A 190,891-nucleotide genomic window follows, 5' to 3' on the forward strand; every position below is an offset into this window, starting at 1 on the left:
GGCGCCCCCGCGCCCCCCCCCCCCCCCCCCCCCCCCCCCCCCCCCCCCCCCCCCCCCCCCCCCCCCCCCCCCCCCCCCCCCCCCCCCCCCCCCCCCCCCCCGACCGGGCGAAGGGGGGTGGCCCTCGTTAGAATGCTTAGCACAGGTAATGAGTTATGCTAAGTACCTGACGAAGGGAGCCCCGTGCCGACGAAGGAAGCAGCCGCCACCCGGCGGCTCTCGGAGGACCTTCGACTGGCCTGCATGAGGATCAGCCGACGCGTCCGCTTCGAGAGCGACCACGAGGTCGCACCCCACCAGTTCTCCGTCCTGTCCCGCATCGAGGACGGACCGCTCACCCCCCGTGCGCTCGCCGACATCGAGAAGGTGTCGGCGCCGAGCATGACCCGCACCGTCGGCTGCCTCGTCGAGGACGGCCTCGCCGAGCGCGCCGCGCACCCCGACGACGGCCGGCAGGTGCTCGTGACGATCACCGCCCAGGGCCGAGAGGTCCTGCGCGCGACCCGCGCCCGCCGTGACGCCTGGATGGTCGCCCGCGTCGCCGAGCTCAGCGCGCAGGAGCGCGCCACCCTCGCCGACGCCGCGAAGATCCTCGCCGAGATCGCGGCGAGGTGAGCCGGTGAGCCCCACCTTCGCCTCCCTGTCGATCCGCAACTACCGCATCTGGGCCGCCGGTGCCCTCGTGTCGAACGTCGGCACGTGGATGGGCCGTGTCGCCCAGGACTGGGTCGTGCTCACCGAGCTCACCGACCACTCCGCGACGGCGCTGGGCATCGTCACCGGGCTGCAGTTCGCCCCGATGCTCCTCCTGGCCCCGTGGACCGGTGCGGTCACCGACCGCATGCCCAAGCGCGCCCTCATCCTCATGGCGCAGGCCACGCTCGGCCTCAGCGCCCTCATCGGCGGTCTGCTCGTCGTGAGCGGGTCCGCCCAGCTGTGGCACTTCTACCTGCTCGCGCTGCTCACCGGGGTCGCGACCGCCTTCGACAACCCGGCGCGCCAGACCTTCGTCGGCGAGATGGTGCCCGCCGAGCGCCTCGCCAACGCCGTGGCGCTCAACAGCGCCTCCTTCAACCTCGGCCGGCTCGTCGGCCCCGGTGTCGCCGGTCTGACGATCGCCGCGATCGGCTCGGGCCCGACGATGCTCGCCAACGCGGTGACCTTCGCCGCCGTCATCGCCTCGCTGCTGCTCATGCGCCCCTCCGAGCTCACCCCCGCCCCGCGCTCGGCCCGCCGCGGGTCGGTCGTCGAGGGCCTGCGCTACGTGCGCAGCCGCCCCGACATCAAGCTCGTCATGGTGCTGATCTTCGTGCTCGGGACCTTCGGGATGAACTTCCAGCTGACGATCGCGCTCATGGCCACGCAGGTCTTCGACAAGGGCTCGCAGGAGTACGGCCTGCTCGGCTCGGTCATGGCGGTGGGCTCGCTGTCGGCCGCGCTGCTCGCCGCTCGCCGCGGCGAGCCCCGCCTGCGGGTGCTGCTCCTCGCGCTCGTCGGCTTCACCGTCGCCTCCGGCGCCGCCGCGGTGGCCCCGAGCTATCTCACCTTCGCCATCGCGCTCGCGGCCTGCGGGCTGAGCGCGCTCACGGCGATGACGACGGCCAACGCGATGGTGCAGATGCGCACCGAGCCCTCGATGCGCGGCCGCGTCATGGCGCTGTACATGGCGATCTTCTTCGGCGGCACCCCGCTCGGCGCGCCGCTCGTCGGCTGGATCGGCGACGTCCTCGGCCCGCGGTGGACGATCGGCATCGGCGCAGCCGCGGTCGGTCTCACCCTCGTCGCGGTGTCGGCCTGGCTCATCAGGCGAGAGGATGTCACCGTGAGCTACGAGTCGCAGCGGCGTCCCCACGTGCGCGTGACCGTCCGTCCGACCCAGATCATGCCGGAGGCAGCCAAGTGAGCCCCAAGGTCCGCCGCACGACGACGATCGTCGTCCTGCTCGCCCTCGTCCTCGCCGTCGCGGCCGGCGCCCTGCTCTGACCCGTGCGGCTCCTCCTCGTCCGCACGGGCGAAGGGAGAGCCCGTCGCGCCGGCGACGGGGCCAGCAGCGCAGGCGACGGGGGAGTCAGCCGCCCTGGCGGGGCAGTGCCTCGCAGCCCTCGGGCAGACCCCCGGACGGGTCGGCCTGCACCGAGTCGTCGCGGACGTACACGACGACCGCGCCGAGCGGCTGCCGGTCGTACTGCGCCGAGCGGCAGCGCTCCCACAGCGCGAGGTCGAGCCCCTTGCGCTGGGCCCACTGCAGGTCGACGACGAGCACCGCGGGGTTGGCGTCCGCAGGCAGGCGGGTGGACAGCTCCTGGGTGGGCAGACCGAGCCGCACCGCCCGCATCTGCGCCCACACCGTCACCGGGGTCTGCTCCGGCACCGAGCGCTCGACGAGCAGCGCGGCTGCCCGGTAGTCGTCGACCTCGAGCGTGAGCACCCCGCGCACGTGCTGGGCGGCGACGCCGGCGACCGGCAGGGTGAGGGCGAGCGCGAGGGCCGAGGCCACCCTCGGCGCCCACGGCGCGCGCCGGGGAGCGGTCGCGCCCGGCCCCGGGACCCAGGCGGCGGCCCCGAGGACGAGCAGGGTCGGCCACCACACGTACTGGTAGTGGGGCAGCTGCAGCGGTGACACGGCGAGGGCCAGGGCGCTCGCCGCGAGCGTGGCGACCACCGGGGTGCTGCGCCGACGGTGACGCACGGCGCCGGCGACCGCGAGCGCCCACAGCGCCGTCGTCGCCACCGGCCCGAGGTGCTGCGCCTGATACCACCAACCCGACCACCACGGCGGGAAGAGCTGGTCTCGCCCGGCGACCGGGTGGGCGTGGCCCTGGGCGGCGTGCTCGGCCTGGAAGGTCACCGACGTGCGCACGGCCTCGAGCGCATCGCCGCCGAGCGGCAGGTAGCACGCGGCCCAGGCGGCGAGCGCGCCCACGGCCGCGACGGCGAGCGCGGTCACGGTCCGCCGCACCGGTCTTGTCGCGAGCCGGTCGAGGCGTCGGCGGGCGCGGGGGTCGAGCCTGCTGAGCACGGCCGGGTCGCGCCGGTCGCGGACGCCGAGGAGCAGCACCGGCAGCAGCCCGGCGACGGCGAGCGCGCCCGTGAGCTTCGTCGCGACGGCGAGCCCGACGGCGGCGCCGCCGAGGAGGAACCACCACGACGACCAGCCCACGCGGGCGCGCAGCCAGGCCCAGGTCGCGAGCGCGACGAAGAGGGCGAGCGGCGCCTCGAGGGTCGCCATGCGCGCCGGCTCGAAGGGGAGCAGCCACCACAGCAGGGCCGCCCCGACGCCGGTGAGGACACCCCCCTTCGTCCGGCCGGTGACCTCCCACACGAGGCCCGCCACGACGAAGCCGGTGAGCCAGGCGCACGTCGCCGCCGGCAGCCGGCCGGGGATCGTGCCGTCGCCGAGCACCCCCATGGACAGCGCCATGAGCTCCTTGGCGAGCGGCGGGTGCTGTGCGTTGGCGAGCCAGTCGCCGGCGAGGTGGTCCAGCGCGGCGTCGCGGTAGTAGATCTCGTCGCCGCGGGTCGAGGCGACCCCGAGGCGCCACGTGGCCATGACGACCCCGGCGAGGCTCACGAGGAGCAGCAGGAGGTGTCGCGGCCGGACACCGCCGTGACCGCCCGCGTGCGGCAGGCTCACCGACTCAGCGGTCGAGCAGGTGGTCCAGGCACGCGATCAGCGCCGCGACGTCGTCGGGCTCGACGGCGGGGAAGGTCGCGACCCGCAGCTGGTTGCGCCCGAGCTTGCGGTACGGGTCGACGTCGACGACGCCGTGCTCGCGCAGGGTCGTCGCGATCGCGTCCGCGTCGACGTGCTCGGCGAGGTCGAGGGTCGTCACGACCTGCGAGCGGTGCGCCGGGTCGGTGACGAAGGGGGTGACCTCCTCGCGCCGGTCGGCCCACGCGTGGAGCAGCCCGGAGGACTCGCGGGTGCGGGCGTCGGCCCAGGCGAGCCCGCCCTGCTCGAGCAGCCAGCGCAGCTGGGCGTCGAGCATGACGAGGGTGGCGATCGCCGGGGTGTTGTACGTCTGGTCCTTGCGCGACTGCTCGACCGCCGTGACGAGGTCGAGGCTCGGCGGCACCCAGCGGCCCGACGCGCGGACCTGCTCGGCGCGCTCGAGGGCGGCCGGGCTGAGCACCGCGAGCCACAGGCCGCCGTCGGAGGCGAAGCACTTCTGCGGCGCGAAGTAGTAGACGTCGCTCTGCGCGAGGTCGACGGCGACGCCGCCCGCGGCCGAGGTCGCGTCGACGAGGACGAGCGCGCCGTCGGTGCCCTCGGGCCGCTCGACGGGGGCCATCGCACCGGTCGAGGTCTCGTTGTGCGGCCAGGCGTAGACGTCGACGCCGTCCTGCGCGACCGGCCGGGCGATCGACCCGGGCTCGGCGGAGACGACGCTCGGCTCGCCGACGAAGGGGGCGGAGCGCGTCACCTCGGCGAACTTCGAGGAGAACTCGCCGAAGACGCAGTGCTGGGCGCGCTCGTGGACGAGGCCGAAGGCGGCGACCTCCCAGAAGGCGGTGGACCCGCCGTTGCCGAGGACGACCTCGTAGCCGTCGGGGGCGCCGAGGAGCTCGGCGACGCCGGCCCGCACGGAGCCGACGAGCTCGCGGACCGGGGCCTGGCGGTGCGAGGTGCCGAGCAGGGCCGGGCCGGGGCCGCCGGTGGCGCCGGCTGCGGCGAGCGCGTCGACCTGGGCCTGGCGGACCTTGCTCGGGCCGGAGCCGAAGCGGCCGTCGCGGGGCAGGAGGTGGGCGGGGATGGTCGTCACTGCTGCACGATCTCCGAGGCGTCGGGGGTCTGGATGTCCACGGGCTCGCCCCAGCGGTCTGCCCGCAGGGTCACCGTGGTGCCGTCGAGGTCGACGACGAGCTTGCGGATGAGGTCGTCCTCGTCGAGCCACACGTCGTAGAGGAGCTGGTCGGAGGTCGTCGGCAGCGGGTCGCCGCCCACGGCGTCGCGGGCGCGCTCGGTGTCGACGACCGTGGTGTAGCGGGTCGCCTCCTCGCCGTCGACGTCCTCGCTGCCCTGCTCGCCGACGCTCGTCACCCCGCCGAGGAAGCCGTCGAGCTGACGCTGCAGCGAGAGCAGCTGGATCTGGTCGAGGGTGGCGCGCACCGTCGAGTCGGCGCTGTCGGGGTCGATCTCGACCCAGCGCGGAGGCTGGGCGAGGAAGTAGCGGTCGTCGACGGCGCGGTAGTCGAAGGTGAGGGTGTCGGCGCTCACCGTCATCTCGAGCGCGTCGGCGTCGAGGTCCTGGGCGCCGGTCGCCTCGACGGTCGTGCCGCCGAGCTCGACCTCGGCCTGCACCTCGGCGCTCGGGCTGTCGCGCAGCCCGCGCCGCACCCGCTCGACGAAGTCGTCGCGGTCGACGCTCTCGCCGGTGCTCGAGGGGGAGGGGAAGGTCGAGGTGCCGGTCCCGCTGCGCGAGGTGGGGGTCGCCCCCTTCGTGCTCGTGCGGCTCGAGGGGCTGCTCGTGCCGGACGAGCTGCCGCCCGACGAGCTGCCGCCCGACGAGCTGCCGCCCGACGAGCTGCCGCCCGACGAGCTGCTCGTCTCCCACGGGACGGGGTCGGTCGGGGTCGAGCTGTCGCCCGCGGTGGGGGCGGGGTCGGTCGGCAGGGCGCAGCCGCCGAGCAGGCCGAGGACCGCCGCCCCGGCGAGTGCCGGGAGGGCGTGCCGGGCGGCGCGCCGGTGCCGGTGCGCGTGCTCGCGGGTCATCTCGCCTCCATCGGTGGTCGGCCCCACTGTGCCCGAGCGGGCGGGGGCGGGTCGATCTCGTCCCACATCATGCCCGGGGCGCGCTCAGCGCTCGCCGGCCGCCTCGACGACGGCCGGGGCGAGCCAGGACCACACGGCGCGCGCACCCTCGGGGGTGAAGTGCACGCCCTCCTCGTACAGCAGCGCCCCGCCGACGACCCGCTGGTGGCGCCCGCCGGGGCACAGCTGGGCGTCGAGGTCGAGCACGGTGACCCGCGGGCCGTCATCGCCCTGCCGCGCCGCCCAGTCGTCGATGACGCCGTTGACCCATGTCGGGTCGAGCACGAGCTCGCCGTCGGTGATGCCGAGCTGCGCGCGGATCTGCTCGAGCTGCTGACGCGGCTGGCTCGAGCCGTCGAGGACCCGGCAGGGGACGTTGAGGATATCGAGCTGCTCAGCCCCGGAGCGCTCCGTCTGCTCTCGCATCGCGTCGAGATCGGCCTCGACGAGCCCGCGCAGCTGCTCCGAGCGCGGGGGCACGACCTCGCCGTCGACGACGGTCGGCAGGACGAAGCGCAGCCCGGCGGGTGCGAGGACGACGTCGGCGCCCTTCTCGCGGACCTCGCGCGGCCACAGCTGGCGCCACGACGCGCAGACCGGCGACTCGGGCACCTGCCGGTCGAGCACCTGCATCGTCACCGGGGTCGCGCTGCACCCGCCGTACTCGGCGTAGCGCAGCACCTCGAGCCCGCGGTAGCGACCGGGGTCCCACCCCGAGAGCAGGCTCGCCGGCACCGAGTCGCCGACGACGGCGACGCGCAGCGGCTCGGCCGGATCTCGCCAGGTGAGGGCGGCGTCGATCGGGCGGCCGTCCCACGGCTGGTCCTCCAGGGCCGGGGTGCGGGCGGCCATGACGAGGGCGACGGCGGTGACCGCCGCGACGGCGCCGGTCGTCACGGCGGTCGCGGAGAGCCCGCGTCGGCGCAGGACCCGGCGCAGCCCGCCGGTGAGCACCGGCATCTCGACGAGGCGGTACGAGGCGACGGCGAGCACCCAGCTGAGGGCGAAGGCGGTCACGCCCGAGACGACCGGGTGGAGGTCGAGGCGCTGCCACCACAGCCCGATCGGCCAGTGGAAGAGGTAGAGCCCGTAGGACACCTGCCCGAGGTGGACGAGGGGCGGCACGGAGATGACCCGGTTGAGCAGCATCGGGCGGGGGTCGAGCGCCGAGACGCCCATGAGGGCCGCGGCGACGGCGAAGACGAGCATCCCGCCGCCGGCGAAGACCCCGATCGAGGTCTCGTCGAGCACGAAGAAGGCGGCGAGCGAGACGGCCGTGCCGATCCACCCGATGGCGTGCGAGACGGCCAGCGGCAGCTCGGGCCGTCGCCCCCGCCGGTCCGGCGCGAAGTAGAAGGCGGCGGCGATGCCGATGACGAAGGCCTGTGCCCGCACGTCGGTGCCGTAGTACAGCCGCGCGGCGTTGACGTCGGTGCCGACGAGGTGATGGCTCCACCCGGCGAGGGCGACGGCGAGCGCCACCATGAGCCCGACCCGCTGGGCCCGGGTGCGCAGCACCCTCAGCGCGAGGAGGACGACGAAGGGGGCGAGGAGGTAGAACTGCTCCTCCACCCCGAGGGTCCACGCGTGGCGAAGGGGGGAGGGCTCGGCGAAGAGGTCGAAGTACTGGTCGTCGCGGGCCACGAGCCGCCAGTTGATCCACAGCGTCGCCGTCGCGGCCGCGTCGCCGGCCGTCTGGCGCCGGTCGCCCCAGCCGGTCGCCGCCGTCACCGCGAGCACGCCGACGACGAGCAGGAGCATCGCCGGCAGGACCCGACGGGCGCGACGGGCGTAGAAGCGCAGCACGTCGATGTCGCCGTAGCGCTGGTGCTCGCGCAGGAGGATCCCGGCGATGAGGAAGCCGGAGAAGACGAAGAAGTGGTTGATGCCGATCCAGCCGCCGCCGAGCTGGCGCACACCGAGGTGGTAGGCGACGACGAGGAGGACGAAGAGCCCGCGGTAGCCGTCGACGGGCGCGCTGTACGCCGAGCCGTGACGGTGCCGGTCGGTGCTCACCGCCGCCCTGATGACCCCCATCGCCCGCGACATGGAGGACAGACTAAGCAGCGCCTGACCCGCGGGTAGCATCGCTGCGATGTCCGGCCCGAGGAGCCCGCGGCGGTACCGGTCCGCCTACGGCCACACCCCAGCCCTCGACGGGTTCCGGGGGCTCTTCATGGCCCTCTTCCTCGTCGGGCACTTCGGGCTGCCGCACGCCGACGGGCTGTGGCTGGCGATCAACACCTTCTTCGTCCTCTCGGGCTTCTTCATCACCCGTCTGCTCGTCGAGGAGCGGGCGGTCACCGGCCGGGTCGACGCGTGGCGCTTCTACCAGCGCCGGGCCCGCCGGCTCCTGCCCGGGCTGCTCCTCGTCGTCTCCGCGATCACCGTGTGGGCCCTGGCCCTCGCGCCCGCCGGGCAGGCCCGGCGCATCGGCGGCGACGTCCTGGCCACCCTCGGCTTCGCGATGAACTGGCGTCTCGTCGTCCAGGGCGACCAGTACTTCGGCGACCAGGCCAACCCCTCACCCCTTCGCCACGCGTGGACCCTCGCGATCGAGGAGCAGTACTACCTGCTCATCCCGCTCGTGCTCCTGCTCCTCATGACCGTCCTGCGCTCGCGCAAGCGGCTCGGCATCGTCTTCGCCGTGCTGTCGCTGGTCGCGAGCGTGCACCTCGTGGTCGTCGCGTCGAGCGGCGCGAGCTTCCCCCGGCTGTACTACAGCACCGACACGCGGGTCTCGGCCCTGCTCATGGGCTCGGCGCTCGGCGCCTTCTTCTCCGCCGGGCGGGACGGGGTCGTGCCCCGCGTCCCGCGCCGCTGGGTCTCGCCGCTCGCGTGGGTCGGCGTGCTGAGCCTCGTCGCCGCCTTCTTCTCCATCGGGCCCTACTCGTCGTGGGTGTGGGAGCGCGGCGGGATGCTCCTGGCCAACCTCGGCACGGTGGCGATCATCATCGGGATCGCCGACCCGGCGCGGCCGCGGGCGATCGCCGCGGTCTTCGAGTGGCGGCCCGTGCGCGAGGTCGGCCGGCTGACCTACTCGCTGTACCTGTGGCACTGGCCGGTGCACGTCGCCCTGCTCGCATCGCCCATCGGCGACCAGGTGCTGCTCAGCGCGGTCGTCGGCCTGAGCCTGACCGCCCTGCTCGCCCACCTCAGCGACCGCTACGTCGAGGCACCGGTGCTGCGCGGTGGCGTGCGCGCCCTGCTGCCGCGCGCCCGTCGGCCGGTGCTGCTCACCGTCGCGGCCGTCGCCGTGCCCGCGCTCGTCGTCGGCGCGACCCTCATGCGGGCCCCGACCCAGGAGGCGCTCGCCGCCGAGCCGACGACGATGGACGCCGCGCCGCAGGTCGTGCAGGGCCAGCCCGAGTACGTGCCCGGCTCGCCGACCCGGATCGGCATGGTCGGCGACTCCGTGCCGTGGTACCTCGTCGAGCGCTTCCCGGAGCAGCTCTTCCCCGACGCGCAGCCGGTCAACCTCGCCCACGAGGGCTGCGACCTGCTCGACGCGCCGCTCGTCAACGCCTTCGAGACCAAGGCGACGACGCCGCAGTGCCAGGAGGCGAAGGACTCGTGGCCCCGGCGGGCGAAGGAGGCCGGCGTCGAGGCGGTCGCGGTGTGGGGGAGCACGCTGCTCTCGCTGCCCCACGAGCAGCCCGACGGCACCGTCGTGCGTCTCGGCGACCCGGGGCACACCCAGATGGTCTTCAGCCAGCTCGACCGGATGCACGAGCGGGCGGGCGAGGCCGGCATCCGGGACTTCTACGTCGTCACCGTCACCTGCCGCAGCTTCCCCAAGGGGCCCGGCAACGACGAGTTCGACGCGATCCGCGAGGCCACGCCGGAGTACCTCGACGAGTACTCGGACCCGGTGCGCACCAACGCGCTGCTGCGCGACTGGGTCGAGGCGCACCCCGACACCCGCCTGCTCGACCTGCACGGCGCCGTGTGCGCCGACGGGTACACCGAGGAGGTGCAGGGCCTGCCGCTCTACGACGACGCCGTGCACTTCTCGCCCGAGGCCTCGCCGATGATCTGGCGCTGGCTGCTGGGTCAGGTCAGTCAGGCCTGGCGGACCCGGGGCTGACCCCTTCGCCCGTCGTCACCACAGGTGGAGCGAGGCCGCGAAGACCCCGCGCAGGTGCTCCCCGGTGACCTCGAGCGGCGCCGTGGCGAGCAGGCGCTGCTGCTGCAGGGCGCCCTCGACGAGCCCGTCGAGATCGCCCTCGCCGTACCCGACCTCGGCCAGGCCGGACGGCATGCCGATGTCACGCATGAGCGCGGTGAGCACCGCGGGCAGCCGGGCGGAGGGCTCGTCGGTGGTGACCTCGCCGGTCGGGTCGAGCCAGTCGGCCGCGGCGAGATGGCGCTGCGGGTCGGCGTCGAAGGTCAGCGCGAAGGCCGCCGGCGCCGTGAGCGCGACCGCCATGCCGTGGGGGACCATCGCCTCGTCGACGTCGTACCCCGCGGGCCGGAAGTCCGAGCCGATGTCGTGGACCCGGCCGGCGACCGGGTAGGCGTCGGCGTGGGGCACGTGGACCCCCGCGTTGCCGAAGCCCAGCCCGGCGAAGGTCGCCGCGAGCGCCATCTGGCCCCGGGCCTCGCGGTCCGAGCCGTCGGCGACGGCCCGGCGGAAGGACCCGGCGAGCAGCCGCAGCGAGCGCTCTGACCACATGTCGGCGATCGGGTTGGCGCCGCAGTACGGCACCCGCTCGTGGGGCTGCTTCGCCGCGAAGCCCGTGTACGGCCGCGCCGTCCAGCTCTCGAGGGCGTGGCACAGGATGTCCATGCCCGCGGCGGCGGTGACGCCGGCGGGCTGGCTCAGGGTGAGGTCGGGGTCGACGACGGCGAGCACGGGGCGCAGCCGGGCGTGGCTGATGCCGGTCTTCACCTGCGCCTGGAGCACGTCGAGCACGCAGATCGTCGTCGACTCGCTGCCCGTGCCGGTCGTCGTCGGCACGGCGACGACCGGCAGGACGGGCCGGCTCGGTGCCTGCCCGCCGCCGACCGGACGGTTGACGTAGTCCATGAGCTCGCCGGGGTTGGTGAGCATGAGCGAGACCGCCTTCGCGGTGTCGATGCTCGACCCGCCGCCGACGGCGACCACCGCGTCGACGGTGCCCTCGGCGCGGGCCCGCTCGACCGCGGCGAGGAGGGAGGCGTCGGTCGGCTCGACCCGGGCGCTGTCGTGGACGACCGCCTCGACGCCTGCGGCCCGCAACGACTGCGCCGCCCGCTCGGGATGACCGGTGGCGAGCACCCCGGCGTCGGTGACGACGAGCGCCCGGGTCGCGCCGAGACCTGCGACGTCGTGCCCGAGCTCGTCGAGCGCGCCGGGGCCGTACTTGAGGGCGGGCGCGGCGTAGGTGAAGACGGTCTCGCTCATCGCGCGCCTCCCGCCGCCGGGGCCGTCCCAGGGATCCGTCGCCGCCCGACGTCGACCCAGGTCGCCGCCGCGCTCGCGAGCACGCGGTCGCCGTCGAGCAGGGCCGTGCCGCAGTGGCGACGGCGCCCCTCGCGCCCCTCGTCCCACGACATGACGACGAGCTCGCGGCCGACCGGCACGGGCGAGCGCACCTCGGCGACGAAGGTCCCCAGCAGGAGCGCGTCGACCCCGAAGCCGACGGCGAAGGCGCCCGGGCAGTCCAGCGCGGCGAAGACGGTCGGCAGCTCGGCGTCGGGCAGGGTCACCGGCGCCGCGTGCACGCCCTCACGTCCGGCGACTGCGCCGGCGTAGACGTGCAGCCCGGCGCTCGCGTCCGGCCCGCACACGTAGCACCCGGGGTAGGGGTGCCCGGTGAGGTCGTAGCCGTCGGCCGCGGCGCGGGCCTGCTCGAGCGAGACCGGGTCAGGGACGTCGAGCGACGGGGAGGGTGCCGGCCGGGCGACGCCGAGGACCGTGTGGGCGTCGAGGAGCCGCACCGCGACATCGCGGTCACCGGCCCGTCCCTCGACCTCCCAGCGCAGCGGCCGGCCGACCGGCGTGGGCGCGACGAGTCGCACCTCGGTGGCGGGCAGCTCGCCCGACCCCGGTGCGAGGGCCTCGAGGCGGTCGGCGAGCAGACCGCACACCCACCCCCCGTTGCCGCACCCGGGCGGACCCTGGTGATCGGCGTCGACGACGGTGGGTGACGGGGGAGCCAGGGCGGACGACGGCGTCATGGTCACCGACCCTAGCGACGGACGACACCGGTCCGGCGACCCCCGACCTGAGACGATGCCGGTGATGACCTCGCCCCCCTTCGCCTGGCGCCGGATCGCGCTGCCGGCCTACGGCCCGACCCTCGCCACCGGGGCGGCCACGGGTGCCCTGCTCCCGGTCGCGGCGCTGCGGGCCCACGACGACCTCGGGGCCTCGCTCGCGACCGCCGGGCTCGTCGTCGCGCTCATCGGGGTCGGCCAGCTCGTCGGCGCCCTGCCCGGCGGTGCGCTCGTCGCCCGGCTCGGCGAGCGGCGCGCCCTCGTCCTCGCCGGTGTGGTCGACGTCGTCGCCATCGCGGTCGCCGGCTTCGCGCCGACGCTGTGGCTCATGGCGGTCGGCATGTTCGTCACCGGGCTGGCGAGCAGCGTCTTCTTCCTCGCCCGCCAGGGCTTCATGATCGACGTCCTGCCGCCGGACCGGCTGGCCCGGGGGATGTCGCTGCTCGGCGGCTCGCTGCGCGTCGGGATGCTCCTCGGTCCGGCGGTCGGCGGCGCGGTCGTCGCCGCGACGGGGCTGCAGGGCGCCTTCGGCGTGGCCGTCGCCTTCGCCGCGCTGTCGCTGGCGATCGTCGTGTCGACCCCCGACATCACCGGCTCGCACGAGCGCGCGATGGCCGCCCGCGAGCAGGCGGAGGGCACGCCGACGATGCTTCGGGTGCTGCGCGAGCACTCCCGCGTCCTGCTCACCCTCGGCCTCGGCGTGCTCGTCATCAGCGGGCTGCGCCAGGCGCGGCTGGTCATCCTGCCGTTGTGGGCGACGCAGATCGGGCTCGACGGCGCCCAGAGCTCGGCGGTCTTCGCCGTCGCCGGGGTCGTCGAGCTCTTCCTCGTCTACCCCGCCGGATGGGCGATGGACCGCTTCGGCCGCGCCGCGATCGCCGGCCCGATGAGCTTCTTGCTCGGCGCGACGATGATCGCGCTGCCGCTCGCCACCGACCTCGTCGGGCTCGTCGTCGTCGCGTGCGGCATGGCCGCGGCCAACGGTCTGGGCGCCGGCATCGTCATGACGATCGGCGCCGACAACGCCCCGGCTCTCGGCCGTGCGCAGTTCCTCGGCGGGTGGCGCTTCTGCGGCGAGATCGGCAACGCCGGAGGCGCGCTCGCCGTCGCCGCGCTCACCGGTCTCGTCTCGCTCACCGCCGCCGCCCTCACGCTCGGCCTCGCCGGTCTCGTCGGCTCCGGCTGGGTGACGTACTGGGTGCTGCGGGCGGACCGGCGCCGCCTGCGCGATAGGTCCAGAGCCGAAGAGCGGGCACAATCGGTCTCGTGAAGGACCTGGTCGACACCACCGAGATGTACCTCCGCACGATCTTCGAGCTCGAGGAGGAGGGCATCCCTCCGATGCGCGCCCGGATCGCCGAGCGTCTGGGCCACTCCGGCCCGACGGTCTCGCAGACCGTCGCGCGGATGGAGCGCGACGACCTCGTGCACGTCGGGACCGACCGCCGCCTGGTCCTCACCGACCACGGCCGCGTCCTCGCGACCCGGGTCATGCGCAAGCACCGCCTCGCCGAGCTGCTGCTCACCGAGGTCGTCGGCCTCGAGTGGGAGTTCGTCCACGAGGAGGCCTGCCGCTGGGAGCACGTCATGTCCGACCGGGTCGAGCGCAAGATCGTCGGCCTGCTCGGCGAGCACCGCGAGTCGCCCTACGGCAACCCGATCCCCGGGCTCGACGAGCTCCTCGGCGAGACCGAGGTCGACGAGTTCCGCGAGGGCCTGAGCAGCCTCACCGAGGTCGTCGACGGGTCGATGGCCGGCCCCTTCGTCGTGCGTCGTCTCGGCGAGCCGGTCCAGGTCGACGAGGCCGCGCTGCCGCTGCTCACGCTGGCCAAGGTCCGTCCCGGCGCCCGGGTCGTCGTGCGCGACGACGAGGACGACCGCGTCGTCGTCGTCCTCGAGGGCGCGCAGGAGAGCGAAGGGGTGTCGCTGCCCCGCGACGTCGCGAGCCACGTCTTCGTCCAGCCGGCGGAGCCGCTGACCATCTCGTGACACTGCCGTGACCCGAACGTGACTTTCGCTCACGTCGTGTGTACGGTGCTGGAGTCCGTCCACCCCCTGAGGACGGACCGTCGACACGGACCGCCGAGTCCTGCCCCCGTGCCGACGTCCGGTTCCACCACCGGGCAGGAGCGGGGGACCCACCATCGGGGCGAGCGTGCTCGCCCCTCGGGGTGAAGTCCTCCAGGTCGTCGCTCGCGCGGCGTCCTGCTGGGCCGGGTGTCCTCCACCCGAACCCGACAGCTCACCTCGTAGGCATCGAGAGGCACCACTGTGACCGAGCGCAGCCACGGGCGCCACCGCGCCGCCGGACGGTACAACCCCGTCACCGAGCTGACCACCATCGTCTCCGACGCGACGACCCCCCTCGTCAAGGGCGCGGCCGTCGTCGCCGCGTCCGGCGGGCTCATCGCCGCCGTCGCCGTCCCGGCCTCGGCCGCTGACGCCCCCGTCGACCAGGGTCGCCAGGAGGTCGCCGCCGCCGACGTCAGCACCGTCGCGGCCGTGCCCGCCGTCGCCGCCCCGCAGACCACGACCCCCAGCGCCGGTCAGCAGACCTTCGGCGCCCTGACGGTCGGCGCCGTCGAGAAGCCCCAGGGCCCGCCGCCGTGGATGGTCCGCCTCGTGCAGGAGCGTCGCGCCGAGATCGCCGCGGAGCAGCAGGCCGCCCGCGAGCAGGCCGAGCGCGAGCGCGAGCAGGCGGCTGCCGCCGCCGAGCAGGAGCGCCAGGAGGACGAGAGCGCCAGTCGCTCGCAGGAGCGCACGCCGGCTCCGACCCAGACCCCGACGCAGACCCCGACGGAGTCGGCGCCGACGCAGCAGACCGAGACCACGCAGGCCCCGGCCGCGTCGGGCGACGTCATCTCGATCGCGAAGCAGTACATCGGCGTCCCGTACGTCTACGGCGGCACCACCCCGTCCGGCTTCGACTGCTCGGGCTTCACCCAGTACGTCTTCGCCAAGGCCGGCAAGTCGCTGCCGCGCACGACGACCGAGCAGCAGGCCGCCACCACCCCGGTGAGCAACCCGCAGCCCGGTGACCTCGTCTTCTTCGGCTCGCCTGCCTACCACGTGGGCATCTACGTCGGGAACGGCCAGATGATCGACGCCCCGCGTACCGGGTCCTCGGTCTCGGTCCGCCCGGTCTTCGACGGGGTCTCCGGCTACGGCCGGGTGAGCTGACACCCCTTCGCTCGACGCCAGCGCGCTCGACACGCTCGAAGACACTCGCCACCGGCGGGGGCCTTCGGCGTGTCCTGGCACCATGGGCCGGTGCCCAGCCGTCGCAGCCTCCTCGCCGGGGGCGGCGGTCTGCTCGCGCTCGGTCTGACCGCCGCGGGCAACGACCACCGCGACGGGCAGCGACGCGCGCGCGAGCTGTCCTTCGGCGCGACCGTGGCCACGACGGGGGAGCAGCCGTGGCGCGCGTCGCGGCGCAACGTCTCGGTCGGCGAGCTCGGTCTGCTCGTCAGGGGCCGACGCACGATCGACGGCCCGCTCGCCGCGGAGGCGGTCGACGCCCAGGACGCGCTGCTCGCCGGGGTCCCGCTCGACCTCGACGGCCCGCACGGCGGGCTGCTCACCCAGGCCGCACTCGACCTGTGGGTGCTGTCGTGGGGGCTGCCCGTCGCCGTCGCCGGCTGGGAGGGCCGCTGGCGCTACGCGTGGCCCCGCGACACCGCGCACGTCGCGGTCGCGCTCCAGGCACTCGGCGACGCACCCGGGGCCGTCCGCCAGATGCACGCGCTCTCGCGGCTCGTCGTCGGCGACCACGTCGAGGCCCGCTATCTCCCCGACGGCGGCACCCCCGACGGGCGCCACCCGCAGTCCGACGGGATGGGCTGGGTCCTGTGGTCGGCCGGCCGCACGGTGGACGACTGGCTCGGGTCCTCTGCTCGCGACGACGTCGCAGAGCTCGTGCGCCGGTGCGCCCGGCTCGCCCTGGGCCAGGTGCGTGCCTCGGGCCTGCCCCGACCGAGCCCGGACTACTGGGAGGTCGACGCCCCCCGCCTCACCCTCGGCACCGCCGCCCCGATCCTCGTCGGTCTCGAGCACGCCGAGCTCGTCCTCGCTCGTCTCGGCGGAGAGGGAGACCTCGAGCTCGCGGACCGGTGCGGTCAGGTCGCCCGGCGTCTCGAGACCGCGATGATCGAGGTCTTCGGCGCCGCCGGCTGGCCGCGGCAGCGGGGCCGCCTCTCGCGGGACGCGTCGATCGCCTTCATGCTCCCGCCCTACCGGGCCGCGGGCCGGGCCGAGGAGAGCCTGCGCTCCGCCCTGGAGTCGGCCAGCCGCCGGATGGCCCGCAGCAACGGCGGCTACGCCCCGGGCGAGGACTGGCGCGGAGACGGCGTCGCCTGGACCCCGGAGGTCGCCCTGCTCGCCGGCGCCTGGGCGAGCTCCGCGGACTCGCACGACCAGGCCCGCGACGCGCTCGGCTGGCTCGCCGTGCACCGGACCCGCGGTGGCTCCCTGCCCGAGAAGGTCCTCCACGACGGCACCTCCGCCGGCCCCGCACCCCTCGCCTGGACCGCCGCCGTCTCCGTGCTCGCGGTCGAGACCCTCGCCACCACCACACCCCAGGGCCAGCCCGGTGCCGCGCCGGCCCCGAGCTCGCCCCCCGCCCAGCCCGGTTCCGCGCCCGTCCCGGGCTCGCCCCCCGCCCAGCCCGGTTCTGCGCCCGTCCCGGGCTCCGCGGCCTCGCCCCCTGCCCGGCCGGCACCTCCCGCCCAGCCGGTACCTCTCGCCCAGCAGGTACCCCCCTTCGGCCCCGCCTGATCCCTGCCGCGCCATCGCTCTACGTCCGTCGGTAGAAGCGGATCGAGACGGATCTGTCCTGTCTGCGGGTGGTGGTGTGCTGCCAGTCGGGTCCGTGGAGCATGCGGTGGTGTCGTCCGCACAGTGGTGCTGCGTCGTCGAGGTCGGTGCTGCCGCCCTGTGCCCAGGGGTCGAGGTGGTGGATCTCGCACCAGGCGAAGGGTCGGTCGCACCCGTCGGCGGCGCACTGGTCGTAGCGGGTGGTGAGGGCGAGGCGTTGTGCTTCGGTGTGGAGCCGGCGTTGGCGGCCGAGGTCGAGGGGTTGGGAGGCGCCGTCCAGGACGAGGGGGATGATGCCGGCGGCGCAGGCCATGCGGCGGGTGGTGCCGGCGTCGAGGTGGTCGCCGGCGTCGGTGCGTCCGGCTCGGGTGAGCTGGCCGCGCAGGTCCTCGAGTCGTGTGGTGACCAGCAGGGTGGCGGCGATCTTGGTGGAGAGGTGGTCGGTGGGGATGCGGGCGAGGAGGTCGGCCAGGGCGAGGCCGCGTCGGTGCTGCCAGTCGAGCTGGTCGACGCGGGTGTCGCCGGTGAGGGTGGCGAGGTCGCTGGGTGCGGTGCCGACGGCGCCACCGCTGGTTGCCCTGCGACGGGGTGCGGTCATGGCGTCGATGACCTTCTTGAGGATGATGCCGCTGGCCCAGGGGACGGTGAAGTGGCCGGTCATGGTGCCGTCGGAGTTGTCCTTGATCCAGAAGGCTGCCGCCTCGACCGCGCGTGCTTCTTCGTCGGCGAGCACGGACTCCTCGTGGGCGTCGACGACGTCCTCGTCGGGCTCGACGGTCTCGAGGACGCGTCTGGCGTGCCGTCTCAGCACCGCTGGGGCGTGGCTGGTGGCGAGGCGCAGCAGCTCCGTCTCGCACTGCCGCCGTGCCTCGGTGCCGAGTCTCTCGGGCAGCTCGGCCATGGCGCTGGTGATGACGCGGGCGTGCTCGGCGCTGATCCTCCCGTCGTCCAGAGCGGCCGCGGTCTGCGCGAGCTCTGGCTCGGGCGGGGGAGCGACGAGGCTCAGCACCCCGTTGCTCTCCCCGGCGGTCGGGTCGCCCGGCTCGGGGGCACTCGGTGCGTTGAGGGCGGCGGCCAGGCGGACGTCGCGCGAGGCGGGCCGGCGGTCGCCGTTCGTCGTCTGCGCGAGCCACGCCCCGGTGTCGGTGTGCCCGGTGCGCTCGGCCACGCGCACGGAGTCCGCGCGGGCGACGAGGCGCAGCCGCGCGGAGTCGACGCGCCGCGCCAGCCGCTCGACCTCGGCCACGTCTGCTCGCAGTGCCCGACCTGCCGTGCGATCGTCACGAGCGATCGCCTCGAGAAGCCGGTCGACTCCTGCGTGGACCTCGTCGAGGAGTGCCGGCACACCCCCTTCGCCCGGGTGGGTCCCGGGATCTGGGAGCTGCGGCATCGTCGCCATGACTCCACGATATCGAACAGGTGTTCGAACAGGCCAGACCCTGTCGACGAACGGTCGACGGCCCTAGCCTGGGCGCACCCGACCCAGGAGGACCGATGAGCCCGAGCCCCGGACCCGGCCGTGAGCGGCAGAGCCAGATCTACCGTGACGGGGTGGTGGGCGACCGGCCGGCGGTGCCGACCCACGCGGCCGGGCTCGAGGAGGCGGCCGAGTCGGCGATGAGCCGCCGCGCCTGGGCCTACGTCGCCGGCGGCGCGGGCGAAGGGCGCACGATGCGCAACAACCGCGAGGCCTTCGACCGGTGGGCGATCGTCCCCCGGATGCTCGCCGGTGCTGCCGACCGCGACCTCTCCCGCACCGTCCTCGGGACGCGGCTGCCCGCCCCCTTCGCCCTCGCGCCCGTGGGTGCCGGTCAGCTCGTCCACCGCGACGCCGACCTCGTCACCGCGCGCGCGGCGGCCGCGACCGGTGTGCCCTACGTCTTCACCAACCAGGGCGGGACGCCGCTGGAGGAGACCGCTGCGGCGATGGGCGCGACCCCGCACTGGATGCAGCTGTACTGGAGCACCGACGAGGGCCTCGTCGACAGCCTCATCGGCCGCGCGGAGGCAGCCGGCGCGAAGGCGCTCGTCGTCACGCTCGACACGACCGTGCTCGGGTGGCGACCGCAGGACCTCGACCTCGGCTCCCTCCCCTTCGCCCGAGGTCAGGGGATCGGGCAGTACACGAGCGACGAGCACTTCATGGGTCTCGTCGACGAGCGGGTGGCCGCGGCGGCGAAGGGGGAGCCCGCCGAGCGCCCGAAGGTCACCCCGTCGGCGATCCGGTCGTTGCTGTCGATCACACGGCACCACCCGGGACGCCTCCGCGACAACCTGCGCTCACCACGGCCGCGGGCGGCGGTCGAGACCTTCCTCGAGACGTACTCGAACCCGCGGCTGTCGTGGGACCACATCGCCACCCTGCGAGACCGGACCACGCTGCCGGTCGTGCTCAAGGGGATCCTGCACCCGGACGACGCGCGCCGCGCCCTCGACCTCGGCGTCGACGGCATCGTCGTCTCCAACCACGGCGGGCGGCAGGTGGACAGCTCCGTCGCGTCGCTGGACGCCCTCGTGCGGGTGCGCGACGCCGTCGGGCCGGACGCGACGGTGCTCATGGACAGCGGGATCCGCACGGGCGCGGACGTCTTCGTGGCGCTCGCCCTCGGCGCCGACGCCGTGCTGCTCGGGCGGCCGTACATGTACGGGATGGCGATCGCGGGTCAGCGTGGCGTCGAGGAGGTCATCGCCAACGTCGTCGCCGAGCTCGACCTGACGATGGCGCTCGCCGGTGTGCCAGACCTGGCGTCGATCACGCGAGACGTGCTCGTCGAGCGATGAGCAGGCTCCGTGCGGTCGCCGTGGTGGTCACGTGCGCGGGTGCCGCCGTGGCGTGCGGCGGGCCGCCGGCGCTCGACGTCGGGCAGGACGGCGGTGAGTCGACGCTGTGCACGATCGCCTCGCGCCCCGGCGACTGGACGGTCGCGAACCACACGGCCGACGCGAGCACCGACCTCGAGATCGAGGAGCTCGAGCTGGTGGGCGCCGACGGGGTGCGGCTCGAGGAGTCGTCGCTGTCGACGCTGGACGGGCCGACGACGATCCCCGGGACCTCGCCGGGGTGGCCCGGTGAGCTCGTCGACGTGGACGGCCCGATCTGGCGGGACCGCCGGCAGGCGGAGGGGGAGACGATGACGAAGGGGGAGAGCCGGGTCCTGGTCCTCCGGGTGGTCGTCGAGGAGGTCCCGGCGACGCTCGAGGGCATCCGCGTGCACTACCGGTCCGGCTGGCGCGGTCGCGCCGCGGACACGTCGACGAGGATCGAGTGGCGGGAGACCTGCGGTCTGTAAACCGCCGCGTCACCTCTCGCGCTGGGTCCAGCGGAACCAGGAGAAGAGCGTGATCGCTCCGACGAGGAGCATGAGGGGTGCGATGACGAGCATCGCGATGTCGGCGGCGCTCCCCTCGAGGGTGAGCCGAGCCGTCCAGTAGACGGCGATGATCGCGAACATCGCGATGGACCACTTGCGGTAGGTCGGCATGGGCGCAGTCTGCCGGGTGGGTCGTGGGGCTTCAGTCCTGGGTGCGTCGTGGCCTTCAGCAACGGGTGCGTCCACAATGCGGCCTCGACCGCCCGCGCGCGGGGTCGAGGGAGGGCGGGAAGCCCGGTAAATGGCGGTGCCCCCGGCAAGATTCGAACTTGCGACACCTTCTTTAGGAGAGTCGCGAGGGCGTGATTAGCACGTTGGGCAACCGTGTGAACCGCGGAAACTCGGGCCGGTCGGTATCGGTCGGAGCCGTCGAGTCGACTGTCGTACGTCCAAAATGCGGCCTCGAGGCGACGTGCAACCTTGGACTCTCAGATGGCCAACGTCGTAGCTGGGAGTCCCGGTGCCCCAGGTCGCGGGATCTCGTGGAGTCCCTACCTGGAGCGGGCTCCTGTGATCAGATGAGTGATGGATGCATCCACTCGTGTTGTTCTCGACAAGATGAAGGTGGCATTCCCGCAGGGGCCGCCGACCGCTGAGCAGGTGCGCGGTCAGGAGTTCGCATGGGGCCGCTCGCAGTGGGAGAAGCGCTGGCCGGCTGGGATGTACCGACCAGCGGCTCTGGACTCGCAGGAGGCAGTCGCGGTGTCACGACGCGACGTGCATCGCCGGGCTGAGCGGGTGGATACGGAGGCGGACGCGCTCGAGCTCTACCTGCTGATGGCGGCCTGGGGTACGGGCACTAAAGCTCGGGCGATTGCTCGGGCTGCTCGTCCTCTTCAAGAGGAGGGCGTTGCCGCGACGTTGCTACAGGCTCACTCTGCAGCACGTTCCGAGGAGCCTGCGGACTGCTACGCCCAGATGCTTCGAGGTGGCTCGCTGCGCATCAAGCACCTGGGGCCTGCGTTCTTCACCAAGTGGATCTACTTCGCCGGGTTCGAGGCTGGTTCGTCGGGCCGTGCTCGGCCCCTCATCCTTGACGCACGTGTGGCTCGGACACTGGGGTGGGCGACGTGGGGATGGTCGGCATCGAGCTACGCGAGGTACATAGCTGTGAGTGAGGCGCTCAGGGACGCGTGGTGTCCGGAAGCGCCTACGGACGTCATCGAGTATGCACTCTTCACCGCCAACGGCGCTTGACGACCATCCGGCGCCTTGATCCGTAGCCACGGGATGCCATCGATCCGATAGCGGAGCAATCCGGCCGTAGGGCTCACGGGTCAAGCGGCCGGGCTCCGAAGGACTGAGCGACCGCAGGTGCGGAGCACCTTCCTGTCTCGATCGTCCAGTGCCGCTTGAGGCGGGAGACTGCAGGCCGGACGGTGGAGCTTCGGATTGACGGTGAACTCATAGATGCACACCCGCTGAGATGCCGCGGGACCAGGTTCGCCGCCGCGCCCGGAACGGCCGCCAGGCCGCACGCCCGGCACGGCGGCGGGCCGCAGGCCCGCCGGCTGGCGCCGAAGGCGCCCTTGATCTGTAAGAGGTGAATTCAGCAGTTGCAACGCTGAGGTCCGCGCGGGCGGACCGCTCGGTCTGGCGACCATGAGATCAAGGCCTCACGGTCGTGGGGCCATCCGTCCAGCGCGACACGGGCCATGTGAGCGGGCACGTCGTACATCGCAGTGAGCTCGGTGTGGCTACGGACCTGCTCGCGCCCGAGTCTCCAGGCCGGGACGTCGGCAAGCCACGGCGCGAGCAGGAAGGGGAGCACCTGATCTGTGGGTGGCCGTGGTGGTCACCCTCGAGGGCGAGCAGCTGCGCGTCGACGTTGTGCCGGCAGCTGCCGTCGCCCCCGTCGAGTCAGACCCCAACCGCGTGCTCTCGCGCGACGCTGCTCTCCTGCGCGGCCTGCGGCGGCGCTAAAGCCTCACGGGAGGAGCCTGCGTCTACCCATAGATGATGTCGTCGTCATCCCAGCAGCGGTCGGGAGCATCGGTAGCAGGTCCGTACCCGATGTAGTCCGTGGCGGGGTCACCGGGCAGCCAGACCATGCACCCGTCAACCGTCGTCCAGCTCACTCGACCGTCCTCGAGGAGGTAGGTCAGGGTGAGGTAGTTCTTCGGTGACACTGCACTGGCATATCCGGGTGTGGCGGGTGCGTATGCGCGCAGCTGAAGGGACCAGCCTTTGGGGTGGTCGGCCTTGATGGGGATCGAGAAGGTGGACTTGCTGGTGGTCTTGCCGGTGGCGAGGGTGACCCACTTCTTGCGGTCGAAGTCGTACATCTGAGCCTTGACCGTGCGCCCAGCTCGAGTCGGCGACAAGGTGCCCTTGACGCGGGCGGTGGAGCCGATAGGGGTCTTGTTCGGAGAGGCGGACATGGTCGCGGAGCTCTTACGAACGACGGTGATTCTCACGGTGCCGCTCGTGCCCGCGGAGTAGCTTCCACTGGCCGGTGCGTGCACCCGGTAGGTGTAGCCCCCGACGCGGCTCGTGGTCACCTTCAGCGCGTACTGGCCCTTGCTGGTGGTGCTCGAGGAGACGGTGGTCCAACGACCCTTGAGCAGCCGTTGCAGGGTGATCTCGCGCTTGGTCGACGTGGGGTTGACCGATCCCTTGATGTGGACCGTGGCTCCAGCGGTCGGGGCGCTGGCCGTGGCCTTGGCCGACACCTTGGTCGACGCGGCCTGGCTGGCCGAGGCGACGGGCGTCGCGGCGATGGTCGCGCCCCCGAGGGACAGTGTGGCGATCAGGGCTACACGAACGCGGGTTGCGCGACCGAAAGCAAGCATTGAGATGTCGGTTCCTATCTTATTCGGCGAGGGTCTGCTCGGATAGTAGGACCATTCGGGACATATCGTTGTCACCCAGCGAGATTCGTTGCAGAATCACGCGCACGACAATTTCCGTGAAAGTGTCAAAGGCCCGCTTCTGGTTCAGGGGTGGGGCCGCGAAGTGATTGGACGGCAGCAGTGGCTCAGCGTATGCAGGTGATCCTCGAAGACGACATCGACGGCGGTCCCGCCGAGGAGACCGTCACCTTTGGTCTCGACGGAGCGACATACGAGATCGACCTCAACGAGAGCAACGCGGCTGCGCTGCGTGACGCTCTGGCCGCCTATGTCGGGGCAGGTCGCCGCTCAGGCGGTCGGCGCAGCACCGGCCGTCGCAAGAGCGCCGGCACCGGTGGGACGAGCACGACGAGCGAGATCCGGGAGTGGGCCAAGGCCAACGGCTACGACGTCAGCGAGCGTGGACGCATCAGTGCGGACGTCAAAGAGGCGTATGAGAAGGCCACCAACTAGCCCGCCCCAGAACTAGGCGCGGTGCGTCACCGTCTGGTGCATCGAGCGACCTCTCGCCGTTGAGAAGCGAGCCCGGCACTGCGAGCACCGGTAGCGAAGGTTCGTGCGAGCAACGCGCGTGATCGTGCTCTGCCACCACCACGGGTTCTGCTTCGTGCCGCCGTCAGGTGCAGGCAGAACACCTTGCAGGCGGTAGACGCGGCTCAAGCTCTTCGACCACCCGAACCGCTCGGCAACCTGTCCCTGCCTCAACCGCACGGGGGACAGGCGGAGCGACCCTTCGCGTAGCCATTGACGTAGCTGATCGGTGCTGACGCCGACCGCTGTAGCGAGGTGGGTGACCTCGGCGCCCTCGAGCCACAGGCGAAGTGCTTCCTGCTTGACGCTGGAGGGTGTGGGCCTCGTCGACGGCCACCCATCGAGGGCTATCCGTACGAGGTACTCAGGCACCTCGTACAGTTCGGCGATCTCGGAGTCCGGGTGACCGTCGTCCCGGCCGGTACGCCATGCGGGCACGTCTCCGAGCCACGGCATGAGGACCCGCAGCCCGGCGAGGTCTAGGCCGTGTCTGAGGGTGCTCGGCTTGATGCCCAGTTCCCGTGCGATTGAGGTGACTGGCCGACCCCCGGCTCGGAGTAGCACCGCCCTTTGAGACACCACCTGGTGGTGGGTAGCGCGTCGGCTGGCCTGCCAGATCGCGACGTGAGCCTCGGTGGGGTTGTCCGGCATGCCGGCCCGAGTGAGTGCCGGGCGCCACGACGGCGCTAGGGCTTCGAGCAGCGTGTAGCGCGTCAAAGGCTCAATAGAGGTAGCTGAGGGGCGGCTGCTCGGTGCACGCAGGATGGTTCAGCGTCATGTGGGTAGGTCACGACCCGATATCCAGTGTCGCGGCAAGCTCCGGGACTTCCTCGATCCCGTACAGGCCCCAGGGCTCTGGGGATATCTGCTGGTCGGGACCCATTCGAGCGGGGAGGTAGATCCGAGGGCGCAGGTCGCTTCCTGAGCTCAGGCGGGCGGGGGCATCTTCACCTTGAGCAAGCTTCCCCTGCACCGTCACCGCGTCTTCCAGTGACATCTGCGGGAAGTACTGGCCCATCTGCTCATCGAGAACGAACTCGGCGACCGCACCCTGAGCCTTGAGCGCATCCAGGGTCCAGTAGGACGAACCGGGCTCAACGGTGCGGTCGTCGCGGGGGTCGTCCGCTGGGAAAAGCGCGACCACTGAGCGTTCCTCCCCCCATTGGTCGTCCTCAAGCGCAGCCGGGGTGAGGGTGACGTTGATAGTTGTTTCGAAGGGCAAGCAGACCACCCTGCCCTCGAGTATCCGGCGGAAGATGCGCGCGTCGATTCGATCTAGTTGCGATACAGCCTCCGGCACAACGAAGTCACGGTCGAACTCCCGCCCGATGAAGAGCAAGTCGTCTGTGAACTCGTTCAGAACGATCGCAGCGTCGAGCAGCTCAGGCTCCAGGGCGCCCTTCAGCTGCCCCAGGACGGCGAAGACCTTGCCGTTGAGGAGCATCCTCATCTGGTTGAAGCTGGACCATGATAGGAGCAGGCGGGTGACGCTCCACAGTTCGTACGCCGACCGGGCCTTCTTAAGGTTGACGGTCATGTCGACGAAGGCCGGACCAGGCTGCTCGTTGGGTAAGCGCCACGTGAGCACAACGGCTCCATTGGTGAAGGCTTGACGCATGGTTGCACCGGCTGATCCCTGGGCTGCACGAGTGATCAGTCCGTGATGGATAGTCGTCGACGTCTCATCGGTGTCGATCTCTAAAGTGAGTGGTCGCTCCTGGTCTTCGGGGAGATCGGGCACGAACCGCAGCTCGATGATCTCGCCAGGCAGTCCGCTCTTGACGATGTCGGGACCGTCGATAACTACCTCGGAAAGGAGACGCGCAGGCAGACGGGCTGGCTCGAGCGGTCCGTACCGTATTGCGTCTGCGAAGTGTTTGAGGTCAGGGTCGTCAGGGGGGCCCTTAGTGTCAAAGTGGATCGAGAAGGGGCTGCGCTCAGCCGCGCGCGCATGACGGGGGTGCAGCTCCGCGACTTGGTGCGGTCCATCCGTACGGACCGTCCAGAACCAATCGGGATGGGCGTCCCGCGACACCTGGTCTAGGTCCTTGTGCCGCTTGAGCAAGTCCGGCAGGCCCCCAGCCAGTACCGACTTCTCCGTGTTGTAGATCGCGGCCTTTTCGAGAGTCTCGTCGCGGCTGATGATCGCCCTGACCACGTCGGGGTACGCCGCGACCCACTGTGAGTCGAGCCGAGATCGATCAACGAAGGTGATTGTGATCGCGGGATGCTGCGCCCTCAGCGCCTCGATGAAGGCCCACCCCGGCCTGGTTGCGGTGCACGGCGCGACCAAGATCCACTCGTCCAACTCTGGACAGGTCTGCAGTGCGCGTTCAAGCGAGTCCGTGATCTGCCTTCGGCTGTCTCTATAGCGACCGTCGAACCCGTTCGGGAAGTACTTCAGTTGGTAGATCAGTTCCCGAGAGCCTGCTGTAACGACCCGAATGTCGAGGCCGCCGTCTCCGCCCCTGCCGTCGATGACCTGCACGTCATCACCCGCATCGTCGTGTCGCCGATCCACGAGCGCGTTGATCAGGCGGTCGAACTTGGGCTGGCCCAGTCGATCCCAGTGCACCATCGGCTGTCCATCGTCGCTATACCCCATACCAGTGCCCGCCCCTTCGTCGAGAGAACCGCCTGCGCACATTCTCCCTGTTGCTCCCGACAGGGTGGTCGCGACACCAGCAGCCACCGCTAGAAGAGGGAGCATCAGGCAGCGGTTCGCACGCCAGGCCGTTAGAGTCGCGTCTGCCGCTAGGTGTTCTGATCGCACGATCCGCCTGGTGACTCCCATCCGGGGAGGGTTGGCCGAGTCCGGTTGATGGCAGCGCACTGAAAATGCGTAGGCGAGGGAAAACCTTGTCCGAGGGTTCGAATCCCTCACCCTCGCCTCGAGGTGTGCGGTGACGATCCTTGGCGAAGTTCACGACCCCACCACCCGCGAGTGATCCCCAGGACATCGTCTCCGGCTAGTTGCTGACGCTCAGGTCGAATCCCTAACTGGTCAGCCTTGGCCCAGCTGATCGGCCTCGGAACTCGTCGAGTCGCCCTCGTCGGAACTCGTCGAGTCGCCCTCGTGGCGCTTCAGGTGGTCGTTGATGGCAAGGAAGATCATGCCCAGGACTGTGAGGTCTGCGTCCGGGATCACCTTCGCCAGGACCGGATGGCCCTCGTCGATGGCCGATAAGTCAATGCCGACCAGCACCGCGTAGACGTAGAGCGAAAGGACGAAAGCCAAAGCCCGACGATGCTTTCCGGCCGGTAGGACGTCTGATTCCGACGCGTCGTCCAGGCCTTCTTCCTCGGGAAGGTCGAGATCCGCGAGCTGCTCATCGAATTGTTCGCTGAGTCTTGCGAGCTCGGGATTGTCGCGAATGATGGCTGTCATTCGCTCGGACAGGCTCGCCATCTCGGAGTTGCCGTATGCGACGGCCGTCATCCGCTTGGCCAGACTGCTCAGCTCGGAGCTCTCGCGCATGATGGCCGCCATCCGCTGGGACGGGCTCGTCAGCTCGGAGTTCTCGCGCATGATGGCCGTCATCCGCTGGGACAGGCTCGTCAGCTCGGAGTTCTCGCGCATGATGGCCGTCATCCGCTGGAACACGCTCGTCATCTCGGAGTTGCCGTATGCGACGGCTGTCATCCGCTTGGCCAGACTGCTCAGCCCGGAGCTCTCGCGCATGATGGCCGCCACCCGCTGGGTCGGGCTGCTCAGCCCGGAGCTCTCGCGCATGATTGCCGCCACCCGCTGGGTCGGGCTGCTCAGCTCGGCTCGCGTCAGGGGGGTGTCGCGCGAGTCACGGGACTCATCTTGACTGTCGACCATCTGAGGGTCCCTCACTCGTCGTGGACTAGAGGAGACCGATCCCACCGTGTGCAGTGACGATGGTCAAGTGCGAATGCGACTAGAGCGATTCGTCGCGAATCATCTGCCGGTCGGCGTGCTCGGGCGGAGGTAGGAGCGTGCAGCGCAGCAGGATCCTTAGAAAATAGCCCCGCTGCTCGCGCCGATGACGACCCGTGATCGACGCCTGCATCAGGCTTGCATTGGGAGCGGACGACCCAGGGACCTCGGCGGCGATCTTGCTGGGCGCCCGGATGTGTCAGCGCGGCTTGACTATGAGGAGGGATACACAGGCCGCCGCGACGACGAGCAGCGGCAGCACCGAGATCCACAGTCCGAAGGTCATGAGCACACACAATCCGGTCGGCTCCGAGACCGGCAACACGTTGTCCACTCTTCGGGGTCGGTGCCTACCATCGGCTTAGCGCCCAGCACTGCGTCGGCGAGTCCGGCGAAGACAATCGCCAGAGAGACCTGAGAGCAGGGTCGGCAGAGGCCCGATACGACGGACGCTTAGTTGCGACCTGCGTAGAGCTGCGTTTGTCCACCATCGACCGTGAGCTCCGCGCCGTTCACGAAAGACGCTTCAACGGAGGCGAGATAGACCACGGCGTTGCCAATGTCCTCGGGGAGACCGATGCGACCGGCGGGGATCTCATTCACGACGCGCTCCACGTACGCGGCTCCTGCCTCGGGACCCATGTCCTTCTCGAAGACCTCGGTGAGGATGACTCCGGGGCTGACGGCGTTGACCCTGATTCTGCGGTCACGGAGCTCGTTGGTCAGGGTGCGTACGAGACTGCGCAGCCCGGACTTGGCTGCGGCGTAGACACCGAAGGTGGGCAGCCCCATGTCCTGGGTGATGGAGGTGTTCACGACGATCGCACCGCCGTCGGGTATCAGCGGCAGCGCGGCCTGGATCGTGAAGATTGTGCCCTTGAGGTCCAGAGCGAGCCCCTTGTCGATGTCCTCCTCGGATATCTCCGCGATGGTGCCGTACCACGCCGCGCCGGCGTTAGCGAAGAGGATGTCGAGCGTGCCGCGCTCGGCCTCGATCGCTTCGACGACTGCCTGCATCGCCTCGCGGTCCGTGGCATCCGCGGCGATGCCTCGGGCGCTTCCTGCCAGCCGCTCGACGGCGGCGTCCACTCTTCCCTGCGTGCGGCCGGTGATGTAGACGACGGCACCTTCCTCCTGCAGGCGCTTCGCGGTGCCGAAGCCGATGCCTGAGGTGCCGCCGGTGACCAGCGCGGTCTTCCCGTCGAGTCGCTTCATGATGCGGTTACTTGCCTTTCGTGGTGGTCATGTTGTGGCTGGGGCCCTGATCCGTCACGCGGCCTCGCGTGCGAATGAGCGGCTGAATCCCTGCCCGGACTGCACGAGGCTGCGGGCGCGGCGCAGTCGCGCACCCTCGTAGTCGAGCAGGGCCGCGGCGGTCCCGGCGCCGAAACTATGGGCGGCGACCGCCTCGGCGAGGGCCTCGGCGTCGTGGAGCGACTCGCTGAACCCGTTGCCGGTCATCGGAGTCGGCACGTGCGCGGCGTCGCCGACCAGTGCGACACGGCCGCGCACGAGCCGGTCTGGGACGTACTCGGCGATCGGCGTTCCGATCACGGCGCGTCGGCCGATGCTGTCAAGGATGGCTTCTCGCCAAGGTGACGGGAAGCCGGTCCTTGCCTGGGCGGCCAGTTCCCGATAGGTCGATACGGGGACGGAGTCGGGCATGAGGGAGTGGCGCACCACCGACCCCCTTACCGCTCCGGATCGGCGCAGCAGATGGTTGCGGGAGGCGTCGTACCACGCCCACCCGAGACGACGCTCCCCCACAGCGGTGGACCCCGAGACTCCAGGGAGCGGGTATCCGAGCAGGGTGCTGTTTCCGCTGTTGAGGACGGCGACGTCATGTGGCCAGCGCCGAGCGCTGATGTCCGCCTCGTCGGCGATCCCGATCCAGATCGTGTAGCCGGCGAACGTCGCGTTGGGACGCTCGGGCGCGACATGGGCCCTCACCACGCTGCGGTGTCCGTCGGCTCCAACGACGAGGTCTGCGACGTGCCGTGTTCCGTCGGAGGCCAGAACCCAGGCGGTATCGCCGTCTTGACCGACGCGGCGCACTGTGGTCTTCTGCTGCAGCGTGATCAGAGGGCTCGCGTCGGCGGCGGCGCGTAGGGCCGCGTGCACGGCGAACCACGTCTGGATCCCCGGTGCCAACGGCTGGGGCACCTGGGACGGCGCGAACCCGGTGATCCGCTCGATCAGGCCGTCGGGCGCGTGGAGCGCGGCACCGGTGCGGCCCGTATCGTCCGAGCGCTCTAACATCCTCACCTCGACGCCGGTACGCGAGAGCGCCAGCGCGGTCATGAGGCCCGAGAGCGAGGCGCCGACCACGACGGCAGTTCCTGGGTGGCTCATGGTTTTTCCTTTCATGTGGTGCGGAACAGGCGGACGTCGGTCATCTCGCCGAGGGCGTTGACGAGCCGGTCCTGGAAGGACGGGTCCGTGACCTCGGGGGCAGGTGCGCGATGGCGGCGGTGATGCCAGTAATGGCCCGAGACAGCGGCGGCGGGATCCTCGCTGACGGCGAGCCAGCTCTGGGTGTCGTGGCCGAGCTCGAGGTCGTCGGACGCGCCCGGCCCGCCCATCCTGGTCGGCACCCAGCCGGGGTCGACGGAGTTGCTGAGCACGTCGGGCCACCGACGGGCGATGGCGGAGGCGAGGGCGGCGACGTAGAGCTTGCTCTCGGAGTACGCGTGGCTTGCCCTCCACCGGCGACTGGTCCAATCCATGTCGGGGATGTTGCTGCGGACTCCCAGGTGCATCCCGCTCGTGACGTAGACCAGCCGGCCCGCCCGCTCGATGAGGGCCGTGAGCAGGTAGGGCGCGACCACGTTCACTGCCAGCGTTCGGGCGTGCCCCTCCGGCGTCGGAGAACGGGTGTCTGTCAGGTAGACACCTGCGTTGTGGATGACGGCGTCCATCCGGCCAAGCCCGTTGACCTGCTCCGCGACCGAGCGAGTCTCGGCGTCGCTGGCGAGATCGCCGATCACGATCGACTGGGCACCGAGATCTTGGACGTCGGCGGCGCGGCTCTTCGTCCGTGCGTGCAAGATGACTTCGTGCCCCTGTGCGATCAGGGTGCGCGCGTTGAGCAGCCCGAGCCCGTCCGTCGAGCCGGTGATGAAGATGCGAGCCATGTCCGAGGTCCTCTCGATGTCTGTGCGATGAACGCGGGGGCGGATCCGGTGCGGCACGGATCCGCCCCCGTGGGATCACTCCGGGATCGGCATCCCGCGCTCTTCGAGCGTGATGGAGTCGGGGTCGATCGACCCGCTGACGCCGGTGTCGAGGGCGTCGATCGACGCGATCTCTTCAGGGGTGAGGGCGAAGTCGAAGACGTCGAAGTTCTCCGCGATGCGCTCGGGCTTGACGGACTTCGGGATGGCCGAGAAGCCGTGGTCGACATGCCAGCGAAGCATGATCTGGGCAGGGGTCTTCGAGTACTTCTTCCCCAGGTCGAGGAGCACCGGCTCCGTGAACGGGTTCTTCTCGTTGCCGTTGTAGGTGTATGCGCCACCGATCGGCGACCAGCACTGGGTGAGGATCCCGTGCTCGTGGTTGGCCGCCTGCCAATCCGGCTGCGTGTAGTAGGGGTGCAGCTGGATCTGGTTCACCGCAGGCACGACACTGGTCTCGACCATCAGCCGCTCGAGCTCGACCGGACTCAGGTTGGAGACGCCGATGGCTCGGACGCGTCCATTTGCGAGGAGCGTCTCGAGCGCCTTGTACGCGGCGATCGTCTTGTCGAATCGCGAAGGCAGCGGCTGGTGCAGAAGGAGCAGGTCGATCTGGTCCACGCCAAGCTTGCGTGCACTCTTCTCGAACCCGTGGAGGGCCTCGTCATAGCCGTAGTCGCTGATCCACAGCTTCGTTTCCACGAAGACGTCGGCGCGGTCAACCTCAGCGCGGCGCAGGCCCTCGCCGACCTCTCGCTCGTTGAAGTACGCGGCGGCGGTGTCGATGTGGCGGTAACCGGTGTTCAGCGCTGCGACCACGGCGTCGGTGGTCTCTTCCGGCGCGGACTGGTACACGCCGAGGCCGAGGGCGGGCATGGCGACGCCGTTGTTGAGAGTGAGGTGAGGGTAGGTCATCGTGCTTCTTCCTTGTCTGCGTCGAAGATGCGCTTGGTGACGTTCATCGCCGACACGGCCTTCGGCCAGCCGGTGTAGAACGCGCGGTGGGTGACGCTCTTTGTGATCTCGGCCTGCGTCAGGCCGTTCTCCACGCCGTCCGGGATGTGCCAGTTCAGTGGTTGGGATTGCCCGGCGGAGAGGAGCCCTGCGATGGTCACCAGGCTCTGGTTCTGGGCGACAGCTCCGGGCGCTCCTAGGCGTGGCCGAACAGCACCTCGTCGATGAGCGTGGCGAGCTTGGGGTGAATTCACTGGAAGCCGTTGGGCTCGCGCACCCGGTAGGGCGCTTCCAGCGCGAAGACCTCGTCGTCGGTGAGCACGACGTCCAGCGCCGCGACGGCATCGGAGAGGTGGTACTCCTTCGTCGCACCCACGATCGGGGCGCTAACTACGGGGTTCTTCAGCACCCAGGCGAGGGCGATCTGCGCCATAGGGATGCCGCGGGCCTCGGAGATCTGCTGGACCGCGTCCGCGACCGGCTTGTCGGCGTCGCTGAACGCGGCCGCTCCGACCGGGTCGTTCGCCGAGCGCATGGTCTGCGCCCCGCCCCAGGGACGGGCGACGCGGCCCTTCGCGAGCGGGCTGAAGGGGATCGCCCCGACGCCCTGGTCGGCTAGGAGGCCGAACATCTCCCGCTCCTCCTCGCGGTACATGAGGCTGTACTGGTCCTGCATGGACACGAAGCGGGTCCAGCCGTTGAGGTCCGCGGCGTGCTGCATTTTGGCGAACTGCCACGCCCACATCGCGGAGGCTCCGATGTACCGGACCTTGCCGGTCTTCACGAGGTCATGGAGCGCCTCCATCGTCTCCTCGACCGGGGTGTCGTAGTCGAAGCGGTGGATCTGGTAGAGGTCGACGTAGTCGGTTCCCAGGCGTTCCAGGGAAGCGTCGATCTGCTCCATGATCGCCTTGCGGGACAGCCCTCGTCCGCCGGGGCCGTCATGCATCGGGAAGTGCACCTTCGTCGCCAGGACGACGTCCTCTCGCCGGGTGTACTCCTTGATCGCGCGGCCGACGATCTCTTCCGAGGTGCCGAAGCCGTAGACATTAGCGGTGTCCCAGAACGTGATCCCGGATTCGACGGCCTGCCGGAAGAACGGCTCGGCCGCGGCATCGTCGAGCGCCCACTCGGTGAAGCCCCGCGACGAGTCGCCGAAGCTCATGCATCCCAGCGCGATGCGGCTGATCTTCAGGCCGGTGGATCCCAGTCGTGTGTATTCCATGGTGGTTCCTTTGCGATGCGGTCCGAACCGGTTTGTCCGGGCCTTGACAGAGAATGTTGGGCGGTCAGGCGATCAGTTCGTGGTCCACGTCAAGAGCCGCAGCGACGGGCAGATCCTCAGGCTCCGCACTGACGCGGGTGGCGCGCATGAGCGCCAGAACGAGCAGCGGGACGATGCCCAGGACAGCCATGGCCAGTCCGACCACCGAGGGTCCGACGAGCCCGAGCGAGGACTCCAGGGCGAGCCCGGCCAACCAGGTCCCTGCCGCGATGCCGACGTTGAACGCGGACACGGTTAGGGCCGCGGCCAAGGAGGGCCCAGAGTGTCCGAAGCGCACGGCCAGCGGCGTGGCGATCGCGGTCACGCCCATCCCGGTGAAGCCGAGCAGGACGACCAGGACGACCGTCGGCATGGCAAGTCCGGACAGCGGGATGAGCAGGAGCAGAACGATCGATGATCCGCCTGCGATGGCGAAGTACGTCGCCAACGGAGACCGGTCACCGAAGCGCCCAGCCACTCCGGTGCCGACGAACGCCCCGACTCCGAAGCCGACGAGCACCAGCGGCACGACGACATCCGTCAGGCCCGTGCGATCGGTGAGCAGCGGGGAGATGTAGCTGTAGGCGGCGAGAAAGCCTCCCGAGACCAGCGCGGTCGCTGCAAGCACCAGCCACAGCCGGGACTCGCGGAGGATCCCGAGCTGTGAACGCATAGTGACAACCTCACGTGCACGTTCATTGGGGGCCATTGCGCCGATGATGGCGGCCGCCACGATCGCTAGGCCGGACAGAGCCCAGAAGATGCCGCGCCAGCCGATGGCCTGGCCGACGAAGGACCCCAGGGGGACGCCTGCCACGATGGCGATGCCCATTCCGCTCATCATCACGCCCATCGCACGGGAGGCGTTGACCGGCCCGGCAGCAGAGGTCGCGACGACCGCGGCGACGGACAGGTACGCGCCGGTGGCCACGGCCGTGATCACGCGGGCGACGAGCACCACCCCGAAGTCGGGGCTAACAGCGGCCACGACGTGCCCGACCGCGAAGGTCACCAGGGAGAGGACGAGAGTGAGCCGGCTGGGCATGCGCGTCGTGACGATCGAGATGGTCGGTGCTCCGACGATCATTCCGACGGCGAACGCCGTGATCAGCAGGCCCGCCTGGGACACGCTCGCCGACAGGTCGGCAGCCATGTTGGGCAGCAGTCCAGCGATGACGAATTCGGTTGTGCTCATGAGGAATGTGCCGATAGCGAGCAGGGTCACCACGAAGGGCAATCGGCCTGCATTCTGCGAAGAGGGCATGGGTGAGAAGTACCTTTGTGCGTTGAAGAGGTTGAGCCCGCCGTTCGGGGGCACAACTGAATTCAACGCGCGTCCTACAGGACGAGGAAGTCTCAGCTGTGAGGGGTTCCGGTAGTAACCCCCAGGACGGCAAGCCTCCCAGCGAGCGTCTGCGCGGCGAGTCAGTCGCGTAGGCTGTCGTCCGTGATCTCGGCGGCGTCGAGCTTCTCATCGCCCGAGGTCAGCGACCAGTTCGCGAGCAGGGTGAGGCCGTCCTCCGAGGGACTCTCGAGCTTCGGACTGTAGACGGTGATCGATAGTTTGGCGGATCCGGGAACCGGCAGGGTTTCGTGCTCCAGTTCGAGCTCGCCGACCACGGGGTGGCGCAGACGCTTAACGCCGTCGCGGAACGTGCCTACGTCGTTGGATCCCCACATGACACGGAACGCGTCGCTGCGCGTGGAGAGCTCACCGATCAAGTTGGACAGCTCCGTGTCGAAGGGGTCCTTGCCTGCCTCGACACGCAGCGCACCGACGGCAGTGCGGGCGACCGTCTCCCAGTCCGCGTAGAACCTACGCGCGACCGGGCTCAGGAAGACGAATCGCACCGTGTTCACCGGAGCTCCCTGCTCCTCGAACATGTCCGAGTACAGCGCATGGCCCAGCAGATTGGCGTGGAGCACGTCGAAGCGGTTGTTCTGCACGAACGCGGGAAGTGTCGGCATCGCATCGACGATGCGACGCACGATCGGTGGGACCTCGGGGGGTGATGCAGGCCGTTTCCCCTTCCGGGAGCTCGAGGTGTTCGCGACGCGAGCGAGATTGGCCAGGTGCGATCGCTCCGTGTCATCCAGGAGCAGCGCGCGGCTGATCGACTCGAGCACGCTGTCTGAGACCCCGGTGAGGTTCCCTCGTTCGAGGCGCGTGTAGTACTCGACGCTGACGCCGGCCAGCGCCGCGACCTCTCCACGCCGCAGCCCGCTCACCCGCCGGCTCCCGTACACGGGCAGGCCCACCTGCTCAGGTGTAACTTTCTCGCGGCGGGACATAAGAAACTCCCTCACCTCTGGACGGTTTCCCATGAAATCAAGGGTACGGAGGATGTCTCCCACGAGGGAGTCTCTGTCATGCACCCTCTCCGCGTCCCAGGTTGCCCTTTGCGTCTCCTGGCCTATGTATCCAGATCAGCAGCGGTCGGTATGCGTCGACGTCCTGGGTGTCCGCGCGACGGGTTAGGGCCAAGGCGTTTTTGACGGTGATCACGAGCCGGGATTTCGCTTGTACCTGCGGGCACGACACAACGACGCAGTCATAGACCCCTTGGAGCAGCGCGGCGATTGGGGGCTAGGCTCCGTGACCTGGAAACCGGTACTCGACGTTGATGCTGTGCTGGCCGACCTTCGGTCACGTCCGCACTCCAAGCTCCGCCCCAGCATCGACCCGTCTTCCCCCCGCGGCCCATCCATCGTGGTCGCAGATCTATTCGGCGACAGCCTGTGGCTCTGCCAACCGTCTGATCAGAGGGTCTGAGGTCACGTGTGCGGCGACGATCGTCAAGTGCGACCGCGACATGGAAGCGACTCTGCCCACGAACCGGCCGGCCGCCCAAACTGCTGGGTGGACGCCGGGAGTCCCGCGCAGGCCGAATCCCGGTACCTCGGGCCATCCCGGTCTTCATAGGGGATGGACGGCGAATTGCGAGTGATCGCACCGATGCGGCATCGATCTACGGCTGGTGCGGTTCCGGCCGTAGTGAGCGGGTAAGCACGCGGGGTGCTTCACCCGGTGCGTGCCCAGTCGGCTACTTCCTCGCCGGCCGTGAACCCCGCAGCGGTGTAGGTCGCGACCGCTGCTGCGTTCGATGATTCTGCGGCGACTCGTGCGCTGGATGCGCCTCGCTCTCGTAGTGCGGCAGCCCGCTGCGCGAGTCACGAGCACGCCATAGCCGCGTCCGCGATGGTCGGCGTGGACGCCCATAGGTTCGACGATGCCAGGTCGACCTGCTCCTGCCGCCCATGTGGCCGCGATCGCGACGGTCCGGTTGTCGTCGTCCTTGAGCGCCAGGATGGACGTTTCGCGGGATAGCGGGCTCTGCGCCACCGCTCTCCACCCCGCGACGAAGCCTTGGAGCCTGTCCTCGGGGATTGGTGTCCCGCGGAATGCCGACCAGTGCACGAGCGCCCATTCCTCGGTGGCCTGCGGCTCGAGGCTGCGCACTCGTAGGCCGTCGACCTCGACGGGGGCGCGAAGATCGCGGTGCAGCGGCGTCCAGAGCTCGTCGGGTACCCATCCGCGTGCCTCCAGCGCGTCACCGAGAGCGTTCGCTCCTCGAGCCTCGATGACGGCGTCACCCGCGCGCAGCAGCCCTGATGTGGGGTCGTCGGCATCGGCGGCGATGCGCTCGGCCAGGTGCTCGTCGTCCCGCAGGGCGGGGTCAATGGCGAACCTCAGCAGCTGGTCGCCGTCCAGCAGCGCGATGGCGGCGATCGTGTCGTCGACCGCCCAGAGGCGAAGAGCTGCGGCCGTCGCCTCCTCGCCTCGCAGCCCATACCAGCCGAGGTCACCGGGGTGGAGCTGCAATGGGAGTCGGTCGCCCTGCCACTGTGACAGCACGCCGTGGAGGGTGGCCAGATCACGGGGTTGCGGCGTGGTGAGGGTGGTGGTCATCGTCGGGGTCTCCGCTCTGCTCGTAGCGCACCAGCAGCCGCTGGGCCGGCAGCGCGTGCAGTAGGCGAGTCTGCTGCATCGGGCACATGGATTGCGGGGCTTGACTCTAACCCTGGGTCAAGCCGTGGGCTGGTCACGGCACATCGAACGACGATAGAGGAGAAGTCATGACAGCCATGGTTATCGAGGAGCGCGCCGAGCAAGCGTGGGTCGGCATGCACACGACCGCCGACCTGGCGCACTGGGATCGTGTGAACGCTCACGTGCCCCGGATCTACGCCGCACTGGCCGGCGCTGACCAGCCCCCTCTCGGGGGGCCGATCTATCGCTACCGCCGGATGCAGACGGCTGCGGATCCCATGGATGTCACCGTGTCCGTGCCGGTTGCTCAGCGCGTGGAGCTCGACGGCTTCGCATCCGGCGTGTTGCCGGCTGGCCGCTACCTCGTGGCGCGCCCCGAAGGTGGGCCCGACGCCCTCACGCACATCCATGGCGAGATGTGGAGGTGGGCAGAAGCGCAGGGGCTTGAGCTTGCCGTCGAGGAGCGCCCCGATGGCATTCACTGGGCAGTGAGAACTGAGCAGTTCCTCACCGACCCCGAGACCCAGCCCGACCGAAGTCGCTGGGTCGTCGAGGTCGCATACTTGCTCAGATGAGCGGACCGGAGCGGCTGACGATCGGTGAGTTCGCTCGCCTGACCTGGCTGTCGCCAAGAGCCCTTCGCCTGTACGAGCGACGAGGACTGCTGCGCCCCGACGCAGTCGACGAGTACACGGGCTATCGCTACTACCGACCGGCCCAGGCAGAGCAGGCACGCGCGATATCGTTGCTGCGGCGGGCTGGCATGCCACTCGAGCAGATCTCCGCCGTCCTCGATGCTCGGGGTGCTCGTCGACGCTCGCTGGTCGACGCGTACCGGGCCGCGACCATCCTTGAGCACCAGCGCGCCATCGCCCTGCTGGACGACGTGGCCAGCGAGCTGGCAGGCAGCGACGTGCTGCCAAGCACTTCACCGGTCCGTCGGCGGCCAGCACGGTCGTGGTCGTTCGTGTCCTGCGTGCTGCGCACGACGGCCGAAGACCTCCCGTCGCACATCGAGAAGGCCAGCGCTGCCCTCATCCACCGTGCGGGCGCCAGTCGCGACGACGTTCACCCTCTCGCCGTCGTCTACCACGGCGAGGTCGGCTGGGAATCCGACGGACCCATCGAGGTGCGCGTACCGACACTCGCCCACGGGTCCGCCGACGGCTCCGAACCCGCGGGGATCGAGCTTTACGTCGAGGTGCCCTACGGCGAGATCCAGTTCCCCACAATCCTTCGCGCCTTCGACGCCGTCCGAGCCGCAGCCCAGCGTGACGGGCGACGCGCTGCAGGGGCGCCGAGAGAGCTGTACTCCGTGGGAGACCCCTTCCGCTGCGAGGTCGCGCAGCCAGTCTCGGAGGCAACTGCCTCATGGCCACCGCCAGGGCCAGCCTGATCCCCCGCCTCCTCGGGTGCGATCAGCCGCAACTCTTGCCCGGGATGAGTGGGCCACCGCGTCGCTGGAGTAGGCCCACCCACCCGGGGGGAGTACCTGCCGAGGAACGTCAGCGACACATGCCAGGACAAGCTGGGCGAAACGTAGCAACCTTCGAAAACACAGGTAGCAACAACGCGCAAAGTGCTGCTTCCCCGAGCCTGCCTGCGGATTCGTCGGGTAGCCCCAGATGGCCTACACCCCTAGGTTCGCAACACGCCTGGTCGACGACCGGCCGACCACACCATCAGGCGAGAACGATCTTCGTGAAGTCCTTCAAACGAGCAGCCGTCGCCGCGCTCTTTGCTGCCAGCCTCACCGCCGCAGGTGCAGCCTCTCCCGCGCAGGCAGCCAACCGTTGCTCGACCCCGCCAACTGGAGGGCCCGACGGCAGGATCTTCTTCTCCTGCACCGGAAGCAGCTACAACACAACCATCCGCATCTACTACCGCTGCTACGGGTTCTTCCCCGATCAGTTCACCCGGAGCACCCGCGTCCGGATCGGCTACGGCGGAAGCTTCCGAATCGACGCCTGCGGGTGGCCAGCCGCGTCGAGCGTCACGGGCTGGTCCTTCATCAAGAGCTAGTGATAGCTCGTACGGTCGAGGCGTTCGCTGCGTGATCAGCAGGGGGTCGATCTGAAGGCTTCGGCGGGGCGAGCGTGATGTCTCATAGCGCGTTGGGACAGCACTCGAAGGCGCCGTCGACCATGACTGGCACCGTCCTGGACGCGTTGAGCTCGGCGGCTACATCTACGTCCTCGGCGAACCCCTTGCTGCGGAGCTCTTGACCGTTGGTCGAGACGGACGTATCAGCCTGGCAATCCTCACGCCGACCAACGACCAGGCCAGTACCGTCACCATTCCGGTTGGACAGGGGACCTCAACGTCCGCCACAGGCCTCGACGCCTGGACCGACTACACCGAATACGGCATCCCGAAGGACGCCGGCGCCATGGCGACGACCACTGGCCACAACGGTTATGGGTGGCAAGGAGGGGCGCAGAGATCTACTACCGCCTCCTTCAGCGCCGGTCTCACGCAGATGGGAGTTCGTTGGTACAACCCACGACGTGGCGCATTCACCTCCCCGGATGCGGTGATCGGTGGAAACACCACCGCATACACCTACCCAGACGACCCCATCAACTGGCACGACATCACCGGACTGGCAGAAAAGCCCGATGCAGGGGGTGGTGGACGAGGCGGCGCGATCAGCGTCGGAGAGGTTCGAAGTATCGGCGGCGGCCAGAAGGTGGTTGGCCAGAGAACTACCCAGGGCAAGAGAAACTCAATGACGGAGGCTGGACAGCAGGTTAAGCGCAGCCGGTACAAGAACGGTCAACTGACTTCTGGGACGCTGGGGCGGATTGGAGAAGCTGGGTCAGTCAAATGGATGCACGGCCTCAATATCAGACCGTCTCAACGGAATGTGCGATATGAGGGAGGGTCGCGGATCTACGATCTGACATCGTACGACAAGCACGGCAAGATTATTTATTACGAGATCAAGGTGAATGGGTCTCGCCTGACGGCTCGTCAGGCGTACTGGGACCACGAAGCGCGGGCCGAGTATTCCGTGAGATACATCTGGATGTCTGTCGATAGGTGGACTGGTCAGATTACCTCGGTCGCCAGGGGCGGGGACTGGTAAGGTGGAAACATGACTGATAAGAAGGAGTTTTTCGCAGCTTTCCGTGAGAATGTAACTCCCTACCTAAAGGAAGTTGGTTTCAAGGGGAGCGCACCACGGTGGGTTGCGACGAACGACTTTGGTGACGAATGCATCATCGGGGTTGAATTCGACGCTGGGTGGGTGCCACCGAAAGCGCTCATAGAGATGGCAGCAGTCCCGAAGGCCTGGGAAGAGTGGATGCGTGGCCCCTACTCGTCGGTGTCGCTCGAGCCCATGACAAAGCGAACAATGCACTATCATGGATTGATCCTCGGCACTCCGAAGGGTGCTGGGGTGGATCGGGACGGATTCTGGCCCATCGATGACACGCATAAATCAACGGTATTAATGTGTGACTCGTTGCAGAATTATCTTCCTCGCTTCAAGAAGGAAGCCCTCGACCGAGACGCACTGCATCGTAAGATTCGGTCCGGAAAGTTCAAGCCTTACGGCTATCTACGCAACGTTCCGCACCTTCGCGAAGTTGCCCTCATAGCGTTGTTTCCCTCAGACGACGAGGCCGACGAGGCTCGGGAGACCCTCAGGGAATATCGAGGGACCCCTCGCTGGGAAAAGTTGATCTCTGCAACGCTCGACTGGGATTCATCACGCTCTGACTCAGGAGATTAAGGCATGCGGAAGGTTGCTTAGGCGACCCTCAAAATCGGTCGAGACGAGTTTGTGCGCATATTCTGGAGTTTCATCCGGGAGGTCCACGCCGGGTTGATCGCTCTGGGCGTTGACCCCATTCCAGTCATCTACAGTGAATAAGACGGCGGTCATGCACACCCGCGTGCGAAAAGTGGAAATGCCACGGGAGACCACGCACAGCTAACCTATCCTCAGGTGTCAGCAGCTCTACCTCAGCCATGCCTAGACCCTTGTCAAAGTGGGCTGGCGCAGTGTTGACCAATCGTTCGCTCAGAGCCTGTCGATGTGCTTGATCTCGTCGGGGAGCCCAGAGCGGGAGAACTCCCCTTCGCGCTGGCCGCCGGGAAGGTAGCCGGGGTCGACGAGGAAGTCGCTGCTGGAGTCTCGGCCGCTGCTCGGCTCGATGACCACGGCTCCGATTAGACTGGCCTTCCCGTCGCACTCAACCTTCACCGCCATGGTGCGCGCGAAGGGGGTGACCGACCCCTCTTCCAGCCCCACCGAGTCCTCATCGACGTCGCACTTCTGATGCAGCCCGTCGAGCACCGCCACCTGTTTCGCCGACGGGGCCGGGTCGAACAGCTCAGGGTGCTCAGAGACCGAGCCGTCCGCGATTGCCGAGGCAAGCTCCTCAGCCGCACTGTCCGCGGTGCGCGCACCACATGACGAGAGCGCTGCCATCACGACGACAGCCACCCCCGCGACGCCGACTCGACGTACGACCTGCCCCCCTGGCTTCACCATGGACGAATAGTAGGAGAGCCGCCCGTCGGGCTAATGGACCTCGCCTGGAAGTGCGTGCGCTGACGATCGTCGAATGAGACACAGGCAGGGGCAACGGCCTGTTCAGTGACGATCGTCACTGAACACCCATTGAGGGCGGTCGGGTGGTCGAGCCGTGGATCGGTCAGGACGCCGCTAGCGAAGGTCGCGTCGCTCGAACCGTCGAGCTGCGGCGGCGTTCGAGCAGCGGCGTGACCGTTCGTTTTCTCGACAGTTGGGCCGGCGGAGGAATCTTCCAACCAGGCAGGGTTCGACGTGGCACTCTGACGCCGTGCGAGCCAGAGACGCCCTGAAGCAGGCCCTGCGAGAAGAGTTCGTCCCCACCCTGCGCGCCGCTGGGTTCAAGGGCACCTACCCGACATGGCGCCTGCAGGTCGGTGACACCACCGCAGTCGTCACCATCCTCGCCGGCCAGTACAACGAGGGAACGTACGGCACCTTCGAGGGCGCGATGTCCGTCGTCACCCCCGCCTGGAAAGAGTGGCTCGAGAGCGAGTTCTCAGGAGGCTGGTACGAGCCCAGAAAGCCAGGACGCGAGCAGTACTGGGACGGCATCGCTCGTCTGGCGCTCACTCCGCTCAACCGCTCGGGCGGCCGCAGTGGCTGGACCATCGACTCCGTCGACGACGCCAAAATCGTGGCCCTCCAGATGACCGAAGCCCTCAACGCCGGTCAGCTCGCCAACCTCCTGCGCCTGACCGACCACGCCGAGCTCCTCGCCGACCTGACCACCATCACCAGCAGCCCCCCATTCGGCAAGTTCCACGACAACGGGTGGCACTGGGACGCCGGCTACCCGGATGCCCTGATCGCGCACGCCGTCCAGCTCAGCGACCACGGTGGCCCAGAGTTCAAAGCCGCATGCCAACGCCTCGAGCGATGGGGCAACCCCCGCCCGGCAGCCATCAACGCCGCCCAGTGGGCTCGAGGCCGAGCCGCACGTCTGGGCAACGAGGAGTAGTCACACCATCACTGAGCCAACACACACGCGTGGCGTGTCGCCGTCCGGAAACCATCGTCAGTGAGCGGCTGTTCTCGCTCCGCGGGTTGGGTGATCAGGGTCCTCGGCGGTGGCTGCTGTTCCCTTGAGGGGTGCATGCGCTTATTGACCCACGTCGAAGTAGCCGATGACCGTCACGCCGTCGCTGCGGTAGACCGGCAGCCAGTCCACGGTCGGGGTGGGGATGGGTTCATCGGGGCTGGTCGGTGCGGGCTCCGCTGCCATGAGCTCGGAGTTGCGGAGGTACCCGTTGGCGCCGTTCGTCGCGACCACGGCGATGAGGTCGGGGGTGTCGGCCTCTGACGTCGAGTGGAGGTCGGTGCCGTACGACTCGCCCCGAGCATTGACTCCTGAGGCTGCTCGCGCCCCCTCGGAGTCCTCCGTGGGGAACGGGCGCCCGTTCGCCAGGGTCGGTGCAGGTCGAGCGGTCATGGTCACCGACACCGTCTCCCCACCGTCCGGCCCCATGTGAGTGGTCGGTGTTGGTGTGGGCGGTGGCGTCGTAGATCGCGCCGGAACAGCCACTTTCTCGTCGCCGCTTGCTACCGCCGCGCTCACGCCTGCTAGTGCTAGGACCGCTGCTGCCCCAGCGACGAGTAGGCCCAGATTCCTGTTGCTCATCTCATCCCCCTGCCATCGGTACGGCGATACTCCTCGCGTCATCGCCTAGCAGCAAGGCCTCGAGACGGGGAGCGCTACCCGCCGCATTGGCCGGAACCCTTAGCGGTTGCTTGTACGGGTATCGAGCCTGCTCACTGACGATCGTTTTCGAGCAGCCTGGGGGAGGGGTCGCGGGAGGCTCTGAAAGGTGTTCGAAACCCCTGCTCACTGATTTCGTTGCTCGAAAGGTCAGAACCGGCGATTTTCGAGCAGGGGTTGAGGGTCTTGATGATTGACATGGAGACGGCAGCGGCCGTTGTTGACATCAGTGGGTACGTCACCGCCGCGGTGGTGGGTGCGGTTGCCGGCGGCGCTGTGCTGGTGGGCCGCGTGTTCGCCCGTCGCCGCGAGCAGGGTGACCGGCGGCCTTGACCACCTGGGGATACGCGCGGGTCAGCACCCTCGATCAGGACACCGCGATGCAGTTCGATGCGTTGCGTCTGGCCGGCGTCGACGACGAGCACATCGTCACCGACCACGCGTCGGGCTCGCGCACGGACCGCCCGGGCCTGGCCCGGTTGCTCGAGCAGCTCGAACCGGGGGACGTGCTGACGGTGTGGAAGCTCGACCGGCTCGGCCGGTCGCTCAAACACCTCATCTCCGTCGTCGACGAGCTCGGCACCCGCGGGGTGGAGTTCCGCTCCCTGACGGAGTCGCTGGACACCACCACACCGGGTGGGCGCCTGCTGTTCCACGTCATGGCGTCGGTGGCGCAGTTCGAGCGGGAGATGACCGCCGAGCGCACCCGCGCGGCGCTGGCTGCGGCCAGGGCGAAGGGGGGTCCGTTGGGCCGGCCCTCCCGTGTCACGGCTCATCAGTTCCGGCTCGTGCACGAGATGGCCGAGGCTGGCAAGACTCAGGGCGTGATCGCGTCGACGACAGGGCTGTCCCGGGCAGTCGTCGGGCGTGTGCTGCGAGGTGAGATCGCCTCGCTGGCGCGGTTCGACGCAGGGCCGGAGGAAGGCGCGTTGCCGCTGTACCGACGCGACGTGCAGAGAGCCGCGGAGCGGACAGGTCCGTGAGGGCCGCACTGAGATCGCTCACGTCGTTGGATGTCGACGACCTCGCTGCGTGGACAGCCGAGGGGAACGGTGGGCGCTCAGGTTGCGGATCGTGGCTGGCCCCGATGACGGACTTGGGGAGGAGTCCTTCGACCTCATCGTGTGCAGCTTGGCCTGGGTCGAGGATCAAGTCCGTCGCGACGGGCTGCTCGACGGACGCCATCATCTGATTGTCGAGTACTACGACTGGCAGGTGCTGCGCGAGTTCATCGAGCGGCGCGTCCGACGCTTCGAAGGATCAAGCTGGCCTGATGTGGCCGAGAGGCTTGCCCGGCTCCGGCACTGGGAGTTCGAGGGTTTACCAGCAGGGGTGAGGGGCCTCTGCTTTGTCGATGTGGTCATTGTGGTGTTTAAGGTCAACTGGGCCACGTCCTGCCGTGCAGAGGATGACGGGGCGGGGGAGCGGTTCATAGTCTCCTATAAACGGGTTCATCTATAGGAGCAGACGGCGTGGGTGGCGATCGTCTAGTTGCACCAGGTGTAGTGACTCAGGGTTGGTGTGCGCTCTGAGTAACCCAGGGCGTAGTCACTACTGGTTGTGCTCCACCCTCTTGCCAGTCCTTTGGAGTAGAACGAGGTGTAGGGCAAGTCGTACCAACCGGCATGCCACAGCTGATACGAGCTCGTGGCGGAGGAGCTGTACGTCCAGCTGCCGTGCTTGACCAGCGTCCCCCCGCCAGTGAAGAGACGGGCGTAGTTTCCCAAGTAGCCAGACGGGACCGTATACCCAGACTTCGTCCGAGCTCCTACCGCGAACTCAGCACACTCGAGCGATCCCCCGGGATAGTTCGTCGCCAGGGATGACCAGGTCTCGTAATGCCGGTTGCCGCCCTGGAACTCATTGACGACGGACCAAGTGTTGGGCGCGTCAGCCCTGGCTGCTTCCGTCGTGACCAGAAGCGCAGCCAACGCGCCCGCCACCGCACCAGCTAATCGAATGAATGGGCGCCTCACGAGGAGAACCTGAACCCTCCGATGACGGTTGTGCCGTCAGACTCGTACACCGGAACACTCGGGCGAAGTGGCCCGTCATTCTTGGCGGCTTCCTCGGGGCTCTTGGGGCTAGGGTCTGCTTCTTCGATCTCGCTGGCTCTGACGTAGCCGATCCTGCCGTTGGAGGCGCGGGCTCGGATGAGGTCCGGTTCGTCGTCCGGAGACTTCGCCCACAGTGCACTGCCGTACGACTCGCCCCGGGCGTTCGTCCCGTACTCGTGAGCGCCGGGTGGTTGCAGAACTCCCGGGCCAGGACCTACCTCTGGGCTCTCGGGGATGTTCCTCGCAGGACTTGGGGCCGGCGCATCGCCAGCGGATGCTGCACCGACAGATGCGATCGTCAGCACGGTCGCCGCCGAGGCCGCGACTGTGACAGCTTTCATGCTCCAGGTCGTCATAACTCACCCTCCCGTTCCGTGGTGAGGAACTCTCCTCCGTAGAGCCGTTGCTCCGCAAGGCCTAGATGCAGGAGCCGAAGTGAAGGGGATTGCCGAATCGCCGACTCGTGCCGGGCGTAGCTGGATAAACTCACCGTAAGCAAAAGTGGCCTCTAGTCGCGGGGTGTGTCGGCTGAAGCTACCGGTCGCGGGGGAGATAAGCAGGCCTCACTCGATTAACCTGACATAAGATAGATCATCGGCATTATCATAGACGTGACTAGATTGACTTCTGGCATCCGTAACGCGTGACAGTGCGTTCTTGTCCCCGCCGCGGGGCATGCGCGTCGTCCGCACGTCCGGGCTGCGGCTATCCACTGCCGGATCGGATCTCGTTGCGCAAGCAGTCGGCGACCTGGGCACAGAGATGCCGGCCCGCTCTGACGGGTGCCGTAGCTGGGGACGAATGCGACGGATCCTGAGCCTGGCGATGACCGCGTCTACGTGATCTTGAGGTCGGTGATGCAGGTGGGGTCATCGTCCTCGGTGGTGGAGACTTCCCAGGTGCCCACCTCTCCGTTTTGCTCGATCGTCAGCGTTGCCTTGATCCCGCGCGGCACCCACAGGCCGATGAAGCCGTTGTCGTAGGTCCGACGTGTCTCATCGATGAGGGTTTCACCGCTGCCACCGGTCAGGGTGATGTGTACGTTCGCGTTGCGCAGCTCCCCTACGCAGGTGGTCAGGCTGTGGAAGTGGCACTCGTGTGTCGTGTGGCGGTAGGGCGCGATCGAGATGTACACCTCGTCCTCGGGCATGGGTAGCTGAACTTGTTGCCCTTGGCCACCGGTGATGCTCACCGTTCTCGGGTGCACCGATGCGACGAGGCCGGCGGGACGTTCAGCAATGGGCATGGTGTCAAGACGCTCGATGGCCTCTGCGGTGCTCAGACCGGTCAGGTCGTGCTCGGACAGCAGGTCGGCGGCCGCCGGTGAGGTGGTGGCCGAGGAAGGCGCGGGCGCGCCCGGCGACGGTGCGGACGTGCAGCCTGTCAGGATCAGGGCACCGACAGCAGCGGCAGCGAGCTGGCGAGGTCGGATGGGTGCTTGAACGGTGTACATCGGCGCTCTCCGTCAGGGTCTTGGGGAGTCATCAGCTTTGCTCCGATGACGTCCGGTCGGGTCATCCACGTCTGGGAGGGCAGATCGGGTGAGTGATCTGCTCAGTGCCGTGGCTCGTTCGGCGTCCGTGCTAGTCGATGGTGCGGGCGCGCAGGCGTAGTGCGTTGGCGATGACGCTGACGCTGGACAGGGCCATGGCGGCGGCGGCGAGGATGGGAGAGAGGAGCAGCCCGAGCACGGGGTAGAGCACGCCGGCGGCGATGGGGATGCCTGCGGCGTTGTAGATGAAGGCGAACACGAGGTTCTGGCGGATGTTGCTCATCGTCATCTCGGAGAGGTGACGTGCCTTGGTGATCCCGGTGAGGTCGCCGCGAAGCAGCGTGATCCCCGCGCTCTCCATGGCCACGTCGGTGCCCGATCCCATGGCGATGCCGACGTCCGCAGCGGCCAGGGCGGGTGCGTCGTTGATGCCGTCCCCGGCCATGGCGACCACTCGGCCTGCTTCGCGCAGGTTCTTCACGACGTCGCTCTTGTGGTCGGGCAGGACCTCGGCCTCGACGCGCTCGATGCCCAGGGATCGCGCGACCGCGTTCGCGGTGACCTGGTTGTCGCCGGTGAGCATGACGACGTCGATGCCTTCGGCGCGCAACGCTTCTAGGGCGGCCGGGGTGCTCTCCTTGACCGGGTCGGCGATGGCGAACAGGGCGGCAAGCTGGGTGTCGATACCCATGTAGATCACGGTCGCCCCGTCAGCGCGCAGCTGGTCTGCGCGTTCGCGCCACACAGCGGTGTCAATGTGGTGGGAGGCCAGGAAGTCGGCGTTGCCGAGCGTGACGTGTCGTTGCTCGACGAGGCCCGTGACACCTCGCCCGACCGGGGAGTCAAAGTCAGCTACCTCGTGCAGGGTCAGGTGCTTGGCGGTTGCGGCTTCGACGATGGCCTGGGCTAGGGGGTGCTCCGATGCCCGTTCGACGGTGGCGGCGGTGCGCAGCAGGTCGTCGGGGTCACCGCCGCTGATTGGCTCGATGTGGGTGACGGTGGGGCGGCCCTCGGTCAGGGTGCCGGTCTTGTCGACCACGAGGGTGTCGATCTTCTCCATGCGTTCGAGCGCTTCGGCGTTCTTGATCAGCACCCCCAGCCTGGCTCCGCGCCCGACTCCGACCATGATCGACATGGGTGTGGCCAGGCCCAGGGCGCAGGGGCAGGCGATGATCAGGACCGCGACGGAGACGATGAGGGCGTGGGCCAGCTTGGGGTCGGGCCCGGCGAGGGCCCACGCGGCGAAGGCGATGACGGCGATCGCGATGACGACGGGGACGAAGACGGCCGAGACCTTGTCCGCGGTGCGCTGGATCGGGGCGCGGGAGCGTTGGGCGTCGGCGACCATGGTCACGATCCTGGCCAGCATCGTCTCGGTGCCGACCCGTTCGGCGCGCATGACCAGGCCGCCGCTGCCGTTGATGGTTCCGCCGATGAGCGTGTCGCCGCCGCTCTTGGTCACGGGCATCGACTCGCCGGTGACCAGCGACTCATCAACGGAGGAGCGGCCGTCGGTGACGGTGCCGTCGACCGGTATCGCCTCCCCGGGGCGGACCCGCAGCAGGTCTGCGACCTGCACCTGCTCTAGGGGGATCTCCTCGTCGACGCCGTCGGTGATGCGTCGGGCGGTCTTGGGGCTGAGGTTCAGCAGGGCTTTGATCGCACCGGAGGTCTGCTCGCGTGCTCGCAGCTCGAGGACCTGGCCGAGCAGGACCAAGGTGGTGATGACAGCGGCTGCCTCGAAGTAGACGTCGACGGTGCCGTCGTCGTTGCGGAAGGAGTCGGGGAAGATCCCGGGCGTGGTCGTGGCCACGAGGCTGAACAGCCAGGCGACCCCGGTGCCCATCGCGATGAGGGTGAACATGTTGAGGTTGCGGCTTCGCAGCGAGGCCCATCCGCGCACGAAGAAGGGCCCCCCCGCCCACAGCACGACCGGCGTGGCCAGCACCAGCTGCAGCCACACCGAGACCCGCGCCGGGACGGCCTCGTGGATCCATGGCACCAGGTGCCTGCCCATCTCCAGGACGGTGATGGGCAGGCTGAGCACAACCGCGGCCCAGAAGCGCCGGGTCATGTCCGACAGCTCCCGGCTCGGGCCGCTGTCGGCTGAGATGGTCACCGGTTCCAGGGCCATCCCGCAGATCGGGCATGCCCCAGGACCGGCCTGGCGAACCTCGGGGTGCATCGGGCAGGTCCACTCGCTGGCCGAGACCGGTGCTGCCAGGTCGGGCGCTGCCGAAGAGCGGTCCACCGCTCCCACCTCGAAGCCCTGCGGGTCTGCCAGGAAGCGCTCCTTGCAGCTCGCGGAGCAGAAGAAGTACTCCTGCCCGTCGTGCTCCGTGCGCAGGGCCGTGTCCTGCCTGACCTGCATGCCGCACACCGGGTCCGTGGCAAGCGGGGTCGAGTCAGCGAGGTCAGGTCGGTCGTTCTCAGTGCTCACGAAGACCTCCGATGTCGCACGCGAGGGTGGTGGGGAAGGCAGAGCGGCAGATCAGGGCTGCCCGCTCAGAGCAGATCCTTCATCGTGGTGATCTCGCTGTTCTGGGCCGTGATGATGTCCGCAGCCATGGTCTTGACCTCGCTGTTGGAGGTCGTGGACTGCACGTCCTTGGCCATCTTCACCGCGCCCTGATGGTGCTTGATCATCATCGTCAGCCACATCTGGTCGAACTCTTCGCCCGAGGTGGACTCGAGATCGGTCATCTCGGACTCGCTCATCATCCCGTCGCCGTGGTCCATACCGCCGTGCCCCATGCCCTCGCTGGCCGGCTCGGCCCCCCACTGCTCCAACCATCCCTGCATGGTCTTGATCTCCGGGCCTTGAGCGGCCTTGATGTCCTTGGCCAAGGCCTGCACCTTCGCCGACGCGCCCGAGCTGTCGTCCAGGGCAAGGTCAGCCATCTCGACCGCCTGCTGGTGGTGAGGGATCATCATCTGCGCGAACATCACGTCGCCCTCCTGCCCCGAGGACGCAGACCTACTGGTGCTCGAGGACATCGACTCCGAGCCATGGTTCATGCCCGGCATCGACCCGTCGGAGTTGCTGGAACAAGCGGAAAGAGCGACCGCGGCCAGGGCGCTCACGCCCACGACAGCGGCACGGCGGGTGGTCAGGTGCATCGTCTGCTCCTTCGATCAGCGCGAGGTCCGCGCGAATTGCGGTCCCTCGACGATGCGTCACCAAGGTGTTCACCATCTTGTGGTCGTGTTGAGATTTCCTCAAGACCGGGCGACATCTCGCTACAGCTTCAGCTCTTCGAGGTCCCGGCAGGCGAGGGCGCCAGACATGCACCGACCCGGGTTGAGGTTTGACGAAGATCTCCACCAACAGCGCTTAAGGCTCTGCCCACGCGGCCGCGCTGGATCACACTGACGGCGTGAACGACCAGCTCAGCACCGACACCCCGCGCCGGGTCCTCGTCGTCGAGGACGAACGCACCCTGGCGGGGATGGTCGCGGCCTACCTGTCTCAGGCTGGGTTCACCGCCGAGCTCGCCCACCGCGGCGACGACGCCGTCGCGGCTGTGCGAGCCGACCCACCCGACGTCGTCGTGCTCGACCTCGGCCTGCCGGGGATGGACGGCATCGAGGTGTGCCGACAGATCCGCACCTTCTCCGACTGCTACATCATCATCACCACCGCCCGCAAAGAGGAGGTCGACACCCTCATCGGGCTGTCCGTCGGCGCAGACGACTACCTGACCAAGCCCTTCGGCGTGCGCGAGCTCGTCGCCCGCGTCCAGACCTTGCTGCGCCGACCACGGGTCGACGACCAGCCCCGCGGTACTGCAAGGGGTGCCCGGGCTTTCGGGGCGCTGCTCATCGACCCGCTAGGCCACCAGGTACACCTCCACGGCCAGCCCGTGGCCCTGACCCCCACCGAACGCGACCTGCTGATCACCCTCGCCACCCGCCCGGCGATGGCCTTCAGCCGGCGCCAGCTCATCGACGAGGTGTGGGGCACCGGGTGGATCGGCGACGAGCACCTCGTCGACGTCCACATCGCCCATCTGCGTAAGAAGCTCGACGACGACCCCGACACCGCCCGCTACATCACCACCGTGCGCGGCGTCGGCTACCGAATGGGCAAGGGATGAACCTCTTACACAGCCGACCCGCCCGCCCGCACGGGCTAGCCACCCGCCTCCTGCTCGGCCAGAGCATCGTGCTCCTCGCCGGCGCCGTGACGGTCACCCTGGTCGCGACCCTGCTCGGCCCACCGATCTTCCACCGCCACCTCCTCGAGGCCGGGCACAGCGAGAACTCCCCCGAGGTCTTCCACATCGAGATGGCCTACCGCGACGCATCGTTCCTGGCGCTCGGACTCGGACTGCTCATCTCCGTGACCGCCGCAGCCGCCGTCACCTGGTTCTTCACCCGCCGCCTACGGCGACCGCTGGCAGACCTCACCCACGCAGCCCGCGAGCTCTCCCGCGGCCACTACGCCACCCGCGTGCCAGACATCGACTCCGGCACCGAGCTGGAGACCCTGGCAGCCGCGTTCAACCACATGGCCGCCCAGCTCGAAGGCATCGAAGACACCCGCCGACGCATGCTCGCCGACCTCGCCCACGAGTTGCGGACCCCCATCACCACCCTGGCTGCGTACCACGACGGGCTCCACGACGGGATCACCCACCTCGGCCCGCACTCCCAGATCGCCCTGGCCGAGCAGACGGACCGCCTTGCCCGCCTCGCCGAGGACATCGACGAGGTCTCCACCGCCGAAGAAGGACGCCTGAGCCTGGCAATAGACCACATGCCTGTCACCGACGTGCTGTGGAACGCGGCCGAAGGCATACGAGAGCGCTACCGCGACAAAGGTGTCAACCTTGTGGTCCAACCCGACGGCGCCGCCGGCCTCAATGTCATGGCCGACCAACAGCGCATCGGGCAAGTCATGACCAACCTGCTGACCAACGCGCTTCGACACACCCCCAGCGGCGGAACCGTCACCGTGTCCGCGGAGCGCCACGGCGACGAGGTCGACATCACCGTCAAGGACAACGGGGACGGCATCAGCTCCCAGCACCTGCCCCACCTCTTCGAGAGGTTCTACCGCGCCGACACAGCCCGTACCCGCTGGCAATCCGGCTCTGGCATCGGCCTGACCATCAGCAAGGCCATCATCGATGCCCACCACGGCACCATCCGCGCCGAAACCCCGGGACCAGGCCACGGCGCCATCTTCACCATCACCCTCCCCCTCGGACTGCCCTTCGCGGTAACCCCTCCCCTCGACAGACGGCAACACCCCGCCGAGCACTAAACCGCTTGAAACCTAGAACCCACCGAAGGGCCCCAGGTCAACCCTCGAGTTCATCGTTGGTTCGGCATCTGCCTGGCTTCGCTGCTGGACAACGATCGCTTACGAGACGTGCGGTAACGATGGTCGACTGCGACTGCGACTGCGACTGCGACTGCGACTGCGATTCAGGTCACCGGTTGTAGGGCCGACGGCTCCTGCGTGGCTGGCGAGACCCAGGGCGTTATCGCCTCAACCACCGGGCTCTCCCGGGCATTCGTCGGGCGCGTCCTGCGCGCGGAGATCGCCTCGCCGGCGAGGTTCGACGCTGCTCCGGAGGTGGGCACGTTGCCGCTGTACCGTCGCGACGTGCAGCCGGCCGCAGAGGGGACCGGTTCGTGAGGGGAGGAGCAGGGGGTCGTCATGGCCGACCGTGTGTTGAGCGACGTGTTCTGGGACTTGCGAGATGACGCCTACGACCGACCTGAGCGATGGCAGGACGTCTCGCCGGTCGACGTTTTCCAGAGGCTCGCCGAGCTCGTCGACGAAGCAGAGCAGGGCCAGGTGCCGCACTCCGAGTGGGGTAGCGCCGTAGCCGCCAGGATGATCGCGTGGCGAGCAGGGCTGCGATGACCAACGAGATGGGCTCCCTTGCAGCCTGCACCGCCTAAGTGGTGGGGTACCCCATGAACGTAGGCAAGTACGCCCTGCACGAGCATCCTGTCTGGCGAGATCGTTCAAACTACATAGTTCAAGCGCCTCTGAACATCGAAGACGATCTCGAAACAGAGCTCGAGTTCGAGCAGTTGTGGACTCGACAAATCGATGATTCTCACTTTGAGTTGTGTTGCATACCCTTCTTTCTCTATGACGTCGCGCTGGGTGACGTTCTTGAGGTGAGTGAAGAAGGAGTCGTCCGTAGAGTCAAGAGCACCTCCGGTCGTTACGTGTTCCGGGTATGGCTTGGTGATGACGGATACCCTCGATCGAAAGTAGAAGCCGACTTGATTTCGCTGGGGTCGCTGACGGAGTGGGCTTCTAATGACCTGCTCGCGGTTGATGCTCGGAATCTGAGTCATGCGCAGGAAGTCGCTGACTACTTGCAGATGCAGGCGAACTCTGGACGTCTCGAGTTCGAAACGGGGAAACAGACGTAGCCGAATTTCCTAGCCGGTGGGGCTCTCGCGATTCCCTGTGCGCACGGACGATGCGGGGGGGGATCAGGCACTACGTGTGTCCACGAGGGTGTTGCTCTAGCTGACGGCGCGCCTCGCGTGGAGATGAACCCATGCGTTGAACCTCTCCGCGGCCGGGCGTGCATCTGGGCGGGTGGTCGCCGTGAGTCGAGCGAGCAGCCGCTCGAGCTCGGGGGACGGGCCACAGTCCATCAGCAGCAGTGCATCAACCTTGTCGGCGAGGTGGTCGGACTGGCCCTCGCCGAGTTTGCCCAGCTCGCCTTGCCGCACCCGGCTCGCCAGCGTCTCGCGCGAGAACATCGACTCCAGCACCGGCCATCCCGAGCCGTTCATCAGGTCGACGACCTCACCGACCGCGCTTCGAGCTGACGCGTCGTCGACGACATCCCACCAGCGGTCCTCGCCGGCGGCAGCGTCGCGCGGACGCAGCGGCTCCCTGTACAGGCCGTGGTACTCGGGCATGCTGCGCGGCGCGCGACCGGTCTCTTCGACCATCCACCGCAGCCACGGTTCGGGGGCGAACGCGAGGTTGACCGTGAACTTCACGTGGTCGGCTGAGCTCCACGCCGAGGACTGGACGTTGACGACCGCGCAGTCACCCGCCGAGAGCTTGCGCCAGTTCGGCGCCGAACCGCGGTACCCGTGCGCTCGTGCGGCCGGCCCGACGATGTCCCGCAGTGCGTCCTTGAGCGCATTTTGGGCCGTCACCTCGCCACCCGGCGCGCGTGACAGGCGATCTGTGAGTGCTTGGCGTCGTTCTCCACTGCTACTCCGTTCGGTACCGGCTGTGGCAGCCGTGTGATGTGACATCCCGCCTCGAGAGTTGACGGTCGTCGCCACCACGGCCGGAAGTGACGTTCAGAACCAGAGCGCAAGGCCACCCCCGGGCATCGACACGACGAGCAACCCTTGGTCCGCTTCGCCTGGCCCGTTTGCCGTCCACGCCTCGTAGTCGTTGCCCGGGCCGACTTTGATGGTTGCGCCGCTCCCAAAGTCGAGGTGGAGCCCGCCGTCGTCCAGCGCGCTGGCTGAGGTCAAGGTCGTGCGAGCCACTGCTAGGACCGGGCCCAGCAGTGCCGGGTCACCCTCTGGGGTCAGGGTTTGCTCGACACCCCCTGGCAGCGTCAGTGCGAACGGTTCCTCGATCCGAAACGCGTATCCGTCGTTGGTCTCGACTGAGACGGCCCAGTCGATCTTGATCCACAGGCAGGAGTCCGTCGAGCAGATCACCCACCCGTCGTCGTCAGGCCGCCGCGTCATCGGCGCCATGTCCTACCACCTGTCGTGCTCCTGCTCGGCTACGTGTTCTCCAGGTTTCGCAGCTGCGCGCGGGGATCCCAGCCAGCAGGGGGATCGTCGATACCCGTACTCCACCACGGCATCCCTTGCGCGATCCAACGGTTTCTCCACGACTCGTAGGTATAGCCCTTGTCGTCATCTGTGACCCCGAACTCGAACCCGCATGAAGGGCAGATGTCGTACGACCCTCCCCCGCCGTTCGTTCGAGGCTCTTCATCGAGTTCCGGCCAGCCGCACGCCGGACAGGTGAACGTCGCGGCCGCGGCACTTCTGCTGGCTCGGTCACTCGACGGCTGCACCGGCTGCAGGTGGTGCTCTTCTGCCGCCGTAGGGGTCCGCTCGCCGCTGTCTGCGTCTGTGCGCGTCATCTCCTGGGTGAACTCCGAGAGGAGGTCGGCCAGGGCAGAGCCGTCCTCGACCACGGTCGAGACCACGAGCGTGCGCGTTTGGGTGGCGACCTCCATCACCTCGACCTCGACCTCGCCGCTGACCCACACCGTGAACACACCCAACCGTGTCGGGGACTCGGCGCCGAACGATATCCCTGGCTTGGGCGGGTACCCCCGGCCTGGCGACAACGTGAGGGTGACATCGGTGGACCGACCAGCACGCCAGCCCTCAACCCAACCCGCGACGAAGTCAAGGTCAACGGCCAAGCTCACAACACACCACCGATCTGCTCCGATTCTCCCCAGTCCCATCACCCGGTGGAGCTCCGGCCCCTGAGGGTTCATCCACCACGGTCTCGTGCCCAGTCACGGTGCTTGCCCGTCCTTCTCGCGGGCCAGGACACGACGACCCACACGATCTCCGGACGGGGTGTTCTCCAGCCAAACGACGGCACCAGGCGTAGGAATGTCATCACCCCAATCGTTGAGCCAATCCAGCCGAATCCGTTCGATCCACTCCTCTGGCACGCCGGTCCACTGGATGAATTCTCCGCCCCGGACGTCGCCCGCGACCATGAGACCGTCCGCGAGCACATTCGACACGAGAACCAATGTGGCTTCCCGGCGGACGGCAAGGTCGCCGATGTCGGCGAGCACGCCAGACTGCGAGGCCCACCCCAGATACGCCCAGTCATCCAGGCCACCTACTAACAGGTCCTCGGCGGGAGTCCTACGCCATGCGTTCCTCATCCACAGGTAGTCCACGGGCCGGCGCCTTGATGCTGCACGGTCTAGATCGACAAATGCGGGCGCGGCGATGAAGGCCTTCCCCGCCCGTGCCTCGGCGGACAGCCAGGAGACATCGCGACGCAGCAGCACCTCGAGCCCGGACGCGGTCTGCCATCGGTTGAGGTCGCGAAGGTCCAGGAGCATCCAGAGGCAAGCGCCCAGCGTGAACCCTGGCCAGAACAGCTCGAGCCCGCCCTGCGCAGTGACGCCCTGCATCAGCAGGAGAACCCCGGCCATGACCACGGCCAAGACGACCGAGAGCGCGAGCCCTCGCACCGCGCCCCGCCGCATCCCCTCCACGCGCGCATCAAGCGCAACGTAGACACAGGGTGCGGCCTGCCACAGCGCCCGGGTGCGACCGCGCAGCGCCCACCACGACGACAAGCCCCAGAACAGAGCCATGAAAACCGCGCCGGCGACGACAGCCACGGGATGCGCATCACTGGTCGCCGCGGCAACCAGTAAACCCACGAGCCCCATCGCGCCGCTGCAGACCCCCATGGTCTTGCGCATCGCGGCAGCTGACAACGGTGCTGGCGAGGTCGGCGACTGTGGCGGCATCGCCCGATCCTAGGGTTCCCTCACGCCATGCCGAGTCGAATCCGATGCCGCGCGGTGACGACGGTCAGCGGGCAGCTCGGACGGCTTCCGGGGTGTACGAGGGCCTCGTCTCACTGCAGCGTGTTCGCGTCTTACCTTCCTGGCCGTCGGACCTAGGCAATGATCGCTGCGTGCCAGACGTCGTCACCCAAGCAGTCGAACGGCTCCGAGCCGCTGGCGTCGAGCTGAGCCCGGGACTGTCTGATGCGTCGATCTCGCGGGTCCAGGACAGCCTCGGGTTCATCTTCGGCCCCGAGCACAAAGAGTTCCTGCAGACGGTTCTGCCACAGGGAAGCAGCTGGCCGGACTGGCGACGCGACTCGGTGCAAGAGCTGCGCCGACGTCTCGACTGGCCGATCGACGGAGTCGTGTTCGACGTGCACCACAGCGGGTTCTGGCCACAGTCATGGGGGGACCGTCCCGACAGCACCTCAAAACGAGAAGTCAAAGCCCGAAGCCTCCTTCGTCGAGTGCCCACACTCGTCCCGGTGTACTCCCATCGCTACCTCGCCTCGGACCCGGCCCTCGCCCCCAGCCCCGTCTTCTCCGTGCATCAGAGCGACGTCATCTACTACGGCGACGACCTGCTGGACTACGTGGCTCGGGAGTTCGGCGTTCCGCCTCTCCACCCTGCAGCGACCCGGACCTACGTCCCGTTCTGGTCAGACCTGGCCGACGGGGCCGAGAACGCTGATCTCTAGCCAGATCGTCACCGACGGTCTGTCCGCACCGCCCCTGAGGTAATGCCGATACACGCGCGAGCGACCACTGGGCACGAGCTGCCCTATGAGGTCATTGGTGGCCCTCCATCAAGGTGGGAGCGCGGATCCGAGCGCCGCAGCACTCAGTGCCCGTGCGTACGAGCCTGGGTTCACCCCTTTGGGGATGTACTACTTGTACAGAACGGGGTAGGGATTAATCCCGAGAACGATCAACCCTTGATGAACCTCCCGAATGAATCGCTCACACATGACTTTCAGCTCCGTGGGAGAGATCGAAGAGATCAGGAGGCCTGGCGCGAACGACGATGAGATGAGCCACCCGGTTCTGTCCTGCCGCAGAGCAATGATCGCCTCCTCTTCGTACGACATGGAGTTGAAGGAGAAGTCATATTCGATCCCGTCCTGCAGCCAACCCCAGAGGCTGCTCGCCAGCTCAGCTACTGGAAAATATTCCTCCCTGAAGATTGGGACTTCATCCTGATAGATGAGTAATTCAGCCTCAACTGCGATAAGGTACTCGACTGGCGTATTTCCCCCAGCGTCACCTTGCTTCAGGTTGGCGAAGGTGAGCTTCATTGGCGGAATGTTACATGGTCAAGGCGGCCTCTAATGGGTCACCGTCGTTGTGGAGCCACGGCACGGTGACCGGCTCGGTCTCGCAGGTCCCGACCTAGTTAGTCCTCGGCCGCGATGAGGTCGACCCATACTTGCTCCAACCCTGTCGAGCCGGCGTCCGTGGCGGACACGATTACGCGAGTTTGGGCGCCAGGAGCCGGAATGATCACCATTTCGTCTGCGTCCCCTAGTGCCACGGTCTCTTGGGCTGTGACGATGACGTGGTCGCACAGAACGTGTCTTTCCGTTGCTTCCTCGCTGATCAACGAGCGCACGTAGATCGTTGCCGTGGCCCAGTCCCAGTCGCCTTCGAACTTGTCGCCGCCGGTGTCCTGGGCATGTCGAACACTCAGCGTGATGACGTCACGGCCTACTGCTACGTTGCGGCCTTCGAAGTTCGTAGGAACGTCCGCTTGCTGGTCGCCCAGTACTGCGATTCCCCAGTGCCATGGTCGCCTCAGCGTCAGCTCAGCCATCGGTTGCATGGCCCTAATCGTATGGGCGAGCCGCCGCGGTCCGGGCAGGTTCCGCTCCACAGGGCTAGAACAGGGGCAGGGTCCTGTGGGAGGAGCAAGGGCCGATCATCCTGACGTTGACCCCAGCTACCTTCTGCAGTGGCAACTCTGGCGCGCGTGTCGATAGAGGTCGTGTCCCGTAAGTTGACCTGGCCTGCGTTGAACCAGATTTGGGAGAGGCAATGTCGAGGTTGCGTGAGGCCCTTCGCCGGTACGAGCTGCACCCGACTACAGCGTCGGATCCCAGCAGTCCGCTGCGCCTTCGCTCCGAGATCGTGTGGACTGGAAAGACCGACCTCTGCGGGTCGGACGACGACCGGGAGGTGGCCGAGCTGCGGGAGCTGGTCACCAGGCGTGGCTGTTCCGTGACGTCGACTATGGCCAGTGGGGGCTTCACTTGCTGACCGAGAGTGCTTGTCATGACGTGTTGGTGCGCGAGGCCAAAGAGCGGCCCACTGACTTCCACCTTGGCGATACTGTCCTCGGCGAGTTTCTCGGTGAGTTGGACCTGCTGGTCGTTGACCACTCAGGACGGGTGTTGATCGCTGAACCCGTGTACTGCCGCGAGGAGTGGCCTGTAGCTGCACCCACGCTCACGGGCTTCTTCGCAGCGTTCCTCGATTCGCGAGGCGAGAAGTTCTGGGAGGTCCAACCGCGGTACTAGCCAGCCGTTCGATACTGGCCGGAAGTGCGTGCGGTGACGATCGTCAACTGCGACGTGCGGCCGGCCCTTGATTTGCCGCGGATCGCCTAGCCTGTGGCTTTCGCCGTTATATGGCGGGGTTCTGTCGACGCTCTGTGGCGGCATCTGCTCATGGCGATACACGCGAGCACCGGTCTGGTCACAGATAGCGGCAGACGGTCGTGGTGTCGCATTTGGTGGGGTCGCTGGTGGTGGCACTGTGGTGAAGGTGCGCGACGGTGTGTCGCAGTGCTTGCAGGTCGGCGATTTGGCGGTCCAGGTCGCCCAGGTGGGCTTCGAGCAGGGCGTGCACGTGCTGGCAGGGTGCGACTCCGGCGTCGCGGATGTCGAGGATCTCGCGAATCTGGGCCAGGGTGAGCCCAGCGGTGCGGCCGCGGCGAACGAAGTCCAGGCGCGCCAGGGCCGCAGGGGTGTAGTCGCGGTATCCGTTGGCGGTGCGCTCAGGCGCAGGTAGTAGGCCGGCTTCTTCGTAGAAGCGCAGCGTCTTGGTTGTGGTGCCGCTGGCCACGGCCAACTCACCGATGCGCACAGTGGCCCCTTTCTCGGCTCTCGTCCATGTTCGCCTTGACCTTCCCCTGCGCTGGAACGTCCACTATGGACGCTGAAGAGGGGTCACGCGAAGGAAGGTGGGCAAATGGGTGTGGACTACGACGTCGATCTGGCCGTGATCGGCTCAGGAGGCGCGGCGATGTCCGCCGCCATCGCGGCCAGCCAGGCCGGTAAGAGCGTCGTGCTGGTTGAGCGCGGTGTTCTGGGCGGGACGTGCGTGAACATCGGCTGCGTGCCGTCCAAGACGCTCCTGGCGGCCGCCGGGGCCCGGCACGCCGCGCTCACCAATCCCTTCAAAGGTGCCCCAACGTCAGCCGCACCGGTGAACCTCGGCGATCTGGTGGCCCAGAAGGACGCACTCATCGAGCGCCTGCGTGATGCGAAGTACGCCGATGTGGCCGCTGCCTACGGCTTCCAGGTCCGCCCAGGCCAGGCCAGCTTCCTGGACGGGGACACCCTGGCCGTCGACGGCCAGGCGCTGCGGGCCCGGGCCTATCTGGTCGCCACCGGTGCCACCCCCGCCATCCCGGAGGTGGTCGGTCTCGACTCTGTGGACCGGCTGACGTCCACCACCGCGATGCAGCTGACCGAGCTGCCTGAGTCCCTGGTCGTTATCGGTGGCGGGTACGTCGGGATGGAGCAGGCCCAGCTGTTCGCTCACCTCGGCACCCGGGTCTCTGTGGTCGGGCGTCTGGCGCCGCACGCCGAGCCGGAGCTGGCCCAGAGACTTCGGGAAGTCTTCACCGACGACGGCATCACCGTGGTCGAAGAGCGCGCGACCACTGTGGCCCGCGAACCAGGCCCCGCAGGAGAGGTGGTGGTGACCACGGACTCGGGCGAACAGGTGCGCGGCGCGCAGGTCCTGGTGGCCACCGGACGCCTGCCCCGCACCGACGGCCTGAACCTGGCCGCTGCCGGTGTGGACGTGGACGAGCGCGGCTTCGTCGTGGTCGACCAGACCCAGCGCACCTCCAACCCGCGCGTCTGGGCCGCCGGTGACGTCTCGGGGGCTCCCCAGTACGTCTACGCCGCCGCCGCCGGCGGTCGGGCCGCCGCGCTCAACGCCCTGACCGAGGACAGGTACCCGCCGGCAGCTCGGGTCGACTACGCCGGCTTTCCTGCGGTCGTGTTCACCCGGCCCCAGCTGGCCTCGGCGGGGTTGACCGAGGACGAGGCCCTCACCCGAGGGCACGCGTGCGACTGCCGCGTCCTGGACCTGTCCGATGTCCCCCGGGCGCTCGTCCAGCACGACACCCGCGGGGCGGTGAAGCTCGTCGCCGACGCCGTGAGCGGCAAGGTTCTGGGCGTGCACGCTCTGGCGGACGGGGCCGGGGAGATCATGCTGGCGGCCACCTACGCCATCAAAAGCGGTATGACCGTCGACGATCTGGCCGACACCTGGGCGCCGTACCTGACCATGAGCGAAAGCCTGCGCATCGTGGCCGGCCTCTTCCGAAACCAGATGCCGACGTCATGCTGCGCCTGATACCCGCGGCCCCAGCGGGGTGGACGAGGGCTCCCGCGGCGGCCCGCCTGGCGCCGTGAATGTGCCTTAAAAACGTCTCCACGAGGTCTGGGAGCAGTACGACCGATCTGGCTCCAGTCACCTGCGCGCGACCACGCGGGCGAACTACCGACGAGGCTGGCAGCACGTCGCGCCCGCCTTTGGGTCCTGGCCAGTGGCCAGAATCGAGCACGCCGATGTCGCCGATTGGGTCGTCGACCTGAGCAAGACCAAGGGGCCCGAAACAGTCCGCCTCGCGCACCGAGTGCTCGTGCAGGTCCTCGACCACGCGATGCGCAACCGCCGAGTTCCCATCAATGTTGCCCGCGGCGTGCGGCTCCCCAGGCGCCCGCCTGCGCGAGCGGATCCTCACCGTGGACGAGGTTCACGCGCTCGCGGAGAAGATGACGCGGGACGGTGACACCGTTCTCGCAATGGCATACCTCGGTCTTCGCTGGTCAGAGCTTGCCGGCCTAAAGGTCGCGGACGTTGACTTGGTTCGGCGGCGCATCCATGTAATCGAGAGGGCTACCGAGATCGACGGGCGGATCGACGTGAGCCAGCCCAAGAGCAAGGCCTCGATCCGGTATGTCGGCATCCCTCAGGCGGTTCTTCCTGCCTTCCAGGCTCGAGTCGTCAGCAAGGGGCCCTCGGAGCTGGTCTTTCCATCTCCGGAGAACGGGTACCTCAGGAGCCGCAACTGGCGTCGTCGCTCGGGATTCGACCGGGCCCGCGAAGAGCTCGGTCTTGACATCACTCCTCACGACCTCCGTCGCACGTTCGGGAGTCTGGCTCGGATGGCCGGCGCCGACCTTCGCTTCATCCAGAAGGCCATGGGACACGAGTCCATCACGACGACCGCGCGCATCTACGCGCACCTGTACGACGACGAGCTCGATGCGATCGCTGCGGCCCTGGACGGTCTTCGAGAAGGTCGGGGTGGATCGTGATGCGGCCTTTTTGCGGCCTGGGAGGCACCTCGAGCGCCTCCGAGCGTGTGCCGGAGAGGCCTTCAGGCCCGGAGATTCAAGGGTGCCCCCGGCAAGATTCGAACTTGCGACACCTTCTTTAGGAGAGAAGTGCTCTTCCCCTGAGCTACGAGGGCCGGCCGCTCCCGGGAGCGGCACCGGACCAGGGTACGTGCACCTTTGCTGGTCCGGCGCCACCGCGGGAGGAGGCAGACTGCGGCCATGCGGACTCACGAGAAGTGGTTGCTCGTCGCCATCACCTTCACGGTGCTGCGCTGGGTCGTCATGGCCACGCTCGACGGGACCGCGGAGACGATCCTCGGCGTCGCACTGGGCATCCTCACGCTGGTGTGCGCGGCGGTCGCCTTCGTCGCGTGGCGCCGTGAGGGTCCCCGACGCAGCTGAGCTCCGGACGAAGAGCACGCCGCGGCTTCAGCCGCCGCTGGCGCCGGTAGCCGTGACGCACGTCGCCCCCCGCACTCGCTCCGGACGGAGGTCGAGGCGGGGGGCAAGACCGTCGCAAGGACGGTGCCAAGGCACTCACATCAGCGTCGGCCCGTGACCGCCTTGACGACGAAGAGCAGGATCACAGCGCCGAGGAGCGCGGTGAGGAAGCTGAAGATGATCCCAGCGCCTTCCACGTCGACGCCGATGAGGCTGAGCAGGAAGCCACCGAGCAGACCGCCGACGATGCCGACGACGATGTTCAGTGGGATGCCCATCTGCGCATCCGTGCCCATGAACTTGCTCGCGATCCACCCGGCGAGGCCGCCGATCACGATCCAACCGATGAAGCCGAGTCCGAGCACGACAATCACACCTTTCACATCAGAAACACACACAACACTTGCGGGCCGACGATAGGCGGTGTAAGAGGTCTCCGAGGTTCTTGAGACGGGGCCAATCTGCACGTGCCCGCGTGGACGCGGTCGTCCACCGCACGAGTCAGCGCCTTGTGACCCTGCTGGAGACAGCGGTGGGCCTCCCGCAGGTGAGGCCCTCTCGCGACTGCCTCAGACCCCGAGCTCCCACTCGGCGACGGTGCGGCAGCCGTGGTTGGCGTACCTCTGCAGCGAGATCCGCTCGGCCCGGCACCGAGCCGGCAGGGTCGGGCCGAGCGCGGACCGGGTGGACCCGACGGTGACCCCGCCCGCCACGTGGTCGACTGTGAGGTGCGGGACGGGGTCGAAGCGCCCGCCGTACGGTGGGCACTGCGGGAAGGCCGCGACCAGCGCGGCCGTCAGCGAGGCGAAGGGGGCCGCCGGGTCAGGTCCCAGGTAGATGGTGCCGTCGGGGAAGACCCCCATCTCGTCCAGCACGAAGTCGATCGGCGCCGTCCTCGACGCGACCTCGGCGATCACGGCCAGGTCAGCGGCTGTCGGGGCGACGACCCACGGCGCGAGCAGGGTGATGTGGGCGTGGACGAACGCGGCGTCGGTGGACACGAAGGAGCCGTCGTAGTGACGCGTCCGCTCGAGCACGAAGTCCTCGAGCTGCGGCACCGGAACGACGAGCACGTGGTGCCCATCGGTCGCCGTGTCGCTCGTGCTCATGGCCGCGACCCTAGGTCGGCGCCGCAGGAGGCCGCACGTCCGGACCGTCCCCGGATACCCAGGACCTGCTTCCATGACCCCATGTCACCCGCACGCCTGTGGTTCGCCGCCGCCCTCGTCCTCGGTGTCGCCGCTCGCATCGCGGACCGTGCGCTGTCAGGCGGCGGCGCCGACGTCACGACGGTCGTCCTCGTCGCCCTGATGCTCGTCTGCATCGGCATCGGCGCCACCTCGTGGTTCAGACGCAGCCAGCGCTGAGCCCCTCACGACAGACGAGGGCCCGGCCGTCACCGGACGACCGGGCCCTCACCTGCTCATGACGTCACACGAGGTCGAAGCGGTCAGCCTCCATGACCTTCGTCCACGCCGTGGCGAAGTCGGCGGCGAGCTTGCCCTTCGCGTCCTCGCTCGCGTACACCTCCGAGAGCGCACGCAGCTGCGAGTTCGACCCGAAGACGAGGTCCACACCGGTCGCCGTCCACTTCTTCTCGCCGCTCGCGGCGTCGCGGATCTCGTAGACCCCGTCGCCGGTCTTCACCCACTCGGCGCCGGGGGCCAGCAGGTTCGCGAAGAAGTCGTTGCTCAGCACGCCCGGGCGGTCGGTGAGCACGCCGTGCTCGGACCCGCCGTGGTTGGCGCCGAGGACGCGCAGGCCGCCGACCAGCGCGGTCATCTCCGGCGCGCCGAGGCCGAGCATGTACGCGCGCTCGACGAGCAGCTTCTCCGCCGGCACCGGCAGGCCCTCGCGCAGGTAGTTCCGGAAGCCGTCGGCCCGGGGCTCGAGGACCGCGAAGGAGTCGACGTCGGTCTGCTCCTGCGTCGCATCGGTGCGACCGGGGCGGAAGGGGACCTCGACGGGCTGGCCACCGTCGGCCGCCGCCTTCTCCACCGCGGCCGAGCCGGCGAGCACGATCAGGTCGGCGAGGGAGACCTGGGCTCCCCCCTTCGCGTTGAAGTCGCCGCGGATCGACTCGAGCCGCTCGAGGACGCCGGAGAGCTGCTCGGGCTGGTTGACCTCCCAGCTGCGCTGCGGCTCGAGACGGATGCGGGCGCCGTTCGCCCCGCCGCGCTTGTCGGTCGTGCGGAAGCTCGCGGCCGCGGCCCACGCCGTCGAGACGAGCTCGGCGACGGACAGCCCGGAGTCGAGCACGGCCTTCTTCAGCTCGGCGACGTCCGCGTCGCCGACGAGCTCGCCCTCGACCTCCGGCACCGGGTCCTGCCACGGCTGCGCCTCCGGCACCCACGGGCCGAGGTAGCGCTCGACGGGACCCATGTCGCGGTGGAGCAGCTTGTACCAGGCCTTGGCGAAGGCGAGGCGGAACTCCTCGGGGTTCTCGAGGAAGCGCCGCGAGATCGCCTCGTACGTCGGGTCGACGCGAAGCGCGAGGTCGGAGGTGAGCATCGTCGGACGGTGCTTCTTGTCCGCGTCGAAGGCGTCGGGGATGATCTCGTCGTCGGTCTTGGCGACCCACTGGTTCGCGCCGGCGGGAGACTTCGTCAGCTCCCACTCGTAGCCGAAGAGGATCTCGAAGTACCGGTTGCTCCACTGCGTCGGCACGTCGGTCCACGTCACCTCGAGGCCCGAGGTGATCGCGTCACCGGCCTTGCCCGAGCCGTACGAGCTCTTCCAGCCCAGGCCCTGCTGCTCGGTGGGCGCACCCTCCGGCTCCGGGCCGACGTGGTCGCCGTCGCCGGCGCCGTGGGTCTTGCCGAAGGTGTGACCGCCGGCGATGAGGGCGACGGTCTCCTCGTCGTTCATCGCCATCCGGGCGAAGGTCTCGCGGATGTCGCGGGCCGAGGCGGCCGGGTCGGGGTTGCCGTTGGGACCCTCGGGGTTGACGTAGATCAGGCCCATCTGGACCGCGCCGAGCGACTCCTCGAGGGTGCGCTCACCGCTGTACCGCTCGTCGCCGAGCCACGTGTCCTCAGGACCCCAGAAGACCTCCTCGGGCTCCCACACGTCCTCGCGCCCGAAGGCGAAGCCGAAGGTCTCGAAGCCCATGTCCTCGAGCGCGACGTTGCCGGCGAGGACGATGAGGTCGGCCCAGGAGATCTGCTGGCCGTACTTCTGCTTGACCGGCCACAGCAGGCGGCGGGCCTTGTCGAGGTTGGCGTTGTCGGGCCAGGAGTTGAGCGGGGCGAAGCGCTGCCCGCCGTCACCGGCGCCGCCGCGGCCGTCGTAGATGCGGTAGGTGCCGGCGGAGTGCCAGCTCATCCGGATGAAGAGACCGCCGTAGTGACCGAAGTCGGCCGGCCACCAGTCCTGCGAGCTGTGGAGCACCTCGACGACGTCGGCCTTGAGCGCCTCGACGTCGAGCCCGGCGAAGGCCTCGGCGTAGTCGAAGTCGGCGCCGAGCGGGTTGCCCTTCGGCGAGTGCGCGTGGAGCACCGACAGGTCGAGCGCGTCGGGCCACCAGTCCTGGATCGTGCGGGGGCGTCCGCCGGTCTTGGGCTCCGGCGAGTCGATGACGGGGTTCTCGCTCTCGGACCCCTGCGCGGTCGCGGAGTCGTGCATGACCGGGCAACCTGCCTCGGCCTTGCGGTCCACTCCCTGCGGGCTCTGGGCGACGTCGTTGTCCTGGTTGTCGGTCATGCGTCGATCATGGGGGCTTATCTGGAATCGGTCAAGACTGGCTTTCGGTCATGGTGCCGTGCTATGTGCGGCGGTGGGACGCCTAGCAAAGGGGGAGGCGAAGGGGTGGTGAGGCCGGGCCGGGCGGCCGGCTCGGTCCCCCTTCGCCCGGTTTGCCCGAACTGCCCACGCGATGTCGGTCCCCGGGTCTAGCGTGACGACCGGAACTCGGGGGAGGGACACGATGGGATCAGCTGACGCACGTGCGGGGGAGCAGGGAGCGGACATGATGCTCGCGCTGCACGCGGCATTCCGGCGCGACCTGGGGCATCTCGCCCGGGCGGCCGAGGGGCTCACGAGACGGCCCGAGCGCCGTGCCGCGGTGGTGCGGGGGTGGGTCGCCTTCCGCGACGAGCTGCACCACCACCACACGGTCGAGGACACCTCGTTGTGGCCGGCGGTGCGCCGGCGCACGAGCGCCTGCGCCGACGCCGAGGTGCTCGAGGCGATGGAGTGGGAGCACGGCATCGTCGACCCGCTCGTCGAGGTCGTCGACGCCAGTCTCAGCGCGCCGGCGGGGGCCGGCCCGCTCGACGGCAGCGATCTCGCCGCGGCCGTCGACGAGCTGCACCAGCAGCTGAGCCACCACCTGCGGCACGAGGAGCAGGACGCCCTGCCGCTCGCGCTGCGGGTGCTCACCGCGCAGGACTGGCACGCCAACAGCGCCACCGCGCGCAAGACGAAGGGGCTGAGGACGATCCCCGCCTTCCTGCCCTGGCTCACGGACGGCAGGACCGCCGAGGAGAGCGCGTCGACGCTCGCGCTCTTCCCCGGGCCGCTGCTCGCGCTCAACGGCCGTTTCTTCGAGCCGCGCTACCGACGCCAGGACCGCTGGCTGTGACCGCCACGCGTTAGCCTCTGGGGCGTGACCGCGACGCCCCCCGCACCGCCCCCGACACCGGGCCCGATGCGGCAGTGGCGCGAGGAGCTCATGGACCTCGGCGGGCCGAACACGCTCGTCTGGCCGCGTCGCGACACCTCCGAGGTCGTCACGCTCACCCGCGCCCACCCGGGCGGCGTCGCCATGCTGCTCGCGGGTCGCACGGTGCGGCTCGGCGACCTCGTCCGCGAGACCGAGTCACGCCTCGCGGCGCAGCGCGCGGCCGCCCGTCTGCGGGCCCGCGCTGACGTCATCGCCGAGGAGCACGGGCTGAGCACCTGCTTCCTCGCGATGGGGACCGCGACCTGGCACACGAAGGACGAGGCCCGGCGCCCCGCCGCCCCCGTGATCCTGCGCCGCGTCGACCTCGAGCCGACCGAGCTCGACGGCGACATGCGGCTGCACTTCGTCGCCGACGTCGAGCTCAACCCTGCGCTCGTCGCCGCGCTGCGCACCCGGATCGGCAACCCCGGCGCCCTCACCCGCACCCTCGACCGGGGGCGCGACACCGGGCGTGGGGGCTTCAACCCCGAGCCGGTCTACGCCGCCCTCTCGACGCTGTGCGCCCAGGTGCCGGGCTTCGAGATCACGCCGTCGCTCAGCCTCGGCGCCTATCCCTACGGCAAGGCTGAGGCGATCTCCGACCTCGCCGCCGTCGAGGAGGCCGTGACCGCGCACCCGGTCATCACCCGGCTCGTCGGTGACGCGCCCGCCGAGCAGCTCACCCCGCCCGACCCGCGCGAGAGCCGCCGCGCGCCCGAAGGGGTCGACCGCAGCGTCTTCGACCTGCCGGAGGACCAGCAGGGCGCGCTCGACCGGGTCGCCGCGGGCGAGGACCTCTTCGTCGAGGCGCCCCCCGGTGTCGACGCCGCCCGCTTCGTCGCCGCGCTCGTCGCGCAGTGCGCGGGCGACCAGCGTCGCGTCCTCGTCGTCTGCGAGAAGACCGGCGCCCTGAGCGCGGTCCGCGAGCGCCTCGACGACGTCGGCCTGGCCGATCTCGCCCTGCACATCACCGACCCGACCGCGCCGGTCGACCCGAACGTCATCACGCAGCGGTGGCCCGAGCCGGACCCGCAGCGCGAAGGGGACGCTCGCGCCAGCCGTCGTGATGCCGCGCTCGCCGCCTCCGTCCTCGACGGGCACGCGCAGGCCGTGCACCTCGCCCGCGAGCCGTGGGGCGTGAGCATCGCCGACGCCCACGACCACGTCGTCGCGCTCTCCGCCGCGAAGTCGCCCCCGCGCTCGCGGGTGCGCCTGCCCCGCGGGGTGCTCGCCCGGCTCGACCTCGACGCCATGGAGGGCGCGGCCGAGACCGTCGAGCGGGTCGCCGCGGCCTTCGGCTGGGAGCGCCGCAGCGCGGCCTCGCCGTGGTGGCGGGGCCGGGTGGCGGGCGACGACGACGTGCGGCGCGTCGAGGACACCATCACGACGCTGCTCGACCGCGACCTCGCGGCGCTCGAGACGACGATGGCCGAGGTCTTCCGCGACATCACGGAGCCGGTCGCCCAGTCGCCGGGCGACCACGGACGCTTCCTCTCCGCCGTCGAGCGGATCCGCGACACCCTCGACGTCTTCCGGCCCGAGCTCTTCGACGCCCCCATCGACCCGCTCATCGACGCGACCGGCGGGGCACCCGGGCTCGGGATGCTCGAGCGGCGCCGTCTCGTGCGCCAGGCCCGCGCGCACCTTCGTCCCGGGCGTCCGCCCGAGGACCTGCACGCCGCTCTCCTCGCCGCGCAGGAGCAGCGCCAGGCCTGGGCCGCCCTCGTCGGCGGCGGCGGCCGGCCGCGCATCCCCGCGACCATCGACGACGCGCACCGAGCCTACGAGCGGGTGCACTCCGCGCTGGAGTCGGTCGAGGCCGCCGCGCCCCCGGCGGACGGGCACCTCGTCGACCTGCCGACCGACGAGCTGCGCTCGCGCCTGTCGGCGCTGCGGCGCGATCATGCAGGCGCGGTCGCCGCGTCGGGGACGCGGGCCGACCTCGACGCCCTCGACGACCTGGGTCTCGGCGAGGTCGTCGACGACCTCGCCACCCGCCGGGTGCCCCGCCCCGCCGTGGGCGACGAGCTGCGCTACGTGTGGTGGATGTCGGTGCTCGCCGAGATCGGTCAGGTCGACAAGCGGTACGGAGCGGTGGCCGGCTCCGACCTCGACGCCGCGCTCTCCGAGTTCGTCCTCGCGGATGCCGCGACCGTGCGGGCGAACGCCTACGACCTCGCCGCCGAGCAGCGCCGCCGCTACCGCGAGACCGCGCGGGGGCACCGGCGCATGGCCCATGCCGTCGCCCACGCCGCGGCCGGACGCGGCCCGGGCGCCCCGCGCTGGTACGACGCGGTGAGCACGTGGGGCGACCTGCTGCGCGCGGCAGCGCCCTGCTGGATGACGAGCCCGCTCGCCGTCGGCCTCCTCCTGCCGCCCGAGGAGCGCTTCGACGTCGTCGTCGTCGACGACGCGAGCCGGACCACCCTCGCCCGCACCGCCTCTGCGCTGGCCCGGGGCGGCCAGGTGGTCGTCGTCGGCGACACGACACAGCAGCGACCGGGCACCTGGACGACCGACCCCGCCGTCGTGCCGCCGGCGCCGACCGCGCCCGGTCTGGCCGACGTCGCCGAGGACCGTCTGCCGGTGGTCCCGCTTCGCACGAGCGGTGACCCACGCCCCTGGCTCCCGTCGGCCCGCGAGCGGGGCGTCGTCCACACCCCGTCGCCCACCGGCGACCCCACGCCGCGGCTGCGCCGCGTGGACTCCGACACCGCTAGCGCCGAGGTCGAGCTCGTCGCCGCCCTCGTCGCCGAGGCGCTCGCCGACCCGTCGAGCTCGCTCGGCGTCGTCACCTTCGACGAGGCGCACGCGGCCGCGATCCGCTCCGCCGTCGCCGACACGCTCCGCGCCCGTCCGGAGCTCACCGCCGCGGCGGCCGCGCTGCCCGCCCCCTTCGTCGTCAAGCCGGTGCTGCGCTGGCAGCGCGAGCAGCGCGACCGCGTCGTCGTGAGCGTCGGACCGGTCTCCGCGCCGGGCTCCGGTGCGCCGTCGACCGGTGCGACCGCCGCGCTCATGGCCCCCGGCGGCGACCGTCTCGTCGCGACCGCGCTCACCCGTGGCCGACACCAGGTCGACTGGGTCACCGGTCTGCGGGCCGCCGGTCTCACGGGTGCGCCGAGGACCTCCGGCGTCGAGGCGCTGCGCCACGTGCTCGTCGAGCTCGAGGCCGACCCCACGCCGGTCGCGGGCACCCCGCGGGTGGAGCCCGGGCCGCTCGTCGTCGGCTTCGTCGAGCGGCTGCGCTCGGCCGGGCTCGAGGTCGAGCTCGGTGTCGGGCAGGCCGGTCACCGTGTCGACATCGCCGTGGGCGACCCCGACTACCCGGGCTACCAGCTCGCGGTGAGCATCGACGGCCCCGAGTACGCGACCCGGGCCGGCGCCCGGCAGCGCGACCGGATCCTGCCCGGCGAGCTCACGGCGCTGGGGTGGCGGCACCTGCGGCTGTGGGCGACCGACATCTTCGCCGACCCGGCCCGCCAGGAGGCGAAGGTCCTGCGCGCCCTGCACCAGGCCTGCGTCGAGATCGACCGGGAGCGCGGGCGATGAGCGAGGAGCCGACCCCACCTCGTCGGCGGAACCGTCGCGCGACCCACCCCGGCACCTCGGAGGCGGCTCGGGCGGCGAGCGAGCAGGCCGACGAGCGTCCCCGCCGCCGTCCGGCGGCGACCTCCGGCGACGAGCCGACGGCCGGCGACGAGCGCGAGCGCTGGCTGCTCGAGCAGCGTCCGCCTCACTGGGGCTGACCGAGGCATGACGACGGGGTGAGGGCCGGCCGGCCCTCACCCCGTCGTCGTCGCGGCTGTGGCGGCCGCTGGTGGTGCGATCAGATCTTGCCGCGGCCGGCGCGCAGCTCGTCGCGGATCTCGCGCAGGAGCTCGATGTCCTCAGCGGTGGTCTCCTCCTCCTTGGCGACGAAGCGCTCACGCATGGCCTGGTAGGGCTTGATGACGCCGAAGTAGACGACCGCCGCCATGATCACGAAGGCGACGAGCGCGGTGAGGAAGGGGCCGACGGTCTTGAAGCCGAAGATCTCGAGCTTGTCGAAGTCGAAGTTCTTGCCCCCGGTCACCTTGCCGATGGCCTCGAGGAGGAAATTGGTGAACGCGGTGACGACCGCGGCGAACGCGGTGGCGATGATCAGACCGGTGGCGATCTCGACGAGATTGCCCCGCATGAGGAAGTCCTTGAAACCCTTCATGGCGAGCCGTCCTTCACAGGGGTAGGGGTGCCGGTGCGGGAGCGCACCTTCGGACCAAGGATGGAAGTCCCCGGCCCCACCTGCAACATCAGCACCTCTCTCGGCGTGGCGCGCTCCCAGATCACCCCCCTCGGGTCGTGAGGACGAAGCCCGTCGCGGCGTCCGCACCGAGCGCGTCGACGACGTCACCGGCGGCGGCGACGGGCAGCGACACGACGGCGGTCGGCTCGGGCACGGCGGCGAGGTCGTCCGTCGTCGATGGGATGGCGACCACGGTGGCGCCGGTCGCCACGGGCTCGCGCCGGCCGGGTCTGTAGACGTCCACCCGGTCACCGACGGTCAGCGATCGCGCCGCGCCGAGGAGGGGGAGGGTGACGAGCCGGCGTCCCCGTCCGGCGGACGCAGGGTCCCAGCCGAGGACCCGGGCGGGGGTGATGACCTCGCCGGGGCCGATGGCGACGGTGGCCATCCGGCCCACGGCCTCGTCGGGTCTGGTCAGCGCACCGTCGGGGGCTGCGGACCGCGGCAGGTCGACGACGGCGACGGCCTCGGCGAGCACCTCGGTGCCGGGTGGGACGTGGGCGCTCGCGACGAGGACGGCGCGGGTGGGCTCGGGGGCCTGCTGACCGAGAGCCAGCGTGAGCGCCAGGCAGAGGGCGGCGGCCGCGACGAGGCGACGCGCGACCCGTCGTCGCCACGCGGGGCGGCGGCCCGGTCCGAAGAGCGAGGGCAGCTGGGTCGCGAGGAGGTCGGCCATGCCGGTGACGCTAGGCAGAGTCGCCGGTGCCGGCCAGGCGTCAGGCCGAGGGTGTGGAGGAGGTGCTCGTGCTCGAGGTGCTTGTGGACGACGCGCTCGAGGAGGAGGTCGACGACGTGCTCGACGAGTCCGAGCTGCTGCTCGTGGACTCGCTGCTCGTGCTGCTCGACGTCGCGCTGGAGGAGCTCGACGACCCCGAGCTCGAGCCGTTGGCCGCGCGGGAGTCGTTGCGGTAGAAGCCGCCGCCCTTGAAGACGACGCCGACCGAGCCGAACTTCTTGCGCAGGGTGCCACCGCACTCGGGGCACTGCGTCAGGGCGTCGTCGCTGAAGGACTGGACCGCGTCGAAGGCATGGCCGCAGTCGGCGCACGCGTAGGCATAGGTAGGCACGAGTCCCAAGTATAAGAAGTGCGAAGGGGTGCCCCTTACCACGTCCACCGCGGCCCCCCTTCGCCGAAGCCCGCTCGTGGTCCGCGAGACCCGGTCGTCGCCGGCCCGCGAGGAGCGGGCCTCACGGACGACGAGCGGTGCTCGGCGAAGGGGGGTGGGGTGGGGCGAGCCGGGTCAGGGGGAGGGGCGGTGCCAGCCGGCGAGGCGGCCGTCGCGGCTCACCGCACGCAGGCGGCGCTCGACGTCGCGGCGCAGGCCTCGGCCGCACACGACGAGCAGCTGGTCGCCGGCGCGCACGAGGGTCTGCGACCCGGGCACGAAGGACTCGCCGTCGCGGACGACGAGGGAGACGTTGGCCCCCTTCGGCAGCCGCAGCTCGAAGACCCGGACGCCGTGCATCCGCGAGCCCTCGCCGACGCTCACCTCGACGAGGTCGGCGCCCAGCCGCTCCAGCGGCTCGGACTCGACCATGACGTCGGTCGCGAGCGCCACCTCGGTCACCCCCAGCCGGCGGGCCACCCACGGCAGGGTCGGCGCCTGGATGAGCGTGAAGAGCACGACGAGCACGAAGACGAGGTCGAAGACCCAGTCGACCCCGCGCGCCCCGATCGTCACCGGCACGGTGGCGAGCACGACGGGCACGGCGCCGCGCAGCCCGGCCCACGACAAGAAGGCCTGGTCGCGCCAGGGGACGCCGAAGGGGGTGAGCGACACGATCACCGACAGCGGCCGGGCGACGAGCAGCAGCGCGAAGCCCAGGAGCAGCGCCGCGGGCACCTGCTCGAGCAGCGTGCTCGGCGAGGCGAGCAGGCCGAGCATGACGAAGAGCCCGATCTGCGCGAGCCAGCCCACCGACTCGGCGAAGCCGAGCATCGCCGCCCGGTGCGGCATCGTCATGTTGCCCATGACGAGCGAGGCGAGGTAGCAGGCGATGAAGCCGGAGGTGTGCGCGCTCACGGCGACCGAGTAGGCCAGGACCGACACGGCGATGACCCCGATGGAGAAGAGCCCCGACGTCACCGACGCGGTCCGGCGCACGAGCTGCCCGCCGAGGTAGCCGACGACGATCCCGACGATCCCGCCGCCGACGAGCTCGAGCGTCGCGGTGAGGCCGAGCAGCCACCACGGCTCGGCGTGCGCCGGGTCCGCGGCCCGCGCCGAGAGCGCGACGACGAGGATGACCACCGGCGCGTCGTTGAAGCCCGACTCCGCCTCGAGCATCCCCGACAGCCGCCTGGGCAGCGGGACGCGCCGCAGCACGGAGAAGACGGCGGCGGCGTCGGTCGAGCTGACGACCGCCGCGATGAGCATGGAGATGTGCCAGTCGAGCCCGAGCAGCCAGTGCGCGCAGACCGCGGTGACGAGCACCGAGACGACGACCCCGACCGTCGACAGCGCGGCCGCCGGGGCGACGGACCTGCGGATCGCCGACCACCTCGTCGTCAGCCCGCCCTCGGTGAGGATGAGCACGAGCGCGGCGTAGCCGAGCACCTGCCCGACCGCGTCGGACTCGAAGTCGATGCCGATGACCCCTTCGCCGAGGACGAGCCCGATGGCGAGGTAGATGAGCAGGGTCGGCAGGCCCGACCGGGCGGTGGCCCGCACGGCGGCGATGCACACGACGAGGACGCCGGAGGCGACGAGGAGCACACGTGCGAGGTCCTGAGGGTCCCAGCCCGTCCCACCTGCGCTCGCCAGCACCGCTCACCTCCGTCTCGTCCGGTCGTTAGTCTCGCAGGGTGCCATCGCTCGCCTCCCTCCGGCGCGGCCTGCTCATCGCAGCGGCCGTCGTCCTCGTCGTCGTCCTCGCGCTCTCCGTCCTCGCCTGGATGCAGGTGAGCCGGACCCAGCCGAAGACCTCCGGCACCCTGCAGATCAGCGGGCTCAGCGCGCCGGTCACCGTGGTCCGCGACGACCGCGGCGTGCCCGACATCTACGCCGACACGCTCGGCGACCTCATGCGGGCGCAGGGCTACGTCCACGCGCAGGACCGCTTCTTCGAGATGGACCTGCGCCGGCACATCACCGCCGGTCGCCTCGCCGAGATGGTCGGCGAGCCCGGCGTCGAGACCGACCGCGTGATCCGCACGATGGGCTGGCGCCGCGTCGCCGAGGCCGAGCTGCCGATGCTCGAGCCGAGCACCCGCCAGGCGCTGCAGGAGTACGCCGAGGGCGTCAACGCGTGGATCTCCGACCAGGGCGAGCCGGGGGACATGGCGCTCGAGTACACCGTGCTCGGGCAGCAGAACCCCGACTACCGCGTCGAGCAGTGGTCGGCCGTCGACTCCCTCGCCTGGCTCAAGGCGATGGCCTGGGACCTGCGCGGCAACTACGACGAGGAGCTCACCCGGGCCCGCCTGTCCGGTGTCGTCTCCGACTCGATGCTCGCCGACCTCTTCCCGCCCTACGACTCCGAGGGCCACCAGCCGATCCTCTCGCCCGACGAGTGGCCGGCGACGAGCCGCAGCGGTGGCGCGACCTCCGCCGGCGGCGCGCAGAGCGTCGCCCCCGCGGCCACCCCTTCGTCCGGTCCGTCGTCCACCCCCTCGCCGAAGGGGGAGCCCGCCGGCTCCTCGACGCCGGAGCCCGAGCTCTCCGACGACGAGACCCGTCGGGTCCTCGCGTCGACCCAGCAGGCCGTCGACACCGTGCCCCAGCTGCTCGGCCAGGGCGAGGGCATCGGCTCGAACTCCTGGGTCGTCAGCGGCGAGCGCTCCTCGACGGGCAAGCCGCTGCTCGCCAACGACCCGCACCTCGGCATCTCGATGCCGGGCATCTGGTACCAGGTCGGGCTGCACTGCCGCGAGGTCACCGCCCAGTGCCCGCTCGAGGTGAGCGGCTACTCCTTCGCCGGTCTGCCCGGTGTCGTCATCGGGCACAACGCCGACATCGCCTGGGGCTTCACCAACCTCGGGCCCGATGTCACCGACTTCTACCTCGAGCTCGTCGACGACGACTCCGGCCGCTACACCCGTGACGGCAAGCAGGTGCCGCTCACCACGCGCCGGGAGGTCATCAAGGTCGCCGGCGGCGACGACGTCGAGCTCACCGTGCGCTCGACGACGCACGGCCCGATCATGTCCGACGTCCTGCCCGGCGTCGCCGAGGCCGGCGAGCGCGGCGACGACGGGGGCGGCACGGGCGACCAGGCCGTCTCGCTCGCGTGGACCGCGCTCACCCCGAGCACGACGGCCGACGCGATCTTCGCGCTCAACACGGCGAAGGACTGGGACGAGTTCCGCGACGCAGCCCGCGACTTCTCCGTGCCGAGCCAGAACCTGATCTACGCGGACACCGAGGGCAACATCGGCTACCAGGCGCCAGGAGCGATCCCGATCCGGCGCGACCGCGGCACGGGCGTCACCCCCGGCGAGCTGCCGGCGCCCGGGTGGGACAGCCGCTACGACTGGCAGGGCTTCGTCGACTTCGAGGACCTGCCCTGGGTGCTCAACCCCGACGACGGCGTGATCGTCACGGCCAACCAGATGGTCACCGAGCGCCGCACGCCCTACCTCACCTCCGACTGGGACTACGGCTACCGGGCCCAGCGCATCCTCGACCTGCTGACGAGCGAGGAGGAGGTGACCCCCGAGAAGATGCTGCGCATCCAGGACGACAGCCGCAACGAGTTCGCCCCGACGCTCGTGCCGCACCTCATGCGCATCACGCTCGACGACCCCTTCGTCACCGAGGCCCGCGACCTGCTCGCCGAGTGGGACTACACCCAGCCGGCGGGACCGGGCGAGGACAGCGCGGCGGCCGCGTACTTCAACGCCGTGTGGTCCAACGTCGTGCGCCTCACCTTCAACGACGACCTGCCGACCGACCTGCAGGCCAGCGGCGGCTCGACCCAGATGCAGTCCGTGACGGCCCTGCTCGACAAGCCGCGCTCGGGCTGGTGGGACAACAAGCTCACCCCGGGCCTCGTCGAGGGGCGTGACGAGATCCTGCGCCAGGCGATGGTCGACGCGCGCCTGGAGCTGACGAAGCGGCTCGGCAAGGAGCCGGTCGACTGGCAGTGGGGCCAGCTGCACACCGCCGACTTCGAGCACCAGGTGCTCGGCGGCGAGGGCGTGCCCGGGCCGGTCCGCGCGCTCTTCAACCGCGGCGGGTACGAGGTCTCCGGCGGCAGCTCGATCGTCAACGCGACGTCGTGGGACGCGTCGAAGGGGTACGAGGTCACCGCCGCGCCGTCGATGCGGATGGTGGTCGACCTCGGCGACCTCGACGCGTCGCGCTGGGTCAACCAGACCGGGCAGAGCGGTCGGCCCTTCAGCGACCACTACACCGACCAGGCCGAGGCGTGGGCGCGCGGCGAGACCTACCCGTGGGGCTTCAGCGAGTCGGCCGTCCAGGACGCGAAGGACGACGAGCTCACCCTCGAGCCGAAGAAGGAGTGACCCCCTCGGCGGTGAGCACGGCGCTCACCGGTCGGTCGTGGGGCTCGGCGGGCAGGGGCTCGTCGGTGCGCTCGCCGGGGTGGAGGAGCAGGACGACCGGGGCGTGCGGCGAGAGCCGGGCGAGCGCCCGGTCGTAGCTGCCGCCGCCCTGGCCGAGCCGCGTGCCGAAGGGGTCGGCCGCCAGCCCCGGGACGAGGGCGAGGTCGGCACGCGACGGGGAGTCGAGGCCGAGCGGGGTGCGCTCGGCGTCGGTGACGTCGCACCAGTCGAGGTCGAGGTCGGGCAGCGTGAGGGGCACGAGCACCCGCCAGCCCGCGGCGACGAGCGCGCGGTTGAGCTCACCGGTGGGCGGCTCGTGAGGGAGCGACTCGTACGACAGGGCGAGGGGCACCCCTTCGCCCTCGGCACTCTGCTGGGCGCCGGCGTCCTCCGCCAGGTCGAGGACGTGGCGGGCGAGCGCCGAGGCGTCCGCGGCGAGGTCCCGGGTGGCGACGACGGCCCGGCGGCGGGCGCGCAGAGCGGCCCTCAGCTCGCGCTTCGCGGCAACCGTGGACGTGCTCTGCCCGGGACCCTCCTGCGTCACCTGCCTCATCGTAGGGTGGGCGCCATGACCCCTGAGGCGCTGGAGCTGTCGCTGGAGAAGATGCGTGACCAGGGGGTCGACCGGCGGGCGATCGCGGTCTTCGAGGCGTACTGGCACCAGCTCGCCGAGGGCGCGCAGGGCGTCATCCCCGAGGACACGATCGAGCCGATGGGCGACCTGCCCGAGCTCGCCGACCTCGACGTCAGCGACGACGAGCGACGCGAGGCGCTGCAGCGCGTGGCCGTCGTCAAGCTCAACGGCGGGCTCGGCACGAGCATGGGCATGTCCGGGCCGAAGACCGCGCTCGTGGCGCTCGAGGGGCTGACCTTCCTCGACATCATCGCCCGGCAGGTCATCGCGCTCGGCGAGCGCTACGGCGTGCGCCCGCCGCTGCTGCTCATGAACTCCTTCCGCACCCACGAGCAGTCCCTCGAGCTGCTCGAGGCCTACCCGCAGCTGCGCGAGCAGTCGCTGCCCCTCGACTTCATCCAGAGCCGCGAGCCGAAGCTGCGCGCCGACGACCTCGCCCCGGTGGAGTGGCCGGCCGACCCCTCGCTCGAGTGGTGCCCGCCCGGCCACGGCGACGTCTACGTCGCACTCGCCGCGTCGGGGATCCTCGCCCAGATGCAGGAGCAGGGGATCAAGTACGTCTTCCTCTCCAACGCCGACAACCTCGGCGCGAGCTGCGACCCCGACATCGCCGCGTGGCTGCTGCGCGAGGACGTCCCCTACGCCGCCGAGGTGACGACCCGTACGGCGAACGACCGCAAGGGCGGCCACCTCGCGATCCGCAAGGAGGACGGGCGGCTCATCCTGCGCGACACGGCGATGGTCGCCGACGGCGAGGACCACTACTTCCAGGACAACCGTCGTCACCAGTGGTTCCACACGAACAACCTCTGGGTGAGCGTCGACGCGCTCGCCGAGCGGATGGAGGCCAGCGACGGCGTCCTCGGCCTGCCGATCGTCATCAACCGCAAGACCGTCGACCCCACCGACAAGACCTCGACGAAGGTCATCCAGGTCGAGTCGGCGATGGGCACGGCGATCGAGCGCTTCGAGGGCAGCCAGGCGATCCGCGTGCCGCGCAGCCGCTTCCGCCCGGTGAAGACGACGAACGAGCTGCTCCTGCTGCGCAGCGACCTCTTCGAGCTCGACGACGACATGCTCGTGCGCGGTCTCAGCGACCAGCCCGACCCGGCGATCGACCTCGACGACCACTACAAGTACATCGCCGACTTCGACCGGCTGCTGCCGCACGGCTCGCCCTCGCTCGCCGGCTGCTCCTCCTTCGCCGTGCACGGCGAGGTGACCTTCGGGTCCGACGTCACCTGCGAGGGCGACGTCAAGGTCGTCGCCGACGGCGCGGCCGAGGTGCCCGACGGCACCCACCTGCAGGGTCGGCACGAGCTGACGTGACGCGGCTGGTCAGCCGGCTGCGCCGCCGCCCCGCCGAGCCGGTGCGCTGGCCGGTGCGGCTCGCCGCGCAGACCGCCGCGGGCGAGCGGGTGCTGCTGCGCCCCCTTCGCCCCGGCGACGAGGGCGAGTTCCTCGGCGCCCGCGCGGCCAACGCGACGTGGCTCGGCCCGTGGGACGCGACCTCGCCGCTGCCCTCGCCCCCGCGCGTCGCCTTCCGCGAGTACCTCGGCCGGCTCGAGGCGGATGCGCGACGGGGGACCGCCCTGCCCTTCGTGCTCGAGGTGGACCGTCAGATCGTCGGCCAGCTCAACGTCAGCTCGATCGTCCTGGGCTCCTTCCGCTCCTGCACGATGGGCTACTGGGTCATCCACGACGTCGCCGGGCGCGGGCTCATGCCGGCGGCGGTCGCGCTCGCCGGTGACCACGTGCTGCGTGACGTCGGCCTGCACCGCGTCGAGATCAACATCCGCCCGGAGAACTCCGCCTCGCTCGCCGTCGTGCGCAAGCTCGGGCTGCGCGACGAGGGCCTGCGCAAGCGCTACCTGCACATCGACGGCGACTGGCGCGACCACCGCAGCTTCGCTGTCACCGCCGAGGAGATCGAGCCCGCCGGCCTCCTCGGCCGTGTCGGCGCTCGGCGCGTCCCCGCCCGCTGAGGTGCTCGCTGGTTGAGGTGCGAGCGCCAGCGAGCCTCGAAACCGCCCCTTCGCTGGTGGTCTCGAGGCTCCTTCGTCGCACCTCGACCAGCAATGGCTCCATCGCTGGTCGAGGTGGTCTCGAGGCTCCTTCGTCGCACCTCGACCAGCAACGAGTTGCCTTGGTGGTTGAGGCGCGAGCGCCAGCGAGCCTCCAAACCACACACGCACCACGATTCACAGCAGGCAACATCTGCGACACACCGGATGGCCTGACCGACGAGCGCCCTTGCCCTCCATAGTGTTCGGATCGTGCAGTCGAGCAGCCTCATCTTCGTGGTCGTCGTCGCGATCTGGGCTGCGTATCTCGTGCAGTACTGGGTGCGCCGCCGTGATCACCTCGCGACCGTCCGTTCCGTCGACCGGTTCTCCGCCGCCATGCGCGTCCTCGACTCGCACCGGCTGAGCCAGACCGAGGAGCCCGCGCGCTCCTACGCGGTCTCGCCCGCCCGCGCGGCACGACCTGAGGTCGTCGTCAAGCGCACCGTCACCGTCCCGGAGGCCCCCGTGCACGAGCCCGAGCTCGAGGACGAGGGGTCGGGCCGTCTCGCGGTCGTCTCCGCCGTCGTCGACGCCCCCCGTCAGGTCCGCGGTCTGGCCTTCCTCGGCCACCTCGTCCTGCTGCCGATCGCCTTCCTCTTCTCCGCCTTCGGCTCGCTGCCGTGGCTCGTCACCGGTCTGCTGCTCGTCGGTCTGCTCGGCTCCTTCGGGTGGCTGCGCCAGGACGTCAAGGCCGCCGAGGCGCGTCGCCGCGAGGAGCACCTCGCCCGTCGCCGCTCCCGTGAGGCCGCCGCCCCCGCGCGTCGCCCCGCCCCGCGCCGCGCGCCCGTGCACGCCGAGACCACGACCGAGGTCGTCGTCGACGAGCCCGAGCGGGCCGTCGCCGAGGCCGCCGTGTCGCAGACTCTCGCGACGGACGCCCCCTTCGACGTCTCCGCGCCGGTCGAGACCGCTCCCGCCGAGCCCGCCGAGGTCGAGGCGCCCGCAGCGGTCGTCGACGACCGCGAGGGCACGTGGGAGCCGGTGCCGGTCCCGCGCCCGACCTACACGATGAAGGCCCGTGCGGGCGCCCGTCCGGTCGTCGAGGACGCCCCGGCCGAGGACACCCCGCAGGTCCTCGACGCGATCGACGACGACGTCGTCGCCCCGCAGCGCGCTGTCGGCAGCTGACCCCCCTTCGTCGCGCACGAGTGGCCGCTACGCACCTCGCGTAGCGGCCACTCGTCTGTCTCCCCCCCTTCGTCCCCACCTGCGGGGGCGAAGGGGGCGTCCCTCATGTGTCGTAGGGGCCGCGCTCACCGGGCTCGATGCGGGCCATCTCCTCGCTCTCGTCGACGTCCTCCTCGACCTCCGCCTGCTCCGCGGGCGTGAGGAGGTCTTCCGGTTCGTCGACACCCGGCGGCTCGGGGTCGAGCAGGTGGTGCCCGACGGCGTTGAGCACCGCGATGAGCGGCACGGCGACGAGCGCGCCGAAGATGCCGCCGACGACGACACCGGCGGCGATGCCGAGGATGACGGCGAGCGGGTGCACGCGGACCGCGCGGCCGAGCAGGAGCGGCTGCAGCAGGTGCGCCTCGACCTGCTGCACGACGACGACCACGCCGAGCATGATGAGCGCGACGACGGGGCCCTTCGCGACGAGCGCGAGGACGACGGCGATGAATCCGGACAGCAGCGCGCCGATGACGGGGATGAAGGCGCCGAGGAAGACGAGCAGCCCGATGCCGGAGGCGAAGGGGACGCCGAGCACCAGCGCGCCGAGGCCGATGCCGAGCGCGTCGACGGCCGCGACGAGGATCGTCGCCCGGGTGAAGGCCTGCAGCTGGCCCCATGCGATGCGGCCGCCGGAGATGGCCTTCGCGCGCACGGTGCGGGGGAAGAGGCGCACCACCCAGCCCCAGATCTGGGGGCCGTCGTAGAGGAAGAAGAAGAGGGCGAACATCGTGATCGCCGCGCCGGCCAGCAGGTGCCCGACGGTGAGGCCAGCCTGGGCGGCGCGGCCGCCGATCTCGCTCTGGCCCAGGCTCTCCCGCGCTCGGTCGAGGTATCCGGTGAGCTCGCCGTCGCTGAGGTTGAAGGTCGTGAGGACCCACGTGCGGATCTGGTCGACGCCCTGGCCGACCTGCCCGACGAGGTCCGGCAGCTGGGCGGCGAACTGGTTGACGACGAAGCTGAAGAGCCCGACGATCACCGCCAGCGTGCCGAGGACGGTGATGATCGCGGCGAGCCCACGCGGCATGAAGGAGGCGAGCCGGCGGAAGAGCGGCTCGAGCAGCGCCGCGAGGAGGATCGCGACGATGATCGGGTAGGTCACCTCGGAGAGGAAGCCGACGAGGTAGATCAGCGCGGCGATGCCGGCGGCGATGAGCAGCAGGCGCCACGTCCACTCGCTCGCGGCGCGCACGAGCGGAGGCACGTGGCTGCGGTCGGCCTCGGCGGTCGCGTCTGCGGGGACCTCGACGACGAGCGGTCGCGGGGGAGGTCCGGCCTGGCGCTCCCGGGCAGTGACGACGGCCTCGGTGATGCGGTGGCGCAGCGAGCGGGTGGCGTCGGTCTCGTCCGTCTGGGCGGGATCCGGCTCGTGGTCCGTGGGCATGGACGTCCTTGCCGAAGGGGGAGGCGCGAGCGCCCTGACCGACGGAGCCTAGCCGTTTGGACCGGGCCCGGACGCTGGGTTATCGTTGCCGCTGCACCTGGGGCTGTGGCGCAGTTGGTAGCGCGTCTCGTTCGCAATGAGAAGGTCAGGGGTTCGAATCCCCTCAGCTCCACCAGCGTGAGACCCCGGCCGGGATCGGCCGGGGTCTTCGTCGTCTCCGGGGCGCTGACTTGGCGGACGGGCAGCGCTCATGAGCGGACGTGCATCCGCTCGCCCTGGGGCCCGAAGATCGCGAGCACCTCGGCCGGCGCCGGGCCCGGGTTGCCGATCCAGTGCGGGGTGCGGGTGTCGAACTCCACCACCTCGCCCGGCTCGAGCATGAGGTCTCGCGTGCCGAGCAGCAGACGGATCCGGCCGTTGAGGACGTAGAGCCACTCGTAGCCCTCGTGGGTCTGCAGCGTCGGGGCCGGGTTGGTCTCGACGGGCATGACCATCTTGAAGGACTGCAGCCCGCCCGGCCGCCGGGTGAGCGAGATGAAGGTCCGGCCGTGCCGGACGACCGGCTTGGAGCGGATGCGCGGGTCGCCGGTCTCGGGGGCGTCGACGAGCTCGTCGAGCGCGACCCGGTGGGCGCGGGCCAGGGGGAGCAGGAGCTCGAGGGTCGGCTTGCGCTGGCCTGACTCGAGCCGCGACAGCGTGCTCACCGAGATGCCGGTCTCCTCGGCGAGATCGGTGAGGGTCGCCTCGCGCTCGAGGCGCAGCTGGCGCAGGCGGGGGCCGACCCCGCGGAGCACGTCGTCGTCGGTCATGCGTCCTAGTTTGCCAGGACGGCAAGAATGTTTGTCAAAAGTGCGAGAGTGGTCGCACCATCGTCCTATGGACGAGAACCCCACCCCCCAGACCTACGACGTCGTCGTCATCGGCGGCGGCGCCGCCGGCCTCAGCGGCGCGATGGCGCTCGGCCGCTCGAAGCGCTCGGTCCTCGTGATCGACGCCGGCGAGCCCCGCAACGCCCCCGCCGACCACGCCCACAACTACCTCGGGCGCGAGGGGGTCTCCCCCTTCGAGCTGCTCGAGATCGGCCGCGCCGAGGTCGCCCAGTACGGGGTCGAGATCCTCTCCGACCGCGTCGTCGCGGTCTCCGGCGAGGTCGACGCCTTCCTCGTGACGACGCAGGGCGGCCGTCGGGTCATGGCCCGCCGCGTCCTCGTCACCGGCGGCGTGGTCGACGAGCTGCCCGACGTGCCCGGCCTCGCGCATCGGTGGGGCGTCGACGTCCTGCACTGCCCGTACTGCCACGGCTGGGAGGTCCGCGACCGGCGGATCGCCGTGCTCGCCACCTCGCCCATGGCCGGCCACCAGGCCCTGCTCTTCCGCCAGCTGAGCGACGACGTGGTCGTCGTCGTGCACGACGGCGTCGAGATCCCCGACGAGGAGCTCGAGCGGCTCGGTGCGATCGGGGTGCGAGTCCTGCACGGCACCCCTCAGGAGGTCGTCTCCGACGGCGACCGCCTCGTCGGCCTGCGCCTCGCCGACGGCACGATCCTCGAGCGCGACGCGGTCGTCGTCGCCAGCAGGCCCCACGTGCGCACCGACTACCTGCGCCCTCTCGGCATCGAGGCGACCCCCTTCGAGATGCACGGGACCGAGCTCGGCTCGGTCATCGCCGTCGAGCCCACCGGCGCGACGAGCGTGCCCGGCGTCTTCGCCGCGGGCAACGCCACCGACATCGCGATGATCCTCGTCGCCTCCGCCGCCCACGGCGTCCGCGTCGGTGCCTGGATCAACGCCGAGCTCGCCACGGCGGACGCGACCCTGGCCGCGGCGCAGCGACGCGAGGGCTTCTTCGAGCGAGATGCGTGGGAGGAGCGCTACTCGGGCGACCGCGTGTGGAGCGGCCGGGTCAACGCCCAGCTCGCCGCGGAGGCGCCGTCGCTCACGCCGGGTCGCGCGCTCGAGATCGGCTGCGGCGAAGGGGGAGACGCGATCTGGCTCGCCGGGCAGGGATGGCAGGTGACGGCCGTCGACTTCGCCGACGCCGCGCTGGGCCGCACCTCTGAGCACGCCGCCCAGGTCGGGGTCGGCGACCGGGTCGAGACCCGTCGTGTCGACGTGCGGACCTTCGAGCCGGGCGGCGAGACGTGGGACCTCGTCACCTCGCACTTCTTCCACCTGCCCGACGGCGGCATGCCCGATGTCGTCCGTCGGCTGGCGTCGGCCGTCGCCCCCGGCGGCACCCTGCTCGTCGTCGGCCACCACCCCGGCGACCTCAGCACGGGTCTGCGCCACGGGCACGCGACGTTCATGTTCACCGCCGAGGAGCTCGCGCCCGCGCTGCCCGAGGGCTTCGAGGTCGAGGTGTGCGCGGCGCGACCGCGGACCCAGGCGCACCCCGAGACCGGCGAGGAGATCGACGTGACCGACGCGGTGCTGCGCGCCCGCCGGGTGGGCTGACCCGCTCAGACCCAGAAGGTGTCGTGCCGGTCCATGAAGTCGGCGCGCTCCTGATCGCTCATCGGCTCGCCCCGCGCGAGGGTCTCGAAGTAGTCCTCGCGCGGGCCGCCAGGGGCGAACATGAGGAGCATCGAGGCCGGCCCCGCGCCACGGAAGCCGTGGATGCCCCCTTCGGGCACGTAGAGGAAGTCTCCCGGCCGGGCGGTCACCCATGCCCGCCCGTCGTAGAGGCGCACCTCGCCCGAGAGCACGTAGAACTGCTCGGAGATCGAGCGGTGGAAGTGCGGGTCGGGCCCGGACTCGGTCTCGCCGAATGTCCACCGGTAGAGCCCGAAGCGGTGCGCCGTCTGGTCGCCGGTGGCGAGGTACTCGCACGTCCCGCCGTTGCTGTAGCTGATCTCCGGCGGGGTGCTCGAGCGCCGCAGCCACGCGCTCGCCTCGCCCTCGGGTGCCTCGTGGGTCGGCGGCGGGTAGGGGCGGGGGAGCGACATCGGCGGGCCCTCTCTGTCCTTCGTGAAGGGGTGGTCGGCGGCGGTCAGCCCGGGCGGCGGATCCCGTAGTGGCGCAGCTTGCGGTAGATCGTGGCCCGGCTCATCCCGAGCTCGGCGGCCGCCTCGGCGACGCTGCGGCCGGGGTCGGCGAGAGCGCGGACGATCTCGTCGCGCTCGACCGTCTCGAGGCGGGAGAGCCGGGGGCCGGACGCGGAGAAGGCGGGCGGCAGGTGCCGGACGTCGATGGTCTCGGCGCGGGTCGCCGCGTCGTGGACGACCCGGACGAGCTCGTCGGCGTTGCCCGGCCAGTCGTGCGCGAGCAGCGCGCGCTCGGCGGCGGGGGTGAGGTCGATCTCGCGCATCCGGGTCTGGTGGGCGGCCCACCGGGCCAGGGCGAGGACGTCGTCGGGGCGCTCGCGAAGGGGGAGGACCGGCACGACGGTGCCGACGAGGGCGGCGAGCGGCGCGGGCACCGAGTCGAGGTCGCGGGCGGTGACCGCCCAGGTGAGGGTCCCCGACGCGCCCGCGCGCGAGGCGACCGCCGAGGACGCCCGGGCGTACAGCTCCTGGGCAGCCCAGGCGGGCAGGAGGTCGACGTTCTCGACGACGACCGCGGTGTCCGGCTTGGCGAGCTCGGGGGTCCACAACGACAACCAGGCCTCGACGTCGTCGGGGGCGGGGACGTCGGCGCTGAGGATGCGGATGCGCGGGTGCGCAGCCCGCAGGGCCTGGCCGAGGAGCGTCGCCCGACCGGAGCCGGGCTCGCCGACGGCCGCGACGACGTGCCCGTCGTGCAGGGCGCGGGTCGTCGCGGCCTGCGCCTCCGTCCACGACGTCGACATCGCGCGCAGGGTGCCGGAGGCCGGCTCGAGACGCGCTCGCTGCACCCGGAAGACCCCGCCGCGGGCCGGTGGGCGTGGTGCGTGACCGCCGGAGCGCGCGAGCATGAGGGCGCTCGTCGAGGTCGCCGCCGACTCCGCGAGGGCGAGGAGCAGTCCTGCAGAGGAGCGGGACCACGTCGTGAGGTTGACGCAGCCCTCGAGGTCGCCGGTGACGGGGTTGAGCACGGGTACCGCGGCGCAGGTGTAGATCGCCAGGCCGGCGCTGTAGTGCTCCTCGGCGCGCACGAGGGAGGGGGTGCGGTCGGCCAGGGCCATGCCCAGCCCGTTGGTCCCCGCGTCGCGCTCGGAGAAGGCGAAGCCGGGTGCCAGGTGCACGCGGTCGAGCGCCCGCAGGAGCGAGGTGTCGCCGGAGACCCGGTCGAGGACGAGCCCGTCGGCGTCGGTGAGCATGAGGCTGAGCGGCTCGTCGACGAGGGTCTTGTGCAGGCCGGCGAGGACCGCCTGGCCGCACTCGTAGAAGAGGGAGTCGGTCGAGATCGAGCCCGTCCAGGCCGGGTCGACGCCGTCGAGCGGCACGCCGTACTCCTCGCTGCGTCGCCAGGAGGCGAGCAGGCGGTGCGAGGGCGCGACGGGATCCCCCTTCGCGTGCGTCATCGCCCGCTGCGGCACGACGTGGTCCTCGGCGGTCATCGTCGACCTCCTTCGCTGAGGTGACGGTAGCCCGCGGCCCTGGGACGCGCGAGGGGCCGAAGGGGGTGGTCTCGAGGCTCCTTCGTCGCACCTCGACCAGCAAGGGGCGTCGTCGCACCTCGACCAGCGGACGGGGTGCTCGTCGCACCTCTACCAGCGGACGGGGTGCTCGTCGCACCTCTACCAGCGAGGAGGGGGTGTCTCAAAGTGAGACGGGCACCCCCTTCTGCCCCCTTCGGCTGCTGCCTAGCGTCGGAGGCGTCCCGAGACGACGACGTCGGGGTCACCGTCCGCGACGACGAGGTCGCGGGAAGGAGAGGTCCATGTACACCAAGGACGGCGAGAGCTACTTCATCGTCGACGCCCACATCGCCCTGTGGGACGCGCGGCCGGAGAACCTGCGCAACGAGCACGGCAAGCAGTTCATCGACTGCTTCTACGACTACCACCGCAACCTCTCGCCCGAGAGCGAGACGTGGAGCTACGAGGACTACCTCTACCAGGGCGGTGACCGCCTCATGAAGGATCTCTTCGAGGACGGCTACGTCGACCACGCGATCTTCCAGCCGGCCGCGCTCACCGAGTTCTACCACCGCGGCTTCGGGCAGACCGAGGAGGCTTTCGGGCTGGCCCAGGCGCACCCCGACAAGCTGACGTACAACCACAACTTCGACCCGCGCTACGGCGAGCAGGGGCTCGACCAGCTGCGGGCCGACCACGAGCGGATGGGCTTCACGGGGGTCAAGCTCTACACCGCCGAGTGGCACGGCGAGTCGCGCGGGTGGAAGCTCGACGACCCGTGGGCGTACAAGTACTTCGAGGAGTGCCGTGCCCTCGGCATCACGAACATCCACGTCCACAAGGGCCCGACGATCCGCCCGCTCGACCGGGACGCCTTCGACGTCGCCGACGTCGATCACGCGGCGACCGACTTCACCGATCTCAACTTCGTCGTCGAGCACGTCGGGCTGCCGCGCCTCGAGGACTTCTGCTGGATCGCGACCCAGGAGCCGAACGTCTACGGCGGGCTCGCCGTCGCCATGCCCTTCATGCACACCCGGCCGCGCTACTTCGCGCAGATCATCGGCGAGCTCCTCTACTGGATCGGCGAGGACCGCATCTTCTTCTCCAGCGACTACGCGCTGTGGACGCCGCGGTGGCTCGTCGAGGCCTTCGTCGACTTCCAGATCCCCGAGGACATGACGGAGTACGCGCCGATCACCCTCGAGCAGAAGAAGAAGATCCTCGGTCTCAACGCCGCGAAGATGTACGGCATCGACGTGCCCGCCGAGCTGCAGCTGCCGGACGCGGGTGCGACGCAGACCGGTCCGCGCGACCCGTCGGCCGCCGACCTCGCGAGCGTGTGACGTGAGCGTCATGACGAAGGGGTGCGAGGTCACCCTCGACGACGTGAGACGAGCCCTCGGCACGGTGCTCGACCCCGAGCTCGACGAGCCGATCACCGACCTGGGCTTCGTGCGCTCGGCAGAGGTGGGGGAGGGCACGGCCGTCGTCCACCTGCGCCTGCCGACGTCCTTCTGCTCGCCGAGCTTCGCCTACCTCATGGCCTCCGACGCCAAGGACGCGCTCGTCGCGCTCGACGGGGTCGAGCGCGTCGTCGTCGAGCTCGACGACCACCACGACTCGGCCCTCATCAACGCCGGGCTCGCGGCCGACGCGGGCTACGTCGGGACCTTCGGGCACGAGGCCGAGGAGAGCCTGGAGGGGCTGCGGTCCGTCTTCCGCCGCAAGGCGCACACCGCCGCCTCCGAGCGCAGTCTCGCCGAGCTGCTCCGGGCCGAGCCCTCCCTTCGCGAGGGCGACGTCGGCAGGGTCCGGCTCGGTGACCTGCCCCCGGGCCGGACCACCGACGCCCTGCGCCGCCGGCGCGAGTCGCTCGGTCTGAGCCTCGACGACGACGCCCTCGTCCTCGTCGACCACGAGGGGCGCGGGTACGCCCCCGACGCGGTGCCGATGGCGCTGCGCCGGGCCCGCGCCACCCGGGTCTCCATCGACGGCAACGCCCACTTCTGCCGCGGGCTGCTGCGCACCCGCTACGACGGGTCCGGCGCCGACCAGACCCCCCGGCTCGACGGCGCCGAGCCGGGCGACCACCACCACCTCATCCCCCTCACCGTGAAGGAGACCACCCGATGAGCAGCATGCGAGCCGTCCAGGTCGTCGGCTACCACCAGGACCTCGAGATGACGCAGGTCCCGGTGCCGGAGGCCTCCGGGCCCTGGGACGTCGTCGTGCGGATCGGCGGGGCGGGGGTGTGCCGCACCGACCTGCACATCCTCGAGGGGCAGTGGGCGGAGAAGTCGCAGGTCGCCCTGCCGTACACGATCGGTCACGAGAACGCCGGGTGGGTGCACGCCGTCGGCTCGGCGGTGACCAACGTGCGCGAGGGCGACAAGGTGATCCTCCACCCGCTCATCACGTGCGGGCTGTGCCGCGCATGCCGGCGCGGCGACGACGTGCACTGCGAGACGAGCGCCTTCCCGGGCATCGACACGAACGGCGGCTACGCGGAGTACCTGCGCACCTCGGCCCGCTCGGTCGTCAAGATCGACGACTCCCTCGAGCCGGCCGACGTCGCCGCGCTCGCCGACGCCGGTCTCACGGCGTACCACGCGGCGGCGAAGGCGGCCCGCCGTCTCACCCCGCGCGACACGTGCGTCGTCATCGGCGCCGGCGGTCTGGGCCACATCGGCATCCAGGTGCTCCGGGCGCTCAGCCCGGCGCGGCTCGTCGTCGTCGACCGCAACGAGGCGGCGCTCGCGCTGGCTCGGGAGATCGGCGCGCACGAAGGGGTCCTCGGCGACGGGTCTCAGGTCGAGGCCGTCCTCGAGCTCACCGGCGGGGTCGGTGCAGAGGTCGTCGTCGACTTCGTCGGCGAGGGCGGGTCGACCGCCGAGGGCATCGCGATGACCCGTCAGGCCGGCGACTACCACGTCGTCGGTTACGGCGAGGACGTCGTCGTCCCGACGATCGACCTCGTCTCGAGCGAGAAGAACGTCATCGGCAACCTCGTCGGCTCGTACAACGATCTGCAGGACCTCATGGCGCTCGCCGCCTCGGGGGCGGTCACCCTGCACACGCAGAAGTACGCGCTCGACGACTTCCAGCAGGCGGTCACCGATCTCGACCAGGGGGCGGTGCGAGGGCGCGCGATCCTCGTGCCCTGAGATCCGCCGAGGTCAGCGGCACGGGCGGTGGTGGAGGTGGTCGAGCCTCCCCACCGCCTGGTTGACGAGGAGCATCGACGCCAGCGCGAGGGCGAGCGCGGTCCCCACCCCGAGCGGACCCATGGCCACGGCGACCACGGCGGCGAAGGTCGCCGTGCCGGGCACGACGGCGAGGGTGCCGCGCAGCAAGGTCCGGGCGGGGGCTCCCCCTTCGTGCCGGTGGGTGCCCGGCACGACGACGGAGACGACGAGCGGCACGGCGGCGAGGATCCCGGCCAGGGACGGCCCGAGGACCGAGCTGGAGGCGACGAGCGTCGCGACGAGCACGCCGGTGAGCGTGGCCCGGCCGGTGAGCTCGCGGGCGCTCGGCCCGTCGGTGGTCGAGAGGGAGTGGTCTCGAGGCCGCTCACCGCGGCCGACGAAGGGGGCGGGGCGCCACCGAGCCAGGGCGAGAAGTGCCAGCGGCACGACGACGAGGGCGCTCGCCCAGGGGGCTCGGTCGGTCCACGCGTGGGTCGCGGCACCGACGACGAGGAGCGTCGGCATGACGCCGGCCATGACACGCAGGGGTCGTGAGGTGAGGGTGGTCCCGAGCGCGTAGAGCGTGACGAAGGCGAGGACGAGGAGCTGGCCGGCGAGCACGCCCCGCGCCGCGACGGTGGCGGCGGGCACCCCGTCGCCCCACGCGAGGACGAGGAGGAAGGGGCCTGAGGTCAGCGGCAGCCCGATGAGCTGGCCCGAGCGGCGCGGGCCGAGGCGGTGCTGGGCCCAGCCGGCGAGCAGGACGGTGAGCGGGGGGAAGAGGAGGCGGAGGAGGAGTGCTTCCACGTCCTCTGACGCTTCCACGGATGGGACCTCGGGTGGCGCGGACCTCGGGGCCAGCACCCCCGATGGGCCGATGGATCTGCGGTGATTGCCGCTCCCGACCGTGGATCCTGCGAACATGGTCCGCATGGATGCCATCGACCGCCGCCTGCTGCGTCTGCTCCACGAGGACGCCCGCACGACCTACCACGACCTCGGGCGCGCGGTGCGGCTGTCGGCCAACACGGTCTCCGAGCGGGTGCGCCGGCTGCGCACGTCAGGGGTGGTCAAGGCCTACCGCGCTGAGCTCGACCCCTCGGCGCTCGGCCGCCGGCTGGTGATGATGAGCGACGTGCGGCTGCGCGAGGGGATGGAGCGCTCGGTCTTCGAGGACGGGGTGCGCGAGGTGCCGCAGGTCGTCTCGGGCAGCCGGGTCACGGGGGAGTACGACTTCCAGATCCGGGTGGTCTGCGTCGACGCCGCCGAGTTCGAGGGCGTCGTCGACGTGCTCAAGCGCGACCACGGCGTGCGCGAGCTGCGCAGCCGCCTCGTCCTGCACGACATCGAGATCGACCCGAGCCGCCTGCTCGACCTGTGACCACCCCTTCGCCCGCCCGGACGCAGACGAGCGCCCCGCCCGACGGGTGTCGGACGGGGCGCTCGGTGGCCTGGGTCAGGCGAGGGTCTTGGCGTCGATGACGAAGCGGTAGCGCACGTCCGAGGCGAGGACGCGCTCGTAGGCCTCGTTGACCTTCGCGGCCTCGATGACCTCGATGTCGGAGCCGATGTTGTGCTCGGCGCAGAAGTCGAGCATCTCCTGGGTGAGGGCGATGCCGCCGATCATCGAGCCGGCGAAGGAGCGACGGCCACCGATGAGCGAGAAGACGTTGACCTCGAGCGGCTCCGGCGGGGCGCCGACGTTGACCATCGTGCCGTCGACGGCGAGCAGGCCGAGGTAGGAGTCGATCGCGATCTTCGCGCTCACCGTGTTGATGATGAGGTCGAAGCGGCCGGCGAGGTCCTCGAAGGTCGTCTCGTCGGAGGTCGCGTAGTACTCGTCGGCGCCGAGACGCAGGCCGTCCTCCTGCTTCTTCAGCGACTGGGAGAGCACGGTGACGTGCGCGCCGAGGGCGTGCGCGATCTTCACGGCCATGTGGCCGAGACCGCCGAGGCCGACGACGGCGACCTTCGAGCCGGGGCCGACACCCCACTTGCGCAGCGGCGCGTAGGTGGTGATGCCGGCGCACAGCAGCGGGGTGGCGGCGGCGGGGTCGAGGCCCTCGGGCACGCGCAGGACGAAGTCGGCGTCGACGACGACGTGGGTGGAGTAGCCGCCCTGCGTGATCGTGCCGTCGCGGTCGGTCGCGCCGTACGTGGCGACGTTGCCCTCGACGCAGTACTGCTCGTCGCCGTTGGTGCAGTTCTCGCAGCGGCCGCAGGAGTTGACCATGCAGCCGACGCCGACACGGTCGCCGACTGCGTGGCTGCTCACGTCGGAGCCGACCTCGCGGACGATGCCGACGATCTCGTGGCCCGGCACGAGCGGGAAGGCCTGCGGGCCCCAGTCGCCGTTGACCGTGTGGATGTCGGAGTGGCAGATGCCGGCGAACTCGATGTCGATGAGCACGTCGTTCGCGCCGACCTCGCGGCGCTCGACGGTCGTGGGGACGAGCGGCTCGCCGGCGGCGGGCGCGGCGTAGGCGTTGACCTGCATGGGTGTGTCCTCGGTTCTCGGGGTGGGGATGGGGGTGACGAAGGGGGTCAGGACCGGCCGACGCGCGTGAGGTCGTCGGCGAGAGCCCTGGCCCGGGTGGAGAGCTCGGCGGCGCGGGCGTCGTCGCCCGCCTGGACCGCACGCCAGTAGTCGACCTTGAGGGCGACGTAGCGCTGGCGAAGGGCGATGGCCTCCGCCTCGCGGGCGAGGCGCTGCTGCTGCTCGGCGAGCAGCTCGGCCTGCTCCGCGGCTGCGGAGGGGCCGAGGCGCCCGTTGGCGACGTAGGTCTTCATGTCCGCGACGGACAGGCCCGTCGCCGCGAGACAGGCGACCCAGGTGAGCTGGTCGAGGTCGGCGTCGTCGTACACCCGGTGACCGCTGCTCTCGCCGCGACGCACGGGGTCGATGACGCCGATGGACTCGTAGTACCGCAAGGTGCTGGCGGGCAGCCCGGTGAGGGCCGCCGCCTCCTTGATCGTGTACTCGCGCTGGGTCGTGCTCACAGATGACGACGCTAAGAACTTCGAGTACTTGAAGTCAAAGCGCCTCGAGAACGCTGTCCAGGGTGGGTTCAGAGGGGCATCGGGGTGAGCACGGCGACGAGCCACGACCCGTGGTCACGCACGAGCTGGTGACGAAGCGCTCTCGCTCCGTGCCGTCGTAGGACCACGTGACGTCGGCCCAGATGCTGTGGTCCGGCGCCGAGGCGATGACCTCCACCGCGGGCGACGCCTCCTCGATCTCGCCGCGCTGCGCGGCCGCGTCGGCGAAGAAGGTGCGTACCTGCTGGCGGTCGGCGACGGGCAGGGGCTGGGCGGGGAAGAGCACGAGGGAGGGCACGCAGTACAGGTCGGCCACCGCTTCGGCGTCGCGGGCGACGACGGCGCCGGCGTACGTCTCGAAGAAGTCCTGGGCCGTGCTCTGGGGGGACGTGCTCTCAGCGCTCATCCGCTCACGCTACGTCCGGCCCGGGGGGCTTGCGGGGCTAGGCGAGCTGGGCGACGACGATCGCGAGGATCGCGAGGAAGGGCGGCAGCAGCTGCTTGAGCGCGGCCGAGGTCTTCGAGCGGTCCGAGAGCATGAGCACCAGCCCGGCGGCGACCATCGAGCCCGTGCCGACGAGCACGAGGGTGAGGCCGACCGCGCGCTGGTCGGCGATGACGAGCACGATGCCCAGCGCGATCTCGATCGCGAGGAAGAGGTTGTAGAAGCCCTGGTTGTAGGCGAGCGGCTTGGTGATCTCGGCGATCTGCGGGCTCTCGATGCCGAAGGTGCGTCGTGCGGCGTCACCGGTCCACTGCAGGGACTCGAGCACGAAGATGTAGACGTGGATGAGGGCGGCGACCGCCGCGAGCACGAGTCCGATGGCGAGCACGGGGCGTCCCTTCGTCGACGGCCCGGCCGGTCCGGGTCCGCTCGAAGCGTCCCACGACGGGCGACGGAGCGTCGCCGGACGCGCGGGTGGCCGGGCCTCTGCCCCTAGACGGTGAGCGCTCGGCGGCTGCCGGCCTGCACCAGACCCATGAAGGCACCGAGCGAGCGCAGCTCGCCGGGGGTGCGCGGAGCGGAGTCGAGCAGCCGAGGCGAGAGGACGACGTAGGCGGCATGCTGCCCGCGCGAGATGGCGACGTTGAGGCGGTGCCTGTCGAGCAGGAAGCGCAGGCCACGGCTCACGTCGTGGGCGGACGACGCCGCCATCGACAGCACGGCGACGGGTGCCTCCTGGCCCTGGAACTTGTCGACCGTGCCGACCTCGACCTCGGCCAGGCCGGCCGTCTCAAGGGCGCCGCGCAGGGTGCGCACCTGGTGGTTGTAGGGCGTGACGACGATGACGTCGGCAGGGGCGAGTGCCCGGGTGCCGTGCTCGTCGGTCCAGGCCCGCCCTGCGAGTGAGCGGACGAGGTCGACGACCGCGTCCGCCTCCTCGGGCGAGCTCGTGCGTCGCGCGAGGTGGTCGACCTCGACGACGTGCAGGCCGGGCTCGACGCCCTCGAGCGATCGGGCCGCCGTCACCGCCTCGTGGGAGCCGAGCTGGTCGTCATAAGCGAGCCGCGAGACGTGCTCGGTGAGCTCGGGATGCATCCGCCAGGTCGTCGCGAGGAAGTACCCGTGCTCGGCGGGGATCGTCGCGCGGTCGCCGAGGAGCCAGCCCAGAGCGGAGCGGTCGACCGGCTCGGGGTGCGAGCCCTGGCTGACCTGACCGAGCTGCTGCGGGTCGCCGAGGAGCAGCAGCCGCGCACCGGCTGCCGCGCACGCGATGGTCGGCGCGAGCGCGAACTGCCCCGCCTCGTCGACGACGACGAGGTCGAGCTGGCCGCGCTCGATGCGCTTGACGTTCGTGAGGTCCCACGTCGTCCCGCCGACGACGTAGCCCCGCCCGGCGGTCGTGTGCGCGGCGGCGAAGGCGGCGTGCCCGTCCTTGGGCAGCGCGGTGAAGCTCGGGTCCTCGCCCTGGGCGACCTTGCCGACCTGGTCTGCGGGGATCCCCGCGGCGACGACGCAGCCGAGCAGGTGCTCGACGGCGGCGTGGCTCTGCGCGACGACCCCGACGCGCCAGCCGTGCTCGAGCACGAGGTCGCGCACGACGTGGCTGCCGACGTACGTCTTGCCGGTGCCAGGAGGGCCCTGGACGGCGAGGTAGGAGTCGTCCATCGCGAGGAGGGCGTCGCGGATGTCGGTGATCGGCGTGCCGCCCGCCGGCAGAGCCGAGCCGTCGCGCAGACGCGGCGGCCGTCGCAGCAGCAGGTCGAGGGCCGAGCGGCCGAGGCCCTGCGTCGAGGGGCCGTCTTCGACGCCCCCGGCGGCGAGCACGCCCTGGCCCACCTCTGCGATGGCGGCCGCGATGGTCGTCGTGCCGGGGGGCGAGGACGGGCCGAGACCGATCGGCAGGTCGTCGTAGGGGTCGGCGTCCTTGGGCAGGACCTCGACGAGGACGAGCTCGAGGAGCACCTCGCCGGTCACCGGGTCCACGTGCTCGCCCTGCGCCAGCACGGCCATGTCGCGGCACCCATGCGGCAGGTCCTCCTTGGCCAGGCAGTCGGGTCGGCCCGGCCCGTAGACCGCGACGACCGAGCTGCCGACCCCGGCGCGCATCCCGCCGCCCTCGCCGATGACGCGGATCGTGCGCCGGGGGTTGCCCCGCGGGCCCTGAGACCAGTCGTCGAGCAGCTCGGCCTCGCGCACGACGACGACGTCTCTGCCGCGGGCCCACTGCTCGGGCGGGGACTCGAGCCGGTCGAAGTGGCCCCACCAGTGGGGCTTGGCCTCGCGGCGGTGGTACTGGACGGCGGCGGAGAGCATGGCGACGGCCTGCTGCTGCGGCGTGCGCTGCTCGGGCGGGGTGTCACCGGCGAGCTCGCGGAGGGCGACCTCGAGGGGGTGGGGCTCCTCGACCCGCGCGTCCGGGTCGGCGTCGGCCCGCCCGGGCTGCAGCTCGACCCCGGCGTCCTGCGCCCGCCGCGCCAGCCAGTCGCGCAGCCGCAACGTCGAGAGGCAGTCGTACTCGTTGTACTGGCGGATGTCCTCGAGCCGGCTCGCGGCGAGCGCGGTGTCGCCGTCGAGCACGGCCTGGGTGTAGCGGTGGTACTCGACGATCGAGTCCGCACCCCCGGTCACGCCTTCGCGGTCGCGGTCCTCGCCGCGCTCCATGTAGAGCGGCTCGAGACGCTTGATCGAGTACGACGAGGAGCCGACCCGCACCGCGGCGCGCACGACCGGGTAGAGGTCGATGAGCACCCCGTCGGCGAGCAGACCGTCGACGACCTCCTGGCCGACGGCGTGCCGGGCGGACAGGCGCAGCAGCGCGGCTCGCTCGTAGTCGGCGTAGTGGTAGACGTGCAGCTCCGGCCAGGTCCTGCGACGCTCCTGAAGCCAGTCGAGGAAGTCGAGCAGCGCCTGGCGCTCGCTCACGCGGTCGTGGGCCCAGAAGCCGCGGTAGCGCTCGACCCCGTCCTCGACCCACAGGCACCCGAAGAGGTACTCCAGCCCCCAGTCGCCCGACCCGGGGACGTGCCACATCGGGTCGCCCTCGAAGTCGAAGAAGACGTCTCCGTCGCTCTTCGGGCGCAGGGCGGCCAGGGCCTGCGGGTCGTGCACCGCGAAGGGGAGGTCGCCCCCTTCGCCCGCCGCCTGCTGCAGGCGCGCCTGCTCGCGCAGCGCGCCCACCCGCTCTGGACGCATCCCCGGCACGACGGTGCCCTCGGGCAGGTCGGCGAGGTCGGCGACGGTACGTACCCCGGCGGCGAGGAGCTGGGCGTGCTGCTCGACGTGGACCCCGGCGACGAGGAGCACGTCGTCGCGGGCCTCGAGCTCGGCGGTGCAGTGCTCGCAGCGCAGGCAGGCCTCCCACCGCTCGTCGCCCCACCGCACCGGGCCGGTCTCGGCGAGGTGCGTGCCGACGACGTCCGCGAGCCGCTCGCGCCGAGCACGGACGACCGGCAGGAGGTCGGCGAGCCGGGTGTCGCTCACCTCGTCGTCGCCGAGGACGAGCCGGACGAAGGGGGCCAGCCGCACCCCGTCGAGCGCGGCGACGGCCGCGCCGAGGACCTCGGCGTAGGCGCCGGTCTGGAGCAGCGCGGTGACGGACTCGCTGCGGGCGAGCTTCGCGTCGACGACGACCCAGGACCCGTCGTCCTCGCGGACGAGGAAGTCGACGAAGCCGAGGAAGTCTCCGTCGTAGACGCAGGCCTGGTGGATGGCGCGCACGGCGGGGTCGGCCATGAGCTGCAGGGTCTGCTGCATCCCGGCGGCGTAGCCGGCAGGGGTGCGCTCGGGGGCGCTCGCGCCTCGCACCGCGCCGGGGTGGGTCCGGCTCAGCGCCGCGAGATGACGCTGCTCGTGGGCCGTGCCGAGCTCGGCCGCACGCTCGACGACCGGGTCGACCTCGTGGGGGACCTCGGGGGAGCGGCCGGCGCGCACGTCGAGCTCGGCGAGCAGGGCGAGCTCGCAGGCCGTCGCGGCGCGCAGGTCCGAGGCCGAGAGCACGACGTGCGGGGCGTCGGTGCCGGTGGCGTCACGGTCGATGAGGAGCATGCCGCCAGGCTACGAGCGAGGTCTGACACCTCAGACCCAGCTGGGGAACCACATCCGCCACTGCCAGTGCTCGTAGGGGATGACCTGAGCGGTCCACACCGGCCAGTAGAAGGCGAAGTTCGCGAGCACGAGCAGGGCGTAGGCGCCGATGAGGGCGTACCCGACCTGCCGGCGCCGCTCGCTCGCCCCGGCGGGCGGCACGAGCATCGCGAGCAGGTAGGCGACCGCGAGCACGACGAAGGGCTCGAAGGAGATCGTGTAGAAGGTGAAGATCGTGCGGTGCTGGATGAAGAACCACGGGAACCAGCCCCCGACGAAGCCCGCGAGGATCGCGCCGGCCCGCCAGTCCCTGCGCATGGCCCAGGCGACGACAAGCACGAGCAGCGCGGCGGTCGCGACCCACCAGATCGAGATGGAGCCGAGCGAGGTGATGGCCTTCGAGCACTTCTCGACCTCGCAGCCGATGTCTCCCGCCCCCTTCGACTCGTAGAAGAAGGAGGTCGGGCGCGACTGCACCATCCACGACCACGGGTTGCTCTCGTACGTGTGCGGCGAGGTGAGGCCGTTGTGGAAGGTGAGGATCTCGTGGTGGTAGTGCAGGAGGGAGCGCAGCGACTCCGGCAGCCAGGTCACGCCCTGGCCGGGGTTGTCGGCCGCCCAGTGCCGTCCGTAGCTGACGTCGCTGCGGAACCACCCGACGAAGCTCGCGAGGTAGGTCGCGAGGACGACGAGCGTCATCGAGACGCCGGCGAGCACGCCGTCCTTGAGCACCCCGCCGGCCATCCAGTGCCGCACGCCGACGGTGCGGCGAGCGCCGATGTCCCAGAAGAGCGTCATGAGGCCGAAGGCGGCGAAGACGTAGAGGCCCGACCACTTCGTGCCGGTCGCCAGGCCGAGCATAAGCGCCGCGACGAGCCGCCACGGGCGCCACCACAGCATCGGCCCCAGCCGCCACCGGGTGCCGGCGGGTGCGGACGCGACCACCCTCGCGAGTCTCTCGCGGGACCAGTCCCTGTCGAGCAGCAGCGCCCCGAAGGCCGCGAGCACGAAGAACATGAGGACGATGTCGAGCAGCGCCGTGCGGCTGTGGACGAAGTGGTGCCCCTCGAAGGCGGTGAGGAAGGCCGCCGCCGTCCCGAGGAAGCTGCTCGCGAAGAGGCGCCGCGCGATCCGTCCGATCATGACGATCGAGATCGTGCCGAGCAGGGCGACGGAGAAGCGCCAGCCCCACGAGCTCGTCGAGCCGAAGATCCACTCGCCGAAGGCGATGACCCACTTGCCCACCGGCGGGTGGACGACCATGTCGCCCTCGGTCGAGCGGAAGACGTCGAGGGTGCCGGCCGTGAAGAGCGGGTCGACGACGTCGCCCTCGCCCTTCCAGCGCATCTCGGTGCCGTACTGCAGCATCGAGACGCCCTGCTTGACGTAGTACGTCTCGTCGAAGACGAGCTGGTGGGGACGGTCGAGCCGCCAGAAGCGCAGGATGCCGCCGAGCACGGCGAAGGTCAGCGGCCCCCACCAGCCGAGCAGCCGCTCGCGCCGCGAGTCCCAGGTGGGCAGGCGACCGAGCAGCCGGGTGCGCAGGTCCTCGAGACGGGCCGCGTCAGGCCCGGGTCGACCCGCGGAGGAGGCGCGTCGACCCGCGACAGAGCCGACGCGATCCATGGGCCGCATCGTAGGCGAGACTGCTGCTATGCCCCTGATCCTCGCTGCGACCCCGATCGGCGACCCCCGCGACGCCGCGCCCCGTCTCGCCGAGGAGCTCGCGGGTGCCGACGTCGTCGCCGCGGAGGACACGCGCCGGCTGCGCCGCCTGTGCGCGGCCCTCGACGTCACCCCGCGCGGCCGGGTCGTCAGCTATCACGAGCACAACGAGGCGTCCCGGACCCAGGACCTGCTCGACGCGGTGACGAAGGGGGAGCGCGTCGTCCTCGTCACCGACGCGGGCATGCCCTCGGTCTCCGACCCCGGGTACCGGGTCGTCGCGGCGTGCGCCGCCGCCGACCTGCCGGTCACCTGCGTCCCCGGGCCGAGCGCGGTCCTCATGGCGCTCGCCGTGTCGGGGCTGCCGGTCGACCGCTTCTGCTTCGAGGGCTTCCTCCCGCGCAAGGAGGGGGAGCGGCGCCGCATGCTCTCCGAGCTGCAGACCGAGCGCCGCACGATGGTCTTCTTCGAGGCGCCCCACCGGCTCGCCGCGACCCTGACGACGATGGCCGAGGTGCTCGGGGCGGACCGCCCGGCCGCCGTCTGCCGCGAGCTGACGAAGACCTACGAGGAGGTGCGAAGGGGTGGCCTCGCCGACCTCGCGCAGTGGGCGGTCGAGGGTGCCCGCGGAGAGATCACCGTCGTCGTCCAGGGCGTCGACCCCGCGGCGGTGGCGGCCACGATCGAGGACGGGGCGGCCCGGGTCGCCGAGCTCGTCGCCCAGGGGGTGCGCCGCAAGGAGGCCGCCGCGCAGGTGGCCTCCGAGACGGGTCTGAGCAAGAAGGCCCTCTACGACTCGACCCTCGGCGCCTGAGGCGGGTCCCCCTTCGTGAGGTCCTGGGCGAGCATGACGATGATCCCGCTCGGGCCGCGGACGTAGGTGAGCCGGAAGGCGTCCTCGTAGGTCGCGACGCCGCGCAGCGGCTGGCACCCGTGCCGGGCCGCGACCGCCAGGGACTCGTCGATGTCGTCGACGGTGAAGGCGACGCGGTGCATGCCGATCTCGTGCGGCTGCGTCGGTTCGCTCTCGACCGGCTCGGGATGGATGTGCTCGAAGAGCTCGAGCCGCCCGTGGCCGTCGGGCGTCTGGAGCATCGCGATCCGGGCGTGGTTGCCGTCGAGGCCGACCGCCGTGTCGGCCCACTCGCCGCTCACCTCGTCGCGCCCGAGCAGGCTCAGACCGAGGTCGGTGAAGAAGGCGATCGCCGCCTCGAGGTCCCGGACGGCGATCCCGACGTTCTCCAGTGCGATGGGCATGTGACCCACGCTACTGAGCCAGGCGTGCCCCGAAGGGGTCGGAGGATCGGTGCTCAGCAAGACTTTCGTCGGGTTCGCCCGAGTTTCTTACTCCTGCAGAGGCGGGGTTTATCGGGTGACCCGAGAAACCTGGGGCGGGTGAGACGTCGGACCCGGGGGCTCACCGAGCACCCAGGTGCGCCTGCGACAATCCAGGTCATGACCACGCCGCAGGACCCCCGGCCGGCCGAGGGCACCCCCTTCGACGACCCCGAGGCGACCCCGGAGTCCGGGACCGACGTCCCCGTCCTGCGCGAGAGCGAGCAGGCCGCCGAGCAGGCCGCCGCCGAGGCGGCCGCCGGTGTCGCCGCCGCGCACCGCACCGGCACCGGTGGCACCGAGCGCACCGTCGTCCACCTCCTGCGCCACGGCGAGGTCTTCAACCCGCAGAAGATCCTCTACGGACGCCTGCCGGACTTCCACCTCTCCGAGCTGGGCCACGAGATGGCCCGCGTCGTCGGCGACCACCTCGCCGACGCCGACATCGGCCTCGTCGTGCACTCCCCGCTCGTGCGCACCGCGGAGACCGCCGCGCCGACCCTCGAGCGCCACGGCCTCACGGCGGTCGTCGACCCCAGGGTCATCGAGGCTGGCAACAAGTTCGAGGGACGCCGCTTCCGCAAGCGCCTGCTCCTCGACCCGCGCCGCTGGTGGTGGATGCGCGACCCCACGAAGCCCACCTGGGGCGAGTCCTACAAGGCGATCGCGAAGCGGATGACCGAGGCCATCGAGGACGCGCGCGACCACGCCCGCGGTCGCGAGGTGCTGATCGTCAGCCACCAGCTGCCGATCTGGACCATCCGCAGCGCGATGCGCGGCGAACGCCTGTGGCACGACCCGCGACGCCGCGAGTGCAACCTCGCCTCGCTGACGACCCTCACCTACGTCGGTGACGAGTTGGAGTCCGTCGAGTACTCCGAGCCCGCCGCCCACCTCTACGTCCACGCCGAGAAGCTGCCCGGAGCATGATGTCCCGCACGACCCGCCGCCTCACCGCGGCCCTGGCCGCCGGCGCCCTCGCCGTGGGCCTGGGCGCCTGCTCCGACGCCGACTCCGTCGCCGAGCAGGCCAAGGCCAACCCCGATGCGGGCTACATCGCCGGCGACGGCTCGATCGTCGTGCGCGCCGAGGGTGACCGCAAGGAACCCGTCGAGCTCCAGGGCGACACCCTCGACGGCAAGCCCTTCTCCATGGCCGACCACCGCGGCGAGGTCGTCGTCGTCAACTCCTGGGCGAGCTGGTGCGGGCCGTGCGAGCGCGAGGCCCCGCACCTCGTCGCCGTCGCCGAGCGCTACAAGAAGGCGAAGAAGCCGGTGCAGATGGTCGGCATCAACTTCCGCGAGCCCTCCGTCGACACGGGCAAGGCCCAGGCCGACGTGTGGGGCTTCACCTGGCCGTCGGTCTTCGACAAGAGCGGCCGCTCCGCCATCGACATGCAGGGATACCTCAAGGCGACGCCCTCGACCGCCGTCCTCGACCGTCAGGGTCGCGTCGCCGCGGTGGTGAATGGCGCGACGACCGAGTCGACCCTCACCGGTCTCGTCGACGACGTCCTCGCCGAGGGCGCGAAGGGGTGACCCCGGCATGAATCCGTCCGGCGCCGTCGAGAGCGGCGCGCTCCCGCTCGCCGCGCTCGTCGCGGCGCTCGCCGGGCTCGTCTCCTTCGCCAGCCCGTGCGTGCTCCCGCTCGTGCCCGGCTACCTCGGCTACGTCACGGGCCTGTCCGACGTCTCCCTCGAGCGGCGATCCACCCGCCGGATGATGCTCGGCGCGGTCCTCTTCGTCGCCGGCTTCACCGTCGTCTTCGTGCTCACCGCGATGTTCGTCGCGACCGCGGGTCGCGCGCTCGTCGAGAACCGCGAGCTGCTCACCCGCATCGGCGGGGTGGTCGTCATCGTCATGGCGCTCGTCTTCCTCGGCGCGGGCAGCCAGCGCACCGTGCGCCTGCCGATCAAGCCGGCCACGGGCCTGGCCGGCGCCCCGCTCCTCGGCGCGATCTTCGGTCTGGGGTGGGCGCCCTGCGTCGGGCCGACCCTGGCCGCCGTGCTCACCCTCTCGCTGACCGGCGACGCGGGCACCAGCCGCGCCGTCGTCCTCGCCATCGCCTACTGCGTCGGGCTCGGGCTCCCCTTCGTCCTCGTCGCCGGCGCCTACGAGCGCTGGGGCTCGGTCTCCGCGTGGCTGCGACCGCGGCTGCGCGCCATCCAGGTCGTCGGCGGGCTGCTGCTGCTCGCCGTCGGTGTCCTGCTTGTTACCGGCTGGTGGACGACGATCACCGTGTGGCTCCAGTCCCGGTGGATCAGTGGCTTCGAGGTGATCCTGTGACGACGACCGACCCCACGACCCGCGGCGCGAAGAAGACGCCCGGGCGGCCCGTCACCCAGCCTCGGCTGGGACCGGTCGGATGGGCCCGATGGGCCTGGCGGCAGCTGACGAGCATGAAGACCGCGCTCTTCCTGCTCCTCCTGCTCGCCATCGGCGCCGTGCCCGGCTCGATGTTCCCGCAGCGCTCGCTCGACCCGTCGCAGACCGCGGCGTGGATCCAGCGCCACCCCGAGGCCGGGCCGGTCCTCGACCGCTTCTACGCCTTTGACGTGTACTCCTCCCCGTGGTTCTCGGCGATCTACCTGCTCCTCTTCACCTCGCTCGTCGGCTGCATCGTGCCGCGCACGCTCACCCTCGCCCGGCAGCTGCGCGGCCGCCCGCCGCGCACCCCGCGGCGGCTCGAGCGGCTCGACGCCCACGACGCGCTCGTCGTGCGCGACGAGGACGTGCCCGCCGCGCTCGACGCGGCCGCGAGCGCCCTTCGCCGCCGTCGCTACCGCATGGCCCGGCACGACGACCAGACGATCTCGGCCGAGTCCGGGTACGTCAAGGAGATCGGCAACCTCGCCTTCCACGGCTCCCTGCTGACCCTCATCGTCGGGCTGGCGATCGGCCACCTCTACGGCTGGCGCGCCGACATCGTCGTGCCCGAGGGCGAGTCCTTCGTCAGCACGGTGACCCGCTACGACACCTGGGCCCCCGGCCCGCTCGTCGACGAGTCCTCGCTCACCCCCTTCGAGCTCACGGTCGACCAGATGTCGGCGCGCTTCGAGGAGGACCACCAGAGCCAGATCGGCATGCCGCGCGCCTTCTCGGCCGAGGTCACCTACGCCGACCGGCTCGGCGGGGCGACGAAGAAGGACACCGTGCAGGTCAACCACCCGCTCGAGCTCGACGAGTCGACGGTCTTCCTCCTCGGCAACGGCTACGCGCCCGTCGTCACGGTCAAGGACGACGCCGGCAGGGTCATCTACCGGGGTGCGACGCCCTTCCTCGCGCAGGACGGCAGCTATCGCTCGACCGGTGCGATCAAGGTCGGCGCGGCCCAGCCCGAGCAGCTCGGCTTCGTCGGGCTCTTCCTGCCGACCGCGGTCGTCGACGACACGAACGGCCCGATCTCGATCTTCCCCGACCTGCGCAACCCGGCGCTCGCGATGAGCCTCTACGAGGGCGAGCTCTTCCCGCAGGGCGGGGCGCAGTCGGTCTTCAGCATCGACACCGAGGCGATGACGCCGGTCGCGCCCGACGACGACAGCGAGGACATCGCGCGGCTGTGGCTGCAGCCCGGCGAGACCGCCCAGCTGCCCGGCGACCGCGGCTCGATCACCTTCGACCGGGTGGACCGCTTCGCGGGCTTCGCCGTGCGGCACGACCCCGGCAAGGGGCTCGTGCTCGGCAGCTCGGTCGTCGCGCTGCTCGGTCTCATCACCTCGCTCACGCTGCGGCGCCGCCGCGTCTTCGCGCGGGTCGTGCCCGCCGGTGACGGGCGCAGTGTGCTCCATCTCGGCGCGATGACGAAGGGGGACGACGACCGGCTGGCCCGGGTCGTCTCCGACCTGGCCGACCAGCTCGGCAGCAGCTTCGACGACGAGGGTGACCGCACCCCGGCGTCGGTGGGAGAATCGAGGACGTCATGACGAACGAAGTGCTGGCCACCTACGCTAACTACGCGCTGTACTCGGCCGTCGGGGTGCTGTCCCTGGCGATGATCGCGTACGCCGTCTACCTCGCCGGGGCGGTCCCCGCCTCCGAGCGCGAGCACGAGTCGCTGGACTCCGACGAGCAGGCCGCCGCCGAGCGGGCGCGTGCGCGCGCCGAGCGCGTCGCCGCGGTCTCCGGCGGGTCGGTCGCGACGAGCCCGGTGACCGGGCCCGTGGGTGCGGACGACGGGACCACGGTCGAGGACGCCGCGGCACCCCAGGGCGACCCGGAGCGGGCCCGCAAGGGCGCCGGCATCGGTGGCACCCTGTCCTACCTCGGCACCGGGCTGCTCCTCGTCTCGCTCGTGCTGCGCGGCATGTCCGTCGACCGGGCGCCGCTGGGCAACCTCTTCGAGTTCTCCGTCGCGGGCGCCTTCTTCGCGATGCTCGTCTACTGCATCGGCCCGCTGCGTCGTGGCATGCACTGGCTGGGGCTCTTCGTCCTCGCGCCGGTGACGCTGCTGCTGTGGCTCGCCGGCACGATCTGGTACACCGAGGCCGCCGAGCTCGTCCCGAGCCTCGACTCGTACTGGCTCGTCATCCACGTCTCCATCGCGACGCTCGCGACCGGCCTGTCCATCGTCGGCGCCGTGCTCGCCGCGCTCTACCTCGTGCGCGACAAGGCCGGCCCCGGCTCCTTCTGGACCAAGCTGCCCGCTGCCGCGCGTCTCGAGCGCCTGTCCTACGGCATGCACGTCGTCGCCTTCCCGATGTGGACCTTCACCCTCATCGCGGGCGCGATCTGGGCCCGCCAGGCGTGGAGCTCGTACTGGAACTGGGACCCCAAGGAGGTGTGGACCTTCGTCATCTGGATCGTCTACGCCGCCTACCTGCACGCCCGGGTGACGAAGGGGTCGAACCGCCGCACCGCCGCGTGGATCGCGCTCGCCGGCTTCGCCTGCATCGTCATCAACTACACGATCGTCAACTTCTACTTCATCGGTCAGCACAGCTACGCGGGCACGAGCTGATGGTCCGCTACACCCTGCTGCGCGCGCTCGTCTTCCTCGCCTGCCTGGCCGCTCTGTGGCTGGCCGGGCTGCGCGACCGCTCCGAGCAGCCCTGGCTCGTCGTCGGCGCCGCCCTGCTGTCGATGGTCGTGAGCTTCTTCGTCCTGCGCCCCTTCCGCGACGACGCGGTCCGCTCCATCGAGGCCCGTCGGGCCGCGAAGGAGACGGGCGAAGGGGAGCCCCGCCCCACCCGCTCTCGCCGCCGCCCCGCGGTGAGCGACGAGGATGCCGAGGACGCGGACAGCGACACCTTCCGCTGACCCCCCTTCGGACGAGCTGCTGCATGCAGCAGCTCGTCGCGCTTGCCGCAGTACGGGCTGCTGCTGACGCGTCCAGGTGCTGCTGACTCCCGCGCCGCCGGTCTCCCCTTCGCCGAGCCCACTTGTGGCTCGTGGGGTCGTCCGGGCCGCGAAACCCGTCCATGACCGGGAAGCCCGTCCTTCACCGCGAAGCCCGCCGGCGACCGAGACACGTCCCGGTCCTGCCCGGGTTTCCCGGCCCGTGTCGATCAAGCCGGGCATGAGAGCCCCGCATGCCCTGCGACCCGCTCTCTGGTGTCATGGGGCGATGGACATCACGGACCTGCGCGCGGTGGTCGACGAGCGGTACGCCCGTCTCGACCTGCCGAGCTGGCCCGACCCGCATCCTGATCTCGCCTCACCGGCGGAGGAGGAGTACTCGCGGGTGAGCGACCCCACGAGATATCGCGTCGTGGTCCACCGCGCCTGGCTGTGGGTCGAGGTCATCGCTGGTCTCGACGGCGTGACGAGCGGGGCGTTGACGAGTCGCGAGCTGGATGGCTGCGACGAGGAGGGGCGCCACGTACGGGGTGCCCGACTCGTCTCGACGCGTGCGGGCACGCTCCCGCTGCTGGTCATCGAGCACGCGACGCCATCCCGCGACCCGGGCCTCCCCCCGATGCCCGGGGTGCGGGTCGCCGTGGGCAGGGCCACCTCCGTGGTCGGCTCGGTCCCGGCGTGCGGGTGCGATGCCTGCGACGACGGTTCGCAGGCCGTCCTCGACGAGGTCGACGCGGCGTTCGCCCGTGTCCTCCAGGGGCCGTACGTCTCGGTCACCGGCCGCGGGTGGAACGCCGAGTGGCATCCGACGGGCATGAGCTACGGGTCCGAGGCAGGAGCGGATGAGCCGCCTGGGCTGGACGACCTCCTCGGGCAGTTGCGCGAAGGGGACGAGGTCGAGCTGCCCGAGGGCGCCACAGCTGTGGTGAGCCGAGGCTGGCTGGGCGGTGACGAGGCCGTGATCTCGAGGCTCGGGCGCTGGGCGCCCGTCGCACCTCGACCAGCGAGCCCTCAGGACTCCGGGGTGATGCGCAGGACCTTGTCGTCCTCGCCGTTGCTCGTCGTCACGTACAGCGCGCCGTCGGGGGCGGTGCGGGCGGCTCGAAGTCTCCCGAAGTCGTCGACGAGGTCCTGCGGGATCTCGACCTCGTCGACCGAGCCGTCGTCGCCGATGCTCAGCAGGAGCAGCTTCGCGCCCCGCAGCGCGGTGATCGCGAGCAGGCCCTCGCGCTCGCCCCACTGCTCGCCCTCGAGGAAGGCGGCGCCGCAGATCGCCTCGGTCGTCTCGCCCGAGCTCCACGCGGCCGCGACGGCGTCGGGGTAGCGCACGGTGTCGGTCATCGGGACCGACTCGTCGTAGCTGTCGACGGAGCCGCCCTGCGCCGGGTCCCACCCGAAGTTCGCCCCCGCCTCGATGCGGTTGACCTCGTCGTCGAAGGACGGCCCGTGCTCCGCCGTCCAGATCTCCTCGGTGCCGGGCCGCTGCGCGACGCCCTGCACGTTGCGGTGCCCGTAGGAGTAGACGTAGCGCTCGGCCTCGTCGGCGGCGTCGGCGAAGGGGTTGCCCTCCGCCGGCTCGCCCGTCGCCGGGTCGAGTCGCAGGACCTTGCCGCCGAGGTTCGTGCGGTCCTGGGGGGCCGCAGGGTCGGCGGTGTCGCCCGTCCCGACGTAGAGCAGGCCGTCGTCGCCCATCGTCGGGCGGCAGCCGGAGTGGCGCCCGCCGTCGGCCACCGGGAGCCCGGTGAGCAGGTCGCGGTCACGGGTCGCGCGCGAGTTCTCGACGTCGACGGTGAGCTCGACGAGACGGACGTCGACCGGCTCGCCGTCCTCGGCGTGCGCGAGGCAGGCGACGAGCTTCGGCTGGTCCCAGCCCTGTGCGGGCTCGGGCAGCAGGGCCAGGCCCATGAGGCCCCCTTCGCCCTGCGCGTAGACGTCGTCGAGCGGTGCGGAGATCGCGACCGGCTCGGTGCCCGGCTCGAGGCTCGGCAGATAGCTCAGCTCACCGGAGCGCTGCGTGACGACCGCGCCCCCGTCGGGCAGGAAGGCGATGTCCCATGGGTTGGCCAGGCCCTCGGCGACGACGTCGACCTGCAGACCTCCGCCGCCCCCTTCGGACCCCGACCCGCCCGAGCCCGACGAGGCAGTCGGGACGGTCGTCGAACCCGACCCGCCCCGCGACGGCGTGTCCGAGGAGCAGCCCGCGAGGCCGGCGGAGGCGAGCAGGGCGGCGGCGGCCAGGGCGGCGGGGCGAGGGGACATGCCCCTAGCCTGCCGTCCTCAGCGAGCCAGCGGGTAGGCGAGCAGCACCGACCATGCGAGCAGCGCGAGCCCGGTCGTGCCGATGGCGGGCACGAGCGCGCGGCCCGTCGCCCCGCCGGTGATCGCCCGGATGCCGGGCAGCAGGACGAGGAAGCCGAGCAGCGCGACCGGGGCGAAGACGTGCCAGATCGCCATCGCCAGCGTGCAGACCGCCGCGACGCCGACGAGGGCGAGGTAGAGCACGCGGGTGCCGTCGTCGCCGAGGCGCACGGCGAGCGTGCGCTTGCCCGACTCGATGTCGGTGGGGATGTCGCGCAGGTTGTTCGCCACGAGGATCGCGCTCGACAGCGAGCCCGCCGCGACGGCGCCGAGCACCCCGACGACGGTGATCTCGTGGGCCTGCGTGTACTGCGTGCCGAGCGTGGCCATGAGCCCGAAGAAGACGAAGACGTAGATCTCGCCGAGCCCGCGGTACCCGTACGGGTTGTCGCCCCCGGTGTACCGCCACGCGGCGAGGATCGCGAGCGCGCCGAGCGGGATGAGGACCCACGTCTGGGCGAGCGCCACGAGCGCGAGCCCGGCCAGCGCCCCGCAGCCGAAGAAGGCGAAGGCCATGAGCTTGACGTTCTCCGGGTCGGCCAGGCGCTGCCCGACGAGCCGCACCGGCCCGACCCGCTCCTCGTCCGTGCCGCGGATCCCGTCGCTGTAGTCGTTGGCGTAGTTGACGCCGATCTGCAGGCTGAGCGCGACGACGAGGGCGAGGACGGCCAGCGCGAGGTCGCTCTCGCCGATGGCGGCAGCGGCCGCCGTGCCGACGATCACGGGGGCGGTGGCGGCGGGCAGGGTGCGCGGGCGGGCGCCAGCGACCCACTGTGCGAGGGAGGCCATCGAGCTCGATTCAGCGAAGGGGAGTGTGCCGCCCCATCCTACGAAGGCCCCGGGGCCCCGCCGAGCAGGTCCCTCGCCGCGGCGCGGTCGGGCTTGCCCGGTCCGCGGGTGGGCAGCTCGGCGACGACCCGCACCCGGTGGGGCAGCGCGTGCGCGGGCAGGTGGGGGCGCAGCATCTCGCGGATCTGCCCGACCCCCTCGTGCGGCACCTCGCCGACCGGCGGGCCTCCGGGCGAGGTGACGACGAGGAGGGCCACCCCTTCGCCCCACCGCTCGTGCGGCAGGCCGACCGCGAGGGCGGCGGTGACCGCCGGGACGTGCGCGAGGACGCCCTCCTCGACGACGCGCGGGGCGACCTTGAGGCCGCCGGAGTTGATGAGGTCGTCGGCGCGACCGAGCACGCTGACGACGCCGCGCTCGTCGACCGAGCCGAGGTCGCTCGTGACGAACCACCGCATGCCGTCGCGCTGCACGAAGTGCTCGGCGGTGAGCTCGGGCATCCCGAGGTAGCCGTGCGCGACGACCGGCCCGCCGAGCAGGAGAGTGCCGCTCGGGCCGACGTCGACGGCCACCCCGCGGAGGGCACGCCCGTCGTAGACGCAGCCGCCGCACGTCTCGCTCATGCCGTAGGTGAGCACGACGCGCACCCCGTCCTCGCGGGCCCGGGCGACGACCTGGGGGTCGGCGGCGGCCCCGCCGACGAGCACGGCGTCGAGCCGGCGCAGCCCTTCGATGCCGACCGGGTCGGTGGCCATGGCCGTCAGCTGGGCAGGGACGAGCGAGGCGTAGCGACGCTCGCCGCTCATCGCGGCGACGGCCTGGACGAGGGCGAAGGGGGTGAGCGCCGGGTCCGTGAGGACGGGCCGCGTGCCGGCGTGCACGGAGCGCAGGAGGACCTGCAGACCGGCGACGTGGTGCGGGGGGAGGGCGAGGAGCCACTGGCCGGGCCCGCCGAGCCGGTCGTGGGTGGCGGCGGCGCTCGCGGCGAGGGCCTGGGTCCCGAGCATCGCGGGCTTCGGGGTGCCGGTCGAGCCCGAGGTGCTCACGACGACGGCGAGGTCGTCGGGCAGCGGGCCGTCGTGCGCGGGGAGCGGTGCCGGGGGCGCGTCGGGGGCGTGCGGCCGCACGGGGGCCCCGCCGGCGAGGGCACGCTCGAGCGCGGGCAGCGCCTCGAGGGCTCCGTCCCCGGGCGGGATCGGCAGGTCGGTGATCACGGTGGGCACCGGTCCATCCTGGCCGACGGCGGCCCAGGCCCAGCACGTGGACCGTCCAGGGGATGCTCAGGTGGGGGTGCGACGGTCTCGGTTGTCCTTACAACTGACACGAAGGAGCCTCTCCATGAACCGCGTCCTGCTCGACCCCGCGCTGCTCGTCCTGCGCGCCGTCCTCGGTGTGACGATGTTCGCCCACGGCTGGCAGAAGCTCACCGGCCCCGGTCTCGAGGGCGTCGGCGGCATGTTCGACCAGATGGGTGTGCCGCTGGCGCAGGTCGCCGGCCCGGCGACGATGCTCGTCGAGCTCGTCGGCGGGGTGCTGCTCGTCCTCGGCCTGGCCACCCGGGTGGCGGCCGCGGCGGTCGTCGTCGTGAGCGTGGGCGCCATCGCGATCGTCCACTGGTCGGCCGGCTTCTACGCCGCCGACGGCGGCTACGAGCTCGTCCTCGTGCTCGCCGCGATGGGGCTCGCCCTCGTCCTCACCGGACCGGGCGCGTGGTCGCTCGACGCCCCCTTCGCGCGTCGTCGCTCCCCGGAGCCGGCCCGGGAGATGGTCTCGGCCTGACCGGCACGACGACGCCCCCTGCTCCCGATGCGGAGCGGGGGGCGTCGGTGCGTCCGGGGCGGTCCTTACAGGACGAGGCCGAGCACGAGGACGACCGGCAACGAGACGACCGCGCCGAGCGAGGTCGCCATCGTCAGGGTCTTCAGCGCCCCCTTCGTCGACAGGCCTAGCAGCGACTTGAACATCCAGAAGAAGTTGCTGTTGACGTGCAGCGCGAACATCGCGCCCGAGGCGATCGCCAAGGCGATGACCACCGGGTCGACCCCGGTGCTCGCGACGACCGGGCCGATGATGCCGGCCGCCGTGATCGCGCCGACCGACACCGAGCCGATGGCGAAGTGGAGCACCGCGGCGACGAACCACGCGAGCAGGATGCTCACGAGGGCCGGGGCGCCGGAGTCGGCGGAGAAGAGCTCCTTGAGCGTGTCGCCGAGGCCGGTCTCGGTGATGATCGCGCCGAGCGAGCCGCCGATGCCGGTGATGAGCAGGATCTCTCCGGTGGTGCGGAAGCCGGAGGACAGCGCCTCGCCGGTGCTGTCGGTGCCCAGGGCCCAGCGGGCGAGGACGAAGGCGATGACGAGCCCGATGAAGAGGGCGATGTTCGCATCGCCGAGGAAGGCGATGACGCCGTTGGAGAACTCGAGCAGGTCCGCGAAGGCGCCGAAGGCGATGAGGACGAGGGGGACGAGGATCGGCAGGAGCCGGACCCCGAGCGGCAGCCCGGCGGCACGGGCGGGGATGGCGTGCTCGTCGCCCTCGGCGCTCGCCGCCTGACGGTCGTCCACCGTGCGGCTGGTGAGGAACTCCTCGTGCCGCGGGTGGTCCGGGTGCTCCAGCTCGTCCTCGTCGATGTCGGTGTAGGGGTCCCAGTAGCGGGTGCGCGTCAGCAGCTGGCGGAAGAGCCACGCGGTGACGAGCGCCGTGAGGATGCCCAGCGGCAGGCCGAAGACGAGGTAGCGGCCCAGCGGCAGCTTGAGCAGGCCGGCGACGGCGACCGCGGCGAGGCCGGGGACGACGAAGACGTAGCCGGCGAAGATGCCGATGCCGATCGACCCGGCGAGCCAGGGCAGGCCCTTCGTCCGGTCGACGACGGGGGCGGCCTGGCGCGCCATCGGCGAGGCGAGGACGACCTGCACGTCGACGTAGATGCTCGGGAAGATCGTCGACAGCACGCCAGCCATGGCGTACGGCAGCTTGCCGCCGACCCGGCGCGCGATGATCTCGACGAGGGTGCGGAAGGTGCCGGTCGCCGAGAGCAACGACCCGATGAGGACGCCGAAGCCGATGAGCAGTCCGACCTCGGCCATGATCTCGCCGAAGCCCCCGGTGATGCCGGCGACCGTCCCCTCGAGCCCGACCCCGGCCGCGAGGCCGAGGTAGAGCGAGGACAGCACCAGCGAGATCACCGGGTCGACCTTGAATCGGATGATGAGGAGGATCGCCAGCGCGATGGCGATGGCTGCGTGCAGGACGTCCATCCGTGCAGCCTAGAGGGGCGTGACCGCGATCACGCGGCGGCACCCGCGGCGACGGGGCGGGCCGGGCTCACCCGATCCAGCCCAGGCCCTCGGCGATGAGGATCGCGCCGAAGAGGAAGAAGAGGACGGCCGCGCCGATCTTGATGGTGCGCTCGGGCAGCTTGCGGCCGAGGACAGCCCCGACGCCGATGGCCAGGGCGTCCGCCGCGACCATGCCGAGGGTCGAGCCGATCCACGTGCCGAACCAGCCGTGCTGGGTGGCCAGGGTGATCGTCGCGAGCATCGTCTTGTCGCCGAGCTCGGCGAGGAAGAAGGCCATGCCGACGGCGAGGATCGCCGCCCCCTTGGCCTTGCGGGCCTTGGCCGCCTCCTCGTCGGTGAGCTCGTCACCGCGCAGCGTCCACAGGCCGAAGATCACGAAGGCGATGCCGGCGATGATCGCGATCCAGTCCTGGTAGTCGGCGAAGGCGGTGCCGACCCAGAAGCCGATGGCGACGGAGGCGAGGTGGACTATGGCCGTCGCGGCGGTGATGGCGAGGATGACGTCGCGGGCGCGGTAGCGGGTGGCGAAGGTCATCGCCATGAGCTGGGACTTGTCACCGAGCTCGGCGACGAAGATCACCGCGGTGGAGAGGAGGAAGGCGTACACGGGGGAAGGACCTGTCTGGCTCAGGTGCCCGGACGACCGGCTCGGGGGAGGACGGCTCGACCAGGCACGGTGGCGGCGCGCACCCGGGGGCGGGCGCACGACTCGTGCTGGTCGAAAGTCTCGTCCGCCACGGTGACCCGTGGCCTGCCGTGCCGGTCGCTCAGCGGTGAGGCTGAGCGGCAGTGTGTCGACACGACCGTTGAGGACTACTCCCTCTCGATGGCCACCAGTGTAGACGGGACGAGGGACAGCCCCGACCACCCGTCTCGGTCGGTGGGCGCGGACCTCAGAAGTACCAGGGGAAGGGCGACCAGTCGGGCTCGCGCTTCTCCAGGAACTGGTCGCGACCCTCGACGGCCTCGTCGGTCATGTACGCAAGCCGCGTCGTCTCGCCGGCGAAGACCTGCTGACCCATAAGCCCGTCGTCGGGCAGGTTGAAGGCGAACTTGAGCATCCGGATCGCCTGCGGGCTCTTGCCCATGATCGTCCGGGCGACGCCCAGCGCCTCACGCTCGAGGTCGGCGTGGTCGTAGACCCGGTTAACCGCGCCCATCTCGTGCATCTCCTGCGCGGTGTACGCCTCACCGAGGAAGAAGACCTCGCGGGCCCGCTTCTGACCGATCTGGCGCGCGAGGTAGGCGCTGCCGTACCCGCCGTCGAAGGAGCCGACGTCGGCGTCGGTCTGCTTGAAGCGCGCGTGCTCGCGGCTGGCCAGGGTCATGTCGCACACGACGTGCAGCGAGTGCCCGCCGCCGGCGGCCCACCCGTTGACCAGCGCGATGACGACCTTCGGCATCGTGCGGATGAGGCGCTGCACCTCGAGGATGTGCAGGCGTCCCCCTTCGGCCTTGACCCGACGCTCGTCGACGCTCTCGGCGCTCTCGCCGTCGGCGTACTGGTACCCCGACCGCCCGCGGATGCGCTGGTCGCCCCCGGTGCAGAAGGACCAGCCCTGCGTCGTCGCGCTGCTGCCCTCGCGCGGGGTCGGGCCGTTGCCGGTGAGCAGGACGACGCCGACATCGGCGGAGCGGCGCGCGTGGTCGAGGGTGCGGTAGAGCTCGTCGACGGTGTGCGGGCGGAAGGCGTTGAGCACCTCGGGCCGGTCGAAGGCGATGCGCACGCACCCGAGGTCGCGGGCCCGGTGGTAGGTGACGTCGGTGAGGTCCTCGAAGCCCTCGACCTCCTGCCACGCCTGCGGGTCGAAGGTCTGACTCACGCCGTCCAGTGCACTCACGGGGGTGAGCCTACGTGCGTCGTCCACACCCCCGGCGTCGCCTCGGCCCGCGTCCACACCCCCGGCGAAGGGGGTGCCGCCCCCTCCTCGTCCGCGGTGTCCTGGGTCGGCGGGGACGGACCCCGGGGGAGCGAGGAGGAGAGATGGGACAGCGGTGGTTGCGGGCCGTGGGCGGCGACGAGGGCGACGGGGGCGAGGTGCGGGCGAGCGACGGCTGGCTGGGTGATGGGTGGGGCGGGCCGCCGGGTGGGGTCGGAGGAGAGGGCGGGGGCGGTGACCGGTGCCTGTGCGACGACTGCCTCTCCGGGATCGTCGGCTACCCGCTCGCCGAGCAGTACGGCGGCGGGGGAGGCTTCGGCGACGACCGCGGCATGATCACCGAGGTCGTCCTGCTCGACGGCCACCTGATCGACGTGCGCAAGGGACCGGTGGGGGGCAGCGGCTACGAGTGCGCGGCCCATGAGCTGCAGGCCCGCGGGGTGCTGCGCCGCGAGCCGCCGCGCACAGTCGTGGTCCGCGAGGAGCCCGAGCAGGCGATGCTCGACTGGCTCGCCCGGGTCGTCGGCGGCGAGGCCGCGCTCGCCGCTCTCGACGACCAGCCCCTGCCCGTCGAGGACCTCGACCTCGGCGCCGTGCCCGGCTGGGCGCGCGAGCGGGCACGTCTCGTCGACGAGCACGTGCAGGGCGCCTTCGGCCACCAGCTCGTCGGGCCGGAGCTGCTCACGGCCTGCCGCCGGCTGCTCGTGCGGGCGGCAGGAGCGGGAGCCTTCGAGGCGTGGCACGGCGCGCTGCCCGAGCAGGTCGCCGCCGCGGTCGTGCACTGCGCGGCGAAGGCGAGCGCGCTCGGCGCGCCGACCCTCGGCCACCCGATGCGCAGCATCCTGCGCGGTGTCGGCGTCTCCGGCTACCCCTCCGACCGGTCACGCCGGCTGGCGACGCTCGTCGGCGGGTCGGGGTGGCCGCACGGCCGACGACCGATGGAGGTGCCGGACGTGTACGTCCTCGGCGACCCCGCCCTGCTGCTGTCCTGCTTCCGCAGCGATCTCGTCGTCTACCGCGACCGGGCGGTGCGGCTCGCCGCGGGGTCGGGCGCGACCGGTGCGCGGTAGCCGGTCCGGCGGGCGACGACGGCCGCTCCCACGGCGAGGAGGACCGCGAGGGCGAAGACCGCCGAGAAGGGGTCGCTGTCGCCGCGCTCCGCCGCGGCGAAGATCGCGCCGCTGATCGACAGCGCGACGGCCCCGCCGAGCGAGTCCGAGATCGTCAGCGCGGAGGAGTTGAAACCGCGGTCGGCGTCGGAGGACGCCGCGAGCGTGGCGACACCGGTGCGGGGGTAGGCGAAGCCCATGCCCGCCCCGCCGAGCGCGTAGCCCGCGGCCGCGAGCACGGGGTGCACGTCGAGGACGACGGCGAGGAGCAGGACGAGCACGCCAGCGAGGAGCACTGCCGAGCCGATCGACATGACCGTCGTGTCGTCGAGCCGCGCCCGCAGCCGGGCCTGCACCTGGCTGGCCGTCGCCCACACGACCCCGACGACCGTGAGCGCGAGGCCCGCGCGCACGGCCGTGACCTGCCACTGCTCCTGCAGGACGAAGACGATGTAGGACTCGGCGCAGAAGAAGGAGGCCGACAGCAGCCCGCGGACGGCGATGACCGACGGCAGCCCACGGCGTCCGGTGAGGGAGCCGCCCGGCAGGAGCGGGCGCAGGGCGAGGACGAGGACGACGAGGGGCACCGCCGCCAGCGCCGCGCGCAGCCCCGGCAGCGAGCCGAGCAGCTCGAGCGCCAGCGCGGCGACGGCGGCGACCGTCGCCCAGAGCAGCAGACCGCGCCGGGCCGGCGCGGCGGCAGCGGCCTCGACCTCGGCGGCCGAGCGGGGTCGCAGCATGCGCAGCGCGGGCACGACGAAGACCGCCGCGAGCGCGACCAGGACGATGACGGACAAGAAGACCCAGCGCCACCCCGCGACGTCGGCGACGACCGCGGCCAGGGCCGGGCCGAAGAGCGCGGGCAGCACCCATGCGGCGGCGAAGCTCGCGAAGAGCGAGGGCTGCAGGTCGGCGGGGTAGACCTCGCCGACGACGACGTACAGCGCGGCGATGAGCGCCCCGCTGCCCAGCCCCTGCAGCAGCCGACCGACGACGAAGAGCTCCATCGCCGGCGCCAGCCCGCACACGAGCAGACCGAGCGAGAAGGTGAGGATCGCGACCTCGAGCGCCCGGCGCGGTCCGTGACGGTCGCTCCACTGCCCGGCGGCGACCATGCCGATGACGCCGGACGCCAGGGGTGCCGAGAAGGCGAGGGCGTACAGCGAGAGGCCGTCGAGCTCGCGGGCGAGCGTCGGCATCACCGTGGTGACGGCGAGGGCCTCGAAGGCGGCGATGGCGATGAGCGCGAAGGCGCCGATGCTGCTCGTGCGGTACGTGGTGCCGAAGATCCCCTCGGCAGGAGCGGGAGAGACGGGCACGACAGACAGTGTGCGCCGTCCTACCCTGGGGGCGTGCACCGGATCTACACGACGAGCGTGGCGTCGGTCTACCCGCACTACGTGACGAAGGCCGAGCGCAAGGGCCGGACCCAGGCCGAGGTCGACGAGGTCATCCGTTGGTTGACCGGCTTCGACGACGCCCAGCTGCGCGCGCACCTCGAGGGCGGCACGACCTTCGAGGACTTCTTCGCCCAGGCCGAGCTCAACCCGGGCGTAGCCCTCATCACCGGCTCCGTCTGCGGGGTCAAGGTGCAGGAGGTCGAGGACCCGCTGATGCGCCAGGTCCGCTACCTCGACAAGCTCGTCGACGAGCTCGCCAAGGGACGCCCGATGGAGAAGGTCCTGCGGAGCTGAGGCGCCCCGGCCGCCGCTAGCGTGCTGGCATGACCCTCGCCTGGTACACCCTCGTCGTCGACGCCACCGACATCGCCTCGCTCTCGCGCTGGTGGGCGCAGACCCTCGACTGGCACGTCGTCTACGAGGACGAGCACGAGGTCGCGATCTCCGCGGACCCCGAGGAGGAGGAGTGCCCGGTCGAGGACCTCGACGCGTGGCTGGCCCAGCGTCCCTCCCTCGTCTTCGTGCCCGTGCCGGAGGCGAAGACGGTGAAGAACCGCCTGCACATCGACCTCGCGCCGCACCTCAGCCAGGACCGTGACGCCGAGATCGCGGCGCTGGTCGAGCGGGGCGCGACCCAGGTCGACGTCGGCCAGACGGGTGACGTCACGTGGACCGTCCTCGCCGACCCCGAGGGCAACGAGTTCTGCGTCCTCTCCCGCCGCGACCGGTGAGCCCGCAGGTCCCTGGGGTCGACGAGCTCCTCGAGGGGATGCGCGTCGTCTCGATCCCGATGCGCGTGCGCTTCCGGGGCGTCGACGTGCGCGAGGCCGCGCTGCTGCGGGGGCCGAAGGGGTGGGCCGAGCTCTCCCCCTTCGTCGAGTACGGCCCCCAGGAGACCTCGCGCTGGCTGGCCGCGGCGGTCGAGGCCGGGTGGCGGGGCTGGCCCCCGCCGGTCCGTGACGAGGTGCCGTGCAACGCGACCGTGCCCGCCATCGGGCCCGAGCGGGTGCCCGAGGTGCTCGCCCGCTTCGACGGGTGCACGACCGCGAAGATCAAGGTCGCCGAGAGCGGCCAGACCCTCGCCGACGACGTCGACCGGGTCGCCGCCGTCCGCGACGCGATGGGCCCGGGTGCGGCCGTGCGAGTCGACGCCAACGGCGGGTGGTCGGTGGACCAGGCGCTCGATGCGATCACCGCGCTCGCCCCCTTCGGTCTCGAGTACGTCGAGCAGCCGTGCGCCGACGTCGAGGGCCTGAGGGCCGTCCGTCTCGGGCTCGCCCGCGCCGGGGTCGACGTCAGGGTCGCCGCCGACGAGTCCATCCGCAAGGCCGAGGACCCCCTGCGGGTCGCGCGCGAGGAGGCCGCCGACGTCGTCGTCGTCAAGGTCGCCCCCCTGGGCGGCGTCGCCCGCGCGCTCGAGGTCGTCGACGCGTGCGGCCTGCCCGCGGTGGTCTCCTCCGCCCTCGACACGAGCGTCGGGATCCGCGCGGGCGTCGCCCTCGCGGCAGCGCTGCCCGATCTGCCCCACGCCTGCGGGCTCGGCACCGTCGGCCTGCTCGTAGGTGACGTCACGAGAGACCCCCTCGTCCCCGTCGCCGGCGACGTGCCGGTGCGCCCCGTCGAGGTCGACGAGGCCCTGCTCGACGAGCACGAGGCGCCCGCAGAGCGGGGGCGGTGGTGGCGCGAGCGGCTGCGCGCCGCGCACGCCCACCTCTGAGGAGCCCGTCCACACCCCGGCTGCGGACCGGGCGCGCCTCCACAGCCGGCCCGTCGCCGCAGCGTCTGCTGCCCGGTCCCGATGTGCTGGGCCGCATGGAGATCGACCTGCCTCACCTCGACGACAGCGCGCTCGCGGGGCTGCTCCGGGCGGACGTGCCCGGTGCCCTGCTCGTCCTGGCGCGCCGTGTCGAGGTCGCCGGCACCGGTCTCGAGGCGGCGGTCCTCGCGGTGCGCCGGTGCGGCGAGCTCGAGTGGCGCTCCGGTGCTGCGGACCTCTACGAGCGCGAGGTGAGCGAGGTCCTCGCGGGCCTGGCCGTCGTCGGGCGCGACATCACCGCGCTCGTGCGAGACCTCGAGGTGCTCTCGACCACCGTCGCCGAGCGGCTCGACCTCGTCCGCGCGGCCCGTCTGCCCGTCATCGGCCTGCTGCCATGAACGAGCCGGGGATCGAGATCTCCGGCGGCGCGGGCGGCATCGCCGTGGCCCTCGACGCGCTCGACGTCGCCGCCCCGGCTCTGCGTGCCGTCGCCGCAGACCTCGCCGACAGCGCCGCCGACCTCGCCCTCGTCCTCGCCGACCCCGCGCTCGTCGCGGCGGCGCTCGTCGCGCCCGGCCGCACCGCGCGGACGGGGGCGGACCTGCTGGCGGTCGCCGGCCCGAGCGGTCTGCTCGGCACCTCGCTGCACCTGCGGGTGCTCGCCGGCACCGTGGCCGCGGCCGCGGAGCTCTACCGCGCGGGCGAGGGCGGGGCGCGCCAGGCGGTCGAAGGGGTCGACCGCACCGCCGGCCTCGTCCTCGGCGTCGCGGTGCCCACCGTCGTCCTGCCCGTCTCGGCCGCGACGGTGCTCGGTGCGGCCGCCCTGCGCACGCGACCGTCGCCGGTCTGGCTCGGTGCCTACGTCGGCTCGGTCATCGGTGTGGTGCGCGAGCTCCCGTCACGAGCCGGGCCGCGCGTGGACCGCGTCCTCGGCGAGCACCCCTGGCTCCTCGAGCACTCCGTCGCCGGCGCGGAGGGGCTCGTCGTCGGCCTCGGGCTCGGCTTCCCGCCGCTGGGCCTCTACCTCGCCGACCGGGCAGACCGCGCCGGGCTGCGCTACCCGCCCCGGACGCAGGCCGAGGCGGTCGCCGTCGTCACCGCTGCCGGGGGCGGGCACGTGCTCGACGAGTCGGGCTTCGAGGTCGAGGTGCGCGCGCACCCCGTGAGCACGGCCGGCTGGCGCCCGCCCCGTGGGGTGTCCGACCTCGTCGCCGAGGACGGCCCCGCCTCGGGCGGTGACCACGTGCGGGTCACCGGCATCCCCCTGGCCGACGGCCGGTACGCCTGGGTCGTCGACGTGCCCGGCACCCAGACCTTCTCGCCGCGACCCGGCACGAACCCGTGGGACCAGACGAGCAACCAGCTGCTCGAGGCCCACGAGCGCACCCTGACGATGACCGCGGTGACCGCCGCCCTGAGCGACGCGCGGGCGCGCACCGGCCGAGGGGCGACGGGGGTGGCCGACCCCGTCCTGCTCGGCGGGCACAGCCAGGGCGGGATCACGGCGGCGGCGCTCGCCGCCGACCCGGTCTTCCGCACGCAGCACCCCGGCCTGAGCCACGTCGTGACGACCGGGGCGCCGATCGGCGGCGTGCCCGTGCCGGAGGGGGTCTCGGTCCTCTCGCTCGAGCACGTGCAGGACCTCGTCCCCGCGCTCGACGGGGCGCACAACCCCGACCGGGCAGGCTGGGTCACGGTGCGCCGCGACCTGAGGGGTGACCTGCCAGGCGACCTGCGCCGCCTCCCGGACGCCGCGCCCACCGCGACCGGGGCGCACTCCGCTCGTCTCTACGAGAGCACGGGTGCCCTCGTCGACGAGCGCACGGTCACCGACCCGTCGCTGCTCCGGTGGCGGGAGGGCGCCGGTGACTTCCTCGACGCCGGGCGCGTCGACGCCCAGCACGTCGACCCGCAGCCCGCCGCCGGGGCGCGTCCGGTCGTCGTCGACTACGAGGTGCGCCGGGTCCGCCGGGACGGATGAGGCCGACGTCCTCTCTCGGCCCCGGGCGCTGTCGGTCGTGCCTGGGAGGCTGGTCTGATGCTCGAGGGAGACAGCGTCTTCAGGCTCGCCCGGCGGCTGGACCGCCAGCTGGTGGGCAGCACGGTGGTGCGCTCCGACTTCCGCACGCCCGCCCTCGCGACCCGCGACCTGTCCGGGCGCGAGGTGCTCGAGCACGTCACCCACGGCAAGCACCTGCTGACCCGCTTCTCCGGTCTCGACGGCTCCCCGGCGGCGACCCTGCACAGCCACCTGCGGATGGACGGGTCGTGGTCGACGCTGCGCCCGGGCAAGCACCTGCCCCGTGACGTGAGGCCTCACGTCCGACTGGTCCTCGGGCTCGACGACGGCCGAGCCGTCCACGGCATCCGGCTGCACGACCTCGCCCTCGTGCCCACCGCACGCGAGCACGACGTCGTCGGGCATCTCGGCCCGGACCCGCTGCGTGACGACTGGGACCCTGCCGAGGCGGTCCGTCGGCTGGGCGCCCGGCCGGGCACGCCGCTCGTCAGCGCCCTGCTCGACCAGCGCGCCATGGCGGGCCTGGGCAACCTGTGGGCCAACGAGCTCGCCTTCCTCACCGGCGTCAGCCCGTGGACGGCGGTCGGCGAGGTCGACCTGCCCCGGCTCGTCGACCGGGCTGCGCGGATGCTTCGACAATCGGCGACGGTCGAGGGCGCCTACCAGGTGACGACCGGCTCGCGCGCCAGGGGAGACACCCACTGGGTGACCGGCCGGCAGCGTCAGGGCTGCCGGCGCTGCCGCGGCCCGGTGAGCGTCAGCGCCGAGATCCCCGGCGACGCCGCGAACCGGCGCACGTGGTGGTGCCGGTCCTGCCAGCCGGGGCCGGGCCCCGAGGCGAGGGTGCGGGCCGCCGTGCCCTGACCCACCGGGATGGCACCATCGACCCGTGCAGCCGACACCTCCCGCGACCGTCGCCGCCCGGGCACTGCTCGACGAGCTCGTCCGGCTCGGGCTGCGTCACCTCGTCCTGTCGCCGGGGTCCCGGTCGGCTCCGCTGGCCTACGCCGCGCAGCAGCTCGACCGCGAGGGACGCCTGCGGCTGCACGTCCGGGTCGACGAGCGGGCCGCGGGGTTCCTCGCCCTCGGGCTGGCGAAGGTCAGCCGGGTGCCGGCCGCTGTCGTCACGACGAGCGGCACGGCGGTGGCCAACCTCCACCCCGCCGTGCTCGAGGCCCACCACGGCGAGGTGCCCCTCCTCGTGCTCAGCGCCGACCGGCCGCCCGAGCTGCGCGGGGTCGGGGCCAACCAGGCGACCGACCAGCCCGGTCTGCTCGACCACCGCCACTGCAGGCTCGTCGTCGACGTCGAGACCCCGTCCGCCGACCGGCTCGCCGCCCAGGTCCGCGCGCTGCGCTCGACCGCCGCCCGAGCCGTCGCCGCCGCCACCGGGGCTCTCGGGGGAGACCCCGGGCCGGTCCACCTCGACCTGCCCTACCGCGACCCGCTCGCCCCGCCCGTGGGTGGGCCGTGGCTGCCCGACGACTGCGCTGGGCGCCCGGACGGACGACCATGGGTCGTCCTGCCGACCGCGACCGCACCTGGGGGTGCAGAGGGGGGCACCGCCGACCTCGTCGCGCCCCGCACCCTCGCCGTCGTCGGCGACCTCGCCACCCGTGGCCAGCGCGACGCGGCGCTCGCCTGGGCCGGGGCGCACGACGTGCCGGTTCTCGCCGAGACCGGGCCCGGTGCCGCGGACGCGCCGACCCTCCTGCCGCACGGAGCGCTCGCCCTGGCCGCCTCCGACTGGGTCGAGGCGCACCGTCCCGAGCGCCTCGTGCTCGTCGGGCGCACGACGCTGGGCCGCTCCGTCGCGGCCCTGGCCCGCGACCCCCGCACCGAGGTGCACGTCGTCTCGACCGGCCCCCGGTGGGCCGACCCGACGCACGAGGCGGCGGGGGTCCACCCCTTCGCCGCCCTCGCCGAGCGCTCCGGTCCTCGCGCCGACCCCACGTGGGCCCGCGACTGGGCTGATCTCGGCCGTCGCGTCGAGGAGGCCCTCGTCGAGCTGCCCGGCGGGTCGCACGACCGCCTCACCACGGGCGCCGAGGTCGTCCGCGTCGTCGACGAGGCCCTCCCGACGGGTGCCCGGCTCTTCCTCGGCAGCAGCTCGGTCGCCCGCGACCACCAGCTCGTCGCCCGTCCCCGCGTCGACGTCGACGTCGTCGTCAGCCGTGGGCTGGCCGGCATCGACGGGTGCGTCTCGACCGCCGCCGGCCTCGCCCTCGCGGACCCGGGCGTCCCGACCTACGCGGCCGTCGGGGACCTCACCTTCCTCCACGACTCCGGGGCGCTGCTCGTCGGGCCGAGCGAGCCGGTGCCCGACCTCACCGTCGTCGTGCTCGACGACCGCGGGGGCAGCATCTTCGCCACGCTCGAGTACGGCGCGAAGGAGCTCGAGGACGACTTCGAGCGGGTCTTCGCCACCCCGACGGGCACGGACGTCGCCGCGCTCGCCCGGGCCCACGGGTGGCCGGCGACGACCGTCACGACCCCCGACGAGCTGCGCGCCGCGCTAGCCCCCGCCCCGGGGCTGCGGGTCGTCGTCGTGCCGCTCGACCTCGGTGACCGACGGGCCACCGGTCTGGCGGTCGCAGAGCGCCTGCGCGCGCTCGGCTGACCTCTGACGCGGACGGGCGGTCGGCGTCCCGGGACGAGCGGTCGGCTGGGAGCGCCGAGCGGTCACGCGGGTACCGGCATGGTCACGGATACGTGACGACCTGCCCAGATCCTCGACACCGCGGGTCCATACTTCTCGGGCCGCGCCGCCCTCGGGCCGCGCTGCTCCAGCGTCGGGGCGACCGCTCCGACCCCCGCGGGAAGGAACGACATGCAACGCACCACCTCCAGGGCCGCCGCCCTGCTCGCCGTGGGGGCGCTGGGCCTGAGCGCCTGCGCGACCGGCGGCGGCGAGACCACCGAGGGCTCGAGCAGCGGCTCGGGCAGCAGCAGCTCGGCCGCCGAGGCCTACCAGCCGAAGGAGGGGGGCGCGGGCGGTGACGTCGGCGTCTTCACCTGGTGGGCGGCCGGCTCGGAGAAGAAGGGCCTCGACGCCCTCGTCGCCGAGTACAAGAAGCAGTACCCGAACGACACCTTCGTCAACCTCGCCGTCGCCGGTGGCGCCGGCTCGAACGCGAAGGCCAAGCTCGCCTCCGACCTCAAGAACGACCAGCCCCCGGGCTCCTTCCAGGGTCACGCCGGTGCCGAGCTCACCGACTACATCGCCGCCGGCCAGATCGAGCCGGTCAACGACGTCGTCGACGCCCTCGGCGGTGACGAGGTCTTCCCGAAGGACCTCCTCGACCGGCTGAGCGTCGAGGGCAGCATCTACTCGGTGCCGAGCAACATCCACCGTGCGAACGTCGTGTGGGCCAACCCGCAGGTGCTCAAGAAGGCCGGCATCAACGAGACGCCCAAGGACATGAAGGCGTGGATCGCCGACATGGAGAAGGTCAAGAAGTCCGGCGTCGAGAACCCGCTGTCCATCGGCGGCACGTGGACCCAGGTCCAGCTCTTCGAGACCGTGCTCCTGTCCGACCTCGGCGCCGACGGCTACTCCGGTCTCTTCGACGGCACGACGAAGTGGGACTCCGACGAGGTCAAGACCGCGGTCTCCGACTTCAAGACCCTGCTGTCGTACGCGAACACCGCCTCGGACGGCGACGACTGGCCGCCGGCCACCGACGCCGTCGTCGACGGCAAGGCCGCCTACAACGTCATGGGCGACTGGGCGGTCGCGCAGTTCGACGACCGCGGCGCGAAGGAGGGCGAGGACTACACCTACTTCCCCGTCCCCGGGACCGACGGCGTCTTCGACTTCCTCGCGGACTCCTTCACCCTGCCCCGCGGCACGGAGAACCCCGACGGCACCAAGGACTGGCTGATGACGGTCGGCTCCGCCGACGGCCAGAAGGCCTTCAACCTCGCCAAGGGCTCCATCCCCGCACGCACCGACGTGGCCATGGACGACTTCCCGGCCTACCAGCAGAGCGCGATGGAGGACTTCACCTCCGACACCATCGTCAGCTCGATCGCGCACGGCGCCGCCGTGCCGCTGGCGTGGAGCACCGACATCTCCACCGCGGTCGCGAAGTTCTCCTCCAGCAAGGACGAGGCGACCCTCGTCAAGGAGCTCTCGGCCGCGGCCGAGAAGAACGCCTGAGCCGACCGGCTCATCGCCCCGCGGCCGGGACGCACCCGTCCCGGCCGTGGGGCCCCCTTCGCCATCTCCCTCACCCCTGGAGGACCCGTGCGCCGCGCCAAGAACTGGCTGCCCGGACTGCTCATGGTCACGCCGTCGATCCTGCTCATCGGCGTCTTCGTCTACTGGCTCCTCGCGCAGAACGTGTGGACCTCGCTCAACGTCTCGACCAGGCGGGCCGTCGTCGGCGGCAAGTTCGTCGAGAAGGTCCAGCACGCCGGCGGGTACAGCAACTACACCGAGCTGCTCGGTAGCGACGGCTACCAGCACGCGCTGTGGAACCTCCTCGTCCTCACCGCCGTCTTCATGGTCGGCACGATGCTCATGGGTCTGCTGTGGGCCGTGCTGCTCGAGAAGGGCGTCTCCGCCGAGGGCTTCTTCCGCTCGACCTACCTCTTCCCGATGGCCGTGAGCTTCATCGCCGCCGGTGTCGTGTGGCGCTGGCTGCTCAGCCCCGCGAAGGGGGAGGGGGCTGTCGGCCTCAACCAGCTCTTCGCCAAGCTCGGGCTGGACTCGTTGCAGTCGAGCTGGTGGTCCGGTGACGGGCGCTTCACCATGGCCGCCATGGCCCTGCCCGCGATCTGGCAGCTCTCCGGCTACGTCATGGCGCTCTTCCTCGCCGGCTTCCGCGGGATCTCCGAGGACCAGCGCGAGGCGGCCCGGATCGACGGCGCGAGCGAGTGGCAGGTCTACCGCCACGTGCTCTTCCCGCAGCTCTCGCCGATCGCGCTGTCGGCCCTCATCATCCTCGGGCACATGTCGATGAAGATGTTCGACCTCATCTACGTCATCGCCGGACCGAGCTCGTACACGGCCTCGGTCCCCGCGACGCTCATGTGGACGCAGCTCTTCGCGCAGGACGACCCGGTCGCCGCCGCGGTCAACGCGACGATCCTGCTCGTCATCGTCGCGGTGGTCGTCGTGCCCTACCTCGTCTACACCGTCAAGGCAGAGAGCGAGCGCGACTGATGGCCGCCGACGTCACCGTCCCCGCCGAGAGCGTCAGCACCTCCGGAGTCGTCCGCGGCGGTCCCCGCCGTGACCTCGGCGCGCCGGGCACCCGCAGCACCGGCCGGGCCAAGGCCGTGCGCATCGGGCTGCTCGTGCTCTTCGCCGTCCTCGTCCTCGTGCCGCTCTACGTCGTCGTCGTCACGAGCCTCAAGGGGCGCGGCGCGGTCAACCCCTCTTCCGCGTGGTCGTTGCCGACCGACCTCTCCCTCGAGGGGTGGCGCGGCGCGATCGAGCGGCTCGCCCCGGCGATGGGCCGCACCGCCGTCATGGCCGTCGTCGCGGCCGTGCTGTCCTCGGCGCTGGGCTCGATGAACGGCTTCGTCTTCGCGCGCTGGCGCTTCCCGGGCGCGCAGACGGTCTTCACCCTCTTCCTGTTCGGGATGTTCATCCCGTACCAGGCGGTGATGATCCCGCTCCAGGCGATGCTCCTCGACGTCCAGGCGGTCGCGCCGTGGTTCGACGGCATCGTCAAGCTCATCGCGGTGCACACGATCTTCGGCATCCCGATCTGCACGCTGATCTTCCGCAACTACTACGCGACGGCCGTGCCCAAGGAGATCCTCGAGGCGGCGAAGATCGACGGCGCGGGCATGTGGCGGATCTTCCGCTCGGTCGTCCTGCCCGTCTCGGCACCGGCCTTCGTCGTCACGCTCATCTGGCAGTTCACGAGCGCGTGGAACGACTTCCTCTTCGCGCTCTTCCTCACCAACCGCAACAACGGGCCGGTCACCTACGCGCTCAACGAGCTCGCCGGCGGTCAGAACCCCGACTACGCGCAGATCATGGCCGGCGTCCTGCTCGCCTCGCTGCCCACCTTGCTCGTCTACGTCCTGCTCGGCCGCTACTTCATCGGCGGTCTGATGTCGGGCTCGGTGAAGTAGACCCGACCACGCGCGAAGGGGGCGTCCCACCGACCGGTGGGGCGCCCCCTTCGTTGTGGCGCGGCTCGGCACGACAAACCCCCGCTTCGCACGAGTCTCTTACCCATGCTGAGGCGGGGTTTATCGGGTGACCCGAGAAGCGTGGGGCTGGTGGGGTTCTGCTGGCACCGCCACCGCCCGAAGGGGCCACCCCACGTGCGGAATGGCCACCCCTTTCGTCGCGGGCAGGCTCAGCAAGACAAACCCCCGCTCGGCACGAGTCTCTTACTCGTGCTCAGCGGGGGTTTATCGGGTGACCCGAGAAACCTGGGGCAGGTGAGGTTCGGGACAGGTGAGGTGCGAGGCGCGGGGTCAGAAGCTCACGGGTGGGACAGGGAGGGTGGGGGTGGACAGGGCCTCGTCGAGGGCTCGCAGGGCGGCGGGGTCGTGGACCTCGACGAGGCCCTGGCGGGCGAGGGCGGCGAGGCGGCGGCCGCCGAGGTAGGTCGCCCCGAGGACCCCGACGTCGAGCCCGAGGTCGGCGGGGTCGTCGGTGCGCGTCACCTCGGCGCGCCCGTCGCGGGCCGTCACCCGCCACCGACCGGCCTGGTCCTCGAAGAGCCCGTCCCGCACCTCGAGCACGACGTCGCAGTCGGCCGACCAGCCCCGGGCGGAGAGCGCGGCGGGCAGGTCGAGCACACGCAGCCACAGCTCGTCGCCGGTCTTGTGCACGACGGTGCGCGGGCCGCCGCACCACCACAGCAGGGCGTCGTCGGAGGTGACCCGCAGGCTCGTGCGCGTCACGAGGTCGACGGAGGTGAGTCGCCGGGCCAGGGCGAGCTGGGCCGCGCTGTCCGCCCAGGCCCACTCCTCGCAGTCGAGCGTGGCGGCGCTGCGGCCGTCCTCCCACTTGGGGCGGCGCCGCAGGATCGCGTAGCCGACGTCCTGCCCGTCGCGCGTCGCGATGACGACGCGGCGCCGCTCCGTGCCCCGCAGCCGTGACGCGGGGTCGGTGTAGACGCGGGTGGCCAGCTCGAGGGTGCGGGTGACCGAGCCGACGCGGCCGGCGGCGAGAGCCCGGTGCGCGGCGTGCACCCGGGCGAGCACGTGCTCGTCGGAGAGGTCGAGCATCGAGGTCGTGATGCCCTCGGTGCTCACCCCCGGTGCGTCGAACGTCGCCCCGTGACCGAGCGAGATCTCGCCCGCGGTCGAGGCGACGGCGTAGCCGAAACGGCCGTAGATCGTCACGTCCGAGGCGTGCAGCGCGGCGAGCGCCAGGCCCTGCTCGCGACACCAGCTGAGGTGGGCGTCCATGAGGGTGGTGAGCACGCCGGTGCGCCGGTGGTCGGGGTGCACCCCCACCCAGGTCAGCCCCGACACGGGCAGCTGCGTCGGGGCGCCGCCCGGCGCCCCGGGCACGGTGAGCTCCATCTCGAAGGCTCCGGCGATGCCGCGGTACGGCGACCCGTCGTCGCCCCCGGCGGCGGTGACGGCCCACCGGTGGGGGACCGCCCGCGCGTACGAGACGGCCTCGTCGAAGCCGATGTCGTCGAACCACACGAGGTCGTCGATCGCGGCGAAGCGCTCGACGTCGGGGTCGGCGGTGACGGCGTGCTGCGGGTGGGTGCTCACCCGTCCACCCTGCCCGCGCCGGGCACGGGTGTCACGCGAGTTGTCGGTCAGGCGGGAGGGGTGAGCGCCTGGCGCATCGGGAGGAACTTCGCGTCCGACTCCGCCACCTCGCTCGCGGCGTCGGACCCGGCGACGATCCCGCAGCCCGCGTAGAGGCGCAGCGAGGTCGGCGAGGTCTGCGCGCCGCAGCGCAGCGCGATGCCCCACTCGCCGTCGCCGGTCGCGTCCATCCAGCCCACCGGTCCGGCGTAGCGGCCGCGGTCCATCTGCTCGAGCTCGCCGATGAGCCCGTCGGCGACGGGGGTCGGCGTGCCGCAGACGGCGGCGGAGGGGTGCAGCGAGGCCGCGAGCGCGAGCGAGGTCGACGTGTCGTCGACGACCCCGGCGACATCGGTCGCGAGGTGCATGACGTTCGTCAGGTGCAGGACGAAGGGGGACTCCGGCACGTTGATCGAGGAGGTGTGCGCGGCGAGGGCGTCGGCGACCGAGCGCACGGCGTACTCGTGCTCCTCGAGGTCCTTGCTGCTGCGCGCGAGCGAGCCCGCGAGCGCGAGGTCGTGGCTGTCGTCGCCGGTGCGCCGGATCGTGCCGGCGAGCACCCGCGAGGTGACGAGGCCGCGCTCGAGGCGCACGAGCATCTCCGGGGTCGCGCCGACGAGACCGGCGACGGAGAAGACCCACGTCGTGTCGTAGTCCTGCGCGAGGCGCTGCAGCACCCATCGGGGGTCGATCCGCGAGTCGGCCTCGACGTCGAGGCTGCGGGCGAGGACGACCTTGTCGAGCTCGCCGGCGCTGATCCGCGTGACGGCCTGCTCGACGATCCCGGCCCACGAGCCGGCCGAGAGGTCGCCGTCGCTGAAGCGGATCGACTCCGGCGCGCGCGGCGCGGGGGAGGGGCGAAGGGAGATCTCGACCGCGTCGTCCACGGGGGAGGGCTCCTCGCCCTCGAGCCAGGTCGTCGTCACCCAGGCGTCGCGGCCCCGGCGGCCGACGACGACGGCGGGGACGACGAGCCGGGAGGGGGTCTGCGAGCGGGCCGAGTAGGCCATCGAGCCGAAGCAGATCGGGCCGGTGCCGGGCACCTCGACCTCGTCCTCGACGTCGGCGACCGCGGTGATCTCGCGCCACCAGTCCTGCGCCCGCCCGAAGCGGTCCTCGCCGGTGACCGACAGCCCGGCCACCTCGCCCCAGCCGACGAGACCCTCGCCGCGTCGCACCCACGAGAGCACCTGCGAGGTGTCGTCGGGCAGCAGGGCCAGGAGGTCACCCACCCGGGTCGCGGGCACCCGCACGGTCCGGCAGACCAGGCGCGGGGACGACGAGGGGGAGGTGCGGGCGTCGAGGCGCGCCAGGGCGGGGTCGAGGGTGGTCATCGCCCGATCAGCATACGCCTGCCCCCGGGCGTGGCCGTCCTCACGGCCGTCCTCGTGCCCGTCCGTGCGGCAGGGTCCCGGGTGCGAGGATGGGTCCATGATCCGCGCCTCCCTCGAGAAGGACCCCAAGGACGTCGCGACGATGTTCGACGACGTCGCGAAGCGCTACGACCTCACCAACGACGTCCTCTCCCTCGGCCAGGACCGCGCGTGGCGCACGGCCGTCGTGGAGGCCGTCGACGCGCAGACCGGCGAGCGGGTCCTCGACATCGCGGCGGGCACCGCCACCTCGAGCGAGCCCTTCGCGGCCCGCGGGGTCGACGTCGTCCCCGCCGACTTCTCCCTCGGGATGCTGCGCGAGGGTCGCCGGCGCAACCCCGCGCTCGCCCTCACCGCGGCCGACGCGATGCGCCTCCCCTTCGCCGACGACACCTTCGACGCCGTGACGATGTCCTTCGGGCTGCGCAACGTCGCCGACCGGCACGTCGCGCTCGCGGAGTTCCGCCGGGTCACCCGTCCGGGGGGCCGGCTCGTCATCTGCGAGTTCAGCGACCCCGTCGTCCCGGGCTTCCGCACGATCTACAAGCGCTACCTCATGGGCGCGCTGCCCGCCGTGGCCCGCCGGATCTCCTCCAACCCCGACTCCTACGTCTACCTCGCCGAGTCGATCCAGGCCTGGCCCGGCCAGCGCGAGCTGGCGAGCGACCTCGCCACCGCTGGCTGGCACGACGTCGAGTGGACCAACCTCTCGGCCGGGATCGTCGCCCTCCACCGCGGGATCAACCCGGCCTGACCCGACCCGGGCCCGACGGGCCAGGTTAGGACAACCTCACTGCACCCCTTCGCGACCGGCACGTACCCTGTCGTAGTTCGTGAATCCCTTCACAAGCACCCGAGGACGAGCGTGACCACCCCTGCTGACGCCCCCACCCCGCGGCTCGACGGCGACGTCGTGCACGCGGACGTCGTCGTCGTCGGTGCCGGTCCGGGGGGCAGCGCGACCGCCGCCTGGCTGGCCAAGGCCGGCCGCCGCGTCGTCCTGCTCGAGAAGACCTCCTTCCCCCGCGACAAGATCTGCGGCGACGGGCTCACCCCGCGCGCGGTCCGCCAGCTCATCCACCTCGAGGTCCCCACCGCCGAGACCGACGGCTGGGCCCACAACAAGGGCCTGCGGATCATCGGCGGCGGCATGCGCCTCCAGCTCGACTGGCCCGAGGTCGACTCCTTCCCCTCCTTCGGCATGGCCCGCGGCCGCGAGGACCTCGACGAGTACCTCGCCCGGCACGCCGAGCGCTGCGGCGCCGAGCTGGTCGAGCGGCGCAACGTCACCGAGCCCGTCCTCGACGACGACGGCCGCGTCGTCGGCGTCGTCGCGAAGGTCATGTCCGAGACCGGCCGCGCGACGGGGGAGCGGGTCACCTACCGGGCGCCCGTCGTCGTCGCCGCCGACGGCGTGAGCTCGCGCCTGGCCGTGGCCCTCGGCCGCGAGAAGCGCGAGGACCGCCCGATGGGCGTCGCGGTGCGCGCCTACTACGAGACGCCGCGCCACACGGACGACTACATGGAGTCCCACCTCGAGCTGTGGACGAAGGGGGAGGACGGCCGCGACATCCTCATGCCCGGCTACGGCTGGCTCTTCGGTCTCGGCGACGGGCGCAGCAACATCGGCCTGGGCATCCTCAACACCTCCGAGGCCTTCGGGCGCACGGACTACAAGGACGTCATGCGCCGCTGGGTGGCCTCGATGCCCGATGAGTGGGGCATCTCCGAGGCGACGATCACCGGCCCGATCAAGTCCGCGGCCCTGCCGATGGCCTTCAACCGCCAGCCGCTGTACGACCGGGGCCTGCTCCTCGTCGGCGACTCCGGTGGCATGGTCAACCCCTTCAACGGCGAGGGCATCGACTACGCCCTCGAGGCCGCCTTCGTCGCCGCAGAGGTCATCGACGAGGCGCTGCGCGCGAGCAGCCTGGCGGCCCGCGAGGCCGTGCTGCAGCGCTACGTCCTGCGGATGAAGCAGATGCACGGCGGCTACTTCCGGATCGGTGCCGAGTTCGCCAAGCTCATCGGCAAGCCGGAGATCATGCGCCTGGCGACGAAGTACGGTCTCCCCCGGACGACGCTCATGCGCTTCATGCTCAAGCTCATGGCCAACCTGCCGCAGGAGAGCGGCGGCGGCCTCGACGACCGCGTCATCCAGGCGATGACGCGCCTGGCGCCGAGCGCCTGAGGAGGCTTCGATGACGACCCCTAGGATGAATGACATGCGTCACAGCGTGCTGACGGAAAGCGAGGTCATGACGCGATGAACCCCTACATCCCGCTCGGCATCCTGCTGGCCCTGGGTCTGGGCTTCGCCCTTCTGTCGGTGGGCACCAGCCTGGTCGTCGGCCCGGCCCGGTACAACTCCGCCAAGGCCCAGGCCTACGAGTGCGGCATCCAGCCCACCCCCCAGGCCGCCGAGGGCGGCCGCTTCCCGGTGAAGTACTACCTCACCGCGATGCTCTTCATCATCTTCGACGTCGAGACGCTCTTCCTGCTGCCTTTCGCCGTCGCCTTCGACAACCTCGGCCTCTTCGCACTCGTCGAGATGGTGCTCTTCATGATCACCATCTTCGTCGCCTACGCCTACGTCTGGCGTCGCGGCGGCCTCGAGTGGGACTGACGCGAAAGGGAGCACACTGATGGGACTTGAGGAGAAGCTGCCGGCAGGGATCGCCCTGACGACGCTCGAGAACGTCGCCGGCTACATGCGCAAGGCCTCGATCTGGCCGGCGACCTTCGGCCTGGCCTGCTGCGCCATCGAGATGATGGCCGTCGGCACCCCGCACTACGACCTCGCCCGCTTCGGCATGGAGCGCTTCGCCGCGACCCCGCGCCAGGCCGACCTCATGATCGTCGCCGGCCGGGTGAGCCAGAAGATGGCCCCCGTCGTGCGCCAGGTCTACGACCAGATGGCCAACCCGAAGTGGGTCATCTCGATGGGCGTCTGCGCGAGCTCGGGCGGGATGTTCAACAACTACGCCATCGTCCAGGGCGTCGACCACATCATCCCCGTCGACATCTACCTGCCCGGCTGCCCGCCGCGCCCGGAGATGCTGCTCAACGCGATCATCGAGCTGCACGGCCAGATCCAGGGGAGCAAGCTCGGCGTCAACCGCGTCGCCGCCGCCCGCGCGGCCGAGCAGGCCGCGCTCGGCGCGACCCCGACCGAGCTGCTCGCGCCCACGCACGACCACGAGGGCCTCGTCGGAAGGAATCTCCTCGCATGAGCGAGCAGGACAAGGACACCCCGGGCACGCAGGGCGACCCCGTGCGCCCCGAGGGCGCGGGCCTGACCGGCACCGGCAACCCCGACCTGCCGCCCGTCGGCGGGCTGCAGGGCGAGCAGCGTCCGGTCGAGCGGACCAACGTCGTCGCCGACGCGCCGTCGGCCACCCCGCAGCAGAGCTCGGGCCAGGGCCCGGGCGACGGCACGACCCGCTCGACCGCGGGCGACCCCGCCGGCGCGGTCGTCGTCGGCGAGCGCACCGGCATGTTCGGCGCGGCGAAGGGGGGAGACACCTCCGGCTACGGCGGCCTGCGCTCCCCGATCCTCTTCCCGGGCGCCGCCGAGCGGCCCTACGGCAGCTACTTCGACGAGGTCGTCGACCACCTGCAGGACGCGACCGGCGGCACGCCGGTGCGCAGCGTCGTCGTCGACCGCGGCGAGCTGACCCTCCACGTCGCGCCCGCCGAGCTGCCCTCGGTCATGCAGGCGCTGCGCGACGACCCCCGGCTGCGCTTCGAGATGTGCGTGTCGGTCTCCGGCGTGCACCACCCCCAGCAGGTCGGCGAGGAGCTCCACGCCGTCTACCACCTGCTCTCCATCACCCACGGCGGTCGCCGGGTGCGCGTCGAGGTGGCCGTGCCCGACGCCGACCCGCGGATCCCGAGCATCGTCCACGTCTACCCCGCCGCCGACTGGCACGAGCGCGAGACGTGGGACATGTTCGGCATCCTCTTCGAGGGCCGACCGGACCTCACCCGGATCCTCATGCCGGACGACTGGCCCGGTCACCCCCAGCGCAAGGACTACCCGCTCGGCGGCGTGCCCGTCGAGTACAAGGGCGGCACCGTGCCGCCGCCGGACCAGCGGAGGTCGTACAGCTGATGAGTGCTCAAACCTTCCACGCGACCGGCGCCGCCGACGAGGCGACGCAGGGCTACGTCGTCGACGTCTCCGGCGGAGACTGGGACGAGCAGATCGGCGAGCTCGGGATGCACCCCGAGGAGCGGATCGTCGTCAACATGGGCCCGCAGCACCCGTCGACCCACGGCGTGCTCCGGCTCATCCTCGAGCTCGACGGCGAGACGGTGACCGAGACCCGCGCGGGCATCGGCTACCTCCACACGGGCATCGAGAAGAACATGGAGTTCCGCACCTGGACCCAGGGCGTGACCTTCTGCACCCGCATGGACTACCTCACCCCGATGTTCCAGGAGGCGGCCTACTGCCTGGCCATCGAGCGCCTCCTCGGCATCGAGGAGCAGATCCCCGAGCGCGCGAGCGCGATCCGGGTGCTCATGATGGAGCTCACCCGCATCTCCTCCCACCTCATCGCCATGGGCACCGGCGGCATGGAGATGGGCGCGACGACGGTCATGACGATCGGCTTCCGCGAGCGCGAGCGGATCCTGTCGATCATCGAGAACATCACCGGCCTGCGGATGAACAACGCCTACATCCGTCCCGGCGGCGTCGCCCAGGACCTGCCGCACGGCGCGATCGACAAGATCCGCGAGAACGTGCCGCTCATCCGCCAGGGCATCCACGAGCTGGAGAAGCTCCTCCTCGAGGCCCCGATCCTCAAGGGCCGCACGAAGGGGGTCGGCTACCTCAGCCTCACCGGCTGCATGGCGCTCGGCATCACCGGTCCCGTGCTGCGCTCGGCGGGCCTGCCCCACGACCTGCGCAAGCTCAGCCCCTACTGCGGGTACGAGAAGTACGACTTCGACGTCATCACCCGCACCGGTGCCGACTCCTACGACCGGCTGTGCATCCGTCTCGACGAGATCCACCAGAGCCTGCGGATCATCGAGCAGGTCACCGACGAGCTCCAGGCCAACCCCGGCCCGGTCATGGTCGAGGACAAGAAGATCGCGTGGCCCTCGCAGCTCGCGGTCGGTGGCGACGGCATGGGCAACAGCCTCGAGCACATCCGCACGATCATGGGCACCTCGATGGAGGCGCTCATCCACCACTTCAAGCTCGTCACCGAGGGCTTCCGGGTCCCGCCGGGCCAGGCGTACGTCGCCGTCGAGTCGCCGAAGGGCGAGCTCGGCTGCCACCTCGTCTCCGACGGCGGCACCCGCCCCTACCGGGCGCACTTCCGCGACCCGAGCTTCAACAACCTGCAGGCCACCGCGGCGATGTGCGAGGGCGGCAACCTCGCCGACGTCATCGTCGCCGTCGCCTCGCTCGACCCCGTCATGGGAGGCGTGGACCGCTGATGTCCGGCAACTTCGCAGAGCAGACCGCCTCGGGGCACCTCCACGTCCCGAGCGAGAGCAAGGAGCCCTACCCGGCCGAGGTGCTCGAGCAGCTGGCCGCCGAGGCCGAGCTCGTCGTCGCGCGCTACCCGCAGAAGCGCTCCGCGCTGCTGCCGCTGCTGCACCTCGTCCAGTCCGTCGACGGGTACATCACCGGTCGTGGCATCGAGTTCTGCGCCGAGACCCTCGAGCTCACCACGGCCGAGGTCTCCGGCGTCGCGACCTTCTACACCCAGTACAAGCGGCACCCCAACGGCGAGTACACCGTCGGCGTCTGCACGAACACCCTGTGCGCGATCATGGGCGGCGACCAGATCTGGGACGAGGTCTCCGAGCACCTCGGCATCGGCCACGACGAGACGACCGCCGACGGCAAGATCACCCTCGAGCGCGTCGAGTGCAACGCGGCGTGCGACTACGCGCCCGTCGTCATGGCGAACTGGGAGTTCTTCGACAACCAGACCCCCGCCTCGACCGTCGAGCTCGTCGACGCCCTGCGCGCCGGCGAGAGCGTCGCCCCGAGCCGCGGGCCCTCGCGCGTGTGCACCTTCAAGCAGGTCTCCCGCGTCCTCGCCGGCTTCTCCGACGGTCTCGCCGACGAGGGCGTCGGGGCCGGGCCGGCCTCCCTTCGCGGTGTCGAGATCGCCCGGCGCGAGGGCTGGACCGCCCCCGGCGGGTCCGACACCACGAGCACCTCCGCCAGCGCGGACGCGCCGGGCGGCGTGGCGCAGGGCGCCTACGGCTCGGTCAACGCGCCGGCCAACGAGCCCGACGAGAAGCCGGGCGGCGAGGACGCTCGCTCGGCGGAGGCGACGAAGATCGCCGACGACGACAACAAGGCCGAGGGGGAGTAGACGATGAGCACTCAGCTGACCCCGATCCTCACGAAGTTCTGGGACGAGCCGCAGTCCTGGACGCTGGAGACCTACGAGCGCAACGAGGGCTACCAGGCCCTGCGCACCGCGCTCACCATGGACCCGGCCGACCTCGTGCAGATGACGAAGGACTCCGGTCTGCGCGGCCGTGGCGGCGCCGGCTTCCCCACGGGCATGAAGTGGGGCTTCCTGCCGCCGCCGGACGGCGGCCCCCGCTACCTCGTCGTCAACGCCGACGAGTCCGAGCCGGGCACGTGCAAGGACATCCCGCTCATGATGGCGGCGCCGCAGTTCCTCATCGAAGGGGTGGCCATCACCTCCTTCGCCATCGGCTGCAACCACGCCTTCATCTACCTGCGCGGCGAGGTCGTCCACGTCTACCGCCGACTGCTGCGCGCGGTCGAGGAGGCGTACGCCGCGGGCTACCTCGGCAAGGACATCCTCGGCTCGGGCTTCGACCTCGACGTCACCGTGCACGCCGGCGCCGGCGCGTACATCTGCGGCGAGGAGACCGCGCTGCTCGACAGCCTCGAGGGCCGTCGCGGGCAGCCGCGCCTCAAGCCCCCCTTCCCGGCCGTCGCGGGCCTCTACGCCCGCCCGACGGTCGTCAACAACGTCGAGTCCATCGCCTCCGTGCCGCCGATCCTGCTCCACGGCGCCGAGTGGTTCTCCGACATGGGCACCGAGAAGTCCCAGGGCTTCGGCATCTTCAGCCTCTCCGGGCACGTGAAGAACCCCGGCCAGTACGAGGCCCCGCTGGGCATCACCCTGCGCGAGCTCATCGACATGGCCGGCGGCATGCGCGACCCGAGCAAGAAGCTGAAGTTCTGGACCCCGGGCGGGTCCTCGACGCCGATCTTCACCGACGAGCACCTCGACGTGCCGCTGGACTTCGAGTCCGTCGCCGCGGCCGGCTCGATGCTCGGCACGCGCGCGCTGCAGATCTTCGACGAGACGGTCTCCGTCGTGCGCGCGGTCTCGCGCTGGATCGACTTCTACCGGCACGAGTCCTGCGGCAAGTGCACCCCGTGCCGTGAGGGCACGTGGTGGCTCGCCCAGATCCTCGAGCGCATCGAGCACGGCCAGGGCACCCCGGAGGACATCGACAAGCTCGTCGACATCTGCGACAACATCCTGGGCCGCAGCTTCTGCGCGCTCGGGGACGGCGCGACGAGCCCGGTGACCTCGGCGGTCCAGTACTTCCGCGAGGAGTTCGAGGCCGGCTGCCACACGCCGGCCGCCGAGCTCTTCCCCCCGGCCGCGTCCGTGCTCTTCTCCCAGAACGACACTGCGAAGGTGACCGCATGACCGTCACGAGCGACAAGAGCTCGGCCGCCGCGAAGCCGGCGGTCGAGACCGTCGAGCTCACCATCGACGGGGTCGAGGTCTCTGTCCCCAAGGACACCCTCATCATCCGTGCCGCCGAGCAGGTCGGCATCGAGATCCCGCGCTTCTGCGACCACCCGGGCCTGGACCCGGTTGGGGCCTGCCGGCAGTGCCTCGTCGAGGTCGCGATGCCCGACCGCGAGGGCAACGTCAAGCCGATGCCCAAGCCGCAGGCGTCGTGCACGATGACCGTCGCGCCGGGCATGGAGGTCAAGACCCAGCTCACCTCGCCCGTCGCCGACAAGGCGCAGCAGGGCGTCATGGAGCTGCTCCTCGTCAACCACCCGCTCGACTGCCCGGTGTGCGACAAGGGCGGCGAGTGCCCCCTGCAGAACCAGGCGATGAGCCACGGCCGGGCGACGTCTCGCTTCGAGGACGTCAAGCGCACCTACCCCAAGCCGATCAACATCTCCAGCCAGGTGCTGCTCGACCGCGAGCGCTGCGTCCTGTGCGCCCGGTGCACCCGCTTCTCCGACCAGGTCGCCGGTGACCCCTTCATCGCCCTCGTCGAGCGCGGCGCGCTGCAGCAGGTCGGCATCTACGAGGAGCAGCCCTTCGAGAGCTACTTCTCGGGCAACACCGTGCAGATCTGCCCGGTCGGCGCGCTTACCGGGGCGGCCTACCGCTTCCGCTCGCGCCCCTTCGACCTCGTCTCCACCCCGACGACCTGCGAGCACTGCGCCAGCGGCTGCTCGCTGCGCACCGACCACCGCCGCGGCACCGTGCTGCGCCGGATGGCCGCCGCGGACCCGGCCGTCAACGAGGAGTGGAACTGCGACAAGGGTCGCTGGGCCTTCACCTACGCCACGACCGGCGACCGCATCGAGCTGCCGATGATCCGCGAGGACGGCGAGCTGCGGGTCGCGTCGTGGCGCGAGGCCCTCGCGGCCGCGGCCGACGGCCTGCGTGCCGCCCGCGGCGCCGGCGTCCTCGTCGGTGGTCGTGTGAGCACCGAGGACGCCTACTCGTACGCGAAGTTCGCCCGGGTCGTCCTCGGCACGAACGACGTCGACTTCCGCGCCCGGCCGCACTCGGCCGAGGAGGCCGACTTCCTCGCCGCGCACGTCATCGGCTCCACGCCGCAGACCGGCGGGGTCACCTACGACGACCTCGGCTCGGCCTCCTCGGTCGTCCTCGTCGGGCTCGAGCCCGAGGAGGAGAGCCCCATCGTCTTCCTGCGGCTGCGCCGCGGGTACCGCAAGGCCAAGACGTCGGTCTACTCCGTCGCGCCCCTGGCCACCCGCGGTCTCGACAAGCTCGGCGGCACGCTCATCCCGAGCGCCCCGGGCACCGAGACCGAGGTGCTGCGCGCCCTCGCGGGCGAGGGCACGACCGAGCAGATGGGCGGGGACGCCTTCGCCGCGGCCCGCATGGCGCTGCGCGAGCCGGGGACGGTCGTCCTCGTCGGCGAGCGCCTGGCCACCGTGCCCGGTGCCCTCTCCGCCGCGGCCGAGCTGGCCGAGGCCTCCGGCGCCCGTCTGGCCTGGGTGCCGCGTCGCGCCGGTGAGCGCGGTGCGCTCGAGGCCGGTGCTCTCCCGGGCCTGCTGCCCGGTGGCCGCGCCGCCACCTCCGCCGCCGACCGCGCCGAGGTCGCCGCCGCCTGGCAGACCGAGCGCGAGCTGCCCGACACCTCCGGCCGCGACACCGCCGGCATGCTCGAGGCCGCCGCGATCGGCCGTCTCGACGCGCTGCTCGTCGCGGGCGTCGACGTCGACGACATCGGTCACGCCGACGGCCGGGCCGCGCTGGAGCGCGCCTTCGTCGTCTCGCTCGAGATGCGTCCGAGCACGGTGACCGAGCACGCCGACGTCGTCCTGCCGATCGCGCCCCACGCCGAGAGCGAGGGGACCTTCCTGGACTGGGAGGGCCGCGAGCGCCCCTTCGCCGCCGCGCTGGACACGACCGCGATGGGCGACCACCGCGTGCTGTCGATGCTCGCCGACGAGATGGGCGTCTTCCTCGGCACCCGCACCGTGGGCGAGGTGCGCCGCGAGCTCGCGACGCTGCCAGCCCGCACGACGGCCCCGACCTCGGCGCCCGCACCGGCCGCGCCGGTCTCCGTCCCGCAGCCGGGCCCGGGTCAGTTCGTCCTCGCGACCTGGCACCACCTGCTCGACCGCGGCTCGCTGCAGGACGGGGAGCCCTTCCTCGCCGGCACCGCGCCGACGCCGCGAGCCCTCATGTCGCCGGTGAGCGCGCAGTCCCTCGGCGTCGTGCCGGGCGACCTCGTCACCGTCACCGGTGACGGCGTGCGGGTCACCGCACCGGTCCACGTCACGGAGATGGTCGACCACGTCGTGTGGCTGCCGACCCGCTCCGAGGGCTGCGACCTCCGATCCCTGGCTGCCCGCTCGGGCGCCGTCGTCACCGTGACCCCAGGTGGTGCCGCATGATCGACCTCGCCTACCTCGTCACCGAGGTCAACCCCTCGGTGCCGCGGGCCGACTTCAGCGACACCCCGGTGTGGCTCTCGCTCGTCAAGGCGCTCTTCCTCTTCGTCTACCTGCTGCTCTCGGTGCTGCTCGTCATCTGGTTCGAGCGCCGCGTCATCGGCCGGATGCAGCAGCGTCCCGGCCCGAACCGCAACGGCCCCTTCGGCCTGCTGCAGACGCTGGCCGACGGCATGAAGTCGATGCTCAAGGAGGACGTGCGGCCCAAGGCCGCCGACGCCCTGATCTTCACGATCGCGCCGATCATCTTCGCGACGATGGCCTTCGTCTCCTTCGCGATCATGCCCATGGGCGGCGACGTGAGCCTCTTCGGCCACCGCACGCCGCTGCAGCTGACCGATCTGCCGGTCGCGAGCCTGCTCGTCCTCGCCGTCGCCGGCGTCGCCGCGTACGGCATCGTCCTCGCGGGCTGGTCCTCCGGCTCGACCTACCCGCTCCTCGGCGGGCTGCGCGCGACGGCGCAGATCATCTCCTACGAGATCGCCATGGGCCTCTCGCTCGTCGCCGTCTTCCTCTACGCGGGGTCGATGAGCACGAGCCAGATCGTCTACGCGCAGCGCGACCTGTGGTTCATCATCCCGGCGTGCGTCTCCTTCGTCATCTACGTCATCACGATGGTCGGCGAGACCAACCGTCTGCCCGTCGACCTCGCCGAGGGCGAGGGCGAGATCGTCGGCGGCTACTTCACCGAGTACTCGGGCATGCGCTTCGCGATGTTCTTCCTCGGCGAGTACATCAACATGTTCACCGTCTCCGCGCTGGCGACGACGCTCTTCCTCGGCGGCCCCGCGGCCCCTCCCGGCATCGCGGCGATCGGCGACGGCATGCTCGACCAGGGCTGGTGGGGCGTGCTGTGGTTCACCGCCAAGCTGTGGGTCTTCATGTTCTTCTTCGTCTGGCTGCGCGGCTCGCTGCCCCGCACCCGGTACGACCAGTTCATGCGCTTCGGCTGGAAGTTCCTCATCCCCGTCGCGCTCGTCTGGGTCATCGCGGTCGCGTTCATGCGTGCCGCGAGCCCCGAGCTGGGCTACTTCGGCGACGGGACCGTGAGCCTGCTCGGCCGCGAGATCTCCATCGCCTCGCTCGTCGTCGTCGGCTTCATCGCCGTCCTCGTCCTCGGCGGGACCTGGCTGTGGGAGACCCGCGTCGAGAAGCGCACGGCCGCGGAGCAGGAGGCGGCGCACGTCCCCGACGAGGTCGACCCCTTCGCCGGCGGCTACCCCGTGCCGCCGCTGCCCGGTCAGCGGCTCGTCGAGCCCGACCGTCGCGGCGCGACGGCCCTGGCCGACGCCCCCGCGAGCACCGACACCACCACGAGCACCGAGAAGGAGCAGCACCGTGGCTGACGAGAGCAAGGGCGGGTTCTTCTCGGACCTCTTCGCACCGGTCGCCGGGTTCGGCGTGACCTTCGCGACGATGTTCCGCAAGGTCGCCACCCAGGAGTACCCCGAGGTCAAGTGGCCCACCCAGCCGCGCTTCCACGGCCGCCACCAGCTCAACCGTCACCCCGACGGTCTCGAGAAGTGCGTCGGCTGCGAGCTGTGCGCGTGGGCCTGCCCGGCCGACGCGATCATGGTCGAGGGCGAGAGCAACGACGACGCGTCGGGCCTGCGCTTCAGCCCCGGCGAGCGCTACGGGCGGATCTACCAGATCAACTACCTGCGCTGCATCTTCTGCGGGCTGTGCATCGAGGCCTGCCCGACGCGCGCGCTGACGATGACCAACGAGTACGAGCTCGCGGACAACAACCGCGCCGACCTCATCTTCACCAAGGAGCAGCTGCTCGCCCCGATCCAGCAGGGGATGGTGCCCGCACCGCACCCCATGGTCGAGGGCCTCGAGGAGCGCGACTACTACCAGGGCAAGGTCACGGCGGCCACGCCGGAGCAGACCCGGTGGGCGCAGGAGCACCACGCCGCCGCGACGGCGCAGGAGGGCCAGTCATGATGTCCACGGGCGAAGGGGTGACCTTCTGGGTCCTCGCCGTCATCGCCACCGTCGCCGCGTGCGGGCTGCTCTTCGCCCGCAAGGCCGTCCACGCCGCTCTCGGCATGGTCGTGACGATGATCTGCCTCGGCATGCTCTACCTCGTCACCCTCGAGGCGCCGCTCCTCGGCGTCGTGCACATCTTCGTGTACACGGGCGCGGTGATGATGCTCTTCCTCTTCGTCGTCATGCTCGTCGGCGTCGACCACTCCGACAGCGTCGTCGAGACGCTCAAGGGCCACCGCCTGGCGACCGTCGTGCTCACCCTCGGCATCGTCGGCCTGCTCGTCTCCGCCGTGCGCCGCGTCAGCTACACCGCGACGCCGAGCCTGGCCGAGGTCAACGCCGACCCGGGCAACGTCAACGCCATGGCGAACTACATCTTCGGCCGGTACGTGTGGGTCTTCGAGACCACCTCCGCGCTGCTCATCACCGCCGCGCTCGGCGCGATGGTCCTTGCCTACCGCGAGCGCCTCGCACCCAAGCCGACGCAGCGCGCGTGGAGCGAGCGTCGCTTCAAGGAGGGCAAGCACCTCGCCGGTCTGCCCGTGCCCGGCGTCTACGCCCGGCACAACGCCGTCGACACCCCGGCGCTGCTGCCCGACGGCAGCATCTCCGAGCTGTCCATCAACAAGGTCCTCGCGGCCCGCGACCAGGTCACCGTGCCCACCCGGTACACCGAGCTCGCGGCGCGCACCGAGGACGAGATCGAGGAGGGCGGCCGCCGATGACCTACATGGCCTACATCTACCTCGCGTCGGTCCTCTTTGCCATCGGCGGGGCCACGGTGCTGCTGCGCCGCAACGCGATCATCGTCTTCATGGGCGTCGAGCTCATGCTCAACGCCGCCAACCTCGTCTTCGTCACCTTCGCGCGCATGCACGGGACGGTCGAGGGGCAGGCCATCGCCCTCTTCGTCATGGTCGTCGCCGCCTGCGAGGTCGTCGTCGGCCTGGCGATCATCATGGCGATCTTCCGTGCCCGCCGGTCGGCCTCGGTCGACGACGCCAACCTGCTGAAGCTGTAAGGAGCCCTTGGTGCCCAACCAGATCCTGGTCTCCCTCACGACCGAAGGGTCGGCCGCTGCCCACGCAGCGACCGGTCTGACGGCCTGGGGCTGGCTGCTCGTCGCGATGCCGCTCGCCGGCGCAGCCCTGCTGCTGCTCGGCGGACGCGCGACGGACGCCTTCGGCCCCTACCTGGCCACCGCCCTGTCCTGGGCGTCCTTCCTCCTCGGTGCTGCGCTGCTCGTCGCGATGCTCGGCGTCGACGCGGGGGAGCGGGCCTCTCACCTCGACCTCTACGAGTGGATCCCCGCCGGGGCCTTCCAGCTCTCGGCCGGCATGCTCGTCGACCCGCTGTCGATCAGCTTCGTCCTGCTCATCACCTTCGTCGGGTCGCTCATCCACGTGTACTCGCTCGGGTACATGGAGCACGACCCCGACCGCCGGCGCTTCTTCGCCTACCTCAACCTCTTCGTCGCCTCGATGCTGCTGCTCGTCCTCGCGGACAGCTACCTGCTGCTCTTCGTCGGCTGGGAGGGCGTGGGTCTGGCGTCCTGGCTGCTCATCGGCTTCTGGAACCACCGCGCCGCCTACGCGACCGCCGCGAACAAGGCCTTCGTCGCCAACCGCGTCGGCGACCTCGGCATGGCCCTGGCCATCGCGCTGATGTTCGCCACCTTCGGCGCGGTCGACTTCGCCAGCGTCGACTCCGCGGTCGGGGGCGCCTCGACCGGTGCGCTCACCGCGATCGGCCTGCTGCTCCTCCTCGGCGCCTGCGGCAAGTCCGCGCAGTTCCCGCTGCAGAGCTGGCTCGGCGACGCGATGGCCGGCCCGACGCCGGTCTCGGCGCTCATCCACGCCGCGACGATGGTCACCGCCGGTGTCTACCTCGTCGTGCGCAGCCACACGATCTTCGACGCGGCGCCGGACGCGCAGCTCGTCGTCGCGATCGTCGGTGCGATCACGCTCGTCTACGGCGCGGTCGTCGGCTGCGCGAAGGACGACATCAAGAAGGCCCTCGCGGCCTCGACGATGAGCCAGATCGGCTACATGATGCTCGCCGCGGGTCTGGGCCCGGTCGGCTACGCCTTCGCGATCTTCCACCTCATCACCCACGGCTTCTTCAAGGCCGGGATGTTCCTCGGCGCCGGCTCGGTCATGCACGGCATGGGCGACCAGGTCGACATGCGCCGCTTCGGCGGGCTGTCCCGCGCCATGAAGATCACCTGGATCACCTTCGCCCTCGGCTGGCTGGCGATCCTCGGCCTGCCGCCCTTCTCCGGCTTCTGGAGCAAGGACAAGATCATCGAGGCCGCCTTCGTCGGCGAGGGCTGGCGCCCGTGGGTCTTCGGGCTGGTCGCGCTCCTCGGCGCCGGCGTCACCGCCTTCTACATGTCGCGCCTGTTCTTCATGACCTTCCACGGCAAGCGCCGGTGGACCGACGACGTGCACCCGCACGAGTCGCCCGCGGTGATGACGATCCCGATGATGGTCCTCGCCGTCGGCTCCGCCGCACTGGGTGGCGCGATGGTCCTCTTCGACTTCCCGACCTTCCTCGAGCCGGTCTTCGGCCACCACGAGCACGAGGAGCCGGTCCTGCCGATCCCCGTCCTCATGGCCGCGACGATCGTCCTCGTCCTCGCCGGGGCCGCGCTGGCCTACCTGCGCTACGTGCGCGAGGAGGTGCCGCAGGTCGCACCGCGGGGCTCCGTCGCCACGCGCGCCGCCCGCGACGACCTCTACCAGGACCAGCTCAACGCGAACTTCCTGCAGTGGCCCGGGATCCACCTGACCCGCAGCCTCGCCTTCACCGACAAGGCCGGTGTCGACGGGGTCTTCAGCGGGCTCGCCGCCGCCGTCGGCGGCTCCTCGTCTCGCCTGCGTCGCGTGCAGTCCGGCTACGCGCGCAGCTATGCCCTGACGATGCTCACGGGCGTCGTCGTCCTCCTCGGTGCACTGTGGGTGATGAACTGATGACCGACCTCCCCTGGCTGTCGCTGCTCGTGGCGCTGCCCCTCGTCGGGGCCGCGATCACGGCTGCCCTGCCGGCCACCCTCGCCAAGCGCTTCGCGCTCGGCACCTCGCTGCTCACGCTCGTCGTGGGCATCGCGGCGGCCTCGCAGTTCGTCATCGGGTCCTCGGAGCAGTTCCAGCTCGCCGAGCAGTACTCGTGGATCCCCCAGCTCGGCGTCTCGTGGGCCCTCGGGGTCGACGGCATCTCGCTGGCCCTCATCCTCATGGCCCTCGTGCTCGCGCCCGTGTGCATGGTGGCCGCCTGGGACGACGTGCCCGGCGGGCGCTCGGAGAGCACGTACTTCGCGCTCCTGCTCTCGCTCGTGCCCTTCATGGTCGGCGTCTTCGCCGCCACGGACGTCTTCCTCTTCTACGTCTTCTTCGAGGCGATGCTCATCCCGGTGTACTTCCTCATCGGGATGTACGGCGGTGAGCGGCGCCAGTACGCGGCCGTGAAGTTCCTCCTGTACTCGCTGGCCGGCGGGCTCATCATGCTCGTCGCGGTCATCGGCCTGTACGTCGTCGGCCCCGGTGGCACGGACGGCTTCATGATCGAGCGCCTCACCGGTCTCGACATCGCGCAGGACACGGAGCGCTGGCTCTTCCTCGGCTTCTTCATCGCCTTCGCGATCAAGGCGCCGATGTGGCCGCTGCACACGTGGCTGCCCGACGCCGCAGCCGAGTCGCGGCCCGCCGTCGCGACCCTGCTCGTCGGCGTGCTCGACAAGGTCGGCACCTACGGGATGATCCGCTTCTGCCTCCAGCTCTTCCCGGAGGCCAGCCAGTGGGCGACGCCGGTCGTCGTCGTGCTCGCGCTCGTCTCGATCGTCTACGGTGCGATCCTCGCGATCGGCCAGTCCGACATGATGCGCCTCATCGCCTTCACGTCGGTGAGCCACTTCGGCTTCATCGTCCTGGGCATCTTCGCCTTCACCTCGACGGCCCACGCCGGGTCGAACCTCTACATGATCAACCACGGCTTCTCGACGGCGGCGCTCTTCCTCGTCGCGGGCATGCTCATCGCCCGCCGGGGCAGCCGTCGCATCGACGCCTACGGCGGCTGGCAGCGGGTGACCCCGGCCCTGGCCGGCGTCTTCCTCGTCGCCGGTCTGTCCGCGCTGTCGCTGCCGGGCCTGTCGACCTTCGTCTCGGAGTTCCTCGTCATCACCGGCACCTTCCAGCGCTACCCGGCAGCCGGTGTCGTCGCCTCGCTCGGCCTCGTCCTGTCTGCGCTGTACGTGCTGCTCATGTACAAGCGCGTCATGACCGGCCCCGCGCCGGTCGTCGTCGAGGGCGCGGTCACGCGTCTCGAGGGCCCGGACACGGGCGGCCAGGACCTGCCCTACGTGCGTGCCGACCTCGACGAAGGGGTGACCCCGACCCAGATCGGCCCGGTGCGCGACCTCGGGCTGCGCGAGAAGGTCGTCGTCGCACCGCTGCTCGCCGCCCTCCTCGTCATCGGCTTCTTCCCCAAGCCCGTGCTCGACGTCCTCGACCCGGCGGTGCAGCGCACGCTGCAGGTCGTCGGGGTCAGCGACCCGGCACACGACGCCCCGGCGGACACCGCCTCGACCCACGGGAGTGACCACTGATGCCCGCCGTGCTCACCAGCCTGCCGATGGCAGGCGACTTCGAGATGGCCGACATCGCGTACGCCGCGGTCGCGCCGATGGTCGTCGTCTTCGCCGGTGCCATCCTCGGGGTGCTCGTCGAGGCCTTCGCGCCCCGGCGGCTGCGCTACCCGCTCCAGCTGGGCATCTCCGTCGTCGCCCTCCTCGGCGCGCTCGTCGCGCTCGTCGTGCCCTCGGGCGACGACGTCACCGGGGCGACCGTCGACGGCACCCTCGCGATCGACGGGCCGAGCCGCTACCTCATGGGGGCGCTGCTCGTCCTCGGTCTCGTCGGGCTTCTCGCCATGGCCGAGCGCTTCGGCGGCGACGGCCCGGACGCCTTCACCCCGATGGGCTCGGCGACCCCGGGCTCGCAGATGGAGAGCGCCGCGGCGCGCGCCGGCTGGGCGACCACCGAGGTCTTCCCGCTGACGCTCTTCTCCCTCGCCGGCATGATGATGTTCACCGCCGCGAACGACCTGCTGTCGATGTTCATCGCCCTCGAGGTCCTCTCGCTGCCGCTCTACCTCATCACCGGGCTGGGCCGCCGTCGCCGGCTGCTCTCCCAGGAGGCGGCGCTGAAGTACTTCCTCCTCGGCGCCTTCAGCTCGGCCTTCTTCCTCTTCGGTGCGGGCCTGCTCTACGGCTACGCCGGCTCGGTGCGCCTCAGCGCCATCGCGCAGGCCGCGAGCACCTCGACCGGTGAGATGGAGGGCCTGCTCCTGCCGGGCGTCGTCTTCCTCCTCGTCGGCCTGCTCTTCAAGGTCGGCGCCGTGCCCTTCCACTCGTGGACCCCGGACGTCTACCAGGGCGCCCCGACCGCCGTCACGGGCTTCATGGCCGCGTGCACGAAGATCGCCGCCTTCGGCGCCCTGCTGCGGCTCGTCTACGTCGGTCTCGAGACCACCCGCTGGGAGTGGCACATCGGGGTCGTCGCGATCGCCGCGCTGACGATGGTCGTCGGCGCCGTGCTTTCGGTCACCCAGACCGACATCAAGCGCCTCCTGGCCTACAGCTCGGTCGCGCACGCGGGCTTCATCCTCGTCGGCGTCCTCGCCTTCGACCAGACCGCGATCTCCGGCGTGCTCTTCTACCTCGTCGCCTACGGCGCCTCGACGATCGCCGCCTTCGCCCTCGTGGCCATGGTGCGCGAGCGCGGCGCCGAGGCCACCCACCTCTCCCAGTGGGCGGGGCTCGGGCGCAGCCACCCCTTCGTCGCCGCGGCGATGACGCTCATGCTGCTCGCCTTCGCGGGCATCCCGCTGACGTCGGGCTTCACGGCGAAGGTCGCGGCCTTCGTGCCCGCGGTCCAGCACGGCGGCCTGTCGGGCATCGTGCTCGTCGTCATCGGCGTGCTCGCCAGCGCGGTCACCGCCTTCGTCTACGTGCGGATCATCGTCCTCATGTACTTCACCGAGCCCGCGGGCGAGGTCACGCTGGCCCAGCCGGCGCTGCTCTCCGTCGTCGCGATCGCCGTCGGCGTCGTCCTCACGGTCCTGCTCGGCGTCTTCCCCGGCCCGCTCCTCGACCTCGCGGCGTCCTCGAGCGTCTTCGTCCGGTGACCTCGGTGACGAGCTCGACGCCTGGCATCATCGCGGTCCCCGGGGCCAGCGACGACCTCACCGCACGGCTGCTCGACGGTCTCGAGCGGGTCGAGCGGGTCATCCTCGAGCGCACGCGCCACGAGGACGACTTCATCAGCGAGGCCAACCTCCACCTCGCGCAGGCGGGGGGCAAGCGCTTCCGCCCGATGCTCACGATGCTCGTCGCCGAGCTCGGCGACGGCATCACCGACGAGGTCGTCGCCGCGGCGGCGGGGGTCGAGCTGACCCATCTCGCGAGCCTGTACCACGACGACGTCATGGACGAGGCGGACATGCGGCGCGGGGCGCCGAGCGCCAACGCGAAGTACGACAACTCCACGGCGATCCTCGTCGGCGACCTGCTCTTCGGCAGCGCGTCGGACATCATCGCCGACCTCGGCCCGCAGGCCGTGAAGATCCAGGCGCAGACCTTCATCCGGCTGTGCACGGGTCAGATCCGCGACGACCGGCCCTGCCCCGAGGGGGAGGACCCGCAGGCGTACTACCGCAGCGTGCTCGCCGACAAGACGGGTGTCCTCGTCGCGACGGCGGCCCGCTACGGCGCGATGTTCAGCGGGGCGACCCCCGAGGTCGTCGCCATGGCCACGGAGTACGGCGAGCGCCTCGGCGTCGCCTTCCAGCTCGCCGACGACCTCATCGACGTCGCGTCGCTCTCGGGCGAGAGCGGCAAGACGCCGGGCACCGACCTGCGCGAGGGCAAGCGCACCCTCCCGGTGCTCCACGCGCTCGCGTCGGACGACCCGGCCGACGCCGAGCTGCAGCGCCTCCTGCTCTCCGAACTCGACGACGACGCCGACCTCGCCCGCGCCCTGGAGCTGCTGCGCGCCCACCGCGCGATGGACCTGGCCCGCGAGGAGACCCTCGCGGTCGGTCGCGGTGCGAGCGAGGTGCTCGCCCCGCTGCCGGACAGCGACGCGAAGGCTGCGCTCCTCGCGCTCGCCGAGAGCGTCGTCACCCGCGCCGGCTGACCCGGCTGCGCCTCGCGGCGAGCACCGAGTCGACCGACAGGACGACGAGGGCGACCCAGACGATCCCGAAGCCGACCCACCGGCTGCTCGGCATGTGCTCGCCGAGCAGCGCCAGCCCGATGACGAGCTGGGCGACAGGGGTGATGAACTGGATGAGCCCGATCGTCACGAGCGGGATCCGCCGGGCCGACTCCGCGAAGAGGACGAGCGGCACGGCGGTGACGACGCCGGACAGGACGAGCAGGGCCGGGTGGAGCGGCGCGTCGAGGGTGAAGGTCGAGACCCCCGTCAGCCCGAGCCACAGCAGCACGCCCGCGGCCAGCGGCGCGAGGGCCACGGTCTCGGCGCTCAACGACTGCAGGGCGGGCAGCGAGGCGCCGAGCCGCTTCTTGATGAGGCCGTAGGTGGCGAAGGACGCCGCGAGGACGAGCGAGATCCACGGCACCGTGCCGGCGACGACGGCGAGGTAGATCCCCGCGCTGGCGCCGATGGCCACGGCGACCCACTGGAGCGGCCGCAGCGTCTCGCGCAGCACGAGGACACCGAGCGCGATGGTGACGATGGGGTTGAGGAAGTAGCCCAGCGCCGCCTCGTGGGTGCGGCCCTGGGTCACCGCGTAGACGTACACCCCCCAGTTGACGGCGATGACGTAGGCGGCGAGCGCGACGGCGAGCGCGAGCCGTGGGCGGCTGCGCAGCAGCCGCGCCAGCCCGACGAGCTCGCCGCGCACGAGCAGGACCCCGAGGCACACGACGAGGGTCCACACGATGCGGTGGGCGAGGATCTCCCACGCGCCCGAGGGCTCGAGCGCGTGGAAGTACAGCGGGAAGAGCCCCCAGATGAGGTAGGCCGACCAGGCGGCCAGCAGACCGAGTCGGTGCGATCGCTGCTGGTCGGGGGAGGGTGGCGTCACGACGTGAGGATACGACCGCACACGAAGGGGGACCGACCCGCCTGGTGCGGGTCGGTCCCCCTTCGTGGTGGTCAGGCTCAGCGCTTGGGGTGCCCGTGGCCCTCGCCGTGCTGCGGGCCCTTGCCGCGGTTCTTCGGCCACACCATGATCACCGCGGGGCGCGGCTGCGTGTTGCCCCGGTAGGGGAAGGTCGAGAGCACGTTCGTCGTGCTCGCGCCGGTGTCCTCGCCCGGGTGCTGCACGGCAGCGAAGACCACCCGGTCGTCCCACTGGATGAGGGGGCCGCAGCACTCGGAGTACGCGGGCACCGAGAGCAGCTGCTGGAGGTGACCGGCCTCGCGGCCCTCGAGCGGGTAGAGGTACATCCCGTCGCAGTGGCCGAGCGCGTTGCCGTCGGTGGAGATCCACAGGTTCCCGTCGCCGTCGAAGGCGAGGTTGTCCGGGCACGAGATCGGGCTGACCTCGCTCTTGTCGTAGCCCAGGAAGTACGTCTGCGGGTCCTGCGGGTCGCCGCACACGAGCACGAGCCGCCACGCGAAGCGGGTGCCCGTGTGGTCGCCGCGCCGCTCGGTGATCTCGAGGACCTGGCCGTGCTTGTTGCTCGGGCGGGGGTTGGGGCCGTCGACCTCGGCGGCCGTGCGGCGGCTGTTGTTCGTCAGCGCGGCGTAGATCTTGCCGGTGACGAGGTTGGGCTCGACGTCCTCGGGGCGGTCCATCTTCGTCGCGCCGACGGCGTCGGCCGCGAGGCGCGTGTAGACGAGGACCTCCTCGTGGGTGAAGCCGGGGACGGCGGAGCGCCCGCCCTGGGTGAGCGGGACCCAGCGGCCCTGGCCGTCGTGGGTGCCGTCGGCCTCGCCGTCGAAGGTCGCGACGTAGAGGTCGCCCTCGTGGAGCAGGGTCGCGTTGTGGCGGCGGTCGCCCTTGCGGTAGCGCTTCGCGCTGACGAACTTGTACATGTAGTCGTAGCGCTCGTCGTCACCCATGTACGCGACGACGTGGCCGCTGTCGCTGATGATGACGTTGGCGCCCTCGTGCTTCATCCGGCCGAGCGCGGTGAGCTTCTTCGGCGTCGAGGTGGGGTCGAGCGGGTCGACCTCGATGATCCACCCGAAGCGGTTGGCCTCCTGCGGCTCTCGGGTGAGGTCGAAGCGGGGCTCGACGCGGTCCCACGCGTGCTGGGCGGTGCTGCCGGACGCGAGGCCGTAGCGCGTGAGCGCCTGGCCGGCGCGGTCGGAGCCGGCGCTCGCGGGCTGGGTGAAGTAGCCGTTGAAGTTCTCCTCGCCCGACAGGACGGTGTCCCACGGGGTCGTGCCGCCGGCGCAGTTGCCGAAGGTGCCGAGCGCGCGGACGCCCCGGGGGTCGGCGGAGGTGCGCACGAGCTCGCTGCCCCGGACTGGGCCGACGATGTCGAAGGGGGTGACCGCGGTGATCCGGCGGTTGAGCGGAGCGGCCTTGCGGTAGGTCCAGCGCGAGTGCTTGTCGCGGCGGCGCATCTCGACCACGGACATGCCGTGGGCCATCATCGTGATCCGCACCTGGTCGTCGGTGAGCGAGGACGCGCCCGCGTACCCGGCGAACATCAGCTCGTTGTTCGTGTACTCGTTGTTCGCGACGAGCACGGCCTCCTTGCCGTTGCGGTTCGTCGGGATGACCCCCACGTAGTCGCAGTTGTAGCCGAACTGGCCGGCCTGGGCGGCGGAGGTCTGGCGGTCGAAGTCGAAGGCCGGCGCGCCGGGGAGGATCGGGTCGCCCCACGCGATGATCGGCGCCCACTGGAAGCCCTTGGGGACGACGACCTCGTCGGTGCCCGCGGGGACGGGGTCGATGCCCTCGAAGCCGAAGGGGGAGGTCGGGCGGGGGAGGTGCGGACGCCCCTTCGTCCCGGGCCCGGGGGCCGCGGCGGCGGGCTGGGCCCCCGCGACGCCGGCGAGACCGACGAGGGTCGCGGCGGTGGCGCTCAGCGCGCCGGCGCGCAGCACGGAGCGGCGCGAGGAGGCGACGACGTCGCCGAAGTAGGCGTTCTCGCTCGTGTTCGGGACCGGCTGCGAGCACGCGTCGGCGCACTTCCACGTGCAGGTCATCGGGGAGCGGCTGCCGTCGCGGTGGGCGACGGCGAGGGGGAGCTGGGTGCGCGGTCCGGCGTGCGGGCTCATGGCTGTCCTAGGTCTCGACGAGGGGTGCTCTCGCAACCTAGGGACGGCTCGCGCACACGGGGTGTCGGCCGGGTGAGCAGGAGGCAAACGTCGGGGGGCCCCCCCCCCGCGGGGCGGGGGGGGGGGGCCGGGGGGGGGGGGGGGGGGCGGGGGGGGGGGCCCCCGCCCCCCCCCCGGGGCCCCGCCCCCGCCGCGGCCCCCCCCCCCCCCCCGCCCCCCCCCCCCCCCCCCCCCCGGGGGGCCCCCCCCCCCCCCGGGGGGGCGCCCGCCGCTTCGAGGTGCTGCATGCAGCAGCTTGTTCGGGGGCGAAGGGGGAGTCAGCCCGCGTGGTCGAAGCCGGCCCGCTCGGCGGAGCGGTCGTCGAGGAACCACACGTGCGGGTCGGCCCCGTCGTAGCCCTCCTCGCCGGGGACGAGGTAGGTGCGGGTGTCCTCCCACGCCTTGACGGTGTGGTCGAGGGGGACGGCGCCGTCGTCGAGGGGCGCGGCCGAGCCGACGCCGTAGCCGCCGTCACGGATCTCCTCGACGGAGGAGACGCGCCGTCCGTCGACCCCGCGCTCCTGCTCGCCGTGCTGGGTGTCCTCGTGCTGGGTGCCGTCGTGCGGGGTGTCGTCGTGCTGCGCGCTGCCCTGGGCCTCGGTGCCGGGGTCGTCGGAGCTGTCCTCGCCCGAGGTCACGTCGTCCTCGGTGAGCTTGCCCGTCTCGGCCGTCCAGTCACCGGCCTGACGGAACTCCTCGCCGGCCGCCACGTCGTGGTCGTCGGGGTCGTGCTCGGCGGCGAAGGCCTCCTCGCGAGCCCGGCGCTCCTCGTCGCTCTCGACCCGCGGGTCGTCATCCGCGTCGTCATCCGCGTCGTCGTCTCCCGAGGCGCGTGAGGTCGGGGGAGCGGCCGCCCCCTCGGGCCCGCTCGCCGCCTCCGCCTCGGCGTCACCGGCGCCCGACGCGGTCGCCGCCTCGTCGTCGGCACCGCGCTCGTCGACACCGCGCTCGTCGACACCGGCCCCGTCGCCAGCGGGCTCGTCGGCGCCCTCGTCCTCGCCCCCGCCGTGCCGGGGCTCGTGGTCGCGCTGCTCGTCCTCGATCTGCTGCAGCCGCTCCTCGACCTGCTCCTGCGGGTCCACCGGGCCGTCGTCGTCGGTGCGCACCCCCGCATCGAGGGCCGGGTCTGCGGGTGCGGGGGTACTGCCGGTGCTCTGCTCTCGTGCGTCCTGCTCGCTCATCGTCGCCTCCACGGGCGGGTCGGGCTTGGAAGGGATGTCCACGCTATCGACGTCGGTGCGGCCCGGGCGGGCGAGCGGCCCCCCTTCGTCCCCCGTCCTCCCACCCGGGGCGGACCCCGATCTCATCCGGTGGTGGGATCCGCCCGCGGCGCGGGTGCAGCACGGTGGAGGGACACGCAGACGACAGCAGGGAGAGAGACGATGCACCGCCGCACCAGCCGACGCCCTAGCACCCGCCCGCGCACGACCGCCGCCCTCGGCGCGGGTCTCGCGCTCGCCATGACGGCCGCGCTGCCCGCGACCGCGAGCCCCGCCGAGCCCGGCCCCTCGGACGGGGTCGCCGAGCGCTCCACCCGGGCCCTCGAGCCGGTCGCGCCCCGCAGCTCGGCGCCCACGAGCCCGTCGGCCGCCGAGCGCCGGGGCACCGGGCAGCGGACCTTCGCCAAGCCGGTGCCGCGCAACGGCCCGGCCCGCGACGCGGTGCTCGACGCCAGCCTCGACCGGCTCGTCGACGACGGGGCCGTCGGCGTCGTCGCCCGTGTCGACCGCCCCGGGCGCGACTACGCCGGGGCCGCCGGCGTGCGTGACCGGACGAAGCCCGCCACGGCCCGCGAGGGCGACCGCTTTCGCGTCGCGAGCAACACGAAGTCGATGGTCGCGGTGCTCGTCATGCGCCAGGTCGAGCGGGGCACGTGGTCGCTCGGCACGACCGTCGACGAGGTGCTGCCGGGCGCGCTGCCCGGGCACGGCGACATCACCGTCGAGGAGCTGCTCAGCCACACCTCGGGGCTGCAGACCGGCACCGACGCCTCGCTCCTGCGCCAGATGGACGACCCGAGCTCCTGGGACGACTTCTTCGCGGCGACGGGGGCGGACTACACCGACGAGCAGCTCGTCGCCGACGCGGCTGCGCTGCCGTGGGGCCCGCGGGGCCAGCACCTGTACTCCAACGCCGGCTACGTCCTGCTCGGGATGATGCTGCGCGAGGAGACCGGTCGTGACGTCGGCCAGCTGCTGCGCACGGAGGTCTTCCGCCCCGCCGGCATGACCCGCTCGAGCTTCGCCACCCGGGTCGGCACCCCCGGCCCGATGCTCGTCGGCGCGTCGAGCACCTCGCAGGGCTGGTACTCCGAGGCCGGCTTCAACCCTGACCTCTTCTCCAGCGCCGGCGCGGTCATCTCGACCACCCGCGACCTCGGCCGCTTCACCAAGGCGGTCAACGACGGCACCCTGCTCAAGAGCTCGACGGTGCGCGAGATGCGCGTCCCGCGCGACGAGATCGGCTGGTACGGCCTGGGCATCTACCGCCTGCCCGACCCGTGCACGCCGAAGGGGGCGGCGCAGCGCTACCTCTACGGCCACGACGGCGGGTCGTACGGCACGACGAGCATGGCCCTGTCGAGCCCCGACGGCCGTCGGCAGGTGACCCTGGGCGTCACGGGCCGCTACTTCAGCGAGACCGACCCGACCCAGGCCCAGCCCTTCGACCTCATCGGGCTCTACGACCAGCTGGCCCGCGCGACCTGCTGACCCCCCTTCGCCCGACGGCTGACGTGCCGGTCGGTGCCGTGCTTGGATCGCTGTCATGAGCGAGATGCACGCCGCCGACCGGCACGACGTCATCCGGGTCCGCGGCGCGCGGGTCAACAACCTCCAGGGGGTCGACGTCGACATCCCCAAGCGGCGGCTCACGGTCTTCACCGGGGTGTCCGGGTCGGGCAAGTCGAGCCTCGTCTTCGGCACGATCGCCGCGGAGTCGCAGCGGCTCATCAACGAGACGTACTCGGCCTTCCTCCAGTCCTTCATGGGCACGCCGCCACGCCCCGAGGTGGACGAGCTCGCGGGCGTCACGCCGGCGATCGTCGTCGACCAGGAGCGCCTGCAGGCCAACAGCCGCTCGACGGTCGGCACGGTCACCGACGCCTACGCGATGCTGCGCGTCCTGTACTCGCGCCGCTCGCAGCCCCACGTCGGCAGCTCGCAGGCCTTCGCCTTCAACATCGCCAGCGCGAGCGGCAGCGGCATGCTCAAGAAGGCCGACGGGTCGGCCGAGCGCAAGACCTTCGAGGTCGTCGGCGGGATGTGCCCGCGGTGCGAGGGCAAGGGCAAGGTCTCGACGATCGACGAGTCCGCGATCGTCGACACCTCGCTGTCGCTCAACGGGGGAGCGGTCCTCGTGCCGGGCATGCCGACCGGCAGCTGGCAGTGGCGCAGCTACGCCGAGTCCGACAAGCTCGACCCGGACAAGGTGCTCGCCGACTACACGCCCGACGAGTGGCACTGGCTCATGCACCAGGAGACGACGAAGGTCCGCTTCGGGGGGATCAACTACTCCTACCTCGGGCTCGTCGAGCGGGTGCGGCGCGGCTTCATCGACCGCGAGACCGAGAGCAAGCAGGCGCACGTGCGCGAGTACGCGGCGAAGGTCGCGACGTACGACACGTGCCCGGAGTGCCACGGCACGCGTCTGGCCGAGGCGTCCCGCACCGCCACCGTCGCCGGGCGGACCATCCCCGAGTGCTCCGCGATGCAGGTGAGCGACCTGCTCGCCTGGGTCGAGGGGCTCGACGAGCCCGGTGTCGGCCCGCTCGTCGCGAGCCTCGCGGCGATGCTGCGCGGCTTCGTCGACATCGGCCTGGGCTACCTCAGCCTCGACCGCGAGTCCGGGACGCTCTCGGGCGGCGAGGCGCAGCGGGTGAAGATGATCCGCCACCTCGGGTCGGCGCTCACCGACGTCACCTACGTCTTCGACGAGCCGACGATCGGTCTGCACCCCCACGACATCCGCAAGATGAACGACCTGCTCCTCCAGCTGCGCGACAAGGGCAACTCGGTGCTCGTCGTCGAGCACAAGCCCGAGGTCATGGAGATCGCCGACCGCGTCGTCGACCTCGGGCCGGGGGCAGGTCGCGACGGCGGCACGATCACATTCGAGGGCGACGTCGCGGGGCTGCGCGCCTCGGGCACGCTCACCGGGCGCTACCTCGACCACCGGGTCGGGCTGCGCGAGCCGGTGCGCGTGGCCACCGGGCAGCTCGAGATCCGGGGCGCGACAACGCACAACCTGCGCGACGTCGACGTCGACGTGCCGACCGGGGTCCTGTGCGTCGTCACCGGTGTCGCCGGGTCCGGCAAGTCCTCGCTCATCCACGGCTCGCTCGGCGGGCGCGACGACGTGCTCGTCGTCGACCAGGGCGCGATCAAGGGCTCGCGCCGCTCCAACCCCGCGACGTACACCGGGCTGCTCGACGGCATCCGGACCGCCTTCGCCAAGGGGAACGGCGTCAAGCCGGCGCTCTTCTCCGCCAACTCCGAGGGCGCCTGCGAGATGTGCAACGGGCAGGGCGTCATCTACACCGACCTGGCGATGATGGCCGGGGTCGCCATCCCGTGCGAGGCGTGCGAGGGGCGCCGCTTCAAGCCCGAGGTGCTGCAGTACACGCTGCACGGGCTGACCATCGCCGAGGTCCTCGACCTCTCGCTCGACCAGGCCGCCGAGGTCTTCACCACCGGCAAGTCGAGGACGATCATCGCCAAGCTCAGGGACGTCGGCCTGGGCTACCTCACCCTCGGCCAGCCGCTCATCACCCTCTCCGGGGGCGAGCGCCAGCGGATCAAGCTCGCCGCCCAGCTCGGCAAGGAGCGCGCGATCATCGTCCTCGACGAGCCGACCGCCGGGCTGCACCTCGCCGACACCGAGCGCCTGCTGACGATGCTCCACGGGCTCGTCGACCAGGGGCACTCGCTCGTCGTCATCGAGCACAACCTCGCCGTCATGGCCCAGGCCGACTGGGTCATCGACATCGGCCCCGGCGCCGGGCACGACGGCGGCCAGGTCGTCTTCACCGGCACCCCCGCCGACATGGTCGCGACGGGGTCGGGCGCCACCGCCGAGGTCCTCGCGGAGTACGTCGGGGGCTGACCCCCCTTCGCCCCGGGCTGACAAAACCCTGCCAGCAGCACTTCGACGAGCCAGGACCCTTTCGAAAGGGTCCTGGCACATCAAGACCCAGCCAGCAGCCTTTTGTAGCCGGGGGGGGTAGCGGGTGGCAGTGCGACGGGAGGACCGGCGAAGGGGTCAGAGGGGCAGCTTCATCCCCACGTGGGTGGCCTCGTAGCCCAGGCGCGCGTAGAAGCGGTGGGCGTCGACGCGGTCGGTGTCGGTCGCGAGCTGTGCCAGCGAGGCACCACGCGCCCGGCCGTGGTCGTGGGCCCAGGCGAGCATCGCCGTCCCGATGCCCCGGCCGCGCCATGACGAGGCGACACGGACCCCTTCGAGCTCGAGGCGGGTGGCCCCCGCCCGCGACAGCCCGGGCACGACGCTCAGCTGCACCGTCGCGACGACGGTGCCCTCGTCGTCGCGGACGACCGCGAGGTACTGCGCCGGGTCGCCGGCGATGACGTCGTAGGCGGCCTCGTAGCGGGTGAGCTCGGGGCTCTCGCGCACGGCCGCGATCGGGTCGTCGGAGAGCAGCCCGACGACGGCCGGCACGTCGGTGCGCCGGGCCCGCTGCACCCGGTAGCGACGCCCGCCGACCTCGAGCAGCCCGCCCACGGCCTCGCTGGCCTCGGCGCGCAGCTCGGCGACGAGCCGGTCGAGCCAGCGCCCGACGTGGTGGCGGGCCTCGTCGGTGTCGGGGTAGCGGCAGCGCAGGTGCAGCCCCGACTCGTCGAGGACGAACCACAGCATGACGCCGTCGGTGCGGATCGCGGCCCCGACGTACTGCGCCTGCAGCCCACGCGAGTCGACGCGCACCGGCAGCCGGCGCAGGTCGAGCCAGGAGATGGCGAACATGCCCGGCGCGGTCGGCATGTCCTCGCCGAGGACGTCGGCGAGCGAGCAGGACCCCAGCCGCACGGCCTCGCGCACGGCTGCGGCGGCGGCGCGGGGAGAGGGGTCGTCGCTCGTGAGCACCGAGTTCGTGATGAACCACCCGGCGGAGTCGTGCCATCGCGGCTCGTAGCGGCTGTGCACGGGGAAGACCGCGCGCAGCGGCCGGTCGGCGAGCTCGCGCGTCACCCGGGTCATCGCGGCGACGACGAGCGAGAGCGTCGAGACGCCCTCCTCGGCGGCGCGCACCCCGAGGGCCGCGCTCGCGTCGACGTCGAGGACGTCGCGCACCTCGACCCGCTCGGGCTGCGGGGAGTCGCCCGGTCCGAGCGGCAGCGGGAAGCACGGCATGACCCCGCCGGCGCCGCGCATCACCTCGGCCCACCGCGCCCGCAGGTCGTCGTCGACCGGCGGCCGCTCGGCGAGGGCAGCCGTGTGCTCGGCGAAGTCGGGCGGCGCGGGCGTGCCGTCGAAGGGAGTCCGTCCGCCGCGCACGGCCTCGAGCGCCGCGAGCAGGTCGCGGGCGAGGACGAGCATCGACCACATGTCGACGTGCGAGTGGTCGGCGGCGACGACGACCGTCTGGCCGTCGGCGGTCTCGAGCAGGCACAGGCGGTGCGACGGCAGGGCGAAGGGGGTGCACGTCGCGTCGAGGACGCGGCGCAGGGCGTCCTCGACGGCCTGGCCCGGGGCGACGGGGTGCTCGACCCAGCGCCCGTCCCCGATCTCGACCTCGCGCAGCACCGGCCCGTCCGGACCGGGCTCGGCGACCGTGCGCAGCGTCCCGTGCCGCTGCACCACGGCACGCCACGCGGCGGCGAGCTCGTCGGCCGGGGGCGACTGGGGCAGGCGGAAGGACAGCGCCATCCACGACCCGGGGCGCTCCCCCTCGCCGACGTGCCGGCGCTGGTCGAAGGAGATCGGCCGCAGCCGCTCGGTCGGCACGACGTCGAGGTCGTACCCGCTGAGGTGCCCGAAGGGCAGTCGCAGCTGCGCGATGTTGGTCAGCCGCATGCGCCGTACCCTATGCCTCACCTCACGCCCGAGGACGACGACAGGAGCCACCGTGCCGCGCTTCGCCCTCCCCGGTGCCGAGCTCGACTGGGAGCTGAGCGACGAGGGCGGCGCCCCGGTCGTCCAGCTCCACGGCCTGACGTCGAGCCGCTACCGCGACCGTCTGCTCGGGGTCGACCTCGGCCTCGGGCTGAGCGGCACCCGGCTGCTGCGCTACGACGCCCGTGGTCACGGACGCTCGACCGGCCGGGCCGTGCCCGAGGACTACCGGTGGGACGCGCTCGCGCACGACCTGCTCGCGCTGCTCGACCACGTCTTCCCCGGCGAGGCGGTCCACGGCGTCGGGCCGTCGATGGGCTGCGGCACCCTCCTGCACGCGATCGCCCTCGACCCCGGGCGCTTCCGCGGGCTCACCCTCGTCGTGCCCGCGACGGCGTGGGAGACCCGGGCCGCCCGGGCCGCCGAGTACCGCGCGAGCGCCGACGTCGTCGAGCAGCAGGGCTTCGAGACCTTCGCCGCCCTCGGGGCGCTCGCGCCGCGACCGCCGGCGACCGTCGGCACCCCGATCACCCAGCCCGACGTGCCCAAGGAGCTGCTGCCGACGCTCTTCCGCGGCGCGGCCCTCACCGACCTGCCGCCGCGCGAGGTCGTCGCGAGGGTGGCGGTGCCGACGACGGTCATGGCGTGGGTCGACGACCCGGCCCACCCGGTGAGCTCGGCGGAGGCGATCGCGGGCCTGGTGCGGGGCAGCCGGATCGTCCTCGCGCGCACCCCGCAGGACGTCGCGCGGTGGCCGGCGATGCTCCATGAGCAGGTCCTCGAGACGCGCTGAGCACTCGCCTCGACGGGGGTCGTCGAGGTGGGATGGTGACCCCATGAGGTCCTACTGCGCGGTCCACGTCGACGTCGGCTACCTGCTCGCCTCGGCGGCGACGTACGTCACCGGCAGCTCCCTGCGCCGCGGGGTGGTCGTCGACTACCCGACCCTCATCGCCCGTCTCGTCGAGCAGGCCGAGACCGACTCCGGCCTGCCGCTGCTCCGGGTCAACTGGTACGACTCCGGTGCCCGCCCCGGCGGGATGCCCGACTACCAGCAGGAGGAGATCGGCCTGCTGCCGCGGGTCAAGCTGCGCCTGGGCCGGCTGTCGTACTCCGGCGACCAGAAGGGCGTCGACATCCGGATCGGGCTCGACCTCGCGATCCAGGGGCGCAACCGCGTCGCCGACGCCGTCTACCTCGTCTCCGGCGACGACGACCTCACCGAGGCCGTCGAGGAGGCGCAGAGCCACGGGGTGCAGGTCGTCCTGCTCGCCGTCGCCGATCGCGCCGGCCGCCCCCACGGCGTCTCGAAGCACCTGCGCCGCGCGGTCGACGGGCTGCTGCTCGTCGGGCCCGAGACGATCGAGGCCACCGTGCGCTCCGTCGCGATCCCGGAGGAGCTGCTCCCCGAGGGGGCGAAGGGGGAGACCCTCGAGGAGGAGTGCGCGGCCGTCGCGCCCGAGGGCGTCGACGAGGTCATGCCGGCGGCGGTGGACGACGAGGAGCCGGGCGAGCCGGCCGCCGACCCCGTCGAGACGGGGACGGCACCCCCTTCGCCCGCTCCCCCTTCGCCCGCTCCCGTGCCGGTGGCCGCGGCCGAGGCGACGCCCTCGCCCGCGACGGACGGGGCGCCGCGGCCGGGTCTGCCGAGCCCCGCGGTCTTCGCCCGGCGGCGGGCGACCGCGCTCGTGCTGCCCGGGGCCGACATGCACATGGAGGTCGCCGTCGACCCCGAGCTCGGGGTCACCGAGGAGGTCGTCGACGGCGTCGCGAAGCGTCTCGTCGCGTCGTGGTGCGCGACCTCGACGCCCGAGCAGCTCGCCGAGCTGCGGCGCGCGGCGCCGACCCTGCCCGCCGAGCTCGACCGGGCCCTGCTCGTCGACCTCGCGAGCCGCACCCAGGACCACCACGTCGACGACGAGGCCCGTCAGCACCTGCGCGACCGCTTCTGGGTGCACGTCGGGCGCGTCCGCATGGAGTGACCCGACGTGGGGTCACCCGGCGGACGCGCCCGGGGTGGTGCGGTGAGGCGTGAGCCTTTTAGAGGCGGACGAGCATCTTGCCCGTGTTGGCCCCGCCGAGCAGGTCGATGAAGGCCTGCGGTGCGGCGTCGAGGCCGTCGCGGAAGGTCTCGTCGGCCTGCAGCTGCCCGTCGGCGAGCCACTGCGTCGCGCGCTCGCGGTACTCGGCCGCGAGGTGCTCGTAGTGACCGACGATGAAGCCGCGCAGGGTGAGGTTGCGACCGATGGCGATCGCGAGGTTGCGCGGGCCGGGGGTCGGCTCGGTGGAGTTGTACTGCGCGATCGCGCCGCACATGGCCACGCGGCCGAAGAGGTTGAGGCTGCCGATCGCGGCCTCGAGGTGGTCGCCGCCGACGTTGTCGAAGTACACGTCGATGCCGTCGGGCGCGGCCTCGCGCAGGCTCTCGCGGACCGGCTTGTCGCGGTAGCTGAAGGCCTCGTCGAAGCCGAGCTCGCGCAGACGGGCGACCTTCTCGGCGCTGCCGGCCGAGCCGATGACCTTCGAGGCGCCGAGCGCCTTGGCGACCTGGCCGACGACGGAGCCGACGGCACCGGCGGCGCCGGAGACGAAGACGACGTCGCCCTGCTTCATCTCGGCGACGGCGGTCAGACCCGCGTAGGCGGTCAGACCGGTCATACCGAGGACGCCGAGGTAGGCGGAGGCGGGGGCGGCGTCGGTGTCGACGACGCGGACGCGCGCGGCGGGCAGCACGGCGTGCTCGCGCCAGCCCAGGCCGTGGACGACGTGCTGGCCGACGGAGACGGCGTCCGATCGCGAGGCGATGACCTCGCCGACGGCGCCGCCGTCGAGGGGGCCGTCGACGGCGAAGGGGGCGACGTAGGAGTCGCGGTCGTCCATCCGGCCGCGCATGTACGGGTCGACCGACATGACGGTCGTGCGCACGAGGATCTCGCCGTCGGCGAGCTCGGGCAGGTCCACGGTCTCGACGCGGAAGTCGTCGGGCGTGGGCTCCCCCTTCGGGCGGGAGGCGAGGACGACCTGGCGGGTGCTGGTGGGGGTCGAGGAGGTCACGGGCATCAGTCCTGGGCGACCGTGACGGTCACGTCGATGTTGCCGCGGGTCGCGTTGCTGTAGGGGCAGACCTGGTGCGCGGCGTCGGCGAGCTGCTGGGCGGCCTCGGCGTCGAGGGCCGGGAGGGTCACCTCGAGCTCGACGGCGAGCTGGAAGCCCCCGTCGTCGGTCGGGCCGATGTGGACGCGCGAGCCGACGGAGGAGTTGCTGACGTCGGCCTTCGTGCGGCGGGCCACGGCCTGGAGCGCGGAGTGGAAGCAGGCCGCGTAGCCGAGCGCGAAGAGCTGCTCGGGGTTGGCGCCCTGGCCGCTGCCGCCCATCTCGGTGGGGATGGCCATGTCGAGGTCGAGGCTGCCGTCCGCGGTGCGCGCGTGGCCGTCGCGGCCGGCGCCGGTGGCAAGGGCCTCAGCGGTGTAGAGGGTCTTCATGATGATGCTCCTTCGTGGGACAAGGGGGTGGTGGTCTGGTCGGCAGGGGCGCCGGAGGCCGCGTCGCAGAAGCGGCGGGCGAGGCTGCGCAGCATGCTCAGCTCGTCGGGGGTCATGTCGACGGCCGCGAAGACGCGCCGCTGCAGGGCGGCGATCTCGTGCTCGAGCTCGTGACCGTGCTCGGTGAGGTGCACGGTGACCTGACGGGCGTCGGTGCTCTCGCGACGACGCTCGACGAGGCCGAGCGAGACCATGCGGGTGAGCAGGGGCGAGAGCGTGCCGCTGTCGAGGCGGAGCGCGGTGCCGAGCTCGGAGACGGCCTGGCCGTCGCGCTCCCACAGGGCGAGGAGGGTGACGTACTGCGTGTAGGTCAGCCCGAGGTCGGCGAGCGACTCCCGGTAGGCCGAGGTCGCCGCCCGCGACGCCGAGTACAGGGCGAAGCAGAGCTGCTCGTCGAGGGGGTGGGAGTCGGCCATGCACACAAAGATTGCACACAACTGAGTTGTGCGCAACTCAGTTGGTGGGGAAGGGGTGGTGGTCTCGAGGCTCGGGCGCAGAGCGCCCTCGCACCTCGACCATCGAGGGGCGCTGCTATGCCTCGGCGAGGAGGGCGCGGACGGCGCGCTCGACGACGGCCTGCTCCTGGGCGGGGGTGCGCGGGCGCCGGGCGCGGGGGACCGTGAGGACGCGGCCCTCCTCGTAGAGGTCGATGACCCGCGGGTCGATGTAGGACTTCCGCGCGATCGTCGGGGTGTTGCCGAGGTAGTCGGCGACCTGCTCGACGGCCTGCTTGATCGCCCGGCGACGAGAGGCCTGGGTCCGGCCGTCCTCGCTCGACTGCGAGAGGGCGACGGCCGCGTGCACCGTCGCGTGCCACGTGCGGAAGTCCTTGGCCGTCACCTCCCCGCGGAAGAGCTCGGCGAGGTAGCCGTTGACCATCGCGGCGTCGAGGTCGCTCCACAGCCGCCCGTCCTTGTAGACGAGCAGCCGGTCGGAGCCGCCGCGTCGGCCGCGCATCACCTGCAGCGAGGCGGCGACGTCGACGTCCTCGACGGTGATCGACTGCTGGATACCGCCCTTGCCGACGAAGGTGAAGAGCAGCGCCCCCTTCGCCCGGCGCACGTGCGTGCGCTGCAGCGTCGTCAGCCCGAAGGACCCGTGCTCGTCGGTGTAGCTCTCGCTGCCGATCCGGAAGTAGCCGAGGTCGAGCAGGCGTACCGCGGTCGCCGTCGCCCGCGTGATCGGCATGCCGTCGAGCGCGAGGTCGAGAGCGAGCTGCTTGCGCACACGCGGGAGCCGGGCCGCCGCGGCGAGCACCCGGTCGTGCTTCGCGGCGTCGCGCTTCTCGCGCCAGTGCGGGTGGTAGAGGTACTGCCGCCGCCCGGCCGCGTCGGTGCCGACGGCCTGGATGTGCCCGTTGGCGAAGGGGGAGATCCACACCTGCTCCCACGCGGGCGGGATGGCGAGCGCCCGGATCCGCGCGACGTCCTCGGCCGACAGCCGCTGCCCGTCCGCGTCGACGTAGGAGAAGCCCCGCCCGGCACGCCGGCGGGTCCACCCCTTCGCGCTCGGCGACACGGTCCGCAGCCTCATCGCTCGATGATGGCAGCGCGGGAGGCTCCGGACGGCCGGTGCGAAGGGGGGGCGTCCAGGGTTCGGAGGACGCCGCTGGTGGTCTTCCGGTCGGACCTCGGCGCCGGGGCTCCCTCGCTCAGCCCGTGCGGTGCACCTTGTGCGCAGCGGCCTGCGCGAGCGGGCGCACGGTGAGCTTGTCGACGTTGACGTGGTGGGGGAGCGCGGCGACCCACGACACGCACTCGGCGACGTCCTCCTGGGTGAGCGGCTCCTCGACGCCCGCGTAGACCGCATCGGCCCTGGCCTGGTCGCCGTCGAAGCGCACGAGCGAGAACTCGTCGGAGCGCACCATCCCGGGCGCGATGTCGCACACCCGCACCGGCTCGCCGTTGAGCTCGAGCCGCAGCGCGTCGGCGACGAAGGCCTCGGCGGCCTTCGCCCCGCAGTACCCCGCCCCGCCCTCGTAGGCCACGTGCGCCGCGACGGAGGTGATCATGACGACGGTGCCGCGGCCGGAGCGCAGGGCGGGCAGCAGGGCCTTCGTCACGGCGACCGTCCCGATGACGTTCGTCTCGTACATCGCGCGCCACGCGTCGAGGTCGGCGTCGGCGACCGGCTCGAGCCCGAGGGCGCCGCCGGCGTTGTTGACGAGGAGGGCGACCTGCGGCCCCGCGGCCTCGGCGAGCGCCGCGACGTCGTCGGCCTTCGTCACGTCGCACGTCACCGCGCGCCCGCCGATCTCAGCCGCGAGCGCTTCGATGCGCTCGGTGCGTCGGGCCGCGAGGACCACGTCGTACCCGTCGGCGGCGAGGCGCTGCGCGCACGCCTTGCCGATCCCGCTGCTCGCCCCGGTCACCACTGCCACGCCACGTGAGGTCATGGGCGCGAGCCTAGGACCGGGTGGCCGAGACCTCGACGCGGGTCGTGCGGGTGAGGCGCAGGGCATGTCGATCGGAGACTCGGTCGCTGCCCCGTACGTACGGGGCAGCGACCTAGTCGGCAGGACGGGGTGTCGGTGCGGCTCAGCCCCAGGCGGCGAGGAGCGCGGCGCCGCTCGCCCAGGTGGCGCCGGCGCACACGAGCGCGAAGCTGCCCTGCCACACGGCCCCCGGCACGCTGGTGAGCCGGGCCATCGCCGAGGAGTCGCTGCCCGCGTCGCGGGAGCGGACGGTGGCGCCGAGGTGACGCCACGCCCCGACGAGCAGGAGCAGGCCGAGGCCGACGAGCACGTGCTGCTGCACTACGTCGTCCCGCCACCACCACAGCGAGCCGCCGGCTGCGAGGACGGCGAGGACGACGACACCGGTGAGGGCCGAGCGCACGTAGACGAGGGAGACGAGCAGGGCGAGGAGGGTCAGGGTGAGCACCGGCGCGGCCCAGCCGCGGGCGGCGGCGAGCACGAGCACCGCCCCCGCGACGGCTGGCGCGGGGTAGCCGGCCCACGTCGTCGCGGCCAGGCCCGGGCCGCGCGGGCGCCCGACGGTCACCGTGTGGCCCGACATGTCGGGGCGCAGGACGAAGCCGGTGAAGCGGCGACCGGAGAGGACCCCGACGACGGCGTGCCCGAGCTCGTGGACGAGCGTCACGCCGAGCCGCAGGACCCGCCAGGCGGGGGACCAGCCGACGGCGAGCGCGGTCACCGCGAGGACGACGAGGACGCCCTGGGGCGCGAGCAGCTCGGTGCGCGCCGCAGGGGACCAGCGCTGCGCGAGATCGGCCCACTCCACGGGGTCACCGTAGGGCTGCCCCCTGACCGCTCCCTGGGGCCCCTCGGTGCGAGGATGACGAGATGGCCATCGATCGCTTCGACGGCGCCATCCTCGGCGTCGGCACGACCTCCGGGGTCCGGGTCGTCGTGGGGCGCTGGGAGGGCTCGCCGCTCGGCGCCTTCGCCGACGTCATGCTCGCCACCGCCGACGACCAGCGGGTGCTGCTCGCCCCGGACGAGGCGGTCGCCGAGTACGTCTCGCAGACCTACAACTTCGACGAGGTCGTCCACTGCCCGGTGACCGTGCGCGACACCGGCGACGGCGCGAGCCGCAGGTGGCACGTCAGCGCGGGCGAGCTCGTCCTCGACGTCGTCCTCGGCGGGCGCACCGCGACCGGCCGGCTGCTGCGCCCGATCCCCACCGCGCTCGCGACGAGCCGTCCCGTCGCCGTCCTCGCCGACCCCTTCGCCCGTCTCCTCCACCCCGGGGTGCGCACGGTCGGCACCGCCGGGGGCGGGCGCCGCGAGTACTACGGCGCGCGCGACCAGCACGCCGTCGAGGCCGTCGCGGGCAGCTGGCGCGGCGTCGACCTCGGCCGACTCGCCCCGGTTGACCCGCCGCCGCGCTTCGGCTTCAGCAGCACCCCCCGCACGCCGAGCCTGACGAGGGTGCGCACGACGATCGTGCGCAGCTAGGTCGTAGGGTCGTGAGGACCCGATCCCCTGCGGAAGGACCCTCATGGCACACGTGCTCATCATCGGCGGACACGGCAAGGTCGCACTGCTGGCCGCCCCTCTCCTCGTCGCGGACGGGCACCGCGTCACCTCGCTCATCCGCAACCCCGACCACGCCGACGAGGTCGCCGCCACCGGCGCCGACCCGAAGGTCGCCGACGTCCAGGAGCTCGACACCGACGCGATGGCCGAGCTGCTCGAGGGCGTCGAGGTCGTCGTGTGGTCGGCCGGTGCCGGCGGCGGCAGCCCCGAGCGCACGTACGCGGTCGACCGCGACGCCGCCGTGCGCAGCATGGACGCCGCGGCCCGCGCCGGCGTCGGGCACTACGTCATGGTCAGCTACTACGGCGCCGGGCTCGACCACGGCGTCCCCGAGGACGACGGCTTCTACGCCTACGCCCAGTCCAAGGCCGAGGCCGACGAGCACCTGCGCTCGAGCCGGCTCACGTGGACGATCCTCGGCCCGAGCGGGCTCACCCTCGACCCCGGCACGGGTCGGATCGACGCCGACGCGACCGAGGGCGGTCAGGTCCCGCGGGCCGACGTCGCCGCCGTCATCGCCGGGACCGTCCGCGAGGGCGCGCGCCTGGGTGGGGTGACCGTCGAGTTCAACACCGGTGAGACCCCGGTCGCCGAGGCGCTCGCCGCCCACCGCGCGGGCTGAGGTCCGACGTGCCCGACCTGCACCCCCGACTCCAGACCCAGCTCGACCTCGTCACGGCGCGCAACCCCGGCGAGCCCGAGTTCCTCCAGGCCGTCCAGGAGCTCATGCTCAGCCTGAGCCCCATCGCCGGCCGCCGGCCCGACTACGCCCAGTGGTCGGTGCTCAAGCGGATGTGCGAGCCCGAGCGGCAGATCATCTTCCGCGTCCCGTGGGTCGACGACGCCGGCGAGGTGCAGATCAACCGCGGCTTCCGCGTCGAGTTCAGCTCGGTGCTCGGGCCGTACAAGGGCGGGCTGCGCTTCCACCCCAGCGTCAACATCTCGATCGTCAAGTTCCTCGGCTTCGAGCAGGTCTTCAAGAACGCGCTCACCGGTCTGCCGATCGGCGGCGGCAAGGGCGGCTCGGACTTCGACCCGAAGGGGCGCAGCGACGGCGAGGTCATGCGCTTCTGCCAGTCCTTCATGACCGAGCTGCACCGGCACATCGGCGAGTACACGGACGTCCCGGCCGGTGACATCGGCGTCGGGGCGCGCGAGCTGGGGTATCTCTTCGGGCAGTACAAGCGGATCACCAACCGCTACGAGTCCGGGGTGCTCACCGGCAAGGGGTTGTCGTGGGGCGGCTCCCGGGTGCGCACCGAGGCCACGGGGTACGGCACCGTCTACTTCGCGCAGGAGATGCTCGCGGGCCGCGGCGACTCCTTCGACGGCAAGCGCGTCGTCATCTCCGGCTCGGGCAACGTCGCGACGTACGCCGCGCAGAAGGCCGAGCAGCTGGGTGCGACGGTTGTCGCCGTCTCCGACTCGGGTGGCTACGTCGTCGACGAGTCCGGGATCGACGTCGCCCTGCTGCAGGAGATCAAGGAGCAGCGGCGCGAGCGGCTCACCGAGTACGTCAGCGCGAAGGGGGCCTCGGCCCACCACGTCGCGGACGGGTCGATCTGGGACGTGCCGTGCGACATCGCCCTGCCGTGCGCGACCCAGAACGAGCTCACCGGGCGTGACGCGAAGACGCTCGTCGAGGACGGGGTCGGGCTCGTCGCCGAGGGCGCGAACATGCCGTGCACGACCGACGCCGTGGAGGTGCTGCGCGACGCGGGCGTGCTCTACGCGCCGGGCAAGGCGAGCAACGCCGGCGGGGTCGCGACGAGCGCGCTGGAGATGCAGCAGAACGCCAGCCGCGAGTCGTGGGGCTTCGAGGAGACCGAGGCGAAGCTGCGCGAGATCATGAGCTCGATCCACGAGCAGTGCGTCGCGACCGCCGACGAGTACGGCGACCCCGGGAACTACGTCATGGGCGCCAACCTCGGCGGCTACCTCCGCGTCGCCGACGCGATGGTCGCCCTCGGCGTCGTCTGAGCCGCTCAGCCGAGGAAGGACTGCACGCGGTCCTTCGGGCGGCCGATGATCGCGCGGTCGCCGCGGACGAGGACGGGGCGCTGGAGCAGGCGGGGGTGCTCGACGAGCACGGCGACGACCTGGTCCTCGCTCGCGACGTCGTCCTCGCCCAGGCCCAGCTCCTTGAAGTGGTTGTCGCGCCGCACGAGGTCGGTCACCGGGTCCTCGAGCTTGCCGGCGAGCTCGCGCAGCGCGGTCTCGTCGAGCGGGTCCTTGAGGTACTGGACGACCTCGACGTCGGCGCCGGCCGCCTCGGCGACCTCCACCGCGTGCCGGGAGGTCGAGCAGCGCGGGTTGTGCAGGAGCGTGATCTCAGCCATGACACCGACGATAGGGCCGCGGACCCCCGTCGGCGCGGCGGGTCGGCGACCGGCTCAGCCGCGGCGGAAGACGGGGACGTCGCTGCTCGAGACCGACGGCTCGAAGCGGTACCCGCCGCCGTCGAAGTCGCGCAGCGCCCGCACCGAGCGCACCCGGTGCTGCACCATCCACGCGGCCATCTCGCCACGGGCGCGCTTGGCGGGGAAGGAGATGACGCGCCACCGCCCGGAGCGGTCCTGGTCCTCGAAGCGAGGCGTGACGACCCGCGCGTCGAGCGCGTCGAGGTCGACCGAGCCCGCGTACTCCTGCGAGGCGAGGTTGACGACGACCTCCGGCCCGGGCGACTCGGCGAGGTCGGCGGCGACGAGGTCGGTGATCTGCGAGCCCCACCACGCGTACAGCGAGTCGCCCCGCGGCGTCGCCAGGCGCGTGCCCATCTCGAGGCGGTAGGGCTGGACGAGGTCGAGCGGGCGGAGCACCCCGTAGAGCCCGGAGAGGATGCGCACGACCTTCTGCGCCTCGGTGAGGTCCCGGGCGTCGAAGCGCTCGCGCGCGTCCATCCCGCGGTAGACGTCGCCGTCGAAGAGGTAGATCGCCGGCCGCGCGTTCGTCGTCGTGAAGGGCGTCTCGAAGTCCTCGTAGCGCTGCGCGTTGAGCCGCCCGAGCTCGGGGGAGATGTCCATGAGGTCGCCGATCTCCTCCGGCGACTTCGTGCGCATGACCTCGACGAGCTGCTCGGCCTGCTCGAGCATCCGCGGCTGCGTGTGCTTGCGCGTCGGCAGCGGCGAGTCGAGGTCGAGGGACTTGGCGGGGGAGAGCAGCGCGAGCACGCCACGACGCTACCCGGCCGGGCCGGCTGTCGGCGACGTCGGTGAGGATGGGGCGGTGAGCTCCTCCCTTCGTGTCGCGTCGTACAACGTCAACGGCATCCGGGCCGCGCACCGCCGCGGCTTCGGCGAGTGGCTGGCCCGCCGCGACCCCGACGTCGTCGCCCTGCAGGAGGTCCGCGCCCCGGCGGCGGCGATCCCCGAGGGAGCCTTCGGCGACCTCCACTGCGTCTACGAGCCGGGGCAGATCCCCGGTCGCAACGGCGTCGCCGTGCTCACCCGCGAGGCCCCGACCGCCGTGCGCACGTGGGACGGCACCGCCGTCGTCATCGCCCCGGGCCAGGAGCAGCACGTCGTCGAGGCGCCGCCCGGCACCCTCGCGCGCGGCATCTCGCGCTATGCGACCGAGGGCCGCTACGTCGAGGTCGACCTCGCCGACCGTCCCTTGACGGTCGCCTCGCTCTACCTGCCGAAGGGGGGTCTGCCGGCCGAGCTGCAGAAGCCGGGCCGGATGCGCGAGGCCCCCGACGGCGGCGCCCGCTACGAGCGCAAGATGCACTTCATGGACGCCTTCGCGCGCCAGCTCACCCGCTCGCGCAAGGCGGCGCTCGCCGCCGGGCGCGACTTCCTCCTCATGGGCGACCTCAACGTCGCCCATCTCGAGCACGACGTGCGCAACTGGCGCCGGGCTCGTCAGTCCGAGGGCTTCCTGCCCGAGGAGCGCGAGTGGATCGACGCGATCATCGGGCCGCGCACCCTCGTCGACGTGCTGCGCTCGCACGTCGGTCCGGCCGACGGCCCGTACTCGTGGTGGTCGTGGATGGGCGAGGCCTTCGCCAAGGACGTCGGCTGGCGCATCGACTACCACCTCGCGACCCCGCGGCTGGCCCGCACGGCCGTGGCCGCCGGGGTCGACCGCGAGCCGTCCGCCGACGCGCGCGTGAGCGACCACGCGCCCGTCGTCGTCGACTACGCGACCTGACCTCGGAGCCGGGGCGGGGCGGTCAGTCGCCCGCGATGTCGAAGACCCACTTCCCGCCGTCGCTGACGCCGACCCGCCAGCCCATGTACCCGGTGCCGGCCTCGCGCATCTGCTCCGCCTGGGCGGGCGTCAGCAGACCGGCGTCGACGACCTCCTGCCACGCGGTGTCGCTGTCGGCCCAGTACGGGGTCGCGACGCGGGGCCAGACCCGGTAGGTCGCGTAGGCGGTCTTCTGCGTGCCCCACTGCGTGCCCATGGCGACGGCCGTCCAGCCGTAGCGGTGCTCCGGGTCGTCGGGCAGCGCCCACGCCTGGCGCGGGGTGGTGATCCCGAAGCTCAGCCGCGTCCGGTCCCGGGTCGTGCGCCACACGAGGGCGTCCTGGCGGCAGCCGACGGTGTCGGTGCGGATCGCCTCGGCGGTGCGGCGGGCCCGGTCGGGCAGGGCCCAGCCCGAGCGAAGCCGTGAGGTGACCTCGCTGCCGCTGCACGTCGGCGCGGTGGCGCCGCTGTCTGCCGACGGGGCCGCGGCGGACGGCGCGGCGGTGGCGGCGGTGGCGGCGGGCGCGGCGAGCGCGAGCAGACCGAGCGCGGCCGTGGCGGTGATGAGGTGATGACGCATGGCGTTCCCCTTCCTCTCCGGCGCCCGGGCGGGCGCCGCGAGCCCCCTGCGGGCTCTCCTCCTACGACGTCGCAGGTCGCCGACGGGTTCGGGGTGACCCTGGACGAAGGGGGGCGCTCACCCCCTTCGCCCGCGCCGACGGCGAGAGGATGGCGGCCATGACCTACCGAGTGGACGAGTACCAGGCGGCTGCGGGCCGCTACGCGCACGGCGCCGCCGCGACGAGCGGCACGGGGATGGTCTACCGACGGTGCGGGGCCTCGGGCCTGGACCTGCCGGCGATCTCGCTCGGGCTGTGGCACAACTTCGGCGACGACGTGCCGATGGATCGCCAGCGCGACATCCTGCGGCGTGCCTTCGACCGCGGCGTCACCCACTTCGACCTCGCGAACAACTACGGCCCGCCGTACGGCTCGGCCGAGCGCAACTTCGGGGTGCACCTCGAGCGCGACCTCCGCCGCTACCGCGACGAGCTCGTCATCAGCAGCAAGGCCGGCTACGACATGTGGCCCGGTCCGTACGGCCAGGGCGGCGGCTCGCGCAAGTACCTCGTCTCCAGCCTCGACCAGTCGCTGCAGCGGATGGGGCTCGACTACGTCGACATCTTCTACAGCCACCGCTTCGACGAGACGACCCCGCTCGAGGAGACGATGGGCGCGCTGGACTCGGTCGTGCGCGCGGGCAAGGCGCTCTACGTCGGCATCTCCAGCTACTCGGGACCGCGCACCCGCGAGGCCATCGCGATCCTGCGCGACCTCGGCACCCCGCTGCTCATCCACCAGCCGAGCTACTCGATGCTCAACCGCTGGGTCGAGGAGGACCTGCTCGACGTCCTCGGCGTCGAGGGCGTGGGCTGCATCGCCTTCAGCCCGCTCGCCCAGGGGATGCTCACCGACAAGTACCTCGACGGCATCCCCGAGGGATCGCGGGCCGCGCAGGGCAAGTCGCTCGACCCCTCGCTGCTCACCGACTCCGCGCTGGCCCACGTGCGGGCGCTGAACTCCATGGCGCAGGACCGCGGCCAGAGCCTGGCCCAGCTCGCGCTGTCGTGGGTGCTGCGCGACCCGCGGGTCACCTCCGCGCTCATCGGAGCCAGCAGCGTCGAGCAGCTCGACAGCAGCCTCGACGCGCTCGGGTCGCTCGACTTCGAGACCGAGGAGCTCACGGCGATCGACCAGCACGCGGTCGAGGCCGGGATCAACCTCTGGGCGCCGAGCAGCGCGCACTGAGGCGGGACGGCACGTCGTGGACGGCACGCCTCTGACAGCGCGAAGGGGGTCGGCTCAGCGGACCCGGACGACCCGCACGTCGGAGCGCGGCAGCTCGGCCGGCCCGGCGCTCGCCGTGGCGACGGTGGCGTAGGTCGGGGTCGGCGAGTGCCCCAGCTGGACCACTCCGGCCGCGGAGGCCGGGACGGCCGCGGGGCCGACGACGGCCACGGCCGAGGCGGTGAGGACGGCTCCGGCGAGCCGGGCTGCGGTGTGGGCGGTGCGGTGGGCCATGACGATCTCCTCATCGGTCGGTCCGCCGGTGGTGGCGGCACGACCGACTCTGGGGCGGGGCCTTGTGGGTCGGCTGTGCGCTTCGTGTGACGCCGCGACGAGGTGCTCGCTAGCCTCACGTCATGACGACTCATCGAGTCCAGGCCCCCGTCATCGGCGAGGGCGAGAAGCCCACGGGCCCCGCTTCGTACTTCCCGGCGATCGAGCGGACGTACGACCGGCCGGTGCAGGACTGGCTCGACATGGCCGCCGACGCGCTCGAGACCCGCACTCACATGGAGGTCGTCGGCATGCTCAAGCAGGAGCACGGCCTCGGCCACGGGCATGCCAACGCCGTCGTCGCCTACGTCCGGGCCGCCCAGGACGGCTGACCGGCCGACCCAGCCGCGTCCTGTCCCAGGGGCGGGGCGGGTCCACCCGCTCACGCGGGCCCGCGTCCCCGCTCAGGCGGGGGCGTCGAGCCGCTCGAGCTGCTCCGGGGCGAGCTCGGCGCGCGCGGCGACGAGCGCCGACTCGAGCTGCTCCGCGGTGCTCACCCCGATGATGGGCCGCCACCCGCGCGCGAGCATCCACGTGAGGACGACCTGGCCGGCGTCGAGCCCGCTCTCGTCGGCGACCGCGTCGAGCACGGCGAGCCGGGCGGTCGTGCCCGGGTGGTCGTAGGCCTCGGGGAAGGGCCGCTCGGCGCGCCGCGTGTAGCTCGCCTGGACGAGCGGGCTGTAGACCCACAGCTCGGTGCCCGGGTGCGCGTCGAGGTAGGACAGGGTGTCGACCCCCACCCAGCCGTAGGGGTTGTCCTTGCCCGGCACGGCGGCACCGGGCCGGGGCGAGACGTAGGACGTGTGCAGCTGAAGCGCGTCGACCGGCTGCAGACCGGCGGCCGCCGCGACCGCACGCGCCCGCTCGACCTGCCACACGGGGAAGTTCGACATCCCCACCCGTCGGGCCGAGCCCTCGGCGACGACCTCGCCGAAGGTGCGCGCGACCTCCTCGACCGGGGTTCGCTCGTCGGGCACGTGGGCCCAGTAGACGTCGACGACGTCGGTGCGCAGCCGGCGCAGCGAGGCCTCGACCGCCGAGCGCACGTGGTCGCGCCCGAGCCCGACCGTCCGGCGGATCTCGCCGTCGAAGGGGTGGTCCGGCTCGGCCCCGACCTTCGTCGCCAGCTCGACCCGGGAGCGCATGCCGGGCCGTGAGGTGAGCCACTCGCCGACGCACTCCTCGGACTGCCCGCCGCGCCCGGACTCGCTCGTCCAGAAGGAGTAGGCGTCGGCGGTGTCGATCATCCCCCCGCCCGCGTCGACGAAGCGGTCCATGAGGTCGTGGGCCGTGCCCTGCTCCACCCGCGTGCCGAAGTACATGGTCCCGAGGACCAGCTGGTCGATGCTCATACCCGCACCGTAGAGGCCAGCGCCTAGGCTCGTCGCGTGACGACCCCGGCCGAGCAGGAGCCGCCGGCCCCCTCGCGGGACCGGGGCTGGGTCGTCCTCGTCGCCCTCACCGTCATCGGGCTCGTCCTCGCCGTCCTCGCGACCCGCAGCGCCGGTCCGGGCCAGGGAGCGCAGCCGGTCGCCTCGACGTCCTCGTCGTCGTCGTCCACCTCGGCGGCCGGCCCGCCGGCGGGCGGCCCGACGGCGACCTCGGGCCCGAAGGGGGAGGACGTCCCCCCGGCCACCGCGTCGCCCACCCCCTCCGACCCCCGGGTCGTCGAGAGCGGCAACGGCCGTCTCGCCCCCGTCTCGGTGAGCGGGGCGGACCCCGGCGGCGACGGGCGCGTCGTGCGGTGGAGCCTGCAGGCCGAGCAGGGCCTCGGCGTCGACCTCGACGAGCTCGCCCGGGTCGTGCGCAGCACGCTCGTCGACCGGCGCGGCTGGCGGGGCGCCGACGGCATCCGCTTCGTCCACGTGCCGGCCTGGCGGGTCGCCCGTGGCGAGCCGGTGCAGATCCGGATCACCCTGGCCAGCCCGCAGACCACCGACCGGCTGTGCGCCCCGCTGCAGACCCGCGGCGAGGTGTCGTGCTGGCAGGGCGGCAGGGTCGTGCTCAACAGCCGTCGCTGGCTCACCGGCGCGCCCGCCTACCAGGGTCGTCTGGCCGACTACCGCACCTATCTCGTCAACCACGAGGTCGGCCACGGCCTGGGCTACGGCCACGAGGAGTGCGCTGGTGCCGGCCGCCGCGCCCCGGTGATGATGCAGCAGACCCTCGGCGTCGGTCGCTGCTGGTCGTGGCCCTACCCCGTCGGCGACGGCTCCGTGCTGCGCTGAGCGGCTAGCCTGCCGCGATGGGGGTGCGGGAGAGGCTCGGCTTCGCCGTCGCCGTGGCCGGGCAGAACCTCGTCTACACCTTCCTCGGGCTCTACCTGCTCGTCTACCTCTACGACACGGTCGGGCTCTCCGAGCGCGCGGTCGTCGTGCTCACGGCGACCATCGCCGCGATCCGCGTCTGGGACGCCGTCGACGACCTCCTCGTCGGCCTCGTCGTCGACCGCACCCGGACCCGGTGGGGCACCTACCGGCCCTACGTGCTGCTCACCGCGCTCCCGGTCGCGCTGCTCACGTGGGCACTCTTCAGCGTGCCGGACATCGGCGAGGGTGCCCAGGTCGCCCTCGTCGCCGTCGTCTACCTGCTGTGGGGCATCGCCTACACGGCGTGCGACGTGCCGCTGTGGTCGCTCACCGCGGTCGTCGCGACCGACGACGAGAGCCGCAGCCGGCTCGTCGCGTGGGCCCGGGCGGCCGCGATGCTCGGTCTCGCGGTCGCGACCCTCGCAGGCGCCCCTCTCGCCCTCGCCCTGAGCGCCGGTCCCGAGGTCACCGCGCAGGGGTGGAGCCGGGCCGCGCTGCTCATCGCCCTCGTCGGCATGGGCCTGTACTCCCTCGCCTTCTTCGCGACGACCGAGAGGGTCGCGCAGGACCGGGCGCCGGTCCCCCTTCGCACCTCCGCCCGCCGCTATCTGCGCAACCGCCCGCTGCTCCTCGTCCTGCTCTCCGGGGTGCTCGGCTTCGGCCAGCTCGTCGTGCAGGTGGGCGGCGCGGTCGTCGCGAGCGTCGTCTTCGGCGGGGTCGAGGTCTTCACGACGCTCGGCGGGGCGCTCGTCGCCGGTGTCGTCGTCGGCGCCGCGCTCGCCCCCCGCGTGCTGCGGCGCTCGACCCGTCGACGCACCGCCCTGCTCGCCCTCGCGGCGATGTCGGCGACAGGCCTGGTCCTGCTCGCCGTCGGACCGGGCTCGCTGCCGCTCGTCGCCGCGCTCTTCGCGCTCGTCGGCCTGTGCAACGGCGTGCATGCCGTCACCCAGACCCTCCTCGTCGCCGACACCTCCGACCTCGCCGAGATCCGCACCGGCGAGCGGGTCGACGGCGCCTCCTTCGCCGGGCTGACCTTCGTCACGAAGCTCGGGGGAGCTCTGGCCACCCTCGTCTTCGGCGTCGCGGTGAGCGCCGTCGGCTACGCGAAGGGGGTCGAGGTGACCGCCTCGATGCGCGAGGAGCTGTGGCGCTGGCTCACGCTCGTCCCCGCCCTGAGCAGCGCCGCCGCGATGCTGCCCCTCCTGCGCTACGACGTGCCGGAGGCCGACCTGCCTCGGCTGCTGCGCGCACGGCGTGCGGCCGACGGCGCGACGGCCCGGCCGCACGGCGGCGAGGGGGAGCGCGCCAGCGGGTCCGCGGAGTACGGTCCGGGACTGTGAGCGAGATGCAGACCCAGACGGCGAGCGCCGACGCCCCGCTCGTCGAGCGCGTCGGAGCGGTGCTGCGCACCCTCGACGACCTCCAGGAGTACCTGAGCGGCGTCGTCCACACGGTGCGCGCGGCGATCCCCGGGTGCGACGCCGTCGGCGTGACCGTCGTGTGCGGGGAGCGACCCTTCACCGCCGCCTACACGACCGCCATGACCCTGCAGATCGACGCGGTGCAGTACTCGCTCGACGAGGGCCCGTGCCTCGAGGCCCACGACACGATGACCTCGGTGCGGGCCGACCTCGACGAGGCCGCCGAGCGCTGGCCGCGCTTCGTCGCCGCGATCGAGCCCACCCCGACCCGCGGGCTCGTCGCCTACCCGCTCCTCGTCGACGGCGAGTCCTACGGCGCGCTCAACCTCTACGCCTCGAGCGTGTCGGCCGTGGCGCACGCCGACGACTCCGTGCTGCGCGCGACGGCGGGGCGCATCGCCGAGGTCGTCGCCTCCGGCATCGCGCTGGCCGAGGCCACCGAGCTCGTCGGCCAGCTCGAGCAGGCCGTCGCCTCGCGGGCGGTCATCGAGCAGGCGAAGGGGATCCTCATGGGCCGCCACGGGGTCGACGAGGCACGGGCCTTCGACCTGCTGCGCGAGCAGTCGTCGCGCACGAACGTCAAGCTCCGCGAGATCGCCGCATCCGTCGTCGCCGCCACGAGCGGCCGGTCCTGACGCCGGTACATCCTTTCGGGTAGTCGCGCGAGGGCCCTCGTCCTTCGTATGCTCTCCCTGCCCTGAAGCCAACCGGGGATCGCGCGAGCGTCCCCGTCGGTCCTGCCCTCGGCACCCCCGGTCGGCCCTCGCGACGGTCCCGCGAAGGAGAGCCGCACCGGTGTCGATCACCTGGGAGTCGCGACGCGCCCGTCGCGCCGAGCCGACGCTGCTGTGGGTCGTCGACCCGAGCAGCCCGGTCACCCGCGCCGACCTCGGGGTCGTGCGCGACATCGCCCACGCCGTCCAGGGCCAGCTGCCCGTCGAGGTCGTCGTCACCGGCGAGGACGAGCGCGCCGCCGCGGCGAGCACCGCCGTCCTCGCCCTCCTCGCGACGAGCCCGGAGCACCCCGTGCGCGTCGTCGAGGACGTGTGCCGCGCGCACCTCGACGACGCCCTCGACCTCGCCGACCACGGCGTCGTCGCCCAGCTCGCCGACCGCCGCGGTCTCGACGCCGAGGCCGTGCGCGTCCTCGTCGGCTCGGACGCCGTCGCGGGCATGGCCGCCGAGGACCGCGACATCGCCCGCTGCCTCGGCGACCCGGCCGACCACGCCCTGTACTACCTCGCCGGCCGTGACATCCATCGACTCCCCGGTCCGGGCAGCTCGGCACGCGAGCTGTACGCAGCCCTGCGACAGGTGCACCCGGCGGGCTGACCCCCTTCGCCGCCCGCGGCTAGGGTGACGCCATGGCGCGCCCGCACACCGCCGCCCTCCTCGAGGACGCGTGGCACCGACAGCTCGCCGGCGTCATGCGCCGCCGCGGCTGGGGCACCCGGGTGCTCGCCTTCACCGGGTACGGGTCGACCTCGTCGGTGCGCATCCTCGGGCGCGTCCTCATGACCCGCCGCCCCTACGCGCCGGCGGCCGCCGACGCGGGCGCGACCTGGCTCGAGCTGCGCAACGCCGACGTCGAGCGACGCGGGTGGCGCGCCTTCTTCACCACCCCGGCGATCGGCGAGCCGGTCACCGTGCACGTCGGCGACCGCGAGGTGCGCGCCCGGGCCGACCGCTCGGGCCTGCTCGACCTCACCGTCACCGGGCACGGTCTCGAGCCGGGCTGGCACGAGGTGCGCCTGGAGTCGCCGCGGGCGGCCGAGACGACCGCCTCGGTCTTCGTCGTCGCGCCCGAGACGACGATGGGTCTCGTCAGCGACATCGACGACACGATCATCACGACGACGATGCCCCGGCCCTTCATCGCCGCGTACAACACCTTCTTCCGGCACGAGGGCTCGCGCCGACCGGTGCGCGGCATGGCGACGATGTACCGCTCGCTGCTCGAGGAGCACCCCGGTGCCCCGGTCGTCTACGTCTCGACGGGGGCGTGGAACGCCGTGCCCCAGCTCACCCGCTTCATGCGCCGCGGCGGCTTCCCGCCCGGGCCGCTGCTCATGACCGACTGGGGCCCGACGAACACCGGCTGGTTCCGCTCCGGGCAGGACCACAAGCGGGCCTGCCTGCACCGCCTGGCCCGGGACCTGCCGCAGGTGCGGTGGGTGCTCGTCGGCGACGACGGGCAGCACGACCCGAGCATCTACGGCGCCTTCGCCGAGCAGCGCCCCGACCGCGTCCGGGCGATCTGCATCCGGGTGCTCACCGCGACCGAGCAGATGCTCTCGCACTTCACCCCCGTGGCGACCGACGACTTCGAGCAGCACGTCGGCGTCGACCTGCCCGTCGTGCGCGCGCCCGACGGCTTCGCGATGGCGCCGGTGCTGCGACGCGCCATCGCCGCCGGCCAGGAGAGGACCGCTGATGCCTGAGCTGCCCGAGGTCACCGGCCTCGTCGACTTCCTCGCCCACCGCCTCGACGGCCTGGCCGTCGACAGCCTCGAGCTCGCCTCCATCACGGTGCTCAAGACCTACGACCCGCCGCCCCAGGCGCTCGCCGGGCTGCCGGTCGACGCCGTGCGACGGCACGGCAAGTTCGTCGACCTCGACTGCGACGGCACGCATCTCGTCTTCCACCTCGCGAAGGCGGGCTGGTTGCGCTGGTACGAGGAGGCGCCCGCGGCGACGGCCCGCCCGGGCAAGGGGCCGATCGCGCTGCGCGTGCGCTTCTCCGACGGGTCGGGCTTCGACCTCACCGAGGCCGGCACCCGCAAGTCGCTCGCCGCGTACGTCGTGAGCGACCCGGCCCAGGTGCCGGGTGTCGCCGCGCTCGGGCCCGACCCGATGACGACGGACTTCACCCGTGAGCGCTTCGGCGAGGTCGTCCGGGCGCAGAAGGGCCAGATCAAGGGCGTGCTGCGCGACCAGCGGGTCATCGCGGGCATCGGCAACGCCTACTCCGACGAGATCCTCCACGCGGCGCGGCTCTCCCCCTTCGCCCTCGTCTCCTCGCTCGACGACGACGACCTCGACCTGCTCTACGACGCGATGCGCCACGTCCTCGCCGAGGCCGTCGAGGCGGCGTCGGGCAAGCCGGCCGCCGAGCTCAAGGACGCGAAGCGGGCCGGGATGCGCGTGCACGGCCGGACCGGTGAGACCTGCCCGGTGTGCGGCGACGTCGTGCGCGAGGTGAGCTTCGCCGACCGCTCGCTGCAGTACTGCGCGACCTGCCAGACCGGCGGCAAGCCGCTCGCCGACCGCCGCAGCAGCAAGTTCCTCAAGTAGTCAGCAGCGCCTGCGCGAGCGCGCGGTCGCACACGAGCGCCTCGGGGAAGCCGGCGGCGACGGCGGCGCGCACGACCTGCGCCTTCTCCGCGCCCGCCGCGAGCAGGACGACGTGGGGGATGCGCTCGAGGTCGCGCAGCGAGAGGGTGACGAGCCGGTCGTAGGTCGCGCTCGCGACGGCGCGGCCCTGCGCGTCGAGGAGCACGCCGGCGACCTCGCCCACGACGCCCTGCCGGGCGGCCTGGCGCCGGGCGGTCGCCGAGATCGCGTCGTGGACCGTCGAGGAGCCCTCCTGCCAGGCCCCGGCGGCGACGAGCGCGTGGGTGACGCGGCGCAGCTGCGCGCGCGCCGCCCGGACCTCGGGCTGACGGGCGAAGGTCGCCGCGGCCTCGGCGTCCTCGGCGACGAAGGGGGCGAAGAAGAGCGTCGAGCGGCCCCCGCTCACCCGGGCGACGGCGCGCGCGATGGCGACCGCGCTCGTGTCGATCCCGGGCGACTGGTGGGCGCCGGTGAGCTGGACGACGTCGACGACCGGCAGGTCGTGGACCTGCTCGACCATGCGGGCGATGGTCCGCGACCACGGCAGCCCGAGCACGTCGCCGTCGGAGAGCAGCTGGGGGAGCAGGTCGGCCGCGGCGAGCGCGACGTCGCCGGTCGCGACGACCGCGCGCTGCAGGCCGAGCTCGGAGCGCAGCCGCTCGGAGAGCTCGAGGTCGACGCACGAGTCGTCGTCGATCTGGATGCGCACGATCCCGTGCTGCCGGGCGAGCTCGATGAGCCGGGCGACCTTGAAGCGCGAGACCCCGAGCGCCTCGGCGATGTCGGTCTTGCTGCGGTCCTCGAGGTAGTGCATCCGGGCAGCGGCGACGCACGAGGCCCGCTCCGCGGGGCTCAGCGGCTCCAGCGCGCTCCCGGTTGACACGGATGCACGGTACTCCAATACTCATCTGAGCACCACGGCTGCTCAGATGAGCGTCCCGCGCTCGACGGAGAGCGCCACGAGGGGCCATCGGGCCGGACCCGCCACGACGGAGGACTGACGTGTCGCACAAGAGATCTCGGACGATCGGGGCCACGCTCTCGGTCCTCCTCGTCGGTGGCTGCACCGCCGGATGGGGAGGTGGGGCCGGCGAGGGCGGGCAGGACAGCATCAACGTCCTCATGGTCAACAACCCCCAGATGGTCGACCTGCAGAACCTCACCGAGGAGTACTTCACCAAGGAGACGGGGATCAAGGTCAACTACACCGTCCTGCCGGAGAACGACGTCCGCGGCAAGATCAGCCAGGAGTTCTCCAGCCAGGCCGGGCAGTACGACGTCGCCTCGCTGAGCAACTTCGAGGTGCCGATCTACGCCAAGGCCGGGTGGATCGCCCCGCTCGACGAGTACATCGACGCCGACCCCGACTTCGACCAGGACGACATCCTCGAGTCGATGGCGACGTCGTTGTCCTCCGACGGGTCGATCTACGCCGAGCCCTTCTACGGCGAGAGCTCCTTCCTCATGTACCGCAAGGACGTGCTCTCCAAGCACGGGGTGTCGATGCCGGCCAACCCCACGTGGGACGAGGTCGCCGAGGCGGCCGCGGCGGTCGACGACAAGGAGCCGGGCATGGACGGCATCTGCCTGCGCGGCCTGCCCGGGTGGGGCCAGGTCTTCGCCCCCCTGACGACCGTCGTCAACACCTACGGCGGCACGTGGTTCGAGGAGGACTGGACGGCGAAGGTCAACTCCCCGGAGTTCACCGCGGCCGTGCAGTTCTACGTGGACCTCGTGCGCGATCACGGGCAGACCGGCGCCGCGCAGTCCGGCTTCGCCGAGTGCCTCAACAGCCTCGTCCAGGGGCAGACCGCGATGTGGTACGACGCCACCTCCGCCGCCGGCTCGATCGAGGCCGAGGACTCGCCGAACAAGGGCAAGTTCGGCTACGCCGCCGCGCCGGTCAAGGAGACGAAGAGCTCGGGCTGGCTCTACACGTGGGCCTGGTCGATGCAGTCGGCGAGCACGCGCAAGGACGCCGCCTGGGAGTTCATCTCCTGGGCGAGCAGCAAGGAGTTCGAGGAGACGGTCGGCACGGAGATCGGCTGGGCCAACGTGCCCTCCGGCAAGCGCCGCTCGACCTACGAGAACAAGGACTACCTCAAGGTCGCGGGAGCCTTCGCCGAGCCGACGCTCAAGGCGATCGAGTCCGCCGACCCGGAGAACCCCGGGCTCCAGCCGCGGCCCGCGCCGGGCATCCAGTTCGTCGACATCCCCGAGTTCCCGATCCTCGGGACCCAGGTGAGCCAGGAGATCAGCTCGGCGATCGCCGGCAAGCAGACGGTGCCCGAGGCTCTCGCCAACGGGCAGGTCCTCGCGGAGGACGTCAGCACGAAGTACCAGAGACGCGAGGAGGGGCAGTGAGCGCGACGACGCAGCAGCGCCGGGTGGACCGTGAGGGACCCGCCACGGACGACAGGCGGCTCGACAAGGCCGGTCGGTGGGCACGGCGGGCCCCGCTGCTGCCCGCGCTGATCTTCACGATCATCCTCACCCAGCTCCCCTTCGTGGTGGCCCTGGGGATCTCCTTCATGAACTGGAACTCCTACTACCCCGACGACCGCGGCTTCGCCGGGGTGCAGAACTTCGTCGACATCTTCACCGACACCAACGCGCGCAACGCGGTCGTCGTGACGATCATCCTCACGGCGAGCGTCGTCATCCTCAGCCTGCTGCTCGGCCTGGGCATCGCGCTGCTGCTCGACCGGCCCTTCCGGGGTCGCGGCTTCGTGCGCACAATGATGATCACGCCCTTCCTCGTCGTGCCGGTCGCGGCCGCGCTGCTGTGGAAGCACGCGCTCTACAACCCCGAGTACGGCCTGCTCAACGGCATGCTGACGACGATCTTCGGCGACGACGCACCGCAGCCGGACTGGATCACGAACAACCCGCTCATCTCGATCATCGTCGCGCTCGTGTGGCAGTGGACGCCCTTCATGATGCTCATCCTGCTGGCCGGGCTGCAGAGCCGACCGCTCGACGTCGTCGAGGCGGCGCGCATCGACGGCGCGAGCTCGTGGCAGATCTTCACGAACATGACGCTGCCCCACCTGCGCCGCTACATCGAGCTCGCCGGGCTGCTCGGCGCGATCTACGTCGTGCAGAACTTCGACCACGTCTTCACGATCACCGGCGGCGGGCTCGGCACCGCGAACCTGCCGTACTACATCTACGAGACCTTCTACATCGGGCAGGACTACGGCCGGGCGTCGGCCGCCGGCGTCATCACCGTCATCGGCACGCTCATCGTCGCCTCGCTCGCCCTGCGCACGGCCCTGTCGATCTTCCAGGAGGACAAGTGAGCACCGCGACCGCCACCCCCGGAGCACGGACGAAGAAGCAGCGGAGCGGGCCCAGCCGCAAGGGCGTCCTGCTGAGCGTCGCCGCCTGGGTCATCGCCCTGCTCTTCGTCGCCCCCGTGCTGTGGATGATCCTCACGTCCTTCCACAGCGAGGCCGACGCGGCGACGAACCCGCCGAGCTTCTTCGCGCCGATCTCGACGGAGGGCTACCAGACCTTCCTCGACGCGGGGCCGTGGCCGCCGCTGCTCAACTCGATGACGGCGAGCGTCGTGAGCACGGTCCTGTGCATCGTCCTCGCGCTGCCGGCCGCGTACGCGCTGTCGATCAAGCCGGTGGAGAAGTGGACCGACGTCCTCTTCTTCTTCCTCTCGACGAAGATGCTGCCGATCGTCGCGGCGATCATGCCCATCTACCTCTTCGCCAGCAAGCTGCAGGTGCTCGACAACATCTGGGCGCTGACGATCCTCTACACGGCGATGAACCTGCCGATCGCGGTGTGGATGCTGCGCTCCTTCCTCGCGGAGGTACCGGTGGAGATGCTCGAGGCCGCGCAGATCGACGGCGCCGGGCTGATCCGGACGCTCACGCGGATCATCGCGCCCGTCGTCATGCCGGGCATCGCCGCCGCCTCGCTCATCTGCTTCATCTTCAGCTGGAACGAGCTGCTCCTCGCCCGGGTGCTCACGAGCACGGTCGCCCAGACTGCCCCGGTCTTCCTCACCGGCTTCGTCACGAGCCAGGGCCTCTTCCTCGCCAAGGTGTGCGCCGCCTCCTTCGTCGTCTCGCTGCCGGTGCTCATCGCCGGCTTCGCCGCGCAGGACAAGCTCGTCCAGGGCCTGTCGATGGGTGCGGTGCGCTGATGGCGGTGGCTCTCACGCAGTCCGCACTGCCGCAGCTGGACCGGGTCTCGGTGCCGACGTACGACCGGTCCGCGCTGCGGACCGGGGTGGTGCACGTCGGGATCGGCGGCTTCCACCGGGCGCACCTCGCGATGTACCTCGACCGGCTGCTCGAAGGGGGAGTCACCGGCGCGCAGGAGTGGGCGGTCACCGGTGTCGGCCTGCTCGACCACGACCGCCGGGTCGTCGAGACCCTCACCGCGCAGGACGGCCTGTACACGCTCGTCGTCAAGCACCCGGACGGGCAGCTCGAGGGGAGGGTGGTCGGCTCGATCCGTGAGGCGCTGCTCGCCCCCGACGACCCCGAGGCGGTCCTCGACCGGCTCACCGCGCCGACGACCCGCGTGGTCTCGCTGACGATCACCGAGGGCGGCTACCTCATCAACCAGGTGACCGGCCGCTTCGACCCGGCGCACCCGAGCCTGGCCTCCGACCTCGCTGGCGACGGCCCGCCGCGCACCGCCTTCGGGTACCTCGTCGAGGCCCTGCGCCGACGACGTGACGCCGGCACCGCGCCCTTCACCGTCATGTCGTGCGACAACCTGCCCGGCAACGGCGACGTCGCCCGGCACGCCGTGACGACCTTCGCCGCCCAGCGCGACCCCGAGCTCGCCGGCTGGATCGAGGAGGAGGTCGCCTTCCCCAACGCGATGGTCGACCGGATCACCCCGGTGACCACCGACGAGGACCGCGCGACGGTGCGCGAGCAGCTCGGCGTCGACGACGGCTGGCCCGTCGTGTGCGAGCCCTTCACCCAGTGGGTGCTCGAGGACCACTTCGTCGACGGGCGACCGCCGGTCGAGGAGGTCGGCGCCCAGCTCGTCGACGACGTCGAGCCCTACGAGCTGATGAAGCTGCGGCTGCTCAACGCCAGCCACCAGGCGCTGTGCTACCTCGGCTACCTCGCCGGGCACCGGTACGCGCACGAGGTGTGCAGCGACGAGGACTTCGTCACCTTCCTCCAGGGGTACATGCGCGACGAGGGCCGCCCGACCCTGCCGGAGGTGCCCGGGGTCGACCTGCAGGAGTACTCCGACACGCTCGTCGAGCGCTTCGCCAACCCGCAGATCCGCGACACCCTCGCCCGGCTGTGCGCGGAGTCCTCCGACCGGATCCCGAAGTGGCTGCTCCCCGTCGTCCGGCACAACCTCGAGCACGGCGGCGAGATCTCGCGCAGCGCGCTCGTCGTCGCCGCCTGGGCCCGGTACGCCGAGGGTGTCGACGAGCAGGGTCAGCCGATCGAGGTCGTCGACCACCGCCGCGACCGCGTGCTCGCGGCGGCCCAGGCCCAGCTCGGAGACGACCCGCTCGCCTTCCTGCGCGACGACGAGCTCTTCGGCGACCTCGCGCAGGACGAGCGCTTCACGTCGGTCTACCTCAAGCACCTCGAGGTCCTCCACCGCGACGGCGCCCGCGAGGCGGTCCGCCGCGTCAACACCCAGCAGTGACGGTCGGGGTGCGAGGGGGAGGGCTGGCTGGTCGAGGTGCGAGCGCCAGCGAGCCTCGAGACCACCCGCCCTTCGCTGGTCGAGGTGCGAGCGTCAGCGAGCCTCGAGACCACCTGCCGCCGCCGCTCCGCCGCAGCAGGGCCCGCGGAGCCTTGGTCCTCCCTTCGCCTCGGGCGCTGCGCGCCCTCGGCTCCGGTCCGGTCCGCTTGATGCTCCGCGAACCCTCCCGCCCCTGCGCTCACATTCGCCCTCTTCGCTGGTCGAGGTGCGAGTCGCCCGCCAGGGCGCGAGCCTCGAGACCACCGACCCCCAGGACCACTCCCCACCCGCCGAGCACGAGAGCATGACTGAGATGAGCACCACGACGATCCCGACGAGCATGCCCGGCGTGCGTCTGCCCGGGGACTCCACCGTCGAGCACGTGACCCTGCCCGTCCCCGAGCCGGGGCCGGGCCAGGTCCTGCTCCGGATGCGGGCGTCCTCGATCTGCGGCAGCGACATCCGAGCGATCTACCGCGAGCACCTCGGGCACGGTGCCGAGGCCTACCAGGGTGTCGTCGGTGGCCACGAGCCGTGCGGCGACGTCGCCCTCCTCGGGCCGGGCGTCGTCGACCTCGCCGTCGGCGACCGCGTCGTCGTCTACCACATCGCCGGCTGCCAGCGCTGCGACGAGTGCCGCCGCGGGTACCCCATCGGGTGCACCTCCGCGCAGCGCGCCGCCCACGGGTGGCAGCGCGACGGGGGCCACGCCGACTACATGCTCGCCGACGCCGTCTCGTGCCTGCCGCTGCCGGACTCGCTCACCCACGTCGACGGCGCGCTCGTCTCGTGCGGCTTCGGCACCGCCTACGAGGGCCTGCTGCGCGGCCGGGTGAGCGGTCGCGACCGGTTGCTCGTCACCGGGCTCGGACCGGTCGGCCTCGCCGCGGCGATGCTCGGTCGCCACCTCGGCGCGACGACCGTCATCGGCTCCGACCCCTCTCCAGAGCGGGCCGCCCTCGCCCTCGAGCTCGGTCTGGTCGACGCGGCGATCACCGATGCGAGCACCCTCGACGACGTCGTCGCCGAGCACACGGGCGACCATGGCGTCGAGGTGAGCATCGACTGCTCCGGCCACCCCGACGCCCGGCACGCCGCCCTGCGCAGCACGGCGGTGCGGGGACGCTGCGTCTTCGTCGGCGAGGGCGGCACGGTCGACTTCGCCGTCTCCGACCTCATGATCCACAAGCAGCTCGAGGTCCACGGCTCGTGGGTGACCTCTCTGCACCACATGGCCGAGCTGCTCACTCTGCTCGACCGATGGGGCGAGCACCCCGAGCGGGTGGTCACCGACCGACTGCCGCTCGCGCACGCCGACCGGGCCTACGAGCTCGCCGCGGCTGGCGCCGCCGGCAAGGTCGTCATCACGTGGGACGAGCGATGAGCGCCGCGGCGGCCGCGGTGCCGACGACGATGCGCGCGGCGGTGCTGCGAGGTGTCGGCGACATCGCCGTCGAGGAGCGACGCGTGCCCGCCCCCGGGCTCGGCGAGGTGCTCGTCGAGATCGCCGCCGTCGGGGTGTGCGGCTCCGACACCCACTACCTCCTGCACGGGCGCATCGGCCCGCACGTCGTGCGCGAGCCCCTCGTCCTCGGCCACGAGGCGAGCGGTCGCGTCGTCGCGGTGGGCGAAGGGGTGGACCCGGCCCGCGTCGGCGAGCGCGTCTCCCTCGAGCCGGGCGTGCCCTGCGGCACCTGTCCCACCTGCCGGTCGGGCCGCTACAACCTCTGCCCGCAGATGGTCTTCCACGCCACCCCGCCCGTCGACGGCTCGATGCAGCAGCACGTCGCGATCCACGCCTCGATGGCCCACCCGGTGCCGGACGAGGTGAGCGACGTCGCCGCGGCGATGCTCGAACCGCTGTCGGTCGGCATCTGGGCCTGCCGCCGGGCCGAGGTCGCCCTCGGCGACCGGGTGCTCGTCACCGGCGCGGGGCCGGTCGGGCTGCTCGCCGCCCAGGTCGCCCGTGCGTCCGGTGCCGACGTCGTCGTCAGCGACGTCGCCCCCCAGCGCCGGGCCGTCGCCACGGCGCTCGGCCTGAGGGTCCACGACCCCGCCGAGGAGACCGCGGGCGCGGGTCCCGGCCCGGTCGAGGTGCTCCTCGAGTGCTCCGGTCACCCCTCGGCCGTCGCCTCCGGGCTCGAGGCGCTTGCGCCCGCCGGCCGCGCCGTGCTCGTCGGCATGGGCGGCGACGAGGTGAGCGTGCCGCTCTCGATCCTGCAGGACCGCGAGGTGAGCGTCACCGGCACCTTCCGCTACGCCGGGACGTGGCCCACCGCCATCGCGCTCGCGGCATCCGGCGCCGTCGTCCTCGACACGCTGCCGGTGCGCACCTTCGCCCTCGACGACGCCGCGGCCGCGCTCACCGCGGGTCGCGACGACCCCGGCCTCGTCAAGGCGCTCGTCGTGCCGGGGCAGGCCCGCACGTCGCCCGACGCCCCGTCGCCCGACGCCCCGTCGCCCGGCACCTCGTCGACCAGGCCCGGGCAGCCCCCTTCGCCCGGCACCCCTTCGCCCGACACCTCGACGTCCAGGCCCGGGCAGCCCCCTTCGCCCGGCTCCCGCACCACCCCCGACACGGAGGACCGCTCGTGACCCGTCTCGTCGCCGGGGTCGACTCCTCGACCCAGTCCACGAAGGTCGTCGTCTGCGACGCCGCGACCGGTGAGGTCGTGCGGCAGGGCCGCGCCGCCCACCCCGACGGCACCGAGGTCGACCCGATGCGCTGGTGGGACGCGTGGTGCGAGGCGACCCGCGGCGGGCTGCTCGACGGCGTCGAGGCCATCGCCGTCGGCGGCCAGCAGCACGGCATGGTCGCGACCGACGAGTCCGGCGAGGTCGTGCGCGACGCCCTGCTGTGGAACGACACCCGCTCCGCGCCCCAGGCCCGCGCCCTCGTCGAGGAGCTCGGCGGCCCGCAGGTTTGGGTGGACAGCGCCGGGTCGGTGCCGACGGCGAGCTTCACCGTGACGAAGCTGCGGTGGCTGGCCGAGCACGAGCCCGAGCACGCCGCGCGCACCGCCCGGGTCGAGCTGCCGCACGACTGGCTCACCGGCCGGATGCTCGACGGCGGCGAGCCGGTCGCCCCCGCGGTCACCGACCGCGGCGAGGCATCCGGCACCGGCTACTACTCGCCCGCGAGGGACGAGTACCTGCCCGACCTCCTGCGCCGCTCGCTCGGCCACGTGCCCGAGCTGCCGCGCGTGCTCGGACCGGGCGAGGCCGCGGGTCGCACCCCCGACGGCCTCCTCGTCGGCGCGGGCACCGGCGACAACATGGCCGCCGGCCTCGGCCTCGGACTCCAGCCCGGTGACGTCGTCGTCTCGCTCGGCACGAGCGGCACGGTCTTCGCGCGGCACGACCGTGCGGTCGCCGACCCGAGCGGCGACATCGCCGGCTTCGCCGACGCCGAAGGGGGCTTCCTGCCCCTCGTGTGCACCCTCAACGCCGCCCGCGTCCTCGTCGCGACGGCGCAGCTGCTCGGCGTCGACCTCGCCGAGCTGGCCGAGCTGGCCGGCCGGGCCGAGCCGGGGTCGGGCGGGCTGACGCTCCTGCCCTTCCTCGACGGCGAGCGCACCCCGAACCTCCCGACCGCCACCGGCACGCTCGGTGGTCTGACCCGGGCGGCGATGACCCGCGAGGGCATGGCCCGGGCCGCGCACGAGGGGATGCTGTGCAACCTCGCCGAGGGGGTCGACCGCATCCGTGAGGCGGGCATCGAGGCGCGACGCGTGCTGCTCATCGGCGGTGCCTCGGCCTCACCGCTCGTCCCGCAGATCACCGCCGACCTCATCGGCCTGCCCGTCGTCGTCCCGGTGGCGGGGGAGTACGTCGCCCTCGGGGCTGCGCGTCAGGCCGCGTGGGTCCTCGACGGGGGAGAGGCGCCGCCGACGTGGTCGGTGCGTCACGACGTGACCCGCGAGCCGATTGGCGCTGCCGCGCAGGCGCACGCCGAGGTCCGCGCGCGCTACACCGAGCTGCTCCGCACGCGGCACCCCGAGCTCGGCGAGGTCGCGGCGGGGGCCCAGGCCCTCTAGCCGCCTCAGCGGCTGCTCAACCCAGCGGTTCAGCGGCTGCTCGGCTGGGCGGCCCAGACGTGTCGGCGGCTCAGACGGCCGCGGCTCAGACGTACCGGCGGGCGATCGACCGGGCCTGCTCGACGTAGCCCCCGCCGAAGAGGACGGCGTGGAGCATCACCGGGTGCAGCTGGTGCAGCGGCACGCGCTCCTGCCACCCGTCGGCGAGAGGTGCCGCCTCGTCGTACGCCGCGACGATGCGCGCGACGTGCGGTCCGCGGAAGAGCATGAGCATCGCGAGGTCGCTCTCACGGTGGCCGCCGTGGGCGGCGGGGTCGACGAGCACCCCGCCGGAGCGGGTCCACATGACGTTGCCCGCCCACAGGTCGCCGTGCAGGCGCGCGGGCGCGTCGTCGGTGTCGTGCTCGCCGGTCGCCAGCCGCGCGGCGACCGCCTCGAAGAGGGTGCGGTCGCCGTCGGTGTCGAAGGTGCCCTGGTTGCGACCGAGCCGGTACGTGTGGAGCACCCGCTGCTCGCCGTAGAACTCGCCCCACGTCGCGGTCTCCTGCAGCGGCAGGGGCAGCGGTCGGATCGACGGTCCGAGGAACCCGTGGGTCGTCCATCGGGCGGGCGGAGAGCCGAAGGCCGGCGCCCCGGCTGCGTGCGTCGCGGCGAGCGCGGCGCCGAAGGCGTCGGCCTGGAAGTTCGTCGGCGGCACCGGCGAGAGCCGCTCGAGGTCGAGGTGGCCGGTCTGCACGTCGTGCACGCGGACCACCCGCGCGCCGCCGCCCTCCTCGGCCTCCTCGAGCCAGAGCAGGCCGCTGGCCTCCCAGGCCGTGTAGCCGGCGGGCGCCTCGCCGGCGTCCTTGCGGAAGATCTCAGGGTCCTCGGTGCTCACCGGACCAGCCTACGAAGGGGGAGCGCGCCCCCGGTCAGCTGTCGTGCCGGTGGTAGAGCGAGGTCATCTTGCCGTCGGGGTCGATCCGGCCGAGGATCGCGTCGGTGATCTCGCCGAGCTGGGTCATCTGCTCCTCGGTGAGGGCGTCGACGACGTACTCGCGCACGGCGCGGACGTGACCGGGGGCGGCGGCCTCGACCGCGCGCACGCCGTCGTCGGTGAGCGAGGCGTTCGTCGCCCGGCCGTCGCTGGGGCAGCGGCTGCGCTCGACGAGCCCGCGGTCCTCGAGACGCTTCACGACGTGGCTGAGGCGGGGCAGGGTCGAGTTCGTCTGCGCGGCCAGCGCGGTCATCCGCAACGTGCGGTCGGTCGCCTCCGAGAGCATCGCGAGGACCTGGTACTCGAAGCTCGTCATCGCGCTCTCGCGGCGCATCTGCGCGTCGAGCGCGGCGGGGAGCAGCTCCATGACCGCCACCGTGCGGACCCACGTGGCCAGCTGCGGGGTGCTGAGCCAGGGAGTCGTCATGAGTGGAGTCTACGCAAAAGTTGTCTTGTCAACAAACGGCGAGGGCGGCGTGGCTGGTCGGTCGCGGCCACCCGCCGGCAGACGTGGGGCCCCCCCCCCCCCCCCGCCGGGCGGGGGGGGGGGGGGGGGGGCCCCCCCCCGGCCCCCCCCGGCGGCGGGGCAGGGGGGGCGGGGGT

At 71.7% G+C, this 190,891-nt stretch carries 181 protein-coding genes, 3 tRNA genes, 3 pseudogenes and 1 riboswitch; of the genes and pseudogenes, 105 read left to right on the forward strand and 82 right to left on the reverse strand.

All coding sequences use genetic code 11. The annotated features are described in order from the left end of the window. Positions 1-243 precede the first annotated feature (243 nt). Together LIV55_RS08960 and LIV55_RS08965 are read left to right on the forward strand one after the other, a co-directional pair. Entirely contained in the window at positions 244-615 is a 372-nt protein-coding gene (locus tag LIV55_RS08960) for a MarR family winged helix-turn-helix transcriptional regulator (protein WP_083968156.1), read from the forward strand. Between the two features lie 4 nt (positions 616-619). Then, positions 620-1,903, forward strand: coding sequence for an MFS transporter (locus LIV55_RS08965; protein WP_229299950.1), 1,284 nt, complete (start codon positions 620-622; stop codon positions 1,901-1,903). Between the two features lie 165 nt (positions 1,904-2,068). Here LIV55_RS08965 and LIV55_RS08970 read toward each other — a convergent pair whose 3' ends face one another. The 4 genes from LIV55_RS08970 to LIV55_RS08985 form a co-directional block, all read right to left on the reverse strand. Beyond that, entirely contained in the window at positions 2,069-3,634 is a 1,566-nt protein-coding gene (locus tag LIV55_RS08970; protein ID WP_229299951.1) for an ArnT family glycosyltransferase, read from the reverse strand. A 4-nt stretch (positions 3,635-3,638) separates the two neighbouring features. Next, positions 3,639-4,763, reverse strand: a complete 1,125-nt coding sequence (serC, locus tag LIV55_RS08975; protein WP_229299952.1) for a phosphoserine transaminase — start codon at positions 4,761-4,763, stop codon at positions 3,639-3,641. Further along, complete coding sequence (locus tag LIV55_RS08980; protein ID WP_229299953.1) at positions 4,760-5,713, reverse strand: LppX_LprAFG lipoprotein; 954 nt, start codon at positions 5,711-5,713, stop codon at positions 4,760-4,762. The genes serC and LIV55_RS08980 overlap by 4 nt, the downstream gene beginning before the upstream one ends. 84 nt (positions 5,714-5,797) lie before the next feature. Beyond that, entirely contained in the window at positions 5,798-7,801 is a 2,004-nt protein-coding gene (locus LIV55_RS08985) for an acyltransferase family protein (protein WP_229299954.1), read from the reverse strand. Positions 7,802-7,847: 46 nt separating this feature from the next. On the opposite strand from LIV55_RS08985, the gene LIV55_RS08990 reads away from it, so the two are divergent. Continuing rightward, positions 7,848-9,839, forward strand: a complete 1,992-nt coding sequence (locus LIV55_RS08990) for an acyltransferase family protein (protein ID WP_229299955.1) — start codon at positions 7,848-7,850, stop codon at positions 9,837-9,839. Between the two features lie 15 nt (positions 9,840-9,854). Here LIV55_RS08990 and LIV55_RS08995 read toward each other — a convergent pair whose 3' ends face one another. After that, complete coding sequence (locus LIV55_RS08995; RefSeq protein WP_229299956.1) at positions 9,855-11,138, reverse strand: hydroxyacid-oxoacid transhydrogenase; 1,284 nt, start codon at positions 11,136-11,138, stop codon at positions 9,855-9,857. Then, a complete protein-coding gene (locus tag LIV55_RS09000; protein ID WP_229299957.1) occupies positions 11,135-11,914 on the reverse strand; it encodes a hypothetical protein in 780 nt (259 codons plus the stop codon). Before LIV55_RS09000 ends, LIV55_RS08995 begins: the two co-directional genes overlap by 4 nt. 64 nt (positions 11,915-11,978) lie before the next feature. Between LIV55_RS09000 and LIV55_RS09005 the strand changes: the two genes are divergently transcribed. The 4 genes from LIV55_RS09005 (at position 11,979) to LIV55_RS09020 (ending at position 16,726) form a co-directional block, all read left to right on the forward strand. Next, the gene (locus LIV55_RS09005) at positions 11,979-13,223 is read left to right on the forward strand and encodes an MFS transporter (protein ID WP_229299958.1); all 1,245 of its coding nucleotides are present in this window, start codon (positions 11,979-11,981) and stop codon (positions 13,221-13,223) included. Then, entirely contained in the window at positions 13,220-13,942 is a 723-nt protein-coding gene (locus tag LIV55_RS09010) for an iron-dependent transcriptional repressor DtxR (protein WP_123093701.1), read from the forward strand. Before LIV55_RS09005 ends, LIV55_RS09010 begins: the two co-directional genes overlap by 4 nt. Before the next feature lie 108 nt (positions 13,943-14,050). Then, positions 14,051-14,221, forward strand: a riboswitch (cyclic di-AMP (ydaO/yuaA leader). A 3-nt stretch (positions 14,222-14,224) separates the two neighbouring features. Further along, on the forward strand, positions 14,225-15,133 hold the full coding sequence (locus LIV55_RS17200) for a C40 family peptidase (RefSeq protein ID WP_308012897.1): 909 nt from the start codon (positions 14,225-14,227) through the stop codon (positions 15,131-15,133). A 90-nt stretch (positions 15,134-15,223) separates the two neighbouring features. Beyond that, positions 15,224-16,726: a glycoside hydrolase family 15 protein gene (locus LIV55_RS09020; protein WP_229300379.1), complete on the forward strand. Its 1,503-nt coding sequence runs from the start codon at positions 15,224-15,226 to the stop codon at positions 16,724-16,726. Between the two features lie 19 nt (positions 16,727-16,745). On the opposite strand, the gene LIV55_RS09025 is transcribed toward LIV55_RS09020, so the two are convergent. Then, a complete protein-coding gene (locus LIV55_RS09025) occupies positions 16,746-18,011 on the reverse strand; it encodes an HNH endonuclease signature motif containing protein (protein ID WP_229299959.1) in 1,266 nt (421 codons plus the stop codon). Between the two features lie 248 nt (positions 18,012-18,259). On the opposite strand from LIV55_RS09025, the gene LIV55_RS09030 reads away from it, so the two are divergent. After that, complete coding sequence (locus LIV55_RS09030; RefSeq protein WP_229299960.1) at positions 18,260-19,546, forward strand: alpha-hydroxy-acid oxidizing protein; 1,287 nt, start codon at positions 18,260-18,262, stop codon at positions 19,544-19,546. Continuing rightward, positions 19,543-20,055, forward strand: a complete 513-nt coding sequence (locus LIV55_RS09035) for a hypothetical protein (RefSeq protein WP_229299961.1) — start codon at positions 19,543-19,545, stop codon at positions 20,053-20,055. Before LIV55_RS09030 ends, LIV55_RS09035 begins: the two co-directional genes overlap by 4 nt. A gap of 9 nt (positions 20,056-20,064) precedes the next feature. Here the strand turns inward: LIV55_RS09035 and LIV55_RS09040 are convergent, their stop codons facing one another. Then, positions 20,065-20,247, reverse strand: a complete 183-nt coding sequence (locus LIV55_RS09040) for a hypothetical protein (RefSeq protein ID WP_123093696.1) — start codon at positions 20,245-20,247, stop codon at positions 20,065-20,067. Positions 20,248-20,661: 414 nt separating this feature from the next. On the opposite strand from LIV55_RS09040, the gene LIV55_RS09045 reads away from it, so the two are divergent. Both LIV55_RS09045 and LIV55_RS16920 read left to right on the forward strand, forming a co-directional pair. Further along, entirely contained in the window at positions 20,662-21,333 is a 672-nt protein-coding gene (locus tag LIV55_RS09045; protein ID WP_229299962.1) for an 8-oxoguanine DNA glycosylase OGG fold protein, read from the forward strand. A 594-nt stretch (positions 21,334-21,927) separates the two neighbouring features. Beyond that, positions 21,928-22,059 (forward strand): hypothetical protein, encoded by a 132-nt coding sequence (locus LIV55_RS16920; RefSeq protein WP_263596786.1) that lies wholly within the window; start codon positions 21,928-21,930, stop codon positions 22,057-22,059. Positions 22,060-22,082: 23 nt separating this feature from the next. Here the strand turns inward: LIV55_RS16920 and LIV55_RS09050 are convergent, their stop codons facing one another. Then, positions 22,083-22,928, reverse strand: a complete 846-nt coding sequence (locus LIV55_RS09050; RefSeq protein ID WP_191563202.1) for a hypothetical protein — start codon at positions 22,926-22,928, stop codon at positions 22,083-22,085. Between the two features lie 192 nt (positions 22,929-23,120). On the opposite strand from LIV55_RS09050, the gene LIV55_RS09055 reads away from it, so the two are divergent. Further along, positions 23,121-23,441, forward strand: a complete 321-nt coding sequence (locus LIV55_RS09055) for a histone-like nucleoid-structuring protein Lsr2 (RefSeq protein WP_267492716.1) — start codon at positions 23,121-23,123, stop codon at positions 23,439-23,441. Between the two features lie 865 nt (positions 23,442-24,306). On the opposite strand, the gene LIV55_RS09060 is transcribed toward LIV55_RS09055, so the two are convergent. Beyond that, a complete protein-coding gene (locus LIV55_RS09060) occupies positions 24,307-26,097 on the reverse strand; it encodes a hypothetical protein (protein WP_229299964.1) in 1,791 nt (596 codons plus the stop codon). Positions 26,098-26,317: 220 nt separating this feature from the next. On the opposite strand from LIV55_RS09060, the gene LIV55_RS09065 reads away from it, so the two are divergent. Beyond that, positions 26,318-26,409 (forward strand) — tRNA-Phe (locus tag LIV55_RS09065). Positions 26,410-26,523: 114 nt separating this feature from the next. Here LIV55_RS09065 and LIV55_RS09070 read toward each other — a convergent pair. The 11 genes from LIV55_RS09070 to LIV55_RS09115 all read right to left on the reverse strand — a co-directional run bounded on the left by LIV55_RS09070 (position 26,524) and on the right by LIV55_RS09115 (position 36,724). After that, positions 26,524-27,345, reverse strand: coding sequence for a hypothetical protein (locus LIV55_RS09070; protein ID WP_229299965.1), 822 nt, complete (start codon positions 27,343-27,345; stop codon positions 26,524-26,526). Positions 27,346-27,622: 277 nt separating this feature from the next. Beyond that, complete coding sequence (locus LIV55_RS16925) at positions 27,623-27,748, reverse strand: hypothetical protein (RefSeq protein ID WP_267492717.1); 126 nt, start codon at positions 27,746-27,748, stop codon at positions 27,623-27,625. 128 nt (positions 27,749-27,876) lie between these two features. After that, positions 27,877-28,638 carry an SDR family NAD(P)-dependent oxidoreductase gene (locus tag LIV55_RS09075; RefSeq protein ID WP_229299966.1) on the reverse strand — a complete coding sequence of 254 codons (762 nt, stop codon included), beginning with the start codon at positions 28,636-28,638 and terminating at the stop codon, positions 27,877-27,879. 54 nt (positions 28,639-28,692) lie between these two features. Continuing rightward, positions 28,693-29,775 (reverse strand): FAD-dependent monooxygenase, encoded by a 1,083-nt coding sequence (locus tag LIV55_RS09080; RefSeq protein WP_229299967.1) that lies wholly within the window; start codon positions 29,773-29,775, stop codon positions 28,693-28,695. Between the two features lie 11 nt (positions 29,776-29,786). After that, on the reverse strand, positions 29,787-30,557 hold the full coding sequence (locus LIV55_RS09085; protein WP_191563194.1) for an SDR family NAD(P)-dependent oxidoreductase: 771 nt from the start codon (positions 30,555-30,557) through the stop codon (positions 29,787-29,789). Between the two features lie 75 nt (positions 30,558-30,632). Further along, positions 30,633-31,511, reverse strand: coding sequence for an aldo/keto reductase (locus tag LIV55_RS09090; RefSeq protein ID WP_191563193.1), 879 nt, complete (start codon positions 31,509-31,511; stop codon positions 30,633-30,635). Beyond that, a complete protein-coding gene (locus tag LIV55_RS09095; protein ID WP_308012898.1) occupies positions 31,508-31,804 on the reverse strand; it encodes a carboxymuconolactone decarboxylase family protein in 297 nt (98 codons plus the stop codon). The genes LIV55_RS09090 and LIV55_RS09095 overlap by 4 nt, the downstream gene beginning before the upstream one ends. After that, positions 31,801-32,775 (reverse strand): aldo/keto reductase, encoded by a 975-nt coding sequence (locus tag LIV55_RS09100; RefSeq protein ID WP_191563192.1) that lies wholly within the window; start codon positions 32,773-32,775, stop codon positions 31,801-31,803. Before LIV55_RS09100 ends, LIV55_RS09095 begins: the two co-directional genes overlap by 4 nt. A 64-nt stretch (positions 32,776-32,839) precedes the next feature. After that, positions 32,840-34,042: an MFS transporter gene (locus tag LIV55_RS09105; protein WP_229299969.1), complete on the reverse strand. Its 1,203-nt coding sequence runs from the start codon at positions 34,040-34,042 to the stop codon at positions 32,840-32,842. A 197-nt stretch (positions 34,043-34,239) separates the two neighbouring features. Then, a complete protein-coding gene (locus LIV55_RS09110; protein WP_224766778.1) occupies positions 34,240-35,169 on the reverse strand; it encodes a helix-turn-helix transcriptional regulator in 930 nt (309 codons plus the stop codon). A 562-nt stretch (positions 35,170-35,731) separates the two neighbouring features. Then, on the reverse strand, positions 35,732-36,724 hold the full coding sequence (locus LIV55_RS09115) for a GNAT family N-acetyltransferase (protein WP_229299970.1): 993 nt from the start codon (positions 36,722-36,724) through the stop codon (positions 35,732-35,734). Between the two features lie 167 nt (positions 36,725-36,891). Here LIV55_RS09115 and LIV55_RS09120 point away from each other — a divergent pair, with 167 nt between their 5' ends. The 5 genes from LIV55_RS09120 to LIV55_RS09140 all read left to right on the forward strand — a co-directional run bounded on the left by LIV55_RS09120 (position 36,892) and on the right by LIV55_RS09140 (position 40,544). Next, on the forward strand, positions 36,892-37,380 hold the full coding sequence (locus tag LIV55_RS09120; protein ID WP_229299971.1) for a GyrI-like domain-containing protein: 489 nt from the start codon (positions 36,892-36,894) through the stop codon (positions 37,378-37,380). Further along, on the forward strand, positions 37,377-38,201 hold the full coding sequence (locus tag LIV55_RS09125) for a MerR family transcriptional regulator (RefSeq protein WP_191563188.1): 825 nt from the start codon (positions 37,377-37,379) through the stop codon (positions 38,199-38,201). Before LIV55_RS09120 ends, LIV55_RS09125 begins: the two co-directional genes overlap by 4 nt. A gap of 305 nt (positions 38,202-38,506) precedes the next feature. Continuing rightward, a complete protein-coding gene (locus LIV55_RS09130) occupies positions 38,507-38,827 on the forward strand; it encodes a hypothetical protein (RefSeq protein WP_229299972.1) in 321 nt (106 codons plus the stop codon). 199 nt (positions 38,828-39,026) lie between these two features. Further along, positions 39,027-39,893 (forward strand): RHS repeat-associated core domain-containing protein, encoded by an 867-nt coding sequence (locus LIV55_RS09135; RefSeq protein ID WP_229299973.1) that lies wholly within the window; start codon positions 39,027-39,029, stop codon positions 39,891-39,893. Between the two features lie 9 nt (positions 39,894-39,902). After that, entirely contained in the window at positions 39,903-40,544 is a 642-nt protein-coding gene (locus LIV55_RS09140) for a hypothetical protein (RefSeq protein WP_191563185.1), read from the forward strand. 291 nt (positions 40,545-40,835) lie between these two features. Here LIV55_RS09140 and LIV55_RS09145 read toward each other — a convergent pair whose 3' ends face one another. Beyond that, a complete protein-coding gene (locus LIV55_RS09145) occupies positions 40,836-41,309 on the reverse strand; it encodes a hypothetical protein (RefSeq protein WP_229299974.1) in 474 nt (157 codons plus the stop codon). Between the two features lie 310 nt (positions 41,310-41,619). On the opposite strand from LIV55_RS09145, the gene LIV55_RS09150 reads away from it, so the two are divergent. Continuing rightward, positions 41,620-42,309, forward strand: coding sequence for a DUF4304 domain-containing protein (locus tag LIV55_RS09150; protein ID WP_229299975.1), 690 nt, complete (start codon positions 41,620-41,622; stop codon positions 42,307-42,309). Between the two features lie 141 nt (positions 42,310-42,450). Here the strand turns inward: LIV55_RS09150 and LIV55_RS09155 are convergent, their stop codons facing one another. Beyond that, on the reverse strand, positions 42,451-42,780 hold the full coding sequence (locus tag LIV55_RS09155; protein ID WP_229299976.1) for a hypothetical protein: 330 nt from the start codon (positions 42,778-42,780) through the stop codon (positions 42,451-42,453). A gap of 596 nt (positions 42,781-43,376) precedes the next feature. Here LIV55_RS09155 and LIV55_RS09160 point away from each other — a divergent pair. Together LIV55_RS09160 and LIV55_RS09165 are read left to right on the forward strand one after the other, a co-directional pair. After that, positions 43,377-44,030 (forward strand): recombinase family protein, encoded by a 654-nt coding sequence (locus LIV55_RS09160; RefSeq protein WP_229299977.1) that lies wholly within the window; start codon positions 43,377-43,379, stop codon positions 44,028-44,030. A gap of 49 nt (positions 44,031-44,079) precedes the next feature. Next, positions 44,080-44,508 carry an Imm8 family immunity protein gene (locus LIV55_RS09165; RefSeq protein WP_308012899.1) on the forward strand — a complete coding sequence of 143 codons (429 nt, stop codon included), beginning with the start codon at positions 44,080-44,082 and terminating at the stop codon, positions 44,506-44,508. Between the two features lie 511 nt (positions 44,509-45,019). On the opposite strand, the gene LIV55_RS09170 is transcribed toward LIV55_RS09165, so the two are convergent. The 4 genes from LIV55_RS09170 to LIV55_RS09185 form a co-directional block, all read right to left on the reverse strand. Then, on the reverse strand, positions 45,020-45,460 hold the full coding sequence (locus tag LIV55_RS09170) for a hypothetical protein (protein ID WP_229299979.1): 441 nt from the start codon (positions 45,458-45,460) through the stop codon (positions 45,020-45,022). 479 nt (positions 45,461-45,939) lie between these two features. Beyond that, positions 45,940-46,557, reverse strand: a complete 618-nt coding sequence (locus tag LIV55_RS09175) for a CueP family metal-binding protein (protein ID WP_229299980.1) — start codon at positions 46,555-46,557, stop codon at positions 45,940-45,942. Positions 46,558-46,687: 130 nt separating this feature from the next. Beyond that, positions 46,688-49,036, reverse strand: coding sequence for a heavy metal translocating P-type ATPase (locus tag LIV55_RS09180; protein ID WP_275898483.1), 2,349 nt, complete (start codon positions 49,034-49,036; stop codon positions 46,688-46,690). Between the two features lie 65 nt (positions 49,037-49,101). Further along, positions 49,102-49,716 (reverse strand): DUF305 domain-containing protein, encoded by a 615-nt coding sequence (locus LIV55_RS09185; protein ID WP_229299981.1) that lies wholly within the window; start codon positions 49,714-49,716, stop codon positions 49,102-49,104. Positions 49,717-49,973: 257 nt separating this feature from the next. On the opposite strand from LIV55_RS09185, the gene LIV55_RS09190 reads away from it, so the two are divergent. The 4 genes from LIV55_RS09190 (at position 49,974) to LIV55_RS09205 (ending at position 52,998) form a co-directional block, all read left to right on the forward strand. Beyond that, complete coding sequence (locus LIV55_RS09190) at positions 49,974-50,693, forward strand: response regulator (protein ID WP_308012900.1); 720 nt, start codon at positions 49,974-49,976, stop codon at positions 50,691-50,693. Beyond that, the gene (locus LIV55_RS09195) at positions 50,690-51,865 is read left to right on the forward strand and encodes a sensor histidine kinase (protein WP_229299982.1); all 1,176 of its coding nucleotides are present in this window, start codon (positions 50,690-50,692) and stop codon (positions 51,863-51,865) included. The genes LIV55_RS09190 and LIV55_RS09195 overlap by 4 nt, the downstream gene beginning before the upstream one ends. A 399-nt stretch (positions 51,866-52,264) precedes the next feature. After that, positions 52,265-52,474: a hypothetical protein gene (locus LIV55_RS09200; RefSeq protein WP_229299983.1), complete on the forward strand. Its 210-nt coding sequence runs from the start codon at positions 52,265-52,267 to the stop codon at positions 52,472-52,474. Positions 52,475-52,527: 53 nt separating this feature from the next. Beyond that, positions 52,528-52,998: a DUF4265 domain-containing protein gene (locus LIV55_RS09205; protein WP_229299984.1), complete on the forward strand. Its 471-nt coding sequence runs from the start codon at positions 52,528-52,530 to the stop codon at positions 52,996-52,998. Positions 52,999-53,094: 96 nt separating this feature from the next. Here LIV55_RS09205 and LIV55_RS09210 read toward each other — a convergent pair whose 3' ends face one another. From LIV55_RS09210 to LIV55_RS09225, 4 genes are all read right to left on the reverse strand, one after another. Continuing rightward, positions 53,095-53,745 carry a DUF4304 domain-containing protein gene (locus tag LIV55_RS09210; RefSeq protein WP_229299985.1) on the reverse strand — a complete coding sequence of 217 codons (651 nt, stop codon included), beginning with the start codon at positions 53,743-53,745 and terminating at the stop codon, positions 53,095-53,097. Positions 53,746-53,895: 150 nt separating this feature from the next. After that, positions 53,896-54,306, reverse strand: coding sequence for a DUF6188 family protein (locus LIV55_RS09215; protein ID WP_229299986.1), 411 nt, complete (start codon positions 54,304-54,306; stop codon positions 53,896-53,898). Between the two features lie 29 nt (positions 54,307-54,335). After that, positions 54,336-55,070, reverse strand: a complete 735-nt coding sequence (locus LIV55_RS09220; protein WP_504878616.1) for an immunity protein TriTu family protein — start codon at positions 55,068-55,070, stop codon at positions 54,336-54,338. Between the two features lie 21 nt (positions 55,071-55,091). Further along, positions 55,092-56,027, reverse strand: a complete 936-nt coding sequence (locus tag LIV55_RS09225; RefSeq protein ID WP_229299988.1) for a hypothetical protein — start codon at positions 56,025-56,027, stop codon at positions 55,092-55,094. A gap of 218 nt (positions 56,028-56,245) precedes the next feature. Between LIV55_RS09225 and LIV55_RS09230 the strand changes: the two genes are divergently transcribed. After that, positions 56,246-56,815 (forward strand): hypothetical protein, encoded by a 570-nt coding sequence (locus tag LIV55_RS09230; RefSeq protein WP_229299989.1) that lies wholly within the window; start codon positions 56,246-56,248, stop codon positions 56,813-56,815. Positions 56,816-57,004: 189 nt separating this feature from the next. Here the strand turns inward: LIV55_RS09230 and LIV55_RS09235 are convergent, their stop codons facing one another. The 3 genes from LIV55_RS09235 to LIV55_RS09245 form a co-directional block, all read right to left on the reverse strand. Next, on the reverse strand, positions 57,005-57,412 hold the full coding sequence (locus LIV55_RS09235; protein WP_229299990.1) for a DUF7878 domain-containing protein: 408 nt from the start codon (positions 57,410-57,412) through the stop codon (positions 57,005-57,007). A gap of 98 nt (positions 57,413-57,510) precedes the next feature. Beyond that, positions 57,511-57,936 carry a hypothetical protein gene (locus LIV55_RS09240; RefSeq protein ID WP_229299991.1) on the reverse strand — a complete coding sequence of 142 codons (426 nt, stop codon included), beginning with the start codon at positions 57,934-57,936 and terminating at the stop codon, positions 57,511-57,513. Positions 57,937-58,808: 872 nt separating this feature from the next. After that, positions 58,809-59,198, reverse strand: coding sequence for a heavy metal-responsive transcriptional regulator (locus LIV55_RS09245; protein ID WP_007928756.1), 390 nt, complete (start codon positions 59,196-59,198; stop codon positions 58,809-58,811). 105 nt (positions 59,199-59,303) lie between these two features. Here LIV55_RS09245 and merA point away from each other — a divergent pair, with 105 nt between their 5' ends. The 3 genes and pseudogenes from merA to LIV55_RS09255 all read left to right on the forward strand — a co-directional run bounded on the left by merA (position 59,304) and on the right by LIV55_RS09255 (position 61,672). After that, positions 59,304-60,704 carry a mercury(II) reductase gene (merA, locus tag LIV55_RS09250; protein WP_017838447.1) on the forward strand — a complete coding sequence of 467 codons (1,401 nt, stop codon included), beginning with the start codon at positions 59,304-59,306 and terminating at the stop codon, positions 60,702-60,704. A gap of 91 nt (positions 60,705-60,795) precedes the next feature. Continuing rightward, a pseudogene (locus LIV55_RS17320) lies at positions 60,796-61,143 on the forward strand (phage integrase central domain-containing protein); the annotation flags it as partial. After that, the gene (locus LIV55_RS09255) at positions 61,097-61,672 is read left to right on the forward strand and encodes a tyrosine-type recombinase/integrase (protein ID WP_229299992.1); all 576 of its coding nucleotides are present in this window, start codon (positions 61,097-61,099) and stop codon (positions 61,670-61,672) included. The pseudogene LIV55_RS17320 and the gene LIV55_RS09255, both read left to right, overlap by 47 nt. A gap of 83 nt (positions 61,673-61,755) precedes the next feature. Here the strand turns inward: LIV55_RS09255 and LIV55_RS09260 are convergent. After that, a tRNA-Arg gene (locus LIV55_RS09260) sits at positions 61,756-61,827 on the reverse strand. An 85-nt stretch (positions 61,828-61,912) separates the two neighbouring features. Here LIV55_RS09260 and LIV55_RS09265 point away from each other — a divergent pair. Beyond that, positions 61,913-62,095 (forward strand): hypothetical protein, encoded by a 183-nt coding sequence (locus tag LIV55_RS09265; protein WP_229299993.1) that lies wholly within the window; start codon positions 61,913-61,915, stop codon positions 62,093-62,095. Positions 62,096-62,235: 140 nt separating this feature from the next. On the opposite strand, the gene LIV55_RS09270 is transcribed toward LIV55_RS09265, so the two are convergent. Both LIV55_RS09270 and LIV55_RS09275 read right to left on the reverse strand, forming a co-directional pair. Next, entirely contained in the window at positions 62,236-62,499 is a 264-nt protein-coding gene (locus LIV55_RS09270; protein WP_068276707.1) for a GlsB/YeaQ/YmgE family stress response membrane protein, read from the reverse strand. 204 nt (positions 62,500-62,703) lie between these two features. Continuing rightward, the gene (locus LIV55_RS09275; protein WP_229299994.1) at positions 62,704-63,243 is read right to left on the reverse strand and encodes a 2'-5' RNA ligase family protein; all 540 of its coding nucleotides are present in this window, start codon (positions 63,241-63,243) and stop codon (positions 62,704-62,706) included. An 81-nt stretch (positions 63,244-63,324) separates the two neighbouring features. Here LIV55_RS09275 and LIV55_RS09280 point away from each other — a divergent pair, with 81 nt between their 5' ends. Further along, entirely contained in the window at positions 63,325-63,501 is a 177-nt protein-coding gene (locus tag LIV55_RS09280) for a hypothetical protein (protein WP_229299995.1), read from the forward strand. A 64-nt stretch (positions 63,502-63,565) separates the two neighbouring features. Here LIV55_RS09280 and katG read toward each other — a convergent pair whose 3' ends face one another. Beyond that, positions 63,566-65,836 carry a catalase/peroxidase HPI gene (gene katG, locus LIV55_RS09285; protein WP_229299996.1) on the reverse strand — a complete coding sequence of 757 codons (2,271 nt, stop codon included), beginning with the start codon at positions 65,834-65,836 and terminating at the stop codon, positions 63,566-63,568. A 223-nt stretch (positions 65,837-66,059) separates the two neighbouring features. On the opposite strand from katG, the gene LIV55_RS09290 reads away from it, so the two are divergent. Genes LIV55_RS09290 through LIV55_RS09300 form a run of 3 tightly spaced genes read left to right on the forward strand, consistent with a single transcriptional unit; the run spans position 66,060 to position 70,543 of the window. Beyond that, entirely contained in the window at positions 66,060-66,716 is a 657-nt protein-coding gene (locus LIV55_RS09290; RefSeq protein ID WP_229299997.1) for a hemerythrin domain-containing protein, read from the forward strand. A gap of 24 nt (positions 66,717-66,740) precedes the next feature. Further along, positions 66,741-70,346, forward strand: a complete 3,606-nt coding sequence (locus LIV55_RS09295) for a PDDEXK-like endonuclease domain-containing protein (RefSeq protein ID WP_229299998.1) — start codon at positions 66,741-66,743, stop codon at positions 70,344-70,346. Next, on the forward strand, positions 70,343-70,543 hold the full coding sequence (locus tag LIV55_RS09300) for a hypothetical protein (protein ID WP_191563178.1): 201 nt from the start codon (positions 70,343-70,345) through the stop codon (positions 70,541-70,543). Before LIV55_RS09295 ends, LIV55_RS09300 begins: the two co-directional genes overlap by 4 nt. Positions 70,544-70,623: 80 nt before the next feature. Here the strand turns inward: LIV55_RS09300 and LIV55_RS09305 are convergent, their stop codons facing one another. Together LIV55_RS09305 and LIV55_RS09310 are read right to left on the reverse strand one after the other, a co-directional pair. Beyond that, entirely contained in the window at positions 70,624-70,998 is a 375-nt protein-coding gene (locus LIV55_RS09305; protein ID WP_191563177.1) for an MscL family protein, read from the reverse strand. Positions 70,999-71,119: 121 nt separating this feature from the next. Continuing rightward, a complete protein-coding gene (locus LIV55_RS09310) occupies positions 71,120-71,755 on the reverse strand; it encodes an SAF domain-containing protein (RefSeq protein ID WP_229299999.1) in 636 nt (211 codons plus the stop codon). A 26-nt stretch (positions 71,756-71,781) separates the two neighbouring features. Between LIV55_RS09310 and LIV55_RS17205 the strand changes: the two genes are divergently transcribed. Next, positions 71,782-71,991 carry a hypothetical protein gene (locus LIV55_RS17205; protein WP_229300380.1) on the forward strand — a complete coding sequence of 70 codons (210 nt, stop codon included), beginning with the start codon at positions 71,782-71,784 and terminating at the stop codon, positions 71,989-71,991. 62 nt (positions 71,992-72,053) lie between these two features. Here LIV55_RS17205 and LIV55_RS17210 read toward each other — a convergent pair. Together LIV55_RS17210 and LIV55_RS09325 are read right to left on the reverse strand one after the other, a co-directional pair. Further along, positions 72,054-72,194 (reverse strand): annotated as a pseudogene (locus LIV55_RS17210) (FmdB family zinc ribbon protein); the annotation flags it as partial. Between the two features lie 126 nt (positions 72,195-72,320). Further along, positions 72,321-73,847, reverse strand: a complete 1,527-nt coding sequence (locus tag LIV55_RS09325; RefSeq protein ID WP_191563916.1) for a potassium/proton antiporter — start codon at positions 73,845-73,847, stop codon at positions 72,321-72,323. Positions 73,848-73,885: 38 nt separating this feature from the next. Here LIV55_RS09325 and LIV55_RS09330 point away from each other — a divergent pair, with 38 nt between their 5' ends. Continuing rightward, the gene (locus tag LIV55_RS09330; protein ID WP_308012901.1) at positions 73,886-76,546 is read left to right on the forward strand and encodes a penicillin acylase family protein; all 2,661 of its coding nucleotides are present in this window, start codon (positions 73,886-73,888) and stop codon (positions 76,544-76,546) included. On the opposite strand, the gene LIV55_RS09335 is transcribed toward LIV55_RS09330, so the two are convergent. Beyond that, entirely contained in the window at positions 76,521-77,129 is a 609-nt protein-coding gene (locus tag LIV55_RS09335; protein ID WP_229300000.1) for a 5-formyltetrahydrofolate cyclo-ligase, read from the reverse strand. The genes LIV55_RS09330 and LIV55_RS09335 overlap by 26 nt on opposite strands. 24 nt (positions 77,130-77,153) lie before the next feature. Between LIV55_RS09335 and LIV55_RS09340 the strand changes: the two genes are divergently transcribed. From LIV55_RS09340 to LIV55_RS09350, 3 genes are all read left to right on the forward strand, one after another. Then, on the forward strand, positions 77,154-78,548 hold the full coding sequence (locus LIV55_RS09340) for a UTP--glucose-1-phosphate uridylyltransferase (RefSeq protein WP_229300001.1): 1,395 nt from the start codon (positions 77,154-77,156) through the stop codon (positions 78,546-78,548). Beyond that, on the forward strand, positions 78,545-79,204 hold the full coding sequence (locus tag LIV55_RS09345; protein ID WP_229300002.1) for a GNAT family N-acetyltransferase: 660 nt from the start codon (positions 78,545-78,547) through the stop codon (positions 79,202-79,204). Before LIV55_RS09340 ends, LIV55_RS09345 begins: the two co-directional genes overlap by 4 nt. Positions 79,205-79,495: 291 nt before the next feature. Then, positions 79,496-80,413, forward strand: coding sequence for a SepX/GlpR family protein (locus LIV55_RS09350; protein ID WP_191563913.1), 918 nt, complete (start codon positions 79,496-79,498; stop codon positions 80,411-80,413). Between the two features lie 103 nt (positions 80,414-80,516). Here the strand turns inward: LIV55_RS09350 and LIV55_RS09355 are convergent, their stop codons facing one another. Continuing rightward, positions 80,517-81,839: an AI-2E family transporter gene (locus LIV55_RS09355; RefSeq protein ID WP_191563912.1), complete on the reverse strand. Its 1,323-nt coding sequence runs from the start codon at positions 81,837-81,839 to the stop codon at positions 80,517-80,519. Positions 81,840-81,938: 99 nt separating this feature from the next. Here LIV55_RS09355 and LIV55_RS09360 point away from each other — a divergent pair. Continuing rightward, positions 81,939-82,014: transfer RNA gene (locus tag LIV55_RS09360), tRNA-Ala, on the forward strand. Between the two features lie 73 nt (positions 82,015-82,087). Here LIV55_RS09360 and LIV55_RS09365 read toward each other — a convergent pair. Next, the gene (locus LIV55_RS09365; RefSeq protein WP_123092332.1) at positions 82,088-82,648 is read right to left on the reverse strand and encodes a helix-turn-helix domain-containing protein; all 561 of its coding nucleotides are present in this window, start codon (positions 82,646-82,648) and stop codon (positions 82,088-82,090) included. 67 nt (positions 82,649-82,715) lie between these two features. Here LIV55_RS09365 and LIV55_RS09370 point away from each other — a divergent pair, with 67 nt between their 5' ends. After that, complete coding sequence (locus LIV55_RS09370) at positions 82,716-84,293, forward strand: bifunctional NAD(P)/FAD-dependent oxidoreductase/class I SAM-dependent methyltransferase (RefSeq protein ID WP_191563911.1); 1,578 nt, start codon at positions 82,716-82,718, stop codon at positions 84,291-84,293. A 5-nt stretch (positions 84,294-84,298) separates the two neighbouring features. Here the strand turns inward: LIV55_RS09370 and LIV55_RS09375 are convergent, their stop codons facing one another. Beyond that, positions 84,299-84,784: a cupin domain-containing protein gene (locus LIV55_RS09375; RefSeq protein WP_229300003.1), complete on the reverse strand. Its 486-nt coding sequence runs from the start codon at positions 84,782-84,784 to the stop codon at positions 84,299-84,301. Positions 84,785-84,828: 44 nt separating this feature from the next. Next, positions 84,829-86,316, reverse strand: a complete 1,488-nt coding sequence (locus LIV55_RS09380; protein WP_229300004.1) for an AAA-type ATPase lid domain-containing protein — start codon at positions 86,314-86,316, stop codon at positions 84,829-84,831. A 323-nt stretch (positions 86,317-86,639) separates the two neighbouring features. Between LIV55_RS09380 and LIV55_RS09385 the strand changes: the two genes are divergently transcribed. Genes LIV55_RS09385 through LIV55_RS09395 form a run of 3 tightly spaced genes read left to right on the forward strand, consistent with a single transcriptional unit; the run spans position 86,640 to position 89,504 of the window. Continuing rightward, positions 86,640-87,683, forward strand: coding sequence for an amidohydrolase family protein (locus LIV55_RS09385; RefSeq protein ID WP_229300005.1), 1,044 nt, complete (start codon positions 86,640-86,642; stop codon positions 87,681-87,683). Positions 87,684-87,693: 10 nt separating this feature from the next. After that, complete coding sequence (locus tag LIV55_RS09390; protein ID WP_229300364.1) at positions 87,694-88,473, forward strand: metal-sulfur cluster assembly factor; 780 nt, start codon at positions 87,694-87,696, stop codon at positions 88,471-88,473. Beyond that, positions 88,470-89,504, forward strand: coding sequence for an NAD(P)-dependent alcohol dehydrogenase (locus LIV55_RS09395; RefSeq protein ID WP_224766876.1), 1,035 nt, complete (start codon positions 88,470-88,472; stop codon positions 89,502-89,504). Before LIV55_RS09390 ends, LIV55_RS09395 begins: the two co-directional genes overlap by 4 nt. A 12-nt stretch (positions 89,505-89,516) precedes the next feature. Here the strand turns inward: LIV55_RS09395 and LIV55_RS09400 are convergent, their stop codons facing one another. Then, positions 89,517-90,332 carry a hypothetical protein gene (locus tag LIV55_RS09400; protein ID WP_229300006.1) on the reverse strand — a complete coding sequence of 272 codons (816 nt, stop codon included), beginning with the start codon at positions 90,330-90,332 and terminating at the stop codon, positions 89,517-89,519. A 124-nt stretch (positions 90,333-90,456) separates the two neighbouring features. Between LIV55_RS09400 and LIV55_RS09405 the strand changes: the two genes are divergently transcribed. Further along, the gene (locus LIV55_RS09405; protein ID WP_229300007.1) at positions 90,457-90,906 is read left to right on the forward strand and encodes an Lrp/AsnC family transcriptional regulator; all 450 of its coding nucleotides are present in this window, start codon (positions 90,457-90,459) and stop codon (positions 90,904-90,906) included. Between the two features lie 75 nt (positions 90,907-90,981). On the opposite strand, the gene LIV55_RS09410 is transcribed toward LIV55_RS09405, so the two are convergent. From LIV55_RS09410 to LIV55_RS09435, 6 genes are all read right to left on the reverse strand, one after another. Next, positions 90,982-92,022 (reverse strand): NAD(P)-dependent alcohol dehydrogenase, encoded by a 1,041-nt coding sequence (locus tag LIV55_RS09410; RefSeq protein ID WP_229300008.1) that lies wholly within the window; start codon positions 92,020-92,022, stop codon positions 90,982-90,984. A 47-nt stretch (positions 92,023-92,069) separates the two neighbouring features. Further along, the gene (locus LIV55_RS09415) at positions 92,070-92,525 is read right to left on the reverse strand and encodes a MerR family transcriptional regulator (protein ID WP_229300009.1); all 456 of its coding nucleotides are present in this window, start codon (positions 92,523-92,525) and stop codon (positions 92,070-92,072) included. A 34-nt stretch (positions 92,526-92,559) separates the two neighbouring features. Continuing rightward, on the reverse strand, positions 92,560-92,970 hold the full coding sequence (locus LIV55_RS09420) for a DUF6841 family protein (RefSeq protein ID WP_229300010.1): 411 nt from the start codon (positions 92,968-92,970) through the stop codon (positions 92,560-92,562). 37 nt (positions 92,971-93,007) lie between these two features. Next, positions 93,008-93,397, reverse strand: a complete 390-nt coding sequence (locus LIV55_RS09425; RefSeq protein WP_229300011.1) for a DUF1304 domain-containing protein — start codon at positions 93,395-93,397, stop codon at positions 93,008-93,010. Between the two features lie 104 nt (positions 93,398-93,501). Further along, positions 93,502-97,053 carry a TM0106 family RecB-like putative nuclease gene (locus LIV55_RS09430; protein ID WP_229300012.1) on the reverse strand — a complete coding sequence of 1,184 codons (3,552 nt, stop codon included), beginning with the start codon at positions 97,051-97,053 and terminating at the stop codon, positions 93,502-93,504. Positions 97,054-97,083: 30 nt separating this feature from the next. Continuing rightward, positions 97,084-98,718 (reverse strand): dolichyl-phosphate-mannose--protein mannosyltransferase, encoded by a 1,635-nt coding sequence (locus LIV55_RS09435; protein ID WP_229300013.1) that lies wholly within the window; start codon positions 98,716-98,718, stop codon positions 97,084-97,086. A 28-nt stretch (positions 98,719-98,746) separates the two neighbouring features. Between LIV55_RS09435 and rsmI the strand changes: the two genes are divergently transcribed. Next, complete coding sequence (gene rsmI / locus LIV55_RS09440; RefSeq protein ID WP_229300014.1) at positions 98,747-99,571, forward strand: 16S rRNA (cytidine(1402)-2'-O)-methyltransferase; 825 nt, start codon at positions 98,747-98,749, stop codon at positions 99,569-99,571. On the opposite strand, the gene LIV55_RS09445 is transcribed toward rsmI, so the two are convergent. Continuing rightward, positions 99,547-100,014, reverse strand: a complete 468-nt coding sequence (locus tag LIV55_RS09445; RefSeq protein ID WP_229300015.1) for a VOC family protein — start codon at positions 100,012-100,014, stop codon at positions 99,547-99,549. The genes rsmI and LIV55_RS09445 overlap by 25 nt on opposite strands. A gap of 198 nt (positions 100,015-100,212) precedes the next feature. Here LIV55_RS09445 and LIV55_RS09450 point away from each other — a divergent pair, with 198 nt between their 5' ends. The 7 genes and pseudogenes from LIV55_RS09450 to LIV55_RS17325 all read left to right on the forward strand — a co-directional run. Further along, a complete protein-coding gene (locus LIV55_RS09450) occupies positions 100,213-101,022 on the forward strand; it encodes a histidine phosphatase family protein (protein ID WP_191563899.1) in 810 nt (269 codons plus the stop codon). Beyond that, on the forward strand, positions 101,019-101,630 hold the full coding sequence (locus LIV55_RS09455; protein WP_123092319.1) for a TlpA family protein disulfide reductase: 612 nt from the start codon (positions 101,019-101,021) through the stop codon (positions 101,628-101,630). The genes LIV55_RS09450 and LIV55_RS09455 overlap by 4 nt, the downstream gene beginning before the upstream one ends. 7 nt (positions 101,631-101,637) lie before the next feature. Continuing rightward, on the forward strand, positions 101,638-102,378 hold the full coding sequence (locus LIV55_RS09460; protein WP_068276782.1) for a cytochrome c biogenesis CcdA family protein: 741 nt from the start codon (positions 101,638-101,640) through the stop codon (positions 102,376-102,378). Next, the gene (gene resB / locus LIV55_RS09465) at positions 102,375-104,015 is read left to right on the forward strand and encodes a cytochrome c biogenesis protein ResB (protein ID WP_229300016.1); all 1,641 of its coding nucleotides are present in this window, start codon (positions 102,375-102,377) and stop codon (positions 104,013-104,015) included. The genes LIV55_RS09460 and resB overlap by 4 nt, the downstream gene beginning before the upstream one ends. Then, positions 104,012-105,049: a c-type cytochrome biogenesis protein CcsB gene (ccsB, locus tag LIV55_RS09470; RefSeq protein ID WP_229300017.1), complete on the forward strand. Its 1,038-nt coding sequence runs from the start codon at positions 104,012-104,014 to the stop codon at positions 105,047-105,049. Before resB ends, ccsB begins: the two co-directional genes overlap by 4 nt. After that, positions 105,049-105,348 carry a DUF4229 domain-containing protein gene (locus tag LIV55_RS09475; RefSeq protein WP_229300018.1) on the forward strand — a complete coding sequence of 100 codons (300 nt, stop codon included), beginning with the start codon at positions 105,049-105,051 and terminating at the stop codon, positions 105,346-105,348. Before ccsB ends, LIV55_RS09475 begins: the two co-directional genes overlap by 1 nt. 307 nt (positions 105,349-105,655) lie before the next feature. Then, a pseudogene (locus tag LIV55_RS17325) lies at positions 105,656-106,288 on the forward strand (DUF6226 family protein); the annotation flags it as partial. A gap of 110 nt (positions 106,289-106,398) precedes the next feature. On the opposite strand, the gene LIV55_RS09480 reads toward LIV55_RS17325, so the two are convergent. From LIV55_RS09480 to menE, 3 genes are read right to left on the reverse strand one after another with little or no spacing between them, the layout of a single operon-like run. Next, positions 106,399-107,646, reverse strand: coding sequence for a PQQ-dependent sugar dehydrogenase (locus LIV55_RS09480; protein ID WP_229300019.1), 1,248 nt, complete (start codon positions 107,644-107,646; stop codon positions 106,399-106,401). Positions 107,647-107,664: 18 nt separating this feature from the next. Next, entirely contained in the window at positions 107,665-108,534 is an 870-nt protein-coding gene (locus LIV55_RS09485) for a 1,4-dihydroxy-2-naphthoate polyprenyltransferase (protein ID WP_123092314.1), read from the reverse strand. Between the two features lie 38 nt (positions 108,535-108,572). Next, positions 108,573-109,757, reverse strand: a complete 1,185-nt coding sequence (menE, locus tag LIV55_RS09490; RefSeq protein ID WP_229300020.1) for an o-succinylbenzoate--CoA ligase — start codon at positions 109,755-109,757, stop codon at positions 108,573-108,575. 115 nt (positions 109,758-109,872) lie between these two features. Between menE and LIV55_RS09495 the strand changes: the two genes are divergently transcribed. Then, the gene (locus tag LIV55_RS09495; protein WP_229300021.1) at positions 109,873-110,313 is read left to right on the forward strand and encodes a DoxX family protein; all 441 of its coding nucleotides are present in this window, start codon (positions 109,873-109,875) and stop codon (positions 110,311-110,313) included. A 65-nt stretch (positions 110,314-110,378) separates the two neighbouring features. On the opposite strand, the gene LIV55_RS09500 is transcribed toward LIV55_RS09495, so the two are convergent. The 3 genes from LIV55_RS09500 to LIV55_RS09510 all read right to left on the reverse strand — a co-directional run bounded on the left by LIV55_RS09500 (position 110,379) and on the right by LIV55_RS09510 (position 113,674). Next, entirely contained in the window at positions 110,379-111,791 is a 1,413-nt protein-coding gene (locus LIV55_RS09500) for a GntP family permease (protein WP_123092312.1), read from the reverse strand. Positions 111,792-111,858: 67 nt separating this feature from the next. Further along, positions 111,859-112,440, reverse strand: coding sequence for a TMEM165/GDT1 family protein (locus LIV55_RS09505; RefSeq protein ID WP_229300022.1), 582 nt, complete (start codon positions 112,438-112,440; stop codon positions 111,859-111,861). A 286-nt stretch (positions 112,441-112,726) separates the two neighbouring features. After that, entirely contained in the window at positions 112,727-113,674 is a 948-nt protein-coding gene (locus tag LIV55_RS09510; protein WP_229300023.1) for a 1,4-dihydroxy-2-naphthoyl-CoA synthase, read from the reverse strand. Between the two features lie 143 nt (positions 113,675-113,817). Here LIV55_RS09510 and LIV55_RS09515 point away from each other — a divergent pair, with 143 nt between their 5' ends. Next, complete coding sequence (locus LIV55_RS09515; protein ID WP_229300024.1) at positions 113,818-114,783, forward strand: hypothetical protein; 966 nt, start codon at positions 113,818-113,820, stop codon at positions 114,781-114,783. On the opposite strand, the gene LIV55_RS09520 is transcribed toward LIV55_RS09515, so the two are convergent. Further along, the gene (locus LIV55_RS09520; protein ID WP_229300025.1) at positions 114,726-116,141 is read right to left on the reverse strand and encodes an MFS transporter; all 1,416 of its coding nucleotides are present in this window, start codon (positions 116,139-116,141) and stop codon (positions 114,726-114,728) included. The genes LIV55_RS09515 and LIV55_RS09520 overlap by 58 nt on opposite strands. Before the next feature lie 33 nt (positions 116,142-116,174). Between LIV55_RS09520 and LIV55_RS09525 the strand changes: the two genes are divergently transcribed. From LIV55_RS09525 to LIV55_RS09570, 10 genes are all read left to right on the forward strand, one after another. Further along, positions 116,175-116,516, forward strand: a complete 342-nt coding sequence (locus LIV55_RS09525; RefSeq protein WP_068276815.1) for a DUF2200 domain-containing protein — start codon at positions 116,175-116,177, stop codon at positions 116,514-116,516. A gap of 29 nt (positions 116,517-116,545) precedes the next feature. Further along, a complete protein-coding gene (locus LIV55_RS09530) occupies positions 116,546-116,953 on the forward strand; it encodes a VOC family protein (protein WP_229300026.1) in 408 nt (135 codons plus the stop codon). Beyond that, positions 116,950-117,939: an o-succinylbenzoate synthase gene (locus LIV55_RS09535; RefSeq protein ID WP_308012902.1), complete on the forward strand. Its 990-nt coding sequence runs from the start codon at positions 116,950-116,952 to the stop codon at positions 117,937-117,939. Before LIV55_RS09530 ends, LIV55_RS09535 begins: the two co-directional genes overlap by 4 nt. Positions 117,940-118,034: 95 nt before the next feature. Further along, positions 118,035-118,376 carry a hypothetical protein gene (locus LIV55_RS09540; RefSeq protein WP_229300027.1) on the forward strand — a complete coding sequence of 114 codons (342 nt, stop codon included), beginning with the start codon at positions 118,035-118,037 and terminating at the stop codon, positions 118,374-118,376. Continuing rightward, positions 118,373-119,959 (forward strand): hypothetical protein, encoded by a 1,587-nt coding sequence (locus LIV55_RS09545; RefSeq protein ID WP_229300028.1) that lies wholly within the window; start codon positions 118,373-118,375, stop codon positions 119,957-119,959. Before LIV55_RS09540 ends, LIV55_RS09545 begins: the two co-directional genes overlap by 4 nt. A gap of 57 nt (positions 119,960-120,016) precedes the next feature. Continuing rightward, complete coding sequence (locus LIV55_RS09550) at positions 120,017-120,862, forward strand: DNA-formamidopyrimidine glycosylase family protein (protein WP_229300029.1); 846 nt, start codon at positions 120,017-120,019, stop codon at positions 120,860-120,862. Positions 120,863-120,887: 25 nt separating this feature from the next. Continuing rightward, positions 120,888-122,618 (forward strand): 2-succinyl-5-enolpyruvyl-6-hydroxy-3-cyclohexene-1-carboxylic-acid synthase, encoded by a 1,731-nt coding sequence (menD, locus tag LIV55_RS09555; RefSeq protein WP_229300030.1) that lies wholly within the window; start codon positions 120,888-120,890, stop codon positions 122,616-122,618. A 210-nt stretch (positions 122,619-122,828) separates the two neighbouring features. Further along, positions 122,829-124,160 (forward strand): ABC transporter substrate-binding protein, encoded by a 1,332-nt coding sequence (locus LIV55_RS09560; RefSeq protein ID WP_068276832.1) that lies wholly within the window; start codon positions 122,829-122,831, stop codon positions 124,158-124,160. Between the two features lie 87 nt (positions 124,161-124,247). Beyond that, positions 124,248-125,168, forward strand: a complete 921-nt coding sequence (locus LIV55_RS09565; RefSeq protein WP_308012903.1) for a carbohydrate ABC transporter permease — start codon at positions 124,248-124,250, stop codon at positions 125,166-125,168. Further along, on the forward strand, positions 125,168-126,091 hold the full coding sequence (locus LIV55_RS09570; RefSeq protein ID WP_083968986.1) for a carbohydrate ABC transporter permease: 924 nt from the start codon (positions 125,168-125,170) through the stop codon (positions 126,089-126,091). The genes LIV55_RS09565 and LIV55_RS09570 overlap by 1 nt, the downstream gene beginning before the upstream one ends. A gap of 351 nt (positions 126,092-126,442) precedes the next feature. Here the strand turns inward: LIV55_RS09570 and LIV55_RS09575 are convergent, their stop codons facing one another. Next, positions 126,443-127,702: a GNAT family N-acetyltransferase gene (locus tag LIV55_RS09575; RefSeq protein ID WP_229300031.1), complete on the reverse strand. Its 1,260-nt coding sequence runs from the start codon at positions 127,700-127,702 to the stop codon at positions 126,443-126,445. 47 nt (positions 127,703-127,749) lie between these two features. Continuing rightward, a complete protein-coding gene (locus LIV55_RS09580; RefSeq protein ID WP_229300032.1) occupies positions 127,750-129,075 on the reverse strand; it encodes an isochorismate synthase in 1,326 nt (441 codons plus the stop codon). A 97-nt stretch (positions 129,076-129,172) separates the two neighbouring features. Between LIV55_RS09580 and LIV55_RS09585 the strand changes: the two genes are divergently transcribed. From LIV55_RS09585 to LIV55_RS09665, 17 genes are all read left to right on the forward strand, one after another. Continuing rightward, positions 129,173-129,868 carry a demethylmenaquinone methyltransferase gene (locus LIV55_RS09585; protein WP_068276843.1) on the forward strand — a complete coding sequence of 232 codons (696 nt, stop codon included), beginning with the start codon at positions 129,173-129,175 and terminating at the stop codon, positions 129,866-129,868. A 111-nt stretch (positions 129,869-129,979) separates the two neighbouring features. After that, positions 129,980-131,305, forward strand: coding sequence for a geranylgeranyl reductase family protein (locus tag LIV55_RS09590; protein ID WP_068276846.1), 1,326 nt, complete (start codon positions 129,980-129,982; stop codon positions 131,303-131,305). A gap of 75 nt (positions 131,306-131,380) precedes the next feature. Further along, entirely contained in the window at positions 131,381-131,740 is a 360-nt protein-coding gene (locus tag LIV55_RS09595; RefSeq protein ID WP_068276849.1) for an NADH-quinone oxidoreductase subunit A, read from the forward strand. Between the two features lie 19 nt (positions 131,741-131,759). Beyond that, a complete protein-coding gene (locus LIV55_RS09600; protein ID WP_123092298.1) occupies positions 131,760-132,347 on the forward strand; it encodes a NuoB/complex I 20 kDa subunit family protein in 588 nt (195 codons plus the stop codon). Beyond that, positions 132,344-133,228 (forward strand): NADH-quinone oxidoreductase subunit C, encoded by an 885-nt coding sequence (locus LIV55_RS09605; protein ID WP_229300033.1) that lies wholly within the window; start codon positions 132,344-132,346, stop codon positions 133,226-133,228. The genes LIV55_RS09600 and LIV55_RS09605 overlap by 4 nt, the downstream gene beginning before the upstream one ends. Further along, complete coding sequence (locus LIV55_RS09610) at positions 133,228-134,568, forward strand: NADH-quinone oxidoreductase subunit D (RefSeq protein ID WP_068276855.1); 1,341 nt, start codon at positions 133,228-133,230, stop codon at positions 134,566-134,568. Before LIV55_RS09605 ends, LIV55_RS09610 begins: the two co-directional genes overlap by 1 nt. Next, on the forward strand, positions 134,568-135,461 hold the full coding sequence (gene nuoE, locus LIV55_RS09615; protein ID WP_229300034.1) for an NADH-quinone oxidoreductase subunit NuoE: 894 nt from the start codon (positions 134,568-134,570) through the stop codon (positions 135,459-135,461). Before LIV55_RS09610 ends, nuoE begins: the two co-directional genes overlap by 1 nt. A 3-nt stretch (positions 135,462-135,464) precedes the next feature. Further along, positions 135,465-136,790, forward strand: coding sequence for an NADH-quinone oxidoreductase subunit NuoF (gene nuoF, locus LIV55_RS09620; protein WP_123092297.1), 1,326 nt, complete (start codon positions 135,465-135,467; stop codon positions 136,788-136,790). Next, positions 136,787-139,261, forward strand: coding sequence for an NADH-quinone oxidoreductase subunit G (locus LIV55_RS09625; protein WP_229300035.1), 2,475 nt, complete (start codon positions 136,787-136,789; stop codon positions 139,259-139,261). The genes nuoF and LIV55_RS09625 overlap by 4 nt, the downstream gene beginning before the upstream one ends. Beyond that, a complete protein-coding gene (gene nuoH, locus LIV55_RS09630) occupies positions 139,258-140,664 on the forward strand; it encodes an NADH-quinone oxidoreductase subunit NuoH (protein ID WP_191681622.1) in 1,407 nt (468 codons plus the stop codon). Before LIV55_RS09625 ends, nuoH begins: the two co-directional genes overlap by 4 nt. After that, positions 140,657-141,265, forward strand: coding sequence for an NADH-quinone oxidoreductase subunit NuoI (gene nuoI, locus LIV55_RS09635; RefSeq protein ID WP_068276870.1), 609 nt, complete (start codon positions 140,657-140,659; stop codon positions 141,263-141,265). Before nuoH ends, nuoI begins: the two co-directional genes overlap by 8 nt. Then, complete coding sequence (locus LIV55_RS09640) at positions 141,262-142,035, forward strand: NADH-quinone oxidoreductase subunit J (protein WP_229300036.1); 774 nt, start codon at positions 141,262-141,264, stop codon at positions 142,033-142,035. Before nuoI ends, LIV55_RS09640 begins: the two co-directional genes overlap by 4 nt. Continuing rightward, a complete protein-coding gene (nuoK, locus tag LIV55_RS09645; protein WP_068276877.1) occupies positions 142,032-142,331 on the forward strand; it encodes an NADH-quinone oxidoreductase subunit NuoK in 300 nt (99 codons plus the stop codon). Before LIV55_RS09640 ends, nuoK begins: the two co-directional genes overlap by 4 nt. A gap of 106 nt (positions 142,332-142,437) precedes the next feature. After that, positions 142,438-144,282: an NADH-quinone oxidoreductase subunit L gene (gene nuoL, locus LIV55_RS09650; RefSeq protein ID WP_123092389.1), complete on the forward strand. Its 1,845-nt coding sequence runs from the start codon at positions 142,438-142,440 to the stop codon at positions 144,280-144,282. Further along, on the forward strand, positions 144,282-145,913 hold the full coding sequence (locus LIV55_RS09655) for an NADH-quinone oxidoreductase subunit M (RefSeq protein WP_229300037.1): 1,632 nt from the start codon (positions 144,282-144,284) through the stop codon (positions 145,911-145,913). Before nuoL ends, LIV55_RS09655 begins: the two co-directional genes overlap by 1 nt. Then, entirely contained in the window at positions 145,913-147,493 is a 1,581-nt protein-coding gene (gene nuoN, locus LIV55_RS09660) for an NADH-quinone oxidoreductase subunit NuoN (RefSeq protein WP_191564417.1), read from the forward strand. Before LIV55_RS09655 ends, nuoN begins: the two co-directional genes overlap by 1 nt. A 5-nt stretch (positions 147,494-147,498) precedes the next feature. Next, entirely contained in the window at positions 147,499-148,503 is a 1,005-nt protein-coding gene (locus LIV55_RS09665; protein ID WP_229300038.1) for a polyprenyl synthetase family protein, read from the forward strand. Here LIV55_RS09665 and rarD read toward each other — a convergent pair. The 3 genes from rarD to LIV55_RS09680 form a co-directional block, all read right to left on the reverse strand. After that, positions 148,487-149,416, reverse strand: a complete 930-nt coding sequence (gene rarD / locus LIV55_RS09670) for an EamA family transporter RarD (protein ID WP_068276890.1) — start codon at positions 149,414-149,416, stop codon at positions 148,487-148,489. The genes LIV55_RS09665 and rarD overlap by 17 nt on opposite strands. A gap of 77 nt (positions 149,417-149,493) precedes the next feature. Continuing rightward, positions 149,494-151,569 carry a PhoX family protein gene (locus LIV55_RS09675; protein ID WP_229300039.1) on the reverse strand — a complete coding sequence of 692 codons (2,076 nt, stop codon included), beginning with the start codon at positions 151,567-151,569 and terminating at the stop codon, positions 149,494-149,496. A gap of 317 nt (positions 151,570-151,886) precedes the next feature. Further along, positions 151,887-152,789 carry a sunset domain-containing protein gene (locus LIV55_RS09680; RefSeq protein WP_229300040.1) on the reverse strand — a complete coding sequence of 301 codons (903 nt, stop codon included), beginning with the start codon at positions 152,787-152,789 and terminating at the stop codon, positions 151,887-151,889. Positions 152,790-152,990: 201 nt separating this feature from the next. On the opposite strand from LIV55_RS09680, the gene LIV55_RS09685 reads away from it, so the two are divergent. Together LIV55_RS09685 and LIV55_RS09690 are read left to right on the forward strand one after the other, a co-directional pair. Beyond that, positions 152,991-154,319 carry a serine hydrolase domain-containing protein gene (locus LIV55_RS09685; protein WP_229300041.1) on the forward strand — a complete coding sequence of 443 codons (1,329 nt, stop codon included), beginning with the start codon at positions 152,991-152,993 and terminating at the stop codon, positions 154,317-154,319. A 64-nt stretch (positions 154,320-154,383) separates the two neighbouring features. Then, the gene (locus LIV55_RS09690; protein WP_229300367.1) at positions 154,384-156,711 is read left to right on the forward strand and encodes an ATP-binding cassette domain-containing protein; all 2,328 of its coding nucleotides are present in this window, start codon (positions 154,384-154,386) and stop codon (positions 156,709-156,711) included. A gap of 156 nt (positions 156,712-156,867) precedes the next feature. Here the strand turns inward: LIV55_RS09690 and LIV55_RS09695 are convergent, their stop codons facing one another. Next, a complete protein-coding gene (locus LIV55_RS09695) occupies positions 156,868-158,634 on the reverse strand; it encodes a GNAT family N-acetyltransferase (protein WP_229300042.1) in 1,767 nt (588 codons plus the stop codon). A 52-nt stretch (positions 158,635-158,686) separates the two neighbouring features. Between LIV55_RS09695 and LIV55_RS09700 the strand changes: the two genes are divergently transcribed. Continuing rightward, on the forward strand, positions 158,687-159,466 hold the full coding sequence (locus tag LIV55_RS09700; RefSeq protein WP_229300043.1) for an alpha/beta fold hydrolase: 780 nt from the start codon (positions 158,687-158,689) through the stop codon (positions 159,464-159,466). A 43-nt stretch (positions 159,467-159,509) separates the two neighbouring features. Continuing rightward, positions 159,510-160,655, forward strand: a complete 1,146-nt coding sequence (locus LIV55_RS09705) for an NYN domain-containing protein (RefSeq protein ID WP_229300044.1) — start codon at positions 159,510-159,512, stop codon at positions 160,653-160,655. A 58-nt stretch (positions 160,656-160,713) separates the two neighbouring features. On the opposite strand, the gene LIV55_RS09710 is transcribed toward LIV55_RS09705, so the two are convergent. The 6 genes from LIV55_RS09710 to LIV55_RS09735 form a co-directional block, all read right to left on the reverse strand. Further along, positions 160,714-161,733, reverse strand: coding sequence for an NADP-dependent oxidoreductase (locus LIV55_RS09710; protein ID WP_198150291.1), 1,020 nt, complete (start codon positions 161,731-161,733; stop codon positions 160,714-160,716). Next, the gene (locus LIV55_RS09715) at positions 161,733-162,155 is read right to left on the reverse strand and encodes an organic hydroperoxide resistance protein (protein ID WP_229300045.1); all 423 of its coding nucleotides are present in this window, start codon (positions 162,153-162,155) and stop codon (positions 161,733-161,735) included. The genes LIV55_RS09710 and LIV55_RS09715 overlap by 1 nt, the downstream gene beginning before the upstream one ends. After that, complete coding sequence (locus LIV55_RS09720; RefSeq protein WP_229300046.1) at positions 162,152-162,631, reverse strand: MarR family winged helix-turn-helix transcriptional regulator; 480 nt, start codon at positions 162,629-162,631, stop codon at positions 162,152-162,154. The genes LIV55_RS09715 and LIV55_RS09720 overlap by 4 nt, the downstream gene beginning before the upstream one ends. Positions 162,632-162,746: 115 nt before the next feature. Beyond that, entirely contained in the window at positions 162,747-163,748 is a 1,002-nt protein-coding gene (locus tag LIV55_RS09725; protein ID WP_229300047.1) for a DNA topoisomerase IB, read from the reverse strand. 118 nt (positions 163,749-163,866) lie between these two features. After that, entirely contained in the window at positions 163,867-164,610 is a 744-nt protein-coding gene (locus LIV55_RS09730) for an SDR family NAD(P)-dependent oxidoreductase (RefSeq protein ID WP_229300048.1), read from the reverse strand. 142 nt (positions 164,611-164,752) lie between these two features. Next, positions 164,753-165,457 carry a M50 family metallopeptidase gene (locus tag LIV55_RS09735; RefSeq protein ID WP_229300049.1) on the reverse strand — a complete coding sequence of 235 codons (705 nt, stop codon included), beginning with the start codon at positions 165,455-165,457 and terminating at the stop codon, positions 164,753-164,755. 62 nt (positions 165,458-165,519) lie between these two features. Between LIV55_RS09735 and LIV55_RS09740 the strand changes: the two genes are divergently transcribed. Genes LIV55_RS09740 through gdhA form a run of 3 tightly spaced genes read left to right on the forward strand, consistent with a single transcriptional unit; the run spans position 165,520 to position 168,195 of the window. Then, complete coding sequence (locus tag LIV55_RS09740) at positions 165,520-166,134, forward strand: hypothetical protein (RefSeq protein WP_068271126.1); 615 nt, start codon at positions 165,520-165,522, stop codon at positions 166,132-166,134. Between the two features lie 43 nt (positions 166,135-166,177). Then, positions 166,178-166,837, forward strand: a complete 660-nt coding sequence (locus tag LIV55_RS09745; RefSeq protein WP_229300050.1) for an NAD(P)H-binding protein — start codon at positions 166,178-166,180, stop codon at positions 166,835-166,837. 17 nt (positions 166,838-166,854) lie between these two features. Continuing rightward, positions 166,855-168,195 carry an NADP-specific glutamate dehydrogenase gene (gdhA, locus tag LIV55_RS09750; RefSeq protein ID WP_229300368.1) on the forward strand — a complete coding sequence of 447 codons (1,341 nt, stop codon included), beginning with the start codon at positions 166,855-166,857 and terminating at the stop codon, positions 168,193-168,195. 5 nt (positions 168,196-168,200) lie between these two features. Here gdhA and arsC read toward each other — a convergent pair whose 3' ends face one another. Both arsC and yaaA read right to left on the reverse strand, forming a co-directional pair. Beyond that, positions 168,201-168,554, reverse strand: coding sequence for an arsenate reductase (glutaredoxin) (gene arsC / locus LIV55_RS09755; protein ID WP_229300051.1), 354 nt, complete (start codon positions 168,552-168,554; stop codon positions 168,201-168,203). 54 nt (positions 168,555-168,608) lie between these two features. Next, positions 168,609-169,385, reverse strand: a complete 777-nt coding sequence (gene yaaA, locus LIV55_RS09760) for a peroxide stress protein YaaA (protein WP_229300052.1) — start codon at positions 169,383-169,385, stop codon at positions 168,609-168,611. A gap of 55 nt (positions 169,386-169,440) precedes the next feature. Between yaaA and LIV55_RS09765 the strand changes: the two genes are divergently transcribed. After that, on the forward strand, positions 169,441-170,364 hold the full coding sequence (locus LIV55_RS09765; RefSeq protein WP_229300053.1) for an exodeoxyribonuclease III: 924 nt from the start codon (positions 169,441-169,443) through the stop codon (positions 170,362-170,364). Between the two features lie 22 nt (positions 170,365-170,386). Here the strand turns inward: LIV55_RS09765 and LIV55_RS09770 are convergent, their stop codons facing one another. Then, positions 170,387-170,983, reverse strand: a complete 597-nt coding sequence (locus LIV55_RS09770; RefSeq protein ID WP_229300054.1) for a hypothetical protein — start codon at positions 170,981-170,983, stop codon at positions 170,387-170,389. Positions 170,984-171,141: 158 nt separating this feature from the next. Between LIV55_RS09770 and mgrA the strand changes: the two genes are divergently transcribed. After that, positions 171,142-172,212 carry an L-glyceraldehyde 3-phosphate reductase gene (mgrA, locus tag LIV55_RS09775; protein ID WP_308012904.1) on the forward strand — a complete coding sequence of 357 codons (1,071 nt, stop codon included), beginning with the start codon at positions 171,142-171,144 and terminating at the stop codon, positions 172,210-172,212. Between the two features lie 54 nt (positions 172,213-172,266). Here mgrA and LIV55_RS09780 read toward each other — a convergent pair whose 3' ends face one another. Further along, complete coding sequence (locus LIV55_RS09780; RefSeq protein ID WP_229300055.1) at positions 172,267-172,485, reverse strand: hypothetical protein; 219 nt, start codon at positions 172,483-172,485, stop codon at positions 172,267-172,269. A 122-nt stretch (positions 172,486-172,607) separates the two neighbouring features. Here LIV55_RS09780 and LIV55_RS09785 point away from each other — a divergent pair, with 122 nt between their 5' ends. Continuing rightward, the gene (locus LIV55_RS09785; protein ID WP_123093160.1) at positions 172,608-172,856 is read left to right on the forward strand and encodes a DUF4287 domain-containing protein; all 249 of its coding nucleotides are present in this window, start codon (positions 172,608-172,610) and stop codon (positions 172,854-172,856) included. Positions 172,857-172,928: 72 nt separating this feature from the next. On the opposite strand, the gene LIV55_RS09790 is transcribed toward LIV55_RS09785, so the two are convergent. Beyond that, positions 172,929-173,876 (reverse strand): aldo/keto reductase, encoded by a 948-nt coding sequence (locus LIV55_RS09790; RefSeq protein WP_229300056.1) that lies wholly within the window; start codon positions 173,874-173,876, stop codon positions 172,929-172,931. Between the two features lie 36 nt (positions 173,877-173,912). Here LIV55_RS09790 and LIV55_RS09795 point away from each other — a divergent pair, with 36 nt between their 5' ends. The 6 genes from LIV55_RS09795 to LIV55_RS09820 all read left to right on the forward strand — a co-directional run bounded on the left by LIV55_RS09795 (position 173,913) and on the right by LIV55_RS09820 (position 179,548). Further along, positions 173,913-174,752: a DUF3152 domain-containing protein gene (locus LIV55_RS09795; RefSeq protein ID WP_229300057.1), complete on the forward strand. Its 840-nt coding sequence runs from the start codon at positions 173,913-173,915 to the stop codon at positions 174,750-174,752. A gap of 17 nt (positions 174,753-174,769) precedes the next feature. Beyond that, complete coding sequence (locus LIV55_RS09800; protein ID WP_229300058.1) at positions 174,770-176,173, forward strand: MFS transporter; 1,404 nt, start codon at positions 174,770-174,772, stop codon at positions 176,171-176,173. Between the two features lie 5 nt (positions 176,174-176,178). Then, complete coding sequence (locus LIV55_RS09805; protein WP_229300370.1) at positions 176,179-176,889, forward strand: GAF and ANTAR domain-containing protein; 711 nt, start codon at positions 176,179-176,181, stop codon at positions 176,887-176,889. A gap of 160 nt (positions 176,890-177,049) precedes the next feature. After that, positions 177,050-177,586: a thioredoxin domain-containing protein gene (locus LIV55_RS09810; RefSeq protein WP_191564659.1), complete on the forward strand. Its 537-nt coding sequence runs from the start codon at positions 177,050-177,052 to the stop codon at positions 177,584-177,586. A 32-nt stretch (positions 177,587-177,618) separates the two neighbouring features. Continuing rightward, positions 177,619-178,695 (forward strand): App1 family protein phosphatidate phosphatase, encoded by a 1,077-nt coding sequence (locus LIV55_RS09815; RefSeq protein ID WP_123093154.1) that lies wholly within the window; start codon positions 177,619-177,621, stop codon positions 178,693-178,695. Next, a complete protein-coding gene (locus LIV55_RS09820) occupies positions 178,688-179,548 on the forward strand; it encodes a DNA-formamidopyrimidine glycosylase family protein (RefSeq protein ID WP_229300059.1) in 861 nt (286 codons plus the stop codon). Before LIV55_RS09815 ends, LIV55_RS09820 begins: the two co-directional genes overlap by 8 nt. Here LIV55_RS09820 and LIV55_RS09825 read toward each other — a convergent pair. Continuing rightward, positions 179,541-180,470 (reverse strand): sugar-binding transcriptional regulator, encoded by a 930-nt coding sequence (locus LIV55_RS09825; protein WP_229300060.1) that lies wholly within the window; start codon positions 180,468-180,470, stop codon positions 179,541-179,543. The two genes, LIV55_RS09820 and LIV55_RS09825, sit on opposite strands and share 8 nt — an antisense overlap. 119 nt (positions 180,471-180,589) lie before the next feature. Between LIV55_RS09825 and LIV55_RS09830 the strand changes: the two genes are divergently transcribed. The 7 genes from LIV55_RS09830 to xylB all read left to right on the forward strand — a co-directional run bounded on the left by LIV55_RS09830 (position 180,590) and on the right by xylB (position 189,312). After that, entirely contained in the window at positions 180,590-181,951 is a 1,362-nt protein-coding gene (locus LIV55_RS09830; protein WP_372456515.1) for an ABC transporter substrate-binding protein, read from the forward strand. Continuing rightward, positions 181,948-182,889 carry a carbohydrate ABC transporter permease gene (locus tag LIV55_RS09835; protein ID WP_229300061.1) on the forward strand — a complete coding sequence of 314 codons (942 nt, stop codon included), beginning with the start codon at positions 181,948-181,950 and terminating at the stop codon, positions 182,887-182,889. The genes LIV55_RS09830 and LIV55_RS09835 overlap by 4 nt, the downstream gene beginning before the upstream one ends. Next, on the forward strand, positions 182,886-183,749 hold the full coding sequence (locus LIV55_RS09840) for a carbohydrate ABC transporter permease (protein ID WP_229300062.1): 864 nt from the start codon (positions 182,886-182,888) through the stop codon (positions 183,747-183,749). Before LIV55_RS09835 ends, LIV55_RS09840 begins: the two co-directional genes overlap by 4 nt. Next, on the forward strand, positions 183,749-185,236 hold the full coding sequence (locus tag LIV55_RS09845) for a mannitol dehydrogenase family protein (RefSeq protein ID WP_229300063.1): 1,488 nt from the start codon (positions 183,749-183,751) through the stop codon (positions 185,234-185,236). Before LIV55_RS09840 ends, LIV55_RS09845 begins: the two co-directional genes overlap by 1 nt. A gap of 352 nt (positions 185,237-185,588) precedes the next feature. After that, positions 185,589-186,659, forward strand: coding sequence for a zinc-dependent alcohol dehydrogenase family protein (locus tag LIV55_RS09850; RefSeq protein ID WP_229300064.1), 1,071 nt, complete (start codon positions 185,589-185,591; stop codon positions 186,657-186,659). After that, complete coding sequence (locus tag LIV55_RS09855; RefSeq protein WP_308012905.1) at positions 186,656-187,870, forward strand: alcohol dehydrogenase catalytic domain-containing protein; 1,215 nt, start codon at positions 186,656-186,658, stop codon at positions 187,868-187,870. The genes LIV55_RS09850 and LIV55_RS09855 overlap by 4 nt, the downstream gene beginning before the upstream one ends. Then, positions 187,867-189,312, forward strand: coding sequence for a xylulokinase (gene xylB, locus LIV55_RS09860; protein ID WP_229300065.1), 1,446 nt, complete (start codon positions 187,867-187,869; stop codon positions 189,310-189,312). Before LIV55_RS09855 ends, xylB begins: the two co-directional genes overlap by 4 nt. Before the next feature lie 85 nt (positions 189,313-189,397). Here the strand turns inward: xylB and LIV55_RS09865 are convergent, their stop codons facing one another. Then, complete coding sequence (locus LIV55_RS09865; protein WP_229300066.1) at positions 189,398-190,189, reverse strand: fructosamine kinase family protein; 792 nt, start codon at positions 190,187-190,189, stop codon at positions 189,398-189,400. Positions 190,190-190,223: 34 nt separating this feature from the next. After that, entirely contained in the window at positions 190,224-190,715 is a 492-nt protein-coding gene (locus LIV55_RS09870) for a MarR family winged helix-turn-helix transcriptional regulator (protein WP_068271185.1), read from the reverse strand. Positions 190,716-190,891: the final 176 nt, after the last annotated feature.

This window comes from Janibacter melonis, from assembly GCF_020567375.1.
Taxonomy (GTDB): Bacteria; Actinomycetota; Actinomycetes; order Actinomycetales; family Dermatophilaceae; genus Marihabitans; species Marihabitans melonis.

Coding starts and splice junctions, on each gene's coding strand:
- LIV55_RS09820 (WP_229300059.1), top strand. CDS start 178,688: ATGCCTGAGCTGCCCGAGGTCACCGGCCTCGTCGACTTCCTCGCCCAC.
- LIV55_RS09720 (WP_229300046.1), bottom strand. CDS start 162,631: ATGGCCGACTCCCACCCCCTCGACGAGCAGCTCTGCTTCGCCCTGTAC.
- LIV55_RS09790 (WP_229300056.1), bottom strand. CDS start 173,876: ATGAGCATCGACCAGCTGGTCCTCGGGACCATGTACTTCGGCACGCGG.
- LIV55_RS09595 (WP_068276849.1), top strand. CDS start 131,381: ATGAACCCCTACATCCCGCTCGGCATCCTGCTGGCCCTGGGTCTGGGC.
- LIV55_RS09480 (WP_229300019.1), bottom strand. CDS start 107,646: ATGTCCCCTCGCCCCGCCGCCCTGGCCGCCGCCGCCCTGCTCGCCTCC.
- LIV55_RS09500 (WP_123092312.1), bottom strand. CDS start 111,791: ATGGACGTCCTGCACGCAGCCATCGCCATCGCGCTGGCGATCCTCCTC.
- LIV55_RS09695 (WP_229300042.1), bottom strand. CDS start 158,634: ATGCGGCTGACCAACATCGCGCAGCTGCGACTGCCCTTCGGGCACCTC.
- LIV55_RS09435 (WP_229300013.1), bottom strand. CDS start 98,718: ATGGATCGCGTCGGCTCTGTCGCGGGTCGACGCGCCTCCTCCGCGGGT.
- LIV55_RS09680 (WP_229300040.1), bottom strand. CDS start 152,789: ATGAGCGAGCAGGACGCACGAGAGCAGAGCACCGGCAGTACCCCCGCA.
- LIV55_RS09220 (WP_504878616.1), bottom strand. CDS start 55,070: ATGAACCCTCAGGGGCCGGAGCTCCACCGGGTGATGGGACTGGGGAGA.
- LIV55_RS09625 (WP_229300035.1), top strand. CDS start 136,787: ATGACCGTCACGAGCGACAAGAGCTCGGCCGCCGCGAAGCCGGCGGTC.
- LIV55_RS09450 (WP_191563899.1), top strand. CDS start 100,213: ATGACCACGCCGCAGGACCCCCGGCCGGCCGAGGGCACCCCCTTCGAC.
- nuoE (WP_229300034.1), top strand. CDS start 134,568: ATGTCCGGCAACTTCGCAGAGCAGACCGCCTCGGGGCACCTCCACGTC.
- LIV55_RS09300 (WP_191563178.1), top strand. CDS start 70,343: ATGAGCGAGGAGCCGACCCCACCTCGTCGGCGGAACCGTCGCGCGACC.
- arsC (WP_229300051.1), bottom strand. CDS start 168,554: ATGGCTGAGATCACGCTCCTGCACAACCCGCGCTGCTCGACCTCCCGG.
- LIV55_RS09050 (WP_191563202.1), bottom strand. CDS start 22,928: ATGCTTGCTTTCGGTCGCGCAACCCGCGTTCGTGTAGCCCTGATCGCC.
- LIV55_RS09850 (WP_229300064.1), top strand. CDS start 185,589: ATGAGCACCACGACGATCCCGACGAGCATGCCCGGCGTGCGTCTGCCC.
- LIV55_RS09075 (WP_229299966.1), bottom strand. CDS start 28,638: ATGAAGCGACTCGACGGGAAGACCGCGCTGGTCACCGGCGGCACCTCA.
- LIV55_RS09780 (WP_229300055.1), bottom strand. CDS start 172,485: ATGGCCCACCGCACCGCCCACACCGCAGCCCGGCTCGCCGGAGCCGTC.
- LIV55_RS09600 (WP_123092298.1), top strand. CDS start 131,760: ATGGGACTTGAGGAGAAGCTGCCGGCAGGGATCGCCCTGACGACGCTC.
- LIV55_RS09815 (WP_123093154.1), top strand. CDS start 177,619: ATGGCGCGCCCGCACACCGCCGCCCTCCTCGAGGACGCGTGGCACCGA.
- LIV55_RS09175 (WP_229299980.1), bottom strand. CDS start 46,557: ATGTACACCGTTCAAGCACCCATCCGACCTCGCCAGCTCGCTGCCGCT.
- LIV55_RS09215 (WP_229299986.1), bottom strand. CDS start 54,306: ATGGCGCCGATGACGCGGCGGCCTGACGACGACGGGTGGGTGATCTGC.
- nuoK (WP_068276877.1), top strand. CDS start 142,032: ATGACCTACATGGCCTACATCTACCTCGCGTCGGTCCTCTTTGCCATC.
- LIV55_RS09495 (WP_229300021.1), top strand. CDS start 109,873: ATGAACCGCGTCCTGCTCGACCCCGCGCTGCTCGTCCTGCGCGCCGTC.
- LIV55_RS09475 (WP_229300018.1), top strand. CDS start 105,049: ATGGTCCGCTACACCCTGCTGCGCGCGCTCGTCTTCCTCGCCTGCCTG.
- ccsB (WP_229300017.1), top strand. CDS start 104,012: ATGACGAACGAAGTGCTGGCCACCTACGCTAACTACGCGCTGTACTCG.
- LIV55_RS08985 (WP_229299954.1), bottom strand. CDS start 7,801: ATGTCGCGGGCGATGGGGGTCATCAGGGCGGCGGTGAGCACCGACCGG.
- LIV55_RS09005 (WP_229299958.1), top strand. CDS start 11,979: ATGACCTCGCCCCCCTTCGCCTGGCGCCGGATCGCGCTGCCGGCCTAC.
- LIV55_RS09385 (WP_229300005.1), top strand. CDS start 86,640: ATGTACACCAAGGACGGCGAGAGCTACTTCATCGTCGACGCCCACATC.
- LIV55_RS09730 (WP_229300048.1), bottom strand. CDS start 164,610: ATGACCTCACGTGGCGTGGCAGTGGTGACCGGGGCGAGCAGCGGGATC.
- LIV55_RS09805 (WP_229300370.1), top strand. CDS start 176,179: ATGCAGACCCAGACGGCGAGCGCCGACGCCCCGCTCGTCGAGCGCGTC.
- LIV55_RS09100 (WP_191563192.1), bottom strand. CDS start 32,775: ATGGAATACACACGACTGGGATCCACCGGCCTGAAGATCAGCCGCATC.
- LIV55_RS09685 (WP_229300041.1), top strand. CDS start 152,991: ATGCACCGCCGCACCAGCCGACGCCCTAGCACCCGCCCGCGCACGACC.
- LIV55_RS09855 (WP_308012905.1), top strand. CDS start 186,656: ATGAGCGCCGCGGCGGCCGCGGTGCCGACGACGATGCGCGCGGCGGTG.
- LIV55_RS09070 (WP_229299965.1), bottom strand. CDS start 27,345: ATGGTCGACAGTCAAGATGAGTCCCGTGACTCGCGCGACACCCCCCTG.
- LIV55_RS09085 (WP_191563194.1), bottom strand. CDS start 30,557: ATGGCTCGCATCTTCATCACCGGCTCGACGGACGGGCTCGGGCTGCTC.
- LIV55_RS09370 (WP_191563911.1), top strand. CDS start 82,716: ATGGACGAGAACCCCACCCCCCAGACCTACGACGTCGTCGTCATCGGC.
- LIV55_RS09785 (WP_123093160.1), top strand. CDS start 172,608: ATGACGACTCATCGAGTCCAGGCCCCCGTCATCGGCGAGGGCGAGAAG.
- LIV55_RS09745 (WP_229300050.1), top strand. CDS start 166,178: ATGGCACACGTGCTCATCATCGGCGGACACGGCAAGGTCGCACTGCTG.
- LIV55_RS09710 (WP_198150291.1), bottom strand. CDS start 161,733: ATGCCCGTGACCTCCTCGACCCCCACCAGCACCCGCCAGGTCGTCCTC.
- LIV55_RS08980 (WP_229299953.1), bottom strand. CDS start 5,713: ATGACCCGCGAGCACGCGCACCGGCACCGGCGCGCCGCCCGGCACGCC.
- LIV55_RS09585 (WP_068276843.1), top strand. CDS start 129,173: ATGATCCGCGCCTCCCTCGAGAAGGACCCCAAGGACGTCGCGACGATG.
- LIV55_RS09195 (WP_229299982.1), top strand. CDS start 50,690: ATGAACCTCTTACACAGCCGACCCGCCCGCCCGCACGGGCTAGCCACC.
- LIV55_RS09405 (WP_229300007.1), top strand. CDS start 90,457: ATGGATGCCATCGACCGCCGCCTGCTGCGTCTGCTCCACGAGGACGCC.
- LIV55_RS09870 (WP_068271185.1), bottom strand. CDS start 190,715: ATGACGACTCCCTGGCTCAGCACCCCGCAGCTGGCCACGTGGGTCCGC.
- LIV55_RS09090 (WP_191563193.1), bottom strand. CDS start 31,511: ATGACCTACCCTCACCTCACTCTCAACAACGGCGTCGCCATGCCCGCC.
- LIV55_RS09355 (WP_191563912.1), bottom strand. CDS start 81,839: ATGCCCACGGACCACGAGCCGGATCCCGCCCAGACGGACGAGACCGAC.
- LIV55_RS09120 (WP_229299971.1), top strand. CDS start 36,892: ATGACAGCCATGGTTATCGAGGAGCGCGCCGAGCAAGCGTGGGTCGGC.
- LIV55_RS09240 (WP_229299991.1), bottom strand. CDS start 57,936: ATGCAACCGATGGCTGAGCTGACGCTGAGGCGACCATGGCACTGGGGA.
- LIV55_RS09410 (WP_229300008.1), bottom strand. CDS start 92,022: ATGCAGGTCAACGCCTACGCCGCGCCCGCCGCCGGCGAGCCGCTCGTC.
- LIV55_RS09080 (WP_229299967.1), bottom strand. CDS start 29,775: ATGAGCCACCCAGGAACTGCCGTCGTGGTCGGCGCCTCGCTCTCGGGC.
- LIV55_RS09380 (WP_229300004.1), bottom strand. CDS start 86,316: ATGACCGCCGAGGACCACGTCGTGCCGCAGCGGGCGATGACGCACGCG.
- LIV55_RS09140 (WP_191563185.1), top strand. CDS start 39,903: ATGACTGATAAGAAGGAGTTTTTCGCAGCTTTCCGTGAGAATGTAACT.
- LIV55_RS09610 (WP_068276855.1), top strand. CDS start 133,228: ATGAGTGCTCAAACCTTCCACGCGACCGGCGCCGCCGACGAGGCGACG.
- LIV55_RS09045 (WP_229299962.1), top strand. CDS start 20,662: ATGGATGCATCCACTCGTGTTGTTCTCGACAAGATGAAGGTGGCATTC.
- nuoF (WP_123092297.1), top strand. CDS start 135,465: ATGAGCACTCAGCTGACCCCGATCCTCACGAAGTTCTGGGACGAGCCG.
- LIV55_RS09460 (WP_068276782.1), top strand. CDS start 101,638: ATGAATCCGTCCGGCGCCGTCGAGAGCGGCGCGCTCCCGCTCGCCGCG.
- LIV55_RS09235 (WP_229299990.1), bottom strand. CDS start 57,412: ATGAAGCTCACCTTCGCCAACCTGAAGCAAGGTGACGCTGGGGGAAAT.
- LIV55_RS09115 (WP_229299970.1), bottom strand. CDS start 36,724: ATGACCACCACCCTCACCACGCCGCAACCCCGTGATCTGGCCACCCTC.
- LIV55_RS08990 (WP_229299955.1), top strand. CDS start 7,848: ATGTCCGGCCCGAGGAGCCCGCGGCGGTACCGGTCCGCCTACGGCCAC.
- LIV55_RS08960 (WP_083968156.1), top strand. CDS start 244: ATGAGGATCAGCCGACGCGTCCGCTTCGAGAGCGACCACGAGGTCGCA.
- LIV55_RS09570 (WP_083968986.1), top strand. CDS start 125,168: ATGGCCGCCGACGTCACCGTCCCCGCCGAGAGCGTCAGCACCTCCGGA.
- LIV55_RS09845 (WP_229300063.1), top strand. CDS start 183,749: ATGGCGGTGGCTCTCACGCAGTCCGCACTGCCGCAGCTGGACCGGGTC.
- LIV55_RS09125 (WP_191563188.1), top strand. CDS start 37,377: ATGAGCGGACCGGAGCGGCTGACGATCGGTGAGTTCGCTCGCCTGACC.
- LIV55_RS09365 (WP_123092332.1), bottom strand. CDS start 82,648: ATGACCGACGACGACGTGCTCCGCGGGGTCGGCCCCCGCCTGCGCCAG.
- LIV55_RS09530 (WP_229300026.1), top strand. CDS start 116,546: ATGACCCTCGCCTGGTACACCCTCGTCGTCGACGCCACCGACATCGCC.
- LIV55_RS09580 (WP_229300032.1), bottom strand. CDS start 129,075: ATGACCACCCTCGACCCCGCCCTGGCGCGCCTCGACGCCCGCACCTCC.
- LIV55_RS09170 (WP_229299979.1), bottom strand. CDS start 45,460: ATGACGACCTGGAGCATGAAAGCTGTCACAGTCGCGGCCTCGGCGGCG.
- LIV55_RS09060 (WP_229299964.1), bottom strand. CDS start 26,097: ATGGTGCACTGGGATCGACTGGGCCAGCCCAAGTTCGACCGCCTGATC.
- LIV55_RS09705 (WP_229300044.1), top strand. CDS start 159,510: ATGAGGTCCTACTGCGCGGTCCACGTCGACGTCGGCTACCTGCTCGCC.
- LIV55_RS09390 (WP_229300364.1), top strand. CDS start 87,694: ATGACGAAGGGGTGCGAGGTCACCCTCGACGACGTGAGACGAGCCCTC.
- LIV55_RS09225 (WP_229299988.1), bottom strand. CDS start 56,027: ATGCGCAAGACCATGGGGGTCTGCAGCGGCGCGATGGGGCTCGTGGGT.
- LIV55_RS09675 (WP_229300039.1), bottom strand. CDS start 151,569: ATGAGCCCGCACGCCGGACCGCGCACCCAGCTCCCCCTCGCCGTCGCC.
- LIV55_RS09310 (WP_229299999.1), bottom strand. CDS start 71,755: ATGGCCGACCTCCTCGCGACCCAGCTGCCCTCGCTCTTCGGACCGGGC.
- LIV55_RS09690 (WP_229300367.1), top strand. CDS start 154,384: ATGCACGCCGCCGACCGGCACGACGTCATCCGGGTCCGCGGCGCGCGG.
- katG (WP_229299996.1), bottom strand. CDS start 65,836: ATGACCGACAACCAGGACAACGACGTCGCCCAGAGCCCGCAGGGAGTG.
- LIV55_RS09485 (WP_123092314.1), bottom strand. CDS start 108,534: ATGGCCTCCCTCGCACAGTGGGTCGCTGGCGCCCGCCCGCGCACCCTG.
- LIV55_RS09395 (WP_224766876.1), top strand. CDS start 88,470: ATGAGCAGCATGCGAGCCGTCCAGGTCGTCGGCTACCACCAGGACCTC.
- nuoN (WP_191564417.1), top strand. CDS start 145,913: ATGCCCGCCGTGCTCACCAGCCTGCCGATGGCAGGCGACTTCGAGATG.
- LIV55_RS09550 (WP_229300029.1), top strand. CDS start 120,017: ATGCTCGAGGGAGACAGCGTCTTCAGGCTCGCCCGGCGGCTGGACCGC.
- LIV55_RS09545 (WP_229300028.1), top strand. CDS start 118,373: ATGAACGAGCCGGGGATCGAGATCTCCGGCGGCGCGGGCGGCATCGCC.
- mgrA (WP_308012904.1), top strand. CDS start 171,142: ATGACCTACCGAGTGGACGAGTACCAGGCGGCTGCGGGCCGCTACGCG.
- LIV55_RS09420 (WP_229300010.1), bottom strand. CDS start 92,970: ATGAGCGCTGAGAGCACGTCCCCCCAGAGCACGGCCCAGGACTTCTTC.
- LIV55_RS09800 (WP_229300058.1), top strand. CDS start 174,770: ATGGGGGTGCGGGAGAGGCTCGGCTTCGCCGTCGCCGTGGCCGGGCAG.
- LIV55_RS09040 (WP_123093696.1), bottom strand. CDS start 20,247: ATGCCGACCTACCGCAAGTGGTCCATCGCGATGTTCGCGATCATCGCC.
- LIV55_RS09000 (WP_229299957.1), bottom strand. CDS start 11,914: ATGACGCCGTCGTCCGCCCTGGCTCCCCCGTCACCCACCGTCGTCGAC.
- LIV55_RS09430 (WP_229300012.1), bottom strand. CDS start 97,053: ATGCTCCTCATCGACCGTGACGCCACCGGCACCGACGCCCCGCACGTC.
- LIV55_RS09035 (WP_229299961.1), top strand. CDS start 19,543: ATGAGCAGGCTCCGTGCGGTCGCCGTGGTGGTCACGTGCGCGGGTGCC.
- LIV55_RS09305 (WP_191563177.1), bottom strand. CDS start 70,998: ATGAAGGGTTTCAAGGACTTCCTCATGCGGGGCAATCTCGTCGAGATC.
- LIV55_RS09340 (WP_229300001.1), top strand. CDS start 77,154: ATGACCCCTGAGGCGCTGGAGCTGTCGCTGGAGAAGATGCGTGACCAG.
- LIV55_RS09715 (WP_229300045.1), bottom strand. CDS start 162,155: ATGAAGACCCTCTACACCGCTGAGGCCCTTGCCACCGGCGCCGGCCGC.
- LIV55_RS08995 (WP_229299956.1), bottom strand. CDS start 11,138: ATGAGCGAGACCGTCTTCACCTACGCCGCGCCCGCCCTCAAGTACGGC.
- LIV55_RS09145 (WP_229299974.1), bottom strand. CDS start 41,309: ATGGTGAAGCCAGGGGGGCAGGTCGTACGTCGAGTCGGCGTCGCGGGG.
- LIV55_RS09605 (WP_229300033.1), top strand. CDS start 132,344: ATGAGCGAGCAGGACAAGGACACCCCGGGCACGCAGGGCGACCCCGTG.
- LIV55_RS09515 (WP_229300024.1), top strand. CDS start 113,818: ATGGGACAGCGGTGGTTGCGGGCCGTGGGCGGCGACGAGGGCGACGGG.
- LIV55_RS09290 (WP_229299997.1), top strand. CDS start 66,060: ATGGGATCAGCTGACGCACGTGCGGGGGAGCAGGGAGCGGACATGATG.
- rsmI (WP_229300014.1), top strand. CDS start 98,747: ATGCCCCTGATCCTCGCTGCGACCCCGATCGGCGACCCCCGCGACGCC.
- LIV55_RS09275 (WP_229299994.1), bottom strand. CDS start 63,243: ATGAGCACGAGCGACACGGCGACCGATGGGCACCACGTGCTCGTCGTT.
- LIV55_RS09655 (WP_229300037.1), top strand. CDS start 144,282: ATGACCGACCTCCCCTGGCTGTCGCTGCTCGTGGCGCTGCCCCTCGTC.
- LIV55_RS09560 (WP_068276832.1), top strand. CDS start 122,829: ATGCAACGCACCACCTCCAGGGCCGCCGCCCTGCTCGCCGTGGGGGCG.
- LIV55_RS09030 (WP_229299960.1), top strand. CDS start 18,260: ATGAGCCCGAGCCCCGGACCCGGCCGTGAGCGGCAGAGCCAGATCTAC.
- LIV55_RS09200 (WP_229299983.1), top strand. CDS start 52,265: ATGGCCGACCGTGTGTTGAGCGACGTGTTCTGGGACTTGCGAGATGAC.
- LIV55_RS09280 (WP_229299995.1), top strand. CDS start 63,325: ATGTCACCCGCACGCCTGTGGTTCGCCGCCGCCCTCGTCCTCGGTGTC.
- merA (WP_017838447.1), top strand. CDS start 59,304: ATGGGTGTGGACTACGACGTCGATCTGGCCGTGATCGGCTCAGGAGGC.
- LIV55_RS09375 (WP_229300003.1), bottom strand. CDS start 84,784: ATGTCGCTCCCCCGCCCCTACCCGCCGCCGACCCACGAGGCACCCGAG.
- LIV55_RS09445 (WP_229300015.1), bottom strand. CDS start 100,014: ATGCCCATCGCACTGGAGAACGTCGGGATCGCCGTCCGGGACCTCGAG.
- LIV55_RS09540 (WP_229300027.1), top strand. CDS start 118,035: ATGGAGATCGACCTGCCTCACCTCGACGACAGCGCGCTCGCGGGGCTG.
- LIV55_RS09055 (WP_267492716.1), top strand. CDS start 23,121: ATGCAGGTGATCCTCGAAGACGACATCGACGGCGGTCCCGCCGAGGAG.
- LIV55_RS09455 (WP_123092319.1), top strand. CDS start 101,019: ATGATGTCCCGCACGACCCGCCGCCTCACCGCGGCCCTGGCCGCCGGC.
- nuoH (WP_191681622.1), top strand. CDS start 139,258: ATGATCGACCTCGCCTACCTCGTCACCGAGGTCAACCCCTCGGTGCCG.
- LIV55_RS09205 (WP_229299984.1), top strand. CDS start 52,528: ATGAACGTAGGCAAGTACGCCCTGCACGAGCATCCTGTCTGGCGAGAT.
- LIV55_RS09265 (WP_229299993.1), top strand. CDS start 61,913: ATGCGGACTCACGAGAAGTGGTTGCTCGTCGCCATCACCTTCACGGTG.
- LIV55_RS09640 (WP_229300036.1), top strand. CDS start 141,262: ATGATGTCCACGGGCGAAGGGGTGACCTTCTGGGTCCTCGCCGTCATC.
- LIV55_RS09155 (WP_229299976.1), bottom strand. CDS start 42,780: ATGACCGCTCGACCTGCACCGACCCTGGCGAACGGGCGCCCGTTCCCC.
- LIV55_RS09770 (WP_229300054.1), bottom strand. CDS start 170,983: ATGCGTCATCACCTCATCACCGCCACGGCCGCGCTCGGTCTGCTCGCG.
- nuoL (WP_123092389.1), top strand. CDS start 142,438: ATGCCGCTCGCCGGCGCAGCCCTGCTGCTGCTCGGCGGACGCGCGACG.
- LIV55_RS09185 (WP_229299981.1), bottom strand. CDS start 49,716: ATGCACCTGACCACCCGCCGTGCCGCTGTCGTGGGCGTGAGCGCCCTG.
- LIV55_RS09740 (WP_068271126.1), top strand. CDS start 165,520: ATGGCCATCGATCGCTTCGACGGCGCCATCCTCGGCGTCGGCACGACC.
- LIV55_RS09725 (WP_229300047.1), bottom strand. CDS start 163,748: ATGAGGCTGCGGACCGTGTCGCCGAGCGCGAAGGGGTGGACCCGCCGG.